Below are 227,756 nucleotides of genomic sequence, written 5' to 3'. Positions count from 1 at the left end.
ATCCGCGAGCGGGTTCGCCCGCCGTCCATGACGCGGGTCATCGCCTCGCTGGCCGAGCTGGGCTTCGTCGACCGCGCCGCTCACCCCGACGACGGTCGTCAGGTGCTGGTGTCGGTCTCGACGGCGGGGCGCGACCTGCTCGACGTCGAGCGACGCGCGAGCCAGGAATGGCTGCAGCAGCGGTTGGCCGAACTCCAACCGGAGGAACGGAAGACGTTGCTGGCCGCGGCCGACCTGATGTCGGCGATCGTGGACGAAGGCAGCGCTTGACCGAGGTGACAGGGGTCGACGTCGTCCCGGTCGACGATCCCGGCGATCCCCGGCTCGACGACTTCCGCGACCTCAACAGCATCGACCGCAGGCCCGACCTGCCCACCGGCAAGGGCCTCGTCATCGCCGAGGGCGTGCTGGTAGTGCAGCGAATGTTGGCCTCGCGCTTCGTCCCGAGGGCGTTCCTGGGCACCGAACGTCGGCTGCACGAGCTCGCCGACGACCTCCGCACCACCGACGCGCCCTTCTACCTGGCCAGCGCCGAGGTGATGGCCGACGTCGTCGGCTTTCACCTCAACCGCGGGGTGCTGGGGGCGGCCCCCCGCCCCGCCGAGCTCTCGATACCGCAGGTAATCGACGGTGCCCGCACCATCGCGGTGCTCGAGGGCGTCAACGACCACGAGAACCTCGGGTCGGTGTTCCGCAACGCGGCCGGCCTCGGCGTGGACGCGATCGTGTTCGGTCTCGGGTGCGCCGATCCGCTGTACCGCCGGGCGGTGCGGGTGTCGATGGGGCATGCGTTGCTGGTGCCGTACGCCTGGTCCGACGACTGGCCCCATGAGCTGGAGACGTTGCGCGACAACGGTTTTCGCGTACTGGCGATGACGCCGAACCCGTCGGCCCGGACGCTGGCCGCGGCCATGCCGACGCTGGAGGACCAGAAGGTGGCCATCCTGGTCGGCGCCGAGGGGCCGGGTCTCAACGAGCGGACGATGCGGGCCAGTGACGTCCGGGTGCGGATCCCGATGGCGCGGGGAACGGACTCCCTGAACGTCGCCACCGCCGCGGCGATGGCCTTCTACGAGCGAGCTAGGCTCGCCCCATGACCGAGGATGCGACCACGCCGTGGGGGACCGGCCTCACCGTGGCGGCGTTCGTCGCGGCCGTAACGGCAGGCGCGATCGTCGTCCTCAGCCTCGGGCTGACCCGGGTGCATCCGTTGCTGGCGGTGGGACTCAACCTGGTGGCCGTCGGCGGGCTCGCGCCGACGGTGTGGGGTTGGCGGAACCGGCCGGTGTGGCGGTGGTTCGTGCTCGGCAGTGCCGTCGGGGTCGCCGCCGGTTGGCTGACCCTCCTCGGCATGGCGATTCAGGCGATGGTGGCTTAGCTCAGGGCTGGTTGGCCGACCGCACGCCCAGCAGCACGTCTTCCCAGCCGGGAACCTCGGGCCGACGCTTGCGCGTGCGGGCCTTCGCCGGCGCCGCAGTCTTCGCGGGCTCCGGGGTTGGCGCGGCCGGCTCGGGCGTGGGCTCGGGCAGCGAGAGATCCAGGGTGGGGACGGGCGCCACCGAGCGCAGTGCCGGGCGGTCGAAGTGGGGATCGATGAGCTCGGCGGCGGCGTCGTCGAACGCCGTGGCGGTGCCGCCGTGTGCGCCCGGGGTGAAGCGGAAGTGTGCGACGTTCTCCGAACGGCCCGCCTTCCACGTCAGCTGGACGGTCCAGCGGCCGTCCTCGTTGCGCCAGGCGTCCCACGCGGTGGCGTCGGGGTCGAGTCCGCGCCCGACCAGTGCCGTGGTGACGGTCTCCAGTAGTGTCAGCACCGCGGGTCCGTCGGCCAGCACGGGGTGGGCCGCCGTCGCGAGTTCGGCGGCGCGGGAGCGCTCCAGGAGCACCGGGTGGGCGAATCGCTCGACCCTCGCGGCGTCCTCACCGGCCGCCCCGGCCACCTGTTCGACGGATGCTCCCGCGCGGATCCTGGACTGAATCTCCTTGGGGGTCAACACGGTCGGCACCTCGGCATCGGCTTGAGTGGGCATGGCGTCACCGCTCAACGCGGCACGGAGGCGGTCGTCCGGACGAAGCACGAACTTCTCGGTTCCCTCGGCCGTCTCGCAGATGATGCGGGTGCCGGACCGACCGTCGTTGAAGTCGAGTCCGACGACCTTTAGTTCTCGCATGTGCGACCTCCTAGGGCAGCTCAGCGGTCACCCTACTTCGTTATCGTCCCGTAACCGCGCTGACACGCTCGACCTGGCTAGAGGCGCTCGACGACCCAGTCGACGCACGCCGTCAGGGCGCTCACGTCGTCGGGGTCGACGGCCGGGAACATCGCCACCCGAAGCTGGTTGCGACCCAGTTTGCGGTAGGGCTCGGTGTCGACGATGCCGTTGGCCCGCAGCACCTTGGCGACGGCGGCGGCGTCGACCGCGTCGGTGAAGTCGACGGTGCCGACGACCTGCGACCGCAGGGCCGGGTCCGCCACGAACGGCGTGGTGTAGTCGGTCGCCTCGGCCCACGCGTACAGCCGGCCCGAGGAGTCGGCGGTGCGGGCGACGGCCCAGTCGAGGCCGCCGTTGCCGTTGAGCCAGTCGAGCTGGTCGGCCATCAGCACCAGCGTCCCGATCGCGGGGGTGTTGTACGTCTGGTTCTTGAGGCTGTTGTCGACGGCGATCGGCAGCGACAGGAAGTCGGGCACCCAGCGTCCCGACGCCGCGATCTTCTCGACGCGGGCCAGCGCGGCGGGGCTCATGATCGCCAACCACAGGCCGCCGTCGGAGGCGAAGTTCTTCTGCGGGGCGAAGTAGTAGGCGTCGGTGTCGGCGACGTCGACGGGCAGTCCGCCGGCCGCCGAGGTCGCGTCGACGACGACCAGCGCGTCGCCGGCGGGCCGCCGGATCGGCACGGCCACGCCGGTCGAAGTCTCGTTGTGGGCCCAGGCGACGACGTCGACCGAGGGATCCGACTGCGGCTCGGGCGCGCTACCCGGGTCGGCCTTGACGATGATGGGGTCGCCCACGAACGGGTTGGCCTTGACGGCCGAGGCGAACTTGGCGCTGAACTCGCCGAAGGTCAGGTGCAGCGAGCGCTGGTCGATCAGCCCGAACGCCGCGGCGTCCCAGAACGCCGTCGACCCGCCGTTGCCCAGGATGACCTCGTAACCGTCGGGCACCGAGAACAGCTGACGAACACCGTCGCGCACACGTCCGACCAGGTTCTTCACCGGCGCCTGTCGGTGCGAGGTGCCGAAGAGATGGCCGGCGTCGGCCAGCGCCTGCAGCTGCTCGGGCCGCACCTTCGACGGGCCGGAGCCAAAGCGTCCGTCCTTGGGCTTGAGATCGGCGGGAATCACGAGTTCGGCCATGGCAGACAAGCGTAGTGAGGCCGCTGAGCGCTCAGTTCGTCAGGATGCGTGGACCGTCGTGCGTGACGGCGACGGTGTGTTCACTGTGCGCGGCCCTGGCGCCGCTGGCAGTCCGCAGCGTCCAGCCGTCGCGATCGTGAACGTAGTCGTCGGTTCCGTCGGCGATCAGCATCGGCTCGATGGCGATCACCAGGCCGTGCCGCAGCGTCATGCCCCCGCCGGGGCGGCCGACGTTGGGTACGTGCGGGGCTTCGTGCATGGTGCGGCCGATGCCGTGCCCGCCGTGATCGGCGAGCATGCCGTAGCCCGCCGCGCGGGCGGAGGTGGCGACGGCGTGGCCGATGTCGCCGAGGGTGTTTCCCGGGGTGGCGGCGGCGATGCCGGCCGCGAGCGCGGCGTCGGTCGCGTCGATTAGGGCGAGGTCGTCGGGCCCCGGCGTCCCGACGACGAAGCTGCGCGCCGCGTCGCCGCACCAGCCGTTCAGGGTGGCGCCGAAGTCGACGGAGACCAGGTCTCCGTCGACGAGCTCCCGGTCGGTGGGGATTCCGTGGACGACGGCGTCGTTCACGCTGACGCACAGCACGGCGGGGAAGGGCGCCGACGCCCATCGCGGGTGGTAGTCGAGGAAGGGTGAGCCCGCGCCGTGGCTGGCGAGGACGTCGCTGGCGACGCGGTCGAGGTCGGCGGTGGACCGCCCGGGCGCGGCGACGTCGACGACCGCGCGAAGCGCCTCCGCGACGACCGCTCCGGCCCTGGCCATGGCCTCGATTTCGGCGTTGCTCTTCAGGGCCACCATGGCGTCACCACCACTAAAGGAGACCTGCGTCACATGTGACCTGAATTACCCGATCAGCGCACATACAGGAAAACGCCCTGTTCAATTCGTGGGACCTCCGGTACCGTCGTGGACAACAAGGTGACGATTGTAAACCTCACGGGAGGCTGCTCATGGCTACCAAGACCGCTCGCACACGCATCATCCGCCGGTGGCGCAAGAACATGGACGTGCTCGACGACACCGCCTACGTGGACACCCTCACCACACTGTCCGAGGGCTCCGTACGACGCAACTTCAACCCCTACACCGACATCGACTGGGACACCCCGGAGTTTGCGGTGACCGAGGGCGACGAGCGCTGGATCCTGCCGGCGACCGACCCGATCGGCAAGCACGCCTGGTACCGGTCGCAGCCGAAGGACCGCCAGATCGAGATCGGCATGTGGCGCCAGGCCAACGTCGCCAAGGTCGGTCTGCACTTCGAGTCGATCCTCATCCGCGGGCTGATGGAGTACTCGTTCTGGACGCCCAACAATTCGCCGGAGTACCGCTACTGCTTGCACGAGGCGGTCGAGGAGTGCAACCACACCCTGATGTTCCAGGAGATGGTCAACCGCATCGGCGCCGACGTCCCCGGCATGCCGAAGATGCTCAAGTGGATTCAGCCGCTCATCCCACTGGTCGCCGGACCGCTGCCCATCCCGTTCTGGTTCGGCATCCTCGCCGGCGAAGAGCCGATCGACCACACGCAGAAGAACGTGCTGCGCGAGGGGAAGGCCCTGCACCCGATCATGGAGCGGGTGATGGCCATCCACGTGGCCGAGGAGGCGCGGCACATCTCGTTCGCGCACGAATATCTCCGCAAGCGGGTGCCCCACCTGTCGCGGGCCAAGCGGTTCTGGCTGTCGCTGTACGTCCCGGTGACCATGCGGGTGCTGTGTTCGGCGATCATCGTGCCACCGCACGCGTTCTGGGAGGAATTCGACATCCCGCGCTCGGTCCGCAAGGAGATCTTCTTCAAGTCGCCCGAGTCGCGAAAGATGCTGCGCGACATGTTCGGTGACGTCCGGATGCTGTGCAAGGAAACGGGCCTGATGAATCCGGTCGCCAAGCTGATCTGGCGGATGTGCCGCATCAACGGCGATCCCAGCCGCTACCGCAGCGAGCCGCAGCGCCAGCACCTGGTCTCGGTCGCGTAGGTCACCGTGCCCCATGTGATCACCCAGTCGTGTTGCAGCGACGGGTCCTGCGTGTACGCCTGCCCGGTCAACTGCATCCACCCGTCGCCCGACGAGCCGGGGTTCGCGACGGCCGAGATGCTCTACATCGACCCCGTGGCGTGCGTGGATTGTGGCGCGTGCGTCTCGGCGTGCCCGGTCGGCGCCATCGCGCCGGACACCAAGCTCACCGAAGACCAGCAGGTGTTCGTCGAACTCAACGCGGCGTTCTATCCTAAGCGGGAGGGCAAGCTGCCCCCGACGTCGAAGCTGGCGCCGGTGGCCGAGGCGCCCGCGGTGCACCCCCGGCCGGGTGGACCCCTGACCGTCGCGATCGTCGGCTCAGGACCCGCCGCCATGTACGCCGCGGACGAACTGCTCACCCAGCAGGGCGTGCGGGTCAACGTGTTCGAGAAGTTGCCGACCCCATACGGTTTGGTGCGCGCGGGCGTGGCGCCCGATCACCAGACCACCAAGCGCGTCACCACGTTGTTCGACCGCATCGCCGGCCTGCGGGGCTTCACGTTCTACCTCAACGTCGAGGTCGGACGGCATGTCTCGCTGGCCGATCTGGCCAAGCATCACCACGCCGTGCTGTATGCCGTTGGCGCGCCGACCGACCGTCGCCTCGACGTCGACGGCATGGCGCTGCCGGGCACCAACACCGCGACCGAGATGGTGGCCTGGATCAACGGTCATCCCGAATATGCCGACCTCCCAGTCGATCTGGGCACGGAGTGCGTCGTGGTGATCGGCAACGGCAACGTGGCCCTCGACGTGGCGCGGATCCTCACCACCGATCCCGACGCGCTGGCCCGTACCGACATCTCCGACCACGCCCTCGCGGCGCTCCGCGACTCCCGGGTGCGGGAGGTCGTCGTGGCCGCTCGCCGCGGCCCTTCGGCGTCTGCGTTCACGCTGCCAGAGCTGATCGGCCTGACCACCACGCACGAGGTGGTGCTGTCCGCCGAGGATCACGACCTGGTTCGCCACGATCTGCTGACCGAGTCAGATCCCTTGACCCGCAACAAACTCGAGTTACTGGCCAAGCTGGGGGACGCGTCCGCGCCGATCGTCCGACCCCGGATCCGGTTGGCCTACCGCCTGACCCCGCTGCGCGTGCTCGGGGACGAGAAGGTCGAGGGCGTCGCCTTCACCGTCACCGGAACCGACGAGGTCCGCGAGGTTGCGGCGGGGATGGTGCTGACGTCGATCGGCTACCGCGGCAAGCCAATTCGAGACCTCCCCTTCGACGAGTCCACTGCCGTCGTGCCCAACGACGGTGGACGCGTCGACGGAACGCCTGGCGTGTACGTCGCCGGCTGGATCAAGCGGGGCCCGACGGGCTTCATCGGCACCAACAAGTCGTGTGCGGCGGAGACCGTCCGCAATCTCGTCGCCGACTACAACGCGGGGCTCCTCCCCGATCCCACCCCCCGGCCATCGGCGCTGGTCGGGTTGGTCCGCGCCCGGCAGCCCGACGTCGTCGACGCGGCGGGCTGGGCGGCGATCGACCACGCGGAGATCGCACGCGGCGGAACGGACCGTCCGCGCGACAAGTTCACCGCGGTCCCCGACATGCTCGCCGCGGCCGCCGAGGCGCCGACCCCGTCGCTGGGACGGCGCCTGCTGTCGGGATTGCGCTTGTAGCCCTACCCGACCATTTTCGGAAAAGGGGCGCACGGGTCCCGGTGCGGGCGTATGCAAATTGCATGAGAGCTGCGGCGTTCGTCGGTCGGGTGGGTGAGTTGGCGGTGGCGCTCGGCGTCGGCGCGGCGTTGTTCACCGGAACGGGGACGGCGTGGGCCGACCCGTCCTCGGAGTCGTCGGACGCCGCACCCGCATCGTCTCCGTCGGGCTCGACGTCCGAGTCGACGTCGGAATCCGCGTCGGGTTCGGCCGACGGGGAGACCACGGGCGCGACGACGGGATCGTCGACCCACGCGTCCTCGCCGTCCGTGACGACGGCCGGGCCGTCGTCCACGGTGAGCGCGTCGACGGTGACCGTCACCGCGGACGACACCGACACCGAGACCGAGACCGAGGCGGAACCCGCCGACGGACCCGCGGTCGCACCCAAGGCCAAGAAGGCCTCCGCCAAGACAGCGGACCTCACCGCGTCGCCGGTCAGCACGGTCGCCGCCAACGAGGTCCGGACCAACGTCGACGACGCTGACCGGCAAGGGAATTCGACGGCACCGCAACAGAAGTCCGCGGCCACGGTGGCAGTGGCGGCTGCGGTGGCGGTGCAACGCTCGCCGGAGCCGGCCGTACCGTCGCTGCGTCCGTGGCCCACCGCGTTCGATCCGATCACGGTGGTCACCTACGTCACCGGCTTGGTGTCCAGTGTGGTCAACGCCGTGCTGAGTCCGTTCGCCGCGGGCGCCCCGGCCCTGCCGTCGGATCCGACGCCGTGGGCGCTGCTGGCCTGGGTGCGCCGCGAACTGTTCAACGACTCGCCGACGGTCACCGCCCGGCCGCAGACCCAGAGCCTCAACGTCGACGGGGACGTCGTCGTCACGGGCAACGTGGGCGCCGCCGACGCCGACGGCGACGCGACGACCTACACCGTCGTCGGCCGGCCCCTCAACGGCGGAACCGTGACGGTCGCGGCGAACGGCGACTTCACCTACCGGCCCATGAACGCGATGGCGGCCGTCGGCGGAACCGACCAGTTCACCGTCGTCGTCAGCGACGAAGCCGCCGGTTTCCACCTTCACGGCCCGCTGGGACTGCTGCAGTTCGTGCCGATCCTCGGCAGCTTCCTCGATCCGAGCGGCGGCCACCGGGTCGCCACGACCATCACCGTCACGGTCACGCCGGTCGACGGTGTCGACCTGTCCCTGCCTACCGGGTTCCAGTGGGGCGTCGCCCATGCGGGGTTCCAGGCCGAAGGCGGGCCGGGTTCGCCCGTGGACCCCAACTCCGACTGGTACCGGTGGGTGCATGACCCCGTCAACCAGTTCCTCGGCCTGACCCACGGAGTGCCCGAGAACGGTCCGGGCACCTACGTCTCCTACGACACCGACGCCGCGCTGGCCCACGACGAACTCGGCATGAACACGTTCCGGATGGGCATCGAGTGGAGCCGGATCTTCCCGAATTCGACTGCGGGGGTGGACATCTCCGACGGTGACGGCACGGTCAGCCTGGCCGACCTGCAGGCCCTCGACCAGTTGGCCGACCAGGACGAGGTGGCGCACTATCGGGCGGTCTTCGCGTCGCTTCGCGCACATGGGCTCGAACCGCTCGTCACGGTCAACCACTTCACGCTGCCGTCATGGGTCGACGACCCGATCACCGCGCGGCCGCTGATCCAGTTGGGTCTGCCCGCACCGGCAGCGGGCTGGCTGACGCCCACCACCCCGGCCGAGTTCGAGAAGTTCGCGGCCTACGTCGCGTGGAAATACGGCGACCAGGTCGACGACTGGGCAACCCTGAACGAACCGTTCTCGCCCGTCCTCACCGAGTTCCTCGCCATCCCCGGACTCGTCCCGGCCTGGCCGCCCGGCGTGATTCGACCCGATCTCGCGTCGACGTTCCTGGTCAACGAGGCCAGGGGGCACGTCGCCGCCTATGACGCAATACACCTGTGGGACAAGGTCTCCGCGACTGCGGGCAAGCCGGCGGCGTTCGTCGGCTTCACCAACAACATGATTCCGGCGCGGCCGGCGAACCCGGTGAACCCACTCGACGTGCAGGCCGCCGCCGCCTGGAACTCCTTCTACAACGGTTGGTTCCCGAACGCGGTGGTCGACGGCTGGGTCGACGCGAACTTCGACGGCATCAAGACCGCCGACGAGGTGCACCCGGAGTTCACGAACAAGGCCGACTGGATTGGCGTGCAGTACTACGGTTCCCAACCGATGCAGGGCTTCGGCGTCGCGCCGATCCCCGGATTCCCGTTCCTGCGCGGGCTGCCAGTGCGCTGCACGCCGTCTCCGACGTGCAGTGACTTCAACCAGCCGACCGATCCCGGGGGCTTCCGCGAGGTGCTCGAGCTCGCCGCGTCCTATGGAAAACCGTTGTGGGTGACCGAGAACGGAATCGCCGACGCCGGCGACTCGAAGCGTCCGCCGTACATCGTCAACCACATCGCCGTCGTGCAGGACATGGTCGCCCACGACACCCCGATCCTCGGCTACACGTACTGGTCGTTCGTCGACAACCTCGAGTGGGCCGAGGGCTACGACCTCCAGTTCGGGCTGTACGGCTCCGATCCGAGCACCCCCGAACTGGAACGCACGCCAAAGCCCGCGAGCATCTCGGCGATCAGCCAGATCACCAAGGCCAACGCCCTGCCCACCGCGCTCCTGGCGGCCTACCTGCCCGGCGTCGGCGGTCTGTAGAACGCCGGCACGATGAGGCGTGCGGTGCCGCGCCGGTAGCGTTCGGCTGGTCGCCCGCCGCGTCGCCCCGGTGAGGCGGGCGCGCCCTCGACCGCCTGCACCAGTCCCGGGGTGGCGAGGATCTTGCGACGGAAGTTCGCGGCGTCCAGGGGCACGCCCCAGACGGCCTCGTACACGTGGCGCAGCGCAGCTAGGGTGAACGGTTCCTCGACGAAGTGCATTGCCAGCGTGGTGTATTCGAGCTTGGCGCGGACCCTCTCGAGGGTGTCGTCGACGATCCTGCGGTGGTCGAAGGCCAGCCGGGGCACCGTGGCGACGGGGGTCCACCTCGCCTGCGACGCGTCGGTGCCCGCGACCGCCTCGGGCAGGTCGGGGGCCAGCGCGACGAAGGCGACCGACACGACGTGCAGCCCGGCGGCCATCCGCGGATCGCGCGCCGGGTCGCTGTAGGTGGCCAGCTGTTCGAGGTGCGGTTGCGCGCGGACGCCCGTCTCCTCGAGCAACTCGCGGTATGCCGCGTCCTCGGCCGACTCCTGGCCGTGCCGGACGTGCCCGCCTGGCAACGCCCACCGCCCGCGGTGTGGATGCTCACCGCGGCGGACGAGCAGGATGCAGAGCTGGTCGTAGCGCACCGTGAACACCGCAAGGTCGACGGTGAGCGCGAACGGCGGAAACGCGGTGGGGTCGTAGTTGCGAAGGAACGCCGACTCGTCGTCGGATGGCCGGCTCACGGGGTGGCCTCGAAGCCGGGTCCGCGAAGCGGATCGCCGAAGCTCGTACCCAACTGCAGCAGGGGGTCGACCGTGGCGACGGCGAGCTCGAGTCGTTCGGACGACGATCCGGTGAGTAGTACCCAGGACCGTCCCGCCGCCGTCAGGGCGTCGGCGAACCAGTTGGTCATCGCGGCCCGGACCTTCAGGTCGCCCTCTCTCATGCCGTCGTCGAGCCAGGGGACGCCGCGATGGTCGGTGAGCAGGTATACCGCGCGCTTCGGCACCGCCGTCCACGGCTGTCCGGTGCGCGCCGCGGGCCCCAGGTAGCGGCGCTCCCAGACCGCGGTCGCGAACGCGTCGGTGTCGCAGATCAGCAGCGGGGAGCCCGCCCGTGCCGCTCGCTCCTCTGACGCGGTCTGCTCGGCGGCCACCCGGTCGAAGTCTGCGGCGCCCCACACCAATTCGGTCAGCGGCTGGTCGGGACCGGCGGCCCACTTCGCAGCGGTGTAGTCGCGCCCGTACTCCGGCACGCACCGGGTGTCGGCCCACGTGCCGCCGCGGGCGGCGTAGTGCGACTGCAGGAGTTCGGCGATCGTGGTGGTGCCGGTCGACTCGGCGCCCACCACCACGACGCGGACCGCCAGGCCGGCCCGCGTCGACGGCGCCAGCTCGTGCCACCGGGCGGCGAGGTCGCGTCGCACCGCCGTGCTGCTCGATGCGGTACGCCGAAGCGCGACCGCCGAGGCGTGGAATCGTCGCGCGAGTTCGTCGCCGTAGGCGTCTCCGCAGTACACGGCATCCACGGGACGGTCGGCGCCGGACGCCCGCAGAGCCGCCCGCATCGCGGCGACCTGGGCCGTCCACACGCGGTCGTCGGTGACGTCGAGCGGCGCGTCGCAGGGTATTCCGGCGATCCGCACGTTCGCCTCCGGTCGATGCTCGTCGCGCAGCCAGGCCATCCGGTCGGCCAGTGCGACGGTCTCCCGCGCCGACGACATCACCACCACGGTGACCTCGTCGCATTGCGTGGCGGCGAGGCGAATGGCGGCGTGATGGCCGGCGTGCGGCGGATAGAACTTGCCGATGAACAGGCCGTGGCGATACTCGGTCACGGGACGCCGACTCCCTCGCGCAGCGGCGACGGGTCGTCCTCGTCGGCGCGGAGCCACGACCGCAGACCCGCGACGCACAGCGCGAGGAACAGGACGTACACGATCGCGGTGAGGTTGAGGTCCTTGGAGAGGTACAGCGGAACGTAGATGCAGTCCGCGGCAATCCAGAAGTACCACGTCTGAATTCGCTTGCCGTTCAACAGCCATTGTGCGGCAAGGGACAGGCACGTGGTGAAGGCGTCCAGCAGTGGCGCGGAATCGTGTGCGGCGTGCAACACGACGAACAGCGCGGCGGTCCCCAGCACCACGAACCCGAGGCACCAGGCCATTTCGCGCCGCGGGGCGCGGGTCACGACGAGCGGTGCGTCGCCGCCGCGGTGCCGCACCCACTGCCACCAGCCGGCGACGCCGAGTGCGATGAAGACGAGCTGCAGACCGGCGTCGGCCCAGAGCCGTGCCGAACCGAAGAGCAGCAGGAAGAACGCACAGTTGGCGATGCCGACGGGGAAGTTCCACACGTTCCTGCGCACGGTCAGCGCGACGCACAGTCCGCCGGTGAGGAATCCGAGCAATTCGACCCAGGTCACCGGCTCGCTCGCCATGGTGAACGCCACGGAGGACAGCGGGCGGATCAGCGCCGCGAACCAGTCGAGCATCGGACCTCCCGAAGTTAAAGTCGATATGACTATAACCCGGAGGGCGGTTCGCGGATACCCGTCTTTCGCCCTACTTCATGGCGGCCATCGCCGCGGCGATCTCCTCGCTGCTGACCTCTCGCATGGGCTGCCCAAGGGACCACATGTGCCCGAACGGGTCCCGGATCACCCCGTAGCGGTCGCCCCAGAACATGTCGTCGAGCGGGGCGACGACGGTGGCACCGGCGTCGACCGCGCGTTGGAACTGGGTCTCGACGTCGGTCACGGTGAGGTGGATCGACACCGGCGTGCCACCGAGGGACGTCGGCGTCATGGACTTGCCGCCGGTCATCTCGGGAAAGTCGTCGTTGAGCATGACGACCGAACCGTTTATTCGCAGCGCCGCGTTGACCAGCTTGCCGTCCGGCCCGGGAACACGACCGAGCTCCTCGGCGCCGAACGCGGCGACGTAGAAGTCGATGGCCGCGGCGGCGTCGTCGACGATCAGGTAGGGGGAGACGGCCGGTTGCACTTCGATTGCCATGGTGGTTCCTCTCGACGTGGGTGGGTCACTACTACCGACCAGCCGCGGTCCGATTTCTCATCAGAAGGGTGGTGGGCTCGGATCGCCGTCGAGGGCGTGTTCGACGGGGGGTGTGGGTGTGGTGGTGCGCGCGCGGTGGTTGGCGCGCCATTCGGCGGCGATGTGATGGGCCCGTTGGTGCGCGCGGGTGCGCCGGCGGCGCGGCATCTTCGCCGTGCGGTCGGAACCGTTCAGCACACGGTCTCGGGCGTCGAGGACGATCGGGGCCGTCGGCGCGCGCAACCGTGGAAAGACGACTGCGCTGCCGGGGTGGGTGACGTACCGGTCCCCGGCCGGTGAGGTCCAGATGACCGTGCCGTCGACGAGTTGTTCGTCGGACCAACCCCAAAACGTCTTGACGAGATGATGAAAACGGCACAGGCACTTCAGGTTCGACGCCTGCGTCGGCCCGCCGCGACCATGGGGGATCGTGTGGTCCAGGTCGGACCGAGTGGCCGGGGCGTTGCAGCCGGGGAAGCGGCACGTCAGGTCCCGGCACCGCACGTAGTCCGCCAACCCCCGCGACGGCACGTACCCACCCTCGGGTCGGCAGTCCACCGGGTGCACCAGTGGGCGAAGCCGGGCGGCCTTGGCCAGCTCGGTGACCATCTCCGGTGGGATCAACCCCTCGAACCCGATCATCGCCGCCGGCGCGTTGTCCGTGCCGTCGACGGTGGACTGCTCGGCGATCACGTGGATCACCACGGTGCTGGCGGCCTTGCCGCCGGCCGGGCAGTCCGGGCGCCCGCAGCGGCAGCCGAGGCGGTCCGCGCCGGCGGTGAGCGCCCCGATGGCATCGGCTCGACGTGCGGCCATGGGGCGGCCGTCGGCCTCACACACCGTGTTGGCCAACGCGGTGAGGCGTTCGTTGAAGGCGTGCCCGTCGGGGGCGGAGACGGTGGCGTGGATCTCGGTCAATCCGTTGTCCACGTCGCCGACGACGACGTCGCGCCCGGCGACCCGATCGCGCCGCCGCCGCACGGCGTCGAGGTCGACCTTGGCGATGACCCGGTCGATGCGCGCGGCGAGCTGGGAGCGGTTGCACGACCCCCAGCGCGGGGCGGTCACCGCCAGTTCGGCGTCCACCGCGGCCAACGTGTCGTCGTCGACGATCAGCCCGGTCCGGAACACACAGGCCCGGAAGGTGGTTTCGTCGACGTCGCCGGCGATGAACGCCCTACCCAAGCGGGGCAGCGAGAACCGCAGGGCGTGGGCGTAGCGGACGTGGCTGGCGGCCAGGTCGCGGCTGATGCCCAGGGCGGCAGCGACTTCCAGGGTGACCGCGTCGGTGGCGCACAGGTCGGTGGCGCCCGCGTCCTCGGCCAGTCGCAACGACACCAGCTCTCCGATCGCGACGAGCCGTTCGGCGGCGGCGCAGGCCTCGGCCCGCGCAGCCGAGCACATCCGCTGCAGCAACGCCGCCGACGCCAACGACACCAGCTCTCCGATCGCGACGAGCCGTTCGGCGGCGGCGCAGGCCTCGGCCCGCGCAGCCGAGCACATCCGCTGCAGCAACGCCGCCGACGCGCCCCATTCGCTCATGTGTTCGATTGTGGGCGGGGGGTACGACACCTACACGACGGAGAATCCCGACGGCAGATCCGATCGACCGGTCAGCGCCAGCAGCACGGGTCCGGCAGTGCCGAGGCGAACGCTGATCCGCGCCGCCAGCACCGTCGCCTCGGCGAGCACGTCGTCCGGGAGTGCGAGGTCCAGTCCCGTGGCCCTGGCGACGTCGAGGCCGTGGACCGCGAGCTCGAACACCCGCGTCGGCAGATAGGTGCTGAGCCGGAGGCCCAGACCGCCGATGACGGTGATCAGCGGATCGTCCACGGCCGCCACGTCGTCGAGGGCGCGCTCGAGCAAGGTGTCCACGGTCGCGGCGGGGTGCTCGCCGAGATCGCGACCCGCTTGGCGGCCGCGTTCGACGATCGCTCCCGCGTCGGCGGTCGTGACGTGCTCGCGCACCCAGGCGTAGTACTCGGCCGCGCTCGTCACGTCTTCGCGCTCGGCGGGTGCCCGAAGATAGGTGCTCACCGTGATCAGCGAGCGCGACGCGTGTCCCACCAGCGCCCGCAGGTCCCACTCCCCGAGACCCGGTCCGTCCCAAGCAGATTCGGGGACGGAGCGGACGAGGTTGGCGAAGGCCGTCCCCGCGGAGCGGAAGGTCTCGTTCACGACGACGCGATCAGATCCCAGCCCACGACCGATTCCGGACTGCGTGGCTCCGGCCCCACGTAGATCGCGGCCGGGCGCACCAGCTTGCCAAGTCGCTTCTGCTCCAGGATGTGCGCGCACCAACCCGCGGTGCGTCCGCACGTGAACATCGCGGGCATCATCGTCGGAGGAACGCCCGCGAAGTCGAGGATCACGGCTGCCCAGAACTCGACGTTGGTCTCGATGGCCCGATCCGGGCGGCGCTCCCGCAACTCGGCGAGGGCGGCCTGCTCGAGCGCGCGGGCCACCTCGAAGCGCGGCGCCTGCAGTCGCTCGGCGGTTGCGCGGAGCACCCGCGCCCGCGGGTCCTCGGCACGGTAGACGCGGTGTCCGAAGCCCATCAGCTTGTCGTTGCGATCCAGGATGGCCTTGACCACGGCACGGGCGTCGCCGGAGCGCTCGACCTCCTCGATCATCGGCAGGACGCGCGCGGGTGCGCCGCCGTGCAGCGGGCCGCTCATCGCCCCGACGGCCCCCGACAGCGACGCCGCGACGTCGGCACCGGTCGACGCGATCACCCGCGCAGTGAAGGTGGACGCGTTCATGCCGTGTTCGGCGGCGGTGACCCAGTAGGCGTCGATGGCCTCGACCTGCCGGGGATCCGGGTCGCCCTTCCACCGGGTCATGAAACGTTCTGTGACGGTGGAACACTCGTCGATGGTCCGCTGTCCGACGGCGGGGCGGTGGATGCCGCGGGCCGACTGTGCGACGTAGGACAGCGCCATTACCGAGGCGCGGGCCAACTGGTTGCGGGCGGTCTCGTCGTCGATGTCGAGCAGCGGCTGATAGCCCCAGATGGGGGCGAGCATCGCCAGGCCGGCCTGTACGTCGACCCGGACGTCGCCGGTGTGGATGGGCAGCGGGAACGGCTCCGCGGGGGTCAGGCCCCGGCCGAAGGCGCCGTCGACCAGCAGCGACCACACGTCACCGAACGTGACGTGCTTGGCCACCAGGTCTTCGACGTCGACGCCGCGATAGCGCAGCGCACCGCCGTCCTTGTCCGGTTCGGCGATCTGCGTGGTGAAGGCGACGACGCCTTCGAGGCCCTCTACGAACCCGTCGGGAATGTTGGACGCGTCGGTCATGAGCAGATTCTCGCACCATGGCCACCGGCGGTTGCTACCGGTTGGTAACCCGGCGCCACGCTGGGCGTAGCGTCTGACGGGTGGTTTTAGACGGTGACGAGCATTTGGCTCGCATGCGCGTGGAGTACGGATCGCCCGAGAAGGACGGCAGTCCCGACCTCGACGCCGACTGGCTGGCCGACGGATGGATCGCCCTGCTGCGCAAGTGGTTAGCCGACGCCGAAGATGCCGGGATCGCGGAGCCGAACGCCATCGTCGTCGGCACGGTCGACGCGGAGGGAAGGCCTGCCACCCGGACGGTGTTGTGCAAGGGCGTGGACGAGACCGGCATCACCTTCTACACCAACTACGACTCCGACAAGGGGGCGCAGTTGGCCGCCTCGCCGTACGCGTCGGCGACCTTCCCGTGGTACGCCCTCGGGCGCCAAGTGCACCTGCGCGGACCCGTCGCCAAGGTCGCGGCGGAGGTGACGGCCGAATATTGGTCCAAACGGCCCCGCGGGTCGCAGCTGGGAGCGTGGGCGTCGCATCAGTCCCACGCGATCGCGTCCCGTGAGGCGCTGCAGCGGCAACTCGCGGACGTCACCGAACGCTTCGCCGACGTCGAGTCCGTGCCCGTCCCGCCGAACTGGGGTGGGTACCTGATCTCGCCCGAGGTCGTCGAGTTCTGGCAGGGCCGGGAGAACAGGGTGCACAACCGAATCCGGGTGAGCGGCACGCGCGTCGAGCGTCTGCAGCCGTAGGGGTGGCGAGCCTCTTCGCCGACACCGCGCCGCTGCGATCGCCGGACTTCCGGCGGCTGTGGTTCGCCGGCATCGTCACCGTCATCGGCGGCAACCTCACGATCTTCGCCGTCCCGGTGCAGCTGTACGCGCTGACGCAGAACTCGGCCTACGTCGGATTGTCCGGCCTCTTCGCGCTGGTGCCGTTGGTCGTCTTCGGGCTGTGGGGCGGCGCCTGGGCCGACGCCATGGATCGCCGGCTGCTGCTGATCATCGCCTCCATCGGGCTGGCGGTGTCGTCGGTGCTGCTGTGGGTGCAGGCCGCGCTCGGGTTGGACAACGTGTGGGTGGTCCTCTGTCTGCTCTCGGTGCAGCAGGCGTTCTTCGCCGTCAACAGCCCGACCAGGTCGGCGGCGATCCCACGCATGGTCCCCGAGGATCAGTTGCCCGCGGCGAACTCGCTGAACATGACCGTCATGCAGTTCGGCGCGATCGTCGGTCCGCTGCTCGCCGGCGTGCTCCTGCACTTCGTCGACCTGTCCACGCTCTATGCGATCGACGCGCTGACGTGCATCGCGCCCATCGTCGCGACGTGGCGCCTGGCGAAGATGCCACCGACCGGAACCACCCAGGGCGCCTCGAAGTGGGGTTTCGCCGCGGTCTTCGACGGCTTCCGGTACCTGGCCGGCAACCGGGTGGTGCTGATGTCCTTCGTCGTCGACCTGATCGCGATGATCTTCGGCATGCCCCGGGCGCTGTTCCCGCAGATGGCGCACGAGAGCTTCGGAGGGCCCGTCGAGGGAGGCAGCGCGATGGCCTACCTCTCGGCAGCGATCGCGGTCGGTGCCGTCCTCGGCGGCGTGTTCTCCGGCTGGTTGCCGCGGATCAGTCGGCAGGGCCTTGCCGTGGTGCTCGCGATCGTGGTGTGGGGTGTGGCGATGATCGGGTTCGGGTTGGCTGCCGGTCTGGCCGGCGGACACGCCGGTGCGTTGCTGTGGATCGCGCTGGCATTCCTCGCGATGGGCGGCGCCGCGGACATGGTGTCGTCGGCGTTTCGGTCGACGATTCTGCAGCAGGCGGCATCCGATGACGTGCGCGGCCGGCTCCAGGGCGTGTTCACCGTGGTCGTCGCCGGTGGACCACGTTTGGCCGACACGGTCCACGGTGCGTCGGCAGCCGTCGTCGGCACCACGGTGGCCGCGGCGGGCGGCGGTGCCCTCGTCGTCGTCGGCGTCGTGGTTGCGGCGCTGCTGGTCCCCGCGTTCGTCCGCTACCGGGTCTGAGTTCGCTGCTACCGGCTTCATCTGTGTAGGGGGGCTAGCATCTTCCCCGTGGACGACGTGTCGAACGATTCGCCCAGCCTCCGGGAGAGCAAGAAGCTTCGGACGCGCGCGGTGCTGATCGACGCCGCGGTGGACCTGTGTCTCAGGCAGGGCTACCAGCAGACGACCGTCGAGCAGATCGCCGCCTCGGCGGACGTGTCGACGCGAACCTTCAGCCGGTACTTCCCGACGAAGGACGCGGTGTTCCTGACGCTCCTCGACGACTACGTCCACCAGGTCGCCGACGAGCTCGAGGCGGTGGACGCCGGCGTGGGTCCGCTCGAAGCGATGCGCCAGGCCCACACCGGCGTGCTGGCGCGAGTCGCGACGCGGCAGGCCGGCAGGCTGACCACCGACCGCATCGTCCTGATGCTGCGCGTGATCAACGCCTCCGAGGCGTTGAAGCAGTCGGCCCTGGAGTTCCGGCACGACCGGACGCAGGACGTGCTCGCCAAGCGGATGGGGGTGGAGGTGGACGACCCGCGGGCGCGGCTGGTCCACGTCGTCTTCTCGGCCACCATCGTCGACGCGTGTGGGGACTTGGTCTCCGATACCGACCGTATCCGGCTGGGGCCGTTGATCATGGTCGACCGGCTCAACGAGGCGCTCGCGCAGGTGGCGTGGATGGCGCGTGACCTGCAGTCCCCGGTGGCGGACGCGGACTACGAGCCAGCCCGTGGCTAGGAACGCCTCGCCCCGCGGGCTGCGGGAGCGCAAGAAGATGCGGACCCGTGCGACGCTGATCGACGCGGCGGCCGAGCTGTGTCTGCGTCAGGGGTACGACAACACCACCGTCGACCAGATCGCCACGGCGGCCGAGGTCTCGCCGAGGACGTTCAGCCGGTACTTCCCGAGCAAGGTGTCCGTCGTCGCCGCGATCACCGACGACCTGGACGAGCTGATCGCCGAGGCGATGGAGCGGCTTCCCGACGACATCACCGCGTACGACGCGTTGCTCGCAGCCTCGCTCGAGGTGTTGAGCTCCAGGGACGGTGTCGAGTCGCCCGGCTTCCGCCGGATGGCGATGCTGATCCGGATCATCAACGGGTCGACGTCCTACCGGGCGTCCGCCCTGGCGCTTCGGCACGACGTCACGAACAAGGCGACGATGCGCGTGATGGCTCGCCGGATGAACGTCCCGGTCGACGATCGGGCGGTGACGTTGGTGACCGACGTGTGGGCGGTCATCTTCTCCGACTCGTTCGCCGGACTGGGCCAACCCGGCAACCACGAGATCGCACCCGACGTCATTTGCGCGCGGCTGGCCGCCACGGTGGCGTTGTTTCGCAACACGTGGAGACCGTGGGCGCGCGTTCCGGCTGGCGACCGCCAACCCCACACGAGCGCGTGAAACCGATAGCGACTACCTTCCACTAGTGACGGACAGCTTCGTTCCGGTCGACAACCGTAGAAGGGGTTAACGTGCCCGAAGACTCCAGTTCTCGCCACGATTCGGACGAGGTCGCCACCCTCCGTTACCCAGGGGGCGAGATCGACCTGGAAATCGTGAAGGCGACGGAGGGATCCGACGGCATCGCACTGGGGTCGCTGCTGGCGAAGACCGGATACACCACGTTCGACGGCGGTTTCGTGAACACCTCGTCGACGAAGAGCTCCATCTGCTACATCGACGGCGACGCGGGCATCCTGCGCTACCGCGGCTATCCGATCGAGCAGTTGGCGGAGAAGTCGACCTTCATCGAGGTCAGCTACCTGCTGATCTACGGCGAGCTCCCGACGACCGACGAGCTCGAGAAGTTCACGACGCAGATCCAGCGCCACACCCTGCTGCACGAGGATCTCAAGCGCTTCTTCGACGGCTTCCCGCGCAACGCCCACCCCATGCCGGTGCTCTCCAGCGCGGTGAACGCGCTGTCGGCGTACTACCCGGACTCGGTCGACCCGCTGGACAAGGAGCAGGTCGAGCTCTCGACGATCCGACTGCTGGCCAAGCTGCCGACCATCGCCGCCTACGCCTACAAGAAGTCGGTTGGCCAGCCGTTCCTGTACCCCGACAATTCGCTCACGCTGGTCGAGAACTTCCTGCGGATGACGTTCGGCTTCCCCGCCGAGCCCTACGAGGTCGACCCGGAGATCGTGCGGGCGCTGGACCTGCTACTCATCCTGCACGCCGACCACGAGCAGAACTGCTCGACGTCGACGGTCCGGCTGGTCGGCTCGTCGCAGGCCAACCTCTTCACCTCGGTGTCCGGTGGCATCAACGCGCTGTGGGGCCCGCTGCACGGCGGCGCCAACCAGGCCGTGCTGGAGATGCTGGAGAAGATCCGCTCCGGGGACGACGACGTCGCGACCTTCGTCAAGAAGGTCAAGAACCGCGAAGAGGGCGTGAAGCTGATGGGCTTCGGGCACCGCGTGTACAAGAACTACGATCCGCGGGCCCGCATCGTCAAGGAGCAGGCCGACAAGATCCTCGGCAAGCTCGGCGTCAACGACGAGCTGCTCGACATCGCCAAGCAGCTCGAAGAGGTGGCGCTGACCGACGACTTCTTCGTCGAGCGCAAGCTGTACCCGAACGTCGACTTCTACACCGGCGTGATCTACCGGGCGATGGGCTTCCCGACGCGGATGTTCACGGTGCTGTTTGCGCTCGGCCGGCTGCCGGGGTGGATCGCGCACTGGCGTGAGATGCACGAGTCGCCCAGCAAGATTGGTCGGCCGCGCCAGATCTACACCGGCTACAACGAGCGCGACTACACCGACATGGGTGGTCGTTAGTCCCGCACCGGTGTCTGCTGCACCACATCCTTTGCGTTGGTAATGGTTGTAGGTTCACAATCGTTGTGTGAACACAAGTATTGAGCTGACCCCACGGCGCAAGGCCATCATCCTGGTGTCCTGTTGCCTGAGTCTGCTGATCGTCTCGATGGACGCGACGATCGTCAACGTCGCCATCCCCAGCATCCGCACCGATCTGCATGCCTCGCCGTCGCAACTGCAGTGGGTGGTCGACGTCTACACCCTGGTGCTGGCGTCCCTGCTGATGCTCTCCGGAGCGACGGGAGACCGCTTCGGCCGCCGTCGGGTGTTCCAGATCGGCCTGGTCGTGTTCGCCATCGGGTCCCTGCTGTGCAGCATGGCGCCCAACATCGACACGCTGATCGTCGCGCGCCTGCTGCAGGCCGTCGGCGGGTCGATGCTCAATCCCGTTGCCCTGTCCATCATTTCGCAGATCTTCACCGGTCGCGTCGAGCGGGCCCGGGCGCTGGGCTTCTGGGGTGCGGTCGTCGGGATCTCGATGGCCCTCGGCCCGGTGGTCGGCGGATTCCTGATCGAGCTGATCAGTTGGCGCGCCGTGTTCTGGATCAACCTGCCGATCTGTCTGGCCGCGGTGGTGCTGACCGCGATCTTCGTCCCGGAGACCAAGTCGAAGACCATGCGCAACATCGACCCGATCGGCCAGGGGCTGGCGGTCACGTTCCTCTTCGGCGTGGTGTTCACCCTCATCGAGGGACCGGGCTACGGCTGGACCAACCCCCGGGTCGTCGCGGTCGCGGTGGTCGCGGTGATCGCCTTCGGAGCCTTCCTGCGGTACGAGTCCACGCGCCACGACCCGTTCATCGACCTCCGCTTCTTCCGCAGCGTTCCCTTCGCGGGGGCCACGGTGACCGCCATCTGTGCGTTCTCGGCGTGGGGGGCCTTCCTGTTCATGATGTCGCTGTACCTGCAGGGTGAGCGCGGCTACTCGGCGATGTACACCGGAATGATCTACGCGCCGATTGCCATTGGCGCACTGGTGTTCTCGCCGATCTCGGGTCGGATGGTCGGCCGGTTCGGGGCCCGGCCGTCCCTGCTGGCGGCAGGCGTCCTGATCACCACGGCGTCGGTGCTGCTGACGTTCCTGACCAAGACCACTCCGGTGTGGGGGCTGCTCGTCATCTTCGCCGTGTTCGGCATCGGCTTCTCGATGGTGAACGCTCCGATCACCAACGCCGCGGTGAGCGGCATGCCACTGGACCGGGCCGGCGCGGCGTCGGCCGTGACCTCCACCAGCCGGCAGATCGGGGTGAGCATCGGCGTCGCGCTCTGCGGTTCCATCGCGGGGGCGGCGATCTCACACAGCGGAGCGGACTTCGCCGCCTCGGCGCGGCCACTGTGGTTCACGTGCATCGGCGTCGGCGTGATCATCACGGTGCTCGGATTCTTCTCCACCACCCCGGCGGCGTTCCGGTCGGCCGAACGGTTGGCCCCGCTGATCGCCGGTGACGCCGAATCGAAGGTGGCCGCCAATGTCCGCTGACGCCGACCTGGCCGACGACGTCTGGCGCGCGATGGCGTCGGTGGTGTTCGACAACCGCGACCGGTGGAGGCGCGACGTCGTCGAAACCTCGGGTCTGCCGTTCAGCCGCATCCGCGTCCTCCGCCGGCTGGCCAGGCGGCCGATGACCGCCACCGAGATCGCCGAGGCCGCCACCATGGACGCGCCCGCCACCAGCGTCGCGGTCAACGACCTCGAGGGCCGCGGATTGGTCGTGCGAGAGACGAATCCGAACAACCGCAGATGCAAGGTGGTGTCGCTGACCGACGAGGGTCGGCGAATGGTCGCGAGCATCGAGGGCGTCGACGATCCGGCGCCGCGTCCGTTCGCGACGTTGAGCCGAGACGAGCTGGTGGCTCTCCAGGCGGTCCTGGCGAAGTTGGCGGCCGGCTAACGAACTGACGGTATCGTCGATTACGGCCGACTGCCCGACGCGCGCGAATATTCTTGTCTCGTCCACCGGGAAGGCGACGAGATGACGGTGTGCCGGGCATGTGACTCCGAGTTGCGCGCGGCCGCCAAGTTCTGCGACGAGTGTGGCGCGTCGACTCAGCCCGCCGATTCAGCCGAGTACAAGCACGTGACGGTGCTCTTCGCCGACGTCGTGCACTCGATGGACATCGCGGTCGCCCTGGGGTCGGAACGCTTGCGCGAGCTCATGGCAGACGTCTTCGACGTCTCGGCCGACGCGGTCAGACGATACGGAGGAACCGTCGACAAGTTCACCGGTGACGGCATCATGGCCGTCTTCGGGGCTCCGGTCGCCCTCGAAGACCATGCGCTGCGCGGGTGTCTCGCAGCGCTCAACCTGCAGGGGGAAGTGCGTCGACTCGCCGTCCGATTCGGCCGCGACGGGGTCGACGTCGCGGTCAGGGTCGGCCTGAACTCGGGTCAGGTCGTCGTCGGGAAGCTCGGCGCCGGATCGCGCGCGTACACCGCGATCGGTGAGGCGGTCGGGATGGCGCAGCGGATGGAGTCGGTGGCGCCTCCGGGTGGGGTGGTGATCTCGGAGTCGACGGCGAGACTCGTCGACGAGGTCGTCGACCTCGACGAACCCGACTTCCTCGTCGTGAAGGGCTTCGCCAAGCCGGTATCCGTGCGCAGGCTGCTGCAGGTCAAGCCGCACCACGCCCTTTCCGGACGCGCCGACTCGCCGCTCATCGGCCGAAAATGGGAGATGGCCGTTCTCGAAGGGACCTTCGACGAGATCCTCGACGGATGCGGCGGCACGAGCGTCGGATTGTGTGGGCCCGCAGGGATCGGCAAGAGCCGGGTCGTCCGGGAGATCGCGGCGATCGCCGCCACCCGGGGTGTCCAAGTGTTCCGCGCGCGGTGCGAGTCGATTGCCAAGGAGGTGCCGTTTCACGTCGTCGCCCAACTGCTGCGTGCCGTGATGAAGGTCGGTGACTCCGAATCCAGTTCTGACAGAGAACAACTCAAGAGGCAGTTGCCCGACGTCGGCAATGACGACCTGTTGCTGCTCGGCGACCTGCTCGGTATCAACGACCCCGACGTGGTCATCCCGGCACTCCATCCAGATGCCAGACGCAGGCGACTGACGGCGTTGATCCGTGGCGCCTGGACCACGCAGCGATCACCCGCGGTGTACATCGTCGAGAACGCGCAATGGATCGACGAGATCAGTGAATCCATGCTGGCCGACTTCACCGCGGTGATCTCGCGGACCGATTCGATGGCCCTCATCACCTACCGGCCGGAGTATCGCGGCGCATTGTCCCGGTTGGCCGATGGGCGAACCATCACCCTGGCGCCCTTGAGTCACCGGGAAACCTCGGAACTGATTGCCGAGCAGTTGGGTGCAGACGACTCGCTGGCGGGCTTGGCGATGACGATCGCCGAACGCGCCGTAGGCAATCCGTTCTTCGTCAAGGAAATCGTGCGGGATCTTGCCGAGCGGGGCATCTTGCACGGTCGGCGCGGCGCATACAGGTTCAACGCCGCCGTGGCGGACGTCAGCGTGCCGCCGACTCTGTACGCCGTCATCGCGGCACGGATCGACCGGCTGGACGACGCGGCGAAGCGCACCCTCAACGCCGCCGCGGTCGTCGGAACACGTTGCACCGCAGATCTTCTGACCACGATCGGCGTCGAGCCGGCGTTCGACGCGCTGGTGGACGCCGAGATGGTGGATCAGGTGAAGTTCTCCTCGCCCGAGGAGTACGTCTTCCGGCAGCCCATGATCCGCACCGTGGCCTACGAAACGTTGCTCCGGGCTGAACGCGCCGACGTCCATCGGCGGGTGGCGGCGGCGATCGAGGCGCGCGAACCGGACCTGGTGGACCAGAATGCCGCGCTGATCGGCGAGCACCTCGAAGCGGCCGGAGACAACGGCGCGGCCCATGGCTGGCACATGCGCGCCGGCGCATGGTCGAGAAACCGCGACATTGCCGCGGCGCGGTTGAGTTGGGCGAGAGCGCGACACGTCGCGCAGGCGCTTCCGGTCGACGACCCGAATCGCCTGGCCATGCGCATCGCGGCGGGTACGTTGCTCTGCGCGACGGCCTACCGTACGGCGGAGAGCATGTCCCACAGCGGTTTTCAGGAGGTTCGCGAGCTCGCCTCCGCGGCGGGGGACAAGCGGTCGCTGGCGCTGGCGATGCTCGGGCAGTACACCGACCACATGGTGCACGGCAGAGTCGCCGAAGCATCCGCTCTTGGCACCGAGGTTCGGGCGCTACTCGACGCGATCGGTGATCCCACGCTGACCGTCGGGCTGTCCGTCGCCCCGATGATCGTCAAACAGGAGACCGGCGAGATCAGCGAGCTGCTGACGTGGTCGCAGACGGCGATCGAGCTGGCCGACGGCGATCCGACCATGGGCGACATCGTGTTCGGGTCGCCGCTGGCGCTGGCGCTCGTATTCCGCGGCATCGCCAAATGCTGGCTCGGACTCGCGGACTGGCAGAAGGACTTTCGCGACTCCCTGGCCATGGCCCGCACGACGGACCGCCTGACCTACAGCAAGTGCGTGGTCTACAAGCACAGCGTGGCGACGTTGCAATGCGTCCTGCTGCCGGATGACTCCACCGTCGGCGAAGTGGAGGAGGCGCTGAGCATCGCCTCGGACCACGGCGACCACCACGCCGTCGCCCTGGCCACCTACTGCCTGGGTGGCGTTCTCCTCGAACGGGGGTCCGCCGACCGCCGTCGGGGCAGGCACCTCCTGGCCGAGATCCGCGAGATGGCGGATCGCGGTCACTTCTACCGAAGCGAGCTCGCCGTCCTGGATCTCTTCCACGCGCGCGAGCTGGCGCGCGACGGTCACCTCGACATCGCCGTCGACGAGCTGCGGGACGCGGGCATCCGCGTCTTTCGGCGCGGTCAGTTCGCCCACGGCGTCATGGCCACCCGATTCCTCGTCGAGGCGCTGCTGCAGCGCGGCGGAATGGGGGACGTGCGGGAGGCCGAGGCGGCGATCGAACGCCTGGCCTCAGCGGGGAGGGACGATCTGGCGGTCGTCGAACTGGTCCTGCTTCGGCTGAGGGCGCTGGTGGCACGGGCGCGAGACGACGACGTCACCTGCCGGGAGTTGCTCACCAGATGTCGCGAGCGGGCGACGGCCCTGGGCTTCGAGGGTCACGTCGCGATGGCTCAGTTCAGATAGCCCTCGACTTCACTCTCGGGACGCACGCTCGCCTGGTCGGGATCCTTGCCCGTCTCGCGCAGCGCGCGGCGCTGACGCAGCAGATCCCAGCACTGGTCCAGCTGCACCTCGAGACCACGAAGTCGGCGATGCTCCTCGGTCTCGTCGATCTCGCCGTGCTGGAGCTTGGCGCGCAATTCCTTCTCCTCGGCGACCAGGTCGTTGACTTGGGCGAGGATGTCGGCATCTTTGTTCGGGTCAGTAGCCACGGCTTCAGTCTGCCCGACTACCGTGTGAAACGTGGCCACTAAACCCGAGATCGAATTTCCCGACGGTCCGGCGCCTGCCGAGCTCGTCATCGAAGACATCGTCGTCGGCGACGGCGCCGAGGCCGTGCCCGGTGGCACCGTCGAGGTGCACTACGTGGGCGTGGAGTACGACACCGGCGACGAGTTCGACAGCTCGTGGAATCGCAACGAGTCCATCGAGTTCCCCCTGCGCGGCTTGATCGAGGGCTGGCAGGACGGCATTCCCGGAATGCGCGTCGGCGGTCGTCGCAAGCTGGTCATCCCACCGGCAAAGGCCTACGGCCCGGCCGGATCCGGGCACCGGCTGTCGGGCAAGACGTTGATCTTCGTGATCGACCTGCTCGACGCCCGCTGAGTGCGTTCCGCGCTGCTGGTCGCCCTGACCCTGCTGTTCGTCGTCACGGGGTGCGGGGCCTCCGGCGGATCCGGTGACGCCGGATCAGCGGCCGAGAGCACCTCGTCGACCAGCTCGTCGACCACCTCGTCGGCCGTCGCGAAGAGCGGTCCCTTCGGGGCCATGTCGATCGTGCGGACGGCCAACGGGTTCACCGTGACCGGCGAGGTGCCCGACGAGGCGCTCAAGGCGGAGCTGCCCGACACGCTGCGCCAGGCCATGCCCGGCGCCAAGATCGTCGACCAGCTGACGGTGAAGCCCGGCGTCACGGGACCGGAGTTCTCCGGGCTGGGCGCGTTGTTCGGGATCGCCATGGACGTGCAGGGCTTCGGCGTGAAGCTCGTCGGAAACACCGCCACGTTGACGGGGAACGCGAAGACGGCCTCGGTCAAGTCGGCGGCCGAGACTGCGGTGACGGAAACGTGGCCGAACGTGGTCGTCGCCAACGACATTCGGGTCGGCTAGGACGGTCCGGGCAACCGCAACAGCAGACGAACGCCGCCGAGCGGGCTCTCCTCCAACGACGCCGTGCCGCCGTGCAACTCGGCCTGCTGCGCGACCAATGCCAGCCCCAGCCCGGAGCCCGAGTGCGACGCCGTCGACCCGCGGGAGAAGCGCTCGAACACGATCTTGCGCTCCTCCTCGGGGATGCCCACACCGTCGTCGTCGACCGCGATCTCCACCCCCGCGCGCGAGGTGACCGCCGACAGCTGAACACGCGTGGCGCCACCGTGTTTGACGGCGTTGGCGATCGCGTTGTCCACCGCAAGGCGAAGCCCTGCGGGCAATCCCACGATGATCACCGTCGGGGCGGGCACCAGCGAGACGTCGAGTTCGGGATAGACGCGCATCGCGTCGTGCGCGGCGCGGTCGAGCAGCTCGGTGATGTCGACCGGCGAGTGGTCGTCGGACGTCGAGAGTTCGCCTTGGGCAAGCCTTTCGATGGCCCACAGCGTCGACTCGATGCGGGTTTGGGTCCGGATGACGTCACTGAGGACCTCCTTGCGCTGATCCTCGGCGAGGTCCAGCGTGGCGAGCACCTCCAGATTGGTGCGCATCGCCGTCAGCGGGGTGCGCAGCTCGTGGGACGTCACCGCGGCGAAGTCGCGGGAGGACACCAGTGCCGCCTTGGTGCGGTCCTGCTCCTGCCAGATGCGCTGCACCATTCCGTTGACGGCGTCGGCGATCTCGACGGCCTCGGTGGCGCCGCGGACGTCGATATCGGGTGCCGCACCTCCCACGTCGATCGCGCGGGTCTGCTGTGCCAGGCGTTTGAGCGGTCGGACCGCGAACGCGGCCAGCAGCCAGCCCGCGACCGCCGCTGCGCCGATGGCGCCGGAGCAGATCATGATGACCCGGCGGTGCAGGTTGTTGGTGTCGGCGATCGTCGCGTCGTAGGTGGCGCCGACGGCGGCCGTCATCGGACCCTGCGGCCCGTTCAGCTCCACGGTCCGAACCCGGTAGCGCACTCCGTCGATGGTGGTGTCGGCGTACCCCGGTGGGAGATCGGGCAGCGTCACGTCGGAGTTGGACGTCACCTGTCCGTCCGTTCGTCGCACCGTGATGATCGCGTCCTGGTCGTTGGGCGACTTCGGAATTTGGTCGAGGCCGCGCGGCAGGAACGGGATGGCGAAGCCCGCCGCTTCGTCGAGCCGACGGTCGAGGCGTTCCTTGCGGTCGTTGGTGATGCCGATCCACACGATCGCGCCGACGATGCCGACCACGATGGCTGCGGCGATGGCGGTCGCGAACGCCACGCGGGTCCGCAGCGACGGAGTGCGTCGGAAGACCCGCGAGATGAGGTTCATCGGGGCTATTGCTGCCTCAGCACGAATCCCACGCCGCGCACGGTGTGCAGCAGTCGCGACGCGCCACCCGCCTCCAGCTTGCGGCGCAGGTAACCGATGAAGACGTCGACGACGTTGGTGTCGGCGGCGAAGTCGTAGCCCCAGACCAGTTCCAGCAGCTGCGCGCGCGACAACACCGCGGTCTTGTGCTCGGCAAGGACCGCCAGGAGGTCGAACTCGCGCTTGGTCAGGTCGACGTCCACGCCGTTGACGCGGGCGCGGCGGCCGGGGATGTCGACCTCCAGCGGGCCGACGGCAATGGTCTCCGACGAGAACGTGGCCGTCGCCCCGCGGCGCCGCAGCAGGGCCTTGACCCTGGCGACGAGCTCGGCCAGGACGAAGGGCTTGACCAGGTAGTCGTCGGCCCCGGCCTCGAGGCCGGCCACCCTGTCGTCGACCGAGCTGCGCGCCGACAGCACGCACACCGGTACGTCGTTGTCCATGGCGCGCAGGGCCGTCACCACGCTGACCCCGTCGAGGACGGGCATGTTGATGTCGAGGACGATCGCGTCGGGTCGCGTCTCCGTCGCGCTGCGGAGCGCCTCGGCGCCGTCGACCGCGGTGCTCACCTCGAACCCCGACAGACGCAGTCCGCGCTCCAGGGACGCCAGCACGTCGGGGTCGTCGTCGACCACGAGGACCCGGGGTGGCGCGGCACCGCTAGCTCCCATCTCCATGCGCCTCATCTTGCCTGATGCGCCACTATGGGTGCGGTAGGCGCGTGGCGTAGACCGGAGGGGAGTGGTCAGTGCTAGCTTCTGAACTCGTGCAGCCGAGCGGCCCCCGCCTGATCGTCGAACCCGATGACGGGCTGGGTCCTGTCCTGGAGTTCATCGGATCGGCGCAGGCGTCGCTTCTCATCAAGCAATTCACCTTCACCGACGAGAGCCTCATCGACGCCGTCATCGCGCGGAAGCAGGCGGGCGTCGACGTGCGGGTGATGCTGAACGCGGCCAGATCCGGCGGCGACCGCGCGAACGACGAGACCTTCGAGCGCTTCAGTGCCGCCGGGATCGCCGTGCAGTGGGCCAACCCGAAGTTCTACGTCACCCACGAGAAGTCGATGGTGGTCGACGAGAAGACCGCTCTGGTGGCGACGTTCAACATGTGCCTGAAGTACTTCACGGCGACCAGGGACTACGGCGTGATCATCGACGACCCGGTGCACGTCCGCCAGATCGTCGAGGTGTTCAACGCCGACTGGAATCACGACGACTGGGTGCCGTCGGTCTACGAGGGGCTGCTGTGGAGCAACTCGAATTCGCGGTACCACATGGCCCGCTTCATCGACACGGCCACGCAACGCATCGACGTGCAGCATCCCAAGTTCGTCGACGCGGTGATCCTGGACCATCTCGCGGCGGCCGTGGAACGCGGCGTCAGGGTGCACGTGTTGTGCGGTGGCAGGCACGGCATCAGTGAGGGCGACGTGCTCGACACCTTCGCCTCGCTGCGGACGTTGCGCAGATTCGGCGCCAAGGTGCACAAGCAGAAGAACCTCAGGGTGCACGCGAAGCTGATGATCGTCGACGACGAGCGTGCGCTCGTCGGGTCGATGAACATCGACCGCAGCGCCTTCGACCTACGACGCGAGCTGGGCATCACCGTCACCGAGCCGGCCGTCGTCGCGCGGCTCAAGGAGACCTTCGAGCACGATTGGTCGCTGTCGCACCACTATTCGCCGCCGGACCCGCTCGACCCCTCGACCCACCACGAGGACGACTTCCCGCACGACCCGGACCTCGTCCACGAGTGACCACTCCGGAGCCGGCGAAGGTCGGACTGGGTGAACTGGCGCTGACGTTCAACCACATCGCGCTGGCGTCGTTCGGAGGCGGACTGTCGGCGTGGTCGCGTGAGGTCATCGTCGTCGAGAAGAACTGGATGGGCGAGGCAGAGTTCCTGTCCGCCATGACGATGTGCCGCATCCTGCCGGGCGCCAATCAGGTCAACATGGCCGTGTTCACCGGCACGAAGCTGCGGGCCGTGCCGGGAGCCGTCGCCGCGGTCGTCGGACTGTGCTTCATGCCGCTCGTGATCGTCCTGGTGTTGGCGTTCCTGTACTTCACGTTCAAGGAGGTGCCTGCGGTCAAGGGCGTGCTGCACGGCGCGTCCGCGGCGGCCGTGGCGCTGACGGTGGCGATGGTGATCAAGACCGGCAAGACGTGTCTCACGGGCGTGATCCCGGTGGCCCTGTTCGGCTTGGCGTTCGTGCTCAACGGCGTGCTGCGGTGGCCGCTGCTCGGCGTGCTCGGGATCGTGGCGCCACTGGCCCTGATCTGGGCGTGGCCGAGAAAGACCGCCGAGCAGGCCGACGCGTGAGCACCTATCTGCAGCTGATCGTTCTGTTCGGGTCGCTGTCGCTGATGTCGATCGGCGGCGGCAACGCCGTGCTGCCCGACATGCATCTGCGGTCGGTCCACCAACACCACTGGCTCAGCGACACGCAGTTCGCCGACCTGTTCTCCATTTCGCAGACCGCGCCGGGGCCGAGCATCCTGATCGTCGGCATGATCGGGTACGCCGCCGGTTTGCCGGTCGGCGGCGTGCTCGGCGGGGTGATCGGCGGTTTCGTCGCCACCGCCGCGATGGTGATTCCGGCCGCGTCCTTGGTGTACGCCATCACCCTGTTCTGGCAGCGGGCCCAGGAGTCGAAGTGGCGGATCGCCGTCGAGAAGGGGTTCGCGCCGCTGACGGTGGGGCTGATCTTGGCGTCGTCGCTGGTGATGAGCCGCGCCGCCGATCACGACTGGCGGGCGTACCTGCTGACCGCGGTGTGCACGCTGATCTTCGTCCGCACGAAGATCAATCCGCTGATCGTCGTCGCGGCCGCGGGTGTGATCGGTTACCTCGGCATCGTCTGAGTTAGCCATAACGGGTATAGCCCGTCGTATGGGTAATGAATTGACCTCATGTCTTGTTGAGGTTTTACGGTGATCAGATGAGCATGGAGTACGCGGCCAGCCGGGCCCTATACCGGCAGCGCAACGCGCGCGGGGGTGACCTCCGCGTGCTGGCGAACCGTGCCCTCTTGATGCGGATCTGGCGGTTCTCCGCCCGCCACCACCGGCGTCTCGGCGCCTTCGTCGGGGTAAGCGTCGTCGGCGCCCTTCTTGCCGTCTCCACGCCGGTGCTGGCCGGGCGGGTGGTCGACGCGATCGTGCACGGCGGGTTGCCGAGCACGGTGGTGCTGCTGGCGTCGGTGATCGCGGCTGTCGCGTTGGCCGAGGCCGGCGTGGGCATGCTGACCCGCTGGCTGTCGTCGCACATCGGTGAGGGCCTGATCCTCGATCTGCGGACCGCGGTGTTCGACCACGTCCAGCGGATGCCGGTGGCGTTCTTCACCAGGACCCGCACCGGGGCCCTGGTCAGTCGGCTGGGCAACGACGTGATCGGGGCGCAACGCGCCTTCTCCGACACGTTGTCGGGCGTGGTGGGCAACCTGGTCACCCTCGCGCTGACGCTGGCCGTCATGCTCGGGATCTCGTGGCAGATCACGGTGCTGTCGCTGTTGCTGACGCCGTTGTTCCTGCTACCGGCGCGCCGGATCGGACGCACGATGGCGACGCTGAGCCGCGAGAGTGCGATCTACAACGCGACGATGAACACGCAGATGACCGAACGCTTCTCGGCCCCCGGCGCCACGCTGGTCAAGTTGTTCGGCGACCCGGGTCGTGAATCGAAGGAGTTCGCGTCGCGGGCCGACCGGGTGCGCGACATCGGGGTGCGGACCTCAATGCTGCAGGCCACGTTCATGAACTCCCTGACGCTGATGTCGGCACTCGCGCTGGCGCTGGTCTACGGGCTCGGGGGAGTGCTGGCGATCGGCGGTGCCTTGCAGGCCGGTGCCATCGTCTCGCTGGCCCTGCTGCTGACGCGGCTGTACGCGCCCCTGACGGCGCTCGCCAACGCGCACGTCGAAATCGCCAGTGCGCTGGTCAGTTTCGAGCGTGTCTTCGAGGTGCTCGACTTGACGCCTCTGATCGAGGAGAAGGTCGACGCCGTATCCGTGCCCGACGGCCCGGTGGGCGTCGAGTTCGACGACGTACGATTCGCCTACCCCTCGGCCGACAAGGTGTCGCTGGCCTCCCTCGAGGAGGTCGCCGTGCTCGACGACCGGGGTGGAGACGAAGTGCTGCATGGTATTTCGTTCACCGCGGAGCCCGGCCAGATGGTCGCCCTGGTGGGGTCCTCAGGGGCGGGCAAGTCGACGATCGCCTCCCTGCTGGCACGGCTCTACGACGTCGACTCCGGCGCGGTGAGGCTGGCGGGCGTCGACGTCCGCGACGTGACCTTCGCCTCGCTGAAGGACACCGTCGGCGTCGTCACCCAGGACGGCCACCTCTTCCACGAGTCCATCCGCGCCAACCTGGCCCTGGCTGCGCCCGGTGCCACCGACGACCAGCTGTGGGAGGCGCTGCGCCGAGCCCGGCTGGCCGACGTGGTGGCCGAGATGCCGGACGGTCTGGACACCGTCGTCGGCGAACGCGGCTACCGGCTTTCGGGCGGGCAGCGCCAGCGGTTGACCATTGCGCGGCTGCTGCTCGGGAAGTCCCGGGTGGTGGTGCTCGACGAGGCGACCGCGTCGCTGGACTCCGAGTCCGAGGCCGCCGTGCAGCAGGCCCTTGCCGAAGCGCTGGCGGGCCGGACGTCTCTGGTGATCGCTCACCGGTTGTCCACCATCCGGGCGGCCGACGTGATCCTCGTCGTCGAGGACGGTCGGATCGTCGAACGCGGTACCCATCGCAAACTGCTGGCCCGCCGTGGTCGGTACACGGAGTTGTACGAGACGCAGTTCGGTGACGAGACGTCCGCCGCATGAAATCGGTTGTCGAGCATGGGAGCCTAGAAGGCGTGACGACCGGTGACGAGGAGGGAGTGCGGTCCGAGCCCGCCGTCGCGCCGCCGCCCCGCAGGATCCGGTCGTCGTCGGACATCCTGCGCCTGGTGCCCTATCTGAAGCCGTACTGGCTGCGGTGGACCTCGATGTTGATCGCGGCCCTACTTAGCCTGGTTGCCACGGTGGCCATCCCGCTGATGACCAAGGCCGTCGTCGACGGTCCCGTGCGGCACCAGGATCAGCAGCACCTGTGGACGCTGGGCTCGGCCGCGATGGCCGTGCTGGTCTCCGAGGCCGTGCTGTGGTTCATCCGCCGGTGGCTGGTCTCACGCGCCACGATGGGCGTCGAGGCCGACATCCGCAAGGACCTCTATGCGCGCCTGCAGATCCTGCCGATGTCGTTTCACGGCCAGTGGCAGTCGGGCCAGCTGCTGTCGCGGGTGATGAACGACCTCAGCACCATTCGCCAGTTCCTGTCGTTCGGGCTGCTGTTCTTGTTGCTCAACGTCATTCAGATCGTCGTGGTCACCGGGATCCTGCTGGCCATGTACTGGCCGCTGGGTGTGGTCGTGGTGATTTCGATCGTGCCCATCACCGCCACCGTGCTGCACTTCCAACGTCAGTTCACCAAGTTGTCGCGCGCCGCGCAGGACCAGTCCGGCAACGTCGCGACCCACGTCGAGGAGCAGGCCCTCGGGGTGCGGGTGGTCAAGGCGTTCGGCCGCGAGCAGTACGCCTACGACCGGTTCGACCAACGCGCCGTCGCCCTGTTCGACACCGAGGTGCGCAAGGTCGGAGTCTCGGCCAAGTTCTGGACACTGCTGGAGGCGATCCCCAGCGCCAGCCTGATCATCGTGCTGGGGCTGGGCGCCTACGCCGCGGGCAGCGGACTGGTCACGATGGGCACCCTGGTCGCGTTCATCACGATGATGCTGTCGCTGGTGTGGCCCATTGCCTCGCTGGGCTTCCTGCTGTCGATGACGCAGGAGGCCATGACGGCCGCCAACCGCGTCGTCGAGATCTTCGACGCGCCCCGCGAGATCACCGACGGGCCGCACCACGAGGTGCCCCGCGGCGGCCGCCTCGAGCTGGTCGACGTCGGCTTCACGTTCCCCGACTCCGACGAATGGGCGCTGCGCCACGTCAACCTCACCGTCGAACCGGGGGAGACCCTCGCGCTGGTCGGGCCGACGGGATCGGGCAAGTCTGTGCTCGTCTCGCTGCTCTCGCGCCTGTACGACGTGACCGAGGGCGCGATCCTCGTCGACGGCCGCGACGTCCGCGAGCTCTCCCTGCCGGCGTTGCGCAAGGCGGTCGCCACGGCCTTCGAAGACCCCACCCTGTTCTCGATGTCGGTGGCGGAGAACCTGGCGCTGGGCCGGCCCCCCGGGGACCCGGCGACCGAGGAGCAGATGGCCGAGGCCATCGAGGTGGCTGCCGCCCAGTTCGCCTACGACTTGCCGTTCGGCCTGGACACCCGCATCGGTGAGCAGGGCATGAGCCTGTCCGGCGGTCAGCGACAACGACTTTCGCTGGCTCGGGCACTGCTGGCGGCCCCGTCCATCTTGGTGCTCGACGACACCCTGTCGGCCCTGGACGTGCACACCGAGGCCGTCGTCACCGAGGCGCTGCGCCGCGTCCTGTCGTCGGTGACCGGGTTGGTCGTGGCCAACCGCGCGTCGACGGTTCTGCTGGCCGACCGCGTCGCCCTGCTCCAGAGGGTGGAGGGCTCCGGGGCCACCATCACCCGCGTCGGCACCCACGCCGAGCTGCTGGCGACCGCCCCGGAGTACCGCTACCTGCTGGCCGCCGACGACGAACTCGACGAGAACCTGGAACGCGACTGCGACTGGGAACGCGACCAGGAGCGCAGTCGGCTCGAGCACCTCTACCTGGAGCAGGAAGCCGACCGCGACGGCGACCGAGACCATGCGGCGTCGGAAGTGGAGAAGTCTCGATGAGCGCTTGCGCGAAGAGCGAGAACCGATGAGCACCACCGACTGGCGGGGTCGCGCCGTCAGCAACGACGACGGCGACCTGCCCATCGACGAGTCGATCTCGCGCCGCCGCGAGGCGCGGACCCTGTTGGGCGCCCTGCTGCGGCCGTATGCCGCGACGGTGGCCCTGCTGACGATCGTCATCGTGGCCGAGAACGCCGCGCGGCTGTCGGTGCCCCTGCTGGTGCAACGCGGCATCGACCACGGCATCCCGCCCCTCGTCGACGGTGGCTCGGCACGTGAACTGATCCTGATCGTGGCGGCGCTGTGCGGCGTCGTGCTGGTGCAGGCCACCAGCCGGATGTTCTTCCTACGCCGGTCGGGGCGCATCGGTCAAGAAGTGCTACTCGAGTTGCGCCGCAGGATCTTTCGGCACTTCCAGCGTCTGGACGTCGCGTTCCACGACCGCTACACCTCGGGTCGGGTGGTGGCGCGGTCCACGAACGACGTCGAGGCCATCCAAGACATGCTGCAGACCGGGTTCGACGGTCTCATCACCGCGGTCCTGACACTGTTGGGCACCTCGGTGCTGCTGGTGGTGCTCGACGTGAAGCTCGGCCTGATGTGTCTGTGCGCGTTCCCCGTTCTGGTGCTGCTGGTGTGGTGGTTCCGCACCCAGTCGGCGAAGACGTACAAGTTGGTGCGCGAGCGCGCCGCATTGGTCATCGTGCAGTTCGTCGAGACGATGACCGGCATCAAGGCGGTGCAGGCCTACCGCCGCGAGCCGCGCAACCAGCAGATCTTCACCGCGGTCGCCGACGACTACAAGAACGTCAACGAGCGCGCGTTCAAACTGCTGGCGATCTTCATGCCCGCCGTCCGCCTGGTCGGCAACGTCACCACCGGCGGGGTGCTGCTCTACGGCGGCTACCGGGTGCTGAACGGGGAGATGACGCTCGGCACGCTGACCGCCTTCCTGCTGTATCTGCGGATCTTCTTCGAGCCGATGCAGGAGATCTCGCAGTTCTTCAACACGTTCCAGTCGGCCGCCGCGGCCCTGGAGAAGATCGCCGGCGTGCTGGCCGAGAAGCCGGGCATAGAAGACCCCGAGCAGCCGGTCGAGCTGTCGACGGTCAAGGGCGACATCGCCTTTCGCGACGTGACGTTCTCCTACGTCCCCGAGCGCCCGGTGCTGCCGGACCTGCGGCTGGAGATCCCGGCCGGCCAGACGGTGGCGTTGGTCGGCACGACCGGTGCCGGCAAGACCACCATCGCCAAGTTGATCGCCAGGTTCTACGACCCCACTTCGGGGGCGGTGACCCTCGACGGCGTCGACCTGCGCGACCTGGCGCAGGCCGACCTGCGCAAGAACGTCGTGATGGTGACGCAGGAGAACTTCATGTTCGAGGGCACCATCGCCGACAACATCCGCTTCGGCCGACCCGACGCGACCGACGCCGAGGTGCGCGAGGCGGCCGAGGCCGTCGGCGTCAGCCGGTTCGTCGACGCACTCGCCGACGGCTACGACACCGACGTGGCCAAGCGGGGCGGCAGGCTTTCCGCGGGCCAGCGGCAGCTGATCGCCTTCGCCCGCGCGTTCCTCGCCAACCCCGCCGTGCTCATCCTCGACGAGGCCACGTCGTCGCTCGACATCCCCAGCGAGCGGCTGGTCCAGCGGGCCTTGGCCACCGTGCTGGCCGATCGCACCGCGGTCGTGATCGCCCACCGCCTGTCCACCGTCGAGGTGGCCGACCGGGTGCTGGTCCTCGAACACGGCCGCATCGTCGAAGACGGCCCGCCGGCTGAGCTGATGCTCGGCGACGGCCGGTACGCGGCGCTGCATCGGGCGTGGGCCGACTCCCTGGTCTGAGCCCGAGGTCTCCCTATGCTCATCGGGTGACGCTCAATCAACTGCGTGCGTTCGTGGAGGCCGAGCGGCTGGGTTCGTTCACGGCCGCGGCCGACGCGCTGCAGGTGGCGCAAGCCTCGATCTCGGAGCTGGTGCGGCGTCTCGAGGACGAGCTGGACGCCCAACTGTTCGTCCGCGGCAGCCGCCGGCTGGCCCTGACCGCGGCGGGCGAGGAGTTGTTGCCCTACGCGCAGCAGTCGGTGCTCGCCGCCGACGGGGGCGCACAGGCGGTTCGTTCGGTGGGCTCGCTGGGCGGCGGGACGGCGACGTTCGGGGTTCCGCGCAACGCCGACTACTACCTGCTGTCGAGCCTGGTGCAGACGTTCCACACGCGCTACCCCGAGGTGCGGGTTCGGCTCGTCGGGCAGAACTCGGCCGAGACGGCGGCAGCGATTCAGGCCGGTGAGATCGAGGCGGGTCTGCTGATACTGCCGATCGACGACGAGGGTCTGACGGTCCGCCCGCTGTTGCGTGACGAGGTGTTCTACGTCAGCGCCGACCCAACCCGCACCGAAAGTCCGGTCACCATCGGCCAATTCGCCGCCACGGACCTGGTGCTCTACGACGCCCACTACGGCTGGAAGGACCCCACCCGGCGCCAACTCGCCGAGCGCGCTCAGCTCGCCGGGCTGCGGTTGGAGCCGTTGATCGAGATCGAGCACGTCGAGGCGGCCCTGAAGCTGGTGGCCGACGGCGTCGGCGACACGATGGTCAGCGGTGCGGTCATCGAGAGCGGGGCGTTTCCCCAGGGCCTGCACACCGTGCCCTTCGCCGAGCCGCTGTTCGACACCATCGCGCTGGCGCAGCGGCGCGGGCGCCCACTGTCGGACGCCACCCGGGAATTCGCCCGGCTGGCCGAGGACACCATCCGCGACTTGGCGCAGTTGGACACCGGCGTGGGGCGGGGCCATTCCGTCGTCCCGCAGATATCCCGCCGTCATATCGGATAATCCTGTGGATGACGAAGGAGTTGCCCATCTAGTCCTTTGTCGCGATTCGGCCTACCGTCCCTGGGCATGCAGATCACCGCAGACGAAGCCCGCGCCCTTGGACCGTTCACCTGGCTGAAGAAGCCCGCCGTCGACGGGCCGCCCGCACAACGGGATCCCCGTGTCGTCGAACGGGTGTCGGAGATGCTCGCGCACATCGAACGCGACGGACTCGACGCCGTCCGGTCCTATGCCAAGGAACTCGACGGCTGGACCGGCGGCCTCGAGGTCGGCTCCGCCGAACTGCGCACGAGCGGCGACGCCCTCCCCGCCGACGTGCGGGCCGCACTGGAACTCGGCTACGACCGCACCAACCGATTCGCCACCGCCCAGCGCGCACACCTCTCCGACTTCGAGGTCGACGTCGCACCCGGCGTCGTGGGCGGAGTGCAGTACATTCCGGTCACGCGCGTCGGCGCCTACCTGCCTGCCGGCCGATTCCCGCTCCTGGCAAGTGCCTTCATGACCGTGGGGGTGGCCAAGGCCGCAGGCGTGCCCACCGTGCTGGCGTGCACGCCGCCGTCGGGGGACGACGGCGCCCACCCCGCGGTGCTCTACGGCGCGTACCTGTCGGGGGCCGACCGGGTCTTCGCCATCGGCGGCGTCCAGGCGCTGGGCGCCATGGCGTTCGGTCTGCTGGACAAAGCGCCCGTCGACATGCTGGTGGGCGCGGGCAACGCCTTCGTCACAGAGGCCAAGCGGCAACTCTTCGGTCGAGTCGGCATCGACCTGCTGGCGGGGCCGTCCGAGGTCGCGGTGCTGGCCGACGAGACGGCCGACCCGGAGTGGGTCGCCGCCGACCTGCTGGGACAGGCCGAGCACGGCCCCAATTCACCCGCCGCGTTGATCACGACGTCGGAGTCCTTGGGCCGCAGGGTGATCGAGGCAATCGATCGCCAGCTCGAGAGTCTCGCCACCCGCGACGTCGCGGGTGCGGCGTGGCGCGACTTCGGGTCGGTGGTGGTGGCCCGCGACCGTGCCCAGGCGGCGGCCATCGCCGACGTCCTCGGCCCCGAACACCTCGAGGTGCAGACCGAGGACGACGACTACTTCCTCAAGGAGCTCCGCAACTACGGCTCGCTGTTCATCGGTCCGTGGAGCACGGTCGCCTACTCGGACAAGGGCATCGCCGGAACCAATCACGTTCTGCCGACCGGCAAGACGGCCCGCTACAACGCCGGCCTCTCGGTGTCGCGGTTCCTCAAGCCGCTGACCTATCAGCGCGCGCAGCGCGACGCGACCGCAGCGCTGGCGCCTGCCGTCGAACGCATCTCGGCGTTCGAGGGACTGGCGGCACACGAGGCGACCGCGACCATCCGCATCGACGAGATCGGCCGCCACTCCGGCGCCTTCGAGGGCACTCCGGCAGTCACCCGCGGCCGATGAGTCGCCAGCTGCGGGTGTCGGCCGTCAGCCTTCCCGTCGAGATCGGCGACGTGGCGGCCAACCTGGCGGCCGTCGGGCACGCGCTGCGCCAACGGGAGCCGGGTCCGCACCTGATCGTACTTCCCGAACTGGCCACCAGCGGTTACGTATTCGCGGATGCGGCCGAGGCGCGCTCGCTCGCGATGCGAGCCGACGACCCGAGGCTGACCTCGTTGGCGGGGGCCCTGCGCACCGACGCGGTGGCGGTCGTCGGATTTTGCGAGATCGCCGGCGGCCGACTGTTCAACTCGGCGCTCGTCATCGGTCGTGACGGTGTGCTGGGCTGCTACCGCAAGGCGCACCTCTGGGGCGCCGAGTGCGACGTGTTCGTCCCCGGTGACCAGGCGGGCGCGGTATTCGACACTCCCGTCGGCAGACTCGGTGTGGCCATCTGCTATGACAGCGAGTTCCCCGAGCTGACCCGACGAGTGGCACTGGCGGGTGCGGAAGTGCTTGCGTTGCCGGTGAACTGGCCCTTGGTGGTACGACCGGCCGGTGAGCATCCTCCCGAGACCATCCAGGCGATGGCTGCCGCCAGGACGTCGCGACTGGCGACGGTGATCGCGGACCGCCACGGCGCCGAGCGCGGAGTCGAATGGACCGGTGGCACCGCCGTCGTGTCGGCCGACGGATGGATCTGCGCAACGCCGGGTGACGACGGGACGGCCACCGCGGTCCTGGACCTGTCGGGGGACAAATCCCTTGGCGCCCACAACGATTTGTTCGCGGATCGGCGTCCAGAACTCTACGGAGGTATTCATGTCTGACACACCCGCCATCGAGTCCAAGTCCATCGACTGGATTCCGCTCGACGAACGCAAGGGCAGGCCGTCGACTCTCTTCCCGCTGTGGTTCATGTCGAACGCCAACCTGACGACGCTCGCCACGGGCATGGTCGGCGCGGCGCTCGGCGCCTCGCTCCTGACGTCCTTGCTCGCAATCCTCAGCGGCACCGCCGTCGGCACCGTCTTCACGGCGTTCCACTCCGCCCAGGGCCCGCAATTGGGGCTGCCGCAGATGATTCAGTCGCGCGCGCAGTTCGGCTATCGCGGCGTCGTGGTCATCTGCGCCGTCGTGGTGTTCAGCATCGTCGGCTTCAACGTCTTCAACCAGATCCTGGCCGCCGACGTGTTGACGCTGACGACGGGCGCAGACGTGCCCGATCTGTGGTTCGTCGTCATCACGGCACTTGCGTTGGCGCTGGCCATCTTCGGCTATCACTGGATCCATCGCTTTCAGACCTGGCTCACCTGGGTGTTCCTCGCGACCTTCGGGGTGTTCACCGTCGCCGCCCTCATCTGGTCGGACATCCCCGATGGTCAACTGGGACTTGGCCAGTTCACGTGGGCGGCGTTTCTCGTCCAGTTCGGCGCGGCCGCGGCGTACGCCCTCGGCTGGGCTCCGTACGTGTCGGACTACTCTCGGTACCTGCCGCCCCAGACCAGCCCGCGCAAGGCGTTGTTCTACACCTACACGGGCGTATTCGTCGGCGCCGCATGGCTGATGGCGCTCGGCGCGCTCGTGGCGGCACTGATGGCAGGTGCCTCACCGCTCGACGCGGTGCGCCAGGCGGCCGACGGCATCCTGCCGGGGTCGGGGCTGTGGCTCCTGGTCGCCGCGCTGCCCGGGTTGGTCACCGTCATCACGATCAACATCTATGCCGCGTCGTTGGAGTTGATCACGATGCTCGACTCGTTCCGCGCCGTCCGCCCGACCCGTCGACTGCGGGTGATCTCCTGCTCGGTCGTCGCCGCCGCGGGTCTCCTCGGCGCCATGCTCTCTACCGGCGAATTCCTGTCGAACTTCGGCAGCTTCCTGGTGGTGCTGCTGTATCTGCTGGTGCCCTGGACGTCGGTCAACCTCGTGGACTACTACTTCGTGCGGCGCGGCCACTACGCGGTCAGGGAGATCTTCGTCCCCGGCGGGGTGTACGGCACGTGGGGCTGGCGGGGACTGGTCGCCTACCTCGTCGGCATCGCCGCGATGGTCCCCTTCGTGGTGACGGTCTGGTTCACCGGCCCGGTCGCGTCGGCGATGGGCGACGTCGACGTCGCGCTGTTCGTGGGATTGGTCGCCTCGGCGCTGGCCTACGCGGTGATGGCGCGATCGTTGGACCTCGACGCCGAGGTCGCCAGGGCCGAGGCCGATTCCCGGGATCACGGCATCGAAGCGGTCAGCTTCGCGGGGCGCGTCGCGCCCGTGGAGACGTGAGTCATCCGCTGCGCGCTCGCCATGTCGGTGACAGAGTTGTGCGATGTCGCGCACCAGCACGCCGCCCGTCGTGGGACGACGCGCGTGTGCGCTGCTCGCGGCCTGCTCCGCGGCGCTGCACGGGGTGATGGTCGGCGACGCCGGGAGCGTGGTGATGGCGGTGGTCGTCGTCGGCATGGCGGTGGCGTGTTTGTACTGCGCCAAGGAGCTGTGGACGGCGGGATCGCCGCGGGTCTGGTGCATCGTGGCGGTGATGAACCTCGGCATGGTCGCGATGCACTGGTCCATGCCGGGTCACCACCACGGCCAGCCGGTGAGCACCGCCCCGGTGGCGGCCACCTCGACGCTGATGGCGGTGGCGACGAGCATCGCGATCCTCGAGGCCGTCATCGCCACCGTCGTGCTGTGGATTCAGACGCGCAGCAGGGCCTCGAGCTTGGCGTTGGCGGCCCGCAGTCGCGGCGCGATCTGAGCCGCCCCGTCCCTCGCGGCTTCGTCGTCGGACTGCATGTGGCTCACCACGTTCAGCCGTGCGCGGTTGAGCCATCCCATCAGCTCGGGATCGTCGAACCACGCGAGCTGGTTGTGGTTGAAGTCGAGCGTCATGGTGATCCAGTCGAGTGGCTCCATGGGGTGCTCCACCGGTCGGCAGTAGTCGTTCTTGGCGTCGTCGTCGACGTCCATCGCCTCGACGCGCGCGATGACGGCGGCGCTGAACGCCGGCTGGCACGTGCGGACGGACTGCAGGGTGACGCGGCCGGGCGTGAACACCGGGGTGGCCTCCCGCGTCCCGATCCCGTCCCCGGTGCAGTCGACGTACAGCGCCCCCGGGTCGACGTCGACGGTGCCCCCGTCGAGGACGATCCGTCCCGGTTCCAGCGCGACGACGCGACCCATCCGGACGACGTCGTCGACCAACCGCAGCTGCTCGAGTTCGCCGCGTGACACGATCGCGCACCGGTACATCGTCGGCTCGACCGCCGGATCGATCCGCTGCAGGCAGCCCAGTTTCTCCAGCCGGAGGTAGAGGTCGTCGACCGAGGCGGCCTGGGCGATGGCGCGCGACTGGGCGGAGAAGTCCGCCAGCACGCGCCGGGCGAACAGCGGGCCTGGCTGGACGGCGGCGCGGTCGAGCAACCAGGAGTCCCGCGGTTTGATCCAGGTCAACCGGTGGGGCTCGACGCCGTGGCGCAGCAGCCACAGGCAGGCGTCCATGGAGGTCTTGCCGGCACCGACGATCACGTAGCGGTCCCGGGCCCGCTGCTTGGGCAGGCCGTTGGGTGGGATGCAGTCCACCCCGGGGGCGACGTCGTAGAGCGGCGGACGCATCGACGGCACGACGACGCTCAGATAGGTGGCGTCGACCACCCGGCGCCGGACCTCCACGCGGTAGTCCTGTCCTCCAAGCGTGCGAAAGTGGTTGTCGCCCAGGTATTCACTCATCGGGAAGTAGGAGACCCGGCCGCTCGGCAGCAGATGCTGACGCATGACCTGGTCGTAGTAGGCGCACACCTCGCTGCCGCTGGCGAGTTCGTAGAAGCCCTCGTTCCATCCGCTGGTGTCGATCGAGTCGCTGCCCAGCCGGCGGGAGTTCACGCCGTAGTACGCCGAGGGTTGGTGCAGCCGGACGAACGGATAGGCGTTGACCCAGTGCCCGCCGGGCTGGTCGTTGCGGTCGACGAGCACCACGGTCGCCTCGGTCTCGGCGATCAGCGCGTCGACGAACGCCATGCCCATGGCGCCCGCGCCGATCACCAGGTAGTCGGCCTCGATGGTCTGCACCGCCGGTTCGGTCATGCCGTCATCGTGCCCGGTGGCCTCGGGTCGTCGGACAACCGCCCCGTCAGCGGTAGACCAGACCCGACAGGCGCGACGCCAGGGCCCGGGTGACCCACGGGAGGCGTCCGAGGACCTTCAGCGCGGCGTTGCGGGCGGGCCGCAGCGGGCGGGGCAGGGTGGCGAGTCTGGTCAGCCGGTCGGTCAGGGCGATCACCTGCTGGGCAATGGGGCGGCGCGCGGCGGCGTACTCGTCGAGCCGCGTATCCGGCCCACCGGCCAGCACCGCCGCCAGGGCGTCGGCCAGGACCACGGCGTCCTGGATGCCGAGGTTCATGCCTTGCCCGCCGGCTGGGCTGTGCACGTGGGCGGCGTCCCCGGCGAGCAGGATGCGACCGCGGCGGTAGGTCTCGGCGACCCGGTGGTGGATCCGGAACCGGGAACCCCAGACGACGTCGGTCACCGCGATCCCGCCGGGACCACGGGCGTCGAGGAGTTGCTGGACGAACTGGACCGAGGGCACCTCGGGCGCGTCGTCGACGGGAGCCACGATGCGGAACGCCCCGTCGGGCAGGGGTGCGACGACGGTCAGGCCCTCGCTCGCCCAGAACAGCCGGACCTCGTCGGTCGGGGCGTCACCGCGCAGGTGGACGTCGGCAAGGACGAAGGAGTGGGCATAGGCGCCGCCGGTGAAGGCGATCCCGGCTTGCGTGCGCACGGTGCTGTGCATGCCGTCAGCGCCGACGAGGTAGCGCGCGCGGACGGTGTCGCCGTCGTCGAACGTCGCCGTCACGCCCGTCGCGTCCTGGGTGACGGTGACGAGCGCCTTGGGCCGCACGACGTCACCGCCGAGTTCGCGCACCCGCTCCAGGAGCAGCCGCTCGGTCGTCGACTGCGGCACCATCAGCGTGAACGGGTAGGCCGTCCGAAGGCCGCTGAAATCGATTGAGAGCAGCGCCGTGGCGCCGTCGCGGATGGCGAAGCGCGGGGCCTCGACGCCCTCCTTGACCAGGCGGCGCGTCACGTCGACTCCCTCGAGCACCTCTAGAGTGCGGGCGTTGACCCCGGCGGCGCGCGAGGTGTTCGCCGCTTCGGCCTGGCGGTCGACGAGCGTCACGCTCGTGCCCGTGAGCAGCAGTGCTGCCGCCAGGGTCAGTCCGGTCGGGCCAGCGCCCACGATGAGGACGTCGGTGTCGTGCATGGGGATCTCCTGGGGTCCGGGACAAATGCCAACGCGTGTTGACTTTTTCAGAGTGCGCCGTGGTGCGATAAAAGTCAACAACCGTTGGCATAGAGTCCTCGGCATGGGAGCGAAGGCCGACCAGACCAAGGCCGTCATCCTGGCCGCGGCCAGGGAGCGGTTCGCCGAATCGGGCTACGAGGCCGCGACCATCCGGGCCATCGCCGCGGACGCCAGCATCGATCCGTCGATGGTGATGCGCTACTTCGGCACCAAGGACCAGTTGTTCGCCGCCGCCGCGGAGTTCGACCTGCGCTTCCCCGACCTGTCCGACGTGGCCCCCGAGCGCCTGGGCCATGCGTTGGTGTCGCACTTCCTGGCGCGCTGGGAGGCCGACGACGCGCTGGTGGTGCTGTTGCGGTCGGCCACCACCAATGCCGAAGCGGCGCAACGCATGACCGACATCTTCGCCGGACAACTGCTGCCCGCGATCTCGAAGTTCGTACCCGACGACGCACCGCGGCGGGCCGGCCTCATCGCCACCCAGGTGCTCGGAATGGCGTTGTGCCGCTTCGTGTTACGGCTACCGCCGGTCGTCGACCTGAGCCGCGACGAATTGATCGAGTGGCTCGGCCCCACCCTGCAGCGCTACGCGGTCGGCTAGGCCTCGATCTCCCCGGCGATCCGCCGCTCGATGCCGGCCCGGGTGGCGGCCGGCAGCACGATCAGGCCGTCGAGCTCGCGCCGGGCCTTGGAGTACGCGTTGCGGCGCTCGTCGGTGGTGGCGGCGGCGTCGGAGGCCACCCTGAGCAGACGCTGCGCGCGTTCCAACCGCTCCTGCGCCTCGACCGAGAAGTCGCTGCGTCGCCTGCGCACCGCTTCGGCCTCGGCGACGTCGAACGCGGTGACGTAGTCGTGCACGGCGTCGCGATAGTCGAGCTGGGCGTCCCGGTCGCCGACGAGGTCCTCGGCGTTCGCGGGCCGCAGCAGATCGGCGCGGCTGCGAGCCCGGTGGAACTCCGCGGTAAGCGGCTCGCGCATGTCGGTCATCAGCGGGAAGTCCAGCAGCTTGGCCACGTCCACCTCGTAGTCCAGCCAGCGCGCGTCCGTGCCGTCGTGCCGCTGCAGGACCTTGGTCACCTCACGCCGGGCGGCGGCCTCGTCGACCCGGCCGCGCCCCGACGCCTCGGCCATCGCGACCTTGGCCTGCTGCTTGATGCGGTACCGCTCCAGCCGGCGCTCCGCTCGGCGTTCGTTGGCGGCGGCGACGGCCCTGACTCCACCGCCGATCACCCCGCCGAGCGGAAAGATCAGCCACCAGAAGTTTCCGGCGAAGTGCAGCACCGAGTCCACGGTTCCCACAATGCCACCGCTACGCGCTCAGATCGACCGTGGTGCCCACTCCGAGCTCCGCGGCGCGTGCCAGCACCAATTCGGCGGTGGCGAGATCCTGCAGCCCGAGGCCGACGGACTCGAACAACGTGACGTCCTCGGCGTGGGACCGACCCGGACGGGATCCGACGATCACCTGCCCGAGTTCCGTGCGTGCGTCGTCCTCGGTGATCGCGCCCTCCGCAATCGCCAGCAGCACGCCGCCGGACTTCGTCATGGCGGTGCCGTGACTGTCCACGACGACGTGGGAGCGCTTCATGGCCTCGCCGTCGACCTCGCGATGGTCCGGTCGTGGCGGTGCACCGACGGCGTTGACGTGCTGGCCCGGCCTCAGCCACGCTCCGAGCAGGACCGGATCGCGGGACGGAGTCAACGTGCACACGACGTCGGCGGCGGCCACGACGGCTTCAGGCGACGAAACCCGCTCGACCGCAACGCCGACGTCCGGCGTCCTGGCCTCGAACTCGTCGAGGGTGGCGGTGCTCCTGGTCCAGACGACCATCTTCTCGATCGGGCGGACCGCGGCGATGGCGCGAGCGTGTTCGACGGCCAGGTTGCCCGCCCCGACGAAACCGAGGACGGAGGCGTCACGCCGAGCCAGGTGATCGGTCGCGACGGCGCTGACGGCCGCGGTGCGCATGGCGGTGACGGCGCGCCCGTCGAGGATGGCCAGGCACTCGCCCGTCGACGCCGAGGTGACCATGATGCTGGAGCGTTGCACCGGCAGACCGCGTGCACGGTTGGCGGGCAAGTCGCACAACATCTTCACCGACGCCAATGCGTCGCCGGACGCGGTCATGGGGATCGCCGACCCGTCACCAGCCAACGCCATGGCCCGTGGCGCAGGGCTGTGCCACTCGCCCCGCGCCAACCCGGCATGCGCCAACTCGACGGCCTTGCGCACCTCGTCGCGGTCCAGCATTCCGGTGATCTCGGAGTGCGTCAGGATGAGGACCACGCGATCAGGCCGAGACCGGAGCCGAGCCGACCGCGTCGACGATCGTCGTGTCGACCACGTCGCCGAAGCCGGGGATGGCTCGAACCATCTTCTCCTCGAACAGTATTCGCATCCACCGCTCGGTGGCAGTCTGGTCGATGCGGGGCGTCGCCCACGTCTGCGAGCGCAGCATCCGTTCACAGGCGCCGGCCAGTACTGCCGGAGGCGTCGCCGGCCAGTGCTCGGCCAACAGCGGACGAAGTTCGTCGACGCCCACCGAGGCCAGCAACGCCATGGATTCCTCGAGTGCCGCGGTGAAGGCGGTCAACCGGTCGGACAGCTCGTCGACGCGCTCGGTGCGGCAGTAGTAGACGCTGTTGGGTCCCAACCCGCCGGTCACGGCGTAGTCGTTGGCGATGAATCCGGTTCCCCTGTGCTGCAGGAGTTCTGCATTGGTGTGGTCCAGGACGATCGCGTCGCCGAGACCAGACTCGAACAACTCGACGAACATCGGGGTGGACAGGTCGCGCAGCCACGTGATCGACGCGGGGTCGACGCCGGCCTCCCGCACCAGGCCCGCGGTGAAGGCGTACGGCGCGCTGCCGCCGATACCCGGTGCGAGCACCGTGCGTCCGACCAGATCCGACCACTGGAAGTCCGGCTGCCGCGTCCGGGTCACCAGGGCCTTGGGGAACTGATGATTGACCTGGGCGAACACCGACAGCTTGCGGGGTGTGCCGCTGTACATCGCGGGCACCCACAGGCCGCCCAGCGCGACGTCGGCGGCGCCGCTGTCCAGGTCGTCGAGCACGCCGGTCCACGGATCCTTCGCGGTGGCCGTGACGGCGAGATCGCGCTCGGCGAATAGCCCGAGGTGGTCGGCGTAGTACTGCGGTAGGTAGTTCAGGCCGTGGGCGGTGGCGGAGATGTTCAGTGTCAACATGTTTGGCGATTCCTTCTCATTGGTGACGAATCAGGCAGCGTGGGCGAGGGCGGGTTTCTCGGTGACGGCCTCCAGCGGCTTACCGAACGTCTCGGGGCCGAAGCGGGCGGCGACCACCAGCAGTGCGTACATCACGGCGATCATGGCGAACACGCCCGCCACCCCGGCCCGGTCGAAGAAGAACAGCGCCGCGAAGGGCATGACGGCGCCCGCGACGTTGCGGATTCCGTTGACGACCGAGGTGCCCATGGCGCGCACCGAGGTGGGGAACAGCTCCGGCGACCAGACCGACAGCATGGTGTTGAGCATCATGGTGAAGAACTGGAAGATCATGCCCAGCACCAGGATCAGCGCCGTTGAGTGGGCGAACGACGCGAAGCAGATGGCCGAGATGCAGCCCAGAACGGCCGCGATGCTCACGGTGAGCCGCCGTGGTGCCTTGCCGGCCAGGTAGGAGGCCGCGCAGGCACCGAACAGCGATCCGACGTTCATGATCATGGTGAACGCCAGCGAGTCCGACAGCGAGTAGCCGCGCGACACCAGCAGGATCGGCATCAGGAACAGCAGGGTGACCTGGGCGCCAAAGGACATCCACGAGGCCGCGCCGATCGCGGCTGTGCGCCTGAGGTTCTCGCCCTTGAACACGTTGGCGTAGCTGCTCTTGACCGGCACCGGGATGTCGGCCTCGGTGACGTAGTGCTTCGTGACGCCGGGCTTGCGCAGCGCCGTGATGCTGCCGCCGTCCAGCCGCGTCAGGCTCCGGTTGGCGTCCTCGATGCGGCCCTTCGACAGCAGGAAGCGGGGTGATTCGGGCAGGTAGCGACGGAAGAACACGACCAAGAGGGCAGGGACGGCGAGCAGGACGTAGGTCCAGCGCCAAGCGGTGTCGTTGCCGCCGAGCACCCCGTTGAGCGGCCCGAGCACCAACCAGAAGAAGCCGAAGGACGCGATGTTGCCGATCCCGCCGGAGGAGATGTTGAGCGTCGCCAGCAGAGTGCCGCGGTGCCGGGTGGCGACGATCTCGGCCAGGATCGCCAGGCCGACGGTGAACTCGCCGCCAAGGCCGATGCCGACGACGAACCGGCTCGCCAGCAGCATCTCGTAGTTGGCCGCGGCGGCACTGACCAGGCCGCCGAGGGTGTAGACGAGCAGGTTGAGGCTCAGGGCGGCGCGGCGACCCCAGCGGTCGGCGATGTAGCCGCCGATGAGACGGCCGGCCAGTCCGCCGAGCACCGTGGCCGTGTTGATCATCGTCAGCTCGGCGTTGCCGATGCCGAACGATTCCTTGAGCAGCGGTCCCATTGCCCCGGTGGAGTTCTGCTCCAGGGAATCGAAGAACAATCCCGCCATCAGAAGCAGAATGAGCGCGGCCTGGACCCGGCCGAAGCCGATGCGGTCCAGTGCCGAGGTGAGACCCGGTGACGCGGCGTCTTCCACCGTGGCGTAGGCGGTCGTAATGGTTTCGGGGGGAACGGTTTTGGTTCGAGGGTCGACGAGGGACATGGCTGGCTCCGAGTGGGTGAGTCGTCACCCGTACTGATCGCCCGGGTGAGCCGACTTCGAGTCGTCCCTGACCGAAATCGAGCTGAGCCATTTGTATACGAAATCTGTTACACACCCGTTTCCCATCAGGCCAATTGCGTTACGACGAAGAAAACTCCCGCCACATCGTAATACAATCCTGGCACAGCGGGCTGCGCCGGCCGGTCGCCCTACTCGGGCTCGAACGCGTCGACGAAGTACTGCTCGTCGCGGCGGAGGTGCTCGTCCATCAGATAGCCGGCCTGCATGGCCGACCCGTTCACGATCGCGATTGCGAGTACCCGGTGGTCGCTGGTCGACGCATGCGGGTTGTGGCCCAGGCTCCACTGCACGCGCCGGTTGATCCCGGCCAGCATCTCCTGCAACTGTCGGTTCCCCGACGCCACGGAGACCAACTCGTGAAATGGCCTGCCGCCGTGCGGCTCGTCGTGACCCTCTGCCACCGCTGCCAATTCGGCCGCGACCGCGCCGCCTCGGTTCTCGGCCGCCAACCGAGCGGACAGGATCTCCAGTCCGCGGCGGATCTGAAGCAACTCGTGGCTGTCCTGCACCAGCGTCTCGGACACGGCCGCGCCGCGATAACGGACGATCGTGACGAAGCCCTCTGACTGAAGTCTGTTCAGCGCTTCACGCACCGGAACCCGTGACACTCCGTACTGCTTGGCGATGGATTCCTCGATGAGGCGCGCCCCGGCCGTCAGGCGACCCGCGAGGATCTCCGCGCGCAGGGCATGGGCGATCGAATCGCCCGTCGACTCCTCCTTGGACACCGGCTCCGCCACGACGTGCAGCCTAAACGGGAGGCGAGCCGCCGGGCAGTCCGATTCCGCGGTAGTGCCGCAACCGGGACGCCAACCGTTCCTCGGCGGGCAGGCGCCGAAGCGCGACCAGCTCGGCGGCGATGGTGGCCGACAGCCGGTTGGTGAAGTCCAGCGGTGTGCCGGCGGCATCGGTGTGCTCGGGCACGATGGCATCGACGATGCCGTTGCGCAATAAGTCCGCCGACCGGATGCCTTGCGCCGCAGCCAGTTCCGGGGCGTGGTCGACGTCGCGGAAGACGATTGCGCTGGCCCCCTCGGGCGGCAGCGGCGCCAGCCAGCCGTGCAGGGCGGCCAGCACCCGATCGGCGGGCACCATCGCGAGCGCCGGCCCGCCGCTGCCCTGGCCAAGCAACACCGACACCGTCGGCGTGTCCAGCGTGACCAGCTGCGCCAGGCACCTGGCGATCTCACTGGCCAACCCGCCCTCCTCCGCCTCGGCCGACAGGGCCGGACCGGGGGTGTCGATGACGAGTACGAGCGGCAGCCGCAACCCGGCGGCCAGCGCCATGCCGCGACGCGCCTCCCGCAGTGCCTGTGGGCCCGCCAGCCCACCTCCGACACCGCGCTGCTGACCCACCACGACGGCGGGCTGACCGCCGAACCTGGCCAGCGCCAGCAGCGTGGTGGCCGCCTCGCCCTGGCCGCCGGTGCCAGACAGCAGAACCCGTTCAGTGGTCCCGTGCCGCAGCAGATACCCGATGCCGGGCCGGTCCGGGCGGCGGGAGATCTCGACCGAGTCCCAGGCGGGCACGTCGGCGACGGGTTCCACCTCCGGCGCCTCCGGTGGCGGGCCCGGAGCGTCGGCCAGCACCTTCAGCGCGCGGTCCAGCGTCGTACGCAGCAACCCGATCGGGACGACACCGTCGATGACGCCGTGCCGGTGCAGGTTCTCCGCGGTCTGGATGCCGGTCGGGAACGGTTCGCCGTACAGGTGCTCGTACACTCGCGGGCCCAGGAACCCGATCAGGGCGCCGGGCTCGGCCGCGGTCACGTGCCCCAGCGACCCCCATGACGCGAACACCCCGCCGGTCGTCGGATGCCGCAGGTACACCAGGTAGGGCAAATGCGCCTGCTTGTGCAACTCCACCGCGGCGGCAATCTTGACCATCTGGAGGAACGCGACCGTGCCCTCCTGCATGCGCGTCCCACCGGAACTCGGTGAGGCCACCAGCGGGAGGGCCTCGGCGGTGGCACGTTCGATCGCGGCGGTGATGCGCTCGGCCGCGGCCACCCCGATCGATCCTGCGAGGAAGTCGAACTCGCTGGCCACCACGGCCACGCGGCGACCGAACACCGTGCCCTCGCCGGTCAGCACCGATTCGTCGAGGCCGGTCGCGGCCCTGGCCTCGTCGAGGTCCCGCCGGTATCCGTCGTCGGCGGCGACGTCGAGTGGGGGGCTGTCCCAGCTGACGAAGGACCCCTCGTCGAGGACGGCGTCACGCAGCGCCATGGCGCCGATCCGGCTCACGGGGCCAGGCTAGCGGTCCGCTCGTTAGGCTGGGCCCATGATCGGAATGACCCGCGAGGGCAACGTACTGACACTGGAGATGCAGCGTCCCGAGCGACGCAACGCCCTCAACGGCGAATTGCTCGACGCTCTGCGCGAGGCCGTCGAGAAGGCCGCCGACCAAGGCGTGCGCGCCATCGTCCTCACCGGCCAGGGCCACGTCTTCAGTTCGGGTGCGGACCTGTCCGGTGGCCAAGGCGTCGCCGACGAATTGCCCGACAAGGCCAGGGCGCTGAACCTGGCCATCGACGAGGCCCCGCTCCCGGTCATCGGCGCGGTCAACGGACCGGCCATCGGCGCCGGGGTGATCCTGTCGATGATCTGCGACCTGCGCGTCGTCGCACCCGAGGCCTACTTCCAGTTTCCCGTCGCGAAATACGGCATCGCACTGGACAATTGGAGTATCCGTCGGCTGACCTCGCTCGTCGGCGCCGGACGGGCCCGCGGCATGCTGCTGGCCGCCGAGCGGCTCACCTCCGAGGCGGCCCTGGCGACCGGGATGGCCAATCGGTCGGGCACGCTGGCGGACGCGCAGGCGTGGGCCCAGGAGATCGCCGGGTTCGCACCGCTGGCGCTGCAACACGCCAAGCGCGTACTCAACGACGACGGCGCCTACGAGGACGCGTGGCCCTCCCACAAGGAACTCTTCGACCGAGCATGGGCCAGCCAGGACATCATCGAGGCACAGGTCGCGCGGATCGAGAAGCGGCCCCCGAACTTCAAGGGGGCCTAGATGCTTCGGGAGGCGGTGCGTTTCATCGGCGGCACGGCCGCGCTCATCGGCGGCGGCTGGGTGTTGCGCGCCGTGCAGGGCGCCCCCGAGGCACTCGGCGCGTCACCGGTGGAGATCGACGCGGTCGCGCGGCGCTCGCCCCACTACCGCGACGGCGTCTTCGTCAACATGGAGCCCGCCTCCGACGCCAGCCTCACCCGGCAGGAGCAGTTCCTCCTGGCCAAGGACGTCATCGGCGGCGGCTCGGCGCAGCACCCCGCGACGCCGGTTCCGCTGGTCACCCCCGATCCCAGCGTGCCGGCGGCCGACCTGGCCGCCACCTGGTACGGCCACTCGTCGGTGATGATCGAGGTCGACGGGTACCGCATCCTGGCCGACCCGGTGTGGAGCGACCGCTGCTCGCCGTCGCGGGCGGTCGGCCCGCAGCGCTTGCACCCGGTGCCCGCCGCGCTCGAGGCACTGCCCGCGGTCGACGCCGTGATCATCAGCCACGACCACTACGACCACCTCGACGTCGACACCATCAAGCAGCTGGCCTTCACCCAGCGGGCGAAGTTCTTCGTGCCGCTTGGGATCGGCGCGCACCTGCGGGCGTGGCACATCCCGAAGGACCGGATCGTCGAACTGGATTGGAACGAGAGCGCGCACCTCGGCGAACTCGAACTGGTCTGCACGCCCGCCCGGCACTTCTCCGGGCGCTTCCTGACGCGCAACGTCACGCTGTGGTCGTCGTGGGCGATCCTCGGTCCGCGGCACCGCGCCTTCTTCGGCGGTGACACCGGGTACACGAAGAGCTTCGCCGACATCGGCGCGGACTACGGCCCCTTCGACCTGACGCTGATGCCGATCGGGGCGTACCACCCCGGCTGGCCCGACATCCACATGAACCCGGAGGACGCCGTGCGCGCCCACCGCGACGTGTCCGACGCCGGGTTGCTGGTGCCGATCCACTGGGCGACGTTCCGGTTGGCACCCCACCCGTGGTCCGAGCCCGTCGAGCGACTCCTGACCGCCGCCGAGGGCGACGGGGTTCGGGTGGTGACGCCCAAGCCCGGCCTCCGGGTCGACCCGGCCACCGCCGAATTGGACCCGTGGTGGCGGCCCTGACCAGCTAGCGTGCTGGTGTGCAGCGCTCACCGGTCTTCCGCCTGGTCACCCTCCTCGCCGTGACGGCCGCGCTCGGGGGCTGCGCACGGCCGGCGCCGCAGACCGGCCCCTCGAGCGCGCCGCCGCCCGCGGCGGCCAATCCGTCGGCGGCCCCGGTACCACCCCCCTTGGTGCCGGCGATGCCGCTGCCCGACGACGCAGTCGGCAAGGCGGTCGCGAAGCTCGACGGCATCGCCGGCGAGCTCATGAAGAATTCGGGCATCCCCGGCATGTCGGTCGCCGTCGTCCACGGCGGAAAGGTGGTCTACGCCAAGGGTTTCGGCGTCAAGGACGTCCGCAAGGGAGGCGATCCGGCGAACCAGGTCGATCCGGACACGGTGTTCCAGCTGGCGTCACTGTCCAAGCCGCTGGGCTCGACCGTCGTCGCCCACCAGGTGAGCGAGGGTGCCGTCGACTGGAACACCCCCGTCGTCGAGAAGCTGCCGTGGTTCGCCCTCTCCGATCCGACGATCACCAAGCTGGTGACCGTCGGCGACATGTACTCTCACCGCTCCGGGCTGCCCGACCATGCCGGCGACCTGCTGGAGGACCTCGGCTACGACCGGCGCTACATCCTCGACCATCTGCGCCAGCTGCCGCTCGGTCCGTTCCGTACTTCCTACGCCTACACCAACTTTGGGCTGACCGCCGGCGCCGAGGCCGTGGCCGCCAGCGCGGGCAAGACGTGGGAGGACCTCAGCCAGGAGGTGCTGTACGGACCGCTGGGCATGACGTCGACGAGCTCGCAGTTCAGCGACTACGAGGCCAGGCCCGACCGAGCCATCGGGCACATCCACGTCGACGGGTCGTACAAGCCGCTCTACGTCCGCGACGCGCAGGCCGAGTCCCCGGCGGGTGGGGTCAGTTCGACGGCGAACGACATGGCCAAGTGGCTGACGATGGTGCTGGCCAACGGCGTCGTCGACGGCAAGACGATCGTCGACCCGAAGCAGTTGCTGGCCGCGGTCACGCCGCAGATCGTGGCCAGCCCGCCGTCCGAGCCGGCTGCCCGGCCCGGCTTCTACGGTTACGGCTTCAACGTCGGGACGACCGCGGCGGCCCGCACTCAATTCAGCCACTCCGGTGCATTCGAACTCGGAGCGGGCACCAACTTCGTGGTCATCCCGTCGGCGGACGTGGCCATCGTCGCGTTGACCAACGCCACGCCGTCGGGGGTGCCGGAGACGCTCACCGCGGAGTTCGCCGACCTGGTTCAGTTCGGCGAGGTGCGCCAGGATTGGCGGGCGCTGTACGGCAAGGCCTTCGCCGCGATGGAGCAGCCCGAGGGATCGCTGGCTGGGCAGAAGCCGCCCGCGGCACCGGCGCCTGCGCCGCCGACTCCGACGATCGTCGGCACGTACGACAATGCGTACTGGGGACCGGCGACCGTCACCGACGCAGACGGCAAGCTCACCCTCGCGCTCGGTCCGCAAGAGAAGCTGGAGCTGACTCACTGGGACGGCAACGTGTTCACCTTCGTACCGCAGGGGGAGAACGCGCCACCCGGGTCGATCTCCAAGGCGACCTTCTACGGCGACAAGCTGAACCTCGAGTACTACGACGAGGAGAAGATGGGCACGTTCGCCCGCTGAGACGAATGATTAGGCTGGCGTCATGGGATTTCTTGACAAGGTGAAGGACCTGGCGTCGAAGAACGCCGACAAGGTCGACAAGGTGATCGACAAGGCCGGCGACCTGGTCGACCAGAAGACGCAGGGCAAGTACGCCGGGCAGGTCGACAAGGTGCAGGAGGCCGCGAAGAAGGCGGCCAGGGACAACGCCGGCACGCCCCAGCCGCCCGCGCAGCAGCCGCCCGACACGACGCCACCCGCCACACCGGCCGGGCCTCCGCCCACCTCGTAGGCCATGGCGAAGCTCTCGGTCTCCGTCGACGTACCACTGCCACCGGAGAAGGCCTGGGAGGCCGCCTCGGATCTGTCGCGGTACAAGGAGTGGCTGACCATTCACCGGGTGTGGCGCAGCACGCTGCCCGACACCCTGGAGAAGGGCACCAAGCTGGCCTCGGTCGTAGAGGTCAAGGGGATGATGAACCTGGTCCGGTGGACCATCGTCAGCTACAAGCCGCCGCAGTCGCTCACCCTCGACGGCGACGGCAAGGGGGGCGTCAAGGTCAAGCTGATCGGCAGGGTCAAGCCGGCCGACGAGGACGCGACGAACTCCACGGTGACCTTCGACGTGCATCTGGGCGGCCCGGCGTTGTTCGGTCCGATCGGGATGATCGTCGCGGGCTCGCTGAAGAGTGACATCCGCGAGTCGCTGGACAAGTTCAAGTCCGTCTTCGCGTGACCGTCGCCGCCGAATCGGACTGCCCGTCGTGCAGCGTCTCCAGCAGTTCGCGGTGTGGGCCCACGAGGTAGGCCGTGTCTCCGGCGCTCAGCCGGGTGTCCCGGCGAGGGTGTAATTGGACGTCGCCCGGACCGCGCGAGATGGCGATCACGCGCGTCTGGGTCGACATGTCGGCCATCCGCAGTCCGTCGAGTCTGCTGCCCGGCTCGACCTCGACGCCGCCGACCATGAACGACTGCTGGCCCACCGAGAACGTGCCGAGCACCTCCAGTCCCATCGCGGTGCCGATGAACCACGGTGCCGCGAGCTCCACCGTCGACCGCACGTTTTCGAAGCCGAAGCGTTGGGCGACGGCACTTCCCAGCGTCCTGTCGTAGATCCGCAGCACGACCGGAACGCCCGGCTGCCCGGCCGATCTGAGCCACCGCTGGCCGAGTCGTTCGCGAAGCACGATGCCCGTCTCGATGTTCACCATGTCGTCTTGGGTGAGTACCGCCACCGCGACGGCGTCGTCGATGCGGGCGGAGTCGAGCGTCTGCGCCAACGTGGCGTCGCCGAAGATGACCGGCACGTCGAGCTGCGCCGCCGAGGAGAGGTACCGGTTGTCGCGGCTGCGTTCGACGACCACGACGTCGTGCCCGGCGGCCTTCAGGTCGGCCACCACCCGAATGCCGAACGAGCCGAGCCCGACGACGACGATGTGGTCGGTCAGGTCGCGTACCTTGCGTCGACCGGCGTTCTGCGCGATGCGGCGGGACAGCAGCAGATCGGCGACGAACGCCATCAACACGGCAGTGGTCGTGACGCCCGCGAACATCAGCGCGATGCCGAACAAGCGCAACCAGGTGGGCTGGTCGACGAAACTGAAGTCGCCGTAGCCGACCGTCGCGATGGTCTCGGTGGAGAAGTACAGCGCGTCGACGATGCTCATGCCGGGACGGTGGTAGGCGAAGCGCAACAGCGCCGTGGCGCCGAGGAGCAGGGTCATCGACACGGCCAGGGCCTTGAAGAAGTTCGGGTTGACGTCCTCGCGGAACGCACGTACCGCGTCGGTCAGCGGCTTCCAGGGTGACCGACGCGCGGGGGAGTCCGCGTTGCGGGCCGCGGTCACGGCGATGCCCTGTGCGGCGAGGTCGTCGGCCGTGCCGATCATCGCCGTCCAGTCGCCTGGCTCGACGTGCTCGTCTCGGCCAGGGCACGGCACCACCGTCCCCGGATGGGGAGACCGGTCACCCCGCACCACGGCGACCGGAGCCAGGTCGCCGAAGATCTCCCGCAACGTCGCGGCACGTGGCGCCGTGGTGCCGGAGACGACGAACTCGACGCCGGCGACGGTGATCGAGTGGGTGGTGCGCGACAAGCACGCCTCGACGACCGACGGCGCCGCCACGTCGGCGACGTCCAGGATGGCGCCGGGGCCGTTCCCGATGGCGACGGCCTCCCGGAGGACTTCGTTGGCCAGACGTGCCACGACTCGCACGGCGGAATTGAACTGTCTTGCCAGTAGAGCGATTTCGAGGTTGAGGGCGTCGTCGTCGGCTGCACAGATCAACGCGGCCGCATCGGCGATGCCGGCGTCGACCAGTTCGTCGGAGGACTGCACGATCGCGATCTCCCGACCGGCGCTGCGGAGCTGTTCGATGATCCGCAACCCCAGCGGATCGTCGCCACAGACGATGATGTGCCCCTCCATGAGGAGACGGTACTTCGGAAAGTCCGAGGGCGAAGGGCGAAGATGGACCCATGCCCAACGCGAAGATCTACGTCAAGGCCTGCATCAACGGTGCCCGCACCCCCGATCAGCACCCGAACCTGCCCGTCACCCCCGAGCAGTTGGCCGCCGCGGCGGTCGCGGCCCACGAGGCTGGCGCCCAGGCCGTGCACATGCACCCCAAGACGCCGGACGGGAAGGACTCCCTCGAACCCGACGTGGTCGCCGCCGCGGTGACCGCCGTCCGAGCCGCCGTCCCCGGGCTGCCGCTCGGCGTGACCACCGGGTTCTGGGCGCTGCCCGACCCCGACGCGCGGCGCCGGGCAGTGGAGGCCTGGACAGTCCTGCCCGACTTCGCGTCGCTGAACTGGCACGAGCCCGGTTCGCCGGAGCTCGCCGACGTCCTGCTCGGCAAGGGCCTCGGCGTCGAGATCGGGCTGTTCCACCTCGAGGCGGCCGCGTCGTGGGCGGAGTCGAAGATGGTGCAGCACTGCATGCGGGTGATGATCGAGCTCCAGGGCCACGAGGACGTCGCCGTCGCGGACGCGATGCTCGAGAGGATCGCCGCGGCCAACTCGCCCGCACCGGTGCTGTTGCACGGCCTCGACGACAGCTGCTGGCCACTGCTCGAACACGCCGGCGTCTGCGGCGTGCAGACGCGGATCGGCATGGAGGACACCCTCAAGCTGCCCGACGGCTCCGTCACCCCCGACAACGCGGCGCTGGTGTCGGCGGCGGTCGAGCTGCTCAGTCGGTAGGCGGGCCCAGCGCGAAGTCGGCGAAGTCGAAACCGGGCACGACGACGCAGCTGACCAGCGTGGGTTCGGCGTCGCGGGGTACCGCCCGCTGCCAGTGTCCGGGCGGCACCAGGACTTGTGGATGTTCGCCCGCGGCGACGTCGCCGCCGAGCAGATGCGTTGTCGCGCCGTCCCGTTCGGCCCCGATCTCCAGGAGCAGCGGGCTGCCGCGGTGGTGGAACCACAACTCGGCGCTGCGCACGGTGTGCCACGCCGACTGCTGTCCGGGCATCAGGAGGAACAGGATGGCGGTTCCGGCGCTTCGGGGGCCGGCGTACTCCGGCGGCAGGGCGGGCTGCCCCAAGGTCAGGTTGCTGCGCCAGGTCTCCCGATACCAGCCTCCCTCGGGGTGCGGCGCCAGGTCGAGTTTCCCGGCCCACTCGGGGAGTTCGCTCATGCCGTCAGCCTACGTCGCGGCGGGTGGCCGACCCGATACGCTCGTCCCATGGCTCGCCTGCGTCCGGGATGGTTCGTCGTGTTCTGCTCGGCGGTGCTCCTGGTCAGCGCGTGGCTGCCGTGGTTGGTCACCAATGCCGACGGCGGGGGCCGCGCGAATGCGATCGGCGGAAAGTACGGCGTGATCGGCGTGCCACCTAACGGGTTCGGCGTCGGCCAGCTGATCGTGGTGCTGAGTTCGGTGTTGATCGTGGCTGCGGCCATGTCGGCCAGGAGCCTGCGCCCCAAGATTGCTTCCACTGCCGCCCTTGGCATTTCGGTAATCCTGGCAGTGCTGGTGCTGTGGTACTACCGACTGTACGTCGGCAACCCGATCGCCGCGGGCTACGGTCTCTACGTCGGGGGTGGTGCCGTCGCCGCGGCTGCGGTCCTGTCGGTGTTCGCCATGGTGGCGGCGTGGGCCGAGATGGGACGCACTCGATGACCGGTTTCGTCGAACCCGTCCGCCTCACCGGGGATCGCTGGGTCAGCCTGGAGCCCCTGACCCCGGCGCACGCGCCCGAGATCGTCGCGGCCGCGGCCGACGTTCGGCCCCTGTGGTTCACCAGCGCTCCGACGCCCGACACCGCCCAGGAGTGGATCGACGGCCGGCTGGCGGTACAACACCCCGACACCGGCCTGACGTTCGTCGTGCGCGCGCTGGGCGGTGAGGTGGTCGGGTCGTCGAGCTACTGCAACGTCGACGCACCCAACCGCCGACTGGAGATCGGGTACACCTGGTACCGCCAGGACGTGCGACGGTCCGGCGTCAACACCGAGTCCAAGCTCCTGTTGCTTGGGCACGCGTTCGAGCAATTGGGTTGCGTCGCAGTCGAATTCCGCACGCATTTCTTCAACTCGACCAGCCGTGCCGCCATCGAGCGGTTGGGCGCGAAGCGTGACGGCATCCTGCGCAGTCACCAGCTGCTGCCCGACGGCTCCCGGCGGGACACGGTGGTTTACTCGATTCTGGACGGCGAGTGGCCGTCGGTGCGCAACAATCTCCGGTTCCGACTGGACCGGTGACGGCGCCGCGGGGCGCCGGCACCGGTCCCACGTCGGGCCGCTACCCTGCGTCGACGGTGTTCGCCTCGATGGACGTCTGCTGTCCGCCGTGGGCGATCTGCACCTTGCGCGGCTTCGCCCTCTCCGCAATGGGAATGGTCACGTTCAGCACGCCGTTCTCGTAGGTCGCGCTGATCGCCGAGGCGTCGACGCCGTCGCCCAGGGACAGCTGCCTGCGGTAGGTGCCGAAGAACCTCTCGTTGGTCAGCCACTGGACGGAGTCCTCGCTGCGCGCGGTCCGATGCGCCGAGATCGTCAGCGTGCCGCCGTCGACGTCGATGTCCACCGATCCCGGGTCGACACCCGGCAAGTCGGCTGTCAGCAGGTAGTGGTCGTCGACCTTGCAGAGGTCCATCGGCATGAACCGAGGACTGCGATTCGATCCGGACTGGCCGTTGAGCAGACCGCGGGTCAACAGGTCGAGGTCACCGAACGGATCAAAACGAAGCACAGCAATCCACCTCCCTCGTCTACTCGATGCCCGCCACCTCGGCGGGCTGTCAATCACTGTGCATCTCCAAAATTAGCACTCTCGGCCGGAGAGTGCCAAGCACTTTCTGCAAGAATTTTTCCGCCAGTGTTGGAGTGCCACAACGACATCGGTCTCAGGCCGCGTTCATCGCCGGTCCGCCACGTCCGCTCCGCGGAGAGCCCCGGCGCACTGGTCGCAGGCGAGCACGGCGTCGAATGCCCCGCCGCAGGACTCGTGGCGCAGAAGCACGGCCGGACCCTCCGGTGCGGCGAACCAGCGCTGCGCCCATTGCAGGGCGGTGATCAGAATGGGAAAGGTCGCCCGACCCTTCTCGGTCAGCTGGTAGCGGCCGTCGGTGGCGTCGAGAACGCCACTGGCGGTGAGGATCTGCAACCGGTCGGTCAGCGAACCCGGGGGAGCGCCGAGTTGCCCCGCGAAGTCGTTGAACCGGGTGGTGCCGACGAAGGCGGCGACTAGCAGGGCGAACGCCCACCGGTTGCCGAGGATGTTCATGGTCTCGGGAAACAGGCCAGGCCGCCCGGCCGCCTGGGCCGCCGACCGGCGGCGCGTCGACTCGGCCGGCATGGACCGCGGCCACGACCCGCTCGGACCCCACGAGGCGGTCAGCTCCTTCTCCGTGACGACCTGTTCGCAGGCGCGGCACGTGACCTGCGGCGCGAAGTCGGCGTCACAACCAAGGTGATGCATGGCGGGCAGGCGCTCGGCGTGATCGGGCACCCAGCGGCGCTCCCATTCCCAGATCGCCGTCAACACGGGCCACAGGGACCGGCCCCGTGGGGTCAGCACGTATTCGTACCGTGCGGGCCGATCCTGGTAGAGGGTGCGCTCCAGCAGTCCGTCGGCCGTCATCGCCGTCAACCGCCGGACGAGCACGGCGTGCGAGATCGGCAACCGGGCGGCGAAGTCGCCGTACCGCGTCACCCCGAGCAGCGCCTGCTGGGCGAGCAGCAGCGTCCACTCGTCGCCGAGGACGCCCAGCATCCGGCCGACGGCGTTGACGCCCTTCGGGTCCACTACAGGCCGATCGCCTCTGCGGCGGTGTCGGTCTGCTGCCAGCGGCGCAGCTCGGCCCCGGCCGCCCACGTCGAGTGCGTCCCGCTCGAAACGCGTTCCGGCAGAGCCAGTGTGCACACCGGGCCGTCGGCCACCCTGGCGGCGTCGAACACCAGGCAGTACGAGGCGTCGGCGTTCATGTCGGTGGTGAGAGTGACGAGGTAGCCGTCGTCCTCGCTCGTGCTGCCGACGCGGGGCGCCATTGCCGTCTCACTGCCGTACACGCCGTCGGCGAAGGTGAAGCGTTCCTCGGCGCCGGTCGTCAGGTCGTGCTTAACCAAGCCGTCGAAGAGGAACCAGCCGGGCTTTCCGGTCGCGGCGTAGGCGTAGCGGTACTGCCCGCCGGCGTACCCGGGATTGATCATGCCGAACTCGGTGATGGAGTCCGACAGCTGTTCTTCGCGCACGCCGCCGGTGATCAGGTTGAACCGCCAACGGTGCAGCCGCGCCTGCATGCGGTCGAGCGCGAGGAAGCGAAAGGCGCGCTGCCACTTGTCGCCGAGCCCGTTGTCGCTCGGTTCCGGGTCTCCTTGGTAGAACCCGTCGAGGACGATCTCGTCGCCGTCCTCGTAAGCGTTGGTGAAGTGCAGGACGTAGGTCGGGTCGGCCTCGAACCACTGAATCTGCGAGCTCTGGCCGCGCCGCGGAATGACGGCAAACCGGGACGGCATGTCGCGGTGAAAGCGGGCGACGTGGGCGTTGCGCTCCAGGTACTCGGGCTCCCAAAAGAGCGGAAAGTCGTTGAGGATGGCGTAGTTCTCGGTGAACGCCATGTCGTGGGGGAGGCGCGGGCCGGGGAGCGGCACGTCGACGTAGTGCACCAGTTGGTCGTCGGCGTCGACGACGCCGTAGTGCATGAACGGGTCCTGCTTGGAGTAGTTGAAGAACAGCATCTCCCCGGTCTTGTCGTCGACCTTCGGGTGCGCGGAGACTCCCCAGTCGAAGGGGAACGCGCCGCTCCACTGCGACTTGCCGAGGGTGTCGCCGGTGAACGGGTCGACCCGGTACAGGTCGCCGCACTGGTAGAAGCTGGTAAGCGCGGTGCCGCGGTGCACGATCACGTCGGTGCTCGACGCGTCCTTCATCAACGTCCTTGCACCCCAACCGTAGTCGCGCTTGGCCAGACCAACCGGCTCCGCGAGCCCCGGCCACAGGGGGCCGCCGGCGTCGTTCTCCTCGGCGAACCCGTCGGTGCGGACGAACCTGTTGCGGTAGAACGCCTTTCCGTCGCGGAATCCGACGACGTGCACCATGCCGTCCCCGTCGAAGGGGTGGTAGGCCTTCATCGCCGGATGCAGCGGGTTCTCCGTGTTGCGCAAATAGACGCCGTCGAGATCGCGCGGAAGGTCCCCGGCGACGACGGTGAGGTCGTCGGCGTCCCACTCCGTCGACTGTGGCCGCCACGGCCCGGTGCGATACGGATGGTCGTCGTCGTCGGGCAGCGTGGACAGGAACTTTCCGACCACTTCTACGTTCACAGCGTTACTCCTCGACCGAACCGACGACGAAACTGACCGTGGTGGCGGTGCTGCCACCGAAGTTGAGGGTGCCGAAGGTGCTGGCACCGTCGACTTGGTAGGCGCCTGCGGTGCCGCTGACCTGTTTGGCCGCGTCGAGGAGCATGCGGACCCCGGACGCCCCCACGGGATGGCCGCCGCCGATCAGCCCGCCGCTGGGGTTGATCGGCAACCGTCCGCCGATCTCGATCTCGCCGTTCTCGATGGCCTTCCACGAGTCGCCGGGGCCGGTCAGCCCGACGTGGTCGACGGCCATGTACTCGCTGGGGGTGAAGCAGTCGTGCACCTCCATGCCGTGGAGGTCGTCCAGGGTGACGTGTGCGCGGCGGAACGCGTCAAGCACGGCGCTGCGCACGTGGGGCATCACGTACGGGTCCTCGGCGGAGCGGTCGAGCTTCTGGCGCATGCCCAGGCCGACGGTGCGGTGTCCCCAGCCCTCGATGCGAGCCAGGGGTCGCGCGTCGGGGTGGTCGCGCAGGTAGCGGTCGGTGACCAGGACCACGCCGGATCCGCCGTCGGTCATCTGGCTGCAGTCGAAGCGGCGGATCCTGCCCTCCACGACGGGGTTGGCGACGTCGTCGTCGGTGAGTGGCGTCGGCACCAGCCAGTCGCGGGTCTGTGCGTTCGGATTGCGTCGGGCGTTGGCGAGGTTGAGCGACGCGATCGCCCGGAGATGGGCCTCGTCGAGACCGTAGCGGCGGTCGTACTCGTCGGCCACGTGGGAGAACATCGAGGGCCACGTGAAGCGTGCGTCCTGGCCCTCGTGGCCCGTCCAGGCGGCGGCGCCGAGGTACTGCGCGGCGGTGTCGCCGGGCACGGTCTTCTCCAGCTCCACGCCGAGGACCAGGGCCGTCTCGTAGGCACCGGAACGCAGGTCGGCGATGGCCGCGAGCGCCGCGACGCTGCCGGACGCGCAGGCCGCCTCGTGACGCGTGGACGGGGTGTCCCACAGGCCGTCGACCACGGTGGCCGGCATGGCGCCGAGGTGGCCCTGAGCGGCGAACATCTCGCCGAACGCATTGCCGACGTGGACCACGCCGACCTCGCCGGCGTCGATCCTGGCGGCGTGCAGCGTCGACGTGACTACCTCGGCGGTCAGGCCGGCGAAGTCGACGCCCTCGCGGGTGAGATTGCGGCCGAAGTCGCTCTGGTAGCCCCCGAGGATCCACACGTTCGAGTCGGACATGCGGCGGACGTTACTACAACTAGCAGAGTGACTTCGGTAATCCGATAACCGAAACGGCCCCACCGGCTCTAGTCTGAACCGGCGGGACCTAGGTTTGATTGAGTGTCGACACTCAAGCACACCTGCCTGAGCGCATTTCCCGTGCTCGGCGGGGACAAACGTGCTTGGCGACGGAGATAACGTGCAAAATGCCATCATGAAGTTGCAGAACCACGACCTCGCCGCGCGGATGGCGGAGTTGGCGCGGGTCACCGCGTTGCGGAAGGTCGACGACGTCCTCGCGGACGTGACCGCCACGGCCAAGGAACTCATCCCCGGCGTCGACGTCGCCGGCGTCCTCCTCATCGGCAAGGCCGGAAGCTTCGAAACGCTCGCACCGACCAACGACCTGATGTTCCAGCTCGACGAGTTGCAGATCCGCCACAACGAAGGCCCCTGCGTCGAGGCGGCGCTGGACGAGATCGTGGTCCGCATCGACGACTTCCGCGACGAGCCCCGCTTTCCGAACTACGCGCCCGAAGTCGTCAAGCTCGGGGTGCTCAGCGCGCTGTCGTTCAAGCTGTACACCGCCGACCGCACCGCGGGCGCCCTCAACCTGTTCGGGCGCCAGCCCAAGCTGTGGGACAGCGAGGCGGAGTCCATCGGCATGATCCTGGCGGCCCACGCCGCCGCGGCGATCCTCGCGAGCCGGGAAGGTGAGCAGCTGCAGTCGGCGCTGTCCACGCGGGACCGCATCGGCCAGGCCAAGGGCATCATCATGGAGCGCTTCAAGATCGACGACGTGCGGGCGTTCTCGATGCTCCGACAGCTGTCGCAGGACACCAACACCAAGCTGCTCGACGTCGCCCAGCGCGTGATCGACACCCGCGGGGAGTAGGAGGGCGTCGCTGCCCGGACTGTCGTCCGTGGCGCTCACGTAGCCGACTGCTCTTGTTCTGAGGCGATACCCAACACGACCCACCTGATGGTGTTCTCGAAGACCTCGGCGAACACCTCGGGTGAGTGGCCGTCGGCTGCGATTTCCGCGCCGGTCAAGCTGATCGTGGTGTGCACCAGCACCCGGCAACCGTTACGGGCCAGCGCGGGTGCCACGCCGGCGGTGATGAGCACCTTCAGCAGTCGGTCGACGTAGGCGGCGATCGGTTCCCGATCGTCGACGGTCATGAGTCCCGACAGGTGCGGATGCGCGAGCAGCGCCGTCCGTACCGCGCGGCACCACCGCATCGCACTCTCCTGCCAGGTGTCGGCTTCGGAGAACTCCAGCCGTAGTGCGGCGAAATGGCGCGCCACCAGTTCGCGGATCAACTGGTCCTGGTTGCCGACCTGTTGGTAGAGCGTCTTGGTCGAACACTTCAGTTCGGTGGCGAGGCGTCGCGCGCTGATCCCGGCGAGACCTTCCTCGTCGAGCAGGGTCAGCGCACGGGCGTAGATGGCGTCTGCGGTGCCTGCCACGATTGCTCCCTTCACGGTCGGTTGTTACTGTACGGAAAACGCCGTTTTCCAGCTATGGAGGCAGGTTCATGGGACTTCGAGGCGAAGCGGCGATCGTCGGATTCACCGAGTTACCACCCTCCCGCACTCCGACCGAGCCGTTGACGTTCACCCTCGAACAGTGGGCCACGCTCAGCGCGGCCGCCCTGGCCGACGCAGGGATCTCGGCGACCGAGGTCGACGGTCTGGTCTGCAGCCCACTGATGGAGTCGGAGATCTTCGTCCCGTCGACCATCGCCGAATACCTCGGCATCCCAGCCAATTTCGCAGAATTCGTCGACCTAGGCGGGGCGACCGCGGCAGCGATGGTGTGGCGTGCGGCCGCGGCCGTCGAACTCGGCATCTGCAACGCCGTACTGTGCACCATCCCTGCGCAGTACATGACGCCGATGTCGGACAAGAAGCCGAAGGACTACGGCGACGCGTTGTACTTCGGGGCGTCGAGCAACCAGTACGGCTCACCGCAGGCCGAGTTCGAGATCCCCTATGGCAACCTCGGCCAGAACGGCCCCTATGGCCAGGTCGCCCGCCGGTACGGCGCCGTCTACGGCTATGACGAGCGAGCGATGGCCAAAATCGCGGTGGATCAACGGGTCAACGCCAACCACACCGCGGGTGCCATCTGGCACGACAAGCCGATCACCGTCGAGGACGTCCTGGCCAGCCCGATGATCGCCGATCCACTGCACCGCCTGGAGATCGTGATGCCCTGCTTCGGCGGCGCATCGGTAGTGGTCGCCAGTGCCGACCTGGCCCGGAAATCGCGCAATCGGCCGGTCTGGATCAAGGGGTTCGGCGAGCACGTGCCGTACAAGACCCCGACGTACGCCGAGGACCTGTTGGCGACACCCATCGCCAAGGCGGCCGATTCCGCCTTTGCGATGGCCGGTGTCACGCGGGCTGACATCGACGTCGCGTCGATCTACGACTGCTACACCATCACCGTCCTGCTGAGCCTGGAAGACGCCGGCTTCTGCGAAAAGGGCAAGGGGATGGAGTTCGTCGCTTCGCACGACCTGACGTTCCGCGGTGACTTCCCGGTGAATACCGCGGGCGGACAACTGGGTTTCGGTCAATGCGGCAACGCCGGTGGCATGCACCACGTCTGCGACGCCACCCGGCAATTGATGGGCCGCGCCGGCGCCGCCCAGGTCGCCGACGCCCACACCGCGTTCGTCTCCGGCAACGGCGGCATCCTCAGTGAGCAGACCACGTTGATCCTGCAGGGCGATTAAGGGCGAGCCATGACGACATTCGACAAACCCATGCCGGTCAAGACGCCGGTTAGCGCGCCATTCTGGGATGCGTTGGCAGAGCACACCATTCGCATCCAGTACTCGCCGTCGCTCGGACGGTACGTCTTCTACCCCAGGATCCTGTCGCCACGCACCCTGGCCGACGACCTGGAATGGCGCGAAATCTCCGGCAAGGGAACGCTGTACACGTTCACCGTCGCGATGAAACCGGTTTCCCCGCATTTCGCGGCCGACGTTCCGCAGCTGCTGGCCGTCGTGCAATGGGACGAGGGGCCGCGGTTCAGCACCGAGATGGTCAACGTCGACCCTGCCGAGCTGGAGATCGGTATGCGCGTGCGACCGGTGTTCTTCGACTATCCCGAGCACGACGTCACCCTGCTGCGGTACGAACCCGACCCGGCCGGCTGACGATCGAACACCGGGGTGACCTGTCCGGAGCAGCGGGTTGCTCTGTCCAGGCGCGGAGTCAGTTGTCTGCCTGCGCCAAATAGCCCTTTCACGCAGTAACTGCGAGGTAACGTTCGCTCAGAATCGTCTAGCCAGAGGGGTAAGGATAAAGATTCGAAAACTCATGGCAGGTGTCGGCGTCGCTGCGGTCACGGTCGGCATGGCCGCTGGTACGGCGGTCCCGGCTTCAGCGGCCAACGACATCAAGCCATATGGCGTCCCGGAGTCACTCAACGACGTCTACGGCAACCCGATGATCACCTACACGGTTCAAGGGCTTAGGCCGAGTTCGGACGCCGTGTTTCACAACGGCCGGTTGTATGAAGCAACCGTGACGAACGACGGGGGCGTCCCCATAGCTGCACTGTTCAACGCCCGCGCTGCGAGCGGGCAGAACTATCGGATCGTCGGCGGCGAAATCCCCGGCAAGATCTACTTCGACGTCGTCGGGGACACTCCCAACAGCGTCGTCTACAACGACGGTGTCCAGGACTTGATGGTGTGGGTCTCCACGAGCGGTGGAGACCAGGGGATTGGCCCGGAAGCGCCTGGAGATTCCAGCGAGACCATCGGCAGTGCGCCCACCGACGGCGGCGGTGACGTAGGGGGCGCACCGGCCGCGCCAGAGGTCGTCGCTCCATCCCCCTTCCAGCTCACCGAACCGGACGTGGCGCAGCCAGGGTTCAACGCAGCTCCGGGCGGCGCTCCCAGCGATGGGCGTCGCTGATTGCTCCGGTAACCCACCGACGGTCGACGGGTGGCGCCTGGCGCGACCCCGACCATCTCGGGCACAACCGAATATCGATGACGATCATCAAGGGTGGCTGAATACCCCCCCCCCCCTTGCTCAGTGCCCCCGGCAGGATTCGAACATGCGACACCGGCTTTGCCATTAGTCGGTTTTCGCTGGGACTCGTTGGTTTCCGGAACTGCCTCCTAGCAGCCAACTTTGGCGCTGTTGGTGCTCAGCCGTTCTGCTGGCGATCGCTATCCGGCTCACTGACGATGAATGAACGATGGCTCGAACCACCACTTCAACCTGCCAATGCGATGACCACGCACGGTGCCGCGCTAGCCCCGGAGGTTGGCGTTGAGGCCGGCTCCTGCGCTGCGTCATAGCCCACGGGTTTTGGCCTGGCCAGAAGCTGGAGAGACTCGCGGTTGGTGAAAAGTCGATCGGGTCGGGTCTTGACGTTCTGAAGGATGCCGTTGCCAGCAAGGGCCAGCTGGTCGCGGTCGGGCGAGAGACGTTGTAGCGGTCCATCACGGTGTCGATCCGGCGGTAGGGCTGCTCGAGCAGGACTGACTGGAATTCGGAATCTGCCCCACACATTGGACACTGCACGCGCCCGGCGGCGAACTGGCATTGCTTGACGCGGCGGTCGGACGGTGCGGAATCGTTGACCTGTGCAGGAGAACCGATGGCGGCGATCAGGATCTGATGAAGGCCAGCAGATCGGGGTTGAGGACGTCGGCGTGCGTGGTCAGCATCCCGTGTGGATAGCCGGGGTAGGTCTTCAGGGCGCCGTTCTCGAGTAGATCGACGGCGCGGGGGACCGCGCTGGCGAACGGGACGATTTGGTCGTCTTCGCCGTGCATCACCAGGACGGGAACGGTGATCCTCCGCAGGTCTTCGGTGAAGTCTTCGAGCCAGCAAAACACTGTCGCGGAGTGCGCTAGGGCGCTACCGGACATGCCCTGCCGCCACCAATTGGCGATGACTGCTTCGGACGGCTCCGCACCCGGACGGTTGAAGCCGTAGAACGGCCCCTCCGGTACGTCGCGATAGAACTGCGACCGGTTACCTAGGACGCCTGCCTCAACCGCGTCGAACCACTCCTGGGGTTGACCGCCGGGGTTCGTCTCGCTGCGCAGCATGTTCGGCGTCAGCGAGGCCACCAGCGCCGCCTTGGCGACCCGATCCTGGTGGCCCGCTACATAACGAGCCACCTCACCGCCCCCGGTGGAGTGCCCGACGTGGACGGCATCGCGCAGGTCGAGGTGTTCGGTCAACGCGGCGAGATCAGCCACCCAGTGCGTCATGTCGTTGCCGGTACCGACCTGATCGGAGCGCCCGTGCCCACGGCGGTCATGGGCGATGACCCGGTAACCCTGCTGGAGGAAGAACGTCATCTGGGCATCCCAGTCGTCGGCCGTCAGCGGCCAGCCGTGACTGAAGACGATCGGCTGGCCCGAACCCCAGTCCTTGTAGAAGATTTCGACGCCGTCTGGTGTGGTGATAGTGGGCATGGCTGCTCCTTTGTCGTGCCTTCTTTGGGTCTCCCGTAATCAATTGGGCAGGTGATGTTGGCCCGGACGATCTCAAAGTGTGCTAGTTCCGAATGATGAACGGATGCACGTCAAGCATGTATCACTTCCTCTGTGGCGCAACGGAACTCATGGCTAGACCGTGCTGACCTAGCCTTGGGAAGTTGGTCGACGGCATCGCCGTTCTCGTCCGATGTTATGTGTGCGATCGGCGAAGAACAATGACTGAAAACTCGGATTACCTTGCCGAGCCACCATCTCCACCAGGGTGGCAGAAATCATCGGTCGCGAATCTGCGGAGATGACTGCCTCCACGTCGAATCTGGTCGATCTCCGATCACGGATAGGCCCTCCGAGTCTCCGCTACCCCTCGTCGACTTCGAAACACCGTGGTTCCACACGAGTGCCGACATGTCCGGAGCGATGCGCGCTGAGCAACGAACCCGCGAGCTTCAACCCGCAGCGATCCGCGATGTGCTGCACCGCACCCGTGCCGGATTCCACCGCGCGGTCGCCGGAATGGCACATGCGGGCAACGACATCGTAGGGGGCCACGTCTCAGCGAGCCCTGGCGACTAAACGATCGACTAGCCGTCATGACAGGAATTGACGTGATCTTCGTGGGCGTTCACTGCGCCGCCGCCGACCTATGGCAACGGGAGACGTCCAGGCAAGACCGAGCAATTGGAACGGCCATCAGCCAGGCCGACGAGGTCCACGCGCACAGCGTCTGGATTGCGCAACCAAGGGTGGCTGAATGCCACCCTTGATCAGTGCCCCCGGCATGATTCGAACATGCGACACCGGCTTTTGCATTAGTCGGTTTTCGCTGGGACTCGTTGGTTTCCGGAAATCGCCTGCTATCAGCCAAGACTGGTGCAGTCGGTGCTCAACGGTTCCCGCTACTGATCGCTAAATCCGGATCATTAACGATGAATGAGCGATGGATTTAGCGACCGTCTTCAACCTGCTAAAGCGACGACTACGCACCGTGGCGCGGTGGCTCCGGAGACGTGCGTCGAGGCCAGTTCCTAGTCGGCCGTGTCGCTCCCGACGGGTTCTCATCTGACGAGAAGCTGGAGGAAAGCTCTCGGTTGATGAACGCCGGCGTCGCTTCGAGGCGACGAAAAGCTCATCGGTAGTGGTGACGATGTTCTCGATCTCGGAGCTCGCCTGGGCTCCAAAACTGGAAGTGAGTTGGTCACGACCGTGGGATTGGGGGATCGACACGACCGCTTGACCTAGCTGGCCGAGCACCGAGTGTTCACCATGGGCAGCCGGCGCCAACGATCCCAGGACCCCTCAGCGATATGTAAAGAAACTGCCCGAAACTTCCTATCTCTGGACGTTCTGCGAACTTGCTTGATGCATCGAGACCCTGTCTGGCCCGGAACGTGCGAACCAGTTCCGGTTCAAACCAACAACCGGCAGGTTTGTGGTCTGAGACTGACGACGTCCCCGGTGGACATGACGAGGCTCGCGGCGCCGGGCATCTCGATCAACTCTGTGGATCGAGCAGGGCGCGAGCGTCTTTGATCAGCAACAACGAGTGCAGCGGGTCGGTCGGTGAGGGCTCGAAATCGAAGTGGGCGTAGAACGCGCGGGCCTGCTCATGCAGCGCATGCACCAGAAGCGCCCGCACGCCAATGATCTCCGCGGCTGCCACGGCGCGGGTGATCGCATCGCGCAGCAGCTGCGCACCCAGTCCCTGGCCCTGGTGCTTGGCGTCGATCGCCAGCCGCGACAGCAGGATCACCGGCACCGGGTCGGGCATGTTTCGTCGCACCCGTCCTGGTGTCTCGGCACGCTCCACCGCCGCGGCGGCCAGCGCATAGAACCCCACGACGCGCCCGTCGCGGCAGGTGACGAAGCATCGCGAGGCGCCCTCGACATGGTTGGCCAGCGCCCGCCCGCGCAGGTAGTCGTCCAGACTGGGCTCGCCGCTGTCGAAATCGGCGACCTGATCGCCGGCGATGATCGGCCGCGGCGCGCTGTAACCGCTCACTCGTCGAAGATCGAGGGCTCCGCGAACAACTTCTCCAGTCGCGGCTTGTATGACACAGGACGGTCCAACACTGACACGAACTCCGACCACGCCGGGGCGTCGAGCAGGAACAGCCGGCGATCGGCCAGTACGTCGCGGGCATGGGCCAGCGTCGCGGTCACCGTGAAGTTGGTCAGATCGGTCCCCTCCACCTCAGCGGCACGCCGAATCAGCGCGTCCTGCTCAGCGGTGAGTCGCACGGCGAAGCGTTCCGTCTTGGTAGCCATCCACACATTGTGGGCCTGTTGGGCGTACAAGTCAACGCGGATCACGATCGTTCGCTGTGTTTCGTAACGGCCCTCGCCGCCGGGGTTGCTGCTAGCCGTCGGAGCTTCCGGTGGTGCCGCCATTGCCGACTCCGCCGGTGCCGTTCTTGCCGGCCGCACCTGGAGTGCCCGCCGTTCCATGCGAGCCAATGGCGCCAGGGGCGCCATTGACACCGGAGATACCCGGGCTGCCATTGGGATCGCGACCGTTGGAGCCGCTGAAGACGCCGGCCCTACCGCCGGTGCCACCGTCGCCACCCTCACCGGCAGCGCCGGGCGCGCCGCCAGGACCACCCGCGCCGCCCCCGCCGAGTGCACCGCCGTTGCCGCCGGACCCTCCGGATCCGCCCGGCCCGCCGGACCCACCCGAGCCACCGGCCCCACCCGCTCCGCCGTTGCCAGTGTCGCCGCCGTGAGCGAAACCTTCTGCGCGGGAATAGCCGTTTTGGTCACCGATGTCGCCGCCCCTGCCTCCGGATCCGCCGGCAGCTCCTGATCCACCGGCCCCGCCCGACCCGCCGGCGCCTCCGGACCCGCCGCTACCGAACAACAGTGCGCCGTTGCCGCCGGAGCCTCCGGGAGCGCCCGCGGTACCGGAGCCACCCGGCGTGCCGGCGCCTCCCACGCCGCCGCTACCCGCGTCGCCGCCGAACCCCTCACCGTAGGCGGGGTCGACGGCAACGCCCTCTCCGTTCCCAATGCCGATGTCGCCGCCCGGCCCGCCGGATCCACCGCCGGGCCCCCCGGCCCCGCCGGATCCCGCGTTGCCGCCATGTCCGATACCTGAGCTTCCGAATGCGGCTCCGAATCCGTTGCGATTGCCGATGCTGCCCCCAGCACCGCCGATCCCACCGCCGGATCCACCGGCGCCCCCGTCCCCGGCGTTGCCGCCGAACCCGACGCCACCGCCGTCTCCGAAACCGTTTCTGTAACCGATGCTGCCGCCTGGCCCACCGTTTTGATCGGACCCGCCGACGGTGCCGCTTCCGGCGTTCACGCCGACACCGTTGTGTCCGTTGTCGTCACCCACGCTCGCACCCGCGGCAGCGGTGTCAGAAGGGGTGGTCGGATTGATCCCCGCTACGCCGGCCATGCCCGCTCCGCCCCGGCCACCGGCGCCGCCGTTCCCGACGAGGATCCCGGCGTCTCCGCCGCGCCCGCCCACACCGGCGGCACTGGTGGCCGTGGCGCTGGCACCGACACCACCGGCGCCGCCGGTGCCGATCAACAACCCGCCCCGGCCGCCGGCACCTCCGGCGGCACCGGATCCTGCGAGCGCGTCACCACCGGCACCACCGTTGCCGAACAGGCCGGCAGATCCGCCGGTGCCGCCGTTGGCGCCACGACCACCGGAGCCGAAGAACAGTCCGCCGTTGCCGCCGTTGCACGCGGTGCCCATGCAATCGGCGGCCGCATCGGCCCCGTTGCCGATGAACAATCCGATCAGCGCCGACACCGGATCCACACCGGGCGCCGCCGACGGCGCTACCACCAGCGGGGCAAGTCGTGCCGACGGCACGACCGAGGTACCGTTTGGTGTCCGCGTTGGAGCGCCCGCGGAACCGATCGTCAACGTGCACAAGGGATCACTGCAGTCAGTCGACGCCGCTGGGCCGGCGGCCACCACACCATTGGTCACCGTCGTCGGACCCTGACCGCCGGTATCGGCCCACGCCGCCCACGGGGAGGCGATCATCGCGCCGGCCCCCAGTGCGACCGCCAACGCCCCGACCCGTCCGACATACCTGCCACCGCTCACCACGAGAACCCCCCGCCGCCGTGCGGCGGGAAGAACCCCAGCGCATCACGACGAGTATGCGGCCAAACAGCAACGCCAACGTCAGTAACCGACTACTGCACTTTGAACCTATTCCGACCGGCAACTACTGCATCAAGGCGCCGAAGCGCGGGCCCAGTGGCGCCCGACAGGCGAACCCCCAGCGAAGCGCGTGCCGTTCCCGAACCCCATGGGCCACCCCGCGCACCCACTGAGCTGAGACAAGATCTGAGCCGTCCATATCCTCTACGAATGAAACGAATTCCGCGCGGAAGCCTGCTCCACCCGGAAGACGGATTTTGGTCGACGTCACCCCACCAAAAAGCAAGACGCGGGAGCACCGCTGCGACGAACGCCTCCTTGGTGGGGTCCGGGGTTGTGGACCAATGGTCTGGGCAACACGGTGAAACCGCATCCGGCCATCCTCGCTTGGGATTCGCGTCGGGATTCGAGCGCTCTGGCTGCATGGTCACCGGGCCACATCTCCCTCGTCCCAAACGTCACTCACCCATCCCATAGTCTGTTCAACGCTTCTCAACAGCCCATCGCATCGACCCATAGTCTCTCGCTCAGTAACCAAACCATTTCTTCCCTTGAGGTTTCGTAGTTACAAGCTCGAAGAAAGTGCGGTGGCACATTTGCGCAGAGTGCGAGAATGGTTGTGGCGCGGCAGGTGCGCGACGCTCGGGTTGTGGATGGTGTTGCCGTTGTTGACGATCTCGAAGTTGAAGCGGTGGTCGATCGACTACTACCTCGACACCGCGCAGACAGCTGAGCGCGCGACCGCGGATCTGCGACGCGCGAATGGTGGGCTGGGGGAGTACTACTCCGAGTACGACACCCGGACCCCGACGTGGTTGTGCGCCGGGGACACTCACACCGCCGCCGGGCTGGTCGGGTTGTCCGACGGGCAACGCGCCGGACGCGAGGCCGACGCCGGTGTGGTGGCACGGTGGCTCGACGACGGGGTCGCACCCGGCGGTGCGCAGGGCCGCGCCCTGGGCGCCCAGGGCGTGCACGGCTATGACTTGACTTTCGCCGCCCCAAGAGCGTGTCGGTGCTGCGGGCGTTGAAGGCCGACGACGTCGCCGCGAAGGGAATCGCCGACGCGCACACCGCCGCCCTCGTCGAGGCGATGGAGTATCTGGCCGCGCACGCCGGCTACACCCGGGTGCACAACCCGGTCACCGACCAGAAGGACCTGGTCCGGCGCCGACCACCTCGGGCACACCCGGATCTCGATGACGCAGGACAAGTTCATGGCCCGTGGCCGCGTTCACACCGCGGTCGCGGACATGCTGGACCGGGCTATAAACGATGAATAAACGATGGATCGCTTTATCTAGGTACGCTAAATACAGCGTCTGACCGTGCCCCCGGCATGATTCGAACATGCGACACCGGCTTTAGGAGAGCCGTGCTCTATCCCCTGAGCTACGGGGGCGGACCGGATCGCAGCATACCGAAGTCATGACCACTTCGTGTTTCCCCAGGTCATGCAACGGCTACACCACGCCATGAGCACTTCGAAGAAGGCCAAGAACTCCGTCGACGAGCTGGCGGGCCGTGTCAAGGAGAATTTCGGCGAGATCACCGGAAACGACCGCCTTCGCAACGAGGGCAAGGTCGACCAGGTGAAGGCGCGCGTGAAGCAATCCGGCGAGCGGATCAAGGACGCGGTCCGCGGTCGCTGATCAACGCAGCAGCTCGATCACCTTCGCGAATGCCTCGGCGTGGGGCTGCTGCACGGTGATATAGGTGACCCCGTAGGTGTCGCGGTAGCGGCGGATCTCGTCGGCGATCTCGCTCGGCGAGCCGACCAGCACGCCCGGGGTGCGCAGCAGTTCCTCGTCGCTGAGCTCCGGCAGGAACCGACGGGTGATCGACAGGTCGGGCATCCCCGTGTCGTCGATCGGCATGGCGGTCACGGCGATGTTGAGCTCCAGGTCGTCGAAGCGCTCGCCGGCCGCCTTGCGTACGAACGCGATCCGCTCGGCGAGCGGGTCTCCGTCGGGACCTTCCGGATCGCCTCCGGTCAACCCGATGACGTGCGCCCGCTGCGCGGCGATGGTCAGGACTCGATTTCCGTTGCCCGCGATCAGGATTGGTACGTCGGGGGCGTGCTCGCCGAGGTACTCCACGACGTGGCGCAGGTGGTCGACCCGCTCCCGGGCGCTCGGGAACGGGATCTCGGCGGCGGCGAACTCCGCCTCGACGTAGCCGGTGCCGAGGCCCAATTCCAGCCGGCCTCCGGTGAGGTCGTGCATCGCCATCACGTCACGCGCCAGCAGGGCGGCCTTGTAGAACCCCGCGTTGAGCACGAACGTCCCCACGTGCAGCTTCTCGGTGGCGGCCGCCGCGGTCATCAACGTCGGGAACGGCGCGGGGGCACCCAGATGGTCGGGCACGTGCAGCACGTCGTAGCCCATGTCCTCCGCCCGGTGCGCCCAGTCCTGCACCGACGATTGCCGTGGGGCGGCGTGAAGGCCGAACCCGAAACGTAGATCTCGCGCCATGACCAGAGCTTAGGTGTCGGTTCGAAAACGAAGGTTTGGCCGCGCGGTGGGCGGGGCATCTGCATTTTCGAGCCGCGCACCTCACCTCGCGCGACAGTAGGAGTGACACCCTGATCCGGCCCGTTGTGAACGATCCGATGGGCCGGGTCAACACTCCCGAACCCCCGACGTATGGCGTCGAAGAAGAGTTCCTGCTCGTCGACCCCCGCACCGGGGAGCCCGCGCCGCTCAACGCCGCCGTCGCCGAACATGCCCGGCGCCGTGGCGTCGACCTCGAGCTCGAGTTGACCAGCTGCCAGGTCGAGACGACGTCCGAAGTCGCGAGCTCGAGTGCCGATCTTCGGCGCGAGCTGACCCGGTTGCGGCGCGTCGCCTCCGAGGCCGCCACCGAGGCGGGTGCTCGTCTGCTCGCGGTCGCGTTGCCGCCCACTCGTCCCCAGCGCTTTCCCGTCACGGACAAGCCGCGCTACGGCAAGATCGCCGAACGGTTCGGGATGATCGCCCACGAGCAGGGCATCTCGGGGTGCCACGTGCACGTCGCGGTGGCCGACCGCGACGTCGCCGTCCAGGTGAGCAACCGGTTGCGGCCTTGGCTGCCACTGCTTCTCGCGCTCACCGCCAACTCGGCGGTGTACCGCAGCGCCGACACCGGACACGCGAGCTGGCGCAGCGTCCTGTGGGCGCGGTGGCCGAGCGCAGGCCCCCCACCCCACTTCGAGTCCGCCGACGAGTACGACGCGGCCGTGCGGGAGATGCTCGCGTCGGGCGCGATGCTCGACGACGGCATGGTCTATTGGGACGTCCGCCCCTCGGCCAACTTCCCGACCGTCGAGGTACGCGTTGCCGACGTGCCGGCCACCGTCGCCGACACCGTGCTGTTCGCCACCCTCGTCAGGGCGTTGGTCATGACCGTTCTCGCCGAGGGTGAGCGCGGGGAGCCGGTGCCACCGCTGGCCGCGCACGTGCTCAAGGCGGCGTATTGGACGGCCGCGCGCTACGGGGTCGAGGGTCAGTTGGTCGACCTCCCGGGCGACCGCGCCCTCCGTCCGGCCGGCGACCTGTTGCACGCACTGGTCGAGCGCCTCGAGCCGGCGTTGACCGCGATCGGCGACTACGACATGGTGCGCACGGAGATCGAGCGCGTGCTGACCACCGGCAACGGCGCCGCGCGGCAACGACGTGCATGGCAGCGGCGCGAGGACGTGTCCGACGTGACCGACGAGGTGGCAGCCGCCACCGTGGAGGGGCTGTGACTCAGGACAGTGGAAGTTCGGCGAACGCCGGAGACGTCGGTGCCGACGAGCCGCCGCTGGGTTCCACGGTGAAGGCGAGGGTCGTCGACCCGTTCAGGTCCGGCAACACCGCGGTGGTCGACGGAGCGACGGCGGCGGAGTCCATGGTGCCGGCCGACTCCGGGCCCTTCGCGCCCACCAACCACATCTGGTAGACCGTGCCCGGCTTCGGCGGTTCGACGTTGTTCATCACCAGGACTGCCGCGTTCCGTTCGCGGGAGAACACCACCGTGGCGGTGCCGCCGGTCGGGATTGCCCCGGACACGGTTCGCACGTCCGGTGCGGCGAAGATCTGTTCGGCCGCGGACGGCTGCGGCGTGGGACGCACCGCGATGCCGACCCCGACTGCGCCAAGCCCAATCGCCACCGCGGCGGCAGCGGCGAACGCTGCGGTGCGCCAGCGCGTCGACTCGGGGCGCATCTGGATGACCCGGCCCTCACCTCCGACGGCGGCGAGCAGACGGTCCCGCAGGTGGTTCGGCGGCTCCTGCGCGGTCGAAGCGGACAGCCGCGCCATGGTCTCGCGCACGGCCCGGACCTCGTCGGCGAAGGCGATGGCGACCGGCGGTGAGACGTGGCTCAGTTGCCGGTCGATGTCGTCCAGCTCGGACTGCGGCATTGCGTGCAGCGCGTATGGCGTGGCCAGTTCGAGCAGGTCGTTCGAGGAAAAGTCACTGTCGTGTGGTTCGGTCACGAGACCCCCAGACACTTCCGCAAACCACGGATGCCGTCTCGCATCCGTGACTTAATGGTGGCAAGGTTCGCCGCCAAACGCTCGGATACCTGCACATAGGTCAGGCCTTCGTAATAGGCCAGCTGAATGCACTCGCGTTGAGGATCGGTCAGTGACGCCAGGCATTCGGTGACTTGACGCTGTTCGTCGAGCTGGATGACGGCCTCGGCGACCCGGTCGGCAGGCAATTCGACGTTGGCGGCGCCGTAGCGTGACTCCCGCTGGCTGGCCGACTGTTCGGACCGCACCCGGTCGACGGCACGGCGGTGCGCCAGCGTCATGAGCCAGGCCAGGGGCGTCCCCGCGGCGGGGTTGTAGCTCGCCGCGTTACGCCATACCTGCAGGTAGACGTCTTGAGTGGTTTCCTCGCTGTACCCGGGGTCGCGCAGTACGCGCAGCACCAGGCCGAACACCCGTGCGCGGGTGTGGTCGTAGAAGGCGGCGAATGCCTCGACGTCCTCTTGTGCCACCCGGCGCAGCAAGGCGTCGAGGTCGGCTGTCACGCCGCGAAGTGTACTGGCCTGCGCGATCGTAGTCACGATAACCACGATGTGGCCGGCGCCGGCGTGAAAGGGGATGTGCGAGGGCCACATTCGCGAGAGCTCGGCCGTGTCACAGTTGACCGACCTTCTCGCGCTCGCGCACGGGGGCCTGTGGAACGGCGGAAGCACGCTGCGTCCACAGCGTGGCGCCCTGGATGCGAATCCACATTTCGCCCACCAGCGGAGCCATCGGCGCCACCAGCTGAAGCCGCAGCACGTTGGCGATCGACGCCTTGCGTCGGGTGCCGTCGAGGGTCGCCACGAACGCCGGCTTGTTGTCGCGGTGCAGGGAGATCGTCACGTCGAGCTCGTCGCCGGGCAGGGGAGCCCGCACCAGGTAATAGCCGTCGGCCTTGTTGGTGGGTGAGACGTAGAGCGCCTTCTTCACCGCCGCCGGCTGCGCGCCGGTGGGCGGCAAGAGGTAGGCGTGGCGGTCTCCGGAGGTGGTGTGCACCTCCGCGATCACGTGGCGAAGCACGCCGCGATGGTCGTGGCACCAGAAGATGGTCAGTGGATTGAACACGTAGCCGAGCACCCTCGCCTGCGTCAGCGCGGTGACGGTGCCTCCCGGCAGCTCGACGCCACGGTCGGCCAGGTACCGGTCGACACGGGCGCGCAGCGTGTCCGGCCCCTCTGCGGGTGGCGAAAGATGGTCGGCCGCTTCGAATCTGGCGAAGGGCTGCAGCCAGCGGGGGAGCCGGGGCAAGTCGTCGACGTCGACGTACCAGCTGTAGCCGCCCTGTTCGAAGTAGTGGTGCACGGACGCGCGACTCAGGTGCGTGATCCGCGTCCGGTAGAGAGCGCTCAGCACGGGGTCGACGCCCGCTGCTCGTGGGCCGGAGCAACCAACTCCGCTACGCCACCGATGAGGTCTCTACGTTGCACAACTGGTATTCGAGGCTGGACGCGCGACGGATGGGCGCCGTTCCACATTGCGAAAGCCCCGACGCCGCGTAGTGTGCCGATCCGTGGCGACAACCCTGTTTCGCAACGGAACCGTCTGGACAGGCGCCTCCGGACCGACGATTACGGCATTGCTGGTCGACGACGGCGTGATCGCCGCCCTCGGTGAGGAGGCCGTCGCCGGGGCAGCCGGGCATCCGGACGTCGTCGAGGTCGACCTCGACGGCGGGTTCTTGATGCCGTCGTTCGGCGACGGGCACGCCCATCCCATGCTCGGCGGTCTCGAATACGTCGGGCCGGCCGTCCGTCCGTGCAGTTCGGTGGAGGAGATCGTCGCCGAGGTGCGCAAGTACGCCGAGGCCAATCCCGACGAGGACTGGATCGTCGGCGCCTCCTACGACGGCAGCCTCGCCGAGGGCGGGCTCTTCGACGCCCGCTGGCTGGACGAGGCGGTCCCGGACCGGCCGGTGGCGCTTCGGGCCTGGGACTACCACACCATGTGGGTCAATTCCGTTGCGCTGCAACGCGCGGGAATCACGGCGGACACGCCGGACCCGGTTCTCGGGGAGATCCCGCACCGCGACGACGGCTCGGTGCTCGGCACCATGCGCGAGTGGGGCGCCGTCGACCTGGTCACCGCCGTCATACCAGAGCGCGACGTGGACGTCCGGGTGGCCGCGCTCGGGACCGCGGCGGACTACTACCTCGCCAGGGGCGTCACCTGGGTGCAGGACGCCTGGGTCGAACCCGGTGACGTCGAGACCTACCTGACCGCGGCACAGCGGGACTCCTTGCGGATACGGTTCAACCTGGCGTTCTACGCCGACCCCCGCTACTTCGACTCGCAGCTCGACGGGTTCGCGGACGCCCGGCGTCGCGTCGTCGAGGTGGACTCGCCGTTCCTGACCGCGCACACGGTGAAGTTCTTCGCCGACGGCGTCGTGGAGAACGAGACGGGGGCGCTGCTGGCGCCGTACTGTTCCGGGCTGCATCAGCACGGCATGACGGTGTGGGAGGGCGACAGCCTGGCCCAGGCGGCCCGCCGCGTCGACGAACTCGGCTTCCAGATCCACATCCACGCCATCGGGGACGCCGCGGTCCGCCAGGCGCTCGACGCCATCGAATACGCCATCGAGTCCAACGGACCGCGGGACCGGCGGCCGGTGATCGCCCACGTCCAACTGGTCGACGACGCCGACCTCGAACGGTTCGCCGCGCTGGGCGTCATCCCGTGCATGCAACCCCTGTGGGCGCAGATGGACGCACTGATGACGGTGCTGACGGTGCCGCGTCTGGGCGCCGAACGTGCCGACAAGCAGTACCGGATGCGCAGCCTCGACGAGTCCGGGGCGCCACTCGCGCTGGGCTCGGACTGGCCGGTGTCCTCCGGGGCGCCGCTGGACGGCATCGCCATTGGCATCTCGCGGCGCACGTCGGACGGGGAACCCGAGGGCGGCTGGACGCCCGAGGAGGCCCTGACCGTCGAGCGTGCGCTGGGGGCGTACACCGCGGGCGTCGCCGAGCAGGCCTTCGCCGACACGACCTGGGGCCGCCTCGTCGCCGGCGCCAGCGCCGACCTGGTGTGGCTGGACCGCGACCCCCGCGAGACGCCCGCCCAGCAGCTCCCCGAGATCGGCATCCGGGCCACGTACCTCCGAGGCGAACTCGGTTACTCAGTCAGCTCTGGAAGGGATTAGCAATGTCGGCAGAAACGCCCGTCGCCCTCGAGACCGAAGGCCATCTCAAACGCGCGCTGGGAGTTCCGGCGCTCGTGCTCTTCGGCATGGTCTACATGGTGCCGCTCACGGTGTACACCACCTACGGCATCGTCACCCAGCTGACCGGTGGCCGGCTGTCGGTCGCCTACCTGGTGACGCTGGCGGCGATGGTGTTCACGGCCAGGTCGTATGCCCGCATGTCGGCAGCCTTCCCGGTGGCAGGCTCGACCTACGCCTACACCCAGCGGACCTTCGGCGCGCCCGTCGGCTTCCTGGCCGGCTGGTCGCTGCTGCTGGACTATCTGTTCCTGCCGATGCTGAACTACCTGGTGATCGGCATCTACCTGGAGGCCGCCATCCCCGCAGTGCCCGCCTGGGTCTTCGTGCTGGGGTCGATCGTCCTGGTCACCGTGCTGAACGTCGTCGGCATCGTGTCGGTGGCGCGTGCCAACTTCGTGCTGCTGGCGGTGCAGGGGATCTTCATCGTCGTGTTCGTGGTGATGGCGTTCATGTCCATCACCAAGCTGGGCAACGTGAACTTCATGGCGCCGTTCACCGGCGACGGCAGCGTGGGCGGGGCGAGTCCCATCTTCGCCGGCGCGGCGATCCTGTGCTTGTCGTTCCTCGGGTTCGACGCGGTCTCGACGCTGTCGGAGGAGGCGAAGGACCCGACTCGCAGCGTGCCCAAGGCCATCATGATTGCGACGATCACGTGCGGCGTCATCTTCGTCGCGTTGTCCTACGTGTCGCAGTTGGCGTTCCCGTCCAACCAATTCGTCGACGTCGACTCGGGTTCGCTCGACGTGATGACGGCCGCCGGAGGCCAGTTCCTGAACACCTTCTTCACTGCGGCCTACATCGCGGGCGCCTTCGGGTCGGCGCTGACGTCGCAGGCATCGGTGGCCAGGATCCTGTACGCCATGGGGCGTGACGGCATCATGCCGCGCAAGGTCTTCGGGCACGTCTCCGCCAAGTTCTCCACGCCGACGTTCGCGATCCTGGTCGTGTCGGTGATTTCGCTGGCCGCCATCTGGATCTCGCTCGACTTCCTGGCCTCGATCGTCAGCTTCGGCGCGTTGATCGCCTTCTCCGCGGTGAACCTCACCGTCATCAAGCACTACTTCGTCGACGAGGGAGAGAAGAACGTCCTCAACAACGTGGTGCTGCCGGGTATCGGCTTCGTCCTGACGGTGTGGTTGTGGACCAGCCTGTCCTGGCTGACGCTCGAGGTTGGTTTGGTGTGGTTGGCGATTGGCCTGGGTTGGCTGCTCGTCGTGACGCGCGGATTCCAGCGGCCGACGCCGGTGTTGGCCCTCGAGGAGTAGCTGCGGATTCCGTCGTGGCGTGCCTCTCCGCACGTCGCGACGGATTCCCGGAGAGCCGGGACGTGGCAATCGATTTGCTCTCGGGTGACCTGGCAACGAATTGCGTCGCGAGTACGGCACACAGACCGGGAATTGACGCACCTGACGGACTTTTGCGCTGATTGCGAATGTCGACACCGGCTGCGGATTTCGTTGTACGTTCCCCCTACGTCGAGCGCACGGCGCCCCCACACCCGTTCTCAAGCTCAGGGGGTCACTCATGACACCCATCGGAACATGTCGCATCTTCCGTCCGGACCCGCAGTCGATCGGCATCGGCGAACGGTGGGGCAGGGCGAGCGCGTCCGTGGCCCTCGAACCCGCGGTCGTCGTCACGATCGTCGGTGAGGTGGACGCGAGCAACGCGAGCCGGTTGGCCGGCTACCTCGAGCGTCACGTCGCGATCGCCCAGGCTCTCGTCGTCGACGCCATCGCCGTCGACTTCTTCGGCGCTCCCGCCATGGCCGCACTGCACGGGGTCGACCGGTGTTGTGCGGCGGTCGGCATCAGCTGGCGGCTGGTGGCCGGTCCCGCGGTGCGGCGGGTCATGCGGGTCTGCGACTCGACGGATCTGCCCCGCGCCGAGACGGTTCACCTGGCGTTCCGCGAGCTCGGGGTGCTCTCGCCGTCAGTCGTCGGCTGACGGCCAGGCCTTCGCCGCCGCGGCCAACCCGGCCACCAGCGCCGTCGTCGGTGCGCACAAGCCGTCTTCCCCGGCGGGTCCGCTGCGCGGGCTGATCCCGCGCACCCGTGGCGTCAGCTCGAGTTGTGCCCCGCCCCCGCGGGCGCGATTCACCGGGTTCTCCTGATGCAGGCCGCGCAATTCGCGGGGGATCGCGTCGAGGTCGGTGATCACCTCGAAGCCGGGCACCGACACGTAGGCCGCCAGATGCTTGGCCAGGGTGCGGTTGCCACCACCCGCCAGTAAGTCCATGGTGCGTCCGACGCGGCCATATCCGTGCAGCGAGACCACCACGTCGACGTGGGCCAGGAACGCGTCCAAGAGGGCAGACTCCCCGGCCACGTAGGCCGACGACGACAGATGATGGGGGTAGTTCTCCGGATGCCGGACGACGTACACCGACGCGTCGGCGGCCAGCGCCGCACGTTCGGCGATCACGTCGGTCATCCTCTCCAGCCCACCGCCGTGGATGGCCAGGAACCCGAAGCGCGACCGCAGCGTGCTGGATTCGACCACTTCCGGGTCGGCGAGTAGCTCCGAAAGAGTCTGTGGCGCAGGCAAATCGGTGGGCGGAAGCCGGCGGGGCCAATTGACCGGGTCCCACCGGTGGAGGTAGTCGACCCACTGCTTCGGCAGTCCGTGGTGGGTGGCGCCGGCGATGATCCGCTCCAAATAGCCGGGGCGGGGGGCGCCCGGCTCGACACGAGGGTCGACGTAGACCCATGCCTCGGCGGGCCCGTCGTCGGTCTGCACGGTCATCCGGTCGCGGCGGTATCGCACCGGGACGCCCTCGGCGCTGTCGAGCACCGCCAGGTCGTGATCGCTGATCTGCCACAGCACTCCGTGCACCGCCGCACCGTCCAGCGGTTCGACGGTGGCGACGCCGCGCTCGTTGATGAGCCAGTCGTGGTCGGCCAGCGTCGCGCGCCGCGGTTGGGTGGCATCGGGGCAGCGCCGCCTCATCTGCGTCACGTCCAGGTTGGACCCGTACGCGAAGTAGGGCTGCATTCAGCCGGTCACCGTCAGATAGATGAGGACCACGTTGAGAACACTAATGACTGCGGCGACGGTCCAGCCGAGTGCGGTCGTGACGCGGTGGTTGACGTCGGCGCCCATCAGCGTCGGACTGCTCGTCATCCGGATCAGCGGCACCAGCGCGAACGGAATGCCGAACGACAGCACCACTTGCGACAACACCAGCGCCCGGCTGGGGTCGACCCCGATCGCCAACACGACGAGTGCCGGGATCAGGGTGACGACCCTACGCAGGAGCAGTGGGTAGGACTTGCGGAGCAGGCCCTGCATGATCATCGCGCCGGCGTAGGCGCCGACGGAGGTCGACGCCAGCCCGGACGCCAGTAGGCCGATCGCGAAGAACAGCGCGACGGTGTGCCCCAGGGAGTTCTGCACCGCGGCGTACGCGCCTTCGATGGAGTCGGTGTTCTCCACGCCTTGCAGGTTGGTGGCGGCGACGAGCAGCATCGCCAGGTTGACGGCACCGGCGACGAGCATGGCCAGGCCGACGTCGTAGCGGGTGGCCCGCAGCAGGTGGCGCCGCGGCGCGCCCTCGTCCGGTTGGCCGTGCCGATCGCGGGCCAGCGCCGAGTGCAGGTAGACGGCGTGCGGCATGACGGTCGCGCCGAGCATCGCGGTGGCCAGCAGGATGCTCTCGGCACCGTCGAAGCGCGGGACGAGGCCGCCGATCACGTCGCTCGGTGCGGGTGGGGCGACGAACAGACTCGTCAGGAAGCCGATGGCGATCACCAGCAGCAGTCCGGTGACGACGCGTTCGAACACGCGCTGACCGCGCCGGTTCTGCACCGCGAGCAGGAACAGCGACACCGCGCCGGTGATGACGCCGCCGAGCAGCAGCGGCAGGTCGAACAGCAGGTACAGCGCGATCGCGCCGCCCACCACCTCGGCGAGATCGGTTGCCATGGCCACCAATTCGGCCTGCAACCAATACGCGACGCGGGTGCGAGTTCGCGAGTGGTCGGCGACCGCCTCCGGCAGGGTGCGTCCCGTGACGAGGCCGAGCTTGGCGGAGAGGTACTGCACCAGCCCCGCCATCACGTTGGCAACCAGGATCACCCACACCAGGAGGAAGCCGTATTGGGCGCCCGCGCTGACGTTGGCGGCGACGTTGCCGGGGTCGACGTAGGCGATGGCGGCCACGAACGCGGGGCCAAGCAGCATCACGATGGCGCGCTGGGGCACCTTGTCCGCGATCGACAACACAGCCCCCTTCTATCCGGATGGGCGAATAGAAAAGTTAGGTTAGCCGAAAAACTTGGTGGCGTGCTACCAGGGGAAGCCGACGACGACGCCGCCGTAGGGCCACCAGGCGTTGTTGGTCATCGCCGGGGGAGACGTCGTGATCTGCGAATGGCCGGGGGTTTGGCACTGCGTGGTCGTCGGGCTGGTGTTGACGCATTGGGGTGCGGCGGCGGCCGCCGGGGCGAACGCCACTGCCGCCGCTGCTGCGGCGGCCACCGAAACAATTGTCAGAGAACGCATTTAACCGCCGCCACCGATGACCAGAGCCGGGCCGTAGAAGTCGTCGTCCCAGGGGTAGGACCAGGTGGGCACGTCGGGCGCCGCGGCGGAGATCTCGACGTTGCCGGGCGTCTGGCACTCGGTGGTGCTGGTGCCGGTCTCCCCGACCTGACCGGTCGACGTGCAGGCGGGCGGGTTGGAGACCTCGGTGGGGTCGGCCGATGCGGCGGGGGCGACGACGACCGCGGCCGCGGCACCCGCCGATGCGATCAAACCGATGAGATAGCGCGTCCGCATGGCAGGCCCTCCATTAGTCCTTTGACAGCAGATGCCCAGCGTACAACCCTTTTCCGGTCACGAGGGGCAAGTCCAGCGTCGTGCGAATGCCCGGCGCCGCGGCCACGACCTCGGGGATCGCGTTGACCACCCGTGCCGCCGTCGCCACGCAGCCGGCGTGATTGTGGTCCCCGTTGGGGCTGCTCAAACACAGGTCGACGGCATAGCTCGGCTCGCCGGTGATCTCGATGCGGTACGAGCCGCCCTCCTGGGCGGGTTGGGGCCAGTCCGGGCACAGGTCGTCCCTGGTGCGGGTGACGTGCTCGAGCACGACGGCGGGCGTGCCGTCGACCATGCCCCTGACCTCGAAGCGCAGGGCGGCCGTGGTGCCCTTGGCGATGCGCCCGGAGGCGATGTCGTAGTCCTCGGGCGCGGGCTCGCGGACGTAGGTCTCGGTGACCTCGTCCAGGGTGACGCCGAGACCGGCGGCGAGCTGGCGCACCACCGAGCCCCAGGCGAGGCTCAGCACGCCCGGCTGCAGGAGCATCGGGGTCTCGTCGAGCGGCTTGCCGAAGCCCATCACGTCGAACATGACGGTGGCGCTGTCATAGGTGTCGTAGTTGATGATCTCCATGCAGCGGATCTGCTCGACACTCTGACAGGTGCCGGCCAGTGCCATCGGGATGAGGTCGTTGGCGAAGCCGGGGTCGATGCCGTTGACGAAGATGCTGGATCCGCCCGCCTCGGCAGCCTCGGCGATGGGCGCGATCATCTCGTCGGGCAGTGTGCCCCAGGGGAATTGGAGGAACACGGCGGCGCTGGCAACCACGTTGACACCCGCGGCCAGGATGCGTCGGTAGTCCTCGAGCGCCTCGACGAGCCGGTTGTCGGCCATCGCCGTGTAGACCACGCACTCGGGTTTGGCGGCCAGAATGGCGTCCAGGTCGGTGGTGGCCGTGACGCCGGTCGAACGGTCGAGACCCGCGAGTTCGCCGGCGTCCTTGCCCGCCTTGGCATCCGAGGACACCCACACGCCGGTCAGTTCGAAGCGGGGATCGAGGGTCAGTTGGGTGAGCGCGTGCTTTCCGACGTTGCCGGTGCCGATCGCGGCGACCTTGATCGTCATGTTCGTCCTCTACAGGTCGGGGATGGGGAAGGTGAAGTTGGGGAAGGTGATGCCGCCGTCGACCTCGAGGGTCTTGCCGGTCAGGTAGCTCCCCGCGGGTGAGGCGAGATAGACCGCGGCCGCGGCGATGTCGGTGGGATCGCCCAACCGGCGCATCGGCGTGGCGTCCTCCATCGGCTTGCGCAGTTCGTCGTTGCTGGCCAGGACGTCCAGGGCGGAGGTCAGGATGGACCCCGGCGCAATGGCGTTCACTCGGATGCGGGGCGCCAGGTCGAGGGCGGACAGCCGCGTGTAGTGCGCGAGCGCGGCCTTGGCGGTGCCGTAGGCGGCGAACCCCCGACCGGAGACCCGGCTCATCGTCGAGGTGATGTTGATGATGCTGCCGCCACCGGAGTGCTCGAGCATCAGCGGAACGGCCGCCAGGGTCAACGCGTGGGCCGTCGTCACGTTGAAGGTGAAGGCGTCGCGGAGGTCCTTGGTCGAGGTGTCCAGCAGCGGCGCCGGCATGCTGCCCCCGACGTTGTTGACGACGATGTCTAGTTTGCCGAACGCGTCGACGGCCTGTTGCGCCAGCGACGCGGTGTCCTCCGGGTGGGCCAGGTCGGCGACCACGACGTGCGCGCGGTGCCCGGTGGCCCTGATCTGCTCGGCCACCTCGTCGAGCTGGGATTGCGTGCGCGCCGCGATCACCACGTCGGCGCCCGCTTCGGCGAACGCCAGGGCCATCGCCGCCCCGAGCCCCCGTCCCGCTCCGGTCACCACGGCCACCTGACCGTCCAGTTTGAATTTGTCGAGAATCACGTTCGCCGACGCTACTAGAACACGTTCTAGTTCGTGGCGGTTTCTCCACCGGGACCGAACGGGACGCCCGCCCGGCACAGGACGTTGGCGAAGAAGGTGTCCTCACCCGTGCGGACGGCGAACGCAACGTCGAGCACGGCGGCCTTGAACTCGTCGTGGTCGACCGGTTCGGGTTCCAGGCCCAGGTCGACCAAGTGCCGGTGGACGTGCGGGCTGACGGTCAGGACGTCGCGTGACACCCAGCTGTGTTCGACCACTACCTCACCGAGAACCGTCGCGCTGACGTCGGCGAACGTCGCCTGGCCATACCGGTAGCCAAGGTCGACGCACGGAGTACCCGGTGCCAGCGGCAGGCCCGAGTCGCAGATGACGAACGTGTCGGTGTGCCGCAACGCGGCCACGCGGCGGGCCAGTTCGGCGTGAATGATGCCGTTGCGCTTCATGAATTCATCTCTCGGACGGCGTGGGAAAGGGTTGACTGATCGGCGTACGAATCCTGCGCACCGGCGCCGCGGACGGCCAGCGAGCCCGCGACCACTCCCCAGCGGCACGCGTCGACGAGGTCGTCCCCGGCGGCCAACCGGGCGGCGAGCACGCCGACGAAGGCGTCTCCCGCGCCCGTCGTGTCGACGACCGTCGACGTCGGTGCGGCCAGCTCGGTGGTGACGCCGTCGGCGTCGGTGACGACGGCACCGGCGGCTCCCCGGGTGGTGACGACCGCGACGGTTCCGCGGTCGCGGAGCTTCTGGTGCGCCGAGGCGATGGCGTCGGGTTCGGTCACGGCGTCGGCGCCGATCTCGGCCACCACGGCCAGCTCGTGCTCGTTGACGACCAGGACGTCGCAGCGCGCCAGCAGTTCGTCGGGTAGCGCGGCCGCCGGTGCGGCGTTGAGGACGAACCATCCACGCGCCTGCCTGGCCGCGGTGTGCACCACGTCGACCGGTATCTCCAACTGGCACAACACCACTGTTGCCGAGGCGACGATCGCCGGCAGGGCGCCAGGCGTCCAGCGGTGGTTCGCGCCGGCGATCACGATGATCGTGTTGTCCTGCTCGGCGACGGTGATCCACGCCGTTCCGGTGACCTCGGCGGCCAGCACTGCGACGTGCTCGGTGTGGACGCCCCGGTCGGCGAGTCGGCGGCGGGCCATCGCCCCGTTGTCGTCGTCGCCGGTGCTGGCCACCATCGCGACACCGGTGCCCGTCAGCGCCGCGGCGACCGCCTGATTCGCGCCCTTGCCGCCGACCGACGACGTCACCGACGTCCCGATGATCGTCTCGCCAGGGCTGGGAAACCTTGGCGCCGTGACGATCTGGTCGACGTTCACCGATCCGACCACGACCACCGCGGGATCGGAGTCAGGCACCGGCGTCACCCGCGATGGCGCCGGTGATGAGCCCGACCAGTTCGTCGCCGGTGGTGTCGGCCATCCTGCGATTCGCGGCGGTCCGCCCGCGGCGCAGCACCCACGCGCTGTCGGCGACCCGCATCACCTGATCCATGTCGTGGCTGACGAGCAACACCGTGACACCGTTGGATCGCAGCCGACCGATCAGCTTCTCCACCGCCGCGGTCTCCCGCACGCCGAGGGCCGCGGTGGGCTCGTCCATGATCACCAGCGTCGTGCCCCAGTTCGCGGCGCGCGCGATCGCGACGCTCTGACGCTGCCCACCCGACATCCGACGCACCGTGGCGCGGACGTTGGGGACGTCGACGTCCAAGTCGGCGAGAATCGTTGCGCTCTTTGCGATCATCTGCTTCTTGTCCAAGACGCGCAGAGGAACGACACCTCGGGTCAGCTCGCGATTGAGGTACAGGTTCTGCCACACCTGCAGGTCCTCGATGAGCCCGAGGTCCTGAAAGACCGTCTCGATGCCAAGATGGCGGGCGTCGTCGGGAGACCCGAGCTTGATGGTCTTCCCACGGAACAGGATGTCGCCGTCGTCGGGTGAGTGCACGCCCGTCAGGCAGCGCACCAACGTCGACTTGCCTGCGCCGTTGTCGCCGAGGAGTGCGGTGACGGTGCCTTCCTCGATCACGAGGTCGACACCCTGAAGGGCCCGAACCGCGTCGAAAGACTTCGTGACACCCCGAATTTCGACCAGTGGCGCCTTGCCGGCTGGGCGCCGGCCCGAGTCGTCGGCCATGTCTGAGCCCCTCACTTCTGGAACCTGGAGATGAACGCGGCACCGAGCACGACGACACCGACGGCCACCGGCTGATAATTCTGCGAGATGCCAATCAGCGTGAACCCGTTGATGAGACTGGTCAGCAAGACGGCGCCGACCGCCGAGCCGAGCACCGACGCCCGACCGCCGAACAGGCTGGAGCCACCCAAGACCACCGCGGCGATCGAGGACAGCAACAGATCGGTCTGCAAGCTGGGATCCGCACCGCCCGTGCGGGCGACGAGCAGGATGCCGGCGACGCCGCACGCGAGGCCGGACAGCACGTATGCCAGCATTCGGGTGCGTGCGACGTTGATGCCCGTTCCCCGAGCGGCTTCCAGGTTGCCACCGGTGGCGAGCAGATGGGTGCCGGTCTTGGTGCCGAACAACAGGAATGCCGTCAGCAGCGCCGCGACGATCGCAACCAGCCAGAACCACCGCACCGGACCGACGCCGTCGAGCGCCAAGCCCTGCAGGAACGGCGACGACACCGCGACGGTGTTGCCGCCGGTCAACAGCAGGGTGGCGCCGCTGACCACCGACAGGCTGCCCAACGTCACGATGAAGTCGGTCATCCCGAGCCGGGCGACCAGCAGACCGTTGAGCAGACCGACGACACCGCCGGCGACCAACGCGAGCAACATGGCGACGGCGAGGTTCGCGCCGTGGGTGTAGGCGAACCCGAGAGTTGCTGCAGCCCATGGGAGATTCGATCCCACCGACAGGTCGATGCCCGCGACGGAGATGACCAGCTGCTGACCCATCGCCAGCACCATGAGGATGGACGCGGACACCAACAGGTCGGTGAGGTTGGCGACGGTCAGGAAGTTCGGCGTCGCGATGAAGAAGATGACGAAGACGACGACGAGGCCGATCGGGGCGGCGAAACGCGCAGCCGACCCGATCGACAGGCCGGGGCGACCGGTATCTCCTTCTGCCGCAGCCTCGGTGGTGACCGTCATTACTTCCCGCCGGTGATCGGGTTGTCGAACGGCTCGAAGGGCTGTGGGAAGGCGGCGATGGCCTTGTCGACGTTGCCCTTGTCGATGAGCTTGATGGGCGCGACGACGCGTTCCGGAACGGACTTCTTGGTCACCAGGTTCACGCAGGCTTGAACGGCCATCTGGCCTTCGGCGTACGGGTATTGGCTGATGGTGCCGGACAGGGTGCCGTCCTTGACGGCTTGCAGCGCCGCGGTGATGCCGTCGACCGAGATGATGGAGATCGTGCCCGTCTTGCCCGCGTTCTTGACGGCCTGGGCGGCGCCCAGACCCATTGTGTCGTTCGCGGCGAAGATGCCGGTGATGTTCGGGTGCGCGCGCAGCAGGTCGCCGGTGACGGTGAGGGCCAGGTTCTGGTCGTAGTCGGCGGGCTGCGTGGCGACGATCTGTAGCTTGCCCTGCGTCTCGTCGGTGAAGCCCTTGAGCCGGTTGATTCCGTTCTGCTCGCCCGCGATGCCCTGCAGCACCGCAACGTCGCCCTTGCCGCCCATGTCGGCCATCAGAGCTTGACCGGCTTGCTGGCCCGCCGACAGGTTGTCCGAGCCGATGAACGACGCGTACGACACACCGGCCGCCTTGGAGGCGTCCGCGTCGATCTGCGTGTCGAGGTTGAGGATCGGAATGTTCTTCTTGGCGACCGGTACCAGTGGGGTGATCACGTTGGTGGCGTTGACCGGGACCACTCCGAAGCAGTTGTAGTCCTGCGCGGCCATCGTGGAGATCTTGGTGTTCTCACCGGTCGAGTCGGTCTCAGAGCTGCCGGCCTGCACGGTGACGTCCACTCCCTGCTTCTTGCCCTCGGCCACGGCACCGTCCCGCAGCGCTGCCCAGTAGGGGTTGGTGAAATCACGGGTGACGATCGCGATCTTCGCGGCCCCGGTGGAATTGCCTCCGCTGGGCTCGCGGTTGCAGCCCGCGGCCGCGAGCGCCAGGCTGCCACAGAGGAGTGCGGTGAGGACGACGCGGCTCTGCGCCGTCCCGAGGGGATTGATCATTGTGATTCCTTTCTCGTGGGCGTCACCGAGGTGGCGACGGCCGGGGCGTGATCTGGTGCGGCGCCGCACGATCCGCGTCGTACCAGATGGCAGGGCGGGTAGGCGCTCTGGGCTGAGCGTCCCGCCAGGAGGTCGAGCATCGCGTCCACGGCGGCCGCAGCGAGGGCGGCAATTGGCTGGGCGATGGACGTCAACGGGGGGTCGAACAGGTCGAACCACGGCGCGTCGTCGAATCCGACGAGCGAAACATCTTGCGGCACGCGCACCTTGGCGGCGCGCAGACCCTTCAGCGCCCCCACCGCCATCAATCCGTCCGCAGCGAAGACCGCCGTCGGCGGCTGCCGCCGGGAGAGCAGTTGACGCACGGCGCGCGCTCCACTGTCTTCGCGAAAGTCGCCCTCCACCACGGTGATTCCCCGTCGTACCGCTCCGCGTTGAAGCAATGCCTCGGTCAGCACGTCCCTGCGCTCGCGGCCGACCTGGGTTTGCAGCGGCGGCGCGATGATGCCGATGCGTTCGTGGCCGAGCGTGGTCAGCATCTCGGCGACCTCGTCGAGCGCGGCCCGGGCGTCACTGCGCACGATCGGGGACCGTCCGAGGTGACGCGCGGCGGTTCCGCGGCCGGTCACCTCGACGGGGCGGTCCAGCAGCACCATCCGTGCGCCGTCGGTGCCGGCCTGACGAAGTCCGGGCGTCATCGCCGACGTCGGCACCACGATGACGCCGTCGACCTGGCGCCCGGCGAGCAGGCTCGAGAGATAGTCGTCCTGCCTGTCCGCGTCCTCGTCGCTGTTGCACAGCACCAGGGAGTAGTCGCGGCGGGCGGCGGCCCGCTGGATCGCGCCGGCCAGCTCTGCGAAGAAGGGGTTGGCCACGTCGCTGACGACCAGGCCGATCGTCCGCGTCGAATCCGTCCGCAGGGCTCGCGCACCCACGTGCGGCCGGTACCCCATCTGACGTGCGGCTTGCTCCACCTTGGCGCGGGTGGACGGGGAGATTCGCGGGCTGCCCGACAGTGCCAACGACACGGTGGCAGCCGAAACCCCCACCTGCACTGCGACGTCCTGCATGGTGACCGCCACCCAACCTCCGGTGTTTAATCGATTAACTGACTGTGACACACATCTCACTAGGGGTCAAGAACGCCGGATCTCGGTAGGTCGCCCTGGCAAATTCCTGGCGGGATCGGCAAATCCGCTGACGTCGTCGTCAGTGGTGGTACCTTCCGCTCATCGACCGCCGAACGACGGCGCACGGAGGGGGACTCGCATGCGACTCAAGACATCGACGGTGGCGGGGTTCTTCGCCGCCACGTGCGCCGCCGCGGCCATCGGCGCGGCGCCGGTCGCCCTCGCCGACGAGCCCTGCGACCCGGCGGTCGTGGACTGCGACGCCCCCGGCAACGTCGACAGCCCCGGCAACGTCCAAATCAACGACGCGCCACCACCATCGGACAACGCGAGCTATCCCTTCGACAACGACTGGTACTTCAACCCGGCCGGCGGCGGCACGGATCTTCAGCCGAACAACGCATCGCACTCCGGCGGCGGTGGTTCCACCGGCGGCGGCGGCGGTGGCGGACATCGTTAGTGCCGACGGTCATCAGTAAAGCCATCAACGTCCAAGGAGACTCACACATGTCCATTTCCACGCGAGCCACGCTCGGCGTCGTTGCCGCCGCGATCACCGGTGCCGTGTTGTTCGGTGCGGCGCCGACAGCCCTTGCCGATCCTCCGCCACCACCGGCACCCGGTTGCTCGGCGGCCGACTTCGAGCAGCTCAAGGGAGTCGTCTCGACGGCGACGGCGGACTACTTCTTCACCCACCCAGACGCCAACGCGTTCTTCTCGACGCTCAAGGGTCGACCCCGCGACCAGGTCAAGCAGCAGGTCGACGACTACTTCGCGGCCAATCCACAGACCAAGTCGGACCTCGACGGCATCCGCCAACCGATTCAGGACATGAAGGCCCGCTGCAGCTAGTCCTTCGCGGCGGCCTTCTTGGCGGGTGCCTTCTTCGCGGCCGTCTTCTTGGCGGCCGTCTTCTTGGCGGCCGTCTTCTTGGCGGGGGCCTTGTCTGACGTGTCGTCCTTCGCCGTGGCCTTCTTGGCGGGCGTCTTCTTGGCGCCGGCCCGCGCCTGGACGCTGGCCTCCAGCTTGGCGAGCAGATCCGAGACGTCGTCGGTCTCGTCGAGATTCTCGGCGGGCTGCTCCTCGACCGCGAAGGCTTCGCCGCCGTCGATCTTGGCTTGGATCAGCTCCATCATCTCGACGCGGTAGTCGTCGGTGAACGCCTCCGGGTGAAAGTCGTCGGTCATCGACTCGACGACCTGGCCCGCCATCTTCAGCTCCGCGGGCTTGATGTCGACCTTCTTGTCCAACTCCGGGAAGTCTGGATCGCGAATCTCGTCGGGCCACAGCAGCGTGTGCACGATCATCACCTCGCGCTTGCCGAAGTCCTTGACGCGCAACGCCGCCAGCCGCGTCTTGCTCCGCAGGGCGAAGTGCACGATTGCGACGCGGTCGGTTTCGGCGAGGGTCTGCGCCAGCAGCATGTAGGACTTCGACGACTTCGAGTCGGGCTCGAGGAAGTAGCTCTTGTCGTACATCAGTGGGTCGATCTGTTCGGCGGGGACGAACTCGACGACTTCGATTTCGCGGCTGCGCTCCTCGGGCAGCGTGGCGATGTCCTCGTCGCTGATGATGACGGTCTGACCGTCGTCGGCCTCGTAGGACTTTGCGATGTCGCGATATTCGACGACCTCGCCGCACACCTCGCAGGTCCGCTTGTAGCGGATGCGCCCGTTGTCCTTGGCGTGGACCTGGTGGAACTTGATGTCGTGGTCTTCGGTCGCGCTGTAGACCTTGACCGGCACGTTCACCAGGCCGAAGGCGACCGATCCCTTCCAGATGGAACGCATGACCCAGTATGGCTTACCGGCTCATCCCAGTTGAAGAGCGGCGCGATCCGGCAGATCCGCGCCCGCGCGGGCGACGGTCACCGCCGACGCCAACGCGGCCGCCCGCAGCACGTCCTCCACCGCGTCGACCCCGATGCGTGCGAGGTCGGCCCGCCGGTCGCCGCCCAGCAGGTCCATCGACCACAGCGCGTCGATCAGTCCGGTCATGAACGAGTCGCCGGCGCCGACGGTGTCGACGACCTCGACCCGACGGGCTGCCACGCGGACCGTGCCCGCCGCGCAGACCGCAAACGCGCCGTCGCCGCCCATGGTCACCGCGACGATCGACGGGCCGAGGGCCTGCCATGCGGTCGCGACCTGTTCGGGCGTGCGGGTGGGGTCGATCCAGTGCAGGTCCTCGTCGCTGGCCTTGACCACGTCGGCCTTCTCGACGAGCCGGTTGATCCGGTCGACGGCCTGACCGTGGCCCTCGATGAGGGCGGGCCGGACGTTCGGGTCGAACGTGATGGTGGCGGAGAGCCGGTAGGCGTCGACCAGCGCGGCCGTCGCCAGGCAGCCCGGGTCGAGGAATCCGGCGATCGACCCGGTGTGGACGACCAGCGGGGGCGCCACCTCCGGCGTGCCGGACAGCTGCCATTCGATGTCGAACGTGTAGGTGGCCGCGCCACTTTCGTCGATCTGGGCGGCGGCCGTCGGCGTGCGGGTGGCATTCGTGCTGCCCGGTACCAGCGCGACGCCGGAGGCCTCGACGTACTCGACGATGCGTCGACCGCGCTCGTCGTCGGCGATGTGGGTGAGGAAGTCGACGTCGCGGTCGAGCCGGCCCAGCCCGACCGCGACGTTGAGCGGGCTGCCGCCGACGTGCTCGCCCAGCACCTTGCCTTCTCGCTCGACGACGTCGATCAACGCCTCGCCAATGACCAACGCGCGGTTCGTCATTGGCTACCGCCCGAGTTCATCAGCGCTTCCAGCGTGGCGCGAGATCCGACCCGGTGCAACGAGTCCAACGCCCACAGATAGGCCTCGACGAAGCGAGGTTCCTTGGCGAGATCGCCGAACAGCGCAGTGTTCTCGATGAATGCCGTCGGATTCTCCAGCTGCGACTTGGCCAGTGGCACCAGGGTTTCCGCGAGGTTGTCCTGGACGTCGATCGGCTCGCCCTGCTCGTCGACGCCCTCGGCGTAGCGGGCCCAGCTCGCGACGGTGGCCGCGGACAGCCGCACGGGCTCACCGGAACGCAGGTTCTCCTTGATGACCGGCACCAGCCACTGCGGGATGCGGTCGGACGAGCCGAAGCACAGCCGGACGATGGTGTCGCGCACGCTGGGATTGGCGAAGCGGTCGATCGCGGTCTGCTTGAACTTGGGCAGATCGATGCCGGGAACGGGCTTGAGCGTCGGCGTCGCCTCCGTATCCATGTACTCGAGAAGGAACTTGGCGAACAACGGGTCGCCGGCGGCGTCGGCGACCAGCCGGTAGCCGGCCAGATACGCGAAGTAGCAGAGGGCTTGATGGCCGGCGTTGAGCAGTCGCAGCTTCATCAGCTCATACGGCGTGACGTCGTCGACCAGCAGCACGCCGACCTCGTCGTAGGGGGGCCGGCCGTCGGAGAAGTCGTCGTCCAGCACCCAGGCGGTGAAGGGCTCCGCGGCGACGGGCCACTCGTCGTCGAGGTCGCAGTCGGCGGCGAGGTTCTCGATGACGTCCGGTGTGGTGACCGGGGTGATCCGGTCGACCATCGAGTTGGGGAAGCGGGTGTTGGCCTTCATCCACTCGGCCAGGTCGGGTTGGGTTCGCTCGGCGAAGGACGTGAAGGCCTCGCGGGCCACGTCGCCGTTGCCCTCGATGTTGTCGCAGGACACGATCGTCGGCGACGGCAGGCCGCGTTCCTTGCGGCGGCCCAGCGCCGTGGTCACCAGGCCGAAGACGCTGTCCGGACCGGCGTCGTCGATGGCGTAGCCGCCCTCGGTGATGGTCAGTTCGACGATGCGCGTGGTGGGTGCGGCGATCAGCTCGATGACCGCCTCCGGGTCGTCGGGTGCGAACTTGTAGTCGACGATCGAACCGATGACGCGGGCGTCGCGGGTGCCGTCGGGGTTCATCAAGATCAGCGTGTAGAGGCCGTCCTGGTCGGCCATGACCGTCGCCATCTTGCGATCGCCGGGCAGCACGCCGACGCCGCAGATGCCCCACTCCTTGGCTTGGCCCTTCTCGAGCAGCCGGTCGAGATACATCGCCTGATGGGCTCGGTGGAACCCGCCCACCCCGAAATGCACTATGCCGACGCTGATCTCGCTGCGGTCGTAGGACGGCTTGGCAATGGAGACATCGGGCAGGGATGCGTTGTTGAGCTTCATGACTCGGTCACCACTTTCTGGACGCTACCCCGCGCGGGGTAGGGGGCGGCGGAATTTGGGACGGTCTGAACCGCCATTCCGCCTCTAAACGGCCGTTGCACTGAAAGTGTTGTGTAGGTCACATACGCATGTTAGCGTGATGAGCATCTACACGCGACCCCGAGCATCTGCTCACTGACCGACCGGGAAGGGACCCGAGACAGTGGCGACACCGACGTCGAACGTCAACGTGGCAGAGCCGCCCACCGATGCGGCGCCCAACGGCGGTGCGACGCCGGAGGATCTGCGACTCGCGCTCCGGGCTGCCACCCTCTACTACCTCGACGGACTCACGCAGGCGGAGATTGCCGCCAAGCTCGGCGTCTCCCGGCCCACCGCCGGCAGGTTGATCGCCAGGGCAAAGGCCAGGGGCCTGGTGCGCATCGAGGTCGTCGTGCCACCGACCATGAAGGACGACCTGCACGCCGACGAGGAACGACTGCTCGAGCAGCGGTACGGCCTGACCGAAGCGGTGGTGACCGGGCACTTGGGCCGGGCGGCGGGCGCCCTTCTCATGAGGCGGCTGTCGGAGAACGACGTGCTGGGCTTCACCTGGGGACCCGAGCAGGTCGCCGCCGTCACCGCCCTGGCGCCCGGTGTGGCGAGCTGCCGGGTGGTCGTCCAACTCGACGGCGCGATGTCGACCGCCGCCTATCAGACCGGCATGGAGTTCATCCTGAGTCGCGGCGCGGACATGTTGCGCGCCAATGCGATGCGTCTTCCCGCGCCGCTGTACGCCGACCCGTCGACCGTGGTGTCCATGCGGAGCGACTCGGTGATCTCGCGAACGCTGGAGACCGGTCGGCGCGCCGACACCATGTTGTTCGGCGTGGGTTCGGTGAGCACGTCGACGACGTTGTTCGAGGGCAGCTTTCTGGACACCCGGATGCTCGACGAACTGGTGTCGCTCGGAGCCGTCGGCGAGATTGGCGGCCGCTTCTTCGACGCCGACGGTGCACCGGTGGTCACCGAGCTTGCCCACCGCGCGGTGTCGGTGCCGCTCGAGGACGTCCGCAGCTGCGCCAAGACCATCCTGGTCTGCAGCGGACCCCCCAAGCACGAGGCGACGCGGGCCGCGCTACGCGGCGGATTGGCGAAGCTGTTGGTATGCGACATCGAATGCGCACGTTGGCTTTTGGATCACTAGGGCACGCATGAACACACGCAGTAGTAGTCGACGAGGAGTGAGGTGAAGATGAAGGCAACACGAGCATTGCGAAAGCTCTCGGTGTGCACGGTGGCCCTGGGGTTGACGTTGGCCGCGGGCTGTTCGGGCGCGGGGAGTCTGGGGGCGTCGGACAACGAGGTGACCATCGCCCTGGTGTCCAACTCGCAGATGACCGACGCGCAGAAGCTGTCGCCGGAGTTCGAAAAGGCGAACCCCGGAATCAAGTTGAAGTTCATCTCGCTGTCGGAGAACCAGGCGCGCGCGAAGATCACCATGTCGACCGCCATGGGCGGCAGTCAGTTCGACGTGGCGATGATCAGCAACTTCGAGACCCCGCAGTGGGCCAAGGACGGCTGGCTTCTGCCGCTGTCGGACTACGCGAAGAACACGCCGGGGTACGACGAGGCCGACTTCATCCCCTCGCTGCGCGACTCGCTGTCGTATGAGGGCAAGATGTACTCCGTTCCGTTCTACGGCGAGTCCTCGTTCCTGATGTACCGCAAGGACATGTTCGAAAAGGCCGGCATCACGGTCAACCAGGACCCGAGCTACCAGCCCACGTGGCAGGAAGTTGCGGACTGGGCCAAGACCATCAAGGCCAAGCAGGTCTCGGATGCGGGTATCTGCCTTCGTGGCAAGCCCGGCTGGGGTGAGGTGCTGGCGCCGCTGGACACGGTCATCAACACCTTCGGCGGCCGGTGGTTCGACGAGAACTGGAACGCGCAACTCAACAGCCCCGAGGTCAAGAAGGCCGTCAACTTCTACGTCGACACCATCAAGGCTTCCGGCGAATTGGGCGCATCCTCAACCGGTTTCCAGGAGTGCGCCAACCTCTTCGGTCAGGGCCAGACGGCGATGTGGTACGACGCGACGTCGGCCGTCTCGGTGCTCGAGGACCCCAAGACCTACCCCGACCTGGTGGGCAAGATCGGCTACCTGCCCGCGCCGATCGTGGAGAAGCCCAACTCGGGGTGGCTCTACACCTGGGCACTGGGTATCCCGAAGGCCGCCAAGAACCCCGACGGCGCGTGGAAATTCATCTCGTGGATGACCAGCAAGGACTACATGAAGCTGGTGGGGGAGAAGCTGGGCTGGGCCCGGGTACCACCCGGCAGCCGGACGTCGACCTACACCGATCTTCCTGAGTATGAGGCGATCTCGAAGTCGTACGGCCCGTTGACGCTGCAGTCCATCACCAACGCGACGCCGAACAAGCCCACGGTGCAACCGGTTCCGTACACGGGTGTGCAGTTCGTCGGGATCCCCGAGTTCCAGGATCTGGGCACTCGGGTGAGTCAGCAGATCAGCGCGGCGATCGCCGGACAGCAGTCCGTCGACGCGGCGATGGAGCAATCCCAGAAGTACGCCGAGGTCGTCGGCAAGAGCTACCAGGAGAAGTGATGACTCTTACTGCTGAAACCGAGTCAGACGCCGGTCAGGGGGCGGTGGCCGAACGGGTCCGCAAGATTCGCGAGGCTCAGGACACCGGGGTGAGCCGCGCCGAGGGCTGGCGCAGGCGCGGCCCACTGCTGCCGGCGCTGATCTTCATGATCGCCGTGACGCAGGTGCCGTTCCTGTTCACGCTGTACTACTCGACGCTGTCCTGGAACCTGGTCCGGCCGGGCTCACGGCAATTCGTCGGAATCAACAACTACGTCGCGGTGGTCCAGGACAGCCAGTTCTGGTCGGTGGCGGGCAACACCGTCATCCTCATCGTCGGCGTGGTGCTGATCTCGGCGCTGCTCGGTCTGGGAATCGCGTTGCTGCTCGATCGCGCCTTCCTGGGGCGCGGCGTCGTCCGCACGCTCTTGATCACGCCGTTCCTCATCACCCCCGTCGCCGGGGCCCTGATCTGGAAGACGACGATCCTCGACCCCAACAACGGCATCCTGAACTGGGTGCTCTCGCTGGTGGGCATCGGGCCGGTGGACTGGATCGGTCAGTTCCCGCTGGCCATGGTGATGGTCGAATTGATCTGGCAGTGGACGCCGTTCATGATGCTGCTGATCCTGGCCGGCCTGACGTCCATGCCCCGCGACCAGCTCGAGGCGGGCCGGGTCGACGGTGCCACCGCGATCCAGCTCTTCCGGGAGTTGACGCTGCCGCACCTTCGCCGCTTCATCGAATTGGGCGTCGTGCTCGGTGCCATCTACCTGGTCAACACGTTCGACGCCATCTTCATGATGACGCAGGGCGGACCCGGTGTCGCCAGCGCGAACCTCCCCTTCTACATCTATCAGCGCGCGTTCCTCGGCTTCGACATGGGCCAGGCGGCGGCCATGGGCGTGGTGGTCGTCATCTTCACCATGATCATCGCCAGCTTCGCGCTTCGGTTGATCTTCAAATCATTCTCCGGCAAGGAAGAGGCGGCCTGACATGACGACCACAGCCGAAAGGGCAACGGCCACAGACGACGCCGTGCCCGTCCACAAGAAGAAGTCCAAGAAGTTCAGCCCGTGGGGAATCGTCGCCTGGCTCGTCGGGCTTGGCTTCTTCTTCCCGGTCTTCTGGATGGTGCTGACGTCGTTCAAGCAGGAAAACGACGCCGCGACCAACCCGCCGAAGTTGTTCTTCGTTCCGACGTTGGACCAGTACTCGGCGGTCTTCGACCAGGGCATCGGGCCCGCGATGCTGAATTCCGTGTTCGCCACGGCGATGTCGACCATCCTGGTGCTGCTGCTGGGTGTTCCGGCTGCGTTTGCGCTGTCGTTGCGCCCGGTCCGCAAGACCTCCGACGCACTGTTCTTCTTCATGAGCACCAAGATGCTGCCCGTTGTCGCGGCGATCCTGCCGCTGTACGTGATCGTGTCCAACCTCGGTCTGCTGGACAACATTTGGGCGCTCGTCGTCCTGTACACCTCGATGAACCTCCCGATCGCCATCTGGATGATGCGGTCGTTCTTCCTCGAAGTGCCCGGCGAACTCTTGGAGGCCGCCAGCCTGGACGGCGCCAGCCTGTGGCGGTCGGTGCGCGAAGTGATCCTGCCGCTGGTCTCACCGGGCATCGCGGCCACGGCGCTCATCTGCGTGATCTTCGCGTGGAACGAGTTCTTCCTCGCGGTGAACCTCACCGCCGTGAACGCTCAGACCATGCCGGTGTACCTCGTCGGCTTCATCGCCGGTGAGGGTCAGTACTGGGCCGTGCTCTCGGCCGCGGCCACGATGGCCGCCCTGCCGGTGATCCTGTGCGGCTGGTTCGCCCAAAACAAGCTCGTTCGTGGTCTTTCCTTCGGCGCCATCAAGTAGAGGAGTAAAACACAATGGCTGCAATCACTTACAAGAACGCGTCCTGCATCTACGAGGGATCCGACAAGCTCGCGGTCGACAACCTCAACCTCGACATCCAGGACGGTGAGTTCGTCGTCCTGGTCGGGCCGTCCGGTTCCGGCAAGAGCACCGCGCTGCGCATGCTCGCCGGGCTCGAGGACATCGACGAGGGCAGCATCGAGATCGGTGGCAAGGACATGACGGGCGTGCCGTCCAAGGACCGCGACATCGCGATGGTGTTCCAGAACTACGCGCTCTACCCCAACAAGACCGTCGCCGAGAACATGGGCTTCGCGCTCAAGCTTCGTGGCGTCTCGGCCGAGGAGCGGCGCAAGAAGGTCGAGGAGGCCGCCAAGGTCCTCGACCTGACCGAGCACCTGGATCGCAAGCCCGCCAAACTGTCCGGTGGTCAGCGTCAGCGCGTCGCGATGGGCCGCGCCATCGTGCGCGAGCCGCAGGTGTTCTGCATGGACGAGCCCCTGTCCAACCTCGACGCCAAGTTGCGGGTGCAGACCCGTACGCAGATCGCGGCGCTGCAACGCCGACTCGGCACCACGACCGTCTACGTCACGCACGATCAGGTCGAGGCGATGACGATGGGTGACCGGGTGGCCGTGCTTCGCTTTGGCAAGTTGCAGCAATTCGCCTCTCCCAACGAGCTTTACGATCGTCCGGCGAACGCCTTCGTCGCGGGCTTCATCGGCTCGCCCGCGATGAATCTGTTCTCCGCCTCCGTCACGTCCGACGGGGTGAAGCTCGGTGATTCGACGTTCGAGCTGGAGCGCGACGACCTGGCGAAGATCAGTGCGGCAGGCCTTTCGGAGGTCACCGTCGGCGTTCGGCCCGAGCAGCTCGAGGTCACCGACACCGGTGGCGTCGAGGTGGTCGTCGACCTGGTCGAGGACCTGGGCGCCGAGGCGTACATCTACGCGCATGCCGGTTCGGGCAGCGACGGTGTCGAGTTGGTCGCGCGGTGCAATCCGCGCACGGCACCGCGGTTGGCCGACACGGTGCGGCTGCGCAGGCATCCGGAGGGAGCAGTTCACCTGTTCCACCCGACCTCGGGCGAACGTCTGAACTGATGCGCGCGCCGGAGTTGCGGCTCCGCGCACCAACCCCGGATCTTCTCGGGCTGCCCTGGGACAGGCCACTTTCGGAGTGGGTGGTGCCCGAGGTGCCGCTGCGCGACATCGCAGTGGGGATGAGTCGCCACCTGGTGAAGTTCGTCGACGCCGACGGCCAACTCTGGGCGGTCAAGGACATGCCGCCGCGGATCGCGATCAAGGAGTACGACGTCCTGCGTCGGCTCGAGGAGATGGGCCTGCCCGCAGTGCATCCGGCGGGGCTGGTGCTGCAGCCGGAGTTCGAGACCGCCATCCTGGTGACCCGGTATCTCGAAGGGTCCTGGCAGTACCGCCGACTGTTCATGCGGTTGCCGCCGGACCAGCCGAGGCACCGGGCCCGGCTTCTGGACGCAATGGCGGGGTTGCTCGTCGAACTGCACCGGCACGGGGTGTTCTGGGGTGACTGCTCGTTGGCGAACACGTTGTTCTCGCGCGACGGCCAGCTCCTCCAGGCGTGGCTGGTCGACGCCGAGACCTCCGAGGTGCACCCGCGGTTGAGCCGTGGCCAGCGTCGGCACGATCTCGAGATCCTGGTGGAGAACGTGGCGGAGGGTCTCGTCGACCTGGCCGAGCGGTTGGGACTTCCCGAGGAGATGCATCAGACGCTGATCGCGGAGGCCGAACAGGTCCAGGTGCGGTACGACACGCTGTGGGACCTGCTGCACGCCGAACCGGTGTTCGGCTTCGCCGACCGGTACCGCGTCGAGGGCACGATCCGCCGTCTCAACGACCTCGGCTTCGCCGTCGACGAATTGTCCTTGCAGCCAGACGAATCGGACCCGAGCCGCATGCGGGTGCGCGTGGCGGTCGGCGACCGGAGGTATCACGCTCAGCACCTTCGGGAGCTCACCGGTCTGGACGTCGGCGAGGGCCAGGCGGCGATCCTGCTGGGCGACCTGCACGCATACCAGGCGCAGTTGGCCCGGGAGGCGGGTCACGACGTGGACGAGACGACGGCCGCGCGCCTCTGGGTGATCGAGATCCTGACTCCGTACGAGCAGTTGGCGCACGAGGTCGTCGGCCATCGCGGTACCGCGATCCAGGCGTACTGCGACCTGCTCGAGGTGCGGTGGTTGTTGAGCGAGAGGGCGGGTCGCGACGTCGGCACCAACAAGGCGCTCGCGGCGTTGGCCGGTGACGTCATCCCCACCGATTCCGCGGCGAAGATGTCCGTCGCCGAGGTGCCGACGGCGCCGTTTGCGGTGCTGGAGATGGACGACTAGTTCTCAACGTCTTCTTACGATCGCCGTCGATTCGTTGCTGCGTCGGAGTGCCTGTCAGACAGGGATGTTCGTCATCCGGGTTGCACATTCCTGGTTCTGCCCACTTGGCGAAGATCGCCTCGTAGATCGCCCACGCCGTGGGCCTCACCGGCTCAGCCCTGAACCTGTTCCGGGCCCGTCGTGTCGCCACGACCGCTCAACGGATCATGCTGATCGCCCGCGACGGCGGCTGCACCAAACCGGGCTGCCACCGCCAGCCTTGGACACCGGCCAGGCGCGGGTCGACGACCATCACCGCCCGGAGCGGCTGCATCGGCCACCGGAGGAGGACGCCCTCGAGTTCCCGAGCACCGCGGACGACCGTCGGCCCGGCGGCCCGGAACCCAACGTGGCATAGCCGGGCGGAAGTTCACCCGCGGGCAGTCGCGGGTAATACGGTCACGTGATGGAGCGCTGCGGGCGGGTGAAGCTGACCAACCCCGACAAGGTGCTGTATCCGGCCACGGGCACGACGAAGGCGGAGATCTTCGAGTACTACGTCGCGATCGCCGACGTCATGGTGCCGCACATCGCGGGTCGGCCCGTCACGCGCAAGCGCTGGCCCAACGGCGTGGGGGAGTTGGAATTCTTCGAAAAGCAGCTGGCGTCGTCGGCCCCGGAGTGGCTCGAGCGCGGCACCGTCGTCCACAAGTCGGGCAGCACCACCTACCCGATCGTCGACACCCGCGAGGGGCTGGCCTGGCTCGCGCAGCAGGCCTCCCTGGAGGTGCACGTGCCGCAGTGGAGGTTCGTGGGAACGCAGCCCGGTCCGGCGACGCGGATCGTCTTCGACCTCGACCCCGGCGAGGACGTCACCTTTCGCCAACTGTGCGACGTCGCGCGCGAGGTAAGGGGACTGATCACCGACATCGGCCTGACCACCTTCCCGTTGACCAGCGGCAGCAAGGGCCTGCACCTCTACGTCCCACTGCAGGAACCGATCAGCAGCTCCGGCGCGTCGGTACTGGCCAAGCGAATAGCCCAGCAGCTCGAGAAGACCATGCCCAAGCAGGTCACCGCGACGATGACCAAGAGCTTGCGCACCGGCAAGGTGTTCGTCGACTGGAGCCAGAACAGCGCCGCCAAGACCACGATCGCGCCGTACTCGATGCGGGGCAGGGACGAGCCCACCGTCGCCGCGCCGCGCACGTGGGACGAGATCGACGATCCCGACCTGCGGCACCTGCGCTTCGAAGAGGTCCTGGAACGCGTTGCCGCCCAAGGCGATCTGCTCGAACCGCTGGACGACCTGGTTCCGCTGGCCGACAAGCTGACGACCTACCGCAGCATGCGCGACGCGGGCAAGACCCGAGAACCGGTGCCGCAGACGTCGCCGACGGTCGGCAACGACGACACGTTCGTGATCCAGGAGCATCACGCGCGACGGTTGCACTACGACTTTCGGCTCGAACGCAACGGGGTGCTGGTGTCCTGGGCGGTGCCCAAGAACCTGCCCGAGAAGACCTCGGTCAACCATCTGGCGGTGCACACCGAGGATCATCCGCTGGAGTACGCCACCTTCGAGGGCTCGATTCCCAAGGGCGAGTACGGCGGTGGCGAGGTCATCGTCTGGGACTCCGGTACCTACGAGGCCGAGAAGTTCCGGGACAACCCACCGGACGGACCCGACAAGGGCGGCGAGGTCATCGTCACGCTGCACGGCGGCAAGGTCTCGGGGCGATACGCGCTGATCCAGACCGGCGGCAAGAACTGGCTGGCGCACCGGATGAAGGAGCAGCCCGAGCCGACACCCGAGGACGTCAAACCCATGCTCGCCACGCACGGTTCGGTGTCGAGGCTGACGAAGGTGGTGTGGGCGTTCGAGGGCAAGTGGGACGGGTACCGACTGCTGGTCGACGCCGACCACGGCGCGCTGCGGCTGCACTCGCGCAGCGGTCGCGACGTCACCGGTGAATATCCGCAACTCAAGGCGCTGGCGGCCGACCTGGCCGAGCACCACGTCATCCTGGACGGCGAGGTCGTCGCGCTCGACGAGGCCGGGGTGCCCAACTTTGGTCTGATGCAAAACCGAGCCCGCTCGACGCGAATCGAGTTCTGGGCCTTCGACATTCTGCAACTCGACGGCCGATCGCTGTTGCGCGCCAAGTACTCCGACCGGCGCAAGCTGCTCGAGACCCTGGCCAAGGGCGGCGGACTCATCGTGCCCGAACAGCTGAGCGGTGACGGACCAGAGGCGCTCGAGCACGCGCGTGCCAAGCGCTGGGAGGGCGTCATCGCGAAGAAGCGGGACTCCACGTATCAGCCCGGCAGGCGGTCGCAGTCGTGGATCAAGGACAAGCTGTGGCTGACCCAGGAGGTGGTGATCGGCGGCTGGAGAGCGGGCGAGGGCGGCCGCACCAGCGGGATCGGCGCGCTGATGATCGGTGTGCCCGAGGAGGACGGCCTGGTCTTCGCCGGCCGGGTCGGCACCGGGTTCACCGACAAGGACCTGGCGACGCTCAAGGAGATGCTGGCTCCGCTACACACCGACGAATCACCGTTCACCGCAACGCTTTCCGGTCCAGATGCCAAGGGCGTGACGTTCGTCGAACCCACGCTGGTGGGGGAGGTGCGGTACAGCGAGCGCACGTCTGACGGTCGACTCCGGCAACCCAGCTGGCGCGGCCTGCGGCCGGACAAGAGTCCGGACGAGGTGGTGTGGGAATCGCTGCAGTAGATAGTCGCAGGCCGATCACTTCGCACGGTAGAAGCGGGAGGGTTCAATCGGCAGGTCGAGATCTGACAACGGACGGGTGATGAGCGACCTACCCGGTTCTGCGCGCCTGGTCTTGGCTGCCGACGTGACGCCCCTTGACGGGGCGTTTACCGGTCCGGACCGAAACGGGTCGCCGCCGTCGACTCCGTCTGAGAACACCAACGTGTGGGTCACCGCTCCCGAGGTCTCACTTGTCGGCGGCGCGATGGTGAACCTCGCCGCGGGGCGGTCGATTGGGCGCCAACGCCCTGTATGCGGGCATGGGTGATCGGTCGGATTTGGCGGTGAGTACTTGAATGCCGACGTGGTTGGCACCGTTGTCGAGGTGTTCGTCGAGCCGCCGATAGATGGCGTGCGGGGATCCGCGAAGAACGAGGGCGTCGATCAGGCGATCGCTGCCCGAGCCCGCGACGTCGCGGTCTGTGAAGCCGTGCCGGACGAGATTGCTGGTGTAGTTCCGCAGCCCAAGGTAGGGGAACTGCACTGCGGGACGCCCGATGGTGCGAGCCTCTGCGGGGTCTTCGGTGAGGACCACTTTGTGTTCGGGCGCTAGGAAGGCGTTGGCGCCCATGACCTCTCGCGCGTAGCGCGTGTGTTCAGGGACCGTCAAGTAGGGATGGGCGCCGAGGGTGCGTTCACCGGCCAACCGCAGCGTCTTGGGCCCGAGAGCGCCGATCACCACGGCTTCGTCAGGCACCTCACTGCTGCGCAACGCGTCGAGGTAGCTGACCATCCGGTGATAGGGCCGGTCATAGGAGGATCGGCTTTCGGGATGTCCCAGTCCCAGGCCGAGCAGTAGCCGCGGCCCGAATCGATCGACTATCCGGTGGTATTGGTGCGCAACGCTTTCGGGTGTGTCCTGCCACATGTTGATGATGGCGGTGGCAACGGTGGCAGTGCGCGTCTCCGCCAACGTCTGTTCCACGAGCTTCATCTCGCCGACGGGATCTGGCCCGATGCCCATCCAGATGGTTTGAAAGCCAAGGTCTTCCAGTTCGGGTGCGCAGTCGATGCGGTCGGCATCGCCGAGGGACGGATTCAACCAGGCGCCGTAGGTGCCGTACTGCTCGTACACGAGTAATCTCCCGGAGGTGGTCAGTGGTGAATTGTGAGGGCGGTGATCAGGTCGTCTTCCACGGTGAAGAGGAAGTAGAGAATGATCTGCCCGCCGGGGAAGGTGCCCCGCGTGTCACCGGTAACGATGATCTCGCCCTTTCCGGTGGTGATCGTGTCCTGGACCGCGACAGTGCACTGCGCTCCGACGAATTCCTTGTCGTCCCAGACCTTGATGTCCTGATGTCCGCGGTAGGTGCCTTCGTCGGCGTTGTAAAGCACGGCGTCCTGGGCGAAGGTGGCGAGCAATGCTGCCGAGTCATGCGCGTTGGTCGCGCGGAAGAAGGAATCGACGGGCGCAGATGTGGTGGTAGTCATGGGTTCTCCCCTTTCGTCTGGATCAGGCTGCTCGAGCCGCGCCGTCGCTGGAGTGAAGCTCGTCGTAGTAGTGCAGGACCAACGGCTGGGTGAGCATTGATTCGAAGGTGTCCGTGTAGCCGGTCTCGGTCCGCCATTGCAGATAGTCGGTGTAGTGGTGTCGTTCGGTCCACTGGGTGAGTCCGGCGACGTGATCAGGATCGTCCTGGTCTCTGATCACGCGGATGTTCTCGCATCCGTCGTGCTTGAGAGTCTCTCCGAGGAGATCGAGTAGCAGATCTGCAACGTCGGTTCCGCGACCCGGTTCGGCGAGCAGTTCGGTGATGACAACTGTGCTCATGACGGGAGCCCTTTCTCGATGGTTTGCGGTCGTGAACGGATACTTCGACGCTATGGCGATGGGGTGAGACGATCCATGTCTCAGAGTCGCCGCTAGATGTCCATTCCGCTCATCTACGGGGCTAGAATCGCCAACGTGGATCTCGTCGGCGATGCGATCAGGGCTCTTCGCATCGGCCAGCCCCGATCCGCACGGGCGTACCTCTACGGGAACTGGGGGTTGCGCTGGGATCCCTCCCGCGGGGCGGGCTTCAACATCCACGTCGTGCTGCAGGGCAACTGTTGGCTGCGTCCTGACGGCCGCGACCCCGTCCAACTCGAGGCCGGTGATGTCGCGTTCATCTCGCGAACGATCGCCCACGGGGTCTCCGACTCGCCCCTCAGTCCGCTGCGCGATGTTCCACCCGATGAGAATGACTTCTGGTTCCCCGACCACGCCGACGCCGAGGCCTCGCCGACCTTGCCGCTCACGGTGCTCATGGGGGGCAGTTACTACCTTCAACGTCAGCGCATGCACCCCCTCATCGAGAGCCTGCCCGAGGTCATCGTATTGCCGAATCGAACACAGGCCGACGACCCCATCCTCGACATCGTCAATCTCCTTGGCGCAGAGCATGACAACCATGAACCGGGGTCGTCGGCCGCGATGCCCGCACTGTTGGATCTGCTGCTGACCTATGTCATCCGGGCAGCCTTCGACGCCGCCGACCCCGGCATGGGGTGGGCGGCGGCGATCCGAGACCCGGCGTTGAGCACGGCGCTGCACAACATGCAGAACACACCGGAGATCGACTGGACCGTCAGCACACTGGCCCGAGCGTCGGGCCTGTCCCGCGCGACATTCGCGCGACGCTTCACCGCCGCCGTCGGGCAGCCTCCGATGGCGTACCTGACGTGGTGGCGCATGAACTTGGCCAAGCAACATCTCAGCGAGTCCGACATGCCGCTGTCGGCCGTCGCGTCGCGGACCGCATACAGGTCAGAGTTCGCCTTCAGCAAGGCATTCAAGCGTGAGGTGGGATGCTCCCCGGGAGCCTTCCGGCGGGAAGCCACCGCCCGTCGACGACGGTGAACAGTTCACACACGTCGCCGGGAATCGTGCGCGCGCTCACTCCTCGCCCGTGTGCGGCCCCCGGGGCGGATAGCTGCTCAAATCATTGATCCAAGGGCTCTGAATGGCTTGCTCGGACAGCAGCGACTCGATGAGCCAACGGTCCTGCACTCGTCGCAAGCCGAAGGTCCAGACGCCACCCACGGTCCGCACCAGTTCTCCCTCGGCGATGCCGCGCGGCGCGATGAACGCCAGGTCATATACCGATACCGAGGCGGTGTCCTCGGCGATCGCGACTAGGGGATTGGCCAGATAGTGCTGCACCGCAAGGACGCCGTCGGCGATGTCTTGTAGCCGGCGGACAGACTCCTCGGCCCCGCTGAACCAGGTCTGCTCGGGGTGTGCCCCGTCGGCGTATCGATAACTGAAGTCCTCGGTCATCAAGGCGCGCAGTTCAGGCCAGCGCCGGTGGTCGAGCGCGTGGACCCAGCGGGACGGCATGTCGAGGGCCTCGTCGCGAGCCGTAAGTGGCGGCTGAGAAGTCATGCGGCGGCCAGCGCTGTGATGACGTCGTCGCGCAACGGCTTTGGGACTGCTAGGAAACTGGCGGAGTTGGCGGTCCACGCCTCACCGTGGGCGTCGCTGACGGCCAGGCCCGCCTCCTGGGCAATCAGCTCTGCCCCCAAGAGATTCTCCTCGTCGCGTCCGTACTCCCAGAAGATGTCGACCCGGCCCGCTGCAGTGTCGGCGATCTGCAACGACGTCGGACCGAAGTTGCGGACTGCTCCCACGATCGGCAACATCTTGGCCAGCGAGCGGGCGGCCTCGGTGATCGCCGCGGGCTGACGATTGATGAACGGTGGCTGATTGGTGGCCGCGATGCACACCCCGAGGTCGGATTTCTGCGACGGCTGGATCGACTGGCCGTTGAGCCGGGCACCGCCGCCGCGGGTCGCCACATAGGTCTCGGCGCGGGTGGCGCTGTGGATGACGGTCGCCTCGGCGCGACCGCCACGGACGTAGGACAGCGTGACGCACCAATGCGGAAGCCCCTGTAAATATTGGACGGCACCGTCGGTCACGTCGGCGAACCATCCTTCGGCATCGGCGGCCGCGGGGTCACCCAACCAAGCCACACCCGGCACGGCCGAATCGAGCATGGTGCGTAGCTGATCCGTTGCGGGGCAATCGATGCCATCGAAGGCCGCGGAGAATTCTGCCCACGTGCGGGATGGGGGCGGGAGCACCGCGCGAAGCAGCGTGGCCGCCACCGATTCGACAGCCTGGGTCATCGGTGCGAGCAACTCGTCGGTCGGCATACTTCTCTCCCAGCTTCTGACGGGCCTGGTCCTGGATGGCGTGGATGTGCCACGTTCGACGCGACGGCCGAACTCCTGACAAAGCTAACCCACTACGAGGAGGACATGGTTGTTCAGACCGGATACATGGCGATACGAGACTCTCGATGATCTCGTCGACTACGGAGGCCCGATGGTCAGGGTTCCGGCATGCCGACCGACGCGAACGAGTACCGCACACTTCGAACACTGCATTTCCGCCAGATGTGTGGGAATCGTTGCAGTGGCGTCGTGGTCGGCACCATGTGCGCGGATTGGTGGCTGTGCCCCGCCGCCAGACTATTCAGCCTTGGCTGGACGGGACGATCGCCGTGGATGCGGGCTCGAGCGTTGGCATGGGACAGTGGAGAGCGGCCCTCAGGCAGGTCGTGATGCGCTGGACGCGGTACGGGCCGGCGACAACCGTCGCAGAGGCGCATCGCCCATGGGCCGCAACACCTGAACGAAGGCACGTATATGACAGAAGCTGTAGCGCTGGACGACGTCGCGATCTTTCTGGCGGTAGCGGAATGCGAGAGTTTCGTTGGAGCCGCGCGACGGCTCGGGATGCCGCAGAGCTCGGTAAGCCGGCGGGTGGCGGCATTGGAGAACCAGGTCGGCACGTCGTTGCTCCGGAGATCGACGCGGTCGCTCAGTGTGACGTCCGAAGGACAGCGCTTGGTCGAAGCGTGTGCTCGGCCGGTCGCGCAGATCAGGGCTGCACTCGACGACATCGCTACCGCGTCGTCAGGCGCGAGCGGTTCACTGTCGATAGCGGTCTCGCCTTACATCTGCCCCGACCAGTTTCGTGCCTGGGTGTCGGACTTCGGTTCGGAGCGGCCCGATATCCAGCTCAACCTCACGGTGAATGGCAATGATGCCAATTTGGTCGCTGACGGTATCGATCTGGCCATCCAACTCGGACCTCCCAAGCAGCAGAGCCTCGCTTCCGTCAAACTGTATGACGTCCCATTCCGTCTCGTCGTTTCCGATGACTTGCTTCGCCAACGGCCTGAGCTTGGGCGCCTCACGGATCCCGAGCAGTTGCTCGAGCATGTGTGCGCGACAGTACTGCCAATCACCAACTGGTGCTTCGTATCCCGGGACGGTGAAGAACGTCGGGTAACCCCGACCAGGCTCGCAGCGGCATCGAATGATCCCTGGGTTGTCGTAGATGCCGTCAGCCGAGGGCGAGGTGTCGGGTTCCTGCCAGAAGCGTTGACGGATGACCGCTTGGTCTCGATCGACATAGCCGGCTGGACGCCAGCCGCTTCCTCCGTCCACGCCGTTTTCCCGCGACGCCTGCGCAACACGCAAAATGTCAGGTCGGCGTTGGAGAGTGTGCGGCGGCGAGGAGCCGGCAATCGAGCCAGAGACGTTGGCAATGCATCTTCGCGCGTACCGGGAATGCTGCTGGCAGACTAGCCAATCCGCCGGTGGATTGGTGTTATCCGAAAGAGGCAATTGTGGCGCGGTGACGCTCGAGCGAAACTCACTGTCGTACCAACGACAGTGAGGCTTGATTGATGAAGGCAGCAGTTTTCGGAGCGACCGGCTACACCGGTCGGCTGGTTGCGGCGGAGTTGTTTCGCCGTGACGTCGACACCCTCCTGCTCGGCCGCGACGAGAAGGCGCTGTCAGCGATCGACGGGGCACGAGACGTACGGTGCGTGAGCCTGGCCGAGCCGTCGTCGATGGTCGACGCTCTCCGCGGCTGCGACGTGGTGGTCAGCTGCGTCTCCCCGTTCACCCGTTTCGGAGAGCCCGTCGTGGAGGCGGCAATCGCCGCCGCGTGCAACTACGTCGACATAACCGGCGAGCAGCGCTGGGTTCGGCGCGTGTACGACGAGTTTGGCACCCGAGCCGCGGCGGCCGGCGTCAGCCTGATGCCCGCAGCGACTGATGACGGCGTGCCTGGCGACCTCATCGCCGGGCTCGTCGTCGGGCGCCTCGCCGAGGTGCAGACGCTCCACCTGCATCACGGAATGTTCAGCGCCGGTATATCGCGGGGAACGATGCTGTCGTTCGGCCACATCGCCGCATCGCCGCCGCTGGCGTGGCAAGACGGCCGGTGGCGGGAGACCGACGCGGGCGCCCGCGAGCCGGTCGACTTTCCGCGCGACGGCGAGCAGCCGTCCTGGGCCCTCCCCGGGCCGGAAGTGATCACGATCCAACGCCATGTGGCCGCCCGCACCATCGAGGCCACCATGAACGTGGACCTCGTCGCAGGCGTGGCATCCCTTACCGACGAGGTCATCGCCGCGGCGCCGGCCGGACCGTCGGATGACGAGCGGCGCGCGTCCCGCTTCACCATCATCGCCGAGGCGCGTTCGCCGGACGGCACGACGGCGCGGGGCCACGTGTCGGGGGCCGACGCCTACGGCTCCACCGCCCTGATCGCGGTCGAGGCCGCGGTTCGGCTCGGTGCCCGCGACGCGCCGGTCGGAGCGGTGCCACCGTCGCTCGCCTTCGAGCCCGCCGAGTTCCTGGACGCGCTGGAGCCGTTCGGGATCAGCTGGCAGGTCGAGAACTGATGGACCGGCCGGGGCCGGAACGCCCGCCCATCAACGGGCGCGAGGTCGTCACCCGCTTCATCTGGGCCTTCGAGCAGCGCGGGGCCGATGTGTTCCCAGTTGGGTCGACGGGTCGACGAGCAGAACGCCAGGATGGTCGACGCGATTGAACGTGGTATCGCTGAAGTCGTTGTACGCCAGATGGATCCGACGTGAACCGCCACCATTTCGGGGCTAGTTGGATGGCGTCATCAGCCTGGCCTGGCGACACGACGACCCCCACCAGAACTCGGAAGCGCTCGCTGAACGAAGCGTCCGCTAAGACAGCGGCGCGGTCAGCTCGACGTTGATGTCGTCGGGATCCTGGAACGACAGGATGGCGATGCCGGCATCGGAGAGGTCGACGACCTCTCCGTGCGTGACCCCGGCGTCCCGCAGGGCGGCCTGGGCGGCTTCGAGTGCGGAACGATCCGCCACCGCGAAGCTCACGTGGTCGAGACCCGTTCGCGTGGAGTCGAATTCGCAGTCACCCACCGGTCGCAACCCGAAGAGCGTGCCCTGCGGGGTCTGGTACACCACGCCGCCGTAGAACTTCTCCGCCGACTCCGTCACGCCAGGCTCGTCCACCGAATCGGACGCGTCGACGGCGATCGGCCAGCCGAACACCTCGTCGTAGAACTTCTTGGACCGTCCTATGTCGGTGACGGTGAGCCGAACGTGGGCGAAGCCGGAGCTGTCGATGAGTGCCATGAGGCAGTGTTACCCACCCCGGGGGCGGGGCCAGCGCGCGGGGTGCCGGGGTAAGGCTTTGGTCACAACCGGCCCGAGGGTGCGGCGATCGCTTGCTCCATGCCCCTGGTGGCGAGCACGTCGGCCAACTCGTTGTCGGCGACGCCGGAATGTCCCTTCACCCAGAACCATTCGACCTGGTGCACCGCGCACGCCGCCTGCAGACGCTTCCATAGGTCGACGTTCTTGACCGGTTGCTTGGCCGAGGTCAGCCAGCCGTTGCGTTCCCAACCGAGGACCCACTTGGTGATGCCGCTGCGGACGTACGTGCTGTCGGTGTAGAGGTGCACCAGGACGGGTCTGGTGAGCGCCTCGAGCGCCATGATGGGCGCCGTCAGCTCCATCCGGTTGTTGCTGGTGTCGCCGGGCTCGCCGCCGAACATCTCGCGAACGTGTCCGCGGTGGCGCAGTACGGCCCCCCAACCGCCGGGACCCGGGTTGGGTCGGCACCCGCCGTCGGTGTGGATCACGACGGGGTCCGCGGTCTCGGTCATGCGCCGAGGATAGGCGGCGAGATCAACGCCGTCCGTACCGACATTCCGAATTCTCGATGTCGGAGCGTGGTGATCCGGCGTCCCGGTTGGACGGCGTCCTTCACCGGTGACGTGCGGTCGCCGAACGCCTCCGCCGTCGCCTCGACGTCGGCGGCGACGTACGTCAACCCCCACAGGGTGGACGGGCCCTCGGCTGCGGTGTGCGGCGCACCCACGACCTCGACGATCACCTCTCCGAGGCGGAAGAAGACCTGGCGGATCGCCTGCCCGCCGAGTTCGCCGTCGCGCTCTCGGCGGGGTCGCAGCCCGAGGCCGGCCAGCGCGTCGACGGTCCGGGCGAGGTCGGGCGACAGGAGTACGACGTGGTCGACGCGGACGACGCCGTTGGGATGCGTCGCGGGACTGGCCGGGGGCCGATCCGACGAGGTCGTCGCGACGCCGTCGAGGTCGTGCAGATCTGTGGGTACTCCGCGCAGCGACCACCCGACGATCCCGGTGCCGTGCTCGCGTCCGACCAGGCCGATGCTCACGCCACCGACGCGGGTCGTGGCGTCGGCGTCGACGGTGAAGCCGGCCCGGGTCCAGGACTCCGGTGGGTCGGCCACCTCGAACCCGGCGACGGCGACGGTCGGCGATGCGGCGCGCACTAGGTCGTCAGGCCGACGACGAGGAGATCGAGCACGTGCTCGAAGGTACTGCCCAGGTCCGGCGTCTGACCGATGCCCGCCTGCTCGATGGTGACCGAGCCGTGGATCGCGCTCCAGACGGCTTGGGCCGACTCGGCCAGGTCGCGTTCGCCGTCCACGGTCGTGAACGCGCCGATCAACCCGGACAGGATGGTGAAGACGGCCCGGCCCGCCTCCGCCACCTCCGACGACTGGTCTTCGAGCGGACTCCCGGACCCGAAGATCAGGGAATACCGCGCCGGATGGCGCAGGGCGAAGTCCCGGTAGTTGCGGCAGGACTGCCGAAAGCGCTCCTGCGGCCCGAGGTCTGCAGGCACGTCGATGGCCTCGGCGAGTTGGGCCAACGTCCGCATGGCCAGCGCGACGGTCAACCCGTCCTTGCTCTGGAACCTGTTGTAGACGCTGGTCGGTGACACCGCGGCCGCCAGCGCGACCGCACGGATGGTCACCCCGTCGGTGCCGTCACGGTCCAACACGGTCTCGGCCGCGCGAAGGAGCGCGGCCGAGACCTCGTGGCTGGCGGTGCGCCGCCGCACCGGTGGCGTGCTCATGCCTGCGTGGTAACCCCACGGTGTGCCAGCCACGACAGGGTGACGTCCGCGACGTCCCGCCAGCCGTGATCGATGGTGAGCGAGTGTCCGCGTCCGGTGAATTCGTGGAAGTCGGTGACGGCACCTGACTTTTCGTATAGCCGGTGAGTGGCCTTGGCGGAGACGAAGGGCACGGTGTGGTCGGCGGTGCCACCGGTGATCAACAGCGGACCCCTGGTGGCGTTCGCGGTGTCGACCTTCGCCGGCGATCCGCTCGAGAAGTTCGCGATCGCGGCTTCGAACAGCGGCTTGCCCGGTGACGGAATCGACCACCGTTCCCACAGGGCATCGGACTCCTCGACGGTCAACGCGTTGCCGAAGCCGTAGCGCCACTGCGCTTCGGTGAGTCCCTTTGCGCGTCCGCGGTTGAGCGGGTTGCCGAGCACGGGGAAGGCGGAGCGCAGCTGGGCGACCGGCAACGGCTTGACGCCCTTGATGGGGGCGGGGTCGACGGCGACCGCAGCCGCGGCCTTGTTCTGCCCCAACAACTTCTGGGCGATCAGGCCACCGAAGGAGTGCCCGATCACCACGGGCGGGGTGTCGAACTGCTCGAGGACTCCGGCGAAGTAGTCGGTGAGTTGGTCGATGCCGTTCCCCGCTTGGTCGGCAGGGTTGCGCCGGGTCTCCTCGGGCGTGGGGTGTTCGCCCGGCCAGGCGGGGGCGATCGCGTGGTGGCCGTCTGCGGCGAAGCGGTCGATCCACGGCTGCCAGGCGGTGTGGGAAACCCACAGTCCGTGGATGAAGACGACGTTGGTCATGGCGGTTCCTGTCTCTTATGAAACGATGTTACATAAGCATCGTGACGTCAAGAACCAGGACGGGACGCCGAATATTTCCGGCGCTCAGACCTTGCTCGCCGCGAAGGTGGCGGCCTGGTCGGTCATGCCGATCTTCGTGTAGCTGGTGTGCGCGGCCCCGTCGTCGCCGTCGGAACAGATCGGGTCCCCGGGCGCGCACAGTTGAATGGCCTTGCCCGCGTAGAGCGGACCGACGGTCACCGGTGGCTGTCCGATCATGTCCATGAACTTGGTGTCGGGCGTGCCGAGCAGCGCGACGGCCGCCACGTGGTCGGCCACGCTGGCCGGCATGGGCTTGGGCACCTCGTCGGGGTCGACGCCGCCGGGCAGCGCGTTCGCGGTGGTGAAACCGATCACCGCAGCGCCCTGGGAGTAGCCGCCGAGCACCATCTTGGTGTCGGGGCACGTCGTGGCCATGCTCTCGACGTGATTGGCGGCGTCGCGGATGCCGTCCACGGCGGTCGGGAAGTTGGTGCTCGCCGGATAGACGACGGCGTACACGCCGACCGACTTGGCGCCGACCTTGGCACGGACGGCGTCGACGAAGTCCTGTCCGATGCCTCCGAGGCCCTGCGGTGCGAACGTGCCGCGGGCGAACACCACCTCCACGTCGGGACACGGGGCGGCCGAGGCGGTCGGAGCGTTCGCCGGGGCGACGAGGAGGCTGGTGGCAAGTGCGAAGGCGGCGCCGGTCAGTCCAGCGAAGTGGCGTGCAGTCATGGTTCCAGACTGACACAGGTCGGGGATTGGCCACTGTGACACTGTTGTGCCATGAGCAGTGACTACACCGATGCCGACGACGACCAGCTGACCCAGGAGGACACCCTGGTCGACAGGGGCGTCGACGATCTACTCGACGAGGGCTACTCGCCGCCGGACCGGTGGAAGGAGCCCAGGGACAACGAGACCCTCGACGAACTCCTCTCGGAGGAGGAACCCGATCCGGCCATGCAGCTCGACGACCCCGACGAGCAGGCCGGTGACGACGAGGTGGGCGACCGGCGCGCCGGTCGGTTGGTCGCGCCCGACGAGGGCTTCGGTGCCGACACCGAATCCGACCTGCTGGGTAGCGAGGTCGGCATCGACGGAGGTGCGGCGTCGGCGGAGGAGGCCGCGGTCCACGTCATCGACGAGGACGCTTGACGATTCCCTCAGAACACGATGGTCTGGTTGCCGTAGCGGATGATGCGGTCTTCGCAGTGCCAGAGAACCGCCCGTGACAGAACGGCGCGTTCGACGTCAGCGCCGAGGCGCGTCAGATGAACGGTGTCGTGACGGTGGTCGACCCGGACGACGTCCTGCTCGATGATCGGCCCGCCGTCCAGTTCTGCGGTCACGTAGTGCGCAGTCGCACCGACGAGTTTCACGCCGCGTTCCTTGGCCTGGCGGTACGGCGCCGCGCCGACGAACGACGGCAGGAACGAATGGTGGATGTTGATTAGGGGGCAGCCGACCTCGGCCAGAAACCTCGCGCTGACGATCTGCATGTAGCGGGCCAGGACGACGAGGTCGACGTTGTCGCGCAACGCGTCGAGTTGCCGCCCTTCCGCTTGCGCCCGGTTCTGCTTGGTGGCTGGCACGTGGAGAAACGGCACGCCGAACGAGTGTGCTTGTTCGGCCAGGTCGGGATGGTTGGAGATCACCATCACCACGGACATGTCGAGGTCGCCGCGGCGGTTGCGCCACAGCAGATCCAGGAGACAGTGGTCGTCCTTGGAGGCCATGATCGCCACGCGTTTGGGTGTGGCCGCTTCCGTGAGGGTGAACTCCATGCCGAACCGTGCGGCGACCTGTTCACTGAAGCCGCGTTGTACCGCATCGCGTGCGGCGATCAGCCCCGGGAGGTGAAAGATGGTGCGCTGCATGAAGGTTCCGCCCGAGTGTTCGGTGGAGTGCTGGTCCAGGGAGATGATGTTGGCCCCGGCCTTGGACAAGAAGTCGCTGACGGCCGCTACCAATCCGGGCCGATCGGCGCAGCGCAGGAGCAATCTGCCGACATCCGTGACCGGCGATGCCACCTGGTTGGGTACGGAGTACGCCTCGCTGGCGGCGTCGGTATCAGTCCAAGTCGTCATGTCCCCAGCGCTTCCGTTGCTCGCGTTGACTTTTCGTGCAGGCCCGACATGCATCGAGGGCGCCGGCTGGTAGCCGACGCCCCCGATGTCCGATCAGCGGTGCCCCGCCGACCTATCTGTTACGAGGACGCCCCGTGGGCCCCATTGGCTCCGTTGGTGCCGCCCGCACCGTTGGCGCCGCCGTTTCCGCTGGCTCCGCCAGCTCCGTTGGAGCCGGTAGAACCGGTCGCCCCGGTGGCTCCGGTGCTGCCGGTGCCACCCGCGCTGCCGGCCGTCCCGCTGCCGCCGTTGCCTCCGAAGAGCCCGCCGTGGCCGGCCGTGCCGGTCGTGCCGCCGGTGCCGCCGNTGCCACCGGCAGCGCCGTTGCCACCGTTGCCGCCCGCCGCCCCGGCTCCGCCGGTGCCGCCGTTGCCGCCAGCTTGGCCGGCACCTCCGGCCCCACCGGTGCCACCGGTGCCACCATTGCCTGCCGCACCGCCGGAACCGAAGATTCCTCCGTTGCCACCGTTGCCGCCAGCGCCTGCGGGTCCGCCCGCCGTCCCCGTGCCGCCGACGGTGGTGCCGTTGGCGCCAGCTCCGCCGGCTCCGCCGGCGCTACCCGTGCCGCCGGCCTCTCCGGCCGCACCGACGCCGCCGTTGCCGCCGTTGGCGCCGTTGCCACCTACGCCAACTCCGCTGGTGCTGACCCCTGCGCCGCCGGCGCCGCCGGCGCCACCGTTGGTGGAACCGGTGCCGCCGTTGCCGCCGGGCCCGCCGTTGCCGCCGACGGCGAGACCACCGGTGCCGGTCGTGGACGATGCTCCGCCTGCGCCACCCTCACCGCCGTTGGCTCCGTCGGAACCGTTCGCGCCGGCTGCGCCGCTACCACCGGTCGCGAGGGGCGCCGTGCCCGCGACGGCACCACCTGCACCGCCGGCGCCACCGGGGTTACCGGTGGTGCCGGGCAGACCGTTGCCGCCGGTGACGGTGCCAGTGGCGCCCGCGGCGCCGTTGACGCCCGCCGGACCACCTGGGGCCGGGTTCACGCCGTTGGCACCGTTGGCGCCCACCGTGGTGCCGTCGGCACCGGTGGTGCCGTTGGCCGCCGTTCCCGTGGCGTTCGCACCCGGGGTACCTGGTGTCCCTGCGCCGCCGGCGCCACCGGCGCCACCATTGCTGAATAGGCCTAGTGAGCCGGCGTTGCCGCCGTTCCCGCCGGCCGCCCCGATTCCACCAGTGCCGCCGTTTCCGCCGTTGCTGAAGTGGGCCAGCAGCCCGGCGTTGCCGCCGTTTCCGCCGACTGCCCCGGCCCCGCCGGTACCGCCGGTGCCGCCCGCGCCGAAGAACAGGCCGCCGTTACCGCCGTTGCCACCCGCAAGCCCTGCCGCAGCGGACCCACCGAGGCCGCCGTAGCCAAACAGCAGTCCGGCGTTGCCTCCGTTCGCACCGCTGCCCGCCGGGGCGTTGGTGCCGTTGGCGACGAAGATGTTGACGATGGGAACCAGGCTGACGAGGCTGATGACGTTGTAGAACGGCTGATACGCGACGGGTCCGATGAACGCTGCGGTCAGCGAATTCGGGGTCGGCGCATTCGACGTCAGCGCGAAGGCGCTGGGCCCGATCAATCCCGTACTCGCGATGGAGTTACATCCCGGTGACAGGGCAAGGCACTGTGCGCTGGACGTGGGGGACAGTGGCGCAGATATCACCGGCGCCGCCTGCGCGGTACCGGGACCGAACGCCAACGCCACACCGGCGCCTGCAATGGCGATCCCCGTCGCGAAGGGGTAAGCGGAATTCTTCATTTTCAAGCTCCTCATCAGGCCCCGTGGAGCCGCAGAAATTTTGGTGTTGAACACGTCATCCCCGTGGATGGCGTTTGCGACGAGATTTGCCGCGACGCCGTCCCCTCCCCCCGAGTGTGGCCTCGATCACGTCATGTCAACATACATTTGCTCATGCGTGCATGCAAGTAGACAGTGCGCGTACGCTCATTTTCTTCGCACACGCGAATGTCACATCCGAACGTCGGCGACTAAGCAACGGAAACTGGGGCTCGTGCCACATTCGCTGAACACGCCAGGAGGGTGCGGGAGATGACGTGGTGGCGGTATGTCGTGACGGTGGCCGGGGACGCGACGCAGAAGGACATCGCGAGCGCCACCGGCATCGATCAGTCCAGCATCTCGCGCTGGCACCGCGGGACCAATGCGCCAAGGGCCGAGGCCGTGGTCGCCTTCGCCCGGGCATACGAAAGATCCCCGGTAGAGGCGTTGGTGGCGGCGGGTTATCTGTCCAGCAGCGAGATGGGCGTGCTGACATCGACCACTCTTACCGGCGACCTGAGTGGGGCCTCGATCGAGTCGTTGGTGAGCGAGATCAGGGCTCGGCCGATGTCGGACTGGCGGCAAGCCGACGACCTGTGTCCCGGCCCATTCTGCATTCCGGCGGACGTCCGTCGACGGTTGCCAGCGCCTGAGATACCCGGCCGAATCACCACCTGACTCCGGTGAATCATGGCGGGAAATGCACGCGCGCATGCAGGAGCGTGTCCTCGCCGCTCGACCGCATTCGTAGAAGTGTGAACGGCGTGGGCGGCTGAGATCGGCCCGAAGGCGGGTTTGCCGACAAGGGTTGCTGGCAGCTACGTCTAGCGCGCCGCGAGCGCTCGCTGCCCTTGGCTGAGCCCGGGAAGGCCGCGCCACGGTGGCACCGTGAAGGCGAGACGAAGGCCGAGCACGTGAACGTCGACGTGCCAACCGCGGTTACCTGACATGGGAGCGCTCCGTCCAGCGTTGCAGTAGCACCGAGAGGGTCAGTACGACGAGGCCGCCGACGGCCAGCAGGGCGCCGGCACCCGCGGGTGCGGTGTAGCCGTATCCAGCCGCGATGACCAGGCCGCCGATCCAGGCGCCCGCGGCGTTGGCGATGTTCAGCGCGGAGTGGTTCAGCGCCGCCGCCAGGGTCTGTGCGCCGTGGGCGACGTCCATCAGTCGGGTCTGCAGGGCCGGTCCGATGGCCGAGCCGGAGGCTCCGATGAGGAACAGACCGATCAGCGCCGTCCACGGGTTGTGCACGGCCCAGACGAACAGGGCCAGCACCGCGGCGAGGGAGACGAGCGAGGCGTACAGCGCCTTGACCACCGAGATGTCGGCCATCTTTCCGCCGACCAGATTGCCGACGACCATGCCGATGCCGAACATCATCAGTCCCAGCGGCACGAGGCCGCGGGACAGCCCCGATACGTCGGTCAGGGTGGTGGCCACGTACGTGTAGACGGCGAACATGCCGCCGAAGCCGACCATGCCGAGCAGCAGGGCGAGCCACACCTGCGGCCGACGCAGGGCGCTGAGCTCGGTCAGCGCGCTGGTGACGTGCATCGACTTCAGGTCGGGCAACCAGTGCCAGATGGCGGTCAGGGTGACGAGGCCGATCGCGACGACCAACCCGAAGGCGCTGCGCCAGCCGAAGTGCTGACCGAGGAACGACGCCAGCGGCACGCCGAGCACGGTGGCGACGGTCAGGCCGCTCATCACGTGTGCGACGGCCTTCGCGCGGTTCTTCGGGCCCATCAGGTGGGCCGCGACCAAGGCGGCGATGCCGAAGAAGGCACCGTGTGGGATGCCGGAGACGAATCGCGCGGCCATCAGCGTCTCGTAACTCGGTGCCAGCACGCTGGCCAGGTTGCCGAGGGTGAACAGCGCGATCAGGCCCAGCAGCAGGGCCTTGCGGGGCAGGTGTGCGGTGAGGGAGGCGATGACTGGGGCGCCGACGACGACACCGAGCGCGTATGCCGAGATGACGTGACCGGCGACGGGCTCGGTGATGCCGAGGCTCGAGGCGATGTCCGGCAGCAGGCCCATGGCCACGAACTCGGTGGTTCCGATGGCGAAGGCGCCGATCGCGAGCGCCATGACCGCAAGCCAGCGGACCGATGGCGGCGGTGACACCACGGACAGGGGGACGGAAGGTCGTGCGAGTGATCGTGTCACCGGGCCAACGGTAGCCGCACTTATGCCTTTCATCAAACCGACTTTTGTCTTTTAGAGCACAAAAGTGGCGGAGCTTACGTTTCTCGGGTTGAATCGGGACATGGCCACCGTGGGCGATGTCTTCGCACTGATCCGAGATCGCAGAGACATCACCCGCACGGACATCGGCCAGGTCACCGGGCTCTCGCGTACCGCGGTCGCCTCGCGAATCGCGGCGTTGAGCGAACTCGGCCTGGTCCGCGAGCGGGAACAGGCGCCATCGACGGGTGGCCGGCCGCCCACGCTGCTCTCCTTCGACGCCGACGCAGGCATCGTGCTGTCGGCGGCCATCGGCATCAGCCGGACCCGGCTGGCGGTGTGCAACCTGGCCGGTGAGGTGCTGTCGATCACCGACATCGACCAGGAGGTCGCGCTCGGCCCCGACGATCTGATGCCCGACGTGGTCAAGCGCCTCGACGTGATGCTGCAGGACTACCCGGGCGCCACGGTGTACGGCGTCGGGCTGAGCCTGCCGGGGACGGTGGACCGCATCCGCGGCTGCAGCCGGGACTCACCCATCCTGCGCGGCTGGGACGGCGTCGAACTGCGGCCCTACTTCGCCGAGCTGCCCCGCCTGTCGGAGGCGCCCGTCATCTTGGACAACGACTCCAACGCGATCGCCGTCGTCGAGGGTCGTGACTACGACGACGTCCTCGTCATCAAGGCGTCGAGCGGTCTCGGGGCGGGAATCGTCGCGGGCGGGGTGCTACAGCGCGGCGCCGCGTCGGCGGCCGGCGAGTTGGGCCACACCAAGATCGCTGCCGCAGTTGGCCTTCCGTGCCGATGCGGTGACACCGGCTGCGTCGAGGCCATCGCGGGCGGCTGGGCCTTGGTGCACGCCCTGCAGCAACAGGGCCGCTCGGTACGCAACCTCCGCGACGTCGTCGAGATCGCCCACGGCGGTGACGCCGAGGCGCGCCGGATGATCCGCGACAGCGGACGGTACGTCGGCGAGGTGCTCGCGGCCGCGGTGAACCTGTTGAATCCGGCCGTCGTCGTCGTGTCGGGCGACATGGTGGGTGCCTACGAGATCTTTGTCGCCGGGCTGCGGGAAACGTTGTACGGCAACGCCACTGCGCAGGCGACGCGCACCCTCGAGGTGGTGCCCGCGGCGCACGGCAGCCAGTCCGGCACCGTGGGCGGCGCGGTGATGGTGCTCGACGAGGTGCTCAGTGCCGGCGCAGTCGACGCCCTGGTGGCCGGAGCGCCCCGGGCCTAACCGGCCTTCGCGATGACGTTCTCCGCGAACCACTCCAGGTTGCGGATCTTGTCCTCGAGTGGCTCGGTGTCGGTGCCCATGATGTAGGGGATGCGGAATCCGACGATCACGTCGGTGACCCCCTTGTCCTCGAGCCGCTTCACGCCGTCGAGGGTGAAGCCGTCGATGGAGATGACGTGGATGGCGAACTCGTCGGCCAGCCCGATCCGATCCTCTTCCTCGCGGTACTTCGCCAGCTTGGCCAACAGCGGATCGAGTTCCTCCGGGTCGCCGCCGCCATGCATCCAGCCGTCGTTGCGGGCGGCCCGCCGCAACGCGGCGTCGGCGTGCCCGCCGATCAGGATCGGCACCGGCTTGGTCGGCGCGGGCGTCATCTTGAACGCGGGAAAGTCGTAGAACTCCCCGTGGTACTCGAAGTAGTCGCCCGAGGTGAGGCCGCGGATGACGTCGATGCACTCGTCCATCCGCTTGCCGCGCTTGGCGTACGGCACACCCATGATCTCGTAGTCCTCGGGCCACGGGCTGGTGCCGACGCCCAGGCCGAGCCGGTTGTCGAACATCGCCGCCAACGAGCCGGCCTGCTTGGCCACCAGGGCGGGCGGGCGGATCGGCAGCTTCAGCACGAAGATGTTGAAGTGCAGCTTGGTGGTCACCGCCGAGAGCGCCCCGATGAGGGCGAACGACTCGACGAAGGGCTTGCCGTCCAGGAATTCGCGGTTGCCGTCCTCGGTGTAGGGATACTTCGAGTCCGAGACCTCGGGATAGGCGACGCTGTCCGGAATGGTCATGGCGTGGTACCCGGCCTCGTCGGCCGCCTTGGCCAACGGGATCAGGTACTTGGGATCGGTCATGGCTTCCGCATAGGTGAACCGCATGAACCGAATACTAGAACACGTTCTAGTTGGTGCGGGGCGAGTTCGCCGGAAGCCGTGACGCGCGGGCCTCGCTACTCGAACGGCGGCGTGCCGACCCCGACCACTCCGTAGTTGCCCTGCGGCGTGCGTTCGGTGATGCGGGCCTGCGCGGTGCGGCCGTCCACCGTCAGCGTGGCCTTCGGATGCTTGAGCACGTCGTCCGGAATGTCCCCGAAAATCGCTCCCTGCCAATGATATTGGCCGTCGATGGGCTCGAGGTGTCCCGCGAGGCGGACCCGGACGGTGTGGTCGGTCTCCCCGACGCGAAGGACGGCGGGGCCGTCGAACGGTTCCCGCTCCTGCTCTGTGACCACGTCGTCGACCGGTCGCGCCGACGGCGTGGCCGGGAGGAAGTTGGTGCGGGTCCACAGTCGGCGCGCGATCGGCCCCATCAAGCCGACCTCGGTGAGGAACGCGGCCAGCGGGGCGAACCCGAGCGCCTGGACGGCGTGATGGTGGGGGCTGCTGCGGGCCACGCGCCGGGCCTCCTTGCCGTCGAGGCCGGCCCGCCGGTACTGCGCGGTGTTGGTGAACAGGTGCCGGAAGAACAGTCCGCCGACGCCGTTGAGATTGGCCACCCACATCCGGCTGAGCCAGGGCATCTCGGCGACGCGCTTGCGGGCCCCGTCACGGGCGAACTGGATGTGGCGGGCCTCTTCGGTGACGTGGATCCGCATGATCCGCTGGACCACCGGTTGCAGATCGGGATCGTCCATCATGTTGCGCTGCAGCGAGTCGAAGATCTCCTCGCCGACCAGGGCCGCCACCCAGAGCAGCGCACCCCGGAACGTCAGGGGCAGCGCGTTGATGATCATGCGCTGATAGCGCTTCGGGCGCATCGGCTTGCCGCCGACCTTCTCGATGGCCCGGCCGAACATCACCATGTGACGGGTCTCGTCGCCCATCTCGGTGAGGGCGTAGTGGGTCGCGCGCGCGGTCGGATCGGCGTGCATCAGGTCGCGCAGGAGCGCCTGGTTGAGGATGTTCTCGAACCAGATGCCCGCCGAGAGGGTGTTGACGAACTCCTGACGGGACAGTTCGATCCGTTGTTCGCGAGTCATGGCGTCCCACAACGGTGTTCCGTACAGGGAGACCGACTTCGGCGGGAGGAAGAACTTGTCCGGGTCGAGCGGGGCGTCCCAGTCGACGTCCACGACCGGCTCGTAGTACTTCTTCACCGAGCCGCGGAGCAAACGCTCCGCGAACTCCTCGCGCGTCGGTGCACCACTTGCCTTGACGGAGGCTGTCATCGTTGACGTCCCTTCAGCGAAACCCTGCGCCGATATGCTTGGAACCTAATGACGTGGCGCTCAGGATGTCAATACCCCGGGTACCGGATACTCCTGGTTCTGGAAGGGGCTCGGTGATGCGCCGGATCCACGTGATCGGCATCGGTGCCGGCGATCCCGGCTACGTGACGGCCCAGGCCGTCGACGCGCTCAACGACGTCGACGTCTTCTTCGCCTCGGGCAAGGGCGCGCTGAAGGACGACCTGGTGGCGTTGCGCCGCGAGATCTGCGAGCGCTTCATCCGCGAACCCGGTTATCGCTTCGTCGAACTCCCCGACCCCCAGCGGTCCAAGGAGGCCCCCGACGGTCCGGCCTACCGTCGGGTCGTCGCCGACTGGCATGCCGCGCGCGCCGAACTGTGGGCTCAGGCGCTTCGCGACGAACTGGCCGACGACGGTGTCGGCGCCTTCCTGGCGTGGGGTGACCCGTCGCTCTACGACAGCACGTTGCGCATCCTCGACATGGTGGGCGACCGCGTCGAGTTCACCTACGACGTCATCCCCGGCATCACCGCGATCCAGGCGCTCACGGCTCGGCACCGCATTCCGCTCAACGACGTCGGCGCACCGGTGTTGGTCACCACCGGCCGACGGCTCCGCGAGGAGGGGCTCGACGGCACGGCGGTGGTGATGCTCGACGGCGACCACGCCTTCCTCGACTGCCCGCCGGCGACGCGCATCTGGTGGGGCGCCTACCTGGGCACGCCGTACGAGATCCTGATGGCCGGGACCGTTGCGGACGTCGGCGACCGCATCGCCGCGGTGCGCGCCGAGGCGCGCGAGCGGCACGGCTGGATCATGGACGTGTATCTGTTGCGATCGTGACGGTTGCGGCCGTGGCAGGATCGGCGCGTGCTTCAGTTTGCGATACGCGCCGGGCTCACCGGCGTGGCGCTGTGGGTGGTCACCAAACTCGTCTCCGGCATTGCGTTCGTCGGCGGTGACTCGACGCTGCAGAGGGCCGGCATCATCTTCGTGGTGGCGGTGATCTTCGGTCTCGTCAACGCGATCGTCAAACCGATCGTTCGACTGATCTCGCTCCCGCTGTACATCGTCACCCTCGGGCTGTTCCACATCGTCGTCAACGCCTTGATGCTGTGGATCACCTCCCGAATCACCGAGAACACCACGCACTGGGGCCTCTACATCGACGACTTCTGGTGGACGGCCATCTGGGCGTCCATCGTGCTGTCGGTGGTCAGTTGGCTTCTGTCGCTGGTCATTCCGGGCTGAGATTCGCCACCCGTCACCGGTCAAGATCACGGCGTACGCTCGGCGCGGTGGCTCCCGAGATGAACCGCCGCACCTTCGTCGGTGCCTCCATCACCATCGGCGGTGCCGCTGCGGCCGCGTCGGCGCTCAGCGGCTGCGACGACGACGCCCCACCCGTCGAGCAGCAGACCACCAGCGTGGCGCTGCGGATCAACGGCAAGGACGAGAAGGTCGACGTCGACGTGCGAACGTCGCTGCTCGACATGCTCCGGGAGCGCGTCGGGCTCACCGGCACCAAGAAGGGGTGCGACCAGGGCGCCTGCGGAGCCTGCACCGTGCTGCTCGACGGCAAGCGGGTGAACTCCTGCCTCACGCTCGCGGTCATGCACGACGGGGCCGACGTCCAAACCATCGAGGGCGTGGCCGACAACGGCCGACTCCATCCGCTTCAGCAGGCCTTCGTGGACGCCGACGCGTTCCAGTGCGGCTACTGCACCTCCGGGCAGATCATGTCCGGCCTCGGCTGCATCGACGAAGGGCACACCGGCTCCGACGCGGAGATCCGAGAGTCGATGAGCGGCAACATCTGTCGGTGTGGTGCCTACACGAACATCGTCACCGCCGTCGCGGCCGCCGCCAAGAACGCCTGACGCCGGTGTTTCCCTTCACCTTCACCAAGGCCGCCGACGAGTCCTCGGCACTCGACGCCGGCCGCTCGGGCGCCCGGTACATCGCCGGCGGAACCACCCTCGTCGACCTGATGAGGGTCACCGTCGAGCGTCCAGGGTCGGTGGTGGACATCAACGCGCTGCCCTACCGCAGCGTCGACCTCGACGGGCGCGCCCTGCGGATCGGCTCACTGGTGCGGATGGCCGACCTGGCGGCCGATCAACGGGTGCGCCGTCAGTTCCCGGTGATCTCGGAGGCGTTGGAGCTCAGCGCATCCGCTCAACTGCGCAACATGGCGTCCATCGGCGGCAATCTGATGCAACGCCCGCGGTGCCTCTACTTCCGCGACGTCTCGGCCAACTGCAACCGGCGCACGCCGGGCACCGGATGCGCGGCGACGGCCGGCCTGAACCGTAATCACGCGATCCTCGGCACCAGCGACCAGTGCGTGGCCACCCATCCCTCGGATCTGGCGGTCGCGCTGGTGGCGCTCGACGCGGTGGTCCTGACCCGCGACTCGGGCGGGGACCGGCGGATTCCCGTCGCCGACTTCTTCCGGCAGCCGGGGACCACGCCCGACCAGGAGCACGACCTGCGGCCCGGGGAGCTCATCGTGGCGGTCGAGGTGCCGACGGCTGCCAGCACCGCCCGGTCGGGTTATCTCAAGATTCGCGACCGGCAGTCCTACGAGTTCGCGGTGACCTCCGCGGCGGTGGCGCTCGACGTCTCCGGCGGGACGGTGCGCGACGCGAAGGTCGCCGTCGGGGGCGTCGCCACCGTGCCGTGGCGACTCCCCGCCGTCGAGCGGGCCCTCGTCGGACGACCGGTCTCGCCCGGTCTGTGGCACGACGCGGCAGCCCGCGCCGCCGACGGTGCACAACCGCTGTCGGACAACGGTTTCAAGGTCGAGTTGGTGCGCCGCGTAGTCGAACGTCAGCTCGCGACGGTTGCTGGTCTGCCGTGACGTACCCCCAGCGGATGCCGGAACCCCTTGTTGGAGCGCCCTTGTCGCGGGTGGACGGGCCACTCAAGGTGACGGGAGCGGCGCACTACGCCGCCGACAATCCCGTGCCGGACTTCCTCCACGCCGTCCTGGTCTGCAGCACCGTCGCCTCCGGGGCGGTGCAGGGCGTCGACGCGGGGGAGGCCTCGAAGTCCCCCGGCGTCACGCGCGTCCTCACCGACTTCCGCCCCGTGATACTGCCCTACGACATCCGGCGCGTCGCCTTCTTCGGCCAGCCGGTGGCCGTGGTCGTCGGCGACACCCTCGAAGCCGCGACGCACGGGGCCGCGCTCGTCCGGGTGCGGTACTCGCCGGGCCCGTCGAACACCGACATCGATGCGCCGCAAGCAATTCCGGAACCGGGCGAACGGCAGACCGACTACGCCCGCGGGCAGCCCGAGACCGCCCTGGGGGCCGCCGCCGTCGTCACCGACCGGCAGTACTCCATCGCCCGCAACAACCACAACCCGATGGAACTGCCCGCCACCGTCGCCAAGTGGGACGGGGACCGGTTGACGGTCTGGGACAAGACCCAGTCCATCGTCGGTGCCCAGGAGGCGCACGCCAAGGCGCACGGCGTGCCCGTCGACCACGTGCGGGTGATCTCGCCGTTCGTCGGTGGCGCCTTCGGGAGCGCGGGTCAGACGTGGCCACACCAGCTGCTGGCCTCGTTCGCCGCCCGCCAGCTCGGCAAGCCGGTCAAGCTGGTGCTGACCAGGGCGCAGACGTACGCGGGCATCGGCTACCGCCCCACCAGCCGGCAGCGCCTGGCGATCGGAGCCGACCGGTCCGGGCGCATCGGCGCCATCGTCCACGAGGGTCGAACGGAGACGGCGCGCTACGCCTCCTACGAGGACGGCCTGACCGCCTCGCCGAGGTTCATGTACACCAGCCCCAACATGCGCTCCACCTACCGGGTGGTGCCGATGGACGTGAACCAGCCGACCTACATGCGCGGGCCCGGGGCCACGACCGGAACGTTCGCGTTGGAGTCGGCGATGGACGACCTGGCCCACACCCTCGGCGTCGACCCCGTCGAGCTGCGGATGCGCAACGAGCCCGACCGTGACCAGACCGACGGGCTGCCCTTCTCGACCCGTCGGCTCACCGAATGCCTGCGCCGGGGCGCCGACGAATTCGGTTGGGCGCGGCGCAATCCCGTCCCGCGTGCCGTTCGGGAGGGCTCCCAACTGATCGGCATCGGGATGGCCGCCGCGGGCTACCACACCAGCCGCAGCGAGTCCGACGCGTACGCCCGGATCAACGCCGACGGCACGGCCGACGTGCAGACCGCGACCAGCGACATGGGACCCGGTACGTACACGTCGATGTCGCAGGTGGCCGCCGACGCGCTGGGCCTGCCCGTCGCCCGCGTCCGGTTCGCCCTCGGCGACAGCGTCTATCCGCCCGCGCCGTCGCATTCGGGTTCACGGACCATGGCCAGCGTGGGGTCGGCAGTGTTCACGGTGGCCAACACGTTGCGCGACAAGATCGTCCGCCTGGCGGTCGTGGACCCCGGTTCGCCGCTGAACGGAGCTCGGCCCGAGGACGTCGCGGTCGCCGACGGCCGTATGTTCGTCGTCCGGGAGCCGTCGCGTGGCGAGAGTTATCGCGACCTGCTGGCCCGGCGCGGTTGGCCGAGCGTCGACGGACGCGGCACCTGGACACCCGACACCGCCGATGAACACTTCTCGATGTACGCCTATGGGGCGGTGTTCGCCGAAGTCGCCGTGGACGATGCGCTGGGCGTGGTCCGCATCCGTCGCATCCAGGCTTGCTACGACGCCGGTCGGGTGGTCAACCCGAAGCTGGCGCACAGCCAGGCGATCGGCGGCATGGTCGGCGGCATCGGCATGGCGCTGCTGGAGGCCACCGATCTGGACCACCGCGACGGTCGCGTCGTGAACGCGAACATGTCCGACTACCTGGTGCCGGTCAACGCCGACGTGCCCGCGCTCGACGCCACCTTCCTGACGGCGCAGGACACCATCGCCAACCCCGTCGGAGTGAAGGGTCTCGGCGAGATCGTCATCGTGGGGGTGCCCGCCGCCATCGCCAACGCGGTGTTCAACGCGACCGGCAAGCGGGTCACCGACCTGCCCATCCGGTTGGAGAATCTGCTCTAGCCTGGAAACGTGCCCGAACTACCCGAGGTCGAAGCGCTCGCCGACCATCTGCGCCGCCACGCCGTGGGCCTGACGGTGGGGCGCGTCGACGTCGCGGCCCTGTCCGTGCTCAAGACCTTCGATCCGCCGCCCACCGCGTTGCACGGGCTGACGGTCGTCGGTGCCAACCGCTGGGGCAAGTACCTAGGCCTGCAGGCTGGCGACCTTCATCTGATCACGCACCTGTCGCGGGCCGGCTGGCTGCGGTGGTCGGACAAGCTGTCGGGGGTCCCGCTGCGGCCGGGTGGCAAGAGCCCCATCGCCCTGCGCGTGCACCTCGGCACCCCGGGTGACGCACCCGGTTTCGACCTCACCGAGGCCGGGACTCAAAAGCGCCTCGCCGTCTGGCTCGTCGACGACCCGATGAAGGTGCCGCAGATCGCCAGCCTGGGGCCAGACGCACTGTCGTTGAGCCTGGACGGCCTGACCGCCATCCTCAAGGGCAACACCGGCCGCATCAAGACCGTCATCACCGACCAGCGGACGATCGCCGGCATCGGAAACGCGTACAGCGACGAGATTCTGCACGTGGCGAAGATCTCGCCGTTCGCCACCTCGAGCAGGCTCGGTGAGCCACAGCTCGGTCACCTGTACGACGCCATGATCTCGGTGCTCACCGACGCGGTGACCCGGTCGGTCGGCCAGGGTGCGGCGACGCTGAAGGGCGAGAAGCGGTCTGGACTGAGGGTGCACGCGCGGACCGGTATGCCCTGTCCGATCTGCGGTGACACCGTGCGCGAGGTGTCGTTCACCGACAAGTCGTTCCAGTACTGCCCGACGTGTCAGACCGGCGGCAAGATCCTGGCCGATCGGCGAATGTCCAAGCTGCTCAAGTAGGTCCGCGGTTGGCTAGGCTGCGCGGATGACTCGCCAGAAGATCCTGATCACCGGCGCCAGCTCGGGCCTCGGCGCGGGGATGGCCCGCCAGTTCGCCGCCAAGGGACGCGACCTCGCGCTGTGCGCGCGCCGCACCGACAACCTCGAGGAGCTGAAGGCCGAACTGACCGCGCGCCATCCCGGCATCGCGGTGGCCGTCGCCGCCCTCGACGTCAACGACCACGACGCGGTACCACGGGTGTTCGCCGAGCTGAGCGACCAGCTGGGTGGCGTCGACTGCGTCATCGTCAACGCCGGCATCGGCAAGGGGCACCCGCTCGGTGGCGGGAAGCTGTGGGCCAACAAGGCCACCATCGAGACGAATCTCGTTGCGGCGCTCGTACAGATCGAGACGGCGCTGGAGATGTTCACCGCGGCCGGCGCGGGACATCTGGTGCTCGTGTCGTCGGTGCTCGGCAACAAGGGCGTGCCGGGCGTCAAGGCCGCCTACGCCGCCAGCAAGGCGGGCGTGACGTCTCTCGGTGAATCGTTGCGCGCGGAGTACCCGTCGGGACCCATCAAGATCACCGTGCTCGAGCCCGGCTACATCGAATCGGAGATGACGGCCAAGTCGAAGACCACGACGTTGATGGTCGACAACGAGACCGGCGTCAGGGCGATGGTCGACGCGATCGAGAAGGAGAAGGGCCGCGCCGTCGTGCCCGGCTGGCCGTGGTGGCCGCTCGTCGAGGTGATGAAGGTGATGCCGCCCCGGCTGACCAAATTCTTCGCCTGACCGGGCGGTTGTCGGGTCTTCCCAACGCGTGGCAAGGCCGTTACGCCGCGTCCCGCCGCGTCGCCTCGGGGTGTCGACCGCTCAGCTTCTTGCGCAACGTGTCTCGAGATCGGTGCATCCTGGTCAACACCGTGCCCGGCGAGACCCCCAACACCCGTGCCGCCTCCCGGCTGTCCAGCCCCATGACGGCCACCAGGAACACGGTCCTGCGCATCGACTCGGACAGGCATCCCATGGCGTCGACGACGTCGGGATCGAAATCGGCGTCGAGCAACCGGCTTTCGGCGGATCTCTGGTCGCGGGTGACAGCCGAGGACGCGATGGCCTTGGCATCGATCGCGTCGTCCAACGTCGTCTCCACCGGACGGCGCGACGCGACTCGGTGGCCGTCGATCCAGGTGTTCCGCATGATGGTCATCAGCCAGGACTTCAGGTGGGAGTCCGGCCGCAACCCTCCGTAGGCCTTGAACGCGCTCAGCATGGTCTCCTGCAGCAGGTCCTCGGCGTCCGCCGCATTCTTCGTGCGGCTGAGCGCGTATCGGTACAACTGCGTGCGAAACGGCAGGACGTCCTGCGCGAAGTCGCCCGAGAGGCGAACGAGGGTGGCGCTCGGGTCCGTCGCCGCCGTGGGCGAGAAATCCATCGATTCGTTGGTCACGAGATCGATGGTCGTCCGGACGCACCTTCGCTGCTTGGAGATCTCGTGTAGATGCGCTGGAGATCGTCGGCGCGTTAGGCAGACCTGCCGCGCTCGGCCCGGTAGTGGCGCACCAGCGCGTCGGTCGAGCTGTCCGACTGCTCCTCCGGCGCGGCGTCCTCGGTGAGCACGGGCAGCAGTGAATTCGCCTGCGTCTTGCCGAGTTCCACACCCCACTGGTCGAAGGAGTCGATGCCCCAGATGACGCCCTCGGTGAACACCTGGTGTTCGTAGAGGGCGACCAGCTGACCGACCACCGACGGCGTCAACTTGGTCGCCAGGATCGAGGTGCTGGGCCGGTTGCCAGGCATCACCTTGTGGGGAACCACCTCGGGCTTGGTGCCTTCGTCGGCGATCTCCTCGGCGGTCTTGCCGAACGCCAGCACCTTGGTCTGGGCGAAGAAGTTGCTCATCAGCAGGTCGTGCATGCTGCCGGTGCCGTCCCGGGTGGGCAGGTCGTCGGTGGGCTGGGAGAACCCGATGAAGTCGGCCGGGATCAGCCGCGTGCCCTGGTGCAGGAGTTGGTAGAACGCATGCTGGCCGTTGGTTCCTGGTTCGCCCCAATAGATTTCGCCGGTCGACGTGGTGACGGGGGTGCCGTCGGCGCGCACCGACTTGCCGTTGGACTCCATCGTCAGCTGCTGCAGGTACGCGGCGAAACGGGCCATGTCGTTGGAGTACGGCAGGACGACGCGGGACTGCGCGTCGAAGAACTCGTTGTACCAGAGCCCGATGAGGCCAAGCAGCACAGGCGCATTGGCTTCCAGCGGGGTGGTGCGGAAGTGCTCGTCGACGATGTGGAAGCCGGCGAGGAACTCGGCGAAGCGCTCCTTGCCGATCACCGCCATCACCGACAACCCGATCGCCGAGTCCACCGAGTAGCGGCCGCCGACCCAGTCCCAGAAGCCGAACATGTTGGCGGTGTTGATGCCGAACTCGGAGACCAGCTTCGCGTTGGTGGACACCGCGACGAAGTGCTTGGACACCGCCTCGTCGCCGAGCGCGTCGGTCAGCCAGCGGCGGGCCGCGGTCGCGTTGGTCAGCGTCTCCAGCGTCGAGAACGTCTTCGAGGCCACGATGAACAGCGTCGTCGCGGGGTTCAGCCCGTCGAGCTTGGCGACCAGGTCGGCGGGGTCGACGTTGGACACGAAGCGCGCCGAGACGCCGGCGTCGGCGTAGTGGCGCAGCGCCTGGTACACCATCACCGGACCCAGGTCCGAGCCGCCGATGCCGATGTTGACGACGGTCGTGATGCGCTCGCCGGTGGCGCCCGTCCATTCACCGCTGCGCAGTTCGTCGGTGAAGGACCCCATCGCGTCGAGCACCTCGTGCACGTCGGCGACGACGTCCTGCCCGTCGACGGTCAGGGTGGCGTCCTTGGGCAGCCGCAGCGCCGTGTGCAGCACCGCGCGATCCTCGGAGGTGTTGATGTGTACGCCGGCGAACATGGCGTCGCGCTTGGCCTCCACATCGGCGGCCTTGGCGAGGTCGACGAGCAGGGCGAGCGTCTCCCGCGTCACCCGGTGCTTGCTGTAGTCGACGTAGAGATCGCCGAGGGTGAGCGTCAGCTCGCGACCGCGGGCGGGGTCCTCGGCGAAGAACTCCCGCAGGTGCTTGTCCCCGATCTCCTGGTGATGGCGAACCAATGCGTTCCACGCCGGAGTCGCGGTGATGTCGGAAATCTGGACGGTCTCGGCACTCATATCTCGACCCTAGTGCGGCGTCGCTTTCGAGGGTGTAAATGATGGACGTATGGACATCGAAAAGCTCCTGTCATCCGTGCCGACCGGTTTGTGGATCGGAGGTGAGGAGCGCAAGGGGTCGTCGACCTTCGACGTGCTGAACCCCGCGACCGACGAGGTGTTGACAACCATCGCCGACGCGACGCCCGAGGACGGCATCGCCGCACTCGACGCGGCCGCCGGCGTGCAGAAGGAATGGGCCGCCACCGCCCCCCGCGAACGCGGTGAGATCCTGCGCGCGGTGTTCGAGGCCATCACCGCCCGCGCCGAGGAATTCGCGACGCTGATGACCCTGGAGATGGGCAAGGTGCTCCCCGAGAGCATGGGCGAGGTCAAGTACGGCTCGGAGTTCTTCCGTTGGTTCGCCGAGGAGGCGGTCCGCATCGACGGCCGCTACACCCGCAGCCCAGCGGGCACCGGTCGCATCATCGTCACCAAGCAGCCGGTCGGCCCGTGTCTGGCGATTACGCCGTGGAACTTCCCGCTGGCGATGGGCACCCGCAAGATCGGTCCCGCGATGGCGGCGGGCTGCACGATGATCATCAAGCCCGCGGCGGAGACCCCGCTGACGATGCTCTTGCTGGCCAAGCTGATGGACGACGCCGGGCTGCCCAAGGGCGTGCTGTCGATCCTGCCGACGTCCAAGGCCGGCGAGCTGACCACCGCGCTGATCGACGACGGCCGGCTGCGCAAGCTGACCTTCACCGGATCCACCGGCGTCGGCAAGATGCTGGTGAAGCAGAGCGCCGACAAGCTGCTGCGGCTGTCGATGGAGTTGGGTGGCAACGCGCCGTTCGTCGTGTTCGACGACGCGGACGTCGACGCCGCGGTCGAAGGCGCGCTGCTGGCCAAGATGCGCAACGGCGGTGAGGCCTGCACGGCGTCGAACCGCTTCCACGTCGCCAACGCGGTCCGCGCGGAGTTCACCGAGAAGCTCGTCAAGAGGATGAGCGAGTTCACTCTCGGCAACGGGCTGGAGGAGTCCTCGAAACTGGGCCCGCTGATCAGCGCCAAGCAGGTCGCCACCGTCGAGGACCTGGTGTCCGACGCCGTGTCCAAGGGTGCGACGGTCGCCGTCGGCGGGGTGGCGCCGGAGGGGCCGGGCCACTTCTACCCGGCGACCGTGCTGTCCGAGGTCCCCGCGACCGCGCGCATCTTCAAGGAGGAGGTGTTCGGCCCGGTCGCTCCCGTCATCGGATTCGACACCGAGGAGGAGGGCATCGCGGCGGCCAACGCCACCGAGTACGGGCTGGCGGCCTACATCTACACGCAGGGGCTGGACCGCGCGCTACGCGTCGCCGAGGCCATCGAGGCGGGCATGGTCGGCGTCAACCGCGGCGTCATCTCCGACCCGGCCGCCCCCTTCGGCGGCGTCAAGGAATCCGGCTTCGGGCGTGAAGGCGGCACCGAGGGCATCGAGGAGTACCTCGACACGAAGTACATCGCGCTGACGAACTAGGGCGCTCGCCCAGTGTGTGGGTTGTGGACGCCAATCGCGGCTTCGCGCGTCCACAACCCGCACGGTCGGCGCTAGTGGCCGAGGCGACCGCGGCCGAGTCGCAGCAGAATCATGGCGAGATCCTTGCCCTCGGGTCCGAGCGAGCTGTATCGCTCGATGACCTTCATCTCGCGGCTGTGCACCAGCCGCGTGCCGCCGGAGGCCATCCTGGCCTTGCCGATCGTCTGCGACACCTCGGCACGCCGCTGGACGGCGGCCAGGATCTCGGCGTCGAGCCGGTCGATCTCCAAGCGCAGCTCGTCGATGTTGGGTGTGGGTTCGGTTTCGACACTCATGTCTGACTCCGCATCGTCTTCTCGGGTGGGTTCTGGTCTCATCCGAATACGGGCCTCACGCGAAAGAGAAAGAGCCCCGGATCCGGAAGCGGACCGCGGGGCTGAAGGGCAAGCAGCTAGACCACGGACACCGGCAGCCGGTATCCGTACGGAAATCGTCCCTGCACATCGAGCACGGATCGAGTGTGCCACCAAGGGCCACGTCCGCGCAAAGAACGGTTCCGATGCGCGGCACCGTCGCGGTGTCTCTGGTCAGCGGTAAGTTGAATCCGACATGACGATCGCTACTGAGACGGATCAACTGCTGGACGGGCTCAACCCACAGCAGCGCAAGGCGGTGCTGCACGAGGGCTCGCCCCTGCTGATCGTCGCGGGCGCCGGGTCGGGGAAGACCGCGGTGCTCACGCGCCGCATCGCCTACCTGCTGGCCGCCCGGGACGTCGGGGTGGGGCAGGTGCTGGCCATCACCTTCACCAACAAGGCCGCCGCCGAGATGCGGGAGCGCGTAGTCGAGCTGATCGGTCCCCGTGCGCGGTCGATGTGGGTGTCGACGTTCCACTCCACCTGTGTGCGCATCCTGCGCAATCAGGCGTCACTGCTCCCCGGACTCAACTCGAACTTCTCGATCTACGACTCCGACGACTCGCGCCGCCTGCTGATGATGATCGCCAAGGACATGGGGCTCGACACCAAGCGGTACTCGCCGCGGCTACTGGCCAACTCGATCTCCAACCTCAAGAACGAGCTGATCGATCCCGACAAGGCGGCCTTCGAGGCGTCCGAGGGCGAAGACGACCTCGCCCGCATCGTCGCCCAGGCCTACGCCGAATACCAACGCCGCCTGCGCGGCGCGAACGCCCTCGACTTCGACGACCTGATCGGTGAGACGGTCGCCGTTCTCCAGGCCTTCCCACAGATCGCCCAGTACTACCGGCGTCGTTTCCGGCACATCCTGGTCGACGAATACCAGGACACCAACCACGCTCAGTACGCGCTGGTGCGAGAGCTCGTCGGCCACGATCTGGCCGACGGCGCCGACGGCGTTCCGCCGGCCGAGTTGTGCGTCGTCGGCGACGCCGACCAGTCGATCTACGCCTTCCGCGGGGCCACCATCCGCAACATCGAGGACTTCGAACGCGACTACCCGAACGCGACGACGATCCTGCTGGAACAGAACTACCGGTCGACGCAGAACATCCTGTCCGCCGCGAATTCCGTCATCTCCCGAAACACCGGGCGCCGGGACAAGCGGCTGTGGACCGACGCCGGTGAAGGCGAGCTGATCGTCGGCTACGTCGCCGACAACGAACACGACGAGGCGCGGTTCATCGCCGAGGAGATCGAGTCGCTCACCTCTCGCGGTGACGTGAACTACTCCGACGTCGCCGTCTTCTATCGCACCAACAACAGCTCGCGTGCCGTCGAAGACGTGTTCATCAGGGCGGGCATCCCGTACAAGGTCGTGGGTGGCGTCCGGTTCTACGAGCGCAAGGAGATCCGCGACATCGTGGCCTACCTTCGCGTGCTGGACAACCCCGGTGACGCCGTCAGCATGCGACGCATCCTCAACACCCCGCGCCGGGGGATCGGCGACCGCGCCGAGGCGTGCGTCGCGGTCCACGCGGAGAACACCGGCGGTTCGTTCAACGACAGCTTGCAGGCCGCCGCCGAAGGCCGGGTGCCCATGCTGAACACGCGCTCCGAGAAGGCGATCGCCGCCTTCGTCGCGCTGCTCGACGAGTTGCGCGGTCTACTCGGCGACGAGCTGGGCAACCTGGTCGAGGCCGTCCTCGAACGCACCGGATACCGCCGCGAGCTCGAGGCGTCGAGTGATCCCCAAGATCTGGCGCGGCTTGACAACCTCAACGAATTGGTCAGCGTCGCACACGAATACAGCATCGACGCGGCCAACGCCGCGGCGCTGCGCGAGGAGGATCCCGAGCTTCAGGACGAGGACGTGCCCGACACCGGCGTGCTGGCCCAGTTCCTGGAGCGCGTGTCGCTGGTGGCCGACGCGGACGGCATCCCCGACGAGGGGTCCGGCGTCGTGACGATGATGACGTTGCACACCGCGAAGGGCCTGGAGTTCCCGATGGTGTTCGTCACCGGGTGGGAGGACGGCATGTTCCCGCACATGCGTGCCCTCGGCGACCCGATGGAGCTGTCCGAGGAGCGACGGCTTGCCTACGTCGGCATCACCCGCGCCCGGCAACGGCTGTACCTGAGCCGCGCGAAGGTGCGGTCGTCGTGGGGTCAGCCGATGCTCAACCCCGAATCGCGGTTCCTGCGCGAGATTCCGCAGGAGCTCATCGACTGGCGGCGGGTGGAGGCGCCGCAGTCGTCGTTCGGCGTACCGGTCAGCGGGGCCGGACGGTTCGGTACGCCGCGGCCCGCGCCGGCCCGCACGTCGGGCGCCCGGAACCGGCCGGCGATCACGCTGGAGCCCGGCGACCGCGTCACGCACGACAAGTACGGTCTCGGCCGGGTGGAGGAAGTGTCCGGCATGGGTGAATCCGCGATGTCGCTCATCGACTTCGGCAGCGCGGGCCGGGTCAAGCTGATGCACAACCACGCGCCGATTCAAAAGCTCTAATCCGGGTGGTTCCACGGCCCGTCGACGAGCTCGGCGGGAACCGGTAGTCGCGGCTCCGCCAGCGGTGGCACCTTGCCGAGCAACGGGTTCTGGTCGAGGAGGGCGCCAGCGGTGCGGCCCCGACCCCAGCCGATCATCGCGCGATAGCCGCCGAGCAGTCCGCTCCGGGCGACGGCGTGTTCGTCGGCGTGCGGGCTGTCCGACGCCACCGGTGCCGAGACGGGAGAGACGTAGAGCGCGTCGGTCGGGCAGTACGCCTCGCACATGAAGCACGTCTGGCAGTCGGATTGCCGGGCGATGACCGGCACCCCGTCCTCGCCCCGGTCGAATACGTCCGTCGGACACACCTTTACGCAGAGGTCGCATGCGATGCACGCCGCCGCGCTGACGATCTCGATCACGCCGCGGACTCCGAGGAAACGAGGTGGGGGAGCACCGGATCGGGAGCCGTCCACACCTCGTCCAGGCCGCCCACCAGGATTCGGTGGTCGAGGCGGTGGTCGCGGGTCGGGAGGTCCTCGCGACGGTGCAGCCCGCGACTCTCCGTCCTGGCCAACGACGACGCGGTGATCCACCTGGCCGCGGCGACCATGGCGACCGCCTGGCGCGGCTTGTAGGCGGCGCGACGGGGCACCGGCGCCAGCCCCTCGGACACGTCGCGCCACAGGCCCTCCAGCGCGGCGGCGGACTCGGTGAGCCGGTCCGCCGACTTCAGGAAGCTGCGCAGGGGCGGCAGCACGTGGGATTGGGCGGCGCGGACGACGTCGTCGACGGTCGGCGCTCCGGCGCGTCCGGGCCGGATGCCCAGACCCGGTTCCACCGGCGGGTGCCCGGCCGTGCGGGCCCGCCCGCGGCTGAACTCCGCCGCCCCGCGGCCGGCGAACGTGCCCGACGCGATCGCCCACGAACCGTTGCGGCTGCCCCCACCGCTGACCGCTCCGGTGATCAATTCGCGCGTCGCGGCGTCGCCCGCGGCGAAGAGGCCGGGAACCGTTGTCGCACAATCGGGTCCGGTCAGACGCAGGCCGCCCGTGCCGCGGACCGAGCCCTCGTGGATCATTCGGATCGGGTAGGCGGTGGTGAACGGATCGATGCCAGCCTTGTCGAGCGGCAGGAAGTAGTTGGGTTGGGCGTCTCGCATCGTCTGACGCATCTCGAGGGGGGCCCGGTCCAGTCGGGCGAACACCCGGCGCCCCTGGGTCAACACGCGCTGGGCGTCTTGGCGCCCGCCCAGTCCGAGCTCGGTGGCCAACGGTCGGCCGAACTCGTCGTAGAAGCTGGCCCACTGCAGCATTCGGCCCTTGGTGTGGACGCCCCATTCCGGCGCCAACGCATAGGCGCCGGAGAATTCCATGCCGGACAGGCTGGCGCCCAGTTCGGCGGCCATCAGCAGCCCGTCCCCGGTGTCGACGTTGGTGCCGAACGTCCCGGACAGGAAGGCGGTCCCGCCCGTCGCCAGCACCACGGCGCCCGCCGAGATCTGCCATGGCCGCCCGTCGTCCTGGCGGGCGATCCCCCTGGCCCCGTCGACGACGCCCTCGGCGTCGGTGCGCAACTCCAGGGCGGGGTGGTGGTCCAAGATGCGGACGCCGCTGCGGTGGGCCTTGCGGCGCATGCGGCGCATGTATTCGGGGCCCTGCAGGCTGCTGCGCAGGGGCTGACCGTCGGGCGCGGACGGGAAGGGGTAGCCCCACTGCGCCAACTCCTCGACGCGGTCCCACGACGTGGCGAGGACGCGGAACATCCACTCCGAGTCGGTGAGTCCGCCTGCGGCCACCTCGGATTCGCGGACCGATTCCTCTCGGCGCCGGCCCCGCGGGATCAGCCACAGATTGTTGCCACCGGCGGCCGTGGCGCCGCTGGTTCCGCAGAAGCCCTTGTCCACCAGGGTGACTCGGCTTCCGGCCTCCGCGGCGGAGATGGCCGCCCAGGTCGCGGCCGGTCCACCCCCGACGACCAAGACGTCGGTGGTCAGCTCGTCGACGTCACGCGGACTGGTCATGACCGACCTCTTCCTGAACACCGAGTTCGGCGAGCAGGGTGCGACGCAGGTCGTCGAAACCGTCGTCGCCCCGACTGCGGGGGAAGGGCAGGTTGACCGGCCGGTCCAGGGACACCCGGCCCCCGGAGAGCACCACCACTCTGTCCGCGAGCAGGATCGCCTCGTCGACGTCATGGGTGACGTGGAGAACGGCCATGTGTCTGCGGGACCACAGGTCGTGCAACAGTCGGTACATCTTGAGCCGGGTGAGGGCGTCGAGCGCGCCGAACGGTTCGTCGAGCAGAAGGAGGTCGGGTTCGCGGACCAAGGCCCTGGCCAGCGAGACCCGTTGCGCCTCACCGCCTGAGAGCATCAACGGCCACGCGCGGGCCTTGTCGGAGAGGCCCACCTCGGCCAGCGCGGCGCGCCCGCGAGCGTCGCGGCCCAGCGAGTCCGGGCCGTCGTCGGCCAACGCGAAGGTGACGTTGGCCAGGGCGCGGCGCCACGGCAGCAACCGTGGGCTTTGGAAGACGACGGCGCGTGAGCGGGGAGCGACGACCGATCCGGTGACGTGCTCGTCCAGCCCGGCGATCGCCCGCAGCAGGGTGCTCTTTCCGGAGCCCGAGCGGCCCAGCATCGCTACGAATTCGCCGTCGGCGATGTCGAGCTCGAAGTCGTCGAGCACCTGTTGTGGCCCGAAGTTGCGCCGCAGTCCGCGGATCGTGACGACCGATTGGCTCACGCGACGCCGTCGAACCCGTTGCGCCAGGACAGAAGCAACCGCTCCAGGACCCGGACGAAGGCGTAGGACAGCAGGCCGGCGATCGCATAGATGACGATGACGAGCAACGAGATGTCGAACTGAAGGTTGGTCTGCGCCCGCGACATCAGGTAGCCGATGCCCTTGGTGGTGTTGATCATCTCGGCGAAGATCAGGCTGAGCCACGCGCTCGACAAGCCGAGACGAAGTCCCACCAGGAAGTTCGGCATGGCACCGGGCAGGATGACCTGGGTGATCAGGGTGCCGCGGCGCGCCTTCAACGTCTGGGCCATCTCGACGAGTTGCCGGTCGACGCCGCGGATGCCGGCGTAGGTGTTGATGTAGATCGCGATGGCGACACCGGTGGTGATGAGCACGATCTTGGGTCCCTCGCCGATGCCCATCCAGATGATGAGCAGGGGTGTGAGAGCGAAGTTCGGTACGGCCTTGAAGATCTGCATGGTCCAGTCGAGGAGGTCCTCGCCCGTGCGCGTGAGGCCGGCGACGACCGCGAGCGCCACGCCGATCAGGATGCCGAGGACCGTCCCGGTCAGCACCCGCGTCGCCGATGCGCCGACGTGGGTGGCGAGTTCCCCGTCGCCGAGAAGCCTCCACGCGGTGGCGGCGACCTGAGCGGGCGGTGGAAACAGGTCGGGGTCCAGCCACTCCGTCGCGGCGCCGACGGCCCACGCCGCGAGGATGACGCAGGGACCGACCATGCGGCGGACCGCACGCGGGGTGCGCGTCCAAAGTCCCCTTCTGGCGCGATGTTCGGCGACGACCTCGATCAGATCGGGACCCGGTCGCGCGGCGGTGGCCGCGACGATCTCGGCCGTGGTCACGGCTTGGCGCCGATCCACTCGTCGACGGAGTACTGGCCGGCGAGTGAACCGTCGGCGTTCAGGAAGTCGTACGCGTCCTGGAGCTGCTTGACGCCGATCTGGGGGAACGGCTCGGTGTTGAACTCGTCGGCCTGGGTCGACTGCTTGACGTACTCGAACTTGCTGCCGTCGGTGTCGGCGACCCAGTGCAGGTAGTCGTCGAAGTGGTTCCTGATGTCACCGTTGACTGCGGTGATCGCGCGCTGCCACGCGGCGCGGAAGTCGGGATGGCCGTCGGTGAAGGACGTCAACGCGATGTTGGTTCCGGTGCTGCCCATGCCATGTCGCGACAGACTGTCGATGACGGGGTAGCCCTTCTGCTGCAGGTCCACCGAGCTGGCGCCGCTGAGGACCGTGGCGTCGATCTGACCCGAACTCAGTCCGGCGATGGACTCCGGCGTCGGCACGTCCTTGACGTCGATCTTGCCCGTGAGGCCGGCGGCCTCGATGAGCTGGCGCGCGGTGCGGTCGCGGATGGTTCCCTGCGGTGCGGTGATGTTCTTGCCGACCAGCCCCTGGATGTTGGTGGGGCCACCTCGCGCGCCGATGATCTGCATGTCGCTGTTGACCGAATCGAAGGACAGCAGAACCACTTTCGGGTCTCGGCTGCGGGCCCGCAGCGCGGGATTGTCGCCGACGGCGGCCACGTCGACGGCTCCCGCGATGAGGGCCGAGACGGCGTCTCCGCCGGACTGGAAGAAGGAGTACTCGATCTTGTCGACCCCGGCCGCCTTCAGCTCCTTGGTGAGTATGCCCTGACGGTCGCCCCATCCCAGCGATCCGGCGGGAGTCCCCGTCACCGACGTCGCGCCGATCCGCAGGGTGTAGCCGCCGGAACCTCCGTCGCCGGTACTGCAGGCGACGGCCGTGGCGGCCAGGACGGTCGCCAGTGCGGCGTGGAAGATGCGGCTGAGCATTGGAGTGGAGCCTCCGGATCGAATCTGTGGCAGAACGCAGGGACGTTCAGTACAGCTGATTCACAGGTCCGGGTCGATCGTTACGCTCGTGTTGACCGGAAGGTCGGCGACGTCCGACGCACGGCGCCGGAATCCTTGCGGGGCAAGGTATTTCACACCAGCTCAGCGGCACCAGCGGCCCGTGGCCGGTAGGAGTGCCAGGGTGATCGCGGCCACCGGCAGCACCGGGATGCCGTACACCAGCTTCGGCAGATCCGCCCCGGCGACGAACAGACCGGCGAAGATCATCAGCGCCACGATGGAGCCGACGACGATCAGCAGTCGCCCGATGCGTTGGCGGAGCAGCAGTGAGATCAACCCGCCGATGGTCGCCGCGGCCGACACCGTGGTCAGGAAACCGATGGCGATGCAGAACAATTCGTCGGTGCCCCACCAGCCGCTGATGAGCGACGTCGCGATGACGGCCGTGGCCCAGCCGCTGACGATGCTGACCGTCGCGGTGGCGGACGCCGCGACGGGACTTTGCCGGCTGACGGGCTGCTGCGGCGGCAGGGGTAGGGGCGCGGCTTGCGGAATGAAGCTGGTCTGCGGCTCGGGCGCGGCGGGAAACGCGCCCGTGGGGTGGCGGCGGATGATGCCGGTGTGCTGCTCCGAGAGGTCGGGCGGCGGTGGTGGTGGGGCAGCCTCGGGTTGCCGCCGGATGATGCGGGTTTCCTCGGACGGGGGTCCGCCGGACGTCACCGGTCAGCCGACGTAGTTGCCGGGGCTTAGACCCTTCGCGGCGAGCCACGGCACGGGGTCGACGAAGTCGGTGCCGTTCTTCAGAACCGAGAAGTGCAGGTGCGGTCCGGTGGACTGACCGCGGTTGCCGATGGTGGCGATCTGGTCGCCCGCCATGACTCGCTCACCGGGGGTGACGAGCCACGTGTTGACGTGGCCGTACAGGGTGACGGTGCCGTCGGCGTGCCGGATCTTGACCCAGGCGCCGTAGCCGGCGGTGAGACCGGCGTCGGTGACGACGCCGTCCGCGGCGGCCACGATCGGCGTGCCGATCGAGTTCGCGATGTCGATGCCCGCGTGCAGGACGCCCCAGCGGTATCCGAAGCCGGACGTCCAGACCCCATGGGCGGGCATGACGTACATGGGCCTGGCGAGCCGCGCCTCGCGCTCGGCGCGCTCCGCGGCGAAGGCGGCACCGTTGGCGAGTTCTTGGCTGTGTACGGCCTCGCTGGCCACCGGCGCGACCGTGACGATCTGCATGCCGTCCGACGAGCCGGTGATCGCGGCGCCGTCGACGAAGGCGTTGGGTCCGGCGGCGACCATCTGCTCGACGGGGGCCTTGTCGGAGGAGTTGACCACCGAGTAAGCGGCTGCTGCGGTCGCGCCTGCGGCCATCGCGGCGGCAACCAATCGGGCCTTGACGTGACCGTCGCCCACCTTGCGATGCAGGCCGCGGCGGCTCGACATGTCGATGACGTCGGTGTTCTCCATGCCGTCGCTGACGTCGGTGTAGCTGTCGCGGTAGGCGTGGCTGGAGCGGCGCTCGTCGCCGGGGGTCGCGCGGAACTGCGCGGGGACCACCAGACGCAGCGGCGTCAGGTCGTCGGTGTCGTGCATGTCGTCGAGTTCGGGGGCGCGGATCACCCGTGACTCGCGATCGAATGCCGACGTGTTCCCGAAGTCCAGGTCGTCCAGATCGCCGAACTCGTTGAACGGGATGATGTCGGTGGTCGTGGCGTCGAAGTGGGTCGTCGAGGTTGCACGAGATGCTCGTGACGAACCTTGCTCAGCCAACCGAAATGTCCTTCGCGCCGTGACCGTACCGTGACTTAGACCAGAGGCACGTTAACCAAAATCCAATGTTGGTGGCAACCCGTGGCCATATTCCGCCGGATAATGTGACTTGTATCACTACAAGGGTCCCGGTGAGATGTGCCACATGGGAGGTAGGGGGTGCGGATCACATTGGGGTGTGTGGATAAAGTTCCTAGCGAGCCGTTCTGGCCGAAACGTAGACAAACAACCAATCAGTCAAAGCAGACAGACGGTGAGCCCATGGATCTCTTCGAATACCAGGCGAAGGAGCTGTTCGCCAAGCACAACGTGCCCACCACCCCGGGTCGGGTGACCGACACCGCCGAGGGCGCCAAGGCGATCGCCGAGGAAATCGGCAAGCCCGTGATGGTGAAGGCGCAGGTCAAGGTGGGCGGTCGGGGCAAGGCGGGCGGCGTGAAGTACGCGGCCACTCCCGACGACGCCTTCACGCATGCGCAGAACATCCTCGGCCTGGACATCAAGGGCCACGTCGTGAAGAAGTTGCTCGTCGCCGAGGCCAGTGACATCGCCGAGGAGTACTACATCTCCTTCCTGCTGGACCGGTCGAACCGCACGTACCTCGCCATGTGCTCGGTCGAGGGCGGCATGGAGATCGAAGAGGTCGCCGCGACCAAGCCCGAACGGCTCGCCAAGGTTCCCGTGGACGCCGTCAAGGGTGTCGACCTGGCCTTCGCCCGCTCGATCGCCGAGCAGGGCCACCTGCCCGCCGAGGTGCTCGACGCCGCCGCCGTGACCATCCAGAAGCTGTGGGAGGTCTTCGTCGGAGAGGACGCGACCCTGGTCGAGGTCAACCCGCTCGTCCGTACCCCGGACGACCAGATCCTGGCGTTGGACGGCAAGGTCACCCTCGACGCCAACGCCGACTTCCGTCAGCCCGGGCACGAGGAGTTCGAGGACAAGGACGCCACGGACCCCCTCGAGCTGAAGGCCAAGGAGAACGACCTCAACTACGTCAAGCTCGACGGCTCGGTCGGCATCATCGGCAACGGCGCGGGCCTGGTGATGTCGACCCTCGACGTCGTCGCGTACGCCGGTGAGAAGCACGGTGGCGTCAAGCCCGCCAACTTCCTCGACATCGGTGGTGGCGCCTCGGCCGAGGTGATGGCCAACGGGCTCGACGTCATCCTGGGCGACAGCCAGGTCAAGAGCGTGTTCGTCAACGTCTTCGGTGGCATCACCGCGTGCGACGCGGTGGCCAACGGCATCGTCGGTGCGCTCAAGAAGCTCGGCGACGAGGCCAACAAGCCGCTGATCGTCCGTCTCGACGGCAACAACGTCGACGAGGGCCGGCGCATCCTGGCCGAAGCCAACCACCCGCTGGTGATCCAGGCCGACACGATGGACGCCGGCGCCGACAAGGCCGCCGAGCTGGCGAACAAGTAACGGAGCCAACAGAATATGTCTATCTTCCTGAACAAGGACAGCAAGGTCATCGTCCAGGGCATCACCGGCGGCGAGGGCACCAAGCACACCGCGCTGATGCTGAAGGCGGGCACCCAGGTGGTCGGCGGTGTCAACGCCCGCAAGGCCGGCACCAACGTCAGCCACAAGGACAAGGACGGCAACGACGTCGAACTGCCGGTGTTCGCCAGCGTGGAGGAAGCGATGAAGGCGACCGGCGCCGACGTGTCGATCGCCTTCGTGCCGCCGGCGTTCTCCAAGGACGCAATCATCGAGGCGATCGACGCCGAGATTCCCCTCCTTGTCGTCATCACCGAGGGAATCCCGGTGCAGGACAGCGCCTTTGCGTGGGCCTACAACGTAGAGAAGGGGCAGAAGACCCGCATCATCGGGCCGAACTGCCCCGGCATCATCACCCCCGGTGAGTCGCTGGTCGGCATCACGCCGAACAACATCACCGGCAAGGGGCCGATCGGCCTGGTGTCGAAGTCCGGCACGCTGACCTACCAGATGATGTACGAGCTGCGCGATCTCGGCTTCTCGACCGCCATCGGCATCGGCGGCGACCCCGTCATCGGCACCACCCACATCGACGCCATCGAGGCGTTCGAGAAGGATCCCGAGACCAAGGTCATCGTGATGATCGGCGAAATCGGCGGCGACGCCGAGGAGAAGGCCGCCGACTACATCAAGGCCAACGTCTCCAAGCCGGTCGTCGGCTACGTCGCGGGCTTCACCGCGCCGGAGGGCAAGACGATGGGCCACGCCGGCGCCATCGTGTCCGACGGTGCCGGTACCGCAGACGGCAAGAAGGTGGCCCTCGAGGCCGCAGGCGTCAAGGTCGGCAAGACGCCGTCGGAGACCGCGAAGCTCGCCCGAGAGATCCTCGAAAGCCTGTAATCAGATCGTCGAGTGTGCGGTCAGATCGCGAATCCTTCGGGATTCACGATCTGGCCGCACTTTCGTTGGGGTGGTCGGCGGGCCCGCGAAGTTGGAACACGTTCCAGTTTCGGTTAGCCTGACGAACTATGCAGGTAGACCCGCGTACCCCGGTCGTCGTCGGCGTCGGCCAGTTCACCGAGCGCATCGGCGACGCCGGCTACCGAGGCATGTCGTCCGTCGACCTCGCCACCGAGGCGGTACGCGCGGCCCTCGCCGACACCGGCGCCGACGTGGCTGCCGTGGCGCGGTCGATCGAGGTGTTCGCCGGGCTGCGGCAGTTCGAGATCTGCACGCCGTTCGACACGCCGCCGCTGGGGTGCTCGGACAACTACGTCCGATCGGTGGCGCAGCGCGTGGGCGCCGATCCGGCGCGCGCAATCCTGGAGCCGATCGGCGGCAACGGCCCGCAGAAGCTGATGACGGAGTTCGCCGGTGTGATCGCCGCCGGTGACCACGAGGTGGTGCTGATCCTCGGCTCGGAGAACGGCTCGACGCTGAAGACCTTTGCCGATCGTGACGACAAACCCGATCACGGCGAGACCGTTGGCGGCCAGTTGGAGGACCGCGGCTACGGCTTCGAGCAGTACATGAGTGAATACACCGCCAAGCACGGGCTGACGGGTGCGCCCGTGCAGTACGGGCTGCTCGACAACGCGCGACGGGCCCGGTTGGGTCTCGACGTCGCCGGCTACCGCCGCCGGATGGCCGAGTTGTTCGCGCCCTTCTCGAAAGTCGCCGCCAAGAACCCGTTCTCGTCGTCGCCCGTGGAGCGGTCCGTCGACGAGATCGACACCGTCACCGCCGAGAACCGGATGATCTGTGACCCGTACCCCCGGCTCCTGGTGGCCCGCGACACCGTCAACCAGGGCGCCGCGGCGGTGGTGATGTCGGTGGCCGCGGCCCGTCGGCTCGGGGTGCCCGAGGAGAAGTGGGTGTACCTCCGCGGACACGCCGATCAGACCGAACAGGACCTGCTCGACCGCGTCGACCCGAGCGTCAGCCACGCCGCCAAACAGGCAGTGGCCGAGGCACTTCGGGGTGCCGGCATCGGCGTCGACGACGTCGCGACGTTCGACCTCTACAGTTGCTTTCCCTTCCCGGTCTTCGCGGTGTGCGACCAGTTCGGACTTGCCGAGGACGACCCGCGGGGTCTCACCCTGACCGGCGGTCTGCCGTACTTCGGTGGCCCCGGCAACAGCTACTCGCTGCACGGCATCGCCGAGACCGTGGCCCAGATGCGCGACCGCCCAGGATCATTCGGGCTCGTCGGCGCCAACGGCGGTGTCATGAGCAAGTATTCAGCCGGGGTCTACTCCACCGAGCCCGCCGAGTGGGCACCCGATCGGGGCAAGGCGTTGCAGGGCGACATCGCCGCCCTGCCGAAGGTGGCGGTCACGCGCAACGCCGACGGACCAGGAACCATCGAGACGTACTCGGTGCGCTACGACTGGCCGATTACGACGGGTGTCATCATCGGTCGCCTCGACGCGGACGACAGCCGATTCATGGCCCTCACCGATGACGACGACCTGGTGGCGCTGATGACCGGGGGAGACCCACTTGGCGCGGCGATCGCTGTGAAGTCGACCGAGGACGGGGTCAACCGCGCGACGTTGGCGTGATCGCCGACCGCGTACAGATCAGGGCCAGTGCGTCATTGCTCGCGCTGACACCGTCCTCTCCGATGAGGTCGCGCAGGCGCCTGCGCAGTGCGGTCTTGGCGGCTGGTTCCAGGACGACGTGGTTCGAGTGGGTGAAGACCAGGTTCAGCCAGTCGTCGGTCGAGTAGTGCAGGTCTTCTCCGACCTCGACGCGCTCGACGGTGAACTCGGCTCGGCGTAGCAGTGCCCGCAGGGCGGTCTCGGCGTTGTTGCCCGACGTCGAGGCGGGGGTGGTGACGCCGTACTCGGCGGAGATCCGTTCGAGTCCCCGTCGCATCGAGTCGTTCGCCGTGATGCGGTTCCACATCAACGCCAGCCGCCCGCCGGAGCCCAGCAGCGCGGCCAGCTTGGGCAGGGCCACGTCGGGGTCCACCCAGTGAAACGACTGTCCGAAGGTCACCAGGTCGAACGTGCGCCCGCGCGGTTGCCACTGCTCGAACGTGCTGCGCTCGACCGGGATTCCCTTCGCGCGGCATCGTGCCGCCATCTGCTCGTCGGGTTCGACGGCCAGCACGTCGGCCCCGGCGCTTACGAGCTGAGCCGACGAGATGCCGGTCCCCGCCCCCACGTCGAGAACGCTGAGGCCGGGGGACGGCACCAGTCGAGCGATCAGCGCCTGGGGATATCGGGGGCGGTAGCGGTCGTAGTCGTCGGCGACCGAGCCGAACGACTCGGCGCGACGTCGGTCGGTGAAGACGGGGGTCGGCTCAGCCATGGCTCCAGGATGCCCGCGGCAGCTGGGAACGCTGTCAGGCGCGTCAGACCAGCGCGGCGAGCTTGCCCGCCAACCTCTCCACGTAACCGGCCACCTCGGATTCGGACTTGTCCGGCAACCCGAACAGCACCTCGGTGACGCCGAGGTCGGCCCAGCGGGCCAGCTTGTCGGGGTCGGGCTTGAAGTCGAGCGCCACGATCTGGGGCGCGCCGTCGCGGTCGGCAGCCGCCCAGGTGTCCTGCAGCAGCTTCACCGGGGCGTCGATGTCGAAGTCGCGGGGCGTGGTGATCCAGCCCTCCGCGGAGCGGGCGATCCACTTGAAGTTCTTCTCGGTGCCCGCGGCGCCGACGAGGACCGGGATGTGGGGCTGCACGGGTTTGGGGTAGGCCCAGGACGGCCCGAAGTTCACGAACTCGCCTTCATACGACGCCTCTTCCTGCGTCCACAGCGCGCGCATGGCCTCCAGGTACTCGCGAAGCATGGTGCGGCGGCGGCCCGGTGGCACGTTGTGGTCGGCGAGTTCGTCGGTGTTCCACCCGAATCCGACGCCGAGGCTGACCCGCCCGCCGGAGAGGTGATCGAGCGTCGCGATCGACTTGGCCAGCGTGATGCAGTCGTGCTCCACGGGCAGTGCGACGGCGGTCGAGAGCCGCACGTTCGTCGTCACGGCGGCCGCGGTGCCCAGGCTGACCCACGGGTCGAGCGTGCGCATGTAGCGGTCGTCGGGCAAGGATTCGTCGCCCGTGGTCGGGTGCGCGGCCTGCCGCTTGATCGGGATGTGGGTGTGCTCGGGCACGTAGAACGTGTGAAAGCCGTGTTCGTCGGCGAGTTTTGCCGCGGGCGCCGGAGCTATCCCGCGATCGCTGGTGAAGAGAACGAGCCCGTAGTCCATGATCAGAATTAGAACGTGTTCTAGTCCTCGAGCGCAAGGCGGCCCGTCGAGGAAGGGTCATGGTTGGAATCTGATGGATCGTTACCCGTGACCCAGAACGAACCGTCGACTGGGCTGACCACCATGACGACCGAACGCATCGCCGACCACGTCAAGTTCGCCTACTGGGTGCCCAACGTCAGCGGTGGGCTCGTGACCAGCGACATCGAGCAGCGCACCGACTGGAACTACGAGTACAACAAGAAGCTCGCGCAGACCGCCGAGAACAACGGGTTCGAGTACGCGCTGTCCCAGGTCCGGTACGAGGCCAGCTACGGCGCCGAGTACCAGCACGAGTCGACCAGCTTCAGCCTGGCGCTACTGCTGGCCACCGAGCGGCTGAAGGTCATCGCCGCCGTCCACCCCGGGTTGTGGCAGCCCGCGGTGCTCGCCAAGCTCGGCGCGACGGCGGATCACCTCAGCAACGGCCGGTTCGCCGTCAACGTCGTCTCCGGCTGGTTCAAGGACGAGTTCACCCACCTCGGCGAGCCGTGGCTCGAACACGACGAGCGATACCGCCGCAGCGCGGAGTTCCTCCAGGTGCTGCGCAAGATCTGGACCGAGGACGACGTGGACTTCCGCGGCGACTTCTACCGCATCCACGACTTCACCCTGAAGCCCAAGCCGCTCAACACCACCGACCGCCCGAACCCCGAGATCTTCCAGGGCGGCAACTCGACCGCGGCGCGACGCAACGGCGGCCTGTACTCGGACTGGTACTTCTCCAACGGCAAGGACTTCGAGGGCATCACCGAACAGGTGGTGGAGGTGCGCGATCACGCGCGCACCGTCGGTCGCGAGGTCAAGGTCGGACTGAACGGCTTCATCATCGCCAGGGACACCGAGGCGGAGGCACGGGAGACGCTCCGCGAGATCATCGCGAAAGCCAACAAGCCCGCCGTCGAGGGCTTCCGCGGCGCCGTCCAGCAGGCGGGCAACGCCACCGGCGACAAGAAGGGCATGTGGGCCGACTCGTCGTTCGAGGACCTCGTCCAGTACAACGACGGCTTCCGGACCCAGTTGATCGGCACGCCCGAGCAGATCGCCGAACGCATCGTCGCCTACCGCAAGCGCGGCGTCGACCTGATCCTCGGTGGCTTCCTGCACTTCCAGGAGGAGATCGAGTACTTCGGTGCCAAGGTTCTGCCGCTGGTGCGCGAAATCGAACGGTCCGAAGAGGATTCATGCGACCAGCCGCTGCTGATTCCCGCCTGAAGACTCCTCGCGCTGGCGTGCGCGCGAACCGGCCCCAAAGCTTGGTGCGCTAGCGTGGGTGAACCAATCGCCCATCAGAGGAGGGGACATGTCGTACCCATCGGGCCCGCCCGGTAACTCCGGTTACCCGTCCGGGCCGTCCGCGGGGCAGTATTCCGCGCCCGCGCAGCAGTTCGGCCATCCGCAGGAGCCCGCTCCGGCCGGGCCGAGCAAGTTGCCGCTGTACCTCGCCGGTGCCGTCGCGGCCCTCGGGCTGCTGGTCTACCTGGCCAACTTCGGTCCGGTGTTCACGATCAACGCGCCGAACCTGCCCGGCTTCGGTCCCATCGGCGGCTCGGTCAGCACCACGCCGATCGGCATCACGCTTGCGACGGCGGTCGCGCTCGTCGCCGCCCTGCTCGCCGGCGCCAGCCTGCTGCCCAAGCTGGGCAGGTCCTACACCTGGGTCGCGATCCTCTCCGTGCTGGCCCTGCTCATCGTGCTCTCGCAGATCGTCGGCTTGCCCTCTGGCGTGACGTTCGGCTGGGCGCTGTATCTGATCATCGTCTTCTCGGTGCTTCAGGTGATCGCGGCCGTGGCTGCGCTCCTGTTGGAAACCGGCGTCGTCAACGCGCCCACGCCCAAGCCCAAGTACGACCAGAATCCCTACGGTCAGTACGGCGCGCCGGGGCAGTACTACGGTCAGCCCCAGCACACCGCGCCCCTGCACCAGCAGGGTCCGCCGCAGCGCGGCGGTTACCCGCAGCAGCAGTACGGCGGCTACCCGAACAACCCGTCGACCGGGGGCTTCGGCACCCAGCCGGGAGCCCAGCCGGGAGCTCAGTCGGCGTCCCAGCCGGGCCAGCAGGGCGGGTCGCAGGAAAGCGGTCCTGCCACGCCTCCGACGGGATTCCCCGCCTTCGGTACCCCACAGGGATCGCTCGGCTCCCAGCCGACGCAGTCGTTCGAAACGCAGCCACCACAGCAGCAGGCTGCGCCGCAATCCCCACCGCCACCGTCATAATCTCTAGCGGCGCGCACACACCCTTCGTGCGCTGGAGATGGTGCGAGGAGCGACGCAGCTAGTGGACAACCGGCCAGTCGGCACACGCCAGGCGCGCGACCTGTTACGAGTCGCGTTCGGGCCGTCGGCCATCGCATTGGCGGTCATCGCGGCCGTGGTGCTGGTGCAGTTGGTGATCGCCAACAGCGACCTGACCGGGGCGTTCGGCGCGATCGCCAGCATGTGGCTCGGCGTCCACGGGGTGCCGGTGTCCATCGGCGGCGCCGAACTCGGCGTCATGCCCCTGCTGCCGCTGCTGTTGATGGTGTGGGGGACCGCCCGCACCACCGCAGCGGCGACCAAGGCGGGAACGTCATGGTTCGTCATCCGGTGGATCGTGGCGTCGGCGCTCGGCGGCCCGCTGCTGATCGCCGCGATCGCGCTTGCGGTGATCCACGACGCGTCCTCGGTGCTGACCCAACTGCAGACGCCCAGTGCGACGCACGCCTTCGGGTCCGTGCTGGCCGTGCACCTGGCCGGCGCCCTGCTGGGCGTCGGCCCACGGGTGACTCCGCGGCTGCTGAGACTGCCGTACGTACCCCGCTGGCTGCCGGAGGCGTTCCGGGCGGCTCTGGTCGGCGTGTTCGCCCTGTTCGGCCTGTCCGGGGTGATCGCCGCGGGGTCGATGGTCGTGCACTGGGGCACGTTGGACACCTTGTTCGGCATCACCGACTCGGCGTTCGGGCAGCTGAGCCTGACGCTGCTGTCGATGCTCTACGCGCCGAACGTGATCATCGGAACCGCAGCCGTCGCCGTCGGCTCCAGTGCGCACGTCGGGCTGGCGACGTTCAGTTCCTTCACCGTGCTGGGCGGCGACGTGCCCGCCCTGCCCATCCTCGCGGCGGTGCCGAGCCCCCCGCTGGGACCCATCTGGGTGGCGCTGCTGATCGCCGCTGCGGTCGCGGCCGTGGCAGTGGGGCAGCAATGTGCACGCCGGTCCGAACCGCTGCTCGAAGCCGCGGGCAAGTTGGTGGCCGCCGCCGCCATCGGCGCCGCCGCGATGGCGCTGCTCGGGCACGCGGGCGGTGGCCGGCTCGGGAACTTCGGCGACGTCGGCGTCGACCAAGCCACGTTCGGCCCCGCGGTGTTCCTGTGGTTCGCCGGGATCGGCGGTCTGACGGTCGTGATGAGCGGCGGCCTCCGGCGTCGACCCAAGACCCGCCCGATCCCGGCCGAGGCGCCCCGACCGAGCCCCGAGCCGGAACCCGAGGCCGACGCCGAGACGGCGCCGGTGCCGACCGTCGAGGAGGCTCAGCCCGAGCCCGAGCCGGAGCCGGACCCCGAGGAGTTCCTCGAGCCGCACCTCGAACCGGACCCCGAGGAGTTCCTCGAGCCCGACCTCGAACCGGACGAGCTCGACCCCGAACCGGTCCTCGAGGCGGAGGTCGTACCCGTGCCGAGGGCCGAGCCCGAGGAGCGCGTGCCGCCCCGGCCCGTCCGGCCCACCCACCGGGACGTGTTCGACTTCGACGACGACCCCGAGGCGCACTACTTCGCCGACGACGACCATTCGGCCGGTGAAGGCCACACCAGCGACGAGCCGCGCCGTTCCTCCGATTAGGCTGCATCGCGTGCAGCCCCCGCTTCTCGTGCCCCCCAGTGCGCCGGCGCGGCTGATCGTTCTGGCCTCGGGCACGGGTTCGCTGTTGGAGTCGATCCTCACCGCGGCCGTCGGCGACTACCCGGCGCGAGTCGTGGCCGTCGGGACGGATCGTGACTGCCGTGCGCTGGAGATCGCCGACGCCGCCTCGTTGCCGAGCTTCACGACCCGCCTCGGCGACCATGCCGACCGGGACGCGTGGGACGCCGCGATCACCGAGGCGACGGCCGCGCACCAGCCCGATCTGGTGGTCTCTGCCGGATTCATGAAGATCCTTGGCCCGCACTTTCTTTCGCGATTCCCCGGCCGTGTCGTCAACACCCATCCCGCGTTGCTGCCCGCGTTCCCCGGCGCACACGCGGTGCCGGACACGCTGGCCTACGGCGTGCGGGTCACCGGATGCACGGTGCACCTCGTCGACGCCGGCATGGACACCGGGCCAATCCTGGCGCAGGAAGCCGTCGACGTTCTCGACGACGACGACGAGGCCGCGCTGCACGAGCGGATCAAGGTCGTCGAGCGGCGACTGCTGGTAGAAGTACTTGCCGCGATGGCAACTCGCGGTGTGACGTGGACAGGACGAAAGGCAGTAATCGGATGAGCGTGGACGTGGGTACCGATGACGGCAGGCGGGCAATTCGACGCGCGTTGATCAGCGTCTACGACAAGACCGGTCTCGCCGAGCTGGCGCGTGGTCTGCACGAGGCGGGCGTGGCCATCGTCTCGACCGGCTCCACCGCGAAAACCATTGCTGCCAGCGGTGTCCCGGTGACGCCGGTCGAGGACGTGACAGGCTTCCCCGAGGTGCTCGACGGCCGGGTGAAGACCCTGCACCCGCGGGTGCACGCCGGCCTGTTGGCCGACACCCGCAAGGCCGAGCACCTCGCCGCGCTTGACGAACTCGGCGTCGCCGCCTTCGAACTCGTGGTCGTCAACCTCTACCCGTTCGCCGAGACCGTCGAGTCCGGCGCCAGCGAGGACGAGTGCGTCGAGCAGATCGACATCGGCGGCCCGTCCATGGTGCGGGCGGCGGCCAAGAACCATCCCAGCGTCGCGGTGGTCGTCGAGCCGCGCGGCTACGACGGCGTGCTCGCCGCGGTGCGAGCCGGCGGGTTCACGCTTGAGCAGCGGAAGCGGCTGGCGTCCTTGGCGTTTCGGCATACCGCGGAGTACGACGTCGCCGTCGCCACCTGGATGGGATCGATCCTGGCGCCCGAGGAGGGCGACGTCACGCCGCCAGAGTGGTTCGGCGGGACGTGGAAGCGCGCCGCGGTGCTGCGCTACGGCGAGAACCCGCACCAGGAAGCGGCGCTGTACCGTGACGACTCGGCGTGGCCCGGCCTGGCCCAGGCCGAGCAGTTGCACGGCAAGGAGATGTCGTACAACAACTACACCGACGCCGACGCCGCATGGCGGGCCGCGTTCGACTACGAGCAGACGTGCGTGGCAATCATCAAGCACGCCAACCCCTGTGGCATCGCCGTGTCGTCGACGTCGGTCGCCGACGCGCACCGCAAGGCCCACGAGTGCGACCCGCTGAGCGCGTTCGGCGGGGTCATCGCGGCCAACACGACGGTCAGCGTCGAGATGGCCAAGACGGTCGCCGACATCTTCACGGAGGTGATCATCGCGCCGGCCTACGAGCCGGGCGCGGTCGACATCCTGGCCGGGAAGAAGAACATCCGCGTGCTGGTCGCCTCCGAACCGCGGGTCGGGGGCACCGAGTTCCGTCAGCTCAGCGGCGGTCTGCTGATCCAGCAGCGCGACGCGCTCGACGCGCCCGGGGACGACCCCGCCACGTGGACGCTGGCCACCGGCACGCCGGCCGATCCCGACACCTTCGCCGATCTGGTGTTCGCCTGGCGCGCCTGCCGTGCCGTGAAGTCGAACGCGATCGTCGTGGCCAAGGACGGCGCCACCGTCGGCGTCGGCATGGGGCAGGTCAACCGCGTCGACGCGGCACGACTGGCAGTCGAGCGCGCCGGCGACCGCGTCCGCGGTGCGGTGGCGTCCTCGGACGCCTTCTTTCCGTTCCCGGACGGGCTCGAGGTGCTGACGGCGGCGGGCGTGACGGCGATCGTGCACCCCGGCGGGTCGATGCGCGACGACGTCGTGACCGAGGCGGCCGCCGCGGCGGGCATCTCGCTGTACCTCACCGGTGCGCGTCACTTCGCGCACTAGGGGCCTCGTCACGGCGCCGTAATTTCGCTTAGAGCACGGACCTGGTGCCTCGTGGCGCCAACCGTCGTAGCGTGGAGTAGTGACATCACCTAACGACCTGCCCCGCACCGTCGGCGAACTGCGCGCCTCCGGGCATCGCGAGCGCGGCGTGAAGGCCGAAATCCGGGAGAACCTGCTGGCCGCGCTCGGTGAGGGCCGCGACGTGTGGACCGGCATCCTCGGCTTCGAGGACACCGTCATCCCGCAGCTGGAGCGCGCACTGATCGCCGAACACGACGTCGTGCTGCTCGGTGAACGCGGTCAGGGCAAGACGCGTCTGCTGCGGTCGCTGACCAACCTGCTCGACGAGTGGACCCCCGTCATCGAGGGATCCGAGCTGCACGAGCACCCGTACACGCCGATCACGCCCGAGTGGATCCGCCGAGCGGCGGCCTCCGGCGACGACCTGCCGATCGCCTGGCTGCACCGCAGCGAGCGCTACACCGAGAAGCTGGCCACCCCGGACACCAGCGTTGCCGACCTCGTCGGCGACATCGACCCCATCAAGGTGGCCGAAGGCCGCAGCCTCGGCGATCCGGAGACCATCGCGTTCGGTCTGATCCCCCGGGCCCACCGCGGCATCGTCGCGATCAACGAGCTGCCCGACCTCGCCGAGCGCATCCAGGTCTCGATGCTCAACGTGATGGAGGAGCGCGACATCCAGGTGCGCGGCTACACGCTGCGACTGCCGCTCGACGTCCTCGTCGTGGCCAGCGCCAACCCCGAGGACTACACCAACCGCGGTCGCATCATCACCCCGCTGAAGGACCGGTTCGGCGCCGAGATCCGCACCCACTACCCGCAGGCGCTCGAGGCCGAAGTCGGTGTGATCAAGCAGGAGTCCCACCTGCCGGCGGCCGTGCCGGACTACCTGCTGCAGATCCTCGCCCGGTTCGCCCGTTCGCTGCGCGAATCGCAGTCGATCGACCAGCGCTCCGGGGTGTCGGCGCGGTTCGCCATCGCCGCCGCGGAGACGGTGGCCGCGGCCGCGACGCACCGGTCCGCGATCCTCGGCGAGCAGGATCCCGTCGCCCGGGTGGTCGACCTGGGCACCATCGTCGACGTCCTGCGGGGCAAGCTGGAGTTCGAGTCGGGCGAGGAGGGCCGCGAGCAAGCCGTGCTCGAACACCTCCTGCGGCGGGCGACGGCCGACACCGCGCAGCGGCTGCTCGGCGGCCTTGACGTCGGCCCGCTGGTCACCGCCGTCGAGGAGGGCGCCCCGGTGACGACGGGTGAGCGAGTCTCGGCCAAGGACGTGCTGGCCGCGCTGCCGGACCTGCCCGTGGTGGACGCCATCGCCGAACGGCTGGGCGCGGAGTCCGACGGGGAACGCGCGGCGGCGCTGGAGTTGGCCCTGGAGGCCCTGTACCTGGCCAAGCGGATCGACAAGGTCTCTGGAGAGGGCGAAACCATCTATGGTTAAACGCATTTCGCGGTATTCGCGCTACTCCGGCGGACCCGATCCGCTGGCTCCCCCGGTCGACCTGCGCGAGGCGCTGGAGCAGATCGGCCAGGACGTCATGGAGGGCAGTTCGCCGCGACGTGCGCTTGCCGAGCTGATGCGGCGCGGTACCCAGAACACGAGGGGCGCCGACCGGCTCGCCGCCGAGGCCAACAGCAAGCGTCGGAAGCTGTTGCAGCAGAACAACCTCGACGGCACCCTTCAGGAGATCAAGAAGCTGCTCGACGAGGCGGTGCTGGCCGAACGCAAGGAGTTGGCCCGCGCGCTCGACGACGACGCCCGCTTCAACGAACTGCAACTGGAGGCGCTGCCCCCGTCGCCGGCCAAGGCGGTTCAGGAGCTGTCCGAGTACGACTGGCGCTCGCAGGAAGCGCGCGAGAAGTACGAGCAGATCAAGGATCTGATGGGCCGCGAGATGCTCGACCAGCGCTTCGCGGGCATGAAGGAGGCGCTGGAGAACGCCACCGACGAGGACCGTCAGCGCGTCAACGACATGCTCGACGATCTCAACGAGCTGCTGGACAAGCACGCCAGTGGGCAGGATTCGCCCGAGGACTTCCAGGAGTTCATGGCCAAGCACGGCGAGTTCTTTCCGGAGAATCCGAAGAACATCGACGAGCTCCTCGACTCGCTGGCCAAGCGGGCGGCCGCCGCCCAGCGGTTCCGCAACAGCCTGTCGCCCGATCAGCGTGCCGAGCTGGATGCGTTGGCGCAGCAGGCCTTTGGCTCACCGTCGTTGACCAATGCGCTCGACAAGCTGGACCAGCATCTGCAGAACGCGCGGCCCGGCGAGGACTGGCAGGGTTCGGAGCGGTTCAAGGGCGACAACCCGATGGGCATGGGGGAGGGCGCGCAGGCATTGGCCGACATCGGTGAGCTCGAGCAGCTCGCCGAGCAGCTGAGTCAAAGCTATGCCGGCGCCCAGATGGACGACGTCGACCTCGACATGCTGGCCCGCCAGCTCGGCGACCAAGCGGCCGTCGACGCCCGCACGCTGTCCGAACTGGAACGCGCACTGATGAACCAGGGGTTCCTCGACCGCGACGCCGACGGTCAATGGCGACTGTCACCGAAGGCGATGCGTCAGCTGGGTCAGATGATCCTTCGCGACGTGGCGCAACAACTTTCGGGCCGCCACGGGGAACGCGACACCCGTCGGGCCGGCGCGGCAGGCGAACTCACCGGTGCCACCCGGCCGTGGCAGTTCGGCGACACCGAGCCGTGGAACGTCACCCGGACGCTGACGAATGCCGTGCTGCGGCAAGCCGGTACGGGAGTCGCGGAGCTGCCGATGCAGATCACCGTCGACGACGTCGAGATCTCCGAGACCGAGCAGCGCACCCAGTCGGCGGTGGCCCTGCTGGTCGACACGTCGTTCTCGATGGTGATGGAGAACCGCTGGCTGCCGATGAAGCGCACCGCGCTGGCGTTGCACCAACTGATCAGCACGCGGTTCCGGTCCGACGATCTGCAGATCATCGCGTTCGGCCGGTACGCGCGCACGGTCAGCGCCGCCGAGCTGACGGGTCTGGAGGGCGTCTACGAGCAGGGCACCAACCTGCACCACGCATTGGCCCTGGCGTCACGCCACCTGCGCCGCCACCCCAACGCCCAACCGGTGGTGCTCATCGTCACCGACGGCGAGCCGACGGCGCACCTCGAGGACTACGGACACGACGACGGTGGCACCGCGGTGTTCTTCGACTACCCGCCGCACCCGCGGACCATCGCCCACACCGTGAAGGGCTTCGACGAGATCGCGCGACTTGGTGCGCAGGTGACGATCTTCCGGCTCGGAAGCGATCCGGGGTTGGCGCGTTTCATCGACCAGGTGGCCCGACGAGTGGAGGGCCGCGTCGTCGAACCCGATCTCGACGGGCTGGGGGCCGCCGTCGTCGGCGACTACCTACGTTCGCGCCGACGGCGGCGGTGACGCTACTGCTGGGCCTTGCGCTTCTTGCGCCGGATTCCGACGCTGCCCCACAGTGAGAACCCGCGAATCGTGATGTGGGGCGCCCCGGGGGAGCCTTCGTCGCCGAGGTGGTCGAACGCGCCCATCACCCCGACGCCGCGCACGTCGACGTTCAGCTCGGGCGGCAGCAGGATGGTTTGACCGCCGAAGATGGAGTACGAGTGGATCTCCACGTCGGCGGCCGTGAAGTCGGCGTAGCGCAGGTCGATCACGCCGCCGCCGAACAGGGCGACCGACGTCAGCCGCTTCGGCACGTTCCAGCGGCCGCGCCGCTCGAAACCGCTCATGATCGCCAGCAGCAGCGTCGACGGTGCCGGCTGTCCCGGTCCGATGGCGGGCGCGGTGGTGGCGATCCCCGGCAGATCCGAGCTGAGGCGGTCGAGTTCGTCGAACGTCTGGGCCGCGTACGCCTTCTTCAGCCGGTCCTCGTATTCGCTCATCTCGAGGCGCCCCTGTGCGGCGGCATCGGTCAGCAACTGCGCAACCTGAATGCGATCGGAGTCGGCAGCGCCCATGGACCCGTATCGCGACGCTCCATTGGTCATCGGGGTCGAGCCTACGACGATCGGTCAGACATGCAAGGCGCCGTGCACGCGAGACGGCTAAACCGCGGCTCCGCCGGTGCCGCGGCGCCACCTCGGCGGTCGCTTCTCGAGGAACGCCATCATGCCTTCGCGGGCCTCCTCGGAGACGAACAACGCCGCCGATTGCGTGGTCAGAGCCTCGACGTGGGCGTCGAAGGTCGCGAGGAGCCCCGCCGTCGTCAACGCCTTCGACGCCGCCAAGCCTTGCGGTGACCCCTTCGTGACGTCGCCCACCAGGCGGCCGACGACAGCGGCCACGTCCTCGGCGGAGTCGGCCGCGACGGTCACCAGACCGACGTCCCTGGCCTCCTCGGGGCCGAACTTCTCTCCGGTGACGAAGTAGCGCCCGGCAGCGCGGGCGGACATCTTCGGCAGCAACGTCAACGAGATGATCGACGGGGCGACGCCGATTCGCGCCTCGGTCAGGGCGAAGGTGCTCGACGGTCCGGCGACGACGATGTCGCACGCGCCGATCAGTCCGAGACCGCCCGCGCGCACGTGGCCGTCCACCACGCCGATCACCGGCATCGGCAGGGCGACCAGCGCGCGCAGCAGGTCGGCCATCTCGCGGGCCCGGTCGGTGGCCAGATCCCCGGGATCCCGGCCGGCCGCCTCGCTCAGGTCGGCACCCGCGCAGAACGTGCCGCCGGTGTGGCCCAGCACCACGCACCGCACGGCCGGGTTCGCCGCGGCCGAGGACAGCCCGTCGTGCAGCTGCGCCACCAGCGCCGACGAGAGGGCGTTACGGTTGTGCGGCGAATCAAGGGTCAGCCGGGCAACCGCGCCGTCGACGGCGTAATGAACGAGGTCCGTCATCAGTAGGACCGGGGGAGGCCCAGCGACGTCTGGGCGACGAAGTTGAGGATCATCTCCCGGCTCACGGGGGCGATGCGGGCCAGCCGCGACGCCGTCAACACCGAGGCGATGCCGTACTCCTTGGTCAGCCCGTTGCCCCCGAGGGACTGCACGGCCTGGTCGACGGCGCGCACCGACGCCTCACCCGCGGCGTACTTGGCCATGTTCGCGGCCTCGGCGGCACCACCGTCGTCCCCGAGGTCGTAGAGCGTGGCGGCCTTCTGCATCATCAGCTTGGCCAGCTCGATCTCGATGTGGTTCTGCGCCAACGGATGCGAGATGCCCTGATGTGCGCCGATCGGCGTCTTCCACACCTGTCGGGTCTTGACGTAGTCGGTGGCCTTGGCGATCGCGAAGCGTCCCATGCCGACCGCGCTCGCCGCACCCATGATGCGTTCGGGATTCAGGCCGGCGAACAGCTGCGCGATAGCGGCGTCCTCGGAGCCGACCAGCGCGTCGGCGGGCAACCGGACGTCGTCGAGGAAGAGCTGGAACTGGTTCTCCGGGCTGACGATCTCCATGTCGATCTTGGTCCACGACATGCCGGGTGTGTCGGTGGGGACGACGAACAGCGCCGGCTTGAGGTTGCCCGTCTTGGCTTCGGCCGTGCGGCTCACGACGAGCACCGCCTGGGCCTGGTCGACACCGGAGATGTAGACCTTCTGGCCGGACAGGATCCAGTCGTCGCCGTCGCGGCGGGCCGTCGTGGTGATCTTGTGCGAGTTGGATCCCGCGTCCGGCTCGGTGATGGCGAACGCCATCGTGATCGAACCGTCGGCGATGCCCGGGAGCCAGCGCTTCTTCTGCTCGTCGGTGCCGTACTTGGCGATGATCGTGCCGTTGATGGCGGGGGAGACGACCATCATGAGCAGTGCGCAGCCGCCGGCCGCCATCTCCTCCATCACCAGTGACAGCTCGTACATGCCGGCACCCCCGCCGCCGTACTCCTCCGGCAGGTTCACCCCGATGAAGCCGAGTTTGCCTGCTTCGCTCCACATTTCGGTGGTGTGCTCGCCGGCGCGGGCCTTCTCCAGGTAGTACTGCGACCCGTAGCTCGCGGACATGGCCGCGACGGCCTTGCGGAGCTGCTGCTGTTCGTCGGTCTCGATGAAGCTCATGCTGGATCTCCTTCAGGGTTGTCGATGCGTGCGAGTACGGCACCGACGTCGACTTGTTGACCGGCCGTCACGTTTAGTTCGGCGAGCACGCCGTCGCCGGGCGCGGCGATGGTGTGCTCCATCTTCATGGCCTCCAGCCAGATCAGCGGCTGGCCCGCGGTGACCGGGTCGCCGACCGCGGCGGCGATCCTGGTGACCGATCCCGGCATCGGCGCCAGCAGTGAACCCTTGGCGACGGCCGAGTCGGGGTCCGGGAAGCGGGGGAGCGCCACCAGGTGCACGGGCCCGAGCGGACCGTCGACGAAGACGTGCTGGGATTCGGGGTCACCGTAGCGCGCCACGTCGAACGGCCGCTCGACCCCGTTGACGCCCAGCACGATTCGGTTTGGCGACGACGACACCAGGGTCACACCGGCCGCGCCGTCGAGCTCGAGGCCGGCGCGGCCGAACCGGTACCGCACTTCGTGCTCGTCACCGGCGTCGTCGAGGTACCGCTTGGTTTGGAAGCCGGACGCGAGGTTGCGCCAGCCGCTTGGCAGGCCGCCAAGCACCCGTGCGGCATCGCGGTTCGCGGCTGCGTCGGCGAGGGCGGCCGCGACGGCGGACGACGCGATCGCCGACGGGTCGGCCAGGGGTGCGGCCAGCGCGGCCAGACCGTGGGAGTCGAAGAACGCGGTGTCGGTGGCGCCGTCGAGGAACGCCGGGTGCCGCAGCACGTTCACCAGGAGGTCGCGATTGGTTCCGATGCCGTGCACACGGGCGCGGGCCAGCGCGTCGGCCAGAATGCCCGCGGCTTGCCTGCGGGTCGGGGCGTAGGAGATGACCTTGGCCGGCATGGGGTCGTAGAACACCGACACCGCCGACCCGTCGACCACGCCGGAGTCGACGCGGACGCCCACCCGGCCCAGCTGCGTGAACTCGGTCGTCGCCGCGGGCACCTCGAACCGGTGGACGGGACCGGCCTGGGGCTGCCAGTCCCTGGCCGGATCCTCCGCGTAGAGCCGAGCCTCGATCGAATGTCCTTGGGCAACAGGCGGTTCCGCGTCGAGTCGGCCACCGTCGGCGACCAGCAGTTGCAACTCGACCAGGTCCAGGCCGGTAGTCTCCTCGGTGACGGGGTGCTCGACCTGCAGCCGGGTGTTCATCTCGAGGAAGAAGAAGTCACCGGCGTCGTCGGCCATGAACTCGACCGTGCCCGCGCCGGTGTAGTCGATAGCCTCGGCCGCCAGTCGGGCCGCCTCGAACAGCTTGGCGCGCATGCCGGGGGTGCGTTCGACGAGCGGCGACGGGGCCTCCTCGACGATCTTCTGGTGGCGGCGCTGGATCGAGCACTCCCGCTCGCCGACCGCCCACACGGTGCCGTGCGCGTCGGCCATCACCTGCACCTCGACGTGGTGCCCGGCGGCCAGGTAGCGCTCGCAGAACACTTCTCCGTCGCCGAACGCGGACTCCGCCTCCCGGCGAGCGGCCTCGGCCTGTGCGGCGAGCTGGTCGAGTTCGCGGACCACCCGCATGCCGCGGCCGCCACCACCGGCGGATGCCTTGATCAGCACCGGCAGTTGATCGGCGGTCACGGTGTCGGGGTCTAGCTCGTCGAGCACCGGGACGCCCGCGGCGGCCATCATCTTTTTGGCCTCGATCTTGCTGCCCATTGCCTGCACGGCGGCAACGGGCGGGCCGATCCACGTCAGGCCCGCCTCGTGCACCGCGGCAGCGAATGGGGCGTTCTCGGAAAGGAATCCGTAACCGGGGTGCACGGCGTCGGCGCCGGCGGCCCGCGCCGCGGCGATCAGTTGGGCGGCGTCGAGGTAGCCGTTGCGACCGTCCAGCCGCACCCGGAGATCGGCCTCGGCGACGTGTGGCGACGCGGCGTCGGCGTCGGTGTAGACGGCCACGGTGCCGATGCCCAGCCGGCGGCAGGTGGCGAAGACGCGGCGGGCAATCTCGCCACGGTTGGCGACCAGAACTCGGGTGATCATCGCTTTCCTCCCGCGATTTGTGGCGTTTGAGGAGCGCTCACCGCAACAAATACGCCACAAATCGCGGGGGAAGGGGTCATGGGGGCGCTCACATCCGGAAGACGCCGAAGTTCGACGTCCCCTCGACCGGGCCATTGGCGATGGCGGACAGACACATTCCCAACACCGTGCGGGTGTCGCGGGGGTCGATGACGCCGTCGTCGAACATGCGACCGGACAGGAACATCGGCAGCGACTCGGCGTCGATCTGCGCCTCGATGGCCGCGCGCAGGGCGGCGTCGGCGTCCTCGTCGACCTGCTGACCGCGGGCTTCGGCGGCCGCCCGGCTGACGATCGAGATGACGCCGGCGAGCTGCGTGCCGCCCATCACCGCCGACTTGGCGCTCGGCCAGGCGAACAGGAAGCGCGGGTCGTAGGCCCGCCCGCACATGCCGTAGTGGCCCGCGCCGTAGGAGGCGCCGAGCAGCAGCGAGATGTGTGGGACAGTCGAGTTGGAGACCGCGTTGATCATCATCGAGCCGTGCTTGATCATGCCGCCTTCCTCGTAGGCCTTGCCGACCATGTAGCCGGTCGTGTTGTGCAGGAACAACAGTGGCGTATCGGAGCGGTTGGCCAGCTGGATGAACTGGGTGGCCTTCTGCGACTCCTCGCTGAACAGCACCCCGCGTGCGTTGGCCAGGATGCCGATCGGATAGCCGTGCAGCGTCGCCCAACCCGTCACCAGCGAGCCGCCGTAGAGCGGCTTGAACTCGTCGAACTCCGAACCGTCGACGATCCGGGCGATCACGTCGCGCGGATCGAACGGAACCCTCAGGTCGGCGGGCACGATGCCGATCAGCTCCTCGGCGTCGAATAGCGGCTCGGTCACCGGACGCGGCCGGGGCCCGGCCTTCTGCCAGTTCAGCCTGGCCACGATGCGGCGGCCGATGCGGATGGCGTCGAGTTCGTCGTTGGCCAGATAGTCGGCCAAACCCGAGGTACGCGCGTGCATCTCGGCGCCACCGAGCGACTCGTCGTCGGACTCCTCGCCGGTGGCCATCTTCACCAGGGGTGGCCCGGCGAGGAACACCTTCGACCGTTCCCTGATCATCACCACGTGGTCGGACATCCCGGGCACGTAGGCGCCGCCCGCGGTGGAGTTGCCGAACACCAATGCGACGGTGGGGATGCCGGCCGCCGACAGCCGGGTGAGGTCGCGGAACATCTGGCCGCCGGGGATGAACACCTCCTTCTGCGTCGGCAGATCCGCGCCACCCGATTCGACCAGCGAGATGACCGGCAGTCGGTTCTCGCGCGCAATCTGGTTGGCGCGCAGAATCTTCCGCAATGTCCACGGATTGCTGGTGCCGCCCTTGACGGTGGGGTCGTTGGCGACGATGAGGCACTCGACCCCCTCGACCACGCCGATGCCCGTCACCACGCTGGCGCCGACGTGGAAGTCGCTGCCCCACGCGGCCAGCGGGCTGAGCTCCAGGAAGGGGGAGTCCGCGTCGACCAGGAGCTCGACGCGCTCGCGGGGGGTCAGCTTGCCGCGGGCGTGGTGGCGCTCGACGGACTTCGCACTGCCGCCGGCCAACGCCTTGGCGTGCTCGGCGTCGAGTTCGGCGAGCTTGGCGACCATGGCCTCGGCTGCGGCGGTGAATGCCGGACCGGTGACGTCGACCGGTGACCTGAGGGCGCTCACGACTGATATCCCAGCGTCTTGGCGGCCAGGCCGGTGAGGATCTCGGTGGTGCCGCCGCCGATCCCGAGGATGCGCATGTCGCGATACTGCCGCTCGATCTCGGACTCGGCCATGTAACCCATGCCGCCGAACAACTGAACGCCCGCGTTGGCGACCCACTCGCCGGCCTCCACTGCGGTGTTCTTGGCGAAGCAGACCTCGGTGATCAGGTTGGTGTCACCGGCCAGTTGACGCTCCACCAGATGACGCGTGTACACCCGCGCGACGTCCACCTTGCGGGCCATCTCGGCGAGGGTGTTCTGCACCGACTGGCGCGAGATCAGCGGTCGCCCAAAGGTTTCGCGGTTCCGGCACCACTCCACGGTCAGATCCAGGCAACGCTGGGCGCTGGAGTACGCCTGCGCGGCCAGCCCTACCCGCTCCGAGACGAATGCTCCCGCGATCTGCAGGAAGCCGCTGTTCTCGGCGCCGATCAGGTTGGCCACCGGCACCCGCACGTCGGTATAGGACAGCTCGGCGGTGTCCGAGGAGCGCCACCCCATCTTCTGCAGCTTGCGGCTGACCTCGAAACCCGGCGTGCCCTTGTCGACGACGATGAGCGACACCCCACCCGCGCCGGGGCCGCCGGTCCGCGCCGCGGTCACGACGTAGTCCGCCCGTACGCCGGAGGTGATGTAGGTCTTGGCGCCGTTGAGGACGTACTCGTCGCCGTCGCGGACGGCCTTCGTGGTGAGGTGGCCGACGTCCGAGCCGCCGCCGGGCTCGGTGATCGCCAGGGAGCCGATCTTGTCGCCCCGCAGGGTGGGCCGAACGTAGGTGTCGATCAAGCGCTGGTCGCCCGAGGCGACCATGTGCGGCACGGCGATCCCACAGGTGAACAGCGACGCGAACACGCCGCCGGGCACGCCCGCCTGGTGCAATTCCTCGCAGATGACGACCGCGTCGGCTCCGTCGCCGCCCTCCCCGCCGACCGACTCGGGCAGGCTGGCGCCGAGCAGCCCCGCGTCACCGGCCTTGCGGTGCAGTTCACGCGGGATGTCGCCGGTGCGCTCCCAGTCGTCCGCGTAGGGCAGGATCTCGCGTTCGGCGAACGTCCGCACCGTCTTTCGGAGCTGCTCGCGTTCTGGGGTGGTCCACACACTCATGACAGGAATGCCTCCGGTACGTCGACGTGGCGGGAGCGCAGCCATTCGCCGAGCCCCTTGGCCTGGGGGTCGAAGCGGGCCTGATGGGCCACCCCCTTGCCGAGGATGCCCTCGATGACGAAGTTGACGGCGCGCAGGTTGGGCAGCAGGTAGCGGGAGACGGGCAGATCCCTTGTCTCCGGGAGCAATTCGCGCAGGGCGTCCTCGGTGAGCGTGTGGGCCAGCCAGCGCCACTGGTCGTCGGTCCGGACCCAGACCCCGACGTTGGCGCTGCCGCCCTTGTCGCCGCTGCGCGCACCGGCCACCACGCCCAGCGGTGCCCGACGGGTCGGTCCGGCCGGCGGCGGTGGCGGAAGCGGAGCCGGGTCCACGGGCTCGAGCACCCGGGTCGGCGATGCGGCGGGAATCGACGTGCGGTGGCCGTCGGCGTGCACCGCGACGTGGGGCACGTCGGCGCCGTCGACGTAGCCGGCGGTGAACACGCCGTACACCTGACCGTCGCCCGGCGGTGCCGTGGTGGTGAATCCCGGATAGCTCGCCAACGCCAATTCGACTGCAGCCGCGGAGAATTGCCGGCCCACGATCTTCGGGTCGGAGTCGCGGACCACGCAGCGCAGCAATGCGCTCGCCGCCTCCTCGGTGTCGGCGTCGGGATGGTCGGTGCGCGCCAGCGTCCACTCGAGCTCGGCCGGCCGCACCGTCAACCCGGCCTCCAGCTGGCGTTGCACCAGATGGGCCTTGGCCTCGACGTCCAGACCGGTCAACACGAACGTCATCGCGTTGCGGAAACCGCCGACGGCGTTCAGCGACACCTTGAGCGTCGGTGGCGGCTCCTCGCCGCGGACGCCGCTGATGCGGACGCGATCGGGTCCGTCGTCGCTCAACCGAATGCTGTCGACCCGCAGCGTGGCATCCGGATTGGCGTAGCGCTCGCCGCCGATCTCGTAGAGCAGTTGGGCCGTCACGGTGTCGACGCTGACCCGCCCGCCGGTGCCGGGGTGCTTGGTGATGACCGACGAGCCGTCTGCTCGGATCTCGGCGATCGGGAAGCCGCAGTGCAAGAGGTCGGGGACCTCGCCGAAGAAGGCGAAGTTGCCGCCGGTGGCCTGGGTGCCGCACTCGATGACGTGCCCGGCGGCGACCGCGCCGGCGAGGGCGTCGTAGTCGGCGGGCGTCCAACCGAAGTGAGCGGCCGCGGGGCCGACGATCACCGAGGCGTCGGTGACCCGACCGGTGACCACGACGTGGGCGCCTGCGTCGAGACAGTCGACGATGCCCCAGGCGCCCAGATAGGCGTTGGCGGCGAGCACGTCGTCGGCGAAGCCGAACTCGCCACGACGGCCGACGAGGTCGTCCCCCTCGACGTGGGCGACGTTTACCTCGAGACCCAGCCGCTCGGCCAGGGTCCGGACGGCTGCGGCCAGCCCAGCTGGGTTGAGGCCGCCCGCGTTGGCGACGATCTTCACGCCGTTGTCCAGCGCCGTCCCGAGGCTCTCCTCGAGCTGGGTGAGGAAGGTCTTCGCGTAGCCCCGGTCGGCGGACTTGGCCCGGTCGCGCGCCAGGATCAGCATCGTCAGTTCTGCGAGGTAGTCGCCGGTGACGTAGTCGAGCTCACCGCCGGTGACCATCTCCCGCATGGCGGCGTGGCGGTCGCCGTAGAAGCCCGAGCAGTTTCCGATGCGAACGGGTCCGACCTCCCGGCCCGTGTCGCTCCTGCCCTGCGCACTCACTCACGAGCTCCCATCGTCGTCGACGGTTCAACCAACCGGTAGGCCGGTAGGTTAGCCGGTACCACCGGTTCCACGTCAAGGGGCGAGGCGGCGTTTTTGGAGGCTGAGTGGCTGTCCGGCTATCCTGAGGAGCAATTGCCGACGCCTCGACGGACTTGGGGTTGTGTGCGGCATTCCATTAGCAAGACATTTCACGAGGAGAAGTTCCCCCATGGCTGTGCCGAAGCGGAGAATGTCGCGGTCGAACACCCGTAGTCGGCGGTCGCAGTGGAAGGCCGAGGCCACCGGCCTGGTCAACGTCAACGTCGCAGGTCAGCTGCACAAGGTGCCGCGTCGCCTGCTCAAGGCCGCACGCCTGGGCCTGGTCGACCTCGACCGCCGCTGACCCACTCGTCGCACCTCCTGACGGCGCGCCTCTCAGGCCTGTCTCAGACACTGGGTTGAAACTGTGGCTGTGCGCATACTCGTGGTTGACGACGATCGCGCTGTGCGCGAATCCCTGCGCCGGTCCCTCGCGTTCAACGGATATTCGGTCGACTTGGCTCAAGACGGCCTCGAAGCCCTGGAACTGATCGCCAGCGAACGGCCCGACGCGTTGGTGCTCGACGTGATGATGCCGAGGCTCGACGGCCTCGAAGTGTGCCGCCAGCTCCGTAGCACCGGCGACGACCTGCCGATCCTGGTCCTCACGGCGCGGGATTCGGTGTCCGAACGGGTCGCCGGTCTCGACGCCGGGGCCGACGACTACCTGCCCAAGCCCTTCGCTCTCGAAGAACTCCTGGCCCGAATGCGCGCGCTGCTGCGGCGGCGCGTCCTTCCCGACGACGGTGACTCCGCGGCCATGACGTTCTCCGATTTGAGCCTCGACCCGGTGACCCGCGAAGTGACCCGCGGCGAACGCCAAATCAGCCTGACCAGGACCGAGTTCTCCCTGCTCGAGATGTTGATCGCCAACCCGCGCCGGGTGCTGACCCGAAGCCGCATTCTCGAAGAGGTGTGGGGATTCGACTTCCCGACGTCCGGCAACGCCCTGGAGGTCTACGTCGGCTACCTGCGCCGCAAGACGGAGGCGGAAGGGGAACCGCGGCTGATCCACACCGTGCGCGGCGTCGGTTACGTGCTGCGCGAGACGCCGCCGTGACGCTCTGATGGGTTCGCCCAGGTCGCCGTTCTGGTGGCGGTCCCGCGAACGACGCGCACCCGACGTGCAGACGTACGGCACCCATCGCGCCAGCTCGGTGTCGCTGCGGTGGCGGGTGATGCTCCTCGCGATGTCCATGGTGGCGATGGTCGTGGTCTTGATGGGACTGGCCGTCTACGCGGTGGTGTCCCGAGCCCTCTACGACGACATCGACAACCAACTGCAGATCCGCGCCAGGCTGCTCATCGAGAGTGGGCTGCTGGCCGTCGACCCCGGCAAGGCGATCGAGGGCACGGCCTACTCCGACGTCAACGCGATGTTCGTGATGCCGGGCCGGTCCATCTACACGGCCAACCAGGAGGGGCAGACGCTGCCCCTCGGCGACCCCGAAAAGGGCGTCATCCAGGGAACGCTGCGAATGTCGTTGCGCACGGTCAACTTTCAGCGCGTGCTGGCCGTTCACCTGCCCAGCGGTGACTCCCTGCTGATCTCGAAGAGCCTGGATCCGACGGGCAAGGTGATCAAGCGACTCGGCACCATCCTGCTGATCGTCGGCGGTCTCGGCATGGCCGTCGCGGCGGTCGCGGGCGGCACCGTCGCCCGCACCGGGCTACGGCCCGTGGCGCGGCTGACCGACGCCGCCGAGCGCGTCGCCAGAACCGACGACCTGCGACCCATCCCGGTTCACGGCAGCGACGAACTCGCCCGGCTGACCGAGGCGTTCAACATGATGCTGCGGGCTCTCACCGAGTCCCGGGAACGTCAGGCCCGACTGGTCACCGACGCCGGACACGAGCTGCGCACGCCCTTGACGTCGCTGCGCACCAACGTCGAACTCCTGATGGCCTCGATGGCCCCCGGTGCGCCGAGCATCCCCGAGGACGAGATGGCGGGCCTGCGCACCGACGTGATCGCCCAGATAGAGGAGCTGTCCACCCTGGTGGGCGATCTGGTGGACCTCAGCCGGGAGGACGCCGGCGTCACGATCCACGAGCCCGTCGACCTCTCCGACGTCGTGGACCGCAGCCTGGAGCGAGTTCGGCGGCGCCGCAACGACATCGATTTCGACGTCCAGACCGAGCGGTGGCAGGTGTACGGAGACGAGGCAACCCTGTCGCGGGCCGTGTTGAACTTGCTCGACAACGCCGCCAAGTGGAGTCCGCCCGGCGGCCGGGTGGGGGTGCGACTGGTGCAGGTCGACCCGAACTACGCCGAGCTGGTGGTCTCGGACCAGGGTCCCGGCATCCCGCCGAGCGAGCGCGAGTTGGTGTTCGAGCGGTTCTACCGGTCGACGTCGGCACGCTCGATGTCCGGCTCCGGCCTCGGGCTGGCGATCGTCAAGCAGGTCGTCGTGAAACACGGTGGGACGCTTCGCATCGACTACGCGACTCCGCTCGCCGATCCGCCAGGGACGTCGATCTTCGTCCTCCTTCCTGGCAGGCCCCTGGTCGACGACGGCGCCCGCGCGAGCGCGACACGCGAGGGCGCTGCGTTGGACGGCGTGGCCGCCAGCACCGAGAATGGGTGATCGGGGAGTGGCTCTACCCAGAACTTCTGGGCAAGTCCCGAAAGATCTCTAAGTGGATTCTCAGCCCAGGGGGGCACTGTCAGGGGACATCTTTCGTTATCACGACAGACCGCTGACGTACACGACTCGAAAGAAGAGCCAACAGCCGCAATGACGAACCATCCGAGGTACTCGCCGCCACCGCCGCCCGGGCAGCAGCCTCCCGGTGCGCACGAGGCCGCGGCGCCGGGCTACCCCGGCCAGCACCGCACCGGTGCCTACCCGCATCAGTCCTACGACTGGCGCTATGCCACCCAACCCCCGCAGCCGGTGCACACCTCGCATTCCTATCGGGGTCCGCAAGATCCGTATCGCGGTGATCCCACCCGGATGATGCCGGCGCCCCCGACGTCACCGCGTCAGCGGTCGCGGGCCGGCCGGCTGACGGTTGGCGCGTTGGCGATCGCGGTCGTGTCCGCCGGCATCGGCGGTGGCGTCGCCACGCTGGTGCAACCGGGCCGGCCGTCGTGGAGTTCGACGTCGTCGGGAGCGGCACCGGGCGTGCCGGCGGCAAGCCTTCCGGCAGGGTCGGTCGAGCAGGTCGCGGCCAAGGTGGTCCCGAGCGTGGTGAAGCTCGAGACCGACATGGGCAGGCAGTCCGAGGAGGGGTCGGGCATCATCCTGTCGTCCGACGGCCTCATCATGACCAACAATCACGTGGTGGCGGCCGCCAACGGTGGCCCCGGCGCCCCCGCTGGCGCCGTGCAGACCAAGGTGACCTTCGCCAACGGAGCGACGACGACGTTCAAGGTCGTCGGCACCGATCCCAGCAGTGACATCGCGGTGGTGCAGGCCGTCGGCGCCACCGGGTTGGCTCCGATCGCGCTCGGCTCGTCGGGGAACCTCCGGGTGGGTCAGGACGTCGTCGCCATCGGTTCGCCCCTCGGGCTGGAGGGCACCGTCACCACCGGCATCGTCAGCGCGCTGAACCGGCCGGTGGCCGCGGGCGGCGACGCGCAGAACCAGAACACCGTGCTCGACGCCATCCAGACCGACGCCGCGATAAACCCGGGCAACTCCGGTGGCGCGCTGGTCAACATGAACGGCGAACTGGTCGGCGTGAACTCCGCGATAGCCACACTCGGCGGCGACTCCGGTCAGTCGCAGAGCGGATCGATCGGTCTCGGCTTCGCCATTCCGGTCGACCAGGCCAAGCGCATCGCCGACGAGCTGATCCAGACGGGTACCGCCTCTCATGCCTCCCTCGGCGTTCAGGTGGGCAACGATGCCAGCGTGGACGGAGCCAAGATCGTCGACGTGACCGCGGGCGGCGCCGCGTCGGCCGCGGGAATGCCGGCCGGTGTGGTGGTCACCAAGGTCGACGACCGGGTGATCGGCAGCGCCGACGCGTTGGTCGCGGCGGTGCGGTCGAGGGCCCCCGGGGACAAGGTCACGCTGACCTATCTCGACACGTCCGGCAAGCCGCAGACCGTAGACGTCACGCTCGGAAAGGCACAGCAATGACGGTCGCGCCTGGTCGCCCGGAGCTCAGGATCGCTTCGCCCGCGTCGGTGGCGGGATATACGGTTGCCATCATGGAACAGCCTGGTGAGTTGGTGGGTCGCGCCCTGGTCGTCGTCGTCGACGATCGGACTGCGCACGGAGATGAAGAGGACCACAGTGGTCCGGTAGTCACCGAGCTGCTGGGGGAGGCCGGATTCGTCGTCGACGGGGTCGTGGTCGTGTCTGCCGACGAGATCGAGATTCGCAACGCGCTCAACACGGCCGTCATCGGCGGGGTCGACCTGGTCGTGTCCGTGGGCGGCACCGGTGTGACGCCTCGGGACGTGACGCCCGAGGCCACCACGACCATCCTCGATCGCGAACTGCTCGGCATCTCCGAGGCGCTACGCGCCTCCGGCCTGTCGGCGGGCCTGGTCGACGCGGGAGTGTCCCGCGGCTTGGCGGGAATATCGGGCAGCACCCTGGTCGTCAACATCGCCGGATCTCGAGGCGCCGTCCGGGACGGCATGGCGACGTTGGGACCGCTGGCGGTGCAGATCATCGGCCAGCTGTCCAGCCTGGATATCTAAGACCTTGCCGTCGTCGGCACCCTCCGTTCCCCGCGAGCCTGGCTCAGCGGGGCGGTTGCCGTTGGGCTGGTGCGACGGAGGTTTTCGCTGGATTGTGTTGCCTCGATGTGAACGGCAATCCCGCGCAGAGTGTGATGTTCGTCACATAGGAATCTCGTTGTGACGGGTGATTCCCGCCACAGGCGTCTCTCAGTTAACAAGGTTTTCGGTGATTCCCTACCCGAGACCACCAAGGACGAGTGGGACGACGAGCCCTCTGCACGCGATGACGAACGCGACGACTGGTTGCGAGAAAACGTCCCTCCGCACCACGGCTGAGCTGTTATTTCCCGCCAAACACGGGGTCTGACTCGGGGTCGAAGACCTCCTCCAAACCGTCCTGACGTGCCCGCCGTGGTCCCCTGCGGGGCGCTGCGGCGGGACCCTCACCGGCCCCGGGCGCCCGGCTGCGTCGGCGGGGCAAACATCCTTGGTCGCGACGTTCGCACTCCTTCGGCGACCCGTACGCGTTGCCGGGTGGATGCCTCGCCGTTATGTTTCTCGCTGTCTAACGATGAGCATTACGTAAGAACAGCATGTGGGATTTCTAATTCCCCTCACATCAACCTCTTGCGGGGTGTCAGGCTTAGCCGTAGAGCCGGGCACTCACAGGAACACGGACCGCAAGGTCCGTCACGACAGCTAGGGAGAACATGAAGGCAATCAGTCGGGTGCTGGTCGCTCTGGTAGCAGCGATCGCGGCGCTCCTCACCAGCACGGGCACCTCTCACGCAGGCTTGGACAACGAGCTGAGCCTGGTCGACGGCCAGGACCGGACGCTGACGGTTCAGCAGTGGGACACCTTCCTCAACGGTGTCTTCCCGCTTGACCGCAACCGCCTGACCCGCGAGTGGTTCCACTCGGGCCGCGCCAAGTACACCGTCGTCGGCCCCGGTGCCGACGAGTTCGACGGCACGCTGGAGCTGGGCTACCAGATCGGCTTCCCCTGGTCGCTGGGCGTTGGCATCAACTTCAGCTACACCACTCCGAACATCCTGCTCGACGATGCGACGCCGGCGAACCCGCTGCAGGTCATCACCCCGAACCTCTTCCCGGGTGTGTCCATCAGCGCCGACCTCGGCAACGGCCCCGGCATCCAGGAAGTCGCGACCTTCTCGGTCGACGTCAAGGGTGCATCCGGTGGCGTCGCGGTCTCGAACGCTCACGGAACGGTCACCGGCGCCGCCGGCGGCGTGCTCCTGCGTCCGTTCGCCCGCCTCATCGCGTCGACGGGTGACAGCGTCACCACGTACGGCGAACCGTGGAACATGAACTAACTCCCTAGTTCAACGAGAACAGCCCCCGGCCAGCGCGGCCGGGGGCTGTTTTCGTATGCGCTACTTGTCGGCGCTGGTGTTCTTCGCGGTGTCGGGGCTGGGACCGGTGCCGGGTCCGGTGACCGTCTCGGCGCTGACGCCGTCCTTCATGAGGTTGCGAATCTCGGTGAGCAGACTCAGCTCAGTGTCCTGAGCCTGCTCGACCTCGCCCTTCTTGCGCAGCCTGTTGTACGGCACGACCACGAAGAAGTAGACGACGGCGGCGACCAGGATGAAGTTGATTGCCGCCGAGATCAGCAGGTTCAGGTCGATGACCTGCCCACCGCCGATGGACACCTTCAGGATGCCGACGTCGGTGCTGCTGGCCCCAATCCGACTGGTGAGCGGCGTGATGATCGCGTCGGTGAACGTCTTGACCAGTGCCGAGAACGCGGTGCCGATGACGACTGCGACCGACAGGTCGACGATGTTGCCGCGGGAGAGGAACTCCTTGAATCCCTTGAGCACGGATGCCTCCTTCCAATGTGTGGTCAGGCCGACCGCCATGACCCCCTGCGGCAACGCTAGCCCGATCGTCGGTGCAGTCAGTGGAAGGTGAGGGTGATCGCCTGGGTCAGCGACGCACCGGCGACCTCGTTGGCCTTCAGGACGGGCAGCGCCACCAGCACCACGCCGTCGCGGCCCCGGTCCATGGACGTGCTCGAGACCAGCACCACGATCGCGTTGGTGGCCACCACGCGCGAGCGCTCGTCGCCCGAGCCGCCGGCGGAATCGGAGACGGCCAGGACGTCGACCACGTCGCCCGTGCGCACCAAGTCGAGCAGCGCGACGTCCGTCGGATGAACGGGCACGATGCGGGCGTCCGGACCGGCGGTCGCGTCGGCGAGGCGGGAGCTCATCACCCGGACGTCGGTGAGCACCTCCCCGCGGCGTGCCGGCCCGGCGAGCGTGGCACCGATCAGATCGGCGCCGGTCGTGGTGGCGCCGTCCGGAATCGTGCTCACCGCACGGGATTCGACGCGGAGGTCGGCGGCCACCAGTTCGACGCCGGGTGCCAGGTCACGTGTCGCCACGACGACGTCGGAGCGGCCCTGGGACGGGTCGGGCCGCAATGCCGCTGCCGCGGCCAACAGAACGAGCGCTCCGGCGGCGACGCGCCGGGCCATCACGGTGCGCGTCCAGTCCGGCCGCAAGCCTGCGGCAAGGCGCGACGTCAGAGACGGATTGAGTGATTCCCCCATGCGGCCACGCTAGGCAGCCGGGCGGCGACGTGGCAGGGGGTGCGCCGCGCCCTGTGGATAACTGCTAGCTGGACGCGGCCGGCGTGGACGCCGGCTTGCTCGACGACGAGGTGGAGCTGGAGCTGGAACCCGACTTGTCGGAGCTGGACGACGAGCTCGCGGACTTCTCCGTCGACGACGACTTCTCGGCGGGCTTGTCCGACGACTTCTCCGAGGAACCCGACGAGTCGCCGCCGCCACCGGAGCCGTTGATGGTGCTCTTGGAGGTGTCCCGGCTGTCGTTGCGGTAGAAGCCGCTGCCCTTGAACACCACGCCCACCGAGCCAAAGAGCTTGCGCAACCGTCCCGAGCACTTCGGGCACGTGGTCAACGCGTCATCTGTGAATGCCTGCACCGCGTCGAAACGGTTGTCGCACTCGGTACAAGCGTACGAATAGGTCGGCACCAAAACCTCCGGAAAAATGAACAAACCTGTTAGCACTCTAGCTGCTCAAGTGCTAGAACCGCTACGCGCCCCACGCCATTCCCGCGGACGCCGGCGGCCGGTCAGCCGAGTTCTACTAGCCCGTCACCCGGGGTCAGGGCGTGGGTCATCGGGACGTCGTGCGGCTCGGCCGGGAGCCGGTCGAGGACCTCGTCGTCCCGGACCATCGCGATCAGCCGCGCCGCGACGTCGGCCATGGCCAGGCTCCGATCGTAGAATCCGGCGCCCCGGCCCAGCCGGCTGCCGACGCGGTCGACGGCCAGCGCGGGCACGACGACCGTCGACGCCGTTCCGATCGCCGCCGCAGGCAGGTGCGGCGCCGGTGGTTCGCGGAGGCCGAAGCGGGCGGTTACCAGCTCGCCGCGATAGTCGCCCCAGGCCAACGGCCGTGGCTGGCCGGTCTCGTCCGTACGGGCGACGGGAAGCAGTACGCGGACGCCCGACGCGACCAAGGTGTCCAGGATGGCGACGGAACCGGGCTCGGATCCGACGGGCACGTACGCGCACACGGTGTCACCGGCTCGAGTCAGCTCGGTCAGGCGTTGGCGCAGTTCGTCGGACTCCGAACGCCGCACGTCGTCGGGGACGGCACGGCGAGCGGACAGGATGGCGGTGCGTATCTCGGCCTTCGTCGGTGGCACGAGTTCACGATGTCACGCCGACCCGGCAGGGCTCAGCCGGTTGCGAGCGGCCGATGACGTTATGGTGTGAACGATGACGACACGGGCTTTGGTGCCGATTCCACGCACCGCGATCGTTCCGGCTGCCGGTTTGGGGACACGCTTTCTACCTGCGACGAAGACGGTGCCGAAGGAGTTGCTGCCCGTCGTCGACACCCCGGGCATCGAACTCGTCGCCGCGGAGGCCGCCGAAGCGGGTGCCGAGCGGCTCATCATCGTCACCTCCGCGGGCAAGGACGGCGTCGTCGCGCACTTCGTCGAGGACCTCATTCTCGAGGGGACCCTCGAGGCCCGCGGCAAGACGGTGATGTTGGAGAAGGTGCGTCGAGCGCCGGGTCTGATCAAGGTCGAGTCCGTAGTGCAGGCCGAACCGTTGGGTCTCGGGCACGCCGTCAGCTGCGTCGAACCCAGCTTGGACGACGACGAGGACGCCGTGGCCGTGTTGCTGCCCGACGACCTGGTGTTGCCGACCGGTGTGTTGGAGACCATGTCGAAGGTGCGCGCGAAGCGTGGGGGATCGGTGCTGTGCGCCATCGAGGTGCCTGCCGACGAAATCAGCGCCTACGGAGTGTTCGACGTCGAGGTGGTTCCCGACGCGGTGAACCCAAATGTGTTGCGCGTCAAGGGCATGGTCGAGAAGCCGAAGGCGGAGGACGCCCCGTCGCTGTACGCGGCGGCGGGTCGGTACGTGTTGGACCGCGCGATCTTCGACGCCCTGCGCCGAGTCGAACGTGGCGTCGGCGGAGAGATCCAGCTGACCGACGCGATCGCCCTGCTGATCGCCGAGGGGCATCCCGTTCACGTGGTGGTGCACCGCGGTTCTCGACACGACCTGGGAAATCCCGGCGGCTACCTGAAGGCTGCGGTTGACTTTGCATTGGAGCGTGACGACTACGGACCGGAGCTGCGGCGCTGGTTGGTCGAGCGATTGGGCCTGAGCGCCAACTGACTTGCGCGCGGGCTCCATGACTGGAGAAAGGCGCACGAGTGCGTTCGGTGGAGGAGCAGCAGGCGAAGGTGGCTGCCGCGGCGGTGGCGCCCAGACCCGTACGGGTGGCCATTGCGGAGGCGCAGGGATTGATGTGCGCCGAGGAGGTCGTGACCGAACGCCCGCTTCCGGGGTTCGATCAAGCCGCGATCGACGGTTACGCCGTCCGCAGCGTCGACGTCCTCGGCGTGGAGGCGGGTGACGACGAGGACGGCGACCGGGAGGTCAGCCTTCCGGTGATGGGTCTCATCGAGGCGGGCGCCAAGACGCCGAGCAGACTGCAGCCGCGGCAGGCCGCGCGGGTGCAGACCGGCGCGCCCATGCCGACGTTGGCCGACGCGGTTCTCCCGTTGCGCTGGACCGACGGCGGTGACTCGCGGGTGCGGGTGCTGCGCGGGGTGCGGTCGGGTGCCTACGTGCGCCGGACGGGCGACGACGTCCAGCCCGGTGACGTCGCCGTGCGGTCGGGCACGATCATCGGGGCGGCACAGGTGGGCTTGCTCGCCGCCGTGGGGCGCGAGCGGGTGCTCGTCCATCCGCGTCCGCGGTTGTCGGTCATGAGCGTCGGCGGGGAACTGGTCGACGTGTCTCGCAGTCCCGGCAACGGCCAGGTCTACGACGTCAACTCATATGCGCTGGCCGCGGCGGGCCGCGACGCGGGCGCGGAGGTCAACCGCGTGGGCATCGTGGACACCGAGTCCAAGACGCTGCGCGACGTCGTCGAGGGGCAGATCAACCGCGCCGAGGTGCTGGTGATCGCCGGGGCGGTCGGAGGCACGGCCGCCGAGAGCGTGCGGGCAGTGTTGTCCGAGCTCGGCGACATGGAGGTGTCGCGCATCGCGATGCACCCCGGATCGGTGCAGGGTTTCGGTCAGTTGGGGCGCGACGGCGTGCCGGTCTTCCTGTTGCCGGCCAATCCGGTGAGCGCGTTGGTGGTCTTCGAGGTGATGGTAAGACCGCTGATCCGCATGTCGCTGGGCAAACGGCAGCCGCTGCGGCGCGTCGTGCAGGCCAGGACCTTGTCGCCGATCACGTCGGTGGCGGGTCGCAAGGGCTACCTGCGCGGCCAGCTGATGAGGGATCAGGACACCGGTGAATACCTGGTGCAGGCGCTTGGTGGGGCGCCCGGTGCATCGTCGCACCTGTTGGCCACGCTGGCGGAGGCGAACTGTCTCGTCGTGGTCCCCAGTGAGGCCGAGGAGGTCCGTACCGGCGAGATCGTGGACGTGGCCTTCCTGGCTCAACGCGGCTGACGCGTCCGATCATGAACTTGTGGCCGTCGTCGTCCATGCACCCGGGCTGGCCGCAGTCCGTCGGGCCGCTACGGGTGCCCGCGGGTCTGGTGCGACTGCGTCCGATCCGGCTGCGCGACGGTGCGGTGTGGAGCCGCATCCGGCTGGGGGATCGGGCGCACCTGGAACCGTGGGAGCCCGTCGCCGAGATGGAATGGGAAGCGCGACATTCGATTTCGTCGTGGCCGTCGATCTGTTCCGGGCTGCGTGCGGAGGCCAGGAAGGGGCGGATGCTGCCGTATGCGATCGAGCTCGACGGGGAGCTGTGTGGGCAGCTCACGATCGGGAACGTGACCCATGGTGCGCTGCGCTCGGCGTGGATCGGGTACTGGGTGGCCAAGGCGCGCAACGGCGGCGGGGTGGCGACGGCGGCCCTCGCCCTGGGCCTCGACCACGGATTCGGTCCGGTGGGATTGCACCGGGTCGAGGCGACGGTGCGACCGGAGAACGCCCCGAGTCGGGCCGTGTTGGCCAAGGCGAACTTCCGCGAGGAGGGCTTGCTCAAGCGCTACCTCGAGGTCGACGGCGGGTGGCGCGACCATCTGCTGGTGGCCATCACGATCGAGGAGTTGAACGGCTCGGCTACGTCGGCGCTGGTCCGCGCCGGACGCGCCAAATGGGCCTAATCTGTTGCAGTTGTGGCTCGTGGGGCGAATGTGCTTGTCAGGGGCGAATTACAGGTGTGTAATTAGGCGCGGCGCGTCGTCCCCGGATGCGCTGGTCACGGACCTAACTTCACGGGGAAAGGAGCCGGCGTCATGCCAAGCATCCCTCAGTCTCTTCTCTGGATCTCTCTCGTCGTGCTCTGGCTCTTCGTGCTGGTCCCGATGTTGATCAGCAAGCGAGACACCGTGCGTCGCACCAGCGACGTCGCGCTCGCGACGCGGGTGCTGAACTCCGGGCACGGCGCGCGACTGCTGCGACGGCGCAAGCCGGCCGCCGGCCACCACAGCGACCCGACCTGGCGTCCGACCTACGACGACCTCGACCAGTACGACGACGAAGACCGCGAGCCCGAGAACGCGCCCCGCACCACGGTCGTGGTGATGGCCGCCGCGAAGGTAGAGGCCGAATCCGAGTACCTCGACGTCGACGTCGTGGAGGAGGACTCGGGCGCCCTGCCTCTCGGGGCGTCCGCGCAGTTGGCGTTCGACCAGGAGCCGGAACTGCCGCTGGAGTTCGACGACAACACCGCGACGTTCTCGGTCGACGACCTACAGGAAGTCGACTCTCCGGAGGAGGACGTTCCGGTCGAGCAAACCGCCGCCTCCGACGACATGACCGACGAGTTCGAGGCGGTGTCGGAGGACGATCCGGACCACGACTACGAATACGTCGACGATTCCTCGGGCGTCGAGGCCGCCGCGGACACCGACTCGCACGGTGCGGGATCGAAGTCCCAGGAACGCCGCCGCAGCTACGAGACGAAGACCGCCGCCGCCGTGAGCGCGCGAAAGTTCAAGTTCCGCAAGCGCGTGCTGATGGTGATGTCGGTGCTACTGCTGCTCACCGCGGTGGCCGCGTACGTGGTGTCGACGACGTTCTGGTGGTTCTGCGGCACGGTCGGCGCCGTGACGATCCTCTACCTCGCCTACCTTCGGCGGCAGACCCGCATCGAAGAGCAGGTGCGACGGCGGCGAGCGCAGCGGATGATGCGGTCGCACCTTGGCGTCGAGAACACCAAGGACCAGGAATTCGACGTGGTCCCGGCGCGGCTACGCAGACCAGGGTCGGTGGTTCTGGAGATCGACGACGAGGATCCGATCTTCGAACACCTCGACTACGCGACCTTCGCGCGCGAGTACGACCTGCCGAGAGCGTCCGGTCAGTAGCTCGGATTTCTAGCGGGAGACCGGCACTGGTAGCCTGCTATCGGTACAAGGGGCTATAGCGCAGTTGGTAGCGCGTCTCGTTCGCATCGAGAAGGTCAGGGGTTCGATTCCCCTTAGCTCCACTCAGTTATTGCAGGTCAGGGCCGCATAGCGGAGCTCCGCTACGTCGACGCCCCGACGGAAGCCTCGGGATTGCCCGGACCCCTTGCCTGGCGAGGGCGACGACGGAACCGCTGGTAGGCGTTTCCCCGTCGTATCCCGAGGACGTCACCGATCGTCTGCCACGAGGCCCCGTCGTCGTTGGCCGACCGGGCAGCGTCGCAAAGATCTCTCCGCGCGCAAGCCAAGGCCGGCGCGTCGTGGCGACACCTGGCCGAGTCGACTGCCTTGGCGGCTTCGGCGACCCGCTCAAGCGAGATGACGACACGCTGCGATCGCAACGGATGACTTCGTGTGTAGGCCATCGCCCGCCCCCGGTCGTGCAGCTCTAGCTAATCGTGCGCACCGTGTGGCGGGGGCCGGGCCTGAATCGACTCCATCAACTGTACGACTCAGCACAACGTTGGGGAAGGGTTGAGAACTCAGCAGTCGAGTCGTCTTCACCCGCGTCCCGGCTAGAGATCCTTCATCTGGACGCCGGTCTTGGATTCCCCGTTGAGTTGTCGGGCCGCCACGTTGGTGATTCGGCTGCGAGCGGCCACGATGACGCGGTCGATTCCCGGACGGCGGCCGGGCTCATTGGCTCTGGCGAGCTCGACCAAGTCCTTCACCACCTGTTCGGCGAGAAGGGATAGCTTGACGTTGTTCTCCTGCGATTGTGACCGCAGGACGTCGAACGCTTGGTCGGCGTCAATGCCGTAGACGAACATCAACATGCCCTTGGCTTGCTCCGTAGTCGCCCGGCGTTCGTTGAATTCGCGCGAAGCGGCCCACATCTGGTCTCGCTCCGCGGCGAGCGTCTCGTCAGACAACGTCTCATCCTGCGTAGTCATGGCCTGTTTCCTCCAGGACACTCCAAACCGTTCGTCCTGCCGGGATCTAGGGCAAGGTGTCAAGCAGCCATGTTTACCCCGCATTCGTCGGCGTCAATCCGACGGATGGGTGACCTATCCGACTGTTGCCCCGTACTGGTGTTGCCCCGTACTGGTCGGTCCGTTCGAGGCCCAGTCCCTCGCCACCGCGACTTGTCGTCGGGACGAATATTCGGCCGTTCTTCCACTCGGCCGTCAAATCTCGGTGGGGCGGTGATCCGGTCGGTCGATCATCTCGTCGGCGATGCCGGTGGAGTGTCCGTCGGGCTGGAGGCGCACGCCGACTGCATGGGCGGCGTCGGCGTCTGCGTCGGCCCGCGCGGCGCGACGACCGTCGGCAAAGATCTGATCAGCCAGCGCCATCTGCTTGCGGAGTGTCCGGGCCTCTTCGGAGGACTCCTCGCGGATCGTGTCTGGGTCTCGGCTGCCTTGGCCGGTCTTGGCGAGGATGATCCACCCGATGGTCGCGACGAGCAGGACGACGCCAACGGCGGCGATGACGATCAATCCGATGATGCTGGTGTCCATGTCGGCTCCTGGAGGTGTCGCGGTCGTGATGGTCAGGTCGTCGGCGGATGTGGGAGAGTGCGGCGTCCGAGGTTGAATAGAGGCTCAGCTTGCCGTCGACGCCGATGATTGCCATGGGCCGACTGGTAGCAGGCCCTTCTGCCACGACGCTGAACTTCGTTGTCCTACCGGCACATTGGTTCGCAGCCCGAAGTGCGGCCAGCTCCAGGATGATTCGCGTTGGCCGTCAGAACCTGTCGATGATCTGTTGAGCGACGCTCCGCAACGGTGTGTTCTCGTTTTGCGAGACGCTCTTCAGCATCTCGAAGGCTCGGGTGGCGTCGACCTTGAAGTGGTTCATCAGGATGCCCTTGGCCTGCCCGATGACGTCCCTGCTGGCGAGCGCCACCTCGAACTGCCCTTCTCGGCGTGCCGTCGTCATCAAGGCCACCGTGGCCACCGTGGCCAGGAGCGCGCCGATGGCCTCTGCTGCGGGGTCGACGTCGCGGGGGTCCAGACCGAACATGTTCAGCGCCCCGACTCCGTGCGGCCCAGTGGCCAGTTGGAACGACAGCATGCTGTGCACTCCTGCGGCAACCGCAGCGGCCGCGTAGCCGGGCCATCGAGAGTCTTCGCGCAGGTCGGTGCACCGGATCATCGCACCGCCGACCGCAGCTTCCAAGCAGGGTCCCTGTCGGAGAGTGATTTGCACGGCGTCGAGTTCGGCAAGCATCGGTTCGACGGTTGCGCTCACCGATTGTGCTCGGCCTTCCCTGATGACCATGACGTCGGCGAAGTCGACGCCGTCGACCAACCCCACTGCGCTGGTCGTCACCGTCGCCAAGGCGCGCTCGAGGGCGGCGTTCCTCGAGTGGCCGTTGGTGAGGTCCGCCATCGCCTCGCGAATCGAATCGTCGTACGTGCCGTGGTCGGCCATCAGCTTCTTCCCGGACGGAGTTGAATCAACATCCAGGTGCGCCCTGGCCCGAGTATGCGCTTCCTCGGTCTGTGGCCGTTAATTGGGGACTGGCCATTGGAAGATCCGAGATAACTCAGTGGGTAAGACAACAGCAAATTAGCCGTTAGCCCGTGGAGCGGTCGTGCGTACGTTAACCTCAAGTGGTCGAAGCGAGCCAAGTCCCCGCTTGTATTCGACCTGATTGACCAGCTAACAGCTCCTCGTCGCTGAACGTCATGCGGCACTGCGGTAGATCCCCGGGGTTCGTGCACGCCTAAACCCCTGGACGGAGTCGGGCCAAGGTCATGACCCTTCGATCTGCCTCGCCTGTACCCGAGGATCCACGCGCCCACGCAATTCGACGGATCACCATGGCTTCCGACGTGATCACGTCGGTCGGAAGAAAGCAATCCGACCCCGAAGTGCTGGCGGCCAAACACGAGCTTGCCCATGCCGTCGGGGCTGCCCGCGACCTCGAGGTCTCTTGGCAAACCATTGGCGACGCTCTCGGAATGCGACGTGGAGCCGCATATCAACGGTTCCGTCACCGAACGACCCTGCGGTCGTTCGCCATTCACGAGTCCCCGATCGACGGTGTGACGGTGTTGGCGGTACGTGGGGAACTCGACGCGCTGACCGTGCCTCGGTTGGCCGAAGCGATCAGCAGGTGCCTCGCCGAAGTGCCCGTGGGACTGATCGTCGACCTCGAGGAGACGACGTTCCTGTCCTCCACGGGAGCGGGCGCACTCGTCGATGCCGACGGCTCGGCCCGCTCCAGTGGGAAGCGACTCGCCATCGCCGCCCAAAGCGTCACTGTGAGTAGAACACTGAGCATGATGGGGGTAGACGAGATACTCTCGACGACTACCCAACGGTCCATGCAGCGATGGTGGGCCTTCACGCGACGGTCGACGACGATTCCCGTGCCCCTCGTGGCGACGACAGCCAGGCTTAGCCGCAGTTCCGGGCGAGTTCGGTCACGACGCTACGGCGTCGCAGACCAGGTACACCACGACGCCGCGATCGCCGATGACGGTCTCGGGGTCGCGGCGGAAGCCGATCTTCTCCAGCACCCGCAACGAGGGGGTGTTCCAGGCCCCGACGGTCGACCAGATCCGGGTGCGTCCAGTGGCGAACGCCGCCTCCAGCACCGCGCGGGCGGCCTCGGTGGCGTACCCGTGGCCGTGGAATCTCCGTAAGAGCTCATAGGCGATCTCGGGCTCGTCGTGGGTGCATCTGCCGACGATGAGGCCGCAATACCCCATCGGTTCGTCATCGGTGCCACGGCGGATGGTCAGGAGCCCAATACCGTTGTACAGAGTGCGGATTCGCTGATCGGCGAGTTGCTGACGGACGTCCTCTACCGAGAAGGTCGTTCCACCGTCGTGCTCACCGAGAAGCTCGTGATTCCATTCCGCGTCGCCTTCGTCGCGCGCTCGCAGGTGAAGGCGGGGAGTGTCGATCGACGTTGCCATCGGGGCGTACCCCATCATCGGGCTCCTGCCGTCGTGGCGGTGTCCGACAACGGTACCGAATGCGGACGGCGTTAGCCGCCCAGTCCGGGTGCCAACTCCTCGAGCATCAGGGATTCCACCGGACAGTCGGCCAACGGGAGCAGCACGACCGCGTCGGCGATCCCGAGCCGTTGCACGTCGGCGATGAGACCGGCTAAGCCGCGGGCGGTGCCGATGTACCGCAACGGTTTCGACGATTCGTCAGCGGTCTCGGGAACACTGGCCAGCGCAGCGAACGCCGACGCCGGGTCACGGCCGATGAGCACCTCGATGTCCAAGTACACCGGCGCAGCAGCATCGTCGGAATCGGCCCGAATGTGAGCCGTCTTGCGGGTTGCCTCGCGGAGGTCGGCAGCCCGAACTCGCGTGGCGGACCGAATCGCCGGCGCTTCGTCGATCGTGGTCATGGCTACTCCTTGTCCGGTGCCGGCGTCACTGGAACGCGGGCACGACTTCCTTGATGAAGAGTTCGAGGGACTTGCGCTTCTCCTCGTGCGGCAGGCTGTTGTCGCACCAGAAGCTGAACTCGTCGATCCCGAGCTCTTCGTAGGTCCGCAGCCGCGCGATGACTTCTTCCGGTGTTCCGATGAGCGCCGTGCGGTGCAGTGATTCGAGTTCGAATTCGGGCCGTTCGGCGAACTTCGACTCCGGGCTGGGTTCGAGGAACCCGTTGACCGGCGTGGTCTTGTTGCCGAACCAGGCGTCGAAGGTGCGGTAGAAGCGCGAGATCGCCTCGGCGGCTGGCCGCCATCCCTCGGGATCCTCGGCGGGGTGAACGTGGGTGTGGCGCAGGACCATGATCTGCGGCCGGGTCACCTCGGGATGGTTGGCCACCGCGGTGTCGAACTTGCCCTTGAGGTCGACGACCTCTTCGTCGCCCTTCATCAGCGGCGTCACCATCACGTTGCACCCGGTCTTCACCGCGAAGTCGTGGGAGTCGGGGTCGCGCGCGGCGATCCACATCGGCGGCGTCGGCTGCTGCAGGGGTTTGGGCACGCTGGTGGACGTCGGGAACTGCCAGATCTCTCCGTCGTGGGCGTAGTCGCCTTGCCACAGTGCGCGTACCGCGGGCACCAGCTCGCGGAGGTACTTCCCGCCGTCGGTGGCGGCGACTCCGCCAAGCATGCGGTCGAATTCGATCTGGTACGCGCCACGGGCGAGACCGACTTCCATGCGGCCGTTGCTGATGACGTCGAGCAGCGCGCACTCACCGGCCACCCGGATCGGATTCCAGAACGGGGCGATGATCGTGCCGGCGCCGAGGCGGATGGTCGAGGTCTGCCCCGCAAGATAGGCCAGCAGCGGCATGGGGCTCGGCGAGATCGTGTACTCCATGCCGTGGTGCTCACCGATCCAGACGGTGCCGAATCCGCCGGCCTCGGCCAGTTGCGTCAGCTCCACGAGGTCTTCGAACAGCTGGCGATGGCTGACCTGCTCGTCCCACCGCTCCATGTGGACGAAAAGTGAGAATCTCATGACTTACTCCTGGGTTGGTGGGACGTCGGTTCGGGCGGCGTCCATCTCGGTGAGAGTGAGATCGCCGGTGGCCCAGTGGGAGCGCGGAACTTCGCGCACGATGACCCGAATGTGTTGAGGCTGGGTGTCGACCGTCCGCAGGACGGCTGAATGCACTTCGCTCATCATGGCCCGAATCTGTTCTGCACTTCGACCTTCGGCGATGGTGACCTCGACCAGTGGCATGCTCAGCTCCTCATCACGAACGGGTCCGGCACGGGCCCTTCGTTGGTGTTGATCCAGATGCTCTTGAGGCGGGTGTACTCGTGAATCGTCTCGACGCCGTGCTCGACGCCGACGCCGCTGTTCTTGAAGCCCTGCCGCGGCGACATCGGTGACATCGCCCGATAGGTGTTCACCCAGATGGTGCCGGCATCGAGCCGAGCCGAAACCCGATGTGCGCGGGACAGGTTGGACGTCCAGACGCCGGCGGCGAGGCCGTATTCGGTGTCGTTGGCCAGGGCCACAACCTCGTCCTCGGTGTCGAAGGGCATGATCGCGGCGACGGGTCCGAAGATCTCTTCGCGGACCACTCGCATCTGATTGTCGACGTCGACCAGCACGGTGGGTTCGTAGAAGTACCCGCCCAGGCCGCCGTCGGTGGCGTTGCCGCCGGTGAGGACCCGCGCCCCCTCGGAGCGGCCGAGGTCGACGTAGGAGGCCACCTTGTCGCGTTGGTCGGCGAAGGCCAGCGGACCCAGCTCGGTGTCGTCCAGGAGCGGGTCGCCGATTCGGATGGAACGCGCTCTGGTGGTGACCCTTTCGAGCAGTTCGTCGTAGACGGCGCGCTGGGCGAACACCCGGCTGCCCGCGATGCACGTCTGTCCCGCCGCCGCGAAGATGCCGGCGATGACGCCCGTGGCCGCGTTGGCGACGTTGGCGTCGTCGAACACGATGTTGGGGGACTTGCCGCCCAGTTCCAGGGTCGAGCCGATGAAGCGGCCGGCCGTGGCCGACGCGATGCGGGACCCGGTGGCGGTGCTGCCGGTGAACGAGATCTTGGCCAGCGCAGGATGATCCACCAGTGGCTGACCTGCCTCGGCGCCGAAGCCGGTGACGACGTTCACCACACCTGGCGGGAAGCCGGCCTCGACGACCAGCTCGGCGAGCCGCAGCACCGTCGCGGAGGTGTACTCCGACGGCTTGATCACCACGGTGTTGCCGACGCACAGTGCGGGGGCGAGCTTGCTCGACGTCAGCGTCAGTGGGGAGTTCCACGGTGTGATGGCGCCGACGACACCCAGCGGTTCGCGCGAGGTGTAGTTGAGCACCCGTCGGTCCGAGGTCGGGATGACCGACCCGTTGATCTTGTCGGCCAGGCCGGCGTAGTAGTAGTAATACTCCGGCAAGGTCGCGAGCTGGCCGCGCATCTCGCGCAACAGCTTTCCGTTGTCCTTGGACTCCGATCGGGCGAGCTCCTCGGCGTTCTCGCCGATGAGGTCGCCGAGTCGGCGCAGGAGGTGACCCCGCTTGGTTTGGCTCAGGTCACGCCAGCGCGGATCGTCGAAGGCGGCCCTGGCCGAGTCCACCGCTGCTCCGACGTCCGCTGCGTTCCCGCGGGCGGCTTCGTAGAGGACCTCGCGGGTGGCGGGGTTGGTGCTGGGAAAGTACTCGCCCGATTCGGGTTCGACCGGCTTGCCGCCGATGAAGTGCGCAAGCCGTGACAACTCAGACATGGGTGAGCCTTTCGACGAAGGAGGACACGAGCTCGGCGAGCTCGCCGGGGCGTTCCACGGGCAGCATGTGTCGCGCGTGGGGGACGACGACCGGTGTGCAGTCGGGAATGGCGGCGGCCAGGCGGTGCGTCATCTCCGGGGTGGATCCCGGATCGCGCTGGCCGGTGACGGCCAGCGCCGGGACCGCGATGCCCGACAGGTGCGGGGCGACGTCGGCGTCACCCGTCGCGAAGACCCGGTAGCAGTTGACGAAACTGCGTCGGTCGTTGGCCAGCAAGGTCTTTCGGGTGCTCTCGACGCGCTCGTGGTTCACCTCGGTGCCGTCGTACCAGCGGTGGATCGACGCCTCGACGGAGGCGGCGAAGTCCGATTCGGCGGCGTCGAGGCGGGCGAGCACGGCGTCGCGTTCGACCGGTGTCCGCCGGCAGACGGAGCTGACCGAGATCAGCGACGAGACGAGGTCGGCGCGATGGACGGCGAGGTGCTGAGCGATCAGCGCCCCCAGGGAGAACCCCACGACGTGGGAACCGGCGGGAATGTCGAGGGCGACCGCACTGGCGAGATCGGCGAGGGTGACGCCGTCGACCACCGCGGGGTTCGCGCCGTGACCGGGCAGGTCGGGCACGAGGACCCGAAGTGCGTCGGGGAGGCGCTCGACCACCGGTTCCCACATGTGGTGATCGAGGCCCACGCCGTGCAGCAGGACCAGCGTCGGGGCGGTCATGGGTCCGCGCCCGCTACTGCTCGGTCGACAGGGCGGCGAGGCGCTGCTGGGGGCGGCCCTGCGCGGCGGCGGCCAGCGCCACGACGATTTCGTCGGGGTGTGGTGCGTCGGCGATCCGGACCTCGACGGTCTGGTGATGCGACCGGATGGTTGCGTCGGTGACGTGCTTGAGTGGGATGTCGAACACGACTCCCGACGGTCCGCGCTTCTCCACCGCGGGCAGCAGGGTGGTGGCGTTGGCGGCCTTGCGGAAGTGGTCCCCGAACTTCAGCGTGTGGATCAGACCCGAGCCGTGTTCGATCTCGCCGTCCAGGCCGACGATGGCGGCCTTGCCGTACGCCTCGGCGGGCGCGTCGAGCGCTGCCAGTACCCGCGGCGCGAGCAGGGCCCCCAGATCAGAAGCCGTACCGTCGATGCCCGCGGACAGGTCGTCGACGAAACCCTTTCCTGACCATGGGTTTTCGATGACGGCGGCGACGACGGCCACCCGCGCCGGCGGGCTCACCGCGCGGCCGCCTTCGGTGTGGATTTCCTCGACGACGGTGATGACCTTGCGGACCTTCATGACAGTGCACTCTCCAGGCTCTTGACGGTGACGGCGGGATCGGTCTTGCGGTCCCCGATGCGGGGATGGGGTCGTGGGCCGGTCGAGGCGGCGGCGACGACGACGATTTCGTCGGCCCGCGGACCGTCGGGCACCCGGGTGCTGATGGTCTGATAGTGGCTTCGGGTCGCGGCATGGTTCTTGTGCCACAACGGCACGACCAGCGTCTCGCCGGCCTCGGCCCGGGCGTCGGCGAAGCAGATGATCGACTCGCCGTCGAGGAACTCGCGCATCAGATTGCCGAAGTACGGCGTGTGGATCAGCGCTCCACCGTGTTCGATCTCGCCGGCGCTGCCCACGATGGCGGCCTTGCCGAACGCTTCGACTGCCTCGACTCCGCCGAGGGCGGCGAGCAGGCGACGGGTGAGCATCTTGGCCAGGATCGGAGCGATCGTCGCGGTCTCGGGGGACAGGTCGCGAGTGGTCGGCGTGCCGATCCACGGGTTGCGCATCACGGCCGCGACGCTGGCCCGCTGGGCCGGATGCGCGGGTGACGTGCCGCCTTCGGTGACGACTACCTCCCGGTAGAGGACGACCTTTCGTAGGCCGATGAGGGCGGCGGTTTCGTCTTCTTGCATGCCAGTGACGATAGAGGTTGGCCCCCGTTCGGGTCAAGGGTGTGGATGCCCGACGGCCCGCGCGCGGACCGGAATCTTTGATGAACGGCCAGTTGACTTGCTATTTGTCGACGTCCATGGGGCGGGGCGGATGTCCGACCCGGTGGAGGTGCGGCCCTTCGCGTTGACAGCATCTTGTGACTGCGCTTACATTCTGTTGTATGCCAGAGAACGTTTCACGGGTGGCAACCGTTCGACGGAGGAGTGTCAGATGAGCAACGACCTCGGGGTTTCCGCCGTCGCCGGCTCGCACGAGACGGTCCAGGACCCGGGCGACCCGGTCCGGTCGTCGGGCCGGCTGGGAACGGTGTTCTGGACCTCCGTCGGCGTCGCGACCGTGTTCGTGGCCTGGGCCGTGCTCTTCACCGAGAACCTGAACTCGGTGACGACGTCGTCGCTGAACTGGGTCACCGGGAGCTTCGGCTGGCTGTACCTGGTGGTGACCCTCGGCATCCTGGTGCTGCTGGTGTTCCTGGCGTTCAGCCCGTTCGGCGACATGCGATTGGGCAAGGACGACGACCGGCCGGAGTTCACGACCCTCAGCTGGTTGGCCATGATCCTGAGCGCCGTGATGGGCATCGGGCTGGTGTCCTACGGTGTCGCCGAGCCGATCTCGCACCTCGTCACGCCACCGCACGGCCTCGCCGCGCCCGGGTCGCCGGAGGCCGCAGTCCGGGCCATGCAGTACTCCTACTTCGACTGGGGGCTGCATGCATGGGCCATCTTCGCGGTGTTCGGGTTGGCCATCGCGTACTCCTCCCATCGCAAGGGCCGCCGCACGCTGGTCAGCCAGTTGTTCGTCCCGTTGCTCGGTGACCGGGTCAACGGCCCCATCGGCAAGCTGATCGACGTCATGGCCGTCTTCGCCACGTTGTTCGGCACGACGACGTCCCTCGGGCTGGGTGCACTGCAGGTCAACAACGGACTTGCGTCCCTGTTTGGCGTGCCGGTCACCAACGCCACGCAGGTCGTCATCATCGCCGCCGTCACGGTGATATTCACCATGTCCGCGGTCACCGGGGTCAACAAGGGCATCAAGTTCCTCAGCCAGGGCAGCGCCGTGTTGGCCGTGGCACTGTTCGTATTCATCCTCGTCGTGGGCCCGGCCGTCTTCATCGCCAACCTCTACGTCGAGTCCCTCGGCACGTGGGCCACCGACTTCTTCCGAATGAGCTTGCAGGGCACCGCCTTCGGAGGCCTTGAGTGGATGCAGTGGTGGACCTACTTCATGCTGGCGTGGTGGGTCTCCTGGGGCGCCTTCGTCGGGGTGTTCCTGGCGAGGATCTCGAAGGGCCGGACCATTCGCGGTTTCATCATGGGCGTCCTGGTGGTCCCCAGCGTGGTGTTCTTCACCTGGTTCACCGTCTTCGGGGGTACCGCAATCCACGTGGACATGTTCCGCGGCGGCAACATCGCCCAGCGGACGTCGGAAGACATCAACAGTGCCTTCTTCGCCACCCTGGAGTACTTTCCGTTCGCCACGGTCACCTCGGTGGTGGCCATCCTGCTCGTCGTGATGTTCTTCGTCTCCGGGGCCGACGCGAACACCTTCGTACTCGGAATGCTCACGTGCGACGGCACGTTGACGCCGCGGCGCTCCGTCCTCGTCCTCTGGGGCGTCCTCACCGGACTCACCGCCGTCGTCCTGATGTTCGCCGGCGGGCTGAGCGCGCTCCAGAACACGGTCATCGTCGCGTCACTGCCCTTCTTGGTGATCATCGCGGGTTTGACCGTGGCGTTCTGGATGGAGTTGGTCGCCGACCGTCGTGCGGCCGGGGCGTCAAGCGGCTCCAGATCCAACCATGTTGTGTCCACACACCTTACGAAGGAAGAAGATCATGTCTGACGACAACAAGCGCCGCGACCGAATTCGCACGGCATGGGAGGCGGCGTGGGATCGCGGCGAAGTGAACGCGCTCGACGACATCCTCGGCGTCGACTACCGCAGGCACGGCAGCGCCGGTGCGGTCCAGGCGCTCGACGAGTTCAAGGCCTCGATCGTCGCCACCCGCTCGGCGTTTCCGGATCTGTTGACCGTCATCGACGACGTCGTGATCGAAGGAGACCGGGCCGCGATCCGTTGGCACAGCACGGGCAGTCACGCGCACTCGTTCCTCGGGGTGCCCGCGACCAAGCGGGAGGTCGCGGTCAGCGGTGCGACGTTCGCCCGCTTCGACGGCGACCACATCGTCGAAGAGTTCGTCACCTGGGATCCGCGCACGCTGCTGACCGCACTCGGCATCATCGCCGTCGGCCGGGACCGGTGACGCCGTGACCGTCGACGACGCGACCACGCGACCCGACCCCGCGATGATGAAGCAGGTCAACCGGTTGTTCGTCACCGGCGTCACCGTCGTCACGGCGTTGGACGACGGCACACCGCGCGGCTTGGCGGTCAACGCCTTCGCCAGCATCTCGTTGGAACCGCCGATGGCGATGGTGGCCGTGCAGCACACCTCGTCGACGCATGACTGCCTCTATCGAGCGGACCACCTGGCCGTCAACATCTTGTCCACCGACCAGCTCGACGTGGTGAACCGATTCGCCGTCAAGTCCGACGACAAGTTCGCCGGTCTGGACTGGCGTCCCGGGCCCCACGGCAGCCCACTCATCGGGCGCAGCGCAGCGACGATGGAGGCCGAGATCCGCGAACGGTTGCACGCCAGCACCCACACGATCTTCATGTGCCGGGTGGTGCACGCCGAGGTGGAGGATCGCGCCCCGATGGTCTACAGCGCCGGCAAGTTCTTCGATGGGAGCAATCTGGCTGCCCTAAGCTGACTCCGACCACGACGACGTAAGGGACTGGGATGGGCAGCACGAACGGATCGGGCAAGGGCTCGATCCAATCGCGACTGATCGGAGAAGTCCGGCGTCGCATCATCGCCGGCGAGATCGCCCCCGGCGTCAACATCTCCGAACTTGCCATCGCCGAGGAATTCGGGGTGAGCCGGACGCCGGTCCGGGAAACGTTCAAGCAGCTGCAGACCGAGGGTCTCATCGAGATTCGCCCTCGCGTGGGCACTTTCGTGACCACGCCGTCTCGCCGAGAGGTCACCGAACTGTTCCAGATGAAGGAACTGCTCGAAGGTGCCGCGGCCCGGTTGCTGGCGCAGCGCGGACGGGTCTCGGAGATAGACCAACTCGAGGAGAACCTGCGGCAGGCCGACGTGGCCGTGGCCCGAGACGACCGTGCCCGGTACGCCGAGCTCGTCGAGGAGTTCCACGATCTGCTGATCGTCGGAGCCGACAACCACAAGCTCGAAGCCCACTACCGCATGCTGATGAACCAGCTGGCCTACGCCCGACTCGTGCACACCTCTCTGAGTCAGCCCGGCCGGCCCCTGCAGTCCGACCGGGAGCACCACGTGGTCCTCGACCTGATCGTCGACAAGGACGGCGACAGCGCCGAGCGCGTCATGCGAGAGCACGTTCGAGCCAGCCGGCAGGCACTGCTGGCCGGCTTACAGCCGTCGCCGTGACGCCAGTAGACGCTGCACCCGCTCGACGGTCGTGACGTCGATCAGAGGGGCATAGAGCTCCATCGCCTCCAGCGCCCGCCGATGGTCGCGGTCGGATGCCCCTGCGCAGGCGTCGGCCACCACCTGAACGTGGACTCCGGCGTCGGCGGCCGCCAGGGCGGTGGAGAGCACGCAACAGTCGGTCGCGACTCCCGTCAGCACCATCTCTCGGCTGCCGTTCATCGCCGCCGCCAGGTCGGGACCCCATTTGCCCAAGGTCGTCAGACTCACGACCGCGTGGTGTACGGGATTGAACTCCGCGGTCAGGTCGTAGAGCCGGTCGTTGGCGGGAACCATTGCAAAGGGCCACTTCTCGTAGTAGTCGACCCATGCTCCGGTGGGGTGGGCCGGCGCGATGAACCGGGTGAAGACGGCACGGGGACCAAATAGCGGCAACAGCTCCCGAGTACCGGCGGCGGCGTCCTCGTAGCGAGGAGTGAACCACTCGCTGGCCGGTTGTCGGAAGACCTCCTGCAGATCGATTGCCACCAACCATGGCTCGTCCGTCGTCACCGTGAACCCGCTTTCGTCGGGAGGAGCGGCGACGTCCGGAGCGGGGAGAGGACCACCCGAGAAACCGCCGCAATGCGCGCGCAGTCCAATGATGCCCCATTCCGTCCATGTTGTATGCCACAACCTGCGATGCGGTCAGCGGCATTCGGGTGAGGATCCGACGTCGGCGGGCCGAAGCGACGCGACCTCGGAACCCCGCGGAAGTGCTCAAACGATGCGGAATTCGTTGACTTAGGCGCGCATTGGGCGCCGTAACAGGCTGGACTTCCCATCGTCATGAAGTCGTATTGAAATACGTCATTGACCGAGAACTGCTATGGGCATAGTCTACGTACCATGCAACAGGCAGTGCCGTGGATCACAACCGGCGCGTAGTGCGGCTTTCTACGTTTTCCTCCCACCAGGTCATGACAGCTCCTGCGAAAGGCAGCCCGATGAAGCAAGACGCTCCACCACCGGGAAATACCGAACTCACTCCCGACCTCGGGTACCGCAGCAGCATCACCACCGTCGAACCGTATGGGGTCGACGCCATACCCGACTCGGAACGTCACGGAAAACCGTTGTCGCAGTTCTTCATCTGGTTCGCCGCGGGGATGAACTTTCCCATCATGGTGCTGGGTTTCAGCGCCGCGAGCATGGGGCTCTCCCTGATGAGCGCCGTGACGGCGATTCTGGTCGGCTCGCTGGTGGGCGCCGTCGTGATGGGAATTCTGTCCCGGATGGGCGGGCGCCTTGGGGTGGCGCAGCAGATCCAAGCCCGCGGGCCGCTGGGCTTCTACGGCAACTTCGTCCCAGTCGCCTACATCAACGTCTTCGCCGGAATCGGTTGGGCGGCAGTCACCGTCATCCTTGGCGCACAGGCGGCACACGCGCTGGCCCCCGCGATCCCGTACTGGCTGGCGGCGCTCGTGCTGGTGTCGGTGCAGTTGGTAGTCGCGATATACGGCTACAACATGATTCATTACTTGCAGCGCATCCTCGCGGTCGTGCTCTGCATCGGCTTCTTGGTGATCACCGTCGTCTCCGTCCCCCGCGGCTACCAGGGTGCGTTCGGCAGCAATCCGGCCGCCGCCTACTGGGTCGGCAACGTCGGTGGTTGGGTGACCTTCGCGGGGTTCTTCCTGTCGTTTCTCATCGCGTGGTGGCCGTTCGCCTCGGACTACTCGCGCTATCTGCCGGACCAGGTTGGGGTCAACCGGGCCGCCGGCCTGTGGACTGCCGTCGGGAACTTCGTCTCGCTGTCATGGCTGGGCATCGCCGGGGCCATCCTGGGTGGCTCGGCGGCGACCGGGGAAAGCCCCATCGAGGCGCTGCAACGGCTCACCGGTCCGTTCGCCATACCCGCCCTGCTGACCGTGCTGCTGTCGTCCTTCTCCCAGAACTTCCTGAACGTCTACGGCGGCGCCATCTCCATCCAGACGCTGCGCATCCCGGTGAGTCGCCGCACGGCCGTGATCTTCATCTGCGCCATTGCCTTCCTCATCAGCCTCTGGGCCGACGAGAACTTCGAGTCGAAGTTCAAGACGTTCCTGTTCCTCGGCGCGTACCTCATCGCCCCGTTCGGAGCCGTCCTGCTTCTGGACTACGTGCTGAACCGGCGCCACGAGCGAATCGCGGAGCTGTACGACTCCAGCCGGATTCTGGAGTGGGGCTTCGTCGCCTGGCTCGTCGGTGCGGTCGCGTCGATCCCGTTCTGGCAGCTGTCCTTCTACACCGGGCCGGTCTCCGTCGCGCATCCCGAATGGGGCGATCTCACCTACTTCGTCGGATTCGCCGTCGCGGCAGTGGCTTTCGTGGCCACGTACCGTCTGCCGCCCCTGTGGCATCGGAACCCGCGCGCTGCCAGTCCCCACGTCGACGGGGCATTCCCGGTCTCCAAGGTGCGAAGCTGACGTCGCTGCCACCGATCTGAGTGCGTCCCGGGGGGTTATCCACCCGCCGAACGGGGAACCGTCACACGGTGAGCCACCCCCCGAAGGACGCATTCGCCGCCGAGGTCAGCCAATGGTCGGACATCCCCGGCTGGTTCCATTGGCGCGAAGGTCAGCAGGAGGCCGTCGAGGTCTTCCCGGAGGGCAGCACCTTCGTCGAGGTCGGCTCCTATCTTGGGCGCAGCCTGTGTTCGCTCGCCGACGTGGTGCGCACCTCGGGACGTGACTTCACGGTGATCGGCGTGGACACCTGCCGCGGCAGCGGCGAAGAGGGACTGGCCAGCGAAGACGCCCACGGCCCTGCGGTCGAATACGGGGGCGGAACGTTCGCGGGCCTCTTGCATCGCAACGTCATCGCGTGCGGGTTCGCCGACGACGTCCACGTCTTCATCAGCTCGTCGCCGAAGGCTGCGGACTTCTTCGTCGACGGTTCTCTGGCGTGGGTGCACCTCGACGCCCGGCACGACTACGACAGCGTCGCGGCTGACGTCGACGCGTGGTTGCCGAAGGTCAGCTCGGGGGGCTGGCTGTCGGGTGACGACTACGACGAGCTGCTCTGGCCGGGGGTCGTCGCCGCCGTGCGCGACAAGCTTCCCGGCGCGCAGGGCTGGTTGACGGCGCAGTGGCGGTGGCTCAAGCCCTGACGGGGGCGCTCTCGCCGAGACGACGGCGATCTCCACGCGATCTCCACGCGGTCTTCACGTGGCACGGCCCAGGGCCCGACATCCTGGGTTCGTGCGAATCGGTCACCCGGAAGCGTTGCCAGACAACGACTTGCGGTCGACACTTCGCAACCCGCCGACAGAGCGGCTCGATGAGCCGTCTGCGCCGGGGCCACGTCGGAACGTCGAAGGAGACAGCAGCATGAAACTGGCGAAGATCACCGCACGGGTAGCGATCGCCGGCGTCGTGAGCGCGGGCGCGCTCGGGCTCGGGGCAGGCGGTGCCACCGCGTTGGCCGACAGCGGGTTTCACCAGGACAGGTGCTTCGGGCACTTCTGCCAGAGCCGAGGTGACGATGGTCGCCACGATCGGCGGGGTGGCTTCGGGTTCGACGACCGCCGCTGGGATCAGCGCGGATTCGACGACGGACGCCGCGATCACCGCCCCTTCAGCTATCGCGGCTCACGCGTAGAACCGTTCTTCGACCGCGGACGCGGCATCTGGGGATTCTGGTTCCTCGGCGTCTTCATCCCACTGTGACGCGCGAGGCCGCAAGCGCTGTCTCACAACCCAATCCAGTACACCCCCGTCACGAGTCACACCCGAGAGGCCCTGTCATGAGCATTCACACCCCCGCCGACGTGCATTCCGGCGCGACGTCCGAAGAAATGGTGGCACGGGCGGTGGCCTTGCAGCCGCTGCTGCGCCAGTACGCCGGGTACGGAGACGCACACCGTCGCCAACCCGACGAGGTGATCGCGGCGATGACCGAGGCGGGACTCTTCGGTCTTCTGGTGCCCAAGCGGTTCGGCGGTCAGCAGGCGAATCTGCGGACCCTGCTGAACGTTACCGAGGCGCTCGCCGAGGTCGACGGCTCCGCTGCCTGGGTCGTCAGCCTCGGTGCCGTGGCCGGGTGGCTGGTTGGGCTCGCCTCCGAACGGGCCCGCGACGAGGTCTTCGGCGAGGCCCCCGACCCACGGATTGCCGGCAGTATCAATCCCACACCGGCCGAGCGCGTCGACGGTGGACTGCTCGTGAGCGGACGCTGGGCGTACGCATCCGGTGCACCGCACGCCACGTGGGCGGTGGTGGGCGCGCTGGTTCCCGACGACGCGGGCACCCCCGAGGTGCTCCTGTGCCTGATCCCCATGGCACAGCTCACCGTGGAGGACACCTGGCACACCGTCGGCATGCGGGGGACCGGTTCACACCACTTGGCCGCCGAGGACGTGTTCATTCCGGATCACCGCACGATCCGGTTGTCCGACATCGCCGAGGGCACGTCCGCCAACGGCGCCGCCGAGGTGGACGATCGACCGCACACGGGGTCGGTGCTCTCACTGTCGATTTTGTGCCCCCTGCTGGGCTTGGGTCGGGCCGCACTGGCTCTGGCCACCGAGAAGGCCGACGCCAAGCCGTTGCACCACACCGTCTACGACCGCCAAGCCGACTCGGTCGGCGTCCAGTTGCAGCTGGCCAGGGCCGCCCTCGCGTTGCAGACCGCCCGCCTGCACGCGGAGCACGTCGTCGACGAGCTCGACGCCGCGGCCGTCCGCGGGATCCGGCCCGATTATGCTGCGCGGGCGCAGATCCGGGCTCAGTGCGGCTACGCCATGACCCAGGCACTGGAGGCGGTCAACATCGCCGCCGACCTCTACGGCGCCGGAAGCTTCGCCGAGGCCAGCCCGATGCAGCAGGTGTGGCGCGACGCCAACGTCATCGCCCGGCATGCGGGACAGAACGCCGCCGTGGGTTACGAGGTCCTCGGAAAGGCGCTGCTGGGTCTCCCCGAGCGCATCAGCCCGACCGTCTGAGTGCAACGGTGCAGGCCCCTCCGGCGACTGCCGGAGGGGCCTGCCCGGCCGGGGACCGATAGACGCGCCGCCGACGCGAGTCGCGCTGCGGTCAGCCGACTTTGGCGTCGTGCAGACGTGCCAGCACGCCGGCGGTGGTGGTGAAGTCCATGCACGCGTCGGTGACGGACTGGCCGTAGACCAGCTCGCCGGAGACCGGCTGCGCACCGGCCACCAGGAAGCTCTCCAGCATCAACCCGCTGATACCGCGCTCGCCGGCGGCAATGCGGGCGGCGATCTCGTCGGCGACCTCGGCTTGGCGCACGTGGTCCTTGCCCGAATTGGCGTGCGAACAGTCGACCATCACGTTGCCCGGCAGCCCCGCGGCGGCCAGGCCCTGGATCGCCTCGGCGACGGAGTGGGCGTCGTGATTGGGGCCCGAGGACCCACCGCGCAGGATCAGATGGCAGTCGGGATTGCCCGCGGTCTCGACGACGGCACCGCGGCCGAGGTCGTCGATTCCGAAGAAGACGTGCTGTGCCGCAGCGGCTCTCACACCGTCGACGGCCGGCTGAATGCTGCCGTCGGTGCCGTTCTTGAACCCGACCGGCATCGACAGCCCTGAGGCCAGCTGGCGGTGGATTTGAGATTCGGTGGTCCTGGCCCCGATGGCGCCCCACGCCACGGCGTCGGCGATGTAGTGCGGGCTCGTCGGCTCCAGGAACTCGCAGCCCACCGCCAATCCGATCGCGCCGATGTCGAGCAGCAGCGCCCGCGCGGTGCGCAGCCCCCGCTCGACGTCGTAGGTGCCGTCCATGCCGGGATCGTTGATGAGTCCCTTCCAGCCGACGGTCGTGCGGGGCTTCTCGAAGTAGACCCGCATGACGATCTTGAGGCGGTCGGCGTAGGCGTCGGCCAACGGTGCCAACCGATGCGCGTAGTCCAGCGCCGCCACCGGGTCGTGAACCGAGCAGGGACCCACGACGACGAGCAGTCGGTCGTCACGACCAGCGAGGATCTCGGTGATCTCGTCGCGATGCCGCGCAACCGCCGCGGCGCCGTCGCGGCCGAGGGGAAGTTCGGCAAGGAGCTGCTGGGGTGCCGGCACGGGCCGGAACGAGACGATCCGCCGGTCGGAGATCGGTTCGACGTCGGCGATGGCGCTGGTGATGGTCACGATGATTTCGGGCTTCCTGTGAGTGGTTCTCAGGGCCCACCCGCGGACGATCCGGTGCCCTGAAATGACGAAAGCAGCGACCACGTGGTCACTGCTGGGCTCCGGGTGCGGTGTCGCGCGTCGTCTTAGAACGCCTCATCCATGGCTCCACCCGGAGCCGAGATAAAGCGCCAATAGCTGCGCGCGCCGATGTTCACGGGCGAAACGATACCGCGTCGTTCTCCGGCTGACGAGCCCGGGTCGTCCACGGGCTCGCCGGCCGGCCACCGGCTCGCACTCTCAGTTCGGCTTGTTGAAGATGTAGCGGGCGATCTTCCAGGGGCCGTCGTCGGCGGTGAAGACGAACATCTCGCGGTTCGACTCGGCGGACCGCTGCCCCGTCGCGTGGACCGTCTGTTCCCCGGCGCTGCGCGTCAGCGCGTAGGCGACGGTGTCACTGGCCACGACGAGCTCGTCGACGGTGAACTCGACGTCGAGGTGGATCGCCTCGAACGTCTGCGCATACGCCTCGGTGAGATCGCGGCCTGCGGCGGTGGGCAGCGTCGTCGGCATGAAGACGCCGTCCTTGGCGTAGCACGACACCGCCAAGGCGGTGTCGTCGGTGTTCAGTGCGCGTTCGTAAGTGCTTAGCAGTTCTTGGATCTCGACCTCGGGGCTCATCCCCAAACTATATTCCATGGAATATGGTTCCGTCGAATCAACTTTGGATCGGGTCAGGCCGTGGAACGGCCGTCGCCCTCCACTCGGGCGACGGCGCGGCGCAGCGCCACCACGGTTGACTCGAACTGCTGCAGCTGGCGGGTCGACACGGAGCCGATGCGCACCTGCAATTCGTCCTCGAATGCCGTCGACGCCTTGGCCAATAGGCGGCGACCGGACGGCGTCAGCTCGATGACCGAGGATCGCCGGTCATCGGGGTTGGGCACCCGGGCGCAGTGCCCGGCGGCTTCGAGCCGGTCCACGAGCTTGCTGGTGCCGCCGACCGTGATCGACAGGTCGGTGGCGATGTCGAACACCCGGCAGGACGGCACCCGGGCGATCACCTGCATGGGCTCGAACCACGGCAGCGGGAGGTCGAAGTCCGCCCGCAGCCGAGCGTCGACCGCGTTCCACAACTCCGTCTCGAGGCGTACCAATTCGCTGAAGAGACCTGCCAGTTCCACCCCCAGAAAGTACCGTTACCCGCCGACCGCAGCGGCCACGACGCTGGTGGTTTCCAAACGCCGGTCGAGGGGAATTGCCGTTCGGCCGGAGTGCGTCGATTCCCGAGGAGGCGACCATGGCGACACCCGCCGAAACCGAACGCGGTGCAATCCGCAGTCTCATTCCGGCCCGCATCGACCGATTGCCCTGGTCGCCGTTCCACACCAGGCTGGTGGTGGCGCTCGGGGTCGCGTGGATCCTCGACGGTCTCGAGATCACCGTGGCCAGTGCGGTCGCCGACACCCTCAGCCAGCCGGAGACCCTTGGGCTCTCGTCGACCGCCGTCGGTTTCCTGGCCACCGTCTACCTTGCGGGCGAGGTCGTCGGAGCGTTGTTCTTCGGGCGGCTGTCGGACAAGCTCGGCCGACGCAACCTGTTCATGGTCACCCTGGGCGTCTACCTGGTGGGCAGCGGACTCACTGCCCTCACGCTCGGCAACGGTGTGGGGTGGGTGGTCTTCCTCTACGTCACCCGGTTCATCGCGGGGATGGGCATCGGGGGCGAGTACGCCGCCATCAACTCGGCGATCGACGAGTTGATCCCCGCTCGTTACCGGGGTCGGGTCGACATTGCGGTCAACGGAACATATTGGGCCGGGGCGATACTCGGCACCCTCGGTACATTCGTCTTCCTCAAGTCCATGGACCTGAGCCTGGGGTGGCGGCTCGCGTTCCTGATCGGCCCCGTGCTGGGGCTGGTGATCCTGGTGCTGCGACGCCACCTCCCCGAGAGTCCCCGCTGGCAGGTCATGAACGGTCGCGTCGACGCGGCCGAGGAGTCCATCGCCTACATCGAGCACGAGGTGGAGGCCACCGGCGTCACGTTGGAGCGCGTCGACGACGCGAAGGCCATCGAACTCAGGCCGACGCAGAAGATCGGCTATCTGGCGCTGACGCGGGTGCTGTTCCGCGATTATCCGAAGCGGGCGATCCTTGGCGCCTCACTGATGATCAGCCAGTCCTTTCTCTACAACGCGATCTTCTTCACCTACACCCTGGTGCTCGGCAAGTTCTACGGCGTCCCGTCGGAGTCGACGCCCCTGTACCTGATCGCGTTCGCCGTCGGGAATCTCGCCGGTCCGTTGGCCATCGGCCACTTCTTCGACACGATCGGCCGCAGGAAGATGATCTCCGGCACCTACGTGCTGTCGGGCGTGCTGCTCGCGGCCAGCGCGGGCCTGTTCTACGCCGGTGTGCTCAACGCCGTCACCCAGACCGTGGCGTGGTGTGTGATCTTCTTCTTCGCCTCGGCCGGTGCGAGTTCGGCCTATCTGACGGTGAGCGAGATCTTTCCCCTCGAGGTCCGCGCCAAGGCGATCGCCGTGTTCTTCGCGATCGCGCAGTGTTTCGGCGCCCTGGGCCCGGTGGTCTACGGCGCCCTGATCGGTGACGGTTCGCGGCCGGTGCTGCTGTTCCTCGGTTACCTGTTGGGCGCGGCGGTGATGATCGGCGGCGGGCTGATCGCGTGGTTCCTCGCCGTCGACGCCGAGGGCAAGTCGCTCGAAGACGTCGCGACTCCGTTGGCCGCAGGCGGCGCCGACCGGCGGCGCGGGTCGGTGCGCGCCGAGGGTGCAACCCGGCCGCGGTCACCCTAGCGACGGTGGGTCAGGCCGTCAGGTCGTCGTCCGTGTCCCACCCGTCGGCGTTGCGCAGCGAGGTGAGCTCTGGATTGGCGGTGGTCTCGGTGCGCTGGCCACCGTTGCGCCGGGCGCGGTACACGTTGGAGGTGGCGATCGTGATGAGTTCCTCGACGACGTCGTGCGGCGGGTGTCCGACGAGGTCGGCCACCGGCGTGATCACCGCGCCGATGCTGGCGGTCAGCCGGTAGGGGGCAGTGCGCACCGTGTGCTGCAGTCGATCGGTGAGCACGGAGGCGTCGGTGGTGTTGAACGTGTCGGCGATGAGGTACTCCGATTCGCCGACGTGCGCGAGGACGGCGTCGCGCCGCAGTGTCTCGCGGAGCCGCTGGCCGATCGCCACCCTGGCCTGGTTGCCGCCGGCGTCGCCGCCCATCGCCGTCAACAGCGAGAAGCTGTCGAGGCTGACGACCACGATGGCCACGAAGCGGTCGTCGTCCCGGTCGCGGGTGACGATGGTCGCGATGCGGTCGGAGAAGGCGTCCCGCGTCAACAACCCCGTCAACGGTTCGAGCTCGCCGTAGTGAACGTCGTTGTCGACCAACCGAATCACGCTCCGGCAGCAGAACACCACGAAGGCGTTGACGAGAGCGAACAGTGCCACCACCGCCACGGTGACCTCGGGCGCCACGCCGGCGAAGCGCACCGACTGCACGACGAGCGTCGCGACGGCGACGACCCAGGTGGACGCCAACAGCCATCCGGCATGGAACACCGCGGCGAACGCCGACACGGCGATGAACGCGGTGGCCCCAGTCAGACCAAGGGCCGGGTCGGCTTCGATCAGGCAGCCGACGCTCAGCAGAACGCTGACGAGCAGAGTGCACAGCTGAGACACCCAGCGGGCGGGCCAGCTCGACCGCAACCAGATCGTGGCCAAGGCGAGGCAACAGGCGAACACCGCGACGGCGATCGAACGATCGCGCGCACCCGTCGGGCCGTGAGCGCCGAGCATCAGCAGCAGCGGTAGCGCGCCACAGCCGAGGATGTTGACCGCGGTCAGCCGGCAGGTGGCGCGCTGATGACCCCTCGCCGCCAGCAGCGAGGTGATCCAGTAGTAGCGATCCTCGGAATGCAGCCGGCGCCGTGCCGCGGAGAGCACGGTCCGCGTCACGCGGACGGGCCGAAGCGCAGGTCGTGGTAGGCGAACACGCCGGGAACAGTAACCGAATTTCGAGGTCGGTGGTTAGTCTTCGGCGCGCTGGCCTAGCGTGGAGGAGTGACGGCAGAGCGTGGCTTCCTCGACCCCTTCGCCTTCGAACCGGACATCGCCGATCCGGTCGAGCTTCGCGAGCACCGCAAGCGTCGTCTTGCGCTGGCGTACCGGGTAATTGGCGCGATGGGGTGGGGCTCCCTCGGCGACGGGCACGTCTCGGCGCGTGACCCGGAGCGCCCCGACTGCTTCTGGCTGGCCAGATATGGCGTGCCGTTTCGGGTCATGACCACCGACGACCTGGTGTTGGTCCGCCCGGACGGCACGATCGAGGGCGGTGGGCACATCAACATCGCGGCCTACCACATTCACGCCCCGCTGCACGAGGCTCGACCCGACGTCGTCTCCGCGGCCCACTGCCACACCCCGTACGGGACCCCGTTCTCGGCCATGGTCACCAAGCTGGCGGCGATCTCGCAGGAGGCGTGCGCGTTCTACGGCGACCACGAGATCTTCGACGACGAGGAAGTCAGCATCGCCTCCCTCGACGGCGGCAAGCGCATCGCGACCTCCCTCGGCGGCTCGCGGGGAGTGATCCTGCGCAATCACGGGCTGCTGACGGTGGGCGCCACGGTCGATTCGGCAGTGGGCTTCTTCCTGCTGATGGAGCGTTGCGCCGAGGTTCAGGTGAAGGCGCGCGACGCCGTCGCGATCGGCGCCGAGTCGGCCAGCCGCGTGCACGGCGAGTTCGACGAGGCGGCGGGGTGGCAGGTGTTCCAGTGGGCGCAGCGCACGTACGCGCCCACCGGCTAGCGGCCGAGCTTCTCGCGGACCGCGTCGACGGCGAACCGGGCAATCGACACCGGCCGAAAGGCGCGGGCGGCTGCGGTCAGGGCGTCGCGGTTCTCGGCGCTCAGGTCCAGATCGGCCGCGGCGACGTTGAACTCGAGCTGCTCGACGCTGGACGCGCCGGGAATGGCCACCACGCCGGGCAGGCTGATCAGCCAGGCAAGCGCCACCTGTGCGGGTTTGGCGTCGAGTTCCTTGGCGACGTCGCGCAACGTGTTCAACAGTGGCTCGACGCGTTTCAGGTTCTCGGTGCCGAAGAGCGGGTTGGTCGCCCGGACGCCGCCGGGCCGGTTGTCGGGACCGTATTTGCCGCCGAGAAGACCTTGGGCCAGCGGGCTGTAGGCCATCACCATGCGGTTCTCGCGTTCGGCGAACGGCACGAGATCGTCCAGTGGTCCGGGGTGGGCGAGCGAGAAGTGCACCTGGTTGCTGATCACCGGCCGTCCGAGTGCGGCGTCGGCCTTGCGCCATCGGTCCAGTGAGTAGTTCGACACGCCGACCGCACCGATCACGCCGTCGTCGAGCAGGCTGCGCATCCCGGGCATGATCACCGAATCGGGGACGACGGGGTTCGCCTGGTGGATCTGATAGAGCGGGATGGTGGCGAGCTGCAAGCGCTCGGCGCTGGCGCGGGCCCGTCGCCGGACCACCGGTGGGAAGGGTGCGACGGGAAAGACCTTGCTCGCGACCACGACGTCGGCGCGTTCGTCGCCGAGGGCCTCGCCGAGGATGCGTTCGCTCTTGCCGAAGCCGTACACCTCAGCGGTGTCGAACAGCGTGACCCCGAGTGCGCGGGCGCGAGCCACGATGTCACGGGCGGCGCCGACGGCGTAGTCGTCGCCGTAGCCCCATTCCTTGGAGCCGAACTGCCAGGTGCCGAGCCCGATGCGGCTGACCGGGCCGAGCCCGTCGACGTCGAGGAACTTCATGTCCTCTACGGTACGGGCGTCACCTCGCCGGTGGGCCGGGCCACCAGCCCGGCGGCGGTGGCGGAGTTGAGCGCGCGCTGCCAGTTCAACTCCGCGACGACCATCACGCCGAGTCCGACGGCGACGGCGAGCAGGGAAGCGATCATGTCACCAGGGTGCTGGTGCAAGGTAATGAGCGGCGAAGCGCCGCCTGTGAACAGCCTTTGAAAGCGGCGGGGTTTAGTCCTCCTTGCGGATCAGCCGCATCAGCGCCTCGCGGTCGGGCGCCAGCAGCTCGTCGATGCGCGGCTGGTTGACGTCGGCGACGACGATCTCTCCGACGTCTTCGTGGACGCCTGAGAAGATGCCGTGGCTCTTCATCTTCTCGGTTTGGTAGACGTTGTCCTCGGTCGGCGTGACGTAGTACACCGCGTCGGCCTTGAACCGGTTGATCAGCCAGAGGTGAACCAGGGTCATGAGCCGCTTCTGGCGGAGGTGCTCGGCGAAGGTGTTCTGGTCGCGCACCGTCAGGATGCTGCGGCCGTTGCGATCCTTGATGGGATCGACGAGCACGTTGGCCAGCTTCTCCTCACCGTCGCCGTAGATGCCCAACTCGAGCACTTCGCCACCCGCGCGCAGCGGGCGGAATTGGATGCGCAACTTCTCACCGAGCTGGTAGTGCTCGCCCCACAGGGCCAGCCACTCCTCCAGCAGCTTCTTGGGCACCTCGGTCTGCACCAGGTGCTGGTGCTGCGTCGACCCCTTGCCCATCGACTTCGTGGTAGCGGTGCGCCCCGAGGACGCTGCCAGCGCGGCGTCGCTGCGCGGACCGCCGACCAAGGTCTGTGGGGTGCGGTACGGCGACTCGACCAGCCGCATCTTGCGTTGCAGGCGGGCCAGCGCCAGCATGCCGTCCTGCCGCAGCGCGGTGGCGAACTCCTCGGCCGCCACGCCGTCGATCTGGTGGCCGCCGTAGGTCATGAAGTTGAAGACGAAGCCCATCTTCCCGATCTCCTCGGGGAAGGCGCGCATCTCGTCGTCGGTCATGCCGGTGGTGTCCCAGTTGAACGAGGGAGACAGGTTGTAGGCCATCATCTTGTCGGGGTAGACGGCGCGGATCGCCCGCGCGAACTCCCTTGCGTCGGCCAAGTCGGCGGTCTTGGTCTCCATCCAGAGGATGTCGGCGAACGGCGCCGCGGCGAGCGACTTGGCGATCGCATACGGGATGCCGCCGCGCACCTGGTAGTAGCCCTCCGGCGTCTTGGCCCGTTCGCAGTCCCAGGGCACGTCGACGCCCAGCTCCCTGGCCTTCTCGCGCGCCGCGTACAGCGAGGCGCCCGTGGCGAATTCGCGCCATTGCTGCGACGTCATCTCCAGCGGCTCGCCCTCGCGCTCGCGGAAGGCCACCATCTCGGCCACCGCCTCGCCGTAGGTCTCCAGGCCGGCGTCGGCCTGCCAGGCGTCGACGAACTGGGACTCGACGGTGTCGAAGAGATCGTCGACCGACGTCTCCTTTCCGTCCCGCCACGACGCCGCCGCCTCGGTGACGCGCGCAGCGATGCCGTGGCGTTCCAGCCAGGCGTCGGCGGCCGCGTACTCGCCGTCGGGCAGGGCGTAGAGCAGGTGGCCGCGCAGATCGGTGACGCCCTGGGTGTGGAAGCTGCGCATCAACGCCAGGAAGCAGGCCTTGTACGGCGGCACCTTCAGGTTGGTCGCCCCGAGGAGGAACGGCTGGTCGCGCTCGTCGGCACGGCTGTCGATCAGGTTGGCCGCCTCGGCGTCGGTGCGCGCCACGATGATGCCGGGCACCCGCATGATGTCGAGCTGGAAGCGCGCGGTGTTGAGACGCTTGATCTGCTCGTCGGACGGCACCAGCACCTTGCCGCCCTGGTGGCCGCACTTCTTGGTTCCCGGGCGCTGATCCTCGATGTGGTAGCCGGGCACGCCTGCCTCCACGAAGCGACGGATCAGGTTGCGCACGTGCGGATCGCCGCCGTGGCCGGTGTCGGCGTCGGCGATGATGAACGGCCGGTAGTCGACCGCGGGCGTGGCGGCCCGCTGTGCCTCGGTCATCTTGAGGCGCAGGTACTGCTGGTTGCGGTCCGCGGTCAGCAGCGCCCGCACCAGGCCGGCGGCCTCGTCGGGCACCTGGCTCAGCGGGTAGCTCGCGAGGTCGGGCCCGGGATCCTCGCTGATGGAGCCCTTCGCCGACGTCGCCCAGCCGCCGAGGTAGATGCCCTCGATGCCCATCCGCTTGATCGTCACGGCCTGACCGGGCGAGTAGGGGCCGAACGTCGTGATGCTCTTCTGCTGCGACGCAAGCTCGCGCAGCCGGGCGTAGAACGCACCGGCCGCCTCGCGCGCCACCGGGTAGTCGGACGGGATCGTCCCGCGTTGCTCGGCCACCTGCCGCGCCGTGTACAGGCGGACGATCCCCTCGAAGCGCGGACTGTCGAAGTACCTCTGCGTCGCGGCGAGATCCTCGTCGAAGGATGTGCTGGCCTGGACGTCTGGTTCGGTCATCGTCATGCGTTCAAGCTCCTCGTCGAGCATTTCTCGTGATGATGGTGCGAGTGTATGGCGCTTGCCGGGCGCAGAGTTTCGATTCACCCATCTCAGCGGTTTCGCGCGGACCTCACAGGTTCGTCCACGGTCCACCTGCCTAACTGTCAGTGTGACAACCACATTGGAATTGCCGGTTCCGGCGAGCGACGAATCATCCGACGCGGCCCCGCCGAGCCAGCGCCGGGACCGCATTGGCTTCGGCATCCTCCTGTTGTTCACGGCGGTCGTCTACCTGTGGAACATCACCGTCAACGGGATGGGGAACCAGTTCTACGCCGCTGCTGCCCAGGCCGGTTCGAAGAACTGGGAGGCGCTGCTGTTCGGGTCGTTGGACACCCAGAACTTCATCACCGTGGACAAGCCGCCGGTGTCGCAGTGGGTGATGGGGTTGTCCGGTCAGATTTTCGGCTTCAGCAGCGCCAGCATGCTGATCCCCGAGGCGCTGATGGCCGTTGCCACGGTGGCGCTGCTCTACGCGACGGTCCGTCGCGTCGGCGGACCGAACGCGGCCCTGCTCGCCGGGTTCGCCTTCGCACTGACTCCCGTCGCGGCCCTGATGTTCCGCTATAACAACCCCGACGCGGTCATGGTGCTGTTGATGACGGCCGCCGTCTACTGCGGGGTGCGGTCGCTCGGGCGCGCCAGCGCCGCCTGGATCGCGTTGGCCGGCGTCGCGCTCGGGTTCGCGTTCCTGGCCAAGATGCTCGAGGGCATCATGGTGATGCCGGCGATCGGTCTGATGTACCTGATCGCCGCGCCGACGACCCTCGGCAGGCGGCTGCTGCACCTTTTGGGCGCGCTCCTGGCCTTCCTGGTCTCGTCGGGGTGGTTCGTCCTGCTCACCCTCGTCTGGCCCGCCTCCTCGCGGCCGTACATTGCCGGGTCCACGGACGACAACTTCATGAACCTGGTCCTCGGGTACAACGGCTTTGCCCGGGTTCTCGGCAAGGGCAACAACAACTTTCACCTCAACCCCGTGGTGGGCGCGGCGGCGGACGCCCCGTTCGAGGTCAACCACGGCCATCACGGCGGCTTTGGCGGGATGGGCGCCAACTCCCCGGGACTGACCCGCCTGTTCACGGGGGAGTTCGGCTACGAGATCGGCTGGCTGTTGCCCGCGGCGTTGCTCGCGTTCGTGTTGGTCCTGGTGTGGAGGTTTCGTGCGCCCCGCACCGACCTCGCCCGCGCCGGCGCCGTCGTGTTCGGCGTCTGGATGCTGGTCGACGGTCTGGTGCTCAGCTTCATGAAGAGCATGGTCCACCCGTACTACTGCCTTTCGTTCGTCCCCGCCGTGTGCGGCATGGTCGCGCTCGGCGTTGGCGAGGCGTGGCGCCGGCGCGATTCGTGGCTGGGACGCGGCGGTCTGGTCGCGATGATCCTCGGCACCGGCGTCTGGAGTTGGTGGATTCTGGGGCGCAACGCCGGGTGGTTGCCCGCCGTGCGGTGGGCGGTTCTTGCGGTGACGGTCGTCGCGGCCGTCGGTCTGGTCCTGTCGCTGGGGTCGCAGGGACGACGACGGTTCGCCGGGGCGGCGCTGGGGCTCGGCCTCGTCGGCGCGGTGCTCGGGGCCGGTGCCTATTCGGCCGCGACGCTCGGGCAACCACACACCGGAGGCATGGCCATGGTGGGTCCGGCGACCGCCGGCGGGCATCACGGGGGCTGGGACCAAGACGTGGACAATCCGCAGCTGGAGGCCATGCTGCGGGCCACCCGCACCGACTTCTCGGCGGCCGTGAACCGCTCCAACACCGCGGCCGGTCTCGAGTTGTCCACCGACACCGCGGTCATGGCGATCGGCGGCTTCGGTGGCAGCGACCCGGCTCCGACGCTGGGTGAGTTCCAGCAGGACGTCGCCAACCACCGGATCGGGTACTACGTGGCCCAGCACGACGACCAGCGGCCGGGTGGCTTCGGTGGTCAGTCGGTGCACGCCGACGTCGCCCAGTGGGTGGCCGCCCACTTCACGCCGACGACCGTCGGGTCCGACACGGTGTACGACCTCACCGCTCCCGCCAGGTGAAGCCGCTGGTTTTCGGGTAGCCCGGCCGCCTGGCCTCAGTAGGATGCCTCGCATGCCATTAGCCGACGGGGCGACGTTTGCCGGATACGTCATCGTGCGCCTGCTGGGTTCCGGCGCCATGGGTGAGGTGTACCTGGCGCAGCACCCGCGGTTGCCGCGTCAGGATGCGCTGAAAGTGATGGCGCAGTCGGTCTCCAGTGACGACGAGTACCGGGAACGGTTCAACCGCGAGGCCCAGAACGTCGCCACGCTCTGGCACCAGAACATCGTCGCCGTGCACGACCGCGGCGAGGACGAGGGCCGGCTGTGGATCGCGATGGACTACGTCGAGGGCACCGACGCCGGGCAGTTGCTGCAGGAGAAGGACTACCGCGGCGGGATGCCGCCGGCCGACGTCGTACGGATCGTCACCGCAGTGGCCGACGCCCTGGACTACGCCCACCAACGCCAACTGCTGCACCGTGACGTCAAGCCGGCGAACATCCTGCTGGCCAACCTGGATTCCGAACGCTGGCGGGCCCTGCTGGCGGACTTCGGGATTGCGCGCCGGGTGGACGACGCCAGCGGGCTGACCGAGACGAACATGGCGGTCGGTACGGTGGCCTACGCCGCCCCCGAACAGTTGATGGGTCAGACGCTCGACGGCCGGGCCGACCAATACTCGCTCGCGGCAACGGCATTCGAGTTGCTGACCGGAACGCACATGTTCCAGGACCGCAATCCCGCCGTCGTCATCAGTCGGCACGTCAGCGCGCCGCCGCCGGCGATCTCCGACCGCAAGCCCGAGCTGTCGGGTCTGAGTCCGGTGCTGGCCAGGGCGCTGGCGAAGTCGCCAGCCGACCGCTACGACAGCTGCTCCGCCTTCGCCACCGCGCTGGCCCGCAACCTCAACGGACACGGCGACCAGGGGGACGTCGACGACACGGTGCTGGCGAGCCGCTTCGGGTCGACGGGTTCCGCCGGGCGGAGTGCCCGCAGCCGGACGTGGTGGCTGGGCGTGGCGGCCGCGGTCGTGGTCGGGTTGCTGCTGATCGGGGGTGTCGTCGCAGGCATCCTCATCGCGCGCGACCAGAGCAGCCGGGTCGCGCAACCGGCGCCGTCGGTACCGTCGATGCCCGTGGTGCTCGTCGGCGCGGACTGCCAAGTGCTCGGCGCCGCAGGCGTTTCCGACACCGGCCAAAAGGCCTACTGCGCCCGGCTGCCACCGGCGAACACCATCATGTGGTCGCTGGTCTCGGGCGTCGTCCCGTCCCCGACCGTCACTGCCGGACCCCACGACGAGGTCTATCCCGACGGCATCGAGGAGCAGGTGCGCGTCTGCGTGCAGCAGACGGGCCAGTCGCGCGTGGCGTGCCGCGAGGACATCCGGCGCGGCAACCTGTACGGGCCCGCCTGAGCGGGTCGGTCAGTCCAGGGGGCCGACGACCCCTTCGGCGGCGCGAACCAGCGCGCCCGAGCGAGCCAATCCGACGGCCGCGGCGATCTCCGGGGCCAGGAAGCGGTCCGGGCCGGGGCCCTCTACCCGCTCCCGCAACGCACCGATCACCGCACCCGTCGCCGGTGACGGTGTCAACGGTCGGCGCATGTCCAAACCCCTTGCGGCGGTCAGCACTTCGATCGCCAGCACGGTGGTGAGCCCGTCGACGGCGCGACGCAACTTGCGGGCGGCCGACCAGCCCATCGAGACGTGGTCCTCCTGCATGGCCGACGACGGAATCGAGTCGGCGCTGGCCGGGTTGGCCAGTCGCTTGAGCTCGGAGACGATTCCGGCCTGGGTGTACTGCGCGATCATGTGGCCGCTGTCGACGCCGGGGTCGTGGGCGAGGAACGGGTTGAGGCCGTGGCTGCGGTTGACGTCGAGGAAGCGGTCCGTGCGCCGCTCGCTGATGCTGGCGACGTCGGCCACCACGATGGCCAGGAAGTCGAGCACGTACGCGACGGGGGCACCGTGGAAGTTGCCGTTGGACTCGACGCGACCGTCGAGCGTGACGACGGGATTGTCGATGACGCTGGCGAGTTCGCGTTCGGCGACCGTGCGGGCATGCGCGGCGGTGTCGCGTGCCGCACCCGCGACCTGGGGCGCGCAGCGCAGCGAATAGGCGTCCTGAACGCGGGTGCAGTCGGGGGTCTGGTGGCTGGCCACGATCGCCGAACCCGCGAGCAGGCGGGTCATGTTCGCCGCGGCCGCGGCCTGGCCGGGGTGTGGGCGCAGCTGCTGCAGGTCGGCGGCGAAGACGCGGTCGGTGCCGAGTTGGCCCTCGACGCTCATGGCGGCCGCGACGTCGGCCAGCCGCAACAGGTGCTCGAGGTCGGCCAGCGCGAGGACCAGTTGCCCGAGCATTCCGTCGGTGCCGTTGATGAGGGCCAGGCCCTCCTTCTCGGCCAGCGTGACGGGGGACAGACCGTGCTCGGCGAGGGCGTGCGCCGACGGCTTGATCTCCCCGCTGCGGGTGCGCACGTAACCCTCGCCCATGATCGAAAGTGCCACGTGCGCAAGCGGTGCCAGGTCGCCGGAGCAGCCGAGGCTGCCGTACTCGTGCACCACCGGCGTCAGCCCGGTCGAGATCAGGTCCGCGTAGGCCTGGGCGGTGTCGCGCCGCACCCCGGTGCGCCCGCTGGCCAGTGTCGAGAGCCGCAGCAGCATCATGGCGCGGATGACCTCGCGCTCGACCTCGGGGCCCGAGCCCGCGGCGTGCGAACGGATCAGGCTGCGCTGCAGCTGGGTGCGGCTCTCCTTGGGAATGTGCCGCGTCGCCAACGCGCCGAAGCCGGTCGAGACGCCGTATACCGGAGTCGGATCGTTGGCCAGCGCCTCGATGGTGTCGCGGCTGGCGTCGATGGCGGCCGCCGACTCCTCGGAGAGCACCACCTGCGCGTCCTCGCGGGCGACTGCCACCACGTCGCCGAAGCCGACCGGTCCTATTCCGACGGTCACGGTCATGGGTGGCGACTCTCCTTCTGCGGGGGACACGGGGGTCTGGCTAGCCCACCGTAGTCGCACCCGCTGAGGGGGCGGATGCGATCGGCCAGCCGATCTCGGTGCGCCACGCCGCCGGGTCGGTGGTGTCCCGCGGCCCGACGAGGTAGACCTCGTGGACGGGGCCCGCGATGGTCAGCGCGTGCTGGTCCACCCACATGCCCAGGGCGCCGTAGGTGACGTCGATGTCGGTGTGCTCTCCGTGGTGCACGGTGACTGCGAGCTCGGTCGGCGGGATGACGAGCGGTTCCACCCGGCCCGATCGAGGCGGCGCGGCCACGGGCACGTAGACCACCAACCGGCCGCGCTCGTCGGTGAACAACTCGTTGTCGTAGAGGCCGCCGGGAGCCCCGGTGGCGGGTTGGCCCGCCGCGGCCAGCGCGGCCTGCAGCTCCGTCATGGCGTCGGCGTACCAGGTCAGGACGTTCGGCGCCGCAACGGTTTCGCCGATGCCTGCGGCCGTGGTCTCGGGCGTCCTGCGTCGCTCGACGTGGATGCTCGCGGCGGGGTCCAGCAGGCGGCGCAGCGCGGCGACGGAATCCCGCGTGCGGGCGAGCTGGGCCTCGAGGCGTTCGAGGTGGCGGCCGATGAGCTGGCCGCGCGTGTCGGGGTCGCCGCTGGAGAGGAGGTCGGCGATCTCGCGGACCGGCATGCCGAGATCGCGAAACCGCCGGATGGTTTGTGCGACGGGAATCTGGGTGGTCGCGTAGTACCGATAGCTGCTGTACGGGTCGACCTCGGCGGGTTCGAGCAGTCCGGTCTCGTGGTAGTGGCGCAGCGTCTTCACCGAGAGATGGGTCATCTTCGAGAAGTCGCCGATGCTCAAGCGTCCCTGCATGCCTCGAGTATTGACTCTCCCCCGAGGGGAGCGTCGACGGTAGAGCCATGACCAATCACGAAGACCTCGTCCGTCGTTACTTCAAGCTGGCACCCGCAGCCGACCCCGAGCCCTACTTCGCCCAGTTCGCGCCCGACGCGGTCGTCGAGGACGAGGGCCTCACCTACCGCGGCGTCGACGCGATCCGGTCGTGGCGGGCCGCGGTGCCGAAGGTGTCCTATGACGTGCGGGGGGTGGACACGGTGGCCGACGAACACGTCGCGCGCGCCGAGATCGCTGGCGAATTCCCCGGCAGCCCAGTCACTCTGACGTTCCTGTTCACCTTCACCGAGGACGGTCGCGTCGCCACCCTGGCGATCAGGTCGTGACGTCGGCCAGGTTCGCCCGGCACCGCTCGCAGAGTCCCCAGAAGGTGACTTCGGCTTCCCGCACCTGAAAGCCCGTGCCGTCGGCGGGGGTCAGGCACGGCGCCCGACCGATCGCGCAGTCGACGTCCTGCACCATTCCGCACGAGTCGCACACCAGGTGGTGATGGTTGTCGCCGACGCGGCGTTCGTACAGCGCAGCCGAGCCCGCGGGCTCGAACCGGCGAAGCAGGCCGGCGCGGGTGAGGTCGTTGAGCACCATGTAGACGGCCTGCGGGGAGGTGCCGGGCAGGTCGCCGGAGATCAGCGCGAACACGGTTTCCGCCGTGGAGTGTGGGGAGGACGCCAGCGCTCGCAGCACGGCCACGCGGCCCGAGGTCGCCCGCAGCGCGACGTCGCGCAGCTCCTGCTTGTACCGGGTGATCGCGTCGGCGGTGTCCATGAGGCCAGCTTAGCATGACCTAACCAATACTATGAGTCGATCGCTATATTGACTAGATCAAGACAAGGCGTAGAGTGGTGGCACCCGAACATCCAGGAGGAACGATGACCATCACCAACCACGACGTCCTCGCCGGCGAATTCGTCGCGTCCCCGACGCTCGCCGCCGATCTCCAAGCCGTTCTCGTCGGTCTGCTGGAGCTGCAGAACCAGGCCAAGCAGGCGCACTGGACGCTGGTCGGCCCCAACTTCCGGTCGACCCATCTCGAACTCGACGAGCTCGTCGACGCCGCCCGCGACCATGCCGACTCGGTTGCGGAGCGCATGCGTGCTCTGGAAGCCGTCCCCGACGGTCGCACGGGCACGATCGCCGCGACCACCTCGCTCGAGGCCTTCCCCGCCGGTGAGGTCGGCGTCGAACGCGCGGTCGCGGTGATCGCCGACCGAATCCTCGGCGTCGTCAACGGCATTCGCGCCGTGCACGACGAGGTCGACGGCGAGGATCCGACGAGCGCCGACATCCTGCACACCATTCTGGAGGGGCTGGAGAAGCAGCGGTGGATGTTCACCGCCCAGCTGCGCCACGTCTCGTGATCAGGTGACGGTCGCCGCCTGGACCACCGACCAGTAGGCGCGTTCGCGTTCGGTGTCGTCGTTCGACGTGATGGCACCGAACGCGGCGGCGTCGCGAGCGAACCTCGTCGCCGCGTCGGACAGTGAATCCGGCCCGTGCAACCGAAAGCTACTGGGGGCCAGCGGGCCGAACAGCAGCGCACGACGCAGACCGGGCCAGTCCTCCAGGCACGGCTCGACCCCGGCCGCCCGGGCAAAGCCAAGCGCCGCCACGTTCATTCGGCTCTTCTGGGGCAGGCCGCGTCTCGACCGGTAGAGCTCAACCGCGCGGCGTTGGTTCTCCTCGGTCGGTGCCGGGATCGCGCCGCCCCACGTGTAGGCGATCCACCTGGCCTGCAATTCCAGCGGGACGAAGTACCCGCCCGACTGGTCCCACATCCCCATGAACGCCAGCCCGGGCAAGTCGGGGTGGAACGTGTGCCGGTCGGCGTCGAGGTGCACCGAGTCGAGCCCGACGAGGGTCCGGATCTCCTCACTCAGGAACGGCAGGCTGAGGTCGAAGCCGGTGCCGAACAGGATGCCGTCGACGTCCTCGGCGTGCCCGTCGGCGAACGTGACCGTCGTGCCGGCGACCGAGGTCATCCAGGGCCGCACCGTGATTCGGCTCTCCGCCACCAGTGGCAGGTACTGCTGGCTGAGCGTGACCCCGGCGGCGAAGAGCGACGGGTCGGGTGCGGGCGCGCCGTACTGTTCCGGGCTGCCGCCCGCGTCGACGACGATCTCCTTGAGTTGCCGGTCGACCTCGGCGGCAGGCAGCGACTCCGCCGCGAGCACCCCGTACCGGGTGAAGATCCGGTGGTCGGACGGCACGCCTGCCGCGAACTTCGGCAGCACGTAACGCTGACGCCGCTGGGTGACGACGACCGCGGCCGCGCCCTGCTGGGCAAGCTCGGCGGCCACCTCCAGCGCGCTGACCGCGCAGCCGGCCACCAGGATTCGCTTGCCCTGCAACGACGTCGAACCTCTGTAGTGGTATGCGCTCGACGCGCCCGCCGCGCCGGTGAACGTGTCGAGACCGGGCACGGGTGGAATCGCCGGCGCGTGGAATCTGCCGCTGGCGACGACCACGCGGTCGAATCGGCTCTCCTCGTCGCCATGACGCAACAGCCATCCGTCGCCGTGCCGAGCAACGTGGTCGACGGGGGTGTCGAACCGGATCCGCGGTGTCAAGCCGAAGGTCTGCGCGTACCGCTGCAGGTAGGCGAGCACCTCGGCGGCGGACGGAAAGACGTCGCGGCTGAGTGGTTCCAGGTCGCTGAACGCGGTCAGGACGCGACTGGTGTTGGTGTGCATGCCCGGCCACACCCCGCTCGCACCCGGCAGGCCCGCCCATTGCCCCCCGAGCATCGGGTTCCGCTCGAAGATCGTCGGCTCGAAGCCCTGCGCGGCCAGCCACCGCGCCGCGACGAGGCCGCCAGGTCCCGCCCCGATCACGGCCACGTCTGCGGTCATCGAGCCACTGTCGCACGTCCGTCACGAGCTTCGGGGCGTAAGAAGGAATGATGCGCATCATCACCGTCGAAGAGCACTTCCACCACCCGCCGTCGGTGGCGAAGGTACTCGAGTTGTCGGGATCGGGGCCGATCACGCCCGACGCCGGGTTCGGCGAATTCCTCGGCAGCTTCATGCCCGATCGCGAGTCCGCCGAACGGCTCGCCGGCAAGCGCCTGGCCCACATGGACAGTGCCGGCATCGACGTCCAGGTGGTCTCCCACGGCGCGAACAGCCCGGGAAACCTGGCGCATCCAGACGCCGTCGAACTGTGCCGGACCGTGAACAATGCCCTCGCCCAACAGATCTCGGAGCATCCAACCCGGTTCCGCGGGTTTGCGACGCTACCGCTCTACGATCCCGCCACGGCCGCCGACGAACTGCGGCGCTGCGTCGAGGAGTTGGGCTTCGTGGGGGCACTGACCCACGGGAGCATCGAGGGGGCCTTCCTCGACGACCCGAGGTTCGAGCCGGTCCTCGCCACGGCCGAGGCCGTCAACCTGCCGATCTACGTTCACCCCGGCATGCCGGAGAGGGCCATCTCGACGCCGTACTACGCCGGCGCCTGGCCCGCGGCGGTGCAGTTCCTGTTCGCCGGCCCGGCGTTTGGCTGGCACGCCGAGGCGGGCATCCACGTCCTGCGGCTCATCCTGTCCGGCGCACTGGACCGGCACCCCAATCTCAAGCTCCTGAGCGGGCATTGGGGCGAACTGGTTGCGGGCTGGCTCGATCGCCTCGACGAGGTGGTGGGGTGGGCCGACCACCTGAACCGCGCGCCGAGTGCGTACTACCGCGAGCAGGTGTGGGCGACCCCGTCGGGGATGTTCAGTCAGAACCAGCTGAACTTCATCGTCGCCGAGATCGGGGCCGACCGGATCATTCACTCCGAGGACTACCCGTACGTGGTGCGGGACAACGTCTCCGAATTCCTCGAACGGGCCGATCTCACCGACGAGCAACGCAGCGCGATCGCCCACCGAAACGCCGAGGCGGTATTGGGGATGTCAGGGGAGTAGCAGGAAGACGTCGTCGAGCACCGACGGCCGGCCGGCTCGCCGCGCCGTCGCGCGCGACGCGTGGTTGCGTCCGTCGACGGTGCCGACCAACAGCCGATCGCCGTTCTGGCGGCTGGCCCATTCCCGTTGAGCCGACGCGGCATAGCCGTGGCCGGCGTGCTCGACGTCGACGACTTCTTCGTTGACCTCGTCGCCCTCGATCCAGCCGATCCGCCCCGGTGCGACGGCGAGGAGCCCGGTGATGCGGTCCTGCAGCATGATTGCTTGCATCCGACCAGACGTGTGCCACTGGCGGATGTCGTCGGGATCGGCCGCGGGCACGTTGCGGCCCAGGGCCGGCGAGTCGACGGCCAACCGCTCGTAGCGATGGCGCACCACCGCGATCACGTCGTCGACGTCGTCGAACGGGGCCAGCCGGATCCGGCCGTCCGATGCCGGCATGTCGCGGTAGCGGGCGAGGTGAACGCCCTGGTCGAGGAGTACCCGCGGGCCGCGGACGGAGCCGGGCCGCGTCCTCAGGCGCGCGAAACGCGTCGCGAACGTCGACCATTCGCGGTGGACGCAGTCCCGCAGGAAGTCGAGGTCGTCGACGTCGTGGGCCACCACCTCGACGAAGGGCCTGGCGACGTCGCGCCCATAGAAGCGGATGCCGCCGAGGAGGGCGCCGTGCGACGTCTCGACGACACGGTGCGCGTAGTCCTCCGGTGCCACCCCGGGCAGGCAGACGTGGTCGGTGAACAATCTGACGTACGCCGGATCGTCGACCTTGGCGAGCTCCTCCTCCAACCACTGCGCGACGAGCAGCGCGCCACGCGCGCCGAACAGCTCGTCCGCGAGCTCGCGGTGCTCACGCAGTGAACCGTCGAGAAGGCGCTGGTAGAGGCGGGATCGCTGCATCACGGGAGAGCGTGCCACGCGGCGCCGCCGGCGGCCACCGGATTATTTCTTCGGGGTCAATCGCGCGGACTCCAGGCTTCGGGCTCTATCGTGTCGCTGTGCCGGAGATGGATCGTCGAAACCTTCTGTTCATGTCGGGATTGGGCCTGTTGGCCGCGGCGATCCCGCTTCCCACGGCAGGCGCCGCGCCGCCGGCGCCTGGGCCGGTGCCCGGACCGCCGGAGACGGCCACCCCCGCCTTTCTGTTCCACGACGAGTTCGACGGACCCGCGGGCTCGGCGCCCGATCCGTCGAAGTGGATCGTGTCCACGGCCCGCGAGACCATCAAGAATCCCGTCTTCTGGGACCGCCCGGAGAACATGGGCCAATACCGCGACGACCGCCGCAACGTGTTCCTCGACGGCAAGTCCAACCTGGTCATCCGCGCCACCAGGGAGAACGGCAAGTACTTCGGCGGCAAGCTCACCGGCACCTGGCGCGGCGGCATCGGCCTCACGTGGGAGGCCCGGGTGAAGTTCGACTGCCTGACGCTCGGCTGTTGGCCGGCGTGGTGGCTGCTCAACAACGATCCCGTTCGCGGCGGGGAGGTCGACCTCGTCGAGTGGTACGGCAACGGCAGTTGGCCCTCCGGTTCCACGGTGCACGCCCGGCTGGACGGCACCTCGTTCGCCACCCAGCCGTTCGACGTGGACAGTGCGTGGCATGTCTGGCGCTGCACCTGGACCGACGCCGGGATGTACTTTTGGCGTGACTACGCACCGGGCATGGAGCCGTACTTCACCGTGCCGGCGAACTCGCTGGACGACTGGCCGTTCAACGACCCGGGCTACGAGCTGTCCCCGATGCTGAATCTGGCGGTCGCCGGCTCCGGCGGCGGCGATCCCGCGGGCGGCACCTACCCGGCGGACATGCTCGTCGACTGGGTTCGCGTCTGGTGACGTGCCCGTCGGGGCCTCGTGAGCACCGTCGGTCCGAGTAGTTCGGCTCGTCGCGGAATAACCCTCGTGAGCACCGTCACTCCGAGGAGTTCGGCTCGTGGCGGAATAAAAAGCGTCTTCCGTTCGTCGGTTATGTCGAAGGACTAATGAACGTTTGGAAGAAGGAGCAGTGCCATGAGTTCCAGTAGCACAAGGACGTTCGCGGCTATCGCCGGTGGCGCCATGGTGACCCTCGGCATCGTCGGGGCGACCATCGCGCAGGCTGCGCCGGGCGCCCTAGCCGATTCCGAGATGTCGACGGGCACCACGAGCACCGTCACGACCGCGCCGGGAACGCCGCCAATTCCCATGGCGCAGCCCAGCATCAAGGGACCCGCGCCCCTGCCCGTCGAGGAGCAGGGTCTGCCCGGCTGACCTGAGAACCTCTTACATAGCCTGGCCTATGTAGATTGGTGAGACCTCGTGCGGCGATGGCCCCGGTGCCGATGTGTGCCGGGGCCATCGTCGTGCGCAGACGCGATGCGTGACTGGGTCTCCCAGCGTCCTGGCAGGAGGTCCACAGCCCCATGTAGTCCGTGTCTCCGGGCAGCTAAGTAGTGCTTCTACATAAGTATCGTGATATAAAGCGCAGGTGGATTCGGTGCAATCACTCGACGACGTCGACGATTCGATCGGCGAGATGTTGGACGTGGCGGCCGACTTGACGGTGCGCCACCTCGCCGATCGGTCCGGGCTAAGTGCAGGCGCGGCAATGCTTTTGAATCGACTCGCGCTCGAGGGTCCGGACCGGCTCACCGCGCTGGCGTGGCTGGAGGGCACCTCTCAGCCGGCCATGACGCAGATGATCCAGCGACTGGAACGCCAGGGTCTGGTCGAACGGTCCGGCGATCCCGATGACGGCAGGGCCGCGATCGTGTCGTTGACCTCCGATGCACGGGCCAAGCTCGCCGACCGCACGGTGGCCCGTCGTGGGCGGCTCGCAGCGCTGACGGACACCCTCTCCTCCGAGGACGAGTTCTCCCTCGCGCTCGCGGCGCAGGTAGCCCTGCCGATTCTGCGTCGCCTTGGCGAGAACGCCTCAGCCGCGTCGGCGGACCGGCGCGCCGCCGCCGAGGCAGAGTGCGACGAGGGAGTTCACCCGTGACGTCACGGCCCTGGAATCGAGTCGCCACGCCGTAGAGGGGGTGGCCCCAACGGCAGCTCCGCGCCGCGGTGGACGCGCGAAGGACCCTCCCCGTGTGTGCCGCGGTGAGCGGAGACGGGAGAATCGTCTCGACACTCGAAGAGGAGCCTGAGATGCTGCGCGACTTTCCCGACGTGGTCGTCACCGGTTTCGCGACGACCAACGCCCTCGCCGCCGACACCGAAGCGACCTGGACCGCCCTGCTGGACGGTGACAGCGGAATCCGTCCGCTCGCGGGCGGCTTCGTCGACGAACTGAATCTGCCGGTGAAGATCGGCGGTCAGCTCCTCGAGGACTTCGACACCGAACTGAGCAAGGTCGAGCTGCGTCGGCTGTCGTACACCCAAAAGATGGCCCTGGTCCTCGGTCGACGTGCGTGGGCGGACAGCGGCGCGCCCGAGATGGATCCCACCAGGCTCGCGGTGTCGGTGGGCACCGGGTACGGCAACGCCGAGGAGGTCATCCTCGCCTACATCGCCATGCGCAAGCGTGGCCTCAGGGCCGTGTCCCCACTTGCGGTGCAGATGTTCATGCCCAACGGGGCCGCCGCGGCCGTCGGTCTCGACCGGGCGGCGCGAGCGGGCGTGTCGGCACCGATGATGGCCGACGCGTCCGGCGCGGGTGCCATCGCGCAGGCCTGGCAGCAGATCGTCTTCGGTGACGCCGACGTCGTCGTCTGCGGCGCCGTGGAGTCGCCGATCGAGGGCGTGCCCATTGCGGCCTACTCTCAGGTCGACGGGATGATGGCGACCGGTGACGACGACCCGGCGGGCGCGTGCCGGCCGTTCGACGAGAACCGCCGCGGCATGGTGCTCGGCGAGGGTGGCGCGCTGCTGGTCATCGAGACCGAGGAGCACGCCAAGGCCAGGGGGGCGCGCATCTTCGCCCGGCTACTCGGAGCCGCCACCACCTCCGACGGATTCGACGCGTTGCAGTCCGATCCCAGTGGCGAACAGGAGGCGCACGCCCTGACGCGTGCCATCGAGTTGGCCGGCCTCACCGCAGGCGACGTCGACCTCGTCAACGCGCACGCCGCGGGCACCGTCGCCGGCGACCTCGTCGAGGCGACCGCCCTGCAAAAGGTGTTCGGTACCCATCACCCCGCCGTGTACGCGCCAAAGGCCGCCCTGGGCAACACGTTTGGCTCGGCCGGTGCCATCGAGGCGGTGCTGACGGTTCAGGCCCTTCGCGACGGCGCGGTGCCACCGACCCTGAACCTCGAACACCTCGACGGGCGGATGGACCTGGACGTGGTCACCGGCCAGGCTCGCCGATCCGACTACCGGTACGCGGTCAGCAACACGTTCGCCTTCGGCGGTCACAACGTGGTGCTGACCTTCGGCAAGTACTAGGGCGGCTACCCCGGCGTCACGCGCCGACGGCCTGCTCGAGTTCGGCCAGCGAGTTCTCCAGGTGCATCAGCAGGCGCTGCAGGTGTGGCACGCTGCGCCGGCAGCCCACCAGTCCGAAGTCGAGGTTGTCGCCGTTGTTGGTCATCGTGATGTTGAGCGCTTGGCCGTCGAGTGCGATCGAGAACGGATAGTTGCCGTCGAGCCGGGCGCCGTTCCAGTACAGCGGTTCCGACGCCCCCGGCACGTTGGAGATCACGATGTTGAACGGTGGCGGCGCCGACGAGACGAAGCCCGGGAGCAGACCCATGGCCAAGCCCGACATCAGGACGGCCGACAGGGCCAGCGCCTGGGCCCTCGGCAACTCGGCGAACACCTTCTTGTTGTCGGTCATCGAGGTGCTGATCGCGTCGAGCCGCTTGGCCGGATCGTTCATGTCGGTGGCCAGGTTGCACAGAATGGTGCCGACCATGTTGCCGCCGGCATCCTGCTCGTCCTTGGTGCGCAGGCTCACCGGCACCATGGCCACCAGCGGGGCGTCCGGAAGCGCCGCGCGTTCGATGAGGTAGGCCCGCAAGGCTCCCGCGCACATCGCCAGCACGACGTCGTTGACGGTGACACCGGCCGCGGACTTGACGGCCTTGATGCGGGCGAGCGGCCACGACTGTGCCGCGACGCGCCGGGCGCCGCCGATCGGCACGTTGAACATCGTCTTGGGTGCCCGGAAGGGGAGCGTGAGCTCCTGTTCCAGCAGGGCGGCCCTGGCGATCGCCAGCGTCGACGGCGCGAGGGACGCGACCGATCCCAGCGCCCCCGTCAGGGACTGCAGGGTCGAACGGCCGCCGTCGGCCTCCTTCGTCCGCTGCTTCGGGCCCAACGTCCACGGCACCCGCATCTCCGTGTCGGTCGGATCGGTCGTCATCGAGCGGATGGTCAGCCGCTGGGCGCTGACGCCGTCGAGCAACGAGTGGTGGATCTTGGTGTACACCGCGAAGCGACCGTCCCCCAGGCCCTCGATCAGGCTTGCCTCCCACAGCGGTCGGTGCCGGTCGAGCAGAGTGCCGTGCAACCGGGACACCAACTCCAGCAGGTCGCGCACGCGGCCCGGACGGGGCAGCCCCGAGCGGCGCAGGTGATAGTCGATGTCGACGTCGTCGTCGATCGCCCAGGCCAGGTTGGAGATGCCGCCCAGGACCCGGCCTGGGTGCTTCCGGAACGTTTGCTGAAAGTCGTCGTTCTTGACGATGGTCTCGTACATGTCGCGGATGAACTCCGGTCCGGCGCCCGCGGGCGGCTCGAACAACTGCAGACCGGCGACGTGCATCGGGTGTTCGCGGGATTCACCGAGGAGGAACATCGAATCGGTCGGCGACATCAGCTTCATGGGTGTGACGGTACCCACAGTCGCTGGTATTCACCCCTCGGGTCACTGTTCAGCCCTGGGGGAGTCGCACCACCTGGACGAAGAACTCGTCGATCTGGCGGACGGCGTTCATGAACTGGTCCAGATCCACCGGCTTGGTGACGTAGGCATTGGCGTGCAGCTTGTAGCTGCGCAGGATGTCCTCCTCGGCGGCCGAGGTGGTCAGCACGACGACGGGGATGTGATTGAGATCCGGATCGGACTTGATCTTCTCGAGCAGCTGGCGACCGTCGTACTTCGGCAGGTTCAGGTCGAGCAGGATCAGGTCGGGCGTCGGGGCGTTCTCGAAGGCACCGCGCCGGTAGAGGAAGTCGAGGCCCTCCTCGCCGTCGTGGGCCACGTGCAGGTTGTTCTTGATCTTGTTGTGCTCGAAGGCTTCCCGGGTGATGAGTTCGTCACCCGGGTCGTCCTCCACCAGCAGGACGTCGATCGGTCGCGCGGCGGATGTCATGGGGCCGTTCCTTCCAGGGGTGGTGCGGGGACGTGCGTCGGGGTGGGTACGGGCAGGGTGAAGCGGAACCGGGTGCCGCCGGTGTACGCCGTGTCGATCCAGATGGCGCCCCCGTGGTGTTCGACGATCTTCTTGCACAGGGCCAGCCCGATGCCCGTTCCACCGTAGGAGTCGCGGCCGTGCAGCCGCTGGAAGATGACGAACACCTTGTCGACGAACTCCGGGGCGATGCCGATCCCGTTGTCCGAGAGGGTGAACGAATAGTGCTCCTCGGCCGGGTCGGCCGGGTCGGCGGCGCGTTCCCATTCGATCGCGATCCGAGGCGCGACGCCGTCGCGGTGAAACTTCATCGCGTTGCCAACCAGGTTCTGCCACAGCATGGCCAGCAGGGTCGGATCGCCGACGACGCGGGGAAGCGGTTCGGTGGGGCGGACGATGACGGCGGCGGACTCCTCGATCAGGACGGAGAGGTTGGCGAGTCCGTCGTCCAACGCGGCGCCGAGGTCGACGTCGGCCCGTGCGGCGTTGAGCCGTCCGACCCGCGAGAAGGTGAGCAGGTCGTTGATGAGCACCTGCATGCGCTTGGCGCCGTCGACGGCGAAGTCGATGTATTCGACGCCGCGGTCGTCGAGTTTGTCGCGGTAGCGCTTCTCGAGCAGCTGGCAGAACGAGGTGACCTTGCGCAAGGGCTCTTGGAGGTCGTGCGAGGCGACGTAGGCGAACTGTTCCAGCTCGGCGTTGGACCGACGCAACTCGACGGCTTGTTCGTCCAATTGTGCCTCGGTCGTGCGCGATGCCTCGAGCTCGTCGACGACCCGCTGCCGCATGTTCTCCACGTCGACGGCGATCGAACGGATGTCCTTGGGGCCCTGAGGAACGATGCGCTCACCGAAGTCGCCCTCGGTGATCCGCCGACACGACGCCGCCAGTGACGCCAGTGGGCGGGTGACCGCGGTCTGCATCACGATCGCCAGGGCCGCGGCGGTCACCAACAGGACCACGACGATGGCGCCGAGAACGGCGTTGCGCCACCAGCGAATGCGGTCGAGGTCTTCGATTCCGTCGGT

General features: G+C 68.2%; 225 protein-coding genes, 2 tRNA genes and 5 pseudogenes (2 of these 232 only partly in view). 113 read left to right on the top strand and 119 right to left on the bottom strand.

The window, feature by feature from the left end; genetic code table 11:
• The 3 genes in view from H7J06_RS31490 to H7J06_RS31480 are tightly spaced (at most 5 nt apart) and all read left to right on the top strand, a layout consistent with a single transcriptional unit that may run on beyond the window.
• Positions 1–270: the 3' portion of an Rv0880 family HTH-type transcriptional regulator gene (locus H7J06_RS31490; RefSeq protein WP_264043833.1), read on the top strand. Its footprint begins 165 nt before the window's first position; 270 of the gene's 435 nt are visible here — the last part of the coding sequence; the start codon falls outside the window, past its left edge; its stop codon occupies positions 268–270.
• 5 nt (positions 271–275) lie between these two features.
• Positions 276–1,097: a TrmH family RNA methyltransferase gene (locus H7J06_RS31485; RefSeq protein WP_264043891.1), complete on the top strand. Its 822-nt coding sequence runs from the start codon at positions 276–278 to the stop codon at positions 1,095–1,097.
• Entirely contained in the window at positions 1,094–1,378 is a 285-nt protein-coding gene (locus tag H7J06_RS31480) for a DUF2537 domain-containing protein (RefSeq protein ID WP_264043831.1), read from the top strand. The genes H7J06_RS31485 and H7J06_RS31480 overlap by 4 nt, the downstream gene beginning before the upstream one ends.
• Position 1,379: 1 nt before the next feature.
• On the opposite strand, the gene sepH is transcribed toward H7J06_RS31480, so the two are convergent.
• The 3 genes from sepH to map form a co-directional block, all read right to left on the bottom strand.
• Entirely contained in the window at positions 1,380–2,168 is a 789-nt protein-coding gene (gene sepH, locus H7J06_RS31475; RefSeq protein ID WP_264043829.1) for a septation protein SepH, read from the bottom strand.
• A gap of 77 nt (positions 2,169–2,245) precedes the next feature.
• The gene (gene serC, locus H7J06_RS31470; protein WP_264043827.1) at positions 2,246–3,352 is read right to left on the bottom strand and encodes a phosphoserine transaminase; all 1,107 of its coding nucleotides are present in this window, start codon (positions 3,350–3,352) and stop codon (positions 2,246–2,248) included.
• Positions 3,353–3,383: 31 nt separating this feature from the next.
• Positions 3,384–4,148 carry a type I methionyl aminopeptidase gene (gene map / locus H7J06_RS31465; RefSeq protein WP_264043825.1) on the bottom strand — a complete coding sequence of 255 codons (765 nt, stop codon included), beginning with the start codon at positions 4,146–4,148 and terminating at the stop codon, positions 3,384–3,386.
• A 152-nt stretch (positions 4,149–4,300) separates the two neighbouring features.
• On the opposite strand from map, the gene H7J06_RS31460 reads away from it, so the two are divergent.
• The 3 genes from H7J06_RS31460 to H7J06_RS31450 all read left to right on the top strand — a co-directional run bounded on the left by H7J06_RS31460 (position 4,301) and on the right by H7J06_RS31450 (position 9,696).
• Positions 4,301–5,329, top strand: coding sequence for an AurF N-oxygenase family protein (locus H7J06_RS31460; RefSeq protein WP_264043823.1), 1,029 nt, complete (start codon positions 4,301–4,303; stop codon positions 5,327–5,329).
• Positions 5,330–5,335: 6 nt separating this feature from the next.
• Entirely contained in the window at positions 5,336–6,997 is a 1,662-nt protein-coding gene (locus H7J06_RS31455) for an FAD-dependent oxidoreductase (RefSeq protein ID WP_264043821.1), read from the top strand.
• Positions 6,998–7,059: 62 nt separating this feature from the next.
• On the top strand, positions 7,060–9,696 hold the full coding sequence (locus tag H7J06_RS31450; protein ID WP_264043819.1) for a family 1 glycosylhydrolase: 2,637 nt from the start codon (positions 7,060–7,062) through the stop codon (positions 9,694–9,696).
• On the opposite strand, the gene H7J06_RS31445 is transcribed toward H7J06_RS31450, so the two are convergent.
• The 7 genes from H7J06_RS31445 to H7J06_RS31415 all read right to left on the bottom strand — a co-directional run bounded on the left by H7J06_RS31445 (position 9,669) and on the right by H7J06_RS31415 (position 16,041).
• Positions 9,669–10,427 (bottom strand): NUDIX hydrolase, encoded by a 759-nt coding sequence (locus tag H7J06_RS31445; RefSeq protein WP_308205851.1) that lies wholly within the window; start codon positions 10,425–10,427, stop codon positions 9,669–9,671. The genes H7J06_RS31450 and H7J06_RS31445 overlap by 28 nt on opposite strands.
• A complete protein-coding gene (locus H7J06_RS31440) occupies positions 10,424–11,521 on the bottom strand; it encodes an AAA family ATPase (RefSeq protein ID WP_264043817.1) in 1,098 nt (365 codons plus the stop codon). Before H7J06_RS31440 ends, H7J06_RS31445 begins: the two co-directional genes overlap by 4 nt.
• A complete protein-coding gene (gene pnuC / locus H7J06_RS31435; RefSeq protein WP_264043815.1) occupies positions 11,518–12,177 on the bottom strand; it encodes a nicotinamide riboside transporter PnuC in 660 nt (219 codons plus the stop codon). Before pnuC ends, H7J06_RS31440 begins: the two co-directional genes overlap by 4 nt.
• Before the next feature lie 70 nt (positions 12,178–12,247).
• On the bottom strand, positions 12,248–12,700 hold the full coding sequence (locus tag H7J06_RS31430; RefSeq protein WP_264043813.1) for a VOC family protein: 453 nt from the start codon (positions 12,698–12,700) through the stop codon (positions 12,248–12,250).
• 60 nt (positions 12,701–12,760) lie between these two features.
• Complete coding sequence (locus tag H7J06_RS31425; RefSeq protein ID WP_264043811.1) at positions 12,761–14,281, bottom strand: HNH endonuclease signature motif containing protein; 1,521 nt, start codon at positions 14,279–14,281, stop codon at positions 12,761–12,763.
• 30 nt (positions 14,282–14,311) lie between these two features.
• A complete protein-coding gene (locus H7J06_RS31420; RefSeq protein WP_264043809.1) occupies positions 14,312–14,917 on the bottom strand; it encodes a maleylpyruvate isomerase N-terminal domain-containing protein in 606 nt (201 codons plus the stop codon).
• On the bottom strand, positions 14,914–16,041 hold the full coding sequence (locus tag H7J06_RS31415) for a citrate synthase 2 (protein ID WP_264043807.1): 1,128 nt from the start codon (positions 16,039–16,041) through the stop codon (positions 14,914–14,916). The genes H7J06_RS31420 and H7J06_RS31415 overlap by 4 nt, the downstream gene beginning before the upstream one ends.
• Before the next feature lie 113 nt (positions 16,042–16,154).
• On the opposite strand from H7J06_RS31415, the gene pdxH reads away from it, so the two are divergent.
• From pdxH to H7J06_RS31375, 8 genes are all read left to right on the top strand, one after another.
• Positions 16,155–16,784 (top strand): pyridoxamine 5'-phosphate oxidase, encoded by a 630-nt coding sequence (pdxH, locus tag H7J06_RS31410; RefSeq protein WP_264043887.1) that lies wholly within the window; start codon positions 16,155–16,157, stop codon positions 16,782–16,784.
• A gap of 2 nt (positions 16,785–16,786) precedes the next feature.
• Positions 16,787–18,046, top strand: coding sequence for an MFS transporter (locus tag H7J06_RS31405; RefSeq protein ID WP_264043805.1), 1,260 nt, complete (start codon positions 16,787–16,789; stop codon positions 18,044–18,046).
• 48 nt (positions 18,047–18,094) lie between these two features.
• Positions 18,095–18,769 carry a TetR/AcrR family transcriptional regulator gene (locus H7J06_RS31400; RefSeq protein WP_264043803.1) on the top strand — a complete coding sequence of 225 codons (675 nt, stop codon included), beginning with the start codon at positions 18,095–18,097 and terminating at the stop codon, positions 18,767–18,769.
• A complete protein-coding gene (locus tag H7J06_RS31395; RefSeq protein ID WP_264043801.1) occupies positions 18,762–19,436 on the top strand; it encodes a TetR/AcrR family transcriptional regulator in 675 nt (224 codons plus the stop codon). The genes H7J06_RS31400 and H7J06_RS31395 overlap by 8 nt, the downstream gene beginning before the upstream one ends.
• A gap of 71 nt (positions 19,437–19,507) precedes the next feature.
• Positions 19,508–20,821, top strand: a complete 1,314-nt coding sequence (locus H7J06_RS31390) for a citrate synthase (RefSeq protein ID WP_264043799.1) — start codon at positions 19,508–19,510, stop codon at positions 20,819–20,821.
• A gap of 85 nt (positions 20,822–20,906) precedes the next feature.
• Complete coding sequence (locus H7J06_RS31385; RefSeq protein WP_275080148.1) at positions 20,907–22,343, top strand: MFS transporter; 1,437 nt, start codon at positions 20,907–20,909, stop codon at positions 22,341–22,343.
• Positions 22,333–22,755 (top strand): MarR family winged helix-turn-helix transcriptional regulator, encoded by a 423-nt coding sequence (locus H7J06_RS31380; RefSeq protein ID WP_264043794.1) that lies wholly within the window; start codon positions 22,333–22,335, stop codon positions 22,753–22,755. The genes H7J06_RS31385 and H7J06_RS31380 overlap by 11 nt, the downstream gene beginning before the upstream one ends.
• Before the next feature lie 81 nt (positions 22,756–22,836).
• Positions 22,837–25,986 (top strand): ATP-binding protein, encoded by a 3,150-nt coding sequence (locus H7J06_RS31375; protein ID WP_264043792.1) that lies wholly within the window; start codon positions 22,837–22,839, stop codon positions 25,984–25,986.
• Here the strand turns inward: H7J06_RS31375 and H7J06_RS31370 are convergent.
• Positions 25,974–26,234, bottom strand: a complete 261-nt coding sequence (locus H7J06_RS31370; protein WP_264043790.1) for a DUF2630 family protein — start codon at positions 26,232–26,234, stop codon at positions 25,974–25,976. The genes H7J06_RS31375 and H7J06_RS31370 overlap by 13 nt on opposite strands.
• A 31-nt stretch (positions 26,235–26,265) precedes the next feature.
• Between H7J06_RS31370 and H7J06_RS31365 the strand changes: the two genes are divergently transcribed.
• Entirely contained in the window at positions 26,266–26,628 is a 363-nt protein-coding gene (locus H7J06_RS31365; protein ID WP_056550290.1) for an FKBP-type peptidyl-prolyl cis-trans isomerase, read from the top strand.
• Positions 26,629–27,132, top strand: coding sequence for a channel-forming protein ArfA/OmpATb (arfA, locus tag H7J06_RS31360; RefSeq protein WP_264043782.1), 504 nt, complete (start codon positions 26,629–26,631; stop codon positions 27,130–27,132). It begins immediately after the preceding gene.
• On the opposite strand, the gene H7J06_RS31355 is transcribed toward arfA, so the two are convergent.
• Together H7J06_RS31355 and prrA are read right to left on the bottom strand one after the other, a co-directional pair.
• Complete coding sequence (locus H7J06_RS31355; protein ID WP_264043781.1) at positions 27,129–28,475, bottom strand: HAMP domain-containing sensor histidine kinase; 1,347 nt, start codon at positions 28,473–28,475, stop codon at positions 27,129–27,131. The genes arfA and H7J06_RS31355 overlap by 4 nt on opposite strands.
• A 5-nt stretch (positions 28,476–28,480) precedes the next feature.
• The gene (prrA, locus tag H7J06_RS31350; RefSeq protein ID WP_142271524.1) at positions 28,481–29,191 is read right to left on the bottom strand and encodes a two-component system response regulator PrrA; all 711 of its coding nucleotides are present in this window, start codon (positions 29,189–29,191) and stop codon (positions 28,481–28,483) included.
• 89 nt (positions 29,192–29,280) lie between these two features.
• On the opposite strand from prrA, the gene H7J06_RS31345 reads away from it, so the two are divergent.
• The 11 genes from H7J06_RS31345 to H7J06_RS31295 all read left to right on the top strand — a co-directional run bounded on the left by H7J06_RS31345 (position 29,281) and on the right by H7J06_RS31295 (position 42,297).
• The gene (locus H7J06_RS31345; RefSeq protein ID WP_264043776.1) at positions 29,281–30,270 is read left to right on the top strand and encodes a phospholipase D-like domain-containing protein; all 990 of its coding nucleotides are present in this window, start codon (positions 29,281–29,283) and stop codon (positions 30,268–30,270) included.
• The gene (locus tag H7J06_RS31340) at positions 30,267–30,836 is read left to right on the top strand and encodes a chromate transporter (protein WP_264043774.1); all 570 of its coding nucleotides are present in this window, start codon (positions 30,267–30,269) and stop codon (positions 30,834–30,836) included. The genes H7J06_RS31345 and H7J06_RS31340 overlap by 4 nt, the downstream gene beginning before the upstream one ends.
• A complete protein-coding gene (locus H7J06_RS31335) occupies positions 30,833–31,378 on the top strand; it encodes a chromate transporter (RefSeq protein WP_264043772.1) in 546 nt (181 codons plus the stop codon). Before H7J06_RS31340 ends, H7J06_RS31335 begins: the two co-directional genes overlap by 4 nt.
• A 77-nt stretch (positions 31,379–31,455) precedes the next feature.
• Positions 31,456–33,336 (top strand): ABC transporter ATP-binding protein, encoded by a 1,881-nt coding sequence (locus H7J06_RS31330; RefSeq protein WP_264043771.1) that lies wholly within the window; start codon positions 31,456–31,458, stop codon positions 33,334–33,336.
• A 32-nt stretch (positions 33,337–33,368) separates the two neighbouring features.
• The gene (locus H7J06_RS31325) at positions 33,369–35,315 is read left to right on the top strand and encodes an ABC transporter ATP-binding protein (RefSeq protein WP_264043769.1); all 1,947 of its coding nucleotides are present in this window, start codon (positions 33,369–33,371) and stop codon (positions 35,313–35,315) included.
• Positions 35,316–35,340: 25 nt separating this feature from the next.
• On the top strand, positions 35,341–37,161 hold the full coding sequence (locus H7J06_RS31320; protein ID WP_264043767.1) for an ABC transporter ATP-binding protein: 1,821 nt from the start codon (positions 35,341–35,343) through the stop codon (positions 37,159–37,161).
• Between the two features lie 26 nt (positions 37,162–37,187).
• Positions 37,188–38,150, top strand: a complete 963-nt coding sequence (locus H7J06_RS31315; protein ID WP_264043765.1) for a LysR family transcriptional regulator — start codon at positions 37,188–37,190, stop codon at positions 38,148–38,150.
• A 66-nt stretch (positions 38,151–38,216) separates the two neighbouring features.
• The gene (hisD, locus tag H7J06_RS31310) at positions 38,217–39,575 is read left to right on the top strand and encodes a histidinol dehydrogenase (RefSeq protein WP_264043763.1); all 1,359 of its coding nucleotides are present in this window, start codon (positions 38,217–38,219) and stop codon (positions 39,573–39,575) included.
• Positions 39,572–40,381 carry a nitrilase-related carbon-nitrogen hydrolase gene (locus H7J06_RS31305; protein ID WP_264043762.1) on the top strand — a complete coding sequence of 270 codons (810 nt, stop codon included), beginning with the start codon at positions 39,572–39,574 and terminating at the stop codon, positions 40,379–40,381. Before hisD ends, H7J06_RS31305 begins: the two co-directional genes overlap by 4 nt.
• Positions 40,374–41,825: a purine-cytosine permease family protein gene (locus H7J06_RS31300; protein ID WP_264043760.1), complete on the top strand. Its 1,452-nt coding sequence runs from the start codon at positions 40,374–40,376 to the stop codon at positions 41,823–41,825. The genes H7J06_RS31305 and H7J06_RS31300 overlap by 8 nt, the downstream gene beginning before the upstream one ends.
• Before the next feature lie 43 nt (positions 41,826–41,868).
• Positions 41,869–42,297 (top strand): hypothetical protein, encoded by a 429-nt coding sequence (locus H7J06_RS31295; RefSeq protein WP_264043758.1) that lies wholly within the window; start codon positions 41,869–41,871, stop codon positions 42,295–42,297.
• On the opposite strand, the gene H7J06_RS31290 is transcribed toward H7J06_RS31295, so the two are convergent.
• Together H7J06_RS31290 and H7J06_RS31285 are read right to left on the bottom strand one after the other, a co-directional pair.
• Positions 42,237–43,607: an NAD(P)/FAD-dependent oxidoreductase gene (locus H7J06_RS31290; RefSeq protein WP_372515451.1), complete on the bottom strand. Its 1,371-nt coding sequence runs from the start codon at positions 43,605–43,607 to the stop codon at positions 42,237–42,239. The genes H7J06_RS31295 and H7J06_RS31290 overlap by 61 nt on opposite strands.
• Positions 43,608–43,668: 61 nt before the next feature.
• On the bottom strand, positions 43,669–44,802 hold the full coding sequence (locus H7J06_RS31285; protein WP_264043754.1) for an FAD-dependent oxidoreductase: 1,134 nt from the start codon (positions 44,800–44,802) through the stop codon (positions 43,669–43,671).
• A gap of 103 nt (positions 44,803–44,905) precedes the next feature.
• On the opposite strand from H7J06_RS31285, the gene H7J06_RS31280 reads away from it, so the two are divergent.
• Positions 44,906–45,445: a TetR/AcrR family transcriptional regulator gene (locus tag H7J06_RS31280; protein WP_264043753.1), complete on the top strand. Its 540-nt coding sequence runs from the start codon at positions 44,906–44,908 to the stop codon at positions 45,443–45,445.
• On the opposite strand, the gene H7J06_RS31275 is transcribed toward H7J06_RS31280, so the two are convergent.
• The 6 genes from H7J06_RS31275 to H7J06_RS31250 form a co-directional block, all read right to left on the bottom strand.
• Positions 45,442–46,134: an ATP synthase subunit B family protein gene (locus H7J06_RS31275; protein ID WP_264043885.1), complete on the bottom strand. Its 693-nt coding sequence runs from the start codon at positions 46,132–46,134 to the stop codon at positions 45,442–45,444. The genes H7J06_RS31280 and H7J06_RS31275 overlap by 4 nt on opposite strands.
• A gap of 19 nt (positions 46,135–46,153) precedes the next feature.
• A complete protein-coding gene (locus H7J06_RS31270) occupies positions 46,154–47,131 on the bottom strand; it encodes an ornithine cyclodeaminase family protein (protein ID WP_264043751.1) in 978 nt (325 codons plus the stop codon).
• Positions 47,132–47,135: 4 nt separating this feature from the next.
• Positions 47,136–48,053 carry an ABC transporter substrate-binding protein gene (locus tag H7J06_RS31265; RefSeq protein WP_264043749.1) on the bottom strand — a complete coding sequence of 306 codons (918 nt, stop codon included), beginning with the start codon at positions 48,051–48,053 and terminating at the stop codon, positions 47,136–47,138.
• A 30-nt stretch (positions 48,054–48,083) separates the two neighbouring features.
• Entirely contained in the window at positions 48,084–49,556 is a 1,473-nt protein-coding gene (locus H7J06_RS31260) for an MFS transporter (RefSeq protein ID WP_264043747.1), read from the bottom strand.
• Positions 49,557–49,765: 209 nt separating this feature from the next.
• Positions 49,766–50,377 (bottom strand): GntR family transcriptional regulator, encoded by a 612-nt coding sequence (locus tag H7J06_RS31255; protein ID WP_264043745.1) that lies wholly within the window; start codon positions 50,375–50,377, stop codon positions 49,766–49,768.
• Between the two features lie 10 nt (positions 50,378–50,387).
• A complete protein-coding gene (locus H7J06_RS31250) occupies positions 50,388–51,884 on the bottom strand; it encodes a carboxyl transferase domain-containing protein (protein ID WP_264043743.1) in 1,497 nt (498 codons plus the stop codon).
• A 37-nt stretch (positions 51,885–51,921) separates the two neighbouring features.
• On the opposite strand from H7J06_RS31250, the gene H7J06_RS31245 reads away from it, so the two are divergent.
• Genes H7J06_RS31245 through H7J06_RS31225 form a run of 5 tightly spaced genes read left to right on the top strand, consistent with a single transcriptional unit; the run spans position 51,922 to position 56,109 of the window.
• On the top strand, positions 51,922–52,656 hold the full coding sequence (locus H7J06_RS31245) for an enoyl-CoA hydratase (RefSeq protein WP_264043741.1): 735 nt from the start codon (positions 51,922–51,924) through the stop codon (positions 52,654–52,656).
• The gene (locus H7J06_RS31240; protein ID WP_264043738.1) at positions 52,657–53,763 is read left to right on the top strand and encodes an MBL fold metallo-hydrolase; all 1,107 of its coding nucleotides are present in this window, start codon (positions 52,657–52,659) and stop codon (positions 53,761–53,763) included.
• A 17-nt stretch (positions 53,764–53,780) separates the two neighbouring features.
• Positions 53,781–55,394, top strand: coding sequence for a serine hydrolase domain-containing protein (locus H7J06_RS31235; protein ID WP_264043737.1), 1,614 nt, complete (start codon positions 53,781–53,783; stop codon positions 55,392–55,394).
• Positions 55,395–55,416: 22 nt separating this feature from the next.
• Positions 55,417–55,665 (top strand): antitoxin, encoded by a 249-nt coding sequence (locus H7J06_RS31230; RefSeq protein ID WP_264043735.1) that lies wholly within the window; start codon positions 55,417–55,419, stop codon positions 55,663–55,665.
• 3 nt (positions 55,666–55,668) lie between these two features.
• Positions 55,669–56,109, top strand: a complete 441-nt coding sequence (locus tag H7J06_RS31225) for a type II toxin-antitoxin system Rv0910 family toxin (protein WP_264043734.1) — start codon at positions 55,669–55,671, stop codon at positions 56,107–56,109.
• Here the strand turns inward: H7J06_RS31225 and H7J06_RS31220 are convergent.
• On the bottom strand, positions 56,090–57,802 hold the full coding sequence (locus H7J06_RS31220; protein WP_264043732.1) for an NAD-binding protein: 1,713 nt from the start codon (positions 57,800–57,802) through the stop codon (positions 56,090–56,092). The two genes, H7J06_RS31225 and H7J06_RS31220, sit on opposite strands and share 20 nt — an antisense overlap.
• 50 nt (positions 57,803–57,852) lie before the next feature.
• Here H7J06_RS31220 and H7J06_RS31215 point away from each other — a divergent pair, with 50 nt between their 5' ends.
• Positions 57,853–58,578, top strand: coding sequence for a 3-keto-5-aminohexanoate cleavage protein (locus H7J06_RS31215; RefSeq protein ID WP_264043730.1), 726 nt, complete (start codon positions 57,853–57,855; stop codon positions 58,576–58,578).
• Here the strand turns inward: H7J06_RS31215 and H7J06_RS31210 are convergent.
• Positions 58,568–59,014, bottom strand: a complete 447-nt coding sequence (locus tag H7J06_RS31210; RefSeq protein WP_264043728.1) for a cupin domain-containing protein — start codon at positions 59,012–59,014, stop codon at positions 58,568–58,570. The genes H7J06_RS31215 and H7J06_RS31210 overlap by 11 nt on opposite strands.
• Before the next feature lie 48 nt (positions 59,015–59,062).
• On the opposite strand from H7J06_RS31210, the gene H7J06_RS31205 reads away from it, so the two are divergent.
• Together H7J06_RS31205 and H7J06_RS31200 are read left to right on the top strand one after the other, a co-directional pair.
• Positions 59,063–59,497 carry a hypothetical protein gene (locus H7J06_RS31205; RefSeq protein ID WP_264043726.1) on the top strand — a complete coding sequence of 145 codons (435 nt, stop codon included), beginning with the start codon at positions 59,063–59,065 and terminating at the stop codon, positions 59,495–59,497.
• The gene (locus tag H7J06_RS31200) at positions 59,494–60,078 is read left to right on the top strand and encodes a GNAT family N-acetyltransferase (RefSeq protein ID WP_264043724.1); all 585 of its coding nucleotides are present in this window, start codon (positions 59,494–59,496) and stop codon (positions 60,076–60,078) included. Before H7J06_RS31205 ends, H7J06_RS31200 begins: the two co-directional genes overlap by 4 nt.
• 40 nt (positions 60,079–60,118) lie before the next feature.
• On the opposite strand, the gene H7J06_RS31195 is transcribed toward H7J06_RS31200, so the two are convergent.
• The 4 genes from H7J06_RS31195 to H7J06_RS31180 all read right to left on the bottom strand — a co-directional run bounded on the left by H7J06_RS31195 (position 60,119) and on the right by H7J06_RS31180 (position 64,366).
• Positions 60,119–60,568: an Hsp20/alpha crystallin family protein gene (locus tag H7J06_RS31195; protein ID WP_264043722.1), complete on the bottom strand. Its 450-nt coding sequence runs from the start codon at positions 60,566–60,568 to the stop codon at positions 60,119–60,121.
• Positions 60,569–60,733: 165 nt separating this feature from the next.
• Positions 60,734–61,591, bottom strand: a complete 858-nt coding sequence (locus H7J06_RS31190; protein WP_264043883.1) for a winged helix-turn-helix transcriptional regulator — start codon at positions 61,589–61,591, stop codon at positions 60,734–60,736.
• Between the two features lie 32 nt (positions 61,592–61,623).
• A complete protein-coding gene (locus H7J06_RS31185) occupies positions 61,624–63,141 on the bottom strand; it encodes a carotenoid oxygenase family protein (protein ID WP_264043720.1) in 1,518 nt (505 codons plus the stop codon).
• 4 nt (positions 63,142–63,145) lie between these two features.
• Entirely contained in the window at positions 63,146–64,366 is a 1,221-nt protein-coding gene (locus H7J06_RS31180; protein WP_264043718.1) for an acetyl-CoA acetyltransferase, read from the bottom strand.
• Between the two features lie 196 nt (positions 64,367–64,562).
• On the opposite strand from H7J06_RS31180, the gene H7J06_RS31175 reads away from it, so the two are divergent.
• On the top strand, positions 64,563–65,243 hold the full coding sequence (locus H7J06_RS31175) for a GAF and ANTAR domain-containing protein (RefSeq protein WP_264043716.1): 681 nt from the start codon (positions 64,563–64,565) through the stop codon (positions 65,241–65,243).
• Between the two features lie 35 nt (positions 65,244–65,278).
• On the opposite strand, the gene H7J06_RS31170 is transcribed toward H7J06_RS31175, so the two are convergent.
• The gene (locus H7J06_RS31170) at positions 65,279–65,818 is read right to left on the bottom strand and encodes a TetR/AcrR family transcriptional regulator (RefSeq protein ID WP_264043714.1); all 540 of its coding nucleotides are present in this window, start codon (positions 65,816–65,818) and stop codon (positions 65,279–65,281) included.
• 68 nt (positions 65,819–65,886) lie between these two features.
• On the opposite strand from H7J06_RS31170, the gene H7J06_RS31165 reads away from it, so the two are divergent.
• From H7J06_RS31165 to H7J06_RS31155, 3 genes are read left to right on the top strand one after another with little or no spacing between them, the layout of a single operon-like run.
• Positions 65,887–67,092, top strand: a complete 1,206-nt coding sequence (locus H7J06_RS31165) for a thiolase family protein (RefSeq protein WP_264043712.1) — start codon at positions 65,887–65,889, stop codon at positions 67,090–67,092.
• A 9-nt stretch (positions 67,093–67,101) separates the two neighbouring features.
• Positions 67,102–67,521 carry a Zn-ribbon domain-containing OB-fold protein gene (locus H7J06_RS31160; protein WP_264043710.1) on the top strand — a complete coding sequence of 140 codons (420 nt, stop codon included), beginning with the start codon at positions 67,102–67,104 and terminating at the stop codon, positions 67,519–67,521.
• A gap of 37 nt (positions 67,522–67,558) precedes the next feature.
• Positions 67,559–68,287 carry a DUF1942 domain-containing protein gene (locus H7J06_RS31155; RefSeq protein WP_264043707.1) on the top strand — a complete coding sequence of 243 codons (729 nt, stop codon included), beginning with the start codon at positions 67,559–67,561 and terminating at the stop codon, positions 68,285–68,287.
• Positions 68,288–68,991: 704 nt separating this feature from the next.
• On the opposite strand, the gene H7J06_RS31150 is transcribed toward H7J06_RS31155, so the two are convergent.
• Complete coding sequence (locus tag H7J06_RS31150) at positions 68,992–69,810, bottom strand: alpha/beta fold hydrolase (RefSeq protein ID WP_264043705.1); 819 nt, start codon at positions 69,808–69,810, stop codon at positions 68,992–68,994.
• A 515-nt stretch (positions 69,811–70,325) separates the two neighbouring features.
• Between H7J06_RS31150 and H7J06_RS32770 the strand changes: the two genes are divergently transcribed.
• Complete coding sequence (locus tag H7J06_RS32770) at positions 70,326–70,598, top strand: phosphotransferase-like protein (protein ID WP_372515449.1); 273 nt, start codon at positions 70,326–70,328, stop codon at positions 70,596–70,598.
• Between the two features lie 728 nt (positions 70,599–71,326).
• Here the strand turns inward: H7J06_RS32770 and H7J06_RS31145 are convergent.
• The 3 genes and pseudogenes from H7J06_RS31145 to H7J06_RS31135 all read right to left on the bottom strand — a co-directional run bounded on the left by H7J06_RS31145 (position 71,327) and on the right by H7J06_RS31135 (position 73,897).
• Positions 71,327–71,833 (bottom strand): GNAT family N-acetyltransferase, encoded by a 507-nt coding sequence (locus tag H7J06_RS31145; protein ID WP_264043703.1) that lies wholly within the window; start codon positions 71,831–71,833, stop codon positions 71,327–71,329.
• Positions 71,830–72,137: pseudogene (locus tag H7J06_RS31140) on the bottom strand (type II toxin-antitoxin system TacA family antitoxin); the annotation flags it as partial. The pseudogene H7J06_RS31140 and the gene H7J06_RS31145, both read right to left, overlap by 4 nt.
• Before the next feature lie 53 nt (positions 72,138–72,190).
• Positions 72,191–73,897 carry a hypothetical protein gene (locus H7J06_RS31135; protein WP_264043701.1) on the bottom strand — a complete coding sequence of 569 codons (1,707 nt, stop codon included), beginning with the start codon at positions 73,895–73,897 and terminating at the stop codon, positions 72,191–72,193.
• Positions 73,898–74,610: 713 nt separating this feature from the next.
• Between H7J06_RS31135 and H7J06_RS31130 the strand changes: the two are divergent.
• Positions 74,611–75,125: pseudogene (locus H7J06_RS31130) on the top strand (relaxase domain-containing protein); the annotation flags it as partial.
• Between the two features lie 161 nt (positions 75,126–75,286).
• Here the strand turns inward: H7J06_RS31130 and H7J06_RS31125 are convergent.
• A tRNA-Arg gene (locus tag H7J06_RS31125) sits at positions 75,287–75,359 on the bottom strand.
• A gap of 73 nt (positions 75,360–75,432) precedes the next feature.
• Between H7J06_RS31125 and H7J06_RS31120 the strand changes: the two genes are divergently transcribed.
• A complete protein-coding gene (locus tag H7J06_RS31120; RefSeq protein WP_264043698.1) occupies positions 75,433–75,609 on the top strand; it encodes a CsbD family protein in 177 nt (58 codons plus the stop codon).
• On the opposite strand, the gene H7J06_RS31115 is transcribed toward H7J06_RS31120, so the two are convergent.
• Positions 75,610–76,431, bottom strand: coding sequence for an LLM class F420-dependent oxidoreductase (locus H7J06_RS31115; protein WP_264043696.1), 822 nt, complete (start codon positions 76,429–76,431; stop codon positions 75,610–75,612).
• 137 nt (positions 76,432–76,568) lie between these two features.
• On the opposite strand from H7J06_RS31115, the gene H7J06_RS31110 reads away from it, so the two are divergent.
• Entirely contained in the window at positions 76,569–77,684 is a 1,116-nt protein-coding gene (locus H7J06_RS31110; protein WP_264043881.1) for a glutamate--cysteine ligase, read from the top strand.
• Position 77,685: 1 nt separating this feature from the next.
• Here the strand turns inward: H7J06_RS31110 and H7J06_RS31105 are convergent, their stop codons facing one another.
• The 3 genes from H7J06_RS31105 to H7J06_RS31095 form a co-directional block, all read right to left on the bottom strand.
• Positions 77,686–78,417: an anti-sigma factor gene (locus H7J06_RS31105; RefSeq protein WP_264043694.1), complete on the bottom strand. Its 732-nt coding sequence runs from the start codon at positions 78,415–78,417 to the stop codon at positions 77,686–77,688.
• Positions 78,414–78,995 carry a sigma-70 family RNA polymerase sigma factor gene (locus H7J06_RS31100; protein WP_372515448.1) on the bottom strand — a complete coding sequence of 194 codons (582 nt, stop codon included), beginning with the start codon at positions 78,993–78,995 and terminating at the stop codon, positions 78,414–78,416. The genes H7J06_RS31105 and H7J06_RS31100 overlap by 4 nt, the downstream gene beginning before the upstream one ends.
• Before the next feature lie 73 nt (positions 78,996–79,068).
• Entirely contained in the window at positions 79,069–79,809 is a 741-nt protein-coding gene (locus H7J06_RS31095) for a DUF1365 domain-containing protein (protein ID WP_264043690.1), read from the bottom strand.
• A gap of 157 nt (positions 79,810–79,966) precedes the next feature.
• On the opposite strand from H7J06_RS31095, the gene H7J06_RS31090 reads away from it, so the two are divergent.
• From H7J06_RS31090 to H7J06_RS31080, 3 genes are all read left to right on the top strand, one after another.
• Positions 79,967–81,598, top strand: a complete 1,632-nt coding sequence (locus H7J06_RS31090) for an amidohydrolase (RefSeq protein WP_264043688.1) — start codon at positions 79,967–79,969, stop codon at positions 81,596–81,598.
• A gap of 2 nt (positions 81,599–81,600) precedes the next feature.
• Positions 81,601–82,944 carry an APC family permease gene (locus H7J06_RS31085; protein WP_264043686.1) on the top strand — a complete coding sequence of 448 codons (1,344 nt, stop codon included), beginning with the start codon at positions 81,601–81,603 and terminating at the stop codon, positions 82,942–82,944.
• Positions 82,945–83,203: 259 nt separating this feature from the next.
• Entirely contained in the window at positions 83,204–83,626 is a 423-nt protein-coding gene (locus tag H7J06_RS31080; RefSeq protein ID WP_264043684.1) for an STAS domain-containing protein, read from the top strand.
• Here the strand turns inward: H7J06_RS31080 and H7J06_RS31075 are convergent.
• The 12 genes from H7J06_RS31075 to H7J06_RS31020 form a co-directional block, all read right to left on the bottom strand.
• Positions 83,612–84,673, bottom strand: a complete 1,062-nt coding sequence (locus H7J06_RS31075; RefSeq protein ID WP_264043682.1) for a poly-gamma-glutamate hydrolase family protein — start codon at positions 84,671–84,673, stop codon at positions 83,612–83,614. The two genes, H7J06_RS31080 and H7J06_RS31075, sit on opposite strands and share 15 nt — an antisense overlap.
• Positions 84,674–85,900, bottom strand: a complete 1,227-nt coding sequence (locus tag H7J06_RS31070) for an Nramp family divalent metal transporter (protein ID WP_264043879.1) — start codon at positions 85,898–85,900, stop codon at positions 84,674–84,676.
• Between the two features lie 66 nt (positions 85,901–85,966).
• Entirely contained in the window at positions 85,967–86,158 is a 192-nt protein-coding gene (locus tag H7J06_RS31065; protein WP_308205849.1) for a hypothetical protein, read from the bottom strand.
• A 24-nt stretch (positions 86,159–86,182) separates the two neighbouring features.
• Positions 86,183–86,458: a hypothetical protein gene (locus tag H7J06_RS31060; protein WP_264043678.1), complete on the bottom strand. Its 276-nt coding sequence runs from the start codon at positions 86,456–86,458 to the stop codon at positions 86,183–86,185.
• Positions 86,459–86,471: 13 nt separating this feature from the next.
• Positions 86,472–87,563, bottom strand: a complete 1,092-nt coding sequence (locus tag H7J06_RS31055) for an NAD(P)H-dependent amine dehydrogenase family protein (RefSeq protein ID WP_264043676.1) — start codon at positions 87,561–87,563, stop codon at positions 86,472–86,474.
• A gap of 9 nt (positions 87,564–87,572) precedes the next feature.
• Complete coding sequence (locus tag H7J06_RS31050) at positions 87,573–88,364, bottom strand: SDR family oxidoreductase (protein WP_264043674.1); 792 nt, start codon at positions 88,362–88,364, stop codon at positions 87,573–87,575.
• Positions 88,365–88,390: 26 nt separating this feature from the next.
• A complete protein-coding gene (rbsD, locus tag H7J06_RS31045) occupies positions 88,391–88,807 on the bottom strand; it encodes a D-ribose pyranase (RefSeq protein ID WP_264043673.1) in 417 nt (138 codons plus the stop codon).
• Positions 88,804–89,730, bottom strand: coding sequence for a ribokinase (locus tag H7J06_RS31040; RefSeq protein WP_264043671.1), 927 nt, complete (start codon positions 89,728–89,730; stop codon positions 88,804–88,806). The genes rbsD and H7J06_RS31040 overlap by 4 nt, the downstream gene beginning before the upstream one ends.
• The gene (locus H7J06_RS31035; RefSeq protein WP_264043669.1) at positions 89,723–90,511 is read right to left on the bottom strand and encodes an ATP-binding cassette domain-containing protein; all 789 of its coding nucleotides are present in this window, start codon (positions 90,509–90,511) and stop codon (positions 89,723–89,725) included. The genes H7J06_RS31040 and H7J06_RS31035 overlap by 8 nt, the downstream gene beginning before the upstream one ends.
• Before the next feature lie 11 nt (positions 90,512–90,522).
• Positions 90,523–91,494: an ABC transporter permease gene (locus tag H7J06_RS31030; RefSeq protein ID WP_264043667.1), complete on the bottom strand. Its 972-nt coding sequence runs from the start codon at positions 91,492–91,494 to the stop codon at positions 90,523–90,525.
• A complete protein-coding gene (locus tag H7J06_RS31025) occupies positions 91,494–92,528 on the bottom strand; it encodes a sugar ABC transporter substrate-binding protein (RefSeq protein ID WP_264043666.1) in 1,035 nt (344 codons plus the stop codon). Before H7J06_RS31025 ends, H7J06_RS31030 begins: the two co-directional genes overlap by 1 nt.
• Positions 92,525–93,610 (bottom strand): LacI family DNA-binding transcriptional regulator, encoded by a 1,086-nt coding sequence (locus tag H7J06_RS31020; protein ID WP_264043665.1) that lies wholly within the window; start codon positions 93,608–93,610, stop codon positions 92,525–92,527. Before H7J06_RS31020 ends, H7J06_RS31025 begins: the two co-directional genes overlap by 4 nt.
• A gap of 187 nt (positions 93,611–93,797) precedes the next feature.
• On the opposite strand from H7J06_RS31020, the gene H7J06_RS31015 reads away from it, so the two are divergent.
• Positions 93,798–94,118 carry a hypothetical protein gene (locus H7J06_RS31015; protein WP_264043663.1) on the top strand — a complete coding sequence of 107 codons (321 nt, stop codon included), beginning with the start codon at positions 93,798–93,800 and terminating at the stop codon, positions 94,116–94,118.
• 47 nt (positions 94,119–94,165) lie between these two features.
• The gene (locus tag H7J06_RS31010) at positions 94,166–94,510 is read left to right on the top strand and encodes a heme-binding protein (protein WP_264043661.1); all 345 of its coding nucleotides are present in this window, start codon (positions 94,166–94,168) and stop codon (positions 94,508–94,510) included.
• Here the strand turns inward: H7J06_RS31010 and ku are convergent.
• Genes ku through H7J06_RS30995 form a run of 3 tightly spaced genes read right to left on the bottom strand, consistent with a single transcriptional unit; the run spans position 94,507 to position 97,805 of the window.
• Positions 94,507–95,448: a non-homologous end joining protein Ku gene (ku, locus tag H7J06_RS31005; RefSeq protein ID WP_264043659.1), complete on the bottom strand. Its 942-nt coding sequence runs from the start codon at positions 95,446–95,448 to the stop codon at positions 94,507–94,509. The genes H7J06_RS31010 and ku overlap by 4 nt on opposite strands.
• Before the next feature lie 21 nt (positions 95,449–95,469).
• Positions 95,470–96,387 carry a carbohydrate kinase family protein gene (locus H7J06_RS31000; protein WP_264043657.1) on the bottom strand — a complete coding sequence of 306 codons (918 nt, stop codon included), beginning with the start codon at positions 96,385–96,387 and terminating at the stop codon, positions 95,470–95,472.
• Complete coding sequence (locus tag H7J06_RS30995) at positions 96,384–97,805, bottom strand: mannitol dehydrogenase family protein (RefSeq protein WP_264043655.1); 1,422 nt, start codon at positions 97,803–97,805, stop codon at positions 96,384–96,386. Before H7J06_RS30995 ends, H7J06_RS31000 begins: the two co-directional genes overlap by 4 nt.
• Before the next feature lie 229 nt (positions 97,806–98,034).
• Between H7J06_RS30995 and H7J06_RS30990 the strand changes: the two genes are divergently transcribed.
• The 8 genes and pseudogenes from H7J06_RS30990 (at position 98,035) to H7J06_RS30955 (ending at position 107,342) form a co-directional block, all read left to right on the top strand.
• Complete coding sequence (locus H7J06_RS30990; RefSeq protein WP_264043878.1) at positions 98,035–98,991, top strand: sugar-binding transcriptional regulator; 957 nt, start codon at positions 98,035–98,037, stop codon at positions 98,989–98,991.
• 48 nt (positions 98,992–99,039) lie between these two features.
• Positions 99,040–100,413, top strand: coding sequence for an ABC transporter substrate-binding protein (locus H7J06_RS30985; protein ID WP_264043653.1), 1,374 nt, complete (start codon positions 99,040–99,042; stop codon positions 100,411–100,413).
• Entirely contained in the window at positions 100,413–101,387 is a 975-nt protein-coding gene (locus H7J06_RS30980; RefSeq protein ID WP_264043651.1) for a carbohydrate ABC transporter permease, read from the top strand. The genes H7J06_RS30985 and H7J06_RS30980 overlap by 1 nt, the downstream gene beginning before the upstream one ends.
• A gap of 1 nt (position 101,388) precedes the next feature.
• A complete protein-coding gene (locus tag H7J06_RS30975) occupies positions 101,389–102,258 on the top strand; it encodes a carbohydrate ABC transporter permease (RefSeq protein ID WP_264043649.1) in 870 nt (289 codons plus the stop codon).
• A 14-nt stretch (positions 102,259–102,272) separates the two neighbouring features.
• Positions 102,273–103,361: an ABC transporter ATP-binding protein gene (locus tag H7J06_RS30970; RefSeq protein WP_264043647.1), complete on the top strand. Its 1,089-nt coding sequence runs from the start codon at positions 102,273–102,275 to the stop codon at positions 103,359–103,361.
• Positions 103,361–104,626 carry a DUF4032 domain-containing protein gene (locus tag H7J06_RS30965; protein ID WP_264043645.1) on the top strand — a complete coding sequence of 422 codons (1,266 nt, stop codon included), beginning with the start codon at positions 103,361–103,363 and terminating at the stop codon, positions 104,624–104,626. The genes H7J06_RS30970 and H7J06_RS30965 overlap by 1 nt, the downstream gene beginning before the upstream one ends.
• A gap of 140 nt (positions 104,627–104,766) precedes the next feature.
• A pseudogene (locus H7J06_RS30960) lies at positions 104,767–105,023 on the top strand (hypothetical protein); the annotation flags it as partial.
• 48 nt (positions 105,024–105,071) lie between these two features.
• Positions 105,072–107,342: an ATP-dependent DNA ligase gene (locus H7J06_RS30955; RefSeq protein WP_264043643.1), complete on the top strand. Its 2,271-nt coding sequence runs from the start codon at positions 105,072–105,074 to the stop codon at positions 107,340–107,342.
• Positions 107,343–107,568: 226 nt separating this feature from the next.
• Here the strand turns inward: H7J06_RS30955 and H7J06_RS30950 are convergent, their stop codons facing one another.
• From H7J06_RS30950 to H7J06_RS30940, 3 genes are read right to left on the bottom strand one after another with little or no spacing between them, the layout of a single operon-like run.
• On the bottom strand, positions 107,569–108,456 hold the full coding sequence (locus H7J06_RS30950; protein WP_264043641.1) for a TIGR03620 family F420-dependent LLM class oxidoreductase: 888 nt from the start codon (positions 108,454–108,456) through the stop codon (positions 107,569–107,571).
• 20 nt (positions 108,457–108,476) lie between these two features.
• Entirely contained in the window at positions 108,477–108,812 is a 336-nt protein-coding gene (locus H7J06_RS30945; protein WP_264043640.1) for a nuclear transport factor 2 family protein, read from the bottom strand.
• Between the two features lie 22 nt (positions 108,813–108,834).
• Positions 108,835–109,152: a putative quinol monooxygenase gene (locus tag H7J06_RS30940; protein ID WP_264043639.1), complete on the bottom strand. Its 318-nt coding sequence runs from the start codon at positions 109,150–109,152 to the stop codon at positions 108,835–108,837.
• 135 nt (positions 109,153–109,287) lie between these two features.
• On the opposite strand from H7J06_RS30940, the gene H7J06_RS30935 reads away from it, so the two are divergent.
• The gene (locus H7J06_RS30935) at positions 109,288–110,223 is read left to right on the top strand and encodes an AraC family transcriptional regulator (protein ID WP_264043637.1); all 936 of its coding nucleotides are present in this window, start codon (positions 109,288–109,290) and stop codon (positions 110,221–110,223) included.
• Positions 110,224–110,259: 36 nt separating this feature from the next.
• Here H7J06_RS30935 and H7J06_RS30930 read toward each other — a convergent pair whose 3' ends face one another.
• On the bottom strand, positions 110,260–110,748 hold the full coding sequence (locus H7J06_RS30930) for a nuclear transport factor 2 family protein (protein WP_264043635.1): 489 nt from the start codon (positions 110,746–110,748) through the stop codon (positions 110,260–110,262).
• Positions 110,745–111,521, bottom strand: a complete 777-nt coding sequence (locus tag H7J06_RS30925) for an inositol monophosphatase family protein (RefSeq protein ID WP_264043633.1) — start codon at positions 111,519–111,521, stop codon at positions 110,745–110,747. Before H7J06_RS30925 ends, H7J06_RS30930 begins: the two co-directional genes overlap by 4 nt.
• A gap of 495 nt (positions 111,522–112,016) precedes the next feature.
• Here H7J06_RS30925 and H7J06_RS30920 point away from each other — a divergent pair, with 495 nt between their 5' ends.
• Positions 112,017–112,964 carry a LysR family transcriptional regulator gene (locus H7J06_RS30920; RefSeq protein WP_264043631.1) on the top strand — a complete coding sequence of 316 codons (948 nt, stop codon included), beginning with the start codon at positions 112,017–112,019 and terminating at the stop codon, positions 112,962–112,964.
• A gap of 101 nt (positions 112,965–113,065) precedes the next feature.
• On the top strand, positions 113,066–114,073 hold the full coding sequence (locus tag H7J06_RS30915; protein WP_264043629.1) for a saccharopine dehydrogenase family protein: 1,008 nt from the start codon (positions 113,066–113,068) through the stop codon (positions 114,071–114,073).
• A 297-nt stretch (positions 114,074–114,370) separates the two neighbouring features.
• On the opposite strand, the gene H7J06_RS30910 is transcribed toward H7J06_RS30915, so the two are convergent.
• From H7J06_RS30910 to H7J06_RS30885, 6 genes are all read right to left on the bottom strand, one after another.
• Positions 114,371–114,802, bottom strand: a complete 432-nt coding sequence (locus tag H7J06_RS30910) for a VOC family protein (protein WP_264043627.1) — start codon at positions 114,800–114,802, stop codon at positions 114,371–114,373.
• Positions 114,803–114,864: 62 nt separating this feature from the next.
• Positions 114,865–115,335 (bottom strand): ribonuclease HI, encoded by a 471-nt coding sequence (gene rnhA / locus H7J06_RS30905; protein WP_264043625.1) that lies wholly within the window; start codon positions 115,333–115,335, stop codon positions 114,865–114,867.
• Positions 115,332–115,982 (bottom strand): VOC family protein, encoded by a 651-nt coding sequence (locus H7J06_RS30900; protein ID WP_264043623.1) that lies wholly within the window; start codon positions 115,980–115,982, stop codon positions 115,332–115,334. The genes rnhA and H7J06_RS30900 overlap by 4 nt, the downstream gene beginning before the upstream one ends.
• Positions 115,982–116,572, bottom strand: coding sequence for a TetR/AcrR family transcriptional regulator (locus H7J06_RS30895; protein ID WP_264043621.1), 591 nt, complete (start codon positions 116,570–116,572; stop codon positions 115,982–115,984). Before H7J06_RS30895 ends, H7J06_RS30900 begins: the two co-directional genes overlap by 1 nt.
• A complete protein-coding gene (locus H7J06_RS30890; protein ID WP_264043619.1) occupies positions 116,569–117,369 on the bottom strand; it encodes an alpha/beta fold hydrolase in 801 nt (266 codons plus the stop codon). Before H7J06_RS30890 ends, H7J06_RS30895 begins: the two co-directional genes overlap by 4 nt.
• Before the next feature lie 84 nt (positions 117,370–117,453).
• The gene (locus tag H7J06_RS30885) at positions 117,454–118,128 is read right to left on the bottom strand and encodes a cutinase family protein (protein WP_264043617.1); all 675 of its coding nucleotides are present in this window, start codon (positions 118,126–118,128) and stop codon (positions 117,454–117,456) included.
• Positions 118,129–118,179: 51 nt separating this feature from the next.
• Here H7J06_RS30885 and H7J06_RS30880 point away from each other — a divergent pair, with 51 nt between their 5' ends.
• Complete coding sequence (locus H7J06_RS30880; protein WP_264043615.1) at positions 118,180–118,551, top strand: DUF5709 domain-containing protein; 372 nt, start codon at positions 118,180–118,182, stop codon at positions 118,549–118,551.
• Between the two features lie 8 nt (positions 118,552–118,559).
• On the opposite strand, the gene purU is transcribed toward H7J06_RS30880, so the two are convergent.
• Positions 118,560–119,483 carry a formyltetrahydrofolate deformylase gene (gene purU, locus H7J06_RS30875; RefSeq protein ID WP_264043613.1) on the bottom strand — a complete coding sequence of 308 codons (924 nt, stop codon included), beginning with the start codon at positions 119,481–119,483 and terminating at the stop codon, positions 118,560–118,562.
• A gap of 119 nt (positions 119,484–119,602) precedes the next feature.
• On the bottom strand, positions 119,603–121,267 hold the full coding sequence (locus tag H7J06_RS30870; RefSeq protein ID WP_264043611.1) for a PGRS repeat-containing protein: 1,665 nt from the start codon (positions 121,265–121,267) through the stop codon (positions 119,603–119,605).
• A gap of 276 nt (positions 121,268–121,543) precedes the next feature.
• Here H7J06_RS30870 and H7J06_RS30865 point away from each other — a divergent pair.
• Positions 121,544–121,966, top strand: a pseudogene (locus tag H7J06_RS30865) (helix-turn-helix domain-containing protein); the annotation flags it as partial.
• A gap of 146 nt (positions 121,967–122,112) precedes the next feature.
• Here H7J06_RS30865 and H7J06_RS30860 read toward each other — a convergent pair.
• Positions 122,113–122,238: a hypothetical protein gene (locus H7J06_RS30860; RefSeq protein WP_264043607.1), complete on the bottom strand. Its 126-nt coding sequence runs from the start codon at positions 122,236–122,238 to the stop codon at positions 122,113–122,115.
• On the bottom strand, positions 122,228–123,454 hold the full coding sequence (locus H7J06_RS30855) for an MFS transporter (protein WP_264043605.1): 1,227 nt from the start codon (positions 123,452–123,454) through the stop codon (positions 122,228–122,230). The genes H7J06_RS30860 and H7J06_RS30855 overlap by 11 nt, the downstream gene beginning before the upstream one ends.
• 100 nt (positions 123,455–123,554) lie before the next feature.
• Between H7J06_RS30855 and H7J06_RS30850 the strand changes: the two genes are divergently transcribed.
• Positions 123,555–124,712, top strand: a complete 1,158-nt coding sequence (locus tag H7J06_RS30850) for an ROK family transcriptional regulator (protein WP_264043603.1) — start codon at positions 123,555–123,557, stop codon at positions 124,710–124,712.
• Here the strand turns inward: H7J06_RS30850 and H7J06_RS30845 are convergent.
• Positions 124,709–125,587, bottom strand: coding sequence for an LLM class flavin-dependent oxidoreductase (locus H7J06_RS30845; protein ID WP_264043601.1), 879 nt, complete (start codon positions 125,585–125,587; stop codon positions 124,709–124,711). The two genes, H7J06_RS30850 and H7J06_RS30845, sit on opposite strands and share 4 nt — an antisense overlap.
• 71 nt (positions 125,588–125,658) lie before the next feature.
• Complete coding sequence (locus H7J06_RS30840; protein ID WP_264043599.1) at positions 125,659–126,876, bottom strand: diiron oxygenase; 1,218 nt, start codon at positions 126,874–126,876, stop codon at positions 125,659–125,661.
• Between the two features lie 116 nt (positions 126,877–126,992).
• Here H7J06_RS30840 and cobF point away from each other — a divergent pair, with 116 nt between their 5' ends.
• The 7 genes from cobF to H7J06_RS30800 are packed head-to-tail and all read left to right on the top strand — an operon-like array spanning position 126,993 to position 133,575.
• Positions 126,993–127,739, top strand: a complete 747-nt coding sequence (gene cobF, locus H7J06_RS30835) for a precorrin-6A synthase (deacetylating) (protein WP_264043597.1) — start codon at positions 126,993–126,995, stop codon at positions 127,737–127,739.
• 27 nt (positions 127,740–127,766) lie between these two features.
• Positions 127,767–128,147, top strand: coding sequence for a phage holin family protein (locus H7J06_RS30830; RefSeq protein WP_264043594.1), 381 nt, complete (start codon positions 127,767–127,769; stop codon positions 128,145–128,147).
• Positions 128,148–128,206: 59 nt separating this feature from the next.
• The gene (locus H7J06_RS30825) at positions 128,207–128,776 is read left to right on the top strand and encodes a (2Fe-2S)-binding protein (protein ID WP_264043877.1); all 570 of its coding nucleotides are present in this window, start codon (positions 128,207–128,209) and stop codon (positions 128,774–128,776) included.
• 5 nt (positions 128,777–128,781) lie between these two features.
• Entirely contained in the window at positions 128,782–129,759 is a 978-nt protein-coding gene (locus tag H7J06_RS30820) for an FAD binding domain-containing protein (protein ID WP_264043593.1), read from the top strand.
• Entirely contained in the window at positions 129,756–131,924 is a 2,169-nt protein-coding gene (locus H7J06_RS30815; RefSeq protein ID WP_372515440.1) for a xanthine dehydrogenase family protein molybdopterin-binding subunit, read from the top strand. Before H7J06_RS30820 ends, H7J06_RS30815 begins: the two co-directional genes overlap by 4 nt.
• Positions 131,925–131,933: 9 nt before the next feature.
• Positions 131,934–132,800, top strand: a complete 867-nt coding sequence (locus H7J06_RS32255) for an Fpg/Nei family DNA glycosylase (RefSeq protein ID WP_308205848.1) — start codon at positions 131,934–131,936, stop codon at positions 132,798–132,800.
• Positions 132,801–132,825: 25 nt separating this feature from the next.
• A complete protein-coding gene (locus tag H7J06_RS30800; RefSeq protein WP_264043590.1) occupies positions 132,826–133,575 on the top strand; it encodes an SDR family oxidoreductase in 750 nt (249 codons plus the stop codon).
• A 40-nt stretch (positions 133,576–133,615) separates the two neighbouring features.
• Here the strand turns inward: H7J06_RS30800 and H7J06_RS30795 are convergent, their stop codons facing one another.
• Positions 133,616–134,233: an RNA polymerase sigma factor gene (locus tag H7J06_RS30795; protein ID WP_264043588.1), complete on the bottom strand. Its 618-nt coding sequence runs from the start codon at positions 134,231–134,233 to the stop codon at positions 133,616–133,618.
• 74 nt (positions 134,234–134,307) lie between these two features.
• Positions 134,308–135,975, bottom strand: a complete 1,668-nt coding sequence (pgi, locus tag H7J06_RS30790; RefSeq protein WP_264043586.1) for a glucose-6-phosphate isomerase — start codon at positions 135,973–135,975, stop codon at positions 134,308–134,310.
• Positions 135,976–136,024: 49 nt separating this feature from the next.
• Between pgi and H7J06_RS30785 the strand changes: the two genes are divergently transcribed.
• A complete protein-coding gene (locus tag H7J06_RS30785) occupies positions 136,025–137,473 on the top strand; it encodes an NAD-dependent succinate-semialdehyde dehydrogenase (protein ID WP_264043584.1) in 1,449 nt (482 codons plus the stop codon).
• A 71-nt stretch (positions 137,474–137,544) separates the two neighbouring features.
• Here the strand turns inward: H7J06_RS30785 and H7J06_RS30780 are convergent, their stop codons facing one another.
• Positions 137,545–137,850 carry a chorismate mutase gene (locus tag H7J06_RS30780; RefSeq protein ID WP_264043582.1) on the bottom strand — a complete coding sequence of 102 codons (306 nt, stop codon included), beginning with the start codon at positions 137,848–137,850 and terminating at the stop codon, positions 137,545–137,547.
• A 232-nt stretch (positions 137,851–138,082) separates the two neighbouring features.
• Between H7J06_RS30780 and pcrA the strand changes: the two genes are divergently transcribed.
• Positions 138,083–140,401: a DNA helicase PcrA gene (gene pcrA, locus H7J06_RS30775; RefSeq protein WP_264043580.1), complete on the top strand. Its 2,319-nt coding sequence runs from the start codon at positions 138,083–138,085 to the stop codon at positions 140,399–140,401.
• On the opposite strand, the gene H7J06_RS30770 is transcribed toward pcrA, so the two are convergent.
• The 7 genes from H7J06_RS30770 to H7J06_RS30740 form a co-directional block, all read right to left on the bottom strand.
• A complete protein-coding gene (locus H7J06_RS30770) occupies positions 140,398–140,802 on the bottom strand; it encodes a 4Fe-4S binding protein (RefSeq protein ID WP_264043578.1) in 405 nt (134 codons plus the stop codon). The genes pcrA and H7J06_RS30770 overlap by 4 nt on opposite strands.
• Complete coding sequence (locus H7J06_RS30765; RefSeq protein WP_264043577.1) at positions 140,799–142,403, bottom strand: FAD-dependent oxidoreductase; 1,605 nt, start codon at positions 142,401–142,403, stop codon at positions 140,799–140,801. Before H7J06_RS30765 ends, H7J06_RS30770 begins: the two co-directional genes overlap by 4 nt.
• Positions 142,387–143,124 carry an ABC transporter ATP-binding protein gene (locus tag H7J06_RS30760; protein ID WP_264043575.1) on the bottom strand — a complete coding sequence of 246 codons (738 nt, stop codon included), beginning with the start codon at positions 143,122–143,124 and terminating at the stop codon, positions 142,387–142,389. The genes H7J06_RS30765 and H7J06_RS30760 overlap by 17 nt, the downstream gene beginning before the upstream one ends.
• Complete coding sequence (locus tag H7J06_RS30755; RefSeq protein ID WP_264043573.1) at positions 143,121–143,984, bottom strand: ABC transporter permease; 864 nt, start codon at positions 143,982–143,984, stop codon at positions 143,121–143,123. Before H7J06_RS30755 ends, H7J06_RS30760 begins: the two co-directional genes overlap by 4 nt.
• A complete protein-coding gene (locus tag H7J06_RS30750) occupies positions 143,981–144,940 on the bottom strand; it encodes an ABC transporter substrate-binding protein (RefSeq protein ID WP_264043571.1) in 960 nt (319 codons plus the stop codon). Before H7J06_RS30750 ends, H7J06_RS30755 begins: the two co-directional genes overlap by 4 nt.
• Before the next feature lie 162 nt (positions 144,941–145,102).
• Positions 145,103–145,681, bottom strand: a complete 579-nt coding sequence (locus H7J06_RS30745) for a hypothetical protein (RefSeq protein ID WP_372515439.1) — start codon at positions 145,679–145,681, stop codon at positions 145,103–145,105.
• Between the two features lie 3 nt (positions 145,682–145,684).
• Positions 145,685–146,734 (bottom strand): M23 family metallopeptidase, encoded by a 1,050-nt coding sequence (locus H7J06_RS30740; RefSeq protein ID WP_372515438.1) that lies wholly within the window; start codon positions 146,732–146,734, stop codon positions 145,685–145,687.
• A gap of 261 nt (positions 146,735–146,995) precedes the next feature.
• On the opposite strand from H7J06_RS30740, the gene sucC reads away from it, so the two are divergent.
• The 3 genes from sucC (at position 146,996) to H7J06_RS30725 (ending at position 150,741) form a co-directional block, all read left to right on the top strand.
• Complete coding sequence (gene sucC, locus H7J06_RS30735) at positions 146,996–148,159, top strand: ADP-forming succinate--CoA ligase subunit beta (RefSeq protein ID WP_264043569.1); 1,164 nt, start codon at positions 146,996–146,998, stop codon at positions 148,157–148,159.
• Positions 148,160–148,174: 15 nt separating this feature from the next.
• The gene (gene sucD / locus H7J06_RS30730; RefSeq protein WP_264043568.1) at positions 148,175–149,077 is read left to right on the top strand and encodes a succinate--CoA ligase subunit alpha; all 903 of its coding nucleotides are present in this window, start codon (positions 148,175–148,177) and stop codon (positions 149,075–149,077) included.
• Positions 149,078–149,205: 128 nt separating this feature from the next.
• Positions 149,206–150,741, top strand: a complete 1,536-nt coding sequence (locus H7J06_RS30725; RefSeq protein ID WP_264043566.1) for an acetyl-CoA acetyltransferase — start codon at positions 149,206–149,208, stop codon at positions 150,739–150,741.
• On the opposite strand, the gene H7J06_RS30720 is transcribed toward H7J06_RS30725, so the two are convergent.
• Positions 150,719–151,495: a class I SAM-dependent methyltransferase gene (locus tag H7J06_RS30720; RefSeq protein ID WP_264043564.1), complete on the bottom strand. Its 777-nt coding sequence runs from the start codon at positions 151,493–151,495 to the stop codon at positions 150,719–150,721. The genes H7J06_RS30725 and H7J06_RS30720 overlap by 23 nt on opposite strands.
• Before the next feature lie 43 nt (positions 151,496–151,538).
• Entirely contained in the window at positions 151,539–152,387 is an 849-nt protein-coding gene (locus tag H7J06_RS30715; RefSeq protein WP_264043562.1) for an LLM class F420-dependent oxidoreductase, read from the bottom strand.
• A 123-nt stretch (positions 152,388–152,510) separates the two neighbouring features.
• Here H7J06_RS30715 and sfnG point away from each other — a divergent pair, with 123 nt between their 5' ends.
• The 7 genes from sfnG to H7J06_RS30680 all read left to right on the top strand — a co-directional run bounded on the left by sfnG (position 152,511) and on the right by H7J06_RS30680 (position 161,898).
• Complete coding sequence (gene sfnG, locus H7J06_RS30710) at positions 152,511–153,641, top strand: dimethylsulfone monooxygenase SfnG (protein ID WP_264043870.1); 1,131 nt, start codon at positions 152,511–152,513, stop codon at positions 153,639–153,641.
• Between the two features lie 88 nt (positions 153,642–153,729).
• Positions 153,730–154,644: a DUF5336 domain-containing protein gene (locus H7J06_RS30705; RefSeq protein ID WP_264043560.1), complete on the top strand. Its 915-nt coding sequence runs from the start codon at positions 153,730–153,732 to the stop codon at positions 154,642–154,644.
• 61 nt (positions 154,645–154,705) lie between these two features.
• Positions 154,706–156,244 carry a cell division protein PerM gene (locus H7J06_RS30700; RefSeq protein WP_264043558.1) on the top strand — a complete coding sequence of 513 codons (1,539 nt, stop codon included), beginning with the start codon at positions 154,706–154,708 and terminating at the stop codon, positions 156,242–156,244.
• Positions 156,245–156,254: 10 nt separating this feature from the next.
• The gene (gene purN / locus H7J06_RS30695; protein WP_264043556.1) at positions 156,255–156,884 is read left to right on the top strand and encodes a phosphoribosylglycinamide formyltransferase; all 630 of its coding nucleotides are present in this window, start codon (positions 156,255–156,257) and stop codon (positions 156,882–156,884) included.
• Positions 156,881–158,464, top strand: coding sequence for a bifunctional phosphoribosylaminoimidazolecarboxamide formyltransferase/IMP cyclohydrolase (gene purH / locus H7J06_RS30690; RefSeq protein WP_275080080.1), 1,584 nt, complete (start codon positions 156,881–156,883; stop codon positions 158,462–158,464). The genes purN and purH overlap by 4 nt, the downstream gene beginning before the upstream one ends.
• 79 nt (positions 158,465–158,543) lie before the next feature.
• Positions 158,544–159,926, top strand: a complete 1,383-nt coding sequence (locus H7J06_RS30685; protein WP_264043554.1) for a sigma 54-interacting transcriptional regulator — start codon at positions 158,544–158,546, stop codon at positions 159,924–159,926.
• Positions 159,919–161,898 (top strand): VWA domain-containing protein, encoded by a 1,980-nt coding sequence (locus H7J06_RS30680; protein WP_264043552.1) that lies wholly within the window; start codon positions 159,919–159,921, stop codon positions 161,896–161,898. Before H7J06_RS30685 ends, H7J06_RS30680 begins: the two co-directional genes overlap by 8 nt.
• A 2-nt stretch (positions 161,899–161,900) precedes the next feature.
• Here H7J06_RS30680 and H7J06_RS30675 read toward each other — a convergent pair whose 3' ends face one another.
• The 7 genes from H7J06_RS30675 to H7J06_RS30645 form a co-directional block, all read right to left on the bottom strand.
• A complete protein-coding gene (locus H7J06_RS30675; protein WP_264043550.1) occupies positions 161,901–162,482 on the bottom strand; it encodes a DUF1707 SHOCT-like domain-containing protein in 582 nt (193 codons plus the stop codon).
• Between the two features lie 57 nt (positions 162,483–162,539).
• Positions 162,540–163,337, bottom strand: a complete 798-nt coding sequence (locus tag H7J06_RS30670; protein WP_264043547.1) for an enoyl-CoA hydratase family protein — start codon at positions 163,335–163,337, stop codon at positions 162,540–162,542.
• Positions 163,337–164,494: an acyl-CoA dehydrogenase family protein gene (locus tag H7J06_RS30665; RefSeq protein WP_264043545.1), complete on the bottom strand. Its 1,158-nt coding sequence runs from the start codon at positions 164,492–164,494 to the stop codon at positions 163,337–163,339. The genes H7J06_RS30670 and H7J06_RS30665 overlap by 1 nt, the downstream gene beginning before the upstream one ends.
• Complete coding sequence (locus H7J06_RS30660; RefSeq protein WP_264043542.1) at positions 164,491–166,473, bottom strand: ATP-binding protein; 1,983 nt, start codon at positions 166,471–166,473, stop codon at positions 164,491–164,493. Before H7J06_RS30660 ends, H7J06_RS30665 begins: the two co-directional genes overlap by 4 nt.
• 88 nt (positions 166,474–166,561) lie before the next feature.
• Positions 166,562–168,157 (bottom strand): acyl-CoA carboxylase subunit beta, encoded by a 1,596-nt coding sequence (locus H7J06_RS30655; protein WP_308205847.1) that lies wholly within the window; start codon positions 168,155–168,157, stop codon positions 166,562–166,564.
• Positions 168,154–169,302, bottom strand: a complete 1,149-nt coding sequence (locus H7J06_RS30650; RefSeq protein WP_264043541.1) for an acyl-CoA dehydrogenase family protein — start codon at positions 169,300–169,302, stop codon at positions 168,154–168,156. The genes H7J06_RS30655 and H7J06_RS30650 overlap by 4 nt, the downstream gene beginning before the upstream one ends.
• The gene (locus H7J06_RS30645) at positions 169,299–171,032 is read right to left on the bottom strand and encodes an acyclic terpene utilization AtuA family protein (protein ID WP_264043539.1); all 1,734 of its coding nucleotides are present in this window, start codon (positions 171,030–171,032) and stop codon (positions 169,299–169,301) included. The genes H7J06_RS30650 and H7J06_RS30645 overlap by 4 nt, the downstream gene beginning before the upstream one ends.
• Positions 171,033–171,243: 211 nt before the next feature.
• Here H7J06_RS30645 and rpmF point away from each other — a divergent pair, with 211 nt between their 5' ends.
• The 6 genes from rpmF (at position 171,244) to mspA (ending at position 177,089) form a co-directional block, all read left to right on the top strand.
• A complete protein-coding gene (gene rpmF / locus H7J06_RS30640; protein WP_264043537.1) occupies positions 171,244–171,417 on the top strand; it encodes a 50S ribosomal protein L32 in 174 nt (57 codons plus the stop codon).
• A 69-nt stretch (positions 171,418–171,486) separates the two neighbouring features.
• Positions 171,487–172,173 (top strand): response regulator transcription factor, encoded by a 687-nt coding sequence (locus tag H7J06_RS30635; protein ID WP_264043535.1) that lies wholly within the window; start codon positions 171,487–171,489, stop codon positions 172,171–172,173.
• Positions 172,174–172,180: 7 nt separating this feature from the next.
• A complete protein-coding gene (locus tag H7J06_RS30630; RefSeq protein WP_372515437.1) occupies positions 172,181–173,701 on the top strand; it encodes a HAMP domain-containing sensor histidine kinase in 1,521 nt (506 codons plus the stop codon).
• Between the two features lie 150 nt (positions 173,702–173,851).
• Positions 173,852–175,204, top strand: a complete 1,353-nt coding sequence (locus tag H7J06_RS30625; protein WP_264043533.1) for a S1C family serine protease — start codon at positions 173,852–173,854, stop codon at positions 175,202–175,204.
• On the top strand, positions 175,201–175,773 hold the full coding sequence (locus H7J06_RS30620; protein ID WP_264043531.1) for a MogA/MoaB family molybdenum cofactor biosynthesis protein: 573 nt from the start codon (positions 175,201–175,203) through the stop codon (positions 175,771–175,773). The genes H7J06_RS30625 and H7J06_RS30620 overlap by 4 nt, the downstream gene beginning before the upstream one ends.
• A gap of 692 nt (positions 175,774–176,465) precedes the next feature.
• On the top strand, positions 176,466–177,089 hold the full coding sequence (gene mspA, locus H7J06_RS30615) for a porin MspA (protein WP_264043529.1): 624 nt from the start codon (positions 176,466–176,468) through the stop codon (positions 177,087–177,089).
• 60 nt (positions 177,090–177,149) lie between these two features.
• Here the strand turns inward: mspA and mscL are convergent, their stop codons facing one another.
• From mscL to H7J06_RS30595, 4 genes are all read right to left on the bottom strand, one after another.
• Complete coding sequence (mscL, locus tag H7J06_RS30610) at positions 177,150–177,596, bottom strand: large-conductance mechanosensitive channel protein MscL (protein ID WP_264043527.1); 447 nt, start codon at positions 177,594–177,596, stop codon at positions 177,150–177,152.
• Positions 177,597–177,673: 77 nt separating this feature from the next.
• A complete protein-coding gene (locus tag H7J06_RS30605; RefSeq protein WP_264043525.1) occupies positions 177,674–178,330 on the bottom strand; it encodes an SAF domain-containing protein in 657 nt (218 codons plus the stop codon).
• A 64-nt stretch (positions 178,331–178,394) separates the two neighbouring features.
• Positions 178,395–178,775, bottom strand: a complete 381-nt coding sequence (locus tag H7J06_RS30600; RefSeq protein ID WP_264043523.1) for an FmdB family zinc ribbon protein — start codon at positions 178,773–178,775, stop codon at positions 178,395–178,397.
• A gap of 101 nt (positions 178,776–178,876) precedes the next feature.
• Positions 178,877–179,455: a 5-formyltetrahydrofolate cyclo-ligase gene (locus H7J06_RS30595; protein ID WP_264043521.1), complete on the bottom strand. Its 579-nt coding sequence runs from the start codon at positions 179,453–179,455 to the stop codon at positions 178,877–178,879.
• A gap of 73 nt (positions 179,456–179,528) precedes the next feature.
• Between H7J06_RS30595 and H7J06_RS30590 the strand changes: the two genes are divergently transcribed.
• The 5 genes from H7J06_RS30590 to H7J06_RS30570 all read left to right on the top strand — a co-directional run bounded on the left by H7J06_RS30590 (position 179,529) and on the right by H7J06_RS30570 (position 183,728).
• On the top strand, positions 179,529–180,443 hold the full coding sequence (locus H7J06_RS30590; RefSeq protein ID WP_264043519.1) for a UTP--glucose-1-phosphate uridylyltransferase: 915 nt from the start codon (positions 179,529–179,531) through the stop codon (positions 180,441–180,443).
• A 38-nt stretch (positions 180,444–180,481) separates the two neighbouring features.
• Positions 180,482–181,735, top strand: coding sequence for a molybdotransferase-like divisome protein Glp (gene glp / locus H7J06_RS30585; protein WP_149481715.1), 1,254 nt, complete (start codon positions 180,482–180,484; stop codon positions 181,733–181,735).
• 11 nt (positions 181,736–181,746) lie between these two features.
• On the top strand, positions 181,747–182,400 hold the full coding sequence (locus H7J06_RS30580) for a GNAT family N-acetyltransferase (protein ID WP_264043516.1): 654 nt from the start codon (positions 181,747–181,749) through the stop codon (positions 182,398–182,400).
• Positions 182,401–182,532: 132 nt separating this feature from the next.
• Positions 182,533–183,606, top strand: coding sequence for a divisome protein SepX/GlpR (sepX, locus tag H7J06_RS30575; RefSeq protein WP_264043514.1), 1,074 nt, complete (start codon positions 182,533–182,535; stop codon positions 183,604–183,606).
• Between the two features lie 49 nt (positions 183,607–183,655).
• Positions 183,656–183,728 (top strand) — tRNA-Ala (locus H7J06_RS30570).
• Positions 183,729–184,220: 492 nt separating this feature from the next.
• Here the strand turns inward: H7J06_RS30570 and H7J06_RS32525 are convergent.
• The 3 genes from H7J06_RS32525 to H7J06_RS30555 all read right to left on the bottom strand — a co-directional run bounded on the left by H7J06_RS32525 (position 184,221) and on the right by H7J06_RS30555 (position 186,081).
• Entirely contained in the window at positions 184,221–184,598 is a 378-nt protein-coding gene (locus H7J06_RS32525) for an ANTAR domain-containing protein (RefSeq protein ID WP_308205846.1), read from the bottom strand.
• Between the two features lie 234 nt (positions 184,599–184,832).
• Positions 184,833–185,165, bottom strand: coding sequence for a hypothetical protein (locus H7J06_RS30560; protein WP_264043512.1), 333 nt, complete (start codon positions 185,163–185,165; stop codon positions 184,833–184,835).
• Positions 185,166–185,391: 226 nt separating this feature from the next.
• Positions 185,392–186,081, bottom strand: a complete 690-nt coding sequence (locus tag H7J06_RS30555) for a GAF and ANTAR domain-containing protein (protein WP_264043510.1) — start codon at positions 186,079–186,081, stop codon at positions 185,392–185,394.
• A 326-nt stretch (positions 186,082–186,407) separates the two neighbouring features.
• Between H7J06_RS30555 and H7J06_RS32760 the strand changes: the two are divergent.
• Positions 186,408–186,959 (top strand): annotated as a pseudogene (locus H7J06_RS32760) (STAS domain-containing protein); the annotation flags it as partial.
• A 120-nt stretch (positions 186,960–187,079) separates the two neighbouring features.
• Here H7J06_RS32760 and H7J06_RS30550 read toward each other — a convergent pair.
• From H7J06_RS30550 to H7J06_RS30515, 8 genes are all read right to left on the bottom strand, one after another.
• On the bottom strand, positions 187,080–187,577 hold the full coding sequence (locus H7J06_RS30550) for a GNAT family N-acetyltransferase (RefSeq protein ID WP_264043508.1): 498 nt from the start codon (positions 187,575–187,577) through the stop codon (positions 187,080–187,082).
• Between the two features lie 71 nt (positions 187,578–187,648).
• Positions 187,649–188,023, bottom strand: a complete 375-nt coding sequence (locus tag H7J06_RS30545) for a hypothetical protein (RefSeq protein WP_264043506.1) — start codon at positions 188,021–188,023, stop codon at positions 187,649–187,651.
• A gap of 25 nt (positions 188,024–188,048) precedes the next feature.
• Positions 188,049–189,092, bottom strand: coding sequence for an LLM class flavin-dependent oxidoreductase (locus tag H7J06_RS30540; RefSeq protein WP_264043504.1), 1,044 nt, complete (start codon positions 189,090–189,092; stop codon positions 188,049–188,051).
• Positions 189,093–189,095: 3 nt separating this feature from the next.
• Complete coding sequence (locus tag H7J06_RS30535) at positions 189,096–189,317, bottom strand: tautomerase family protein (RefSeq protein WP_264043502.1); 222 nt, start codon at positions 189,315–189,317, stop codon at positions 189,096–189,098.
• A gap of 2 nt (positions 189,318–189,319) precedes the next feature.
• On the bottom strand, positions 189,320–190,807 hold the full coding sequence (locus H7J06_RS30530; protein WP_264043500.1) for an aldehyde dehydrogenase: 1,488 nt from the start codon (positions 190,805–190,807) through the stop codon (positions 189,320–189,322).
• Entirely contained in the window at positions 190,800–191,531 is a 732-nt protein-coding gene (locus H7J06_RS30525) for an alpha/beta fold hydrolase (RefSeq protein ID WP_264043498.1), read from the bottom strand. Before H7J06_RS30525 ends, H7J06_RS30530 begins: the two co-directional genes overlap by 8 nt.
• A gap of 13 nt (positions 191,532–191,544) precedes the next feature.
• Entirely contained in the window at positions 191,545–192,096 is a 552-nt protein-coding gene (locus tag H7J06_RS30520; RefSeq protein ID WP_264043497.1) for an amino acid synthesis family protein, read from the bottom strand.
• Positions 192,093–192,713: an amino acid synthesis family protein gene (locus H7J06_RS30515; RefSeq protein WP_264043496.1), complete on the bottom strand. Its 621-nt coding sequence runs from the start codon at positions 192,711–192,713 to the stop codon at positions 192,093–192,095. The genes H7J06_RS30520 and H7J06_RS30515 overlap by 4 nt, the downstream gene beginning before the upstream one ends.
• Positions 192,714–192,963: 250 nt before the next feature.
• On the opposite strand from H7J06_RS30515, the gene H7J06_RS30510 reads away from it, so the two are divergent.
• From H7J06_RS30510 to H7J06_RS30495, 4 genes are read left to right on the top strand one after another with little or no spacing between them, the layout of a single operon-like run.
• A complete protein-coding gene (locus H7J06_RS30510) occupies positions 192,964–194,598 on the top strand; it encodes a BCCT family transporter (RefSeq protein ID WP_264043494.1) in 1,635 nt (544 codons plus the stop codon).
• The gene (locus H7J06_RS30505) at positions 194,591–195,019 is read left to right on the top strand and encodes an ester cyclase (protein ID WP_264043493.1); all 429 of its coding nucleotides are present in this window, start codon (positions 194,591–194,593) and stop codon (positions 195,017–195,019) included. The genes H7J06_RS30510 and H7J06_RS30505 overlap by 8 nt, the downstream gene beginning before the upstream one ends.
• A gap of 4 nt (positions 195,020–195,023) precedes the next feature.
• The gene (locus H7J06_RS30500) at positions 195,024–195,533 is read left to right on the top strand and encodes a flavin reductase family protein (protein WP_264043491.1); all 510 of its coding nucleotides are present in this window, start codon (positions 195,024–195,026) and stop codon (positions 195,531–195,533) included.
• Between the two features lie 29 nt (positions 195,534–195,562).
• The gene (locus tag H7J06_RS30495) at positions 195,563–196,234 is read left to right on the top strand and encodes a GntR family transcriptional regulator (protein ID WP_264043489.1); all 672 of its coding nucleotides are present in this window, start codon (positions 195,563–195,565) and stop codon (positions 196,232–196,234) included.
• Here the strand turns inward: H7J06_RS30495 and H7J06_RS30490 are convergent.
• The gene (locus H7J06_RS30490; protein ID WP_264043487.1) at positions 196,217–196,762 is read right to left on the bottom strand and encodes a cysteine hydrolase family protein; all 546 of its coding nucleotides are present in this window, start codon (positions 196,760–196,762) and stop codon (positions 196,217–196,219) included. The genes H7J06_RS30495 and H7J06_RS30490 overlap by 18 nt on opposite strands.
• A gap of 458 nt (positions 196,763–197,220) precedes the next feature.
• On the opposite strand from H7J06_RS30490, the gene H7J06_RS30485 reads away from it, so the two are divergent.
• From H7J06_RS30485 to H7J06_RS30470, 4 genes are all read left to right on the top strand, one after another.
• The gene (locus tag H7J06_RS30485; RefSeq protein WP_264043485.1) at positions 197,221–198,681 is read left to right on the top strand and encodes a purine-cytosine permease family protein; all 1,461 of its coding nucleotides are present in this window, start codon (positions 197,221–197,223) and stop codon (positions 198,679–198,681) included.
• Positions 198,682–198,749: 68 nt separating this feature from the next.
• Positions 198,750–199,364: a class I SAM-dependent methyltransferase gene (locus tag H7J06_RS30480; protein ID WP_264043483.1), complete on the top strand. Its 615-nt coding sequence runs from the start codon at positions 198,750–198,752 to the stop codon at positions 199,362–199,364.
• 220 nt (positions 199,365–199,584) lie between these two features.
• A complete protein-coding gene (locus tag H7J06_RS30475) occupies positions 199,585–199,923 on the top strand; it encodes a hypothetical protein (protein WP_264043481.1) in 339 nt (112 codons plus the stop codon).
• Between the two features lie 77 nt (positions 199,924–200,000).
• A complete protein-coding gene (locus H7J06_RS30470; protein ID WP_264043479.1) occupies positions 200,001–201,197 on the top strand; it encodes an acyl-CoA dehydrogenase family protein in 1,197 nt (398 codons plus the stop codon).
• Positions 201,198–201,288: 91 nt separating this feature from the next.
• Here the strand turns inward: H7J06_RS30470 and H7J06_RS30465 are convergent, their stop codons facing one another.
• The 3 genes from H7J06_RS30465 to H7J06_RS30455 form a co-directional block, all read right to left on the bottom strand.
• Positions 201,289–202,353, bottom strand: a complete 1,065-nt coding sequence (locus tag H7J06_RS30465; RefSeq protein WP_264043478.1) for a 3-deoxy-7-phosphoheptulonate synthase — start codon at positions 202,351–202,353, stop codon at positions 201,289–201,291.
• Positions 202,354–202,632: 279 nt separating this feature from the next.
• Positions 202,633–203,013 carry a YybH family protein gene (locus H7J06_RS30460; protein ID WP_264043476.1) on the bottom strand — a complete coding sequence of 127 codons (381 nt, stop codon included), beginning with the start codon at positions 203,011–203,013 and terminating at the stop codon, positions 202,633–202,635.
• 53 nt (positions 203,014–203,066) lie between these two features.
• Entirely contained in the window at positions 203,067–203,516 is a 450-nt protein-coding gene (locus H7J06_RS30455; protein ID WP_264043475.1) for a MarR family winged helix-turn-helix transcriptional regulator, read from the bottom strand.
• Between the two features lie 116 nt (positions 203,517–203,632).
• Here H7J06_RS30455 and H7J06_RS30450 point away from each other — a divergent pair, with 116 nt between their 5' ends.
• The gene (locus H7J06_RS30450; RefSeq protein WP_264043473.1) at positions 203,633–205,150 is read left to right on the top strand and encodes an MFS transporter; all 1,518 of its coding nucleotides are present in this window, start codon (positions 203,633–203,635) and stop codon (positions 205,148–205,150) included.
• 10 nt (positions 205,151–205,160) lie between these two features.
• Here H7J06_RS30450 and H7J06_RS30445 read toward each other — a convergent pair whose 3' ends face one another.
• The gene (locus tag H7J06_RS30445) at positions 205,161–206,306 is read right to left on the bottom strand and encodes a GGDEF domain-containing protein (protein WP_264043472.1); all 1,146 of its coding nucleotides are present in this window, start codon (positions 206,304–206,306) and stop codon (positions 205,161–205,163) included.
• A gap of 105 nt (positions 206,307–206,411) precedes the next feature.
• Here H7J06_RS30445 and H7J06_RS30440 point away from each other — a divergent pair, with 105 nt between their 5' ends.
• A complete protein-coding gene (locus tag H7J06_RS30440) occupies positions 206,412–207,158 on the top strand; it encodes a class II aldolase/adducin family protein (protein ID WP_264043470.1) in 747 nt (248 codons plus the stop codon).
• Here the strand turns inward: H7J06_RS30440 and H7J06_RS30435 are convergent.
• From H7J06_RS30435 to aceA, 3 genes are all read right to left on the bottom strand, one after another.
• A complete protein-coding gene (locus H7J06_RS30435) occupies positions 207,155–208,123 on the bottom strand; it encodes an aldo/keto reductase (RefSeq protein WP_264043468.1) in 969 nt (322 codons plus the stop codon). The two genes, H7J06_RS30440 and H7J06_RS30435, sit on opposite strands and share 4 nt — an antisense overlap.
• Positions 208,124–208,128: 5 nt before the next feature.
• Positions 208,129–208,269 (bottom strand): hypothetical protein, encoded by a 141-nt coding sequence (locus tag H7J06_RS30430; protein WP_264043466.1) that lies wholly within the window; start codon positions 208,267–208,269, stop codon positions 208,129–208,131.
• Between the two features lie 73 nt (positions 208,270–208,342).
• The gene (gene aceA / locus H7J06_RS30425) at positions 208,343–210,631 is read right to left on the bottom strand and encodes an isocitrate lyase ICL2 (RefSeq protein ID WP_264043464.1); all 2,289 of its coding nucleotides are present in this window, start codon (positions 210,629–210,631) and stop codon (positions 208,343–208,345) included.
• 145 nt (positions 210,632–210,776) lie between these two features.
• Between aceA and H7J06_RS30420 the strand changes: the two genes are divergently transcribed.
• On the top strand, positions 210,777–212,687 hold the full coding sequence (locus tag H7J06_RS30420; protein WP_264043462.1) for an ArnT family glycosyltransferase: 1,911 nt from the start codon (positions 210,777–210,779) through the stop codon (positions 212,685–212,687).
• Between the two features lie 52 nt (positions 212,688–212,739).
• On the top strand, positions 212,740–214,083 hold the full coding sequence (locus H7J06_RS30415) for a serine/threonine-protein kinase (RefSeq protein WP_264043460.1): 1,344 nt from the start codon (positions 212,740–212,742) through the stop codon (positions 214,081–214,083).
• Between the two features lie 9 nt (positions 214,084–214,092).
• Here H7J06_RS30415 and hutH read toward each other — a convergent pair whose 3' ends face one another.
• Both hutH and H7J06_RS30405 read right to left on the bottom strand, forming a co-directional pair.
• The gene (gene hutH, locus H7J06_RS30410; RefSeq protein WP_264043459.1) at positions 214,093–215,628 is read right to left on the bottom strand and encodes a histidine ammonia-lyase; all 1,536 of its coding nucleotides are present in this window, start codon (positions 215,626–215,628) and stop codon (positions 214,093–214,095) included.
• Between the two features lie 40 nt (positions 215,629–215,668).
• Positions 215,669–216,502, bottom strand: coding sequence for a MerR family transcriptional regulator (locus H7J06_RS30405; RefSeq protein ID WP_264043457.1), 834 nt, complete (start codon positions 216,500–216,502; stop codon positions 215,669–215,671).
• Between the two features lie 47 nt (positions 216,503–216,549).
• On the opposite strand from H7J06_RS30405, the gene H7J06_RS30400 reads away from it, so the two are divergent.
• Entirely contained in the window at positions 216,550–216,870 is a 321-nt protein-coding gene (locus H7J06_RS30400) for a nuclear transport factor 2 family protein (protein ID WP_264043455.1), read from the top strand.
• Here the strand turns inward: H7J06_RS30400 and H7J06_RS30395 are convergent.
• A complete protein-coding gene (locus H7J06_RS30395) occupies positions 216,860–217,309 on the bottom strand; it encodes a Fur family transcriptional regulator (RefSeq protein ID WP_264043453.1) in 450 nt (149 codons plus the stop codon). The two genes, H7J06_RS30400 and H7J06_RS30395, sit on opposite strands and share 11 nt — an antisense overlap.
• A 104-nt stretch (positions 217,310–217,413) precedes the next feature.
• On the opposite strand from H7J06_RS30395, the gene H7J06_RS30390 reads away from it, so the two are divergent.
• Positions 217,414–217,902: a Dps family protein gene (locus H7J06_RS30390; RefSeq protein ID WP_264043451.1), complete on the top strand. Its 489-nt coding sequence runs from the start codon at positions 217,414–217,416 to the stop codon at positions 217,900–217,902.
• On the opposite strand, the gene H7J06_RS30385 is transcribed toward H7J06_RS30390, so the two are convergent.
• Positions 217,903–219,393, bottom strand: coding sequence for a flavin-containing monooxygenase (locus H7J06_RS30385; protein WP_264043449.1), 1,491 nt, complete (start codon positions 219,391–219,393; stop codon positions 217,903–217,905). It abuts the gene before it with no gap.
• 50 nt (positions 219,394–219,443) lie between these two features.
• Between H7J06_RS30385 and H7J06_RS30380 the strand changes: the two genes are divergently transcribed.
• Positions 219,444–220,448 (top strand): amidohydrolase family protein, encoded by a 1,005-nt coding sequence (locus H7J06_RS30380; RefSeq protein WP_264043447.1) that lies wholly within the window; start codon positions 219,444–219,446, stop codon positions 220,446–220,448.
• Here the strand turns inward: H7J06_RS30380 and H7J06_RS30375 are convergent.
• Positions 220,437–221,345, bottom strand: a complete 909-nt coding sequence (locus H7J06_RS30375) for a hypothetical protein (protein WP_264043445.1) — start codon at positions 221,343–221,345, stop codon at positions 220,437–220,439. The genes H7J06_RS30380 and H7J06_RS30375 overlap by 12 nt on opposite strands.
• Before the next feature lie 107 nt (positions 221,346–221,452).
• Between H7J06_RS30375 and H7J06_RS30370 the strand changes: the two genes are divergently transcribed.
• The 4 genes from H7J06_RS30370 (at position 221,453) to H7J06_RS30355 (ending at position 224,818) form a co-directional block, all read left to right on the top strand.
• Positions 221,453–222,283: a glycoside hydrolase family 16 protein gene (locus H7J06_RS30370; protein WP_264043865.1), complete on the top strand. Its 831-nt coding sequence runs from the start codon at positions 221,453–221,455 to the stop codon at positions 222,281–222,283.
• Positions 222,284–222,457: 174 nt separating this feature from the next.
• A complete protein-coding gene (locus H7J06_RS30365) occupies positions 222,458–222,697 on the top strand; it encodes a hypothetical protein (RefSeq protein ID WP_264043443.1) in 240 nt (79 codons plus the stop codon).
• 226 nt (positions 222,698–222,923) lie between these two features.
• Entirely contained in the window at positions 222,924–223,427 is a 504-nt protein-coding gene (locus H7J06_RS30360) for a MarR family winged helix-turn-helix transcriptional regulator (protein WP_264043441.1), read from the top strand.
• A gap of 152 nt (positions 223,428–223,579) precedes the next feature.
• A complete protein-coding gene (locus H7J06_RS30355) occupies positions 223,580–224,818 on the top strand; it encodes a KasA/KasB family beta-ketoacyl-ACP synthase (protein ID WP_264043439.1) in 1,239 nt (412 codons plus the stop codon).
• 16 nt (positions 224,819–224,834) lie between these two features.
• Here H7J06_RS30355 and H7J06_RS30350 read toward each other — a convergent pair whose 3' ends face one another.
• The 3 genes in view from H7J06_RS30350 to H7J06_RS30340 are tightly spaced (at most 49 nt apart) and all read right to left on the bottom strand, a layout consistent with a single transcriptional unit that may run on beyond the window.
• Positions 224,835–226,199 (bottom strand): WS/DGAT/MGAT family O-acyltransferase, encoded by a 1,365-nt coding sequence (locus tag H7J06_RS30350; RefSeq protein ID WP_264043437.1) that lies wholly within the window; start codon positions 226,197–226,199, stop codon positions 224,835–224,837.
• Positions 226,200–226,248: 49 nt separating this feature from the next.
• A complete protein-coding gene (locus tag H7J06_RS30345; protein ID WP_264043436.1) occupies positions 226,249–226,689 on the bottom strand; it encodes a response regulator in 441 nt (146 codons plus the stop codon).
• A protein-coding gene (locus tag H7J06_RS30340) for a sensor histidine kinase (RefSeq protein ID WP_264043434.1) crosses the window boundary here: on the bottom strand, positions 226,686–227,756 show its 3' portion. It continues 543 nt past the right edge of the window; 1,071 of the gene's 1,614 nt are visible here — the last part of the coding sequence; the start codon falls outside the window, past its right edge; the stop codon is at positions 226,686–226,688. Before H7J06_RS30340 ends, H7J06_RS30345 begins: the two co-directional genes overlap by 4 nt.

Source organism: Mycolicibacterium hodleri, from assembly GCF_025822245.1.
Taxonomy (GTDB): domain Bacteria; phylum Actinomycetota; class Actinomycetes; order Mycobacteriales; family Mycobacteriaceae; genus Mycobacterium; species Mycobacterium hodleri.
The sequence above is the reverse complement of the archived record's forward strand: the minus strand, read 5'-3'. Positions and strand labels throughout refer to the sequence as shown.

Coding starts and splice junctions, on each gene's coding strand:
- H7J06_RS31480 (WP_264043831.1), top strand. CDS start 1,094: ATGACCGAGGATGCGACCACGCCGTGGGGGACCGGCCTCACCGTGGCG.
- sepH (WP_264043829.1), bottom strand. CDS start 2,168: ATGCGAGAACTAAAGGTCGTCGGACTCGACTTCAACGACGGTCGGTCC.
- serC (WP_264043827.1), bottom strand. CDS start 3,352: ATGGCCGAACTCGTGATTCCCGCCGATCTCAAGCCCAAGGACGGACGC.
- map (WP_264043825.1), bottom strand. CDS start 4,148: ATGGTGGCCCTGAAGAGCAACGCCGAAATCGAGGCCATGGCCAGGGCC.
- H7J06_RS31460 (WP_264043823.1), top strand. CDS start 4,301: ATGGCTACCAAGACCGCTCGCACACGCATCATCCGCCGGTGGCGCAAG.
- H7J06_RS31450 (WP_264043819.1), top strand. CDS start 7,060: ATGAGAGCTGCGGCGTTCGTCGGTCGGGTGGGTGAGTTGGCGGTGGCG.
- pnuC (WP_264043815.1), bottom strand. CDS start 12,177: ATGCTCGACTGGTTCGCGGCGCTGATCCGCCCGCTGTCCTCCGTGGCG.
- H7J06_RS31430 (WP_264043813.1), bottom strand. CDS start 12,700: ATGGCAATCGAAGTGCAACCGGCCGTCTCCCCCTACCTGATCGTCGAC.
- H7J06_RS31425 (WP_264043811.1), bottom strand. CDS start 14,281: ATGAGCGAATGGGGCGCGTCGGCGGCGTTGCTGCAGCGGATGTGCTCG.
- H7J06_RS31415 (WP_264043807.1), bottom strand. CDS start 16,041: ATGACCGACGCGTCCAACATTCCCGACGGGTTCGTAGAGGGCCTCGAA.
- pdxH (WP_264043887.1), top strand. CDS start 16,155: ATGCGCGTGGAGTACGGATCGCCCGAGAAGGACGGCAGTCCCGACCTC.
- H7J06_RS31380 (WP_264043794.1), top strand. CDS start 22,333: ATGTCCGCTGACGCCGACCTGGCCGACGACGTCTGGCGCGCGATGGCG.
- H7J06_RS31375 (WP_264043792.1), top strand. CDS start 22,837: ATGACGGTGTGCCGGGCATGTGACTCCGAGTTGCGCGCGGCCGCCAAG.
- H7J06_RS31355 (WP_264043781.1), bottom strand. CDS start 28,475: ATGAACCTCATCTCGCGGGTCTTCCGACGCACTCCGTCGCTGCGGACC.
- prrA (WP_142271524.1), bottom strand. CDS start 29,191: ATGGAGATGGGAGCTAGCGGTGCCGCGCCACCCCGGGTCCTCGTGGTC.
- H7J06_RS31330 (WP_264043771.1), top strand. CDS start 31,456: ATGAGCATGGAGTACGCGGCCAGCCGGGCCCTATACCGGCAGCGCAAC.
- H7J06_RS31320 (WP_264043767.1), top strand. CDS start 35,341: ATGAGCACCACCGACTGGCGGGGTCGCGCCGTCAGCAACGACGACGGC.
- hisD (WP_264043763.1), top strand. CDS start 38,217: ATGCAGATCACCGCAGACGAAGCCCGCGCCCTTGGACCGTTCACCTGG.
- H7J06_RS31305 (WP_264043762.1), top strand. CDS start 39,572: ATGAGTCGCCAGCTGCGGGTGTCGGCCGTCAGCCTTCCCGTCGAGATC.
- H7J06_RS31300 (WP_264043760.1), top strand. CDS start 40,374: ATGTCTGACACACCCGCCATCGAGTCCAAGTCCATCGACTGGATTCCG.
- H7J06_RS31295 (WP_264043758.1), top strand. CDS start 41,869: ATGTCGCGCACCAGCACGCCGCCCGTCGTGGGACGACGCGCGTGTGCG.
- H7J06_RS31285 (WP_264043754.1), bottom strand. CDS start 44,802: ATGCACGACACCGACGTCCTCATCGTGGGCGCTGGCCCGACCGGACTG.
- H7J06_RS31280 (WP_264043753.1), top strand. CDS start 44,906: ATGGGAGCGAAGGCCGACCAGACCAAGGCCGTCATCCTGGCCGCGGCC.
- H7J06_RS31265 (WP_264043749.1), bottom strand. CDS start 48,053: ATGTTGACACTGAACATCTCCGCCACCGCCCACGGCCTGAACTACCTA.
- H7J06_RS31260 (WP_264043747.1), bottom strand. CDS start 49,556: ATGTCCCTCGTCGACCCTCGAACCAAAACCGTTCCCCCCGAAACCATT.
- H7J06_RS31245 (WP_264043741.1), top strand. CDS start 51,922: ATGATCGGAATGACCCGCGAGGGCAACGTACTGACACTGGAGATGCAG.
- H7J06_RS31240 (WP_264043738.1), top strand. CDS start 52,657: ATGCTTCGGGAGGCGGTGCGTTTCATCGGCGGCACGGCCGCGCTCATC.
- H7J06_RS31230 (WP_264043735.1), top strand. CDS start 55,417: ATGGGATTTCTTGACAAGGTGAAGGACCTGGCGTCGAAGAACGCCGAC.
- H7J06_RS31225 (WP_264043734.1), top strand. CDS start 55,669: ATGGCGAAGCTCTCGGTCTCCGTCGACGTACCACTGCCACCGGAGAAG.
- H7J06_RS31220 (WP_264043732.1), bottom strand. CDS start 57,802: ATGGAGGGGCACATCATCGTCTGTGGCGACGATCCGCTGGGGTTGCGG.
- H7J06_RS31215 (WP_264043730.1), top strand. CDS start 57,853: ATGCCCAACGCGAAGATCTACGTCAAGGCCTGCATCAACGGTGCCCGC.
- H7J06_RS31210 (WP_264043728.1), bottom strand. CDS start 59,014: ATGAGCGAACTCCCCGAGTGGGCCGGGAAACTCGACCTGGCGCCGCAC.
- H7J06_RS31205 (WP_264043726.1), top strand. CDS start 59,063: ATGGCTCGCCTGCGTCCGGGATGGTTCGTCGTGTTCTGCTCGGCGGTG.
- H7J06_RS31200 (WP_264043724.1), top strand. CDS start 59,494: ATGACCGGTTTCGTCGAACCCGTCCGCCTCACCGGGGATCGCTGGGTC.
- H7J06_RS31190 (WP_264043883.1), bottom strand. CDS start 61,591: ATGCTGGGCGTCCTCGGCGACGAGTGGACGCTGCTGCTCGCCCAGCAG.
- H7J06_RS31180 (WP_264043718.1), bottom strand. CDS start 64,366: ATGTCCGACTCGAACGTGTGGATCCTCGGGGGCTACCAGAGCGACTTC.
- H7J06_RS31175 (WP_264043716.1), top strand. CDS start 64,563: ATGAAGTTGCAGAACCACGACCTCGCCGCGCGGATGGCGGAGTTGGCG.
- H7J06_RS31165 (WP_264043712.1), top strand. CDS start 65,887: ATGGGACTTCGAGGCGAAGCGGCGATCGTCGGATTCACCGAGTTACCA.
- H7J06_RS31160 (WP_264043710.1), top strand. CDS start 67,102: ATGACGACATTCGACAAACCCATGCCGGTCAAGACGCCGGTTAGCGCG.
- H7J06_RS31150 (WP_264043705.1), bottom strand. CDS start 69,810: ATGCCCACTATCACCACACCAGACGGCGTCGAAATCTTCTACAAGGAC.
- H7J06_RS31120 (WP_264043698.1), top strand. CDS start 75,433: ATGAGCACTTCGAAGAAGGCCAAGAACTCCGTCGACGAGCTGGCGGGC.
- H7J06_RS31115 (WP_264043696.1), bottom strand. CDS start 76,431: ATGGCGCGAGATCTACGTTTCGGGTTCGGCCTTCACGCCGCCCCACGG.
- H7J06_RS31110 (WP_264043881.1), top strand. CDS start 76,569: ATGGGCCGGGTCAACACTCCCGAACCCCCGACGTATGGCGTCGAAGAA.
- H7J06_RS31085 (WP_264043686.1), top strand. CDS start 81,601: ATGTCGGCAGAAACGCCCGTCGCCCTCGAGACCGAAGGCCATCTCAAA.
- H7J06_RS31080 (WP_264043684.1), top strand. CDS start 83,204: ATGACACCCATCGGAACATGTCGCATCTTCCGTCCGGACCCGCAGTCG.
- H7J06_RS31075 (WP_264043682.1), bottom strand. CDS start 84,673: ATGCAGCCCTACTTCGCGTACGGGTCCAACCTGGACGTGACGCAGATG.
- H7J06_RS31060 (WP_264043678.1), bottom strand. CDS start 86,458: ATGCGGACGCGCTATCTCATCGGTTTGATCGCATCGGCGGGTGCCGCG.
- H7J06_RS31055 (WP_264043676.1), bottom strand. CDS start 87,563: ATGACGATCAAGGTCGCCGCGATCGGCACCGGCAACGTCGGAAAGCAC.
- rbsD (WP_264043673.1), bottom strand. CDS start 88,807: ATGAAGCGCAACGGCATCATTCACGCCGAACTGGCCCGCCGCGTGGCC.
- H7J06_RS31035 (WP_264043669.1), bottom strand. CDS start 90,511: ATGGCCGACGACTCGGGCCGGCGCCCAGCCGGCAAGGCGCCACTGGTC.
- H7J06_RS31030 (WP_264043667.1), bottom strand. CDS start 91,494: ATGACGGTCACCACCGAGGCTGCGGCAGAAGGAGATACCGGTCGCCCC.
- H7J06_RS31025 (WP_264043666.1), bottom strand. CDS start 92,528: ATGATCAATCCCCTCGGGACGGCGCAGAGCCGCGTCGTCCTCACCGCA.
- H7J06_RS31015 (WP_264043663.1), top strand. CDS start 93,798: ATGCGACTCAAGACATCGACGGTGGCGGGGTTCTTCGCCGCCACGTGC.
- H7J06_RS31010 (WP_264043661.1), top strand. CDS start 94,166: ATGTCCATTTCCACGCGAGCCACGCTCGGCGTCGTTGCCGCCGCGATC.
- ku (WP_264043659.1), bottom strand. CDS start 95,448: ATGCGTTCCATCTGGAAGGGATCGGTCGCCTTCGGCCTGGTGAACGTG.
- H7J06_RS31000 (WP_264043657.1), bottom strand. CDS start 96,387: ATGACGAACCGCGCGTTGGTCATTGGCGAGGCGTTGATCGACGTCGTC.
- H7J06_RS30995 (WP_264043655.1), bottom strand. CDS start 97,805: ATGAAGCTCAACAACGCATCCCTGCCCGATGTCTCCATTGCCAAGCCG.
- H7J06_RS30985 (WP_264043653.1), top strand. CDS start 99,040: ATGAAGGCAACACGAGCATTGCGAAAGCTCTCGGTGTGCACGGTGGCC.
- H7J06_RS30980 (WP_264043651.1), top strand. CDS start 100,413: ATGACTCTTACTGCTGAAACCGAGTCAGACGCCGGTCAGGGGGCGGTG.
- H7J06_RS30975 (WP_264043649.1), top strand. CDS start 101,389: ATGACGACCACAGCCGAAAGGGCAACGGCCACAGACGACGCCGTGCCC.
- H7J06_RS30970 (WP_264043647.1), top strand. CDS start 102,273: ATGGCTGCAATCACTTACAAGAACGCGTCCTGCATCTACGAGGGATCC.
- H7J06_RS30965 (WP_264043645.1), top strand. CDS start 103,361: ATGCGCGCGCCGGAGTTGCGGCTCCGCGCACCAACCCCGGATCTTCTC.
- H7J06_RS30955 (WP_264043643.1), top strand. CDS start 105,072: ATGGAGCGCTGCGGGCGGGTGAAGCTGACCAACCCCGACAAGGTGCTG.
- H7J06_RS30945 (WP_264043640.1), bottom strand. CDS start 108,812: ATGACTACCACCACATCTGCGCCCGTCGATTCCTTCTTCCGCGCGACC.
- H7J06_RS30940 (WP_264043639.1), bottom strand. CDS start 109,152: ATGAGCACAGTTGTCATCACCGAACTGCTCGCCGAACCGGGTCGCGGA.
- H7J06_RS30930 (WP_264043635.1), bottom strand. CDS start 110,748: ATGACTTCTCAGCCGCCACTTACGGCTCGCGACGAGGCCCTCGACATG.
- H7J06_RS30925 (WP_264043633.1), bottom strand. CDS start 111,521: ATGCCGACCGACGAGTTGCTCGCACCGATGACCCAGGCTGTCGAATCG.
- H7J06_RS30920 (WP_264043631.1), top strand. CDS start 112,017: ATGACAGAAGCTGTAGCGCTGGACGACGTCGCGATCTTTCTGGCGGTA.
- H7J06_RS30915 (WP_264043629.1), top strand. CDS start 113,066: ATGAAGGCAGCAGTTTTCGGAGCGACCGGCTACACCGGTCGGCTGGTT.
- H7J06_RS30910 (WP_264043627.1), bottom strand. CDS start 114,802: ATGGCACTCATCGACAGCTCCGGCTTCGCCCACGTTCGGCTCACCGTC.
- rnhA (WP_264043625.1), bottom strand. CDS start 115,335: ATGACCGAGACCGCGGACCCCGTCGTGATCCACACCGACGGCGGGTGC.
- H7J06_RS30895 (WP_264043621.1), bottom strand. CDS start 116,572: ATGAGCACGCCACCGGTGCGGCGGCGCACCGCCAGCCACGAGGTCTCG.
- H7J06_RS30890 (WP_264043619.1), bottom strand. CDS start 117,369: ATGACCAACGTCGTCTTCATCCACGGACTGTGGGTTTCCCACACCGCC.
- H7J06_RS30885 (WP_264043617.1), bottom strand. CDS start 118,128: ATGACTGCACGCCACTTCGCTGGACTGACCGGCGCCGCCTTCGCACTT.
- H7J06_RS30880 (WP_264043615.1), top strand. CDS start 118,180: ATGAGCAGTGACTACACCGATGCCGACGACGACCAGCTGACCCAGGAG.
- purU (WP_264043613.1), bottom strand. CDS start 119,483: ATGACGACTTGGACTGATACCGACGCCGCCAGCGAGGCGTACTCCGTA.
- H7J06_RS30860 (WP_264043607.1), bottom strand. CDS start 122,238: ATGTCAGGTAACCGCGGTTGGCACGTCGACGTTCACGTGCTCGGCCTT.
- H7J06_RS30850 (WP_264043603.1), top strand. CDS start 123,555: ATGGCCACCGTGGGCGATGTCTTCGCACTGATCCGAGATCGCAGAGAC.
- H7J06_RS30845 (WP_264043601.1), bottom strand. CDS start 125,587: ATGCGGTTCACCTATGCGGAAGCCATGACCGATCCCAAGTACCTGATC.
- H7J06_RS30840 (WP_264043599.1), bottom strand. CDS start 126,876: ATGACAGCCTCCGTCAAGGCAAGTGGTGCACCGACGCGCGAGGAGTTC.
- cobF (WP_264043597.1), top strand. CDS start 126,993: ATGCGCCGGATCCACGTGATCGGCATCGGTGCCGGCGATCCCGGCTAC.
- H7J06_RS30825 (WP_264043877.1), top strand. CDS start 128,207: ATGAACCGCCGCACCTTCGTCGGTGCCTCCATCACCATCGGCGGTGCC.
- H7J06_RS30800 (WP_264043590.1), top strand. CDS start 132,826: ATGACTCGCCAGAAGATCCTGATCACCGGCGCCAGCTCGGGCCTCGGC.
- pgi (WP_264043586.1), bottom strand. CDS start 135,975: ATGAGTGCCGAGACCGTCCAGATTTCCGACATCACCGCGACTCCGGCG.
- H7J06_RS30785 (WP_264043584.1), top strand. CDS start 136,025: ATGGACATCGAAAAGCTCCTGTCATCCGTGCCGACCGGTTTGTGGATC.
- H7J06_RS30780 (WP_264043582.1), bottom strand. CDS start 137,850: ATGAGACCAGAACCCACCCGAGAAGACGATGCGGAGTCAGACATGAGT.
- pcrA (WP_264043580.1), top strand. CDS start 138,083: ATGACGATCGCTACTGAGACGGATCAACTGCTGGACGGGCTCAACCCA.
- H7J06_RS30765 (WP_264043577.1), bottom strand. CDS start 142,403: ATGACCAGTCCGCGTGACGTCGACGAGCTGACCACCGACGTCTTGGTC.
- H7J06_RS30750 (WP_264043571.1), bottom strand. CDS start 144,940: ATGCTCAGCCGCATCTTCCACGCCGCACTGGCGACCGTCCTGGCCGCC.
- sucC (WP_264043569.1), top strand. CDS start 146,996: ATGGATCTCTTCGAATACCAGGCGAAGGAGCTGTTCGCCAAGCACAAC.
- sucD (WP_264043568.1), top strand. CDS start 148,175: ATGTCTATCTTCCTGAACAAGGACAGCAAGGTCATCGTCCAGGGCATC.
- H7J06_RS30725 (WP_264043566.1), top strand. CDS start 149,206: ATGCAGGTAGACCCGCGTACCCCGGTCGTCGTCGGCGTCGGCCAGTTC.
- H7J06_RS30720 (WP_264043564.1), bottom strand. CDS start 151,495: ATGGCTGAGCCGACCCCCGTCTTCACCGACCGACGTCGCGCCGAGTCG.
- H7J06_RS30715 (WP_264043562.1), bottom strand. CDS start 152,387: ATGGACTACGGGCTCGTTCTCTTCACCAGCGATCGCGGGATAGCTCCG.
- sfnG (WP_264043870.1), top strand. CDS start 152,511: ATGACGACCGAACGCATCGCCGACCACGTCAAGTTCGCCTACTGGGTG.
- H7J06_RS30705 (WP_264043560.1), top strand. CDS start 153,730: ATGTCGTACCCATCGGGCCCGCCCGGTAACTCCGGTTACCCGTCCGGG.
- purH (WP_275080080.1), top strand. CDS start 156,881: ATGAGCGTGGACGTGGGTACCGATGACGGCAGGCGGGCAATTCGACGC.
- H7J06_RS30680 (WP_264043552.1), top strand. CDS start 159,919: ATGGTTAAACGCATTTCGCGGTATTCGCGCTACTCCGGCGGACCCGAT.
- H7J06_RS30675 (WP_264043550.1), bottom strand. CDS start 162,482: ATGACCAATGGAGCGTCGCGATACGGGTCCATGGGCGCTGCCGACTCC.
- H7J06_RS30670 (WP_264043547.1), bottom strand. CDS start 163,337: ATGACGGACCTCGTTCATTACGCCGTCGACGGCGCGGTTGCCCGGCTG.
- H7J06_RS30665 (WP_264043545.1), bottom strand. CDS start 164,494: ATGAGCTTCATCGAGACCGACGAACAGCAGCAGCTCCGCAAGGCCGTC.
- H7J06_RS30660 (WP_264043542.1), bottom strand. CDS start 166,473: ATGATCACCCGAGTTCTGGTCGCCAACCGTGGCGAGATTGCCCGCCGC.
- H7J06_RS30650 (WP_264043541.1), bottom strand. CDS start 169,302: ATGAGTGTGTGGACCACCCCAGAACGCGAGCAGCTCCGAAAGACGGTG.
- rpmF (WP_264043537.1), top strand. CDS start 171,244: ATGGCTGTGCCGAAGCGGAGAATGTCGCGGTCGAACACCCGTAGTCGG.
- H7J06_RS30630 (WP_372515437.1), top strand. CDS start 172,181: ATGGGTTCGCCCAGGTCGCCGTTCTGGTGGCGGTCCCGCGAACGACGC.
- H7J06_RS30625 (WP_264043533.1), top strand. CDS start 173,852: ATGACGAACCATCCGAGGTACTCGCCGCCACCGCCGCCCGGGCAGCAG.
- H7J06_RS30620 (WP_264043531.1), top strand. CDS start 175,201: ATGACGGTCGCGCCTGGTCGCCCGGAGCTCAGGATCGCTTCGCCCGCG.
- mspA (WP_264043529.1), top strand. CDS start 176,466: ATGAAGGCAATCAGTCGGGTGCTGGTCGCTCTGGTAGCAGCGATCGCG.
- H7J06_RS30605 (WP_264043525.1), bottom strand. CDS start 178,330: ATGGGGGAATCACTCAATCCGTCTCTGACGTCGCGCCTTGCCGCAGGC.
- H7J06_RS30590 (WP_264043519.1), top strand. CDS start 179,529: ATGACGACACGGGCTTTGGTGCCGATTCCACGCACCGCGATCGTTCCG.
- H7J06_RS30580 (WP_264043516.1), top strand. CDS start 181,747: ATGAACTTGTGGCCGTCGTCGTCCATGCACCCGGGCTGGCCGCAGTCC.
- sepX (WP_264043514.1), top strand. CDS start 182,533: ATGCCAAGCATCCCTCAGTCTCTTCTCTGGATCTCTCTCGTCGTGCTC.
- H7J06_RS32525 (WP_308205846.1), bottom strand. CDS start 184,598: ATGACTACGCAGGATGAGACGTTGTCTGACGAGACGCTCGCCGCGGAG.
- H7J06_RS30560 (WP_264043512.1), bottom strand. CDS start 185,165: ATGGACACCAGCATCATCGGATTGATCGTCATCGCCGCCGTTGGCGTC.
- H7J06_RS30555 (WP_264043510.1), bottom strand. CDS start 186,081: ATGGCCGACCACGGCACGTACGACGATTCGATTCGCGAGGCGATGGCG.
- H7J06_RS30550 (WP_264043508.1), bottom strand. CDS start 187,577: ATGGCAACGTCGATCGACACTCCCCGCCTTCACCTGCGAGCGCGCGAC.
- H7J06_RS30545 (WP_264043506.1), bottom strand. CDS start 188,023: ATGACCACGATCGACGAAGCGCCGGCGATTCGGTCCGCCACGCGAGTT.
- H7J06_RS30540 (WP_264043504.1), bottom strand. CDS start 189,092: ATGAGATTCTCACTTTTCGTCCACATGGAGCGGTGGGACGAGCAGGTC.
- H7J06_RS30535 (WP_264043502.1), bottom strand. CDS start 189,317: ATGCCACTGGTCGAGGTCACCATCGCCGAAGGTCGAAGTGCAGAACAG.
- H7J06_RS30530 (WP_264043500.1), bottom strand. CDS start 190,807: ATGTCTGAGTTGTCACGGCTTGCGCACTTCATCGGCGGCAAGCCGGTC.
- H7J06_RS30525 (WP_264043498.1), bottom strand. CDS start 191,531: ATGACCGCCCCGACGCTGGTCCTGCTGCACGGCGTGGGCCTCGATCAC.
- H7J06_RS30520 (WP_264043497.1), bottom strand. CDS start 192,096: ATGAAGGTCCGCAAGGTCATCACCGTCGTCGAGGAAATCCACACCGAA.
- H7J06_RS30515 (WP_264043496.1), bottom strand. CDS start 192,713: ATGCAAGAAGACGAAACCGCCGCCCTCATCGGCCTACGAAAGGTCGTC.
- H7J06_RS30510 (WP_264043494.1), top strand. CDS start 192,964: ATGAGCAACGACCTCGGGGTTTCCGCCGTCGCCGGCTCGCACGAGACG.
- H7J06_RS30505 (WP_264043493.1), top strand. CDS start 194,591: ATGTCTGACGACAACAAGCGCCGCGACCGAATTCGCACGGCATGGGAG.
- H7J06_RS30495 (WP_264043489.1), top strand. CDS start 195,563: ATGGGCAGCACGAACGGATCGGGCAAGGGCTCGATCCAATCGCGACTG.
- H7J06_RS30485 (WP_264043485.1), top strand. CDS start 197,221: ATGAAGCAAGACGCTCCACCACCGGGAAATACCGAACTCACTCCCGAC.
- H7J06_RS30475 (WP_264043481.1), top strand. CDS start 199,585: ATGAAACTGGCGAAGATCACCGCACGGGTAGCGATCGCCGGCGTCGTG.
- H7J06_RS30470 (WP_264043479.1), top strand. CDS start 200,001: ATGAGCATTCACACCCCCGCCGACGTGCATTCCGGCGCGACGTCCGAA.
- H7J06_RS30460 (WP_264043476.1), bottom strand. CDS start 203,013: ATGAGCCCCGAGGTCGAGATCCAAGAACTGCTAAGCACTTACGAACGC.
- H7J06_RS30450 (WP_264043473.1), top strand. CDS start 203,633: ATGGCGACACCCGCCGAAACCGAACGCGGTGCAATCCGCAGTCTCATT.
- H7J06_RS30435 (WP_264043468.1), bottom strand. CDS start 208,123: ATGAAGTTCCTCGACGTCGACGGGCTCGGCCCGGTCAGCCGCATCGGG.
- H7J06_RS30430 (WP_264043466.1), bottom strand. CDS start 208,269: ATGATCGCTTCCCTGCTCGCCGTCGCCGTCGGACTCGGCGTGATGGTC.
- aceA (WP_264043464.1), bottom strand. CDS start 210,631: ATGACGATGACCGAACCAGACGTCCAGGCCAGCACATCCTTCGACGAG.
- H7J06_RS30415 (WP_264043460.1), top strand. CDS start 212,740: ATGCCATTAGCCGACGGGGCGACGTTTGCCGGATACGTCATCGTGCGC.
- hutH (WP_264043459.1), bottom strand. CDS start 215,628: ATGACCGTGACCGTCGGAATAGGACCGGTCGGCTTCGGCGACGTGGTG.
- H7J06_RS30405 (WP_264043457.1), bottom strand. CDS start 216,502: ATGCAGGGACGCTTGAGCATCGGCGACTTCTCGAAGATGACCCATCTC.
- H7J06_RS30400 (WP_264043455.1), top strand. CDS start 216,550: ATGACCAATCACGAAGACCTCGTCCGTCGTTACTTCAAGCTGGCACCC.
- H7J06_RS30395 (WP_264043453.1), bottom strand. CDS start 217,309: ATGGACACCGCCGACGCGATCACCCGGTACAAGCAGGAGCTGCGCGAC.
- H7J06_RS30390 (WP_264043451.1), top strand. CDS start 217,414: ATGACCATCACCAACCACGACGTCCTCGCCGGCGAATTCGTCGCGTCC.
- H7J06_RS30385 (WP_264043449.1), bottom strand. CDS start 219,393: ATGACCGCAGACGTGGCCGTGATCGGGGCGGGACCTGGCGGCCTCGTC.
- H7J06_RS30380 (WP_264043447.1), top strand. CDS start 219,444: ATGCGCATCATCACCGTCGAAGAGCACTTCCACCACCCGCCGTCGGTG.
- H7J06_RS30375 (WP_264043445.1), bottom strand. CDS start 221,345: ATGCAGCGATCCCGCCTCTACCAGCGCCTTCTCGACGGTTCACTGCGT.
- H7J06_RS30370 (WP_264043865.1), top strand. CDS start 221,453: ATGGATCGTCGAAACCTTCTGTTCATGTCGGGATTGGGCCTGTTGGCC.
- H7J06_RS30365 (WP_264043443.1), top strand. CDS start 222,458: ATGAGTTCCAGTAGCACAAGGACGTTCGCGGCTATCGCCGGTGGCGCC.
- H7J06_RS30355 (WP_264043439.1), top strand. CDS start 223,580: ATGCTGCGCGACTTTCCCGACGTGGTCGTCACCGGTTTCGCGACGACC.
- H7J06_RS30350 (WP_264043437.1), bottom strand. CDS start 226,199: ATGAAGCTGATGTCGCCGACCGATTCGATGTTCCTCCTCGGTGAATCC.
- H7J06_RS30345 (WP_264043436.1), bottom strand. CDS start 226,689: ATGACATCCGCCGCGCGACCGATCGACGTCCTGCTGGTGGAGGACGAC.